194 protein-coding genes, 1 tRNA gene and 1 pseudogene (2 of these 196 cut by a window edge) are annotated in these 230,686 nt (G+C 56.3%); 98 read left to right on the forward strand and 98 right to left on the reverse strand.

The features are described from left to right. From ACYVHC_RS11800 to ACYVHC_RS11810, 3 genes are all read right to left on the reverse strand, one after another. Positions 1-29, reverse strand: the 5' end (the start) of a protein-coding gene (locus tag ACYVHC_RS11800) for a carboxypeptidase-like regulatory domain-containing protein (protein ID WP_460613910.1). It extends 640 nt beyond the left edge of the window; only the first 29 of its 669 coding nucleotides appear in the window; it begins with the start codon at positions 27-29; the stop codon falls past the left edge of the window. A 176-nt stretch (positions 30-205) separates the two neighbouring features. Further along, positions 206-880 (reverse strand): hypothetical protein, encoded by a 675-nt coding sequence (locus ACYVHC_RS11805; RefSeq protein ID WP_460613911.1) that lies wholly within the window; start codon positions 878-880, stop codon positions 206-208. Positions 881-1,047: 167 nt separating this feature from the next. Next, a complete protein-coding gene (locus ACYVHC_RS11810) occupies positions 1,048-2,298 on the reverse strand; it encodes a metallophosphoesterase (RefSeq protein WP_460613912.1) in 1,251 nt (416 codons plus the stop codon). A gap of 113 nt (positions 2,299-2,411) precedes the next feature. Between ACYVHC_RS11810 and radC the strand changes: the two genes are divergently transcribed. The 8 genes from radC (at position 2,412) to ACYVHC_RS11850 (ending at position 13,254) form a co-directional block, all read left to right on the forward strand. Beyond that, positions 2,412-3,188 (forward strand): JAB domain-containing protein, encoded by a 777-nt coding sequence (radC, locus tag ACYVHC_RS11815; RefSeq protein ID WP_460613913.1) that lies wholly within the window; start codon positions 2,412-2,414, stop codon positions 3,186-3,188. A gap of 271 nt (positions 3,189-3,459) precedes the next feature. Continuing rightward, on the forward strand, positions 3,460-4,101 hold the full coding sequence (locus tag ACYVHC_RS11820) for a DUF1684 domain-containing protein (RefSeq protein WP_460613914.1): 642 nt from the start codon (positions 3,460-3,462) through the stop codon (positions 4,099-4,101). Between the two features lie 136 nt (positions 4,102-4,237). After that, entirely contained in the window at positions 4,238-6,673 is a 2,436-nt protein-coding gene (pheT, locus tag ACYVHC_RS11825; RefSeq protein WP_460613915.1) for a phenylalanine--tRNA ligase subunit beta, read from the forward strand. A 103-nt stretch (positions 6,674-6,776) separates the two neighbouring features. Further along, positions 6,777-9,782: a M16 family metallopeptidase gene (locus tag ACYVHC_RS11830; RefSeq protein ID WP_460613916.1), complete on the forward strand. Its 3,006-nt coding sequence runs from the start codon at positions 6,777-6,779 to the stop codon at positions 9,780-9,782. 122 nt (positions 9,783-9,904) lie between these two features. Then, positions 9,905-10,201 (forward strand): hypothetical protein, encoded by a 297-nt coding sequence (locus ACYVHC_RS11835; protein ID WP_460613917.1) that lies wholly within the window; start codon positions 9,905-9,907, stop codon positions 10,199-10,201. A 33-nt stretch (positions 10,202-10,234) separates the two neighbouring features. Continuing rightward, positions 10,235-10,525, forward strand: coding sequence for a cell division protein ZapA (locus tag ACYVHC_RS11840; RefSeq protein ID WP_135529332.1), 291 nt, complete (start codon positions 10,235-10,237; stop codon positions 10,523-10,525). Between the two features lie 135 nt (positions 10,526-10,660). After that, positions 10,661-12,358, forward strand: coding sequence for a ribonuclease Y (gene rny / locus ACYVHC_RS11845; protein ID WP_460613918.1), 1,698 nt, complete (start codon positions 10,661-10,663; stop codon positions 12,356-12,358). A gap of 191 nt (positions 12,359-12,549) precedes the next feature. Next, positions 12,550-13,254: a hypothetical protein gene (locus tag ACYVHC_RS11850; RefSeq protein ID WP_460613919.1), complete on the forward strand. Its 705-nt coding sequence runs from the start codon at positions 12,550-12,552 to the stop codon at positions 13,252-13,254. Between the two features lie 8 nt (positions 13,255-13,262). Here ACYVHC_RS11850 and ACYVHC_RS11855 read toward each other — a convergent pair whose 3' ends face one another. Then, complete coding sequence (locus ACYVHC_RS11855; RefSeq protein ID WP_460613920.1) at positions 13,263-14,660, reverse strand: mercuric reductase; 1,398 nt, start codon at positions 14,658-14,660, stop codon at positions 13,263-13,265. Positions 14,661-14,823: 163 nt separating this feature from the next. Here ACYVHC_RS11855 and ACYVHC_RS11860 point away from each other — a divergent pair, with 163 nt between their 5' ends. The 3 genes from ACYVHC_RS11860 to ACYVHC_RS11870 all read left to right on the forward strand — a co-directional run bounded on the left by ACYVHC_RS11860 (position 14,824) and on the right by ACYVHC_RS11870 (position 17,329). Beyond that, positions 14,824-15,555 (forward strand): outer membrane beta-barrel protein, encoded by a 732-nt coding sequence (locus ACYVHC_RS11860; protein ID WP_460613921.1) that lies wholly within the window; start codon positions 14,824-14,826, stop codon positions 15,553-15,555. A gap of 186 nt (positions 15,556-15,741) precedes the next feature. After that, positions 15,742-16,485 (forward strand): hypothetical protein, encoded by a 744-nt coding sequence (locus ACYVHC_RS11865; RefSeq protein WP_460613922.1) that lies wholly within the window; start codon positions 15,742-15,744, stop codon positions 16,483-16,485. A gap of 79 nt (positions 16,486-16,564) precedes the next feature. Then, positions 16,565-17,329 (forward strand): hypothetical protein, encoded by a 765-nt coding sequence (locus ACYVHC_RS11870; RefSeq protein ID WP_460613923.1) that lies wholly within the window; start codon positions 16,565-16,567, stop codon positions 17,327-17,329. A gap of 69 nt (positions 17,330-17,398) precedes the next feature. Here ACYVHC_RS11870 and sucD read toward each other — a convergent pair whose 3' ends face one another. Then, on the reverse strand, positions 17,399-18,280 hold the full coding sequence (gene sucD / locus ACYVHC_RS11875; RefSeq protein ID WP_460613924.1) for a succinate--CoA ligase subunit alpha: 882 nt from the start codon (positions 18,278-18,280) through the stop codon (positions 17,399-17,401). 296 nt (positions 18,281-18,576) lie between these two features. Here sucD and ACYVHC_RS11880 point away from each other — a divergent pair. Then, positions 18,577-19,551: pseudogene (locus tag ACYVHC_RS11880) on the forward strand (PLP-dependent cysteine synthase family protein); the annotation flags it as partial. A 50-nt stretch (positions 19,552-19,601) separates the two neighbouring features. Next, positions 19,602-20,024: a response regulator gene (locus ACYVHC_RS11885; RefSeq protein WP_460613925.1), complete on the forward strand. Its 423-nt coding sequence runs from the start codon at positions 19,602-19,604 to the stop codon at positions 20,022-20,024. 81 nt (positions 20,025-20,105) lie between these two features. On the opposite strand, the gene ade is transcribed toward ACYVHC_RS11885, so the two are convergent. After that, positions 20,106-21,761 (reverse strand): adenine deaminase, encoded by a 1,656-nt coding sequence (gene ade / locus ACYVHC_RS11890; RefSeq protein WP_460613926.1) that lies wholly within the window; start codon positions 21,759-21,761, stop codon positions 20,106-20,108. Between the two features lie 84 nt (positions 21,762-21,845). On the opposite strand from ade, the gene ACYVHC_RS11895 reads away from it, so the two are divergent. The 6 genes from ACYVHC_RS11895 to ACYVHC_RS11920 all read left to right on the forward strand — a co-directional run bounded on the left by ACYVHC_RS11895 (position 21,846) and on the right by ACYVHC_RS11920 (position 25,831). After that, positions 21,846-22,004, forward strand: a complete 159-nt coding sequence (locus ACYVHC_RS11895; protein ID WP_460613927.1) for a hypothetical protein — start codon at positions 21,846-21,848, stop codon at positions 22,002-22,004. 72 nt (positions 22,005-22,076) lie between these two features. After that, entirely contained in the window at positions 22,077-22,469 is a 393-nt protein-coding gene (locus ACYVHC_RS11900) for a hypothetical protein (RefSeq protein ID WP_460613928.1), read from the forward strand. Positions 22,470-22,510: 41 nt separating this feature from the next. Beyond that, positions 22,511-23,227: a (d)CMP kinase gene (cmk, locus tag ACYVHC_RS11905; RefSeq protein WP_460613929.1), complete on the forward strand. Its 717-nt coding sequence runs from the start codon at positions 22,511-22,513 to the stop codon at positions 23,225-23,227. A gap of 145 nt (positions 23,228-23,372) precedes the next feature. Then, positions 23,373-24,257, forward strand: a complete 885-nt coding sequence (locus ACYVHC_RS11910; protein ID WP_460613930.1) for a 4-hydroxy-3-methylbut-2-enyl diphosphate reductase — start codon at positions 23,373-23,375, stop codon at positions 24,255-24,257. 136 nt (positions 24,258-24,393) lie between these two features. After that, positions 24,394-24,948, forward strand: coding sequence for a DUF502 domain-containing protein (locus ACYVHC_RS11915; protein ID WP_460613931.1), 555 nt, complete (start codon positions 24,394-24,396; stop codon positions 24,946-24,948). An 88-nt stretch (positions 24,949-25,036) separates the two neighbouring features. Then, positions 25,037-25,831: an alpha/beta fold hydrolase gene (locus ACYVHC_RS11920; protein WP_460613932.1), complete on the forward strand. Its 795-nt coding sequence runs from the start codon at positions 25,037-25,039 to the stop codon at positions 25,829-25,831. Here the strand turns inward: ACYVHC_RS11920 and ACYVHC_RS11925 are convergent. Then, positions 25,817-26,389, reverse strand: coding sequence for a macro domain-containing protein (locus tag ACYVHC_RS11925; protein WP_460613933.1), 573 nt, complete (start codon positions 26,387-26,389; stop codon positions 25,817-25,819). The two genes, ACYVHC_RS11920 and ACYVHC_RS11925, sit on opposite strands and share 15 nt — an antisense overlap. A gap of 243 nt (positions 26,390-26,632) precedes the next feature. On the opposite strand from ACYVHC_RS11925, the gene ACYVHC_RS11930 reads away from it, so the two are divergent. The 7 genes from ACYVHC_RS11930 (at position 26,633) to ACYVHC_RS11960 (ending at position 32,384) form a co-directional block, all read left to right on the forward strand. Next, the gene (locus tag ACYVHC_RS11930; RefSeq protein ID WP_460613934.1) at positions 26,633-26,881 is read left to right on the forward strand and encodes a 2TM domain-containing protein; all 249 of its coding nucleotides are present in this window, start codon (positions 26,633-26,635) and stop codon (positions 26,879-26,881) included. 57 nt (positions 26,882-26,938) lie between these two features. After that, positions 26,939-28,066 (forward strand): PQQ-dependent sugar dehydrogenase, encoded by a 1,128-nt coding sequence (locus ACYVHC_RS11935; RefSeq protein ID WP_460613935.1) that lies wholly within the window; start codon positions 26,939-26,941, stop codon positions 28,064-28,066. A 118-nt stretch (positions 28,067-28,184) separates the two neighbouring features. Next, entirely contained in the window at positions 28,185-28,649 is a 465-nt protein-coding gene (locus ACYVHC_RS11940) for an ATP-dependent zinc protease family protein (RefSeq protein ID WP_460613936.1), read from the forward strand. Between the two features lie 80 nt (positions 28,650-28,729). Then, the gene (rimK, locus tag ACYVHC_RS11945; protein WP_460613937.1) at positions 28,730-29,671 is read left to right on the forward strand and encodes a 30S ribosomal protein S6--L-glutamate ligase; all 942 of its coding nucleotides are present in this window, start codon (positions 28,730-28,732) and stop codon (positions 29,669-29,671) included. Between the two features lie 364 nt (positions 29,672-30,035). Further along, complete coding sequence (locus ACYVHC_RS11950; protein ID WP_460613938.1) at positions 30,036-31,121, forward strand: succinylglutamate desuccinylase/aspartoacylase family protein; 1,086 nt, start codon at positions 30,036-30,038, stop codon at positions 31,119-31,121. Between the two features lie 129 nt (positions 31,122-31,250). After that, positions 31,251-31,913 carry an OmpH/Skp family outer membrane protein gene (locus ACYVHC_RS11955; protein WP_460613939.1) on the forward strand — a complete coding sequence of 221 codons (663 nt, stop codon included), beginning with the start codon at positions 31,251-31,253 and terminating at the stop codon, positions 31,911-31,913. 162 nt (positions 31,914-32,075) lie between these two features. Further along, positions 32,076-32,384: a hypothetical protein gene (locus ACYVHC_RS11960; RefSeq protein ID WP_460613940.1), complete on the forward strand. Its 309-nt coding sequence runs from the start codon at positions 32,076-32,078 to the stop codon at positions 32,382-32,384. Positions 32,385-32,590: 206 nt separating this feature from the next. Here the strand turns inward: ACYVHC_RS11960 and ACYVHC_RS11965 are convergent, their stop codons facing one another. The 4 genes from ACYVHC_RS11965 to ACYVHC_RS11980 form a co-directional block, all read right to left on the reverse strand. After that, positions 32,591-33,160 (reverse strand): hypothetical protein, encoded by a 570-nt coding sequence (locus tag ACYVHC_RS11965; protein WP_460613941.1) that lies wholly within the window; start codon positions 33,158-33,160, stop codon positions 32,591-32,593. A 60-nt stretch (positions 33,161-33,220) separates the two neighbouring features. Continuing rightward, positions 33,221-33,889: a Rossmann-fold NAD(P)-binding domain-containing protein gene (locus tag ACYVHC_RS11970; RefSeq protein WP_460613942.1), complete on the reverse strand. Its 669-nt coding sequence runs from the start codon at positions 33,887-33,889 to the stop codon at positions 33,221-33,223. Positions 33,890-34,069: 180 nt separating this feature from the next. Next, positions 34,070-34,906, reverse strand: a complete 837-nt coding sequence (locus ACYVHC_RS11975) for a CvfB family protein (protein ID WP_460613943.1) — start codon at positions 34,904-34,906, stop codon at positions 34,070-34,072. A 169-nt stretch (positions 34,907-35,075) separates the two neighbouring features. Continuing rightward, positions 35,076-36,971, reverse strand: a complete 1,896-nt coding sequence (locus ACYVHC_RS11980; protein WP_460613944.1) for a BamA/TamA family outer membrane protein — start codon at positions 36,969-36,971, stop codon at positions 35,076-35,078. 213 nt (positions 36,972-37,184) lie between these two features. On the opposite strand from ACYVHC_RS11980, the gene ACYVHC_RS11985 reads away from it, so the two are divergent. The 5 genes from ACYVHC_RS11985 to rfbD all read left to right on the forward strand — a co-directional run bounded on the left by ACYVHC_RS11985 (position 37,185) and on the right by rfbD (position 41,586). Continuing rightward, positions 37,185-38,450: a putative DNA modification/repair radical SAM protein gene (locus tag ACYVHC_RS11985; RefSeq protein ID WP_460613945.1), complete on the forward strand. Its 1,266-nt coding sequence runs from the start codon at positions 37,185-37,187 to the stop codon at positions 38,448-38,450. A gap of 100 nt (positions 38,451-38,550) precedes the next feature. Further along, a complete protein-coding gene (locus ACYVHC_RS11990) occupies positions 38,551-38,739 on the forward strand; it encodes a hypothetical protein (protein ID WP_460613946.1) in 189 nt (62 codons plus the stop codon). A gap of 51 nt (positions 38,740-38,790) precedes the next feature. Beyond that, a complete protein-coding gene (locus ACYVHC_RS11995) occupies positions 38,791-39,672 on the forward strand; it encodes an alpha/beta fold hydrolase (RefSeq protein ID WP_460613947.1) in 882 nt (293 codons plus the stop codon). Between the two features lie 11 nt (positions 39,673-39,683). Further along, positions 39,684-40,616, forward strand: coding sequence for a TIGR03915 family putative DNA repair protein (locus ACYVHC_RS12000; protein ID WP_460613948.1), 933 nt, complete (start codon positions 39,684-39,686; stop codon positions 40,614-40,616). A 112-nt stretch (positions 40,617-40,728) separates the two neighbouring features. Further along, positions 40,729-41,586 (forward strand): SDR family oxidoreductase, encoded by an 858-nt coding sequence (gene rfbD, locus ACYVHC_RS12005; protein ID WP_460613949.1) that lies wholly within the window; start codon positions 40,729-40,731, stop codon positions 41,584-41,586. A 90-nt stretch (positions 41,587-41,676) separates the two neighbouring features. Here the strand turns inward: rfbD and ACYVHC_RS12010 are convergent, their stop codons facing one another. Continuing rightward, the gene (locus tag ACYVHC_RS12010; RefSeq protein WP_460613950.1) at positions 41,677-42,918 is read right to left on the reverse strand and encodes an MFS transporter; all 1,242 of its coding nucleotides are present in this window, start codon (positions 42,916-42,918) and stop codon (positions 41,677-41,679) included. Between the two features lie 181 nt (positions 42,919-43,099). After that, complete coding sequence (locus ACYVHC_RS12015) at positions 43,100-44,023, reverse strand: helix-turn-helix transcriptional regulator (RefSeq protein ID WP_460613951.1); 924 nt, start codon at positions 44,021-44,023, stop codon at positions 43,100-43,102. Positions 44,024-44,293: 270 nt separating this feature from the next. Here ACYVHC_RS12015 and ACYVHC_RS12020 point away from each other — a divergent pair, with 270 nt between their 5' ends. The 3 genes from ACYVHC_RS12020 (at position 44,294) to ACYVHC_RS12030 (ending at position 46,821) form a co-directional block, all read left to right on the forward strand. Further along, complete coding sequence (locus ACYVHC_RS12020; protein WP_460613952.1) at positions 44,294-45,820, forward strand: aldehyde dehydrogenase family protein; 1,527 nt, start codon at positions 44,294-44,296, stop codon at positions 45,818-45,820. Between the two features lie 190 nt (positions 45,821-46,010). Further along, positions 46,011-46,409, forward strand: a complete 399-nt coding sequence (locus ACYVHC_RS12025; protein WP_460613953.1) for a hypothetical protein — start codon at positions 46,011-46,013, stop codon at positions 46,407-46,409. A 7-nt stretch (positions 46,410-46,416) separates the two neighbouring features. After that, positions 46,417-46,821, forward strand: a complete 405-nt coding sequence (locus ACYVHC_RS12030) for a DUF779 domain-containing protein (protein WP_460613954.1) — start codon at positions 46,417-46,419, stop codon at positions 46,819-46,821. A gap of 98 nt (positions 46,822-46,919) precedes the next feature. Here ACYVHC_RS12030 and ACYVHC_RS12035 read toward each other — a convergent pair whose 3' ends face one another. Together ACYVHC_RS12035 and ACYVHC_RS12040 are read right to left on the reverse strand one after the other, a co-directional pair. After that, a complete protein-coding gene (locus ACYVHC_RS12035; RefSeq protein WP_460613955.1) occupies positions 46,920-47,384 on the reverse strand; it encodes a YybH family protein in 465 nt (154 codons plus the stop codon). A 97-nt stretch (positions 47,385-47,481) separates the two neighbouring features. Next, entirely contained in the window at positions 47,482-48,006 is a 525-nt protein-coding gene (locus tag ACYVHC_RS12040; RefSeq protein WP_460613956.1) for a glycine zipper 2TM domain-containing protein, read from the reverse strand. Between the two features lie 199 nt (positions 48,007-48,205). Here ACYVHC_RS12040 and ACYVHC_RS12045 point away from each other — a divergent pair, with 199 nt between their 5' ends. Next, positions 48,206-48,511, forward strand: coding sequence for a hypothetical protein (locus tag ACYVHC_RS12045; RefSeq protein WP_460613957.1), 306 nt, complete (start codon positions 48,206-48,208; stop codon positions 48,509-48,511). Here the strand turns inward: ACYVHC_RS12045 and ACYVHC_RS12050 are convergent. The 8 genes from ACYVHC_RS12050 to ACYVHC_RS12085 form a co-directional block, all read right to left on the reverse strand. Further along, a complete protein-coding gene (locus ACYVHC_RS12050) occupies positions 48,508-49,428 on the reverse strand; it encodes an alpha/beta hydrolase (protein WP_460613958.1) in 921 nt (306 codons plus the stop codon). The genes ACYVHC_RS12045 and ACYVHC_RS12050 overlap by 4 nt on opposite strands. Before the next feature lie 99 nt (positions 49,429-49,527). Next, the gene (locus ACYVHC_RS12055) at positions 49,528-52,755 is read right to left on the reverse strand and encodes an efflux RND transporter permease subunit (RefSeq protein WP_460613959.1); all 3,228 of its coding nucleotides are present in this window, start codon (positions 52,753-52,755) and stop codon (positions 49,528-49,530) included. 196 nt (positions 52,756-52,951) lie between these two features. Further along, entirely contained in the window at positions 52,952-54,112 is a 1,161-nt protein-coding gene (locus tag ACYVHC_RS12060; protein ID WP_460613960.1) for an efflux RND transporter periplasmic adaptor subunit, read from the reverse strand. 26 nt (positions 54,113-54,138) lie between these two features. Further along, on the reverse strand, positions 54,139-55,491 hold the full coding sequence (locus ACYVHC_RS12065; protein ID WP_460613962.1) for a TolC family protein: 1,353 nt from the start codon (positions 55,489-55,491) through the stop codon (positions 54,139-54,141). A gap of 348 nt (positions 55,492-55,839) precedes the next feature. After that, entirely contained in the window at positions 55,840-58,140 is a 2,301-nt protein-coding gene (gene pbpC, locus ACYVHC_RS12070; protein WP_460613963.1) for a penicillin-binding protein 1C, read from the reverse strand. A gap of 81 nt (positions 58,141-58,221) precedes the next feature. Further along, entirely contained in the window at positions 58,222-59,013 is a 792-nt protein-coding gene (locus ACYVHC_RS12075; protein ID WP_460613964.1) for a protease inhibitor I42 family protein, read from the reverse strand. Between the two features lie 126 nt (positions 59,014-59,139). Next, complete coding sequence (locus tag ACYVHC_RS12080; protein WP_460613965.1) at positions 59,140-59,622, reverse strand: hypothetical protein; 483 nt, start codon at positions 59,620-59,622, stop codon at positions 59,140-59,142. Positions 59,623-59,867: 245 nt separating this feature from the next. Continuing rightward, complete coding sequence (locus ACYVHC_RS12085; protein WP_460613966.1) at positions 59,868-65,396, reverse strand: alpha-2-macroglobulin family protein; 5,529 nt, start codon at positions 65,394-65,396, stop codon at positions 59,868-59,870. Between the two features lie 118 nt (positions 65,397-65,514). Here ACYVHC_RS12085 and ACYVHC_RS12090 point away from each other — a divergent pair, with 118 nt between their 5' ends. The 6 genes from ACYVHC_RS12090 to ACYVHC_RS12115 all read left to right on the forward strand — a co-directional run bounded on the left by ACYVHC_RS12090 (position 65,515) and on the right by ACYVHC_RS12115 (position 75,857). Next, positions 65,515-66,042, forward strand: a complete 528-nt coding sequence (locus ACYVHC_RS12090; RefSeq protein ID WP_460613967.1) for a hypothetical protein — start codon at positions 65,515-65,517, stop codon at positions 66,040-66,042. A 201-nt stretch (positions 66,043-66,243) separates the two neighbouring features. Beyond that, positions 66,244-66,774, forward strand: a complete 531-nt coding sequence (locus ACYVHC_RS12095; protein ID WP_460613968.1) for an RBBP9/YdeN family alpha/beta hydrolase — start codon at positions 66,244-66,246, stop codon at positions 66,772-66,774. Between the two features lie 158 nt (positions 66,775-66,932). Beyond that, positions 66,933-67,796 carry a zinc-binding metallopeptidase family protein gene (locus ACYVHC_RS12100; RefSeq protein WP_460613969.1) on the forward strand — a complete coding sequence of 288 codons (864 nt, stop codon included), beginning with the start codon at positions 66,933-66,935 and terminating at the stop codon, positions 67,794-67,796. A gap of 94 nt (positions 67,797-67,890) precedes the next feature. Continuing rightward, the gene (locus tag ACYVHC_RS12105) at positions 67,891-68,820 is read left to right on the forward strand and encodes a LysR family transcriptional regulator (RefSeq protein WP_460613970.1); all 930 of its coding nucleotides are present in this window, start codon (positions 67,891-67,893) and stop codon (positions 68,818-68,820) included. A 159-nt stretch (positions 68,821-68,979) separates the two neighbouring features. Next, positions 68,980-75,276: an alpha-2-macroglobulin family protein gene (locus tag ACYVHC_RS12110; RefSeq protein WP_460613971.1), complete on the forward strand. Its 6,297-nt coding sequence runs from the start codon at positions 68,980-68,982 to the stop codon at positions 75,274-75,276. A 140-nt stretch (positions 75,277-75,416) separates the two neighbouring features. Then, positions 75,417-75,857: a hypothetical protein gene (locus tag ACYVHC_RS12115; RefSeq protein ID WP_460613972.1), complete on the forward strand. Its 441-nt coding sequence runs from the start codon at positions 75,417-75,419 to the stop codon at positions 75,855-75,857. Between the two features lie 82 nt (positions 75,858-75,939). Here the strand turns inward: ACYVHC_RS12115 and ACYVHC_RS12120 are convergent, their stop codons facing one another. From ACYVHC_RS12120 to ACYVHC_RS12145, 6 genes are all read right to left on the reverse strand, one after another. Next, a complete protein-coding gene (locus tag ACYVHC_RS12120) occupies positions 75,940-76,266 on the reverse strand; it encodes a 2Fe-2S iron-sulfur cluster-binding family protein (protein ID WP_460613973.1) in 327 nt (108 codons plus the stop codon). A gap of 98 nt (positions 76,267-76,364) precedes the next feature. Then, on the reverse strand, positions 76,365-77,381 hold the full coding sequence (locus ACYVHC_RS12125) for an NAD(P)/FAD-dependent oxidoreductase (RefSeq protein WP_460613974.1): 1,017 nt from the start codon (positions 77,379-77,381) through the stop codon (positions 76,365-76,367). A 401-nt stretch (positions 77,382-77,782) separates the two neighbouring features. After that, positions 77,783-78,928: an acyltransferase family protein gene (locus ACYVHC_RS12130; protein ID WP_460613975.1), complete on the reverse strand. Its 1,146-nt coding sequence runs from the start codon at positions 78,926-78,928 to the stop codon at positions 77,783-77,785. A gap of 74 nt (positions 78,929-79,002) precedes the next feature. Beyond that, the gene (locus tag ACYVHC_RS12135; protein ID WP_460614316.1) at positions 79,003-79,212 is read right to left on the reverse strand and encodes a tyrosine-type recombinase/integrase; all 210 of its coding nucleotides are present in this window, start codon (positions 79,210-79,212) and stop codon (positions 79,003-79,005) included. Between the two features lie 175 nt (positions 79,213-79,387). Beyond that, on the reverse strand, positions 79,388-80,323 hold the full coding sequence (locus ACYVHC_RS12140) for a hypothetical protein (protein ID WP_460613976.1): 936 nt from the start codon (positions 80,321-80,323) through the stop codon (positions 79,388-79,390). Between the two features lie 1,023 nt (positions 80,324-81,346). Beyond that, a complete protein-coding gene (locus ACYVHC_RS12145) occupies positions 81,347-82,087 on the reverse strand; it encodes a LexA family transcriptional regulator (RefSeq protein ID WP_460613977.1) in 741 nt (246 codons plus the stop codon). 1,075 nt (positions 82,088-83,162) lie between these two features. Here ACYVHC_RS12145 and ACYVHC_RS12150 point away from each other — a divergent pair. Then, positions 83,163-83,816 (forward strand): acetyltransferase, encoded by a 654-nt coding sequence (locus tag ACYVHC_RS12150; protein WP_460613978.1) that lies wholly within the window; start codon positions 83,163-83,165, stop codon positions 83,814-83,816. A 510-nt stretch (positions 83,817-84,326) separates the two neighbouring features. On the opposite strand, the gene ACYVHC_RS12155 is transcribed toward ACYVHC_RS12150, so the two are convergent. Then, positions 84,327-84,749, reverse strand: coding sequence for an Abi-alpha family protein (locus tag ACYVHC_RS12155; protein ID WP_460613979.1), 423 nt, complete (start codon positions 84,747-84,749; stop codon positions 84,327-84,329). Positions 84,750-85,128: 379 nt separating this feature from the next. Here ACYVHC_RS12155 and ACYVHC_RS12160 point away from each other — a divergent pair, with 379 nt between their 5' ends. Next, positions 85,129-85,326 carry a hypothetical protein gene (locus tag ACYVHC_RS12160; protein ID WP_460613980.1) on the forward strand — a complete coding sequence of 66 codons (198 nt, stop codon included), beginning with the start codon at positions 85,129-85,131 and terminating at the stop codon, positions 85,324-85,326. Positions 85,327-85,975: 649 nt separating this feature from the next. Here the strand turns inward: ACYVHC_RS12160 and ACYVHC_RS12165 are convergent. From ACYVHC_RS12165 to ACYVHC_RS12175, 3 genes are all read right to left on the reverse strand, one after another. Next, positions 85,976-86,049, reverse strand: a tRNA-Arg gene (locus ACYVHC_RS12165). Between the two features lie 130 nt (positions 86,050-86,179). Continuing rightward, positions 86,180-86,905: a TVP38/TMEM64 family protein gene (locus ACYVHC_RS12170; protein WP_460613981.1), complete on the reverse strand. Its 726-nt coding sequence runs from the start codon at positions 86,903-86,905 to the stop codon at positions 86,180-86,182. 72 nt (positions 86,906-86,977) lie between these two features. Then, positions 86,978-87,919, reverse strand: a complete 942-nt coding sequence (locus ACYVHC_RS12175) for a DUF2167 domain-containing protein (RefSeq protein WP_460613982.1) — start codon at positions 87,917-87,919, stop codon at positions 86,978-86,980. A 194-nt stretch (positions 87,920-88,113) separates the two neighbouring features. Between ACYVHC_RS12175 and ACYVHC_RS12180 the strand changes: the two genes are divergently transcribed. The 5 genes from ACYVHC_RS12180 to ACYVHC_RS12200 all read left to right on the forward strand — a co-directional run bounded on the left by ACYVHC_RS12180 (position 88,114) and on the right by ACYVHC_RS12200 (position 95,131). Further along, a complete protein-coding gene (locus ACYVHC_RS12180) occupies positions 88,114-89,253 on the forward strand; it encodes a trans-sulfuration enzyme family protein (RefSeq protein ID WP_460613983.1) in 1,140 nt (379 codons plus the stop codon). Then, the gene (locus ACYVHC_RS12185; RefSeq protein ID WP_460613984.1) at positions 89,253-89,777 is read left to right on the forward strand and encodes a hypothetical protein; all 525 of its coding nucleotides are present in this window, start codon (positions 89,253-89,255) and stop codon (positions 89,775-89,777) included. The genes ACYVHC_RS12180 and ACYVHC_RS12185 overlap by 1 nt, the downstream gene beginning before the upstream one ends. Positions 89,778-89,992: 215 nt before the next feature. Then, the gene (locus ACYVHC_RS12190) at positions 89,993-90,709 is read left to right on the forward strand and encodes an SGNH/GDSL hydrolase family protein (RefSeq protein ID WP_460613985.1); all 717 of its coding nucleotides are present in this window, start codon (positions 89,993-89,995) and stop codon (positions 90,707-90,709) included. A 97-nt stretch (positions 90,710-90,806) separates the two neighbouring features. Next, positions 90,807-91,838: an MBL fold metallo-hydrolase gene (locus ACYVHC_RS12195; RefSeq protein ID WP_460613986.1), complete on the forward strand. Its 1,032-nt coding sequence runs from the start codon at positions 90,807-90,809 to the stop codon at positions 91,836-91,838. A gap of 512 nt (positions 91,839-92,350) precedes the next feature. After that, positions 92,351-95,131: a TonB-dependent receptor gene (locus ACYVHC_RS12200; protein ID WP_460613987.1), complete on the forward strand. Its 2,781-nt coding sequence runs from the start codon at positions 92,351-92,353 to the stop codon at positions 95,129-95,131. A gap of 262 nt (positions 95,132-95,393) precedes the next feature. On the opposite strand, the gene ACYVHC_RS12205 is transcribed toward ACYVHC_RS12200, so the two are convergent. Continuing rightward, positions 95,394-96,485, reverse strand: coding sequence for a hypothetical protein (locus ACYVHC_RS12205; RefSeq protein WP_460613988.1), 1,092 nt, complete (start codon positions 96,483-96,485; stop codon positions 95,394-95,396). A gap of 432 nt (positions 96,486-96,917) precedes the next feature. Next, positions 96,918-97,925, reverse strand: a complete 1,008-nt coding sequence (locus tag ACYVHC_RS12210) for an OmpA/MotB family protein (protein WP_460613989.1) — start codon at positions 97,923-97,925, stop codon at positions 96,918-96,920. A gap of 177 nt (positions 97,926-98,102) precedes the next feature. On the opposite strand from ACYVHC_RS12210, the gene ACYVHC_RS12215 reads away from it, so the two are divergent. The 7 genes from ACYVHC_RS12215 (at position 98,103) to ACYVHC_RS12245 (ending at position 104,957) form a co-directional block, all read left to right on the forward strand. Then, positions 98,103-99,173 (forward strand): class I fructose-bisphosphate aldolase, encoded by a 1,071-nt coding sequence (locus tag ACYVHC_RS12215; RefSeq protein WP_460613990.1) that lies wholly within the window; start codon positions 98,103-98,105, stop codon positions 99,171-99,173. A 222-nt stretch (positions 99,174-99,395) separates the two neighbouring features. Further along, positions 99,396-100,283 (forward strand): acetyl-CoA carboxylase carboxyltransferase subunit beta, encoded by an 888-nt coding sequence (accD, locus tag ACYVHC_RS12220; RefSeq protein WP_460613991.1) that lies wholly within the window; start codon positions 99,396-99,398, stop codon positions 100,281-100,283. Positions 100,284-100,543: 260 nt separating this feature from the next. Then, entirely contained in the window at positions 100,544-101,254 is a 711-nt protein-coding gene (locus ACYVHC_RS12225) for an OmpA family protein (protein ID WP_460613992.1), read from the forward strand. A gap of 376 nt (positions 101,255-101,630) precedes the next feature. Beyond that, the gene (locus ACYVHC_RS12230; protein ID WP_460613993.1) at positions 101,631-102,338 is read left to right on the forward strand and encodes an OmpA family protein; all 708 of its coding nucleotides are present in this window, start codon (positions 101,631-101,633) and stop codon (positions 102,336-102,338) included. A 149-nt stretch (positions 102,339-102,487) separates the two neighbouring features. Continuing rightward, positions 102,488-103,249: an endonuclease III domain-containing protein gene (locus tag ACYVHC_RS12235; RefSeq protein WP_460613994.1), complete on the forward strand. Its 762-nt coding sequence runs from the start codon at positions 102,488-102,490 to the stop codon at positions 103,247-103,249. A gap of 96 nt (positions 103,250-103,345) precedes the next feature. Continuing rightward, positions 103,346-104,329 carry a radical SAM protein gene (locus tag ACYVHC_RS12240; protein ID WP_460613995.1) on the forward strand — a complete coding sequence of 328 codons (984 nt, stop codon included), beginning with the start codon at positions 103,346-103,348 and terminating at the stop codon, positions 104,327-104,329. 109 nt (positions 104,330-104,438) lie between these two features. Then, complete coding sequence (locus ACYVHC_RS12245) at positions 104,439-104,957, forward strand: gamma carbonic anhydrase family protein (protein WP_460613996.1); 519 nt, start codon at positions 104,439-104,441, stop codon at positions 104,955-104,957. Positions 104,958-105,012: 55 nt separating this feature from the next. Here the strand turns inward: ACYVHC_RS12245 and ACYVHC_RS12250 are convergent, their stop codons facing one another. Continuing rightward, complete coding sequence (locus ACYVHC_RS12250) at positions 105,013-106,344, reverse strand: hemolysin family protein (RefSeq protein ID WP_460613997.1); 1,332 nt, start codon at positions 106,342-106,344, stop codon at positions 105,013-105,015. Between the two features lie 231 nt (positions 106,345-106,575). Here ACYVHC_RS12250 and ACYVHC_RS12255 point away from each other — a divergent pair, with 231 nt between their 5' ends. The 3 genes from ACYVHC_RS12255 to ACYVHC_RS12265 all read left to right on the forward strand — a co-directional run bounded on the left by ACYVHC_RS12255 (position 106,576) and on the right by ACYVHC_RS12265 (position 111,180). Beyond that, positions 106,576-108,783, forward strand: a complete 2,208-nt coding sequence (locus ACYVHC_RS12255; RefSeq protein WP_460613998.1) for a protein-disulfide reductase DsbD family protein — start codon at positions 106,576-106,578, stop codon at positions 108,781-108,783. A gap of 670 nt (positions 108,784-109,453) precedes the next feature. Beyond that, positions 109,454-109,939 carry an AsnC family transcriptional regulator gene (locus ACYVHC_RS12260; RefSeq protein ID WP_460613999.1) on the forward strand — a complete coding sequence of 162 codons (486 nt, stop codon included), beginning with the start codon at positions 109,454-109,456 and terminating at the stop codon, positions 109,937-109,939. 275 nt (positions 109,940-110,214) lie between these two features. Continuing rightward, on the forward strand, positions 110,215-111,180 hold the full coding sequence (locus tag ACYVHC_RS12265) for a TonB family protein (RefSeq protein ID WP_460614000.1): 966 nt from the start codon (positions 110,215-110,217) through the stop codon (positions 111,178-111,180). Between the two features lie 130 nt (positions 111,181-111,310). Here ACYVHC_RS12265 and trxA read toward each other — a convergent pair whose 3' ends face one another. The 9 genes from trxA to ACYVHC_RS12310 all read right to left on the reverse strand — a co-directional run bounded on the left by trxA (position 111,311) and on the right by ACYVHC_RS12310 (position 126,171). Further along, positions 111,311-111,640 carry a thioredoxin gene (gene trxA, locus ACYVHC_RS12270; RefSeq protein WP_135397675.1) on the reverse strand — a complete coding sequence of 110 codons (330 nt, stop codon included), beginning with the start codon at positions 111,638-111,640 and terminating at the stop codon, positions 111,311-111,313. Between the two features lie 350 nt (positions 111,641-111,990). Next, a complete protein-coding gene (gene dnaE, locus ACYVHC_RS12275; protein ID WP_460614001.1) occupies positions 111,991-115,713 on the reverse strand; it encodes a DNA polymerase III subunit alpha in 3,723 nt (1,240 codons plus the stop codon). 234 nt (positions 115,714-115,947) lie between these two features. Next, on the reverse strand, positions 115,948-116,679 hold the full coding sequence (locus ACYVHC_RS12280) for a LysM peptidoglycan-binding domain-containing protein (protein ID WP_460614002.1): 732 nt from the start codon (positions 116,677-116,679) through the stop codon (positions 115,948-115,950). A gap of 117 nt (positions 116,680-116,796) precedes the next feature. After that, positions 116,797-119,052 carry a LysM peptidoglycan-binding domain-containing protein gene (locus tag ACYVHC_RS12285; RefSeq protein WP_460614003.1) on the reverse strand — a complete coding sequence of 752 codons (2,256 nt, stop codon included), beginning with the start codon at positions 119,050-119,052 and terminating at the stop codon, positions 116,797-116,799. A 279-nt stretch (positions 119,053-119,331) separates the two neighbouring features. Continuing rightward, a complete protein-coding gene (locus ACYVHC_RS12290; RefSeq protein WP_460614004.1) occupies positions 119,332-122,295 on the reverse strand; it encodes a TonB-dependent receptor in 2,964 nt (987 codons plus the stop codon). Positions 122,296-122,526: 231 nt separating this feature from the next. Then, positions 122,527-123,171 carry an O-methyltransferase gene (locus ACYVHC_RS12295; protein WP_460614005.1) on the reverse strand — a complete coding sequence of 215 codons (645 nt, stop codon included), beginning with the start codon at positions 123,169-123,171 and terminating at the stop codon, positions 122,527-122,529. Between the two features lie 57 nt (positions 123,172-123,228). Beyond that, a complete protein-coding gene (locus ACYVHC_RS12300; protein WP_460614006.1) occupies positions 123,229-123,675 on the reverse strand; it encodes a YDG/SRA domain-containing protein in 447 nt (148 codons plus the stop codon). Between the two features lie 91 nt (positions 123,676-123,766). Continuing rightward, complete coding sequence (locus ACYVHC_RS12305) at positions 123,767-124,999, reverse strand: M16 family metallopeptidase (RefSeq protein ID WP_460614007.1); 1,233 nt, start codon at positions 124,997-124,999, stop codon at positions 123,767-123,769. A gap of 125 nt (positions 125,000-125,124) precedes the next feature. Further along, positions 125,125-126,171 carry a glycosyltransferase family 9 protein gene (locus ACYVHC_RS12310; RefSeq protein ID WP_460614008.1) on the reverse strand — a complete coding sequence of 349 codons (1,047 nt, stop codon included), beginning with the start codon at positions 126,169-126,171 and terminating at the stop codon, positions 125,125-125,127. Positions 126,172-126,526: 355 nt separating this feature from the next. Between ACYVHC_RS12310 and ACYVHC_RS12315 the strand changes: the two genes are divergently transcribed. The 3 genes from ACYVHC_RS12315 to ACYVHC_RS12325 all read left to right on the forward strand — a co-directional run bounded on the left by ACYVHC_RS12315 (position 126,527) and on the right by ACYVHC_RS12325 (position 130,331). Next, positions 126,527-127,816 (forward strand): Xaa-Pro aminopeptidase, encoded by a 1,290-nt coding sequence (locus ACYVHC_RS12315; protein ID WP_460614009.1) that lies wholly within the window; start codon positions 126,527-126,529, stop codon positions 127,814-127,816. A gap of 337 nt (positions 127,817-128,153) precedes the next feature. Continuing rightward, on the forward strand, positions 128,154-129,620 hold the full coding sequence (locus ACYVHC_RS12320; RefSeq protein WP_460614010.1) for an OmpA family protein: 1,467 nt from the start codon (positions 128,154-128,156) through the stop codon (positions 129,618-129,620). Positions 129,621-129,779: 159 nt separating this feature from the next. Next, a complete protein-coding gene (locus ACYVHC_RS12325; protein WP_460614011.1) occupies positions 129,780-130,331 on the forward strand; it encodes a DUF4252 domain-containing protein in 552 nt (183 codons plus the stop codon). A 140-nt stretch (positions 130,332-130,471) separates the two neighbouring features. Here the strand turns inward: ACYVHC_RS12325 and ACYVHC_RS12330 are convergent, their stop codons facing one another. The 3 genes from ACYVHC_RS12330 to ACYVHC_RS12340 form a co-directional block, all read right to left on the reverse strand. Next, entirely contained in the window at positions 130,472-132,037 is a 1,566-nt protein-coding gene (locus tag ACYVHC_RS12330) for a hypothetical protein (protein ID WP_460614012.1), read from the reverse strand. A gap of 168 nt (positions 132,038-132,205) precedes the next feature. After that, positions 132,206-132,613, reverse strand: a complete 408-nt coding sequence (locus ACYVHC_RS12335; RefSeq protein WP_460614013.1) for an EVE domain-containing protein — start codon at positions 132,611-132,613, stop codon at positions 132,206-132,208. 195 nt (positions 132,614-132,808) lie between these two features. Beyond that, positions 132,809-133,204 carry a hypothetical protein gene (locus ACYVHC_RS12340; RefSeq protein WP_460614014.1) on the reverse strand — a complete coding sequence of 132 codons (396 nt, stop codon included), beginning with the start codon at positions 133,202-133,204 and terminating at the stop codon, positions 132,809-132,811. A 198-nt stretch (positions 133,205-133,402) separates the two neighbouring features. Between ACYVHC_RS12340 and ACYVHC_RS12345 the strand changes: the two genes are divergently transcribed. From ACYVHC_RS12345 to ACYVHC_RS12360, 4 genes are all read left to right on the forward strand, one after another. After that, on the forward strand, positions 133,403-135,157 hold the full coding sequence (locus tag ACYVHC_RS12345) for a helix-hairpin-helix domain-containing protein (protein ID WP_460614015.1): 1,755 nt from the start codon (positions 133,403-133,405) through the stop codon (positions 135,155-135,157). A 92-nt stretch (positions 135,158-135,249) separates the two neighbouring features. Beyond that, entirely contained in the window at positions 135,250-136,314 is a 1,065-nt protein-coding gene (locus ACYVHC_RS12350) for a glycosyltransferase family 9 protein (protein WP_460614016.1), read from the forward strand. A 121-nt stretch (positions 136,315-136,435) separates the two neighbouring features. Beyond that, positions 136,436-136,894: an OsmC family protein gene (locus tag ACYVHC_RS12355; protein ID WP_460614017.1), complete on the forward strand. Its 459-nt coding sequence runs from the start codon at positions 136,436-136,438 to the stop codon at positions 136,892-136,894. A 31-nt stretch (positions 136,895-136,925) separates the two neighbouring features. Further along, positions 136,926-137,192, forward strand: a complete 267-nt coding sequence (locus ACYVHC_RS12360; protein ID WP_460614018.1) for a UBP-type zinc finger domain-containing protein — start codon at positions 136,926-136,928, stop codon at positions 137,190-137,192. A gap of 86 nt (positions 137,193-137,278) precedes the next feature. Here the strand turns inward: ACYVHC_RS12360 and ACYVHC_RS12365 are convergent, their stop codons facing one another. The 14 genes from ACYVHC_RS12365 to serS all read right to left on the reverse strand — a co-directional run bounded on the left by ACYVHC_RS12365 (position 137,279) and on the right by serS (position 151,636). Continuing rightward, on the reverse strand, positions 137,279-138,055 hold the full coding sequence (locus ACYVHC_RS12365; RefSeq protein WP_460614019.1) for an enoyl-CoA hydratase/isomerase family protein: 777 nt from the start codon (positions 138,053-138,055) through the stop codon (positions 137,279-137,281). 209 nt (positions 138,056-138,264) lie between these two features. Next, positions 138,265-140,316 carry a phenylacetic acid degradation bifunctional protein PaaZ gene (gene paaZ, locus ACYVHC_RS12370; RefSeq protein WP_460614020.1) on the reverse strand — a complete coding sequence of 684 codons (2,052 nt, stop codon included), beginning with the start codon at positions 140,314-140,316 and terminating at the stop codon, positions 138,265-138,267. A 105-nt stretch (positions 140,317-140,421) separates the two neighbouring features. Then, positions 140,422-141,627, reverse strand: coding sequence for a thiolase family protein (pcaF, locus tag ACYVHC_RS12375; RefSeq protein ID WP_460614021.1), 1,206 nt, complete (start codon positions 141,625-141,627; stop codon positions 140,422-140,424). Positions 141,628-141,757: 130 nt separating this feature from the next. Continuing rightward, positions 141,758-142,189 (reverse strand): hotdog family protein, encoded by a 432-nt coding sequence (gene paaI, locus ACYVHC_RS12380; RefSeq protein ID WP_460614022.1) that lies wholly within the window; start codon positions 142,187-142,189, stop codon positions 141,758-141,760. After that, a complete protein-coding gene (locus ACYVHC_RS12385) occupies positions 142,167-143,345 on the reverse strand; it encodes a 3-hydroxyacyl-CoA dehydrogenase NAD-binding domain-containing protein (protein ID WP_460614023.1) in 1,179 nt (392 codons plus the stop codon). The genes paaI and ACYVHC_RS12385 overlap by 23 nt, the downstream gene beginning before the upstream one ends. Continuing rightward, complete coding sequence (locus tag ACYVHC_RS12390) at positions 143,342-144,127, reverse strand: enoyl-CoA hydratase-related protein (RefSeq protein WP_460614024.1); 786 nt, start codon at positions 144,125-144,127, stop codon at positions 143,342-143,344. The genes ACYVHC_RS12385 and ACYVHC_RS12390 overlap by 4 nt, the downstream gene beginning before the upstream one ends. Positions 144,128-144,274: 147 nt before the next feature. Further along, positions 144,275-144,787 carry a PaaD family protein gene (gene paaD, locus ACYVHC_RS12395; RefSeq protein ID WP_460614025.1) on the reverse strand — a complete coding sequence of 171 codons (513 nt, stop codon included), beginning with the start codon at positions 144,785-144,787 and terminating at the stop codon, positions 144,275-144,277. Next, positions 144,781-145,590, reverse strand: a complete 810-nt coding sequence (gene paaC, locus ACYVHC_RS12400) for a 1,2-phenylacetyl-CoA epoxidase subunit PaaC (protein WP_460614026.1) — start codon at positions 145,588-145,590, stop codon at positions 144,781-144,783. Before paaC ends, paaD begins: the two co-directional genes overlap by 7 nt. Continuing rightward, the gene (paaB, locus tag ACYVHC_RS12405) at positions 145,590-145,877 is read right to left on the reverse strand and encodes a 1,2-phenylacetyl-CoA epoxidase subunit PaaB (protein WP_460614027.1); all 288 of its coding nucleotides are present in this window, start codon (positions 145,875-145,877) and stop codon (positions 145,590-145,592) included. The genes paaC and paaB overlap by 1 nt, the downstream gene beginning before the upstream one ends. 168 nt (positions 145,878-146,045) lie before the next feature. Further along, positions 146,046-146,996, reverse strand: coding sequence for a 1,2-phenylacetyl-CoA epoxidase subunit PaaA (gene paaA / locus ACYVHC_RS12410; RefSeq protein ID WP_460614028.1), 951 nt, complete (start codon positions 146,994-146,996; stop codon positions 146,046-146,048). Positions 146,997-147,104: 108 nt separating this feature from the next. Next, positions 147,105-148,184: a 1,2-phenylacetyl-CoA epoxidase subunit PaaE gene (gene paaE, locus ACYVHC_RS12415; protein WP_460614029.1), complete on the reverse strand. Its 1,080-nt coding sequence runs from the start codon at positions 148,182-148,184 to the stop codon at positions 147,105-147,107. 2 nt (positions 148,185-148,186) lie between these two features. After that, on the reverse strand, positions 148,187-148,771 hold the full coding sequence (locus tag ACYVHC_RS12420; protein ID WP_460614030.1) for a TetR/AcrR family transcriptional regulator: 585 nt from the start codon (positions 148,769-148,771) through the stop codon (positions 148,187-148,189). Positions 148,772-148,813: 42 nt separating this feature from the next. Beyond that, complete coding sequence (locus tag ACYVHC_RS12425; RefSeq protein WP_460614031.1) at positions 148,814-150,154, reverse strand: phenylacetate--CoA ligase family protein; 1,341 nt, start codon at positions 150,152-150,154, stop codon at positions 148,814-148,816. Between the two features lie 207 nt (positions 150,155-150,361). Further along, positions 150,362-151,636, reverse strand: coding sequence for a serine--tRNA ligase (serS, locus tag ACYVHC_RS12430; protein WP_460614032.1), 1,275 nt, complete (start codon positions 151,634-151,636; stop codon positions 150,362-150,364). A 499-nt stretch (positions 151,637-152,135) separates the two neighbouring features. Here serS and rho point away from each other — a divergent pair, with 499 nt between their 5' ends. Then, positions 152,136-154,367 carry a transcription termination factor Rho gene (gene rho / locus ACYVHC_RS12435; protein ID WP_460614033.1) on the forward strand — a complete coding sequence of 744 codons (2,232 nt, stop codon included), beginning with the start codon at positions 152,136-152,138 and terminating at the stop codon, positions 154,365-154,367. 102 nt (positions 154,368-154,469) lie between these two features. On the opposite strand, the gene ACYVHC_RS12440 is transcribed toward rho, so the two are convergent. Beyond that, on the reverse strand, positions 154,470-156,458 hold the full coding sequence (locus ACYVHC_RS12440; RefSeq protein ID WP_460614034.1) for a T9SS type A sorting domain-containing protein: 1,989 nt from the start codon (positions 156,456-156,458) through the stop codon (positions 154,470-154,472). 607 nt (positions 156,459-157,065) lie between these two features. Between ACYVHC_RS12440 and ACYVHC_RS12445 the strand changes: the two genes are divergently transcribed. Continuing rightward, on the forward strand, positions 157,066-157,734 hold the full coding sequence (locus ACYVHC_RS12445) for a DsbA family protein (RefSeq protein WP_460614035.1): 669 nt from the start codon (positions 157,066-157,068) through the stop codon (positions 157,732-157,734). A 59-nt stretch (positions 157,735-157,793) separates the two neighbouring features. Here ACYVHC_RS12445 and ACYVHC_RS12450 read toward each other — a convergent pair whose 3' ends face one another. From ACYVHC_RS12450 to ACYVHC_RS12460, 3 genes are all read right to left on the reverse strand, one after another. Next, positions 157,794-158,483, reverse strand: coding sequence for a hypothetical protein (locus ACYVHC_RS12450; RefSeq protein ID WP_460614036.1), 690 nt, complete (start codon positions 158,481-158,483; stop codon positions 157,794-157,796). A gap of 88 nt (positions 158,484-158,571) precedes the next feature. Further along, positions 158,572-159,444: a UbiA family prenyltransferase gene (locus tag ACYVHC_RS12455; protein WP_460614037.1), complete on the reverse strand. Its 873-nt coding sequence runs from the start codon at positions 159,442-159,444 to the stop codon at positions 158,572-158,574. A 75-nt stretch (positions 159,445-159,519) separates the two neighbouring features. Continuing rightward, positions 159,520-160,314, reverse strand: coding sequence for a class I SAM-dependent methyltransferase (locus ACYVHC_RS12460; RefSeq protein WP_460614038.1), 795 nt, complete (start codon positions 160,312-160,314; stop codon positions 159,520-159,522). A 463-nt stretch (positions 160,315-160,777) separates the two neighbouring features. Between ACYVHC_RS12460 and ACYVHC_RS12465 the strand changes: the two genes are divergently transcribed. The 6 genes from ACYVHC_RS12465 to ACYVHC_RS12490 all read left to right on the forward strand — a co-directional run bounded on the left by ACYVHC_RS12465 (position 160,778) and on the right by ACYVHC_RS12490 (position 166,813). Then, complete coding sequence (locus tag ACYVHC_RS12465; protein ID WP_460614039.1) at positions 160,778-161,419, forward strand: hypothetical protein; 642 nt, start codon at positions 160,778-160,780, stop codon at positions 161,417-161,419. Between the two features lie 63 nt (positions 161,420-161,482). Next, positions 161,483-161,782, forward strand: coding sequence for a winged helix-turn-helix domain-containing protein (locus ACYVHC_RS12470; protein ID WP_460614040.1), 300 nt, complete (start codon positions 161,483-161,485; stop codon positions 161,780-161,782). 51 nt (positions 161,783-161,833) lie between these two features. Further along, the gene (locus tag ACYVHC_RS12475) at positions 161,834-163,462 is read left to right on the forward strand and encodes a DUF4153 domain-containing protein (protein ID WP_460614041.1); all 1,629 of its coding nucleotides are present in this window, start codon (positions 161,834-161,836) and stop codon (positions 163,460-163,462) included. A gap of 69 nt (positions 163,463-163,531) precedes the next feature. After that, entirely contained in the window at positions 163,532-163,774 is a 243-nt protein-coding gene (locus ACYVHC_RS12480; RefSeq protein WP_460614042.1) for a hypothetical protein, read from the forward strand. 80 nt (positions 163,775-163,854) lie between these two features. Then, positions 163,855-164,250 (forward strand): hypothetical protein, encoded by a 396-nt coding sequence (locus ACYVHC_RS12485; RefSeq protein ID WP_460614043.1) that lies wholly within the window; start codon positions 163,855-163,857, stop codon positions 164,248-164,250. 175 nt (positions 164,251-164,425) lie between these two features. After that, complete coding sequence (locus tag ACYVHC_RS12490; protein WP_460614045.1) at positions 164,426-166,813, forward strand: transglycosylase domain-containing protein; 2,388 nt, start codon at positions 164,426-164,428, stop codon at positions 166,811-166,813. A gap of 99 nt (positions 166,814-166,912) precedes the next feature. Here the strand turns inward: ACYVHC_RS12490 and ACYVHC_RS12495 are convergent, their stop codons facing one another. The 3 genes from ACYVHC_RS12495 to ACYVHC_RS12505 all read right to left on the reverse strand — a co-directional run bounded on the left by ACYVHC_RS12495 (position 166,913) and on the right by ACYVHC_RS12505 (position 169,016). Then, on the reverse strand, positions 166,913-167,824 hold the full coding sequence (locus tag ACYVHC_RS12495; RefSeq protein WP_460614046.1) for an epimerase: 912 nt from the start codon (positions 167,822-167,824) through the stop codon (positions 166,913-166,915). A gap of 105 nt (positions 167,825-167,929) precedes the next feature. Further along, positions 167,930-168,616 (reverse strand): GTP cyclohydrolase I, encoded by a 687-nt coding sequence (gene folE / locus ACYVHC_RS12500; RefSeq protein WP_460614047.1) that lies wholly within the window; start codon positions 168,614-168,616, stop codon positions 167,930-167,932. Further along, positions 168,609-169,016 carry a 6-pyruvoyl trahydropterin synthase family protein gene (locus tag ACYVHC_RS12505; RefSeq protein ID WP_460614048.1) on the reverse strand — a complete coding sequence of 136 codons (408 nt, stop codon included), beginning with the start codon at positions 169,014-169,016 and terminating at the stop codon, positions 168,609-168,611. Before ACYVHC_RS12505 ends, folE begins: the two co-directional genes overlap by 8 nt. Before the next feature lie 284 nt (positions 169,017-169,300). Here ACYVHC_RS12505 and ACYVHC_RS12510 point away from each other — a divergent pair, with 284 nt between their 5' ends. Further along, the gene (locus ACYVHC_RS12510; protein WP_460614049.1) at positions 169,301-170,011 is read left to right on the forward strand and encodes a DNA repair ATPase; all 711 of its coding nucleotides are present in this window, start codon (positions 169,301-169,303) and stop codon (positions 170,009-170,011) included. A 97-nt stretch (positions 170,012-170,108) separates the two neighbouring features. Here ACYVHC_RS12510 and ACYVHC_RS12515 read toward each other — a convergent pair whose 3' ends face one another. Both ACYVHC_RS12515 and ACYVHC_RS12520 read right to left on the reverse strand, forming a co-directional pair. Further along, on the reverse strand, positions 170,109-170,708 hold the full coding sequence (locus ACYVHC_RS12515) for an inorganic diphosphatase (protein ID WP_460614050.1): 600 nt from the start codon (positions 170,706-170,708) through the stop codon (positions 170,109-170,111). Positions 170,709-170,726: 18 nt separating this feature from the next. After that, a complete protein-coding gene (locus ACYVHC_RS12520) occupies positions 170,727-173,693 on the reverse strand; it encodes a M1 family metallopeptidase (RefSeq protein ID WP_460614051.1) in 2,967 nt (988 codons plus the stop codon). Positions 173,694-173,840: 147 nt separating this feature from the next. Between ACYVHC_RS12520 and ACYVHC_RS12525 the strand changes: the two genes are divergently transcribed. Further along, a complete protein-coding gene (locus ACYVHC_RS12525) occupies positions 173,841-174,266 on the forward strand; it encodes a hypothetical protein (protein ID WP_460614052.1) in 426 nt (141 codons plus the stop codon). A 204-nt stretch (positions 174,267-174,470) separates the two neighbouring features. Here ACYVHC_RS12525 and rplS read toward each other — a convergent pair whose 3' ends face one another. The 9 genes from rplS to ACYVHC_RS12570 form a co-directional block, all read right to left on the reverse strand. Continuing rightward, positions 174,471-174,842, reverse strand: a complete 372-nt coding sequence (gene rplS / locus ACYVHC_RS12530; protein WP_460614053.1) for a 50S ribosomal protein L19 — start codon at positions 174,840-174,842, stop codon at positions 174,471-174,473. A 195-nt stretch (positions 174,843-175,037) separates the two neighbouring features. Further along, positions 175,038-175,712 (reverse strand): tRNA (guanine(37)-N(1))-methyltransferase, encoded by a 675-nt coding sequence (gene trmD, locus ACYVHC_RS12535; protein WP_460614055.1) that lies wholly within the window; start codon positions 175,710-175,712, stop codon positions 175,038-175,040. Between the two features lie 15 nt (positions 175,713-175,727). Continuing rightward, entirely contained in the window at positions 175,728-176,309 is a 582-nt protein-coding gene (gene rimM, locus ACYVHC_RS12540) for a ribosome maturation factor RimM (protein WP_460614056.1), read from the reverse strand. Positions 176,310-176,429: 120 nt separating this feature from the next. Further along, positions 176,430-176,987, reverse strand: coding sequence for a 30S ribosomal protein S16 (locus tag ACYVHC_RS12545; protein ID WP_460614057.1), 558 nt, complete (start codon positions 176,985-176,987; stop codon positions 176,430-176,432). Positions 176,988-177,234: 247 nt separating this feature from the next. Beyond that, the gene (locus tag ACYVHC_RS12550) at positions 177,235-177,990 is read right to left on the reverse strand and encodes an acyl-CoA desaturase (RefSeq protein ID WP_460614058.1); all 756 of its coding nucleotides are present in this window, start codon (positions 177,988-177,990) and stop codon (positions 177,235-177,237) included. Between the two features lie 235 nt (positions 177,991-178,225). Beyond that, positions 178,226-178,933, reverse strand: a complete 708-nt coding sequence (locus tag ACYVHC_RS12555) for an RluA family pseudouridine synthase (RefSeq protein ID WP_460614059.1) — start codon at positions 178,931-178,933, stop codon at positions 178,226-178,228. Positions 178,934-178,945: 12 nt separating this feature from the next. Next, the gene (gene creD / locus ACYVHC_RS12560) at positions 178,946-180,418 is read right to left on the reverse strand and encodes a cell envelope integrity protein CreD (protein WP_460614060.1); all 1,473 of its coding nucleotides are present in this window, start codon (positions 180,416-180,418) and stop codon (positions 178,946-178,948) included. A 118-nt stretch (positions 180,419-180,536) separates the two neighbouring features. Then, the gene (panB, locus tag ACYVHC_RS12565) at positions 180,537-181,352 is read right to left on the reverse strand and encodes a 3-methyl-2-oxobutanoate hydroxymethyltransferase (RefSeq protein WP_460614061.1); all 816 of its coding nucleotides are present in this window, start codon (positions 181,350-181,352) and stop codon (positions 180,537-180,539) included. 156 nt (positions 181,353-181,508) lie between these two features. Beyond that, a complete protein-coding gene (locus ACYVHC_RS12570; RefSeq protein ID WP_460614062.1) occupies positions 181,509-184,358 on the reverse strand; it encodes a putative LPS assembly protein LptD in 2,850 nt (949 codons plus the stop codon). Between the two features lie 102 nt (positions 184,359-184,460). On the opposite strand from ACYVHC_RS12570, the gene ACYVHC_RS12575 reads away from it, so the two are divergent. The 8 genes from ACYVHC_RS12575 to ACYVHC_RS12610 all read left to right on the forward strand — a co-directional run bounded on the left by ACYVHC_RS12575 (position 184,461) and on the right by ACYVHC_RS12610 (position 193,338). Further along, positions 184,461-185,276 carry an N-acetylmuramoyl-L-alanine amidase family protein gene (locus ACYVHC_RS12575; RefSeq protein WP_460614063.1) on the forward strand — a complete coding sequence of 272 codons (816 nt, stop codon included), beginning with the start codon at positions 184,461-184,463 and terminating at the stop codon, positions 185,274-185,276. 59 nt (positions 185,277-185,335) lie between these two features. Next, on the forward strand, positions 185,336-186,343 hold the full coding sequence (locus tag ACYVHC_RS12580; protein WP_460614064.1) for an MlaD family protein: 1,008 nt from the start codon (positions 185,336-185,338) through the stop codon (positions 186,341-186,343). 207 nt (positions 186,344-186,550) lie between these two features. Further along, a complete protein-coding gene (locus tag ACYVHC_RS12585; RefSeq protein ID WP_460614065.1) occupies positions 186,551-188,179 on the forward strand; it encodes an acyl-CoA carboxylase subunit beta in 1,629 nt (542 codons plus the stop codon). Between the two features lie 203 nt (positions 188,180-188,382). Next, positions 188,383-189,645 carry an Ig-like domain-containing protein gene (locus tag ACYVHC_RS12590; RefSeq protein ID WP_460614066.1) on the forward strand — a complete coding sequence of 421 codons (1,263 nt, stop codon included), beginning with the start codon at positions 188,383-188,385 and terminating at the stop codon, positions 189,643-189,645. A gap of 346 nt (positions 189,646-189,991) precedes the next feature. Continuing rightward, a complete protein-coding gene (locus ACYVHC_RS12595) occupies positions 189,992-190,459 on the forward strand; it encodes a hypothetical protein (protein WP_460614067.1) in 468 nt (155 codons plus the stop codon). Positions 190,460-190,531: 72 nt separating this feature from the next. Beyond that, the gene (locus tag ACYVHC_RS12600) at positions 190,532-191,110 is read left to right on the forward strand and encodes a DUF1572 domain-containing protein (RefSeq protein WP_460614068.1); all 579 of its coding nucleotides are present in this window, start codon (positions 190,532-190,534) and stop codon (positions 191,108-191,110) included. A gap of 109 nt (positions 191,111-191,219) precedes the next feature. Continuing rightward, positions 191,220-192,122, forward strand: a complete 903-nt coding sequence (locus ACYVHC_RS12605; RefSeq protein WP_460614069.1) for a DUF5694 domain-containing protein — start codon at positions 191,220-191,222, stop codon at positions 192,120-192,122. A gap of 337 nt (positions 192,123-192,459) precedes the next feature. Next, positions 192,460-193,338 carry a transglutaminase-like domain-containing protein gene (locus ACYVHC_RS12610; RefSeq protein WP_460614070.1) on the forward strand — a complete coding sequence of 293 codons (879 nt, stop codon included), beginning with the start codon at positions 192,460-192,462 and terminating at the stop codon, positions 193,336-193,338. A 101-nt stretch (positions 193,339-193,439) separates the two neighbouring features. On the opposite strand, the gene ACYVHC_RS12615 is transcribed toward ACYVHC_RS12610, so the two are convergent. Continuing rightward, positions 193,440-194,048 (reverse strand): thioredoxin domain-containing protein, encoded by a 609-nt coding sequence (locus ACYVHC_RS12615; protein ID WP_460614071.1) that lies wholly within the window; start codon positions 194,046-194,048, stop codon positions 193,440-193,442. Positions 194,049-194,141: 93 nt separating this feature from the next. Then, positions 194,142-194,801: a 4'-phosphopantetheinyl transferase family protein gene (locus ACYVHC_RS12620; RefSeq protein WP_460614072.1), complete on the reverse strand. Its 660-nt coding sequence runs from the start codon at positions 194,799-194,801 to the stop codon at positions 194,142-194,144. A 233-nt stretch (positions 194,802-195,034) separates the two neighbouring features. Between ACYVHC_RS12620 and ACYVHC_RS12625 the strand changes: the two genes are divergently transcribed. The 9 genes from ACYVHC_RS12625 to ACYVHC_RS12665 all read left to right on the forward strand — a co-directional run bounded on the left by ACYVHC_RS12625 (position 195,035) and on the right by ACYVHC_RS12665 (position 204,315). Further along, positions 195,035-195,976 (forward strand): WD40 repeat domain-containing protein, encoded by a 942-nt coding sequence (locus tag ACYVHC_RS12625; RefSeq protein WP_460614073.1) that lies wholly within the window; start codon positions 195,035-195,037, stop codon positions 195,974-195,976. A 71-nt stretch (positions 195,977-196,047) separates the two neighbouring features. Then, positions 196,048-197,094, forward strand: coding sequence for a DivIVA domain-containing protein (locus ACYVHC_RS12630; protein WP_460614074.1), 1,047 nt, complete (start codon positions 196,048-196,050; stop codon positions 197,092-197,094). Positions 197,095-197,283: 189 nt separating this feature from the next. Beyond that, positions 197,284-197,643: a dihydroneopterin aldolase gene (folB, locus tag ACYVHC_RS12635; protein WP_460614076.1), complete on the forward strand. Its 360-nt coding sequence runs from the start codon at positions 197,284-197,286 to the stop codon at positions 197,641-197,643. A gap of 168 nt (positions 197,644-197,811) precedes the next feature. Next, positions 197,812-198,348, forward strand: coding sequence for an RNA polymerase sigma factor (locus tag ACYVHC_RS12640; protein WP_460614077.1), 537 nt, complete (start codon positions 197,812-197,814; stop codon positions 198,346-198,348). Positions 198,349-198,366: 18 nt separating this feature from the next. Further along, complete coding sequence (locus ACYVHC_RS12645) at positions 198,367-199,227, forward strand: HEAT repeat domain-containing protein (RefSeq protein ID WP_460614078.1); 861 nt, start codon at positions 198,367-198,369, stop codon at positions 199,225-199,227. 96 nt (positions 199,228-199,323) lie between these two features. Continuing rightward, a complete protein-coding gene (locus ACYVHC_RS12650; protein WP_460614079.1) occupies positions 199,324-200,106 on the forward strand; it encodes a DUF4097 family beta strand repeat-containing protein in 783 nt (260 codons plus the stop codon). 49 nt (positions 200,107-200,155) lie between these two features. Beyond that, the gene (locus ACYVHC_RS12655) at positions 200,156-200,872 is read left to right on the forward strand and encodes a DUF4097 family beta strand repeat-containing protein (RefSeq protein ID WP_460614080.1); all 717 of its coding nucleotides are present in this window, start codon (positions 200,156-200,158) and stop codon (positions 200,870-200,872) included. 291 nt (positions 200,873-201,163) lie between these two features. Further along, positions 201,164-201,583: a BlaI/MecI/CopY family transcriptional regulator gene (locus tag ACYVHC_RS12660; protein ID WP_460614081.1), complete on the forward strand. Its 420-nt coding sequence runs from the start codon at positions 201,164-201,166 to the stop codon at positions 201,581-201,583. Next, positions 201,580-204,315 (forward strand): M56 family metallopeptidase, encoded by a 2,736-nt coding sequence (locus tag ACYVHC_RS12665; protein ID WP_460614082.1) that lies wholly within the window; start codon positions 201,580-201,582, stop codon positions 204,313-204,315. Before ACYVHC_RS12660 ends, ACYVHC_RS12665 begins: the two co-directional genes overlap by 4 nt. Positions 204,316-204,447: 132 nt before the next feature. On the opposite strand, the gene ACYVHC_RS12670 is transcribed toward ACYVHC_RS12665, so the two are convergent. Both ACYVHC_RS12670 and ACYVHC_RS12675 read right to left on the reverse strand, forming a co-directional pair. Continuing rightward, positions 204,448-206,856, reverse strand: coding sequence for a TonB-dependent receptor (locus tag ACYVHC_RS12670; protein ID WP_460614083.1), 2,409 nt, complete (start codon positions 206,854-206,856; stop codon positions 204,448-204,450). A 152-nt stretch (positions 206,857-207,008) separates the two neighbouring features. Further along, positions 207,009-207,452, reverse strand: a complete 444-nt coding sequence (locus tag ACYVHC_RS12675) for a hypothetical protein (protein ID WP_460614084.1) — start codon at positions 207,450-207,452, stop codon at positions 207,009-207,011. Between the two features lie 817 nt (positions 207,453-208,269). Between ACYVHC_RS12675 and ACYVHC_RS12680 the strand changes: the two genes are divergently transcribed. Continuing rightward, the gene (locus ACYVHC_RS12680; RefSeq protein ID WP_460614085.1) at positions 208,270-210,870 is read left to right on the forward strand and encodes a DUF5916 domain-containing protein; all 2,601 of its coding nucleotides are present in this window, start codon (positions 208,270-208,272) and stop codon (positions 210,868-210,870) included. Between the two features lie 140 nt (positions 210,871-211,010). On the opposite strand, the gene meaB is transcribed toward ACYVHC_RS12680, so the two are convergent. Beyond that, positions 211,011-211,988, reverse strand: coding sequence for an ArgK/MeaB family GTPase (gene meaB / locus ACYVHC_RS12685; protein WP_460614086.1), 978 nt, complete (start codon positions 211,986-211,988; stop codon positions 211,011-211,013). 133 nt (positions 211,989-212,121) lie between these two features. Between meaB and ACYVHC_RS12690 the strand changes: the two genes are divergently transcribed. Then, positions 212,122-213,522 (forward strand): DUF5723 family protein, encoded by a 1,401-nt coding sequence (locus tag ACYVHC_RS12690; protein WP_460614087.1) that lies wholly within the window; start codon positions 212,122-212,124, stop codon positions 213,520-213,522. A 92-nt stretch (positions 213,523-213,614) separates the two neighbouring features. On the opposite strand, the gene ACYVHC_RS12695 is transcribed toward ACYVHC_RS12690, so the two are convergent. The 4 genes from ACYVHC_RS12695 to ACYVHC_RS12710 all read right to left on the reverse strand — a co-directional run bounded on the left by ACYVHC_RS12695 (position 213,615) and on the right by ACYVHC_RS12710 (position 217,150). Continuing rightward, positions 213,615-214,712 carry a TolB family protein gene (locus tag ACYVHC_RS12695; protein ID WP_460614088.1) on the reverse strand — a complete coding sequence of 366 codons (1,098 nt, stop codon included), beginning with the start codon at positions 214,710-214,712 and terminating at the stop codon, positions 213,615-213,617. Positions 214,713-214,839: 127 nt separating this feature from the next. After that, positions 214,840-215,382 (reverse strand): NUDIX hydrolase, encoded by a 543-nt coding sequence (locus ACYVHC_RS12700; protein ID WP_460614089.1) that lies wholly within the window; start codon positions 215,380-215,382, stop codon positions 214,840-214,842. A gap of 91 nt (positions 215,383-215,473) precedes the next feature. Further along, positions 215,474-216,268, reverse strand: coding sequence for a zinc metalloprotease (locus tag ACYVHC_RS12705; RefSeq protein WP_460614091.1), 795 nt, complete (start codon positions 216,266-216,268; stop codon positions 215,474-215,476). Between the two features lie 126 nt (positions 216,269-216,394). After that, on the reverse strand, positions 216,395-217,150 hold the full coding sequence (locus ACYVHC_RS12710) for a L,D-transpeptidase family protein (RefSeq protein WP_460614092.1): 756 nt from the start codon (positions 217,148-217,150) through the stop codon (positions 216,395-216,397). Positions 217,151-217,322: 172 nt separating this feature from the next. Here ACYVHC_RS12710 and ACYVHC_RS12715 point away from each other — a divergent pair, with 172 nt between their 5' ends. The 3 genes from ACYVHC_RS12715 (at position 217,323) to ACYVHC_RS12725 (ending at position 220,149) form a co-directional block, all read left to right on the forward strand. Beyond that, on the forward strand, positions 217,323-218,342 hold the full coding sequence (locus tag ACYVHC_RS12715) for an alpha/beta hydrolase (RefSeq protein ID WP_460614093.1): 1,020 nt from the start codon (positions 217,323-217,325) through the stop codon (positions 218,340-218,342). A gap of 163 nt (positions 218,343-218,505) precedes the next feature. Beyond that, positions 218,506-218,949: a DUF4174 domain-containing protein gene (locus ACYVHC_RS12720; protein WP_460614094.1), complete on the forward strand. Its 444-nt coding sequence runs from the start codon at positions 218,506-218,508 to the stop codon at positions 218,947-218,949. Positions 218,950-218,991: 42 nt separating this feature from the next. Then, the gene (locus ACYVHC_RS12725) at positions 218,992-220,149 is read left to right on the forward strand and encodes a geranylgeranyl reductase family protein (protein ID WP_460614095.1); all 1,158 of its coding nucleotides are present in this window, start codon (positions 218,992-218,994) and stop codon (positions 220,147-220,149) included. Between the two features lie 97 nt (positions 220,150-220,246). Here the strand turns inward: ACYVHC_RS12725 and ACYVHC_RS12730 are convergent, their stop codons facing one another. Continuing rightward, a complete protein-coding gene (locus tag ACYVHC_RS12730) occupies positions 220,247-221,038 on the reverse strand; it encodes an SDR family NAD(P)-dependent oxidoreductase (RefSeq protein WP_460614096.1) in 792 nt (263 codons plus the stop codon). A gap of 258 nt (positions 221,039-221,296) precedes the next feature. Between ACYVHC_RS12730 and ACYVHC_RS12735 the strand changes: the two genes are divergently transcribed. Then, positions 221,297-221,785 (forward strand): ankyrin repeat domain-containing protein, encoded by a 489-nt coding sequence (locus ACYVHC_RS12735; protein ID WP_460614097.1) that lies wholly within the window; start codon positions 221,297-221,299, stop codon positions 221,783-221,785. A gap of 101 nt (positions 221,786-221,886) precedes the next feature. On the opposite strand, the gene ACYVHC_RS12740 is transcribed toward ACYVHC_RS12735, so the two are convergent. From ACYVHC_RS12740 to scpA, 8 genes are all read right to left on the reverse strand, one after another. Further along, positions 221,887-223,554 carry a T9SS type A sorting domain-containing protein gene (locus tag ACYVHC_RS12740; protein ID WP_460614098.1) on the reverse strand — a complete coding sequence of 556 codons (1,668 nt, stop codon included), beginning with the start codon at positions 223,552-223,554 and terminating at the stop codon, positions 221,887-221,889. Positions 223,555-224,103: 549 nt separating this feature from the next. Then, positions 224,104-224,391 carry a hypothetical protein gene (locus tag ACYVHC_RS12745; RefSeq protein WP_460614099.1) on the reverse strand — a complete coding sequence of 96 codons (288 nt, stop codon included), beginning with the start codon at positions 224,389-224,391 and terminating at the stop codon, positions 224,104-224,106. A gap of 26 nt (positions 224,392-224,417) precedes the next feature. Further along, the gene (locus tag ACYVHC_RS12750; protein ID WP_460614100.1) at positions 224,418-225,182 is read right to left on the reverse strand and encodes a metal-dependent hydrolase; all 765 of its coding nucleotides are present in this window, start codon (positions 225,180-225,182) and stop codon (positions 224,418-224,420) included. Between the two features lie 27 nt (positions 225,183-225,209). Beyond that, positions 225,210-225,929, reverse strand: coding sequence for an HAD family hydrolase (locus tag ACYVHC_RS12755; RefSeq protein WP_460614102.1), 720 nt, complete (start codon positions 225,927-225,929; stop codon positions 225,210-225,212). 236 nt (positions 225,930-226,165) lie between these two features. Next, positions 226,166-227,608, reverse strand: coding sequence for a Gfo/Idh/MocA family protein (locus tag ACYVHC_RS12760; RefSeq protein WP_460614104.1), 1,443 nt, complete (start codon positions 227,606-227,608; stop codon positions 226,166-226,168). 166 nt (positions 227,609-227,774) lie between these two features. Beyond that, entirely contained in the window at positions 227,775-228,215 is a 441-nt protein-coding gene (locus ACYVHC_RS12765) for a hypothetical protein (protein WP_460614105.1), read from the reverse strand. 35 nt (positions 228,216-228,250) lie between these two features. After that, positions 228,251-228,670, reverse strand: a complete 420-nt coding sequence (locus ACYVHC_RS12770; protein ID WP_460614107.1) for a hypothetical protein — start codon at positions 228,668-228,670, stop codon at positions 228,251-228,253. Positions 228,671-228,676: 6 nt separating this feature from the next. Continuing rightward, on the reverse strand, positions 228,677-230,686 hold the 3' portion of the coding sequence (scpA, locus tag ACYVHC_RS12775) for a methylmalonyl-CoA mutase (protein WP_460614108.1). It continues 111 nt past the right edge of the window; only the last 2,010 of its 2,121 coding nucleotides appear in the window; the start codon falls outside the window, past its right edge — the gene reads right to left on this strand; the stop codon is at positions 228,677-228,679.

Consider the following 230,686-nt stretch of genomic DNA (forward strand, 5'->3'; position numbering starts at 1 on the left):
AGCATCAAGAAATTAGAACGAAAGGGCATTATCACTAGGCAAACTAATGCACGAAGGTCAAAGGAAATCAAAGGAAACCGATTAAAAGCTCCCATTCATCGACCAACAAACGACGGACAGTAAGGCAGAGAGACGAAAAGAGCCCGCACCGTTGCAGGTGCGGGCTCTTGGTAACGCAAAAAAGGCGCCCGAAATTCGGGGGAGCTTATTTGATAACGGTTTTGTCGCCGTCTTCGGGCTTCACTTTCATGGTAGCGTCGTCGGCGTCCACTTTGGCTTTGTTGCCTTCCGAGTCTTTCATTTTGATGTCGCCATCGGCTTTCACCTTCAGCTTGCTACCGTCTTCGGCCTTCACTTTGCTGGTTCCCATGCCGCTGCCTGAAGCATCAGCGCTGGCCGATGAGCTCATGTCGGTAGTGGCCATGTTGGTATCATCGTCCATGTAGCGGTCGTCCATGTACTCCACGCGGCTTGACTCGTACGCTGAGTACTGGGTAGGGTCGGCCAGCACGGTCTTCATTTCCAGGTCGGCGTTATTGTACACCTCGCGCATAGCGGCGGCGCGGCCAGTGGTATCAGCAGCGTACTTTTCCTGCAGCTCGCCCAGGCGCTGGCCACGGGTTACATACACCGTGCGCACTTTGGTGCGGGTAGCTTCGTCGAACTTCATTTTTGCGGCCATATCGGCCGCAATGCGGTCGGCACGGCGCTCAATGGCATCCGTTGAGTACGAAGTAGTTGTGGTGGTGGTAGTAGTTGTAGTGCTGGTGCCGTCGGCTGCCGTGGTGGTTGCGGTGTCCGTTTCGGCCGTTTTATTTTCAGAGCACGAAGCCATAGTAAAGGCAGCGGCTACGGAGAGAAGAAGCAGGGTCTTTTTCATGATGGAGAGAAACGTGAGAGAGAGGGGGAGAGAGAAGAGAGTCGGAAAATTCCGATGGCCCCTATACGGTGGGGCTGCGCAGAGGTTTTCGGCCTGAAAAAGCGTGAAAACAAAAAGCCGCCACGATACCTCGTAGCGGCTTCAGGCAAGCTATAAATGGCCGAGTACTAGGCCCGGCGCAGCTCAAAAACCGTGATTTCGGGCAGGAAGCCTACCCGGCCATGATACCCGATAAAGCCTAGGCCCGCATTTACATACAAGTACTGCTTGCCGCGCTGGTACAGGCCCGCCCACTGCTTGTAGGCATACTGCACTGGGCTCCATTTCAGGAAGGGCAAATTCACGCCAAACTGCATGCCGTGGGTGTGGCCCGAAAGCGTCAAGTCAATGTCTTCGAACTGGTGCACCTGCTCATCCCAGTGCGAGGGGTCATGCGAGAGCAGAATCTTGAACGAGGCACTAGGGTCGGCGGCGGCGTGCGCTTTATCGAGCTTGCCGTACTGCGCAAAGCCGCGGGCTCCCCAGTTTTGCACCCCTAACACACTTATTTTTTCGCCGTTGCGCTCAATGGTACGGGCCTCATCCAGGAGCAGGTTCCAGCCAATTTTGGCGTGGTGCTGCTTGAGCCGAGCCAGGTTAGCCGCCTTGGCTTGGGCACCGCCCTGCTCTTCCCAGTTCACGTAGTCGGAGTAATCGTGGTTGCCAAGAATGGAGTAGATAGGCAGCTTGGACTGGATGCCGGCCAGTGTATCGATGTGCTCCTCTACCTCGTGGGCAAAGTTGTTCACTAGGTCGCCGGTCATGAACACGAGGTCGGCTTCCTGCTTGTTAATTAGGGCAACGGCTCGTTGCAACGGCTCTTTTGATTGAAAAGAACCCGTGTGCAAATCCGAAATCTGGAGCAGCTTAAAGCCATCGAACGAAGCTGGCAGGTTGGGGAACCGCAGCGTTACGCGCTTCACGGTGTAGTCGGTGCCGCCCTTCAGCATGCCCCAAATCAGGGCCGTAAACGGAATAGCGCCGGCTACAAGGGCTAGTTTGCTCAGAAACTCGCTGCGGGAAATGGCCGAGCCACCCGCACTAGCCCCTTTCGGGCCCGAAACCGCCTGCACGGCCCAGCGGCCTACGCGCACTACATCTTCTAGCAGCAGCGGAATAACCACCACAATTTTGGCCGCCACCATAGCCAGCAGCACCCCGCCCAGATACGATTTAAAGGACGCATGCTCGCGGCGGTTGCTCATGGCCCAGATGCCCAGGCCCCAGATCAGAACCGTCAGGACCCAATACAGTGCCGTGGTGAGGCGGCGCGAGCCAGGGGAGGCGTGTTGCACCATGGTGCGCACCGCTTGGAAACCATACCACTCGCCGGCAATTACCAGCGCAAAAAAGATAAACGGAAGAGTTGCTCTTGACATAGGTGAAAGGCAAACCTGCGCAGAAAGGATTAGTTCGGGGCCGGGTGCTACTGCAGCAGACGGCGTTGCGCGGTTTTTGCTTTAAATTCCGGGCTGTACAACAACGGTGCCCTATGCAAGAGTTTGACAATCTGTCGGAAAATCTACCAGAACATCTATCGGAACCTGCTACCCCCGCGCTAGGCCCCTTGCGCTACGAAACCCCTACGGCCTTCGGAATAAAAAGCTGGGCCGAGGAAGACAGGCCGCGGGAAAAACTGCTGCAGAAAGGCCGCGCGGCCCTGTCTGATGCCGAGTTGATGGCTATTCTGCTAGGCTCGGGCACGGCCAAACTCTCGGCCGTAGACGTGGCCAAACTGGTGCTGAATGCCGCCAACAATGACCTGAACGTACTGGCCCGCTTCTCAGTGAAGGAGCTGATGCGCCAAAAAGGCATTGGCGAGGCCAAAGCCATTACCATCGTGGCGGCCTTGGAGCTGGGCCGCCGGCGCAAGGAAGCCGATGCGCCGGCCCGCCCGACCATTACCAACTCCCACGACATCTACCGCATCATGCGCCCCCACTTGCAGGATTTGCCGCACGAGGAGTTTTGGGTAGTGCTCCTGAACCGGGCCAACGTGGTGATGCGCATCGTGAGCATCAGCCGTGGCGGTGTGGCCGGCACCGTTGCCGACCCGAAGCTGATTTTCAAGGAAGCCTTGGAGCAGTTGGCATCATCTGTCATTTTGGTGCACAACCACCCGAGCGGCAACCGCAACCCCAGCGCCGCCGACATTGCTCTCACCCGCAAGCTCAAAGAAGCCGGCCAGTTTCTGGATTTACCCATTCTCGACCACCTGATTTATACGGATGCCGGATACTACAGCTTCGCCGATGAAGGCATGCTGTAAGCCACTTCTTGAAAGTGAACATCATGCTGAGCGCAGCCGAAGCATCTCTACCGATTCATCTAGGCCAGTTAATTAGCCAGAGGTAGAGATGCTTCGACAAGCTCAGCATGACGGTCTTATTTGCTAGGGTAACTTACTAGCCCAACATCAGCACGCAAGCTGCTTCGGCAAGCTCAGCATGATGTTCTAGTGTAGTAAAAAGCACTAACTATGCTCTAGCCAGTAAGTAAATGACCTGCGCGAAGCCGGGGCGCTGCCGTACCTTTGCCGCATGCGAATCAATCCGAAACTTTTCATTGCCCTGGGCCTGCTGCTCGTGTTTGGCTACTTTTTGCAGGATATTGTACTGGGTAGCAATCAGTTTGCAGCCGGTATTTACAAAGCCCGCAAGGAAAAAAACGACTCGTTTCGTCGCGCTAAAAACTCGCCCCTGACCTCGGAGCAGCGTGAGGAGTTCGACAGCCTGCGCTACTTCGTGCCCGAAAAGGACTACCTAGTAAATGCTAAGCTAGAGCGCTTCGCCAAGCCCGAAACCATCCGGATTCCGCTCACCGATGGTAAAGCCGACGCCTACCTGCGCTGGGGGAAAGCTTCGTTTGAGGTAAATGATGTGCCCCTGCAGCTAGTGGTGCTGCTGAAAGTAGATGAGAAGGACGGCAAGCTGTTCATTCCGTTCACCGACAAAACCAACGGCTTCACTACCTACGGCGGCGGCCGCTACCTCGATGTGGCCGTACCTGCCGAAGGCGAAGACGAACTCACCCTCGACTTCAACCAGGCTTATAACCCCTTCTGCGCGTACGGCGCGGGCTTTGCCTGCCCCGTGCCGCCCGCGGAAAACCGGCTGGCCGTAGAAATCAGAGCCGGTGAAATGGCTTTTCCCAAAATCGACCACACGGGCCACAAGCACTAGGCCTCCGCAACGCCGCAACCCGGCGACTCAGGGCCCGAAGCAGGCATTTTCGGCGCCCGCCCGAATCCGTACCTTTGTGCTGCTTTCTGGCTCCTAGGGGCTCAGAACCCGGCAACCGATAACTGGCATCTGACTCATGAAAATTTCCCTCGACTGGCTCCGCACGCTTATTCCTACCGACAAACCCGCCGAGGAAATCGGGCAGTTGCTCACCGGCTCCGGGCTGGAGGTAGAGGGTATTGAGGAGCTGGAAAGTGTACCGGGTGGCTTGCGCGGCCTCGTACTGGGCACGGTGCTCACCTGCGAAAAGCATCCCGACGCCGATAAGCTCAGCTTAACTACTGTGGACGTAGGCGATGAAACGCCCCGCCAGATTGTGTGCGGCGCGGCCAATGTGCGCGCCGGCCTGAAAGTGGTGGTGGCGCTGGAAGGCGCCATGCTGTACCCCACGCAGGGTGAGCCGTTCAAAATCAAGAAGTCCAAAATTCGCGGTGCGGCCTCTGAAGGCATGATTTGCGCCGAGGACGAAATCGGTTTGGGCACTTCGCACGCCGGCATCATGGAGCTGGACACCGACCTGCCCAACGGTACCCCCGCTGCCGACTACTTCGGCTTGGGCTCTGACTCCGTATTCGAAATTGGCCTGACGCCAAACCGCGCCGATGCCGCTTCGCATTACGGCGTGGCCCGCGAGCTGCGCGCCCTGTTGCGCCAGCCCTGCCACCTACCCGATATCAGCAAGTTCCATGCTCCCGCCGAGGCGGCCCAGAACATCCGGGTTACGCTGGAAGATGCGGCTGCTGCACCGCGCTACGCGGGCCTGCTGCTGGAAAACGTGCAGGTAGGGCCGTCGCCGGAGTGGCTGCAGCGCCGCCTGCGTAGCATTGGCCTCTCGCCGATTAACAACGTAGTCGATATCACCAACTTTGTGCTGCACGAGCTGGGTCAGCCCCTGCACGCCTTCGATGCCGACCAGATTACGGGCAGCCATATTCGGGTAAAGCGCGCCGAAGCGGGCGAGCGGTTCATCACCCTCGATGGCCTAGAGCGTACCCTGCGCCCCGAAGACCTGGTAATTGCCGATGCCAACGGAGCCCCCATGGCACTGGCCGGCGTATTCGGCGGTAAGACCTCGGGTGTATCGGACGCAACGACGCGCGTGTTTCTGGAAAGCGCCTACTTCAGCCCCGCCGCAGTGCGCAAAACCGGCCAGACGCACCAGCTCAAAACCGATGCGTCGTTCCGCTTTGAGCGCGGCACTGATCCGCATATGGTGCCTATTGCCCTGAAGCGCGCCGCCCTGTTACTGCAGGAAGTAGCCGGTGCTACAATAGCGGCCCCTATTGTTGATGAGTATCCAACCCACATCAGCCACACACCAGTGCGCCTGCGGTTGCCGCGCGTAGAGAAGCTAGTGGGCCAGTTCATTGCGCCCGAGCGGATTCGTCAGATCCTCACCGACCTCGATATTCTCGTTTCGGAAGAACTGACGGATGATGCTGGCCACGCCGAGTGGATTTTGTCGGTGCCGCCGCATAAGGTAGATGTTACCCGCGAGGCCGATATCATCGAAGAGATTCTGCGCATTTATGGCTACAACCACGTGGCCTTGCGCCCGCACAACTCGGCCAGCTACCTCGCCAAATTTCCAAACCCCGACCCAGAGGTAATTCGCCAGAACACGGCGCGCCTGCTCAGCGGCCAAGGCTTCTCGGAAATCATTACCAACTCCATCACCAACTCGCTGTACTTTGAGAAGGAGGGCGAAACGGACGAAGCGCTGGTGCGCCTGCTCAACTTCAATAGCGCCGAGCTGAACGTGCTGCGGCCCACGCTGCTACACAGCGGCCTGGAGGTAGTGCGCCACAATGTAAACCGCCGCCAGCGCGACCTGAAGCTGTATGAGTTCGGTAAAACCTACCGCCAGCTCGGCAACGGCCAGTACGAGGAGCACAACAAGCTCGTGATTTACCTCACCGGCAACACCGCCGCCGAAACGTGGCAGCAGAAGTCGGATAAGGCTACCTACCACCAGCTGGCGGGTGCCGTGCAGCAAGTACTGGCTTCGCTTGGGTTCCCGGCGCCTACCTCACACCCGGTGCAGCACCCGTATCTGGCCGGTGGCCTCACGTTGCTCGCCCAAAACCAGCCGGTAGCGCAGTTGGGTGCCGTGTCGGGGGTAGTGCTGAAGAAGATGGACGTGTCGCAGCCTGTGTGGTACGCCGAGCTGGACTGGGATTGGCTGATGCGCAAGTACAAGAACAGCTTGGTAGCCCGCGAGCTGCCCAAGTTTCCGGAAGTGCGCCGCGACCTGAGCCTGGTGGTCAACAAAACCGTCACCTTCGACCAACTCCAGCATATTGCCCGCCGCACCGAAAAGAAGCTGCTGCAGCAGGTGAATGTGTTTGATGTGTACGAAGGCGAAAACCTGGGTTCCGACAAAAAGTCGTACTCAGTAAGCTTCCTGCTCCAGGACCCTACCCAAACCCTAACCGACCAAGCCATTGACGGCGTGATGCAGCGCCTGATTCAGCAATTCGAGCAGCATGCTGGGGCCCTGATCCGGAAATAAATCACTAGCCATCAGACGTAGTATAAGTCAATAGAAACCAGTTTATTTACCCGCCATCTACTGCAGATGGCGGGTATTTTTTTGTTCTAATTCGTTAGTGTTTATGTATTCACGATACTTCCTGGGCTTGTTGGGCCTAGTGCTGACGGCCGCGCCGGCTATAGCGCAGCAAAAACCAGCCAAGGCTACGGCCGCCAAAACGGCCACTGCGGCAACCGCTTCCGGCACTAAGCTGGTGGAAAAAGTAACCCGCAAAGGCTCGGAGCTGGTTATTCCCTACGAGAAATATGTGCTGCCCAACGGCCTCACACTCCTGGTCCACGAAGATCATTCGGACCCGCTGGTGCACGTTGATGTAACCTACCACGTAGGTTCAGCCCGTGAGCAGGTGGGCAAGTCGGGCTTTGCCCACTTCTTTGAGCACATGATGTTCCAGGGCTCCGATAACGTGGGCGACGAACAGCACTTCAAGCTGGTAACGGCCGCGGGCGGCGACCTGAACGGCACCACCAACCAAGACCGCACGAATTACTTTGAAACCGTACCTAGTAACCAGCTGGAAACGGCACTGTGGCTAGAGGCCGACCGCATGGGCTTTCTGCTTGATGCCGTAACCCAGCCCAAGTTTGAAACACAACGCGCTACCGTGAAAAACGAGCGAGGCCAGAACGTGGACAACCGGCCCTACGGCCGCGCCTACGAGATAGTGGCAAGGACCATGTTTCCGTATGGGCATCCGTATTCCTGGTCGGTGATTGGCTCGCTCGAAGACCTGGACCGCTCCAATGTAGACGACCTGAAGAACTTCTTCCTGCGCTGGTACGGCCCCAACAATGCTACCCTTACCATTGCCGGCGACGTGCAACCGGCCCAAGCCGTGCTGCTGGCCGAAAAATATTTTGGGACGATAAACCGCGGTCCGGCTGTGCGCAACATGAAGCTGCCGGCTCCGGTACTAGGTCTGAATCGGTACGTAAGCTACGAGGACAACATCACCCAGCCCATGCTGATGCTGTCAATGCCGACCATTCCGGTCTATCATCAGGATGAGGCCGCCTTGGATGCCGTGGCCGACCTGCTGGGCGGCGACAAGAACAGCTTGCTGTATAAAAACCTGGTCAAAAATCAGTTGTCGCCGGAAGCGTATAGCTACCAGAGCAACTCCGAGCTGGCCGGCGAATTTGTTATTGGCGTCATGGCGTTTGAAGGCCAGCGGCTGGATAGCGCCGAAGCCCGGGTGCGCCGCACCCTCGCTGAATTTGAACGTAAAGGCATTGCCCCCGCTGATCTGGAGCGCTACAAAGCCCAGGCCGAAGTAAACCTGATCAACAGCCTCAGCAGCGTAGGTTACAAGGCCAGCCGGTTGGCGCAATATCAGACCCTAGGCGGCAACGCCAACCTGCTGCCACAGCAACTGCAGCGCCTGCGCGCCCTCACGCCCGCCACGGTGCAGGCCGCTTACGATAAATACCTGCGCGGCAAGCCTGCCGTGATACTAAGCGTAGTGCCCAAAGGCAAACCCGAGCTGGTAGCCCACGCCGATAACTTCACGGTAGATAAAGCCAGCTACAAAGCCCCGGCCGATGAATACGCCGGCCTCAAATACATCAAAGCCAAGGATAGTTTCGACCGAAGCAAGCAGCCCAAAGCCGGTGCCAACCCCGTGCTGAAAGTGCCCGCGTACTGGCAGCGCGAAATGCCCAACGGCCTGCGCGTCATCGGAACCCGCAACGACGAAGTACCTACCGTCACGATGCTACTCACCATTCAGGGTGGCCAGCGCCTGCTGCAAAGCCGCCCCGATAAAGTGGGCCTCGTGGAAATGACGGCCAAAATGGTGAGTGAAGGCTCGCAGAAGTACACCACCGAAGAGCTGGAGGCAAAGCTGAAAGCGTTGGGTAGCAGCATGTACATCTCCGCCGGCGATGACGATATCAAGGTGTATGTGCAAAGCCTGACGAAGAACTTGGACCCCACGCTGGCCCTAGTAGAGGAGCGCCTCCTGCACCCCCGCTTTGACGCCGCCGACTTCGAGCGCCTGAAAAAGCAGCAGTTGGCCATGGTGAACGACTTCCAGAGCCAAGCCCGCGTAACTGCCGACCTCGTGTTTAATGGCTTGGCGTACGGGCCCGGTAACGTAACCGGGGTAGCCGTGGCCGGCACGCCTGCCAGCATTGCCGGCATCACGCTCGATGACGTTAAGCAGTTCTATCAGCAAAGCTTCGCGCCGAATGTCAGCTTCCTGACGCTGGTAGGAGACGTAACGGAGCAGCAGGTGCTGCCCAAACTTGGCTTCCTGCAAGCGTGGCAGCGCCACGAGGTGCCCGCACTGGTAGCCGCCCCGGCCGCCCCGCAACCCGACAAAACCAAACTCTACTTTGTAGCCAAGGAAAACGCGCCCCAGTCAGAAATCCGGATTGGGTACCTGACGGCTTTGTCTTACGATGCTACCGGCGACTATTACCGCGCTACGCTGGCCAACTACCTGCTGGGCGGCGCCTTCAACTCGCGCATCAACTTGAACCTGCGCGAAGACAAGGGCTACACTTACGGCGCCTTCACCGACTTCACCAGCACCCGCTATGCCGCGCCTTTCACGGCCCAAGCCGGCGTGCGCGCCGATGCTACCGCGGCCTCCGTACGCGAAATGATGAAGGAGCTCACCAACTACCGCGAAGGCATTTCGGCCGATGAGCTCCAGTTTCTGCAAGCCTCAGTGGGGCAGAGCGAAGCGCTTAAGTATGAAACCGGACAGCAAAAAGCCCAATTCCTGAGCCGCATGCTGGAGTATAACCTCAAGCCTGATTTTATTGATCAGCAGTCGGCCATACTACGCCAGCTCACGGCCGCTGACGTGCAAGCTGCCGCCCAGAAAAACCTGCCCGTCGACAAGATGTACATTGTGGTTGTCGGCGATCGGAAATACTTGCCGGAGCTGCAACAGCTAGGGTATGAAGTAGTAGAAACCAGCTTCGCCAATAACATCGTCTCTACAGGAGCAGCGGCGGCACCTAGCGTGGCTGCTCCGGCTGAGCTGCCGGCAGGTAAGCTGAAAGTTGAAGACACCACGGGCCGCAAGGTGAAAGTGAAGCGCAAAGCCGGAAAGTAAGCGGCCCGCTTAATACCTGAATCTCCCTGCGTCTGGCTTTTCCGTTCGGGAACAGCTAGGCGTGGGGAGTGTGTTTGTGCGGTGGAGGTTTGCTACCTTCACCAAAAATATTCTCTCTGCCTATGGCATCTACTCAGCAGCTTGCGCAACTCGACCGCATGGAACGACAGGTGACCACCTTAGTGGCTGCCTATCAGCAGTTGCGTGAGGAGCTTGCCGATGCGCAGACGACCATTCAGCAGCTGCGGGCCGATGTACGCGACCGGGAGCGCCAGTTGAAGGATTTCCAGAATCAGGAGAATATCACTAAACTTGTCAATACCATAGCCGGAGAACCGGCCAATGTCAACGAGCTGAAACTTCGCCTCAACGAATACATCCGAGAAATAGATAAGTGTCTTGCCTATTTGAGGGAGTAACCACCACCTAACCCCACCACCTACTGGCTACTGATGTCCGATCTGTCCATCAAAATCCGCGTTGCTGACCGGGACTACCCTATGCGGGTAAGCCCCCAGGATGAGGAACGCCTGCGCATGGCAGGCCGGCTGCTAAACGAGCGGCTGAAGGAATTTCGTGAACAGTATGGCATTCAGGACAAGCAGGACTTGCTGGCCATGATTGCGTTATCAACAATGGCTGACCGCCTGAAGGTCAGCAAGGAAAAGGACGGGACCGACGCGGCCCTCACCGAGCGCCTCGCGCGCCTGGATGAGCTGCTGTCGGGAGTGGTGCTGGTCTAGCCAGTTACGCGGCTAGCAGCAGCGCGAAGCGTAAGCCCGAGCAGGGTGGGGTAATCGGCCCCGCTTACTGCGCGGGCATTGGTGTTTCTACGGAGCTGTGGGTTTCTTCCTTCCTTTAACCCCCCCTTATAGCTCATGTCCGAACCTCTCTATATTGTTCTTGCTGCTGTGCTAGCCCTTGTGGTTGGCGTAGTGCTCGGACGCCTGCTGGCCGGTAAGGCCCGGCAGGATCATGAAGCCGACGCGAAAGCCCGGGCCCAGCAGATCTTGGCCGAGGCGGAAGCCCAGGCGACCCGTACCCGCGACGAGCGGATTCAGCAGTCGAAAGATAAATTCCGCACCCTTAAGCAGGAGTTTGAGCAGGAAAGCCGCCGCCAGAAGCAAGCCCTGGAGCAAGAACTCACCGAGCGCCGCGCCACCGTAGTGGAGCAGGAGCAAAGCATCAAGCAGCTCACCCTCACTACTCAAAAGCAGCTGGAGCAAATTCAGCGCAAAGAGAAAGACCTGGAAGCTACCCGCGAGCGGATTGAAACCCAGGCGCAGCAGCAGCGCGAGAAACTGGAAGCCCAAGAGGAAAAGCGCCGCACTACCCTCGAAAACCAATTGGCTAAACTGGAACAGCGCGAGCAGGAAGTAGAAACCGAGCTGGAAGAAGGCCGCCAGGAGTTAAGCGAGAAGCTGCAGCTAGTAACCTCGCAGCTGGAAAGCATTTCAGGCCTCACAGCCGCCGAAGCCCGTGAACAACTGGTGGAGTCGCTGAAAAACGAAGCCCAGATTCAGGCCTCTTCTTACATCAAAGACGTGGTAGCCCAGGCCAAGCTCACGGCTACCAAAGACGCCAAGAAAGTGGTGCTGGAAACCATTCAGCGCACTGCTGCCGAACATGCCATTGAGAACTGTGTGTCGGTGTTCAACATCGAATCGGACGATGTAAAAGGCAAGATTATCGGCCGTGAGGGTCGTAACATTCGGGCGCTGGAAGCCGCTACGGGTGTGGAAATCATTGTGGATGATACCCCGGAAGCTATTATTATTTCGGGCTTCGACCCGGTTCGTCGGGAGGTGGCTCGCCTAAGCCTGCACTTGCTGGTGAAGGATGGCCGGATTCACCCGGCTCGCATCGAGGAGATTGTGGCCAAAACCCGCAAGAACATCGACGAGGAAATCGTGGAAATCGGGGAAAAAACTATCATCGACCTGGGCATCCACGGCTTGCATCCCGAGCTGATTAAGATGGTAGGCCGGATGCGTTTCCGCTCCAGCTACGGCCAGAACTTGCTCCAGCACTCCCGCGAAGTAGCCAACCTTTGCGCCACTATGGCCGCAGAGCTGGGCCTGAACGTGAAGCACGCCAAGCGTGCTGGTCTGTTGCACGACATTGGAAAAGTAAGCACCGAGGAGCCCGAACTGCCCCACGCCATCTTGGGCATGGAAATGGCCAAGAAGTACAAGGAGCATCCCGACGTAGTGAACGCCATTGGCGCTCACCACGACGAAATGGAAATGACGGCCATGATTTCGCCGCTGGTGCAGGCTTGCGACGCTATTTCCGGCTCGCGCCCCGGTGCCCGCCGCGAGATGATGGAAAGCTACATCAAGCGCTTGAAGCAGCTAGAGGAAACCGCCAACGGCTTTAAAGGCGTGAATCAGTGTTTTGCTATTCAGGCCGGCCGCGAGCTGCGCGTAATGGTAGACGCCGAAAACGTAACTGACGAACGCGCCGCCGAGTTGAGCTACGAAATTTCGCAGAAAATCGAGAAAGAAATGCAGTACCCCGGCCAGATCAAAATCACGGTAATCCGGGAGATGCGGGCGGTGGCTTACGCCAAGTAAGCACCTAGTAACCGACGTACAGAGCCCGCCGCAACAGATGTTGCGGCGGGCTTTTTTTGTGGAATGTGCAACGTTTACTCGGCCGCTATACTCTACTCACTAGGCCCAGAAATAAGTGAAAGCTATACCCTATTGCTATGCCAAAAAATATACGCTTTCAACGCAGCTTATTGGTTCTATTGGCTTGGTCAATGGGAAGTTGCTCGGTGTATGCACCTTTGCAGCCCGCCGCTCCTGTAGTACGCCAAAAGGGAGAGGCAGAGGTAGTTGGTAGCGTGTATGGCAATGGTCGTTTGGAGGCCTCAGCCAGCTATTCCCCGATCAAGCATGTGGTACTACGGGCGGCAGGGGGCTTGCGCACAGGTGGCGGCGACTCCACCTATTTCCGAAACCGTCAGATGGAGTTTGGGGCAGGCACGTATTGGTACCTGAAAGAGCAATGGTTAGTAGGCGGCATGGTGGGGTACGGCGTTGGCCGGAGCAACCGGCGGTTCACCCGCGACGGATTTGAGTCGCTGTTTCTAACTCCCTCAGTAACCTATGATTACGCGGCACGCTATTGTAAGCTGTTTGCCGACGCATACATCGCCAACGACGCGGATAGAGTAACCTACGGCGGTGCGTTTCGGTTGTCGCAGGTGCGTTTTACTTCGCTTACCGATAAAGGCCTATCTATACCATTACGGCGCATGACTCGCGTAGAGCCACTGCTGTTTATGCGCTTTAGCGGCAGAAATAGCGCACGTTGGTTGCAGCTGCAACTGGCCACTAGCGTGTCGTTTTCGCCGGATGAAAGAAAGAATGGTTCTAGTGACATCCGCATTCGGGATACAAAAGAAGGACGGTTGTACACCTCTTTGGGGCTAGTAATTTATCCTCACCTATTTAAAGAGTAGGCCCAGTACTACACCTTTTCCAGCTTCGCAAACAAGTTATTAAGCGCTTCAGCCCAGGTCGGGTGGGCAAATACGGTGTTCTGCAAATCGTCGCAGGTGAGGCCTCCCGCCATGGCCAGCTGTATCATCGACATGATTTCTCCTCCTTGCTCGCAGAAGACGGTAGCTCCGATGATGTGGCTGCGGCCGTCAACCAGCACTTTCATGAAGCCTGTGGTGTGCCCGGTTTCTTGTGAGCGACCGACATACTTCACGGGCATGGTGGCTACGCGATACGCAAGCTTTTGCTCCTGAGCCTGTTTCTCAGAAAGACCAATGCGGCCGAGCTGGGGCTGAGTAAATACCACATAGGGTAGAGGTCGGGCTTTGGCCGAGCGGCGCTTGCGATGCAGGAGGTTGTCGCGGACTACGCGGTAGTCGTCGTAGCTAAGGTGGGTGAACTGAGGACCCGGGTGCACATCGCCTAGGGCATACACGCCGCGCACGTTGGTTTGCAGCCGCTCGTTCACCAAGATATAGCCCTTCTCATCGGTTTGGATGCCAGCCGCTTCTAGCCCCAGGTCATCGGTGTTGGGCTCCCGGCCTACAGCCACGAGCAGGTGGGAGCCACGGATTCGTCGTTCGCCGGTGGGGGTGGAGGCCGTAAGTGTATACAGGCCATCGGGGTTACGGGAAACCAGCCGTACTTCGGCTTCCAGCACAAATTCGATTCCATCAGCTTCTAGCTGCCCGCGCATGGCCTCACATACGTCATCGTCTTCGCGCTCCAGCAGGTTATGAGAGGCATCAATAACCGTTACGCGGGACCCAAAGCGGCGAAACATCTGGCTGAATTCTAGGCCAATATAGCCACCGCCCAGAATGATCAGATGTTCGGGGAGCTCCTTTACATCCAGCATTTCCAGGTTAGTAAGAAAGCCGCTCTCCACTAACCCTTCAATGGGCGGCACGGCGGCCCTGGTGCCCGTATTAATAAAAACAAGCGGCGCGGTAAGCTCCTGTTGCTCCCCGCTGGCCAAGGCTACGCGAAGGGTACGTGGGCCAGTAAAGGTGGCGTGGCCGTGCAGGACGGTAATGCCCGGGTGCTCCTGCGTCAGGTTTTTGCGCACGCCTTCGCGCTTGGCTTCAATAATGGCGTTTTTGCGCGCTACAATGGCCCGCAAATCTGCTTTGGGCTGACTGGTCCGCACGCCGTAGTCGGCGGCACTGCTGATTTGTTGCATCCGTTCGGCAGAGGCCAGCATGGCTTTCACGGGCGAGCAGCCGTAATTGATGCAAGAGCCACCTAGCAGGTATTTCTCAATTATTGCTACCTTTTTTCCGGCATCAGCCAAGGCCGTTGCCAAGGGTGAGCCAGCTTGGCCGGAGCCGATAATGAGCGCGTCGAAGCGGGTAGTAGAAGCCATACAGGTACAGTGCCGAAGAAGCGGCCGAAGCCCGGCCGTAGTGCCTATACGAAGCTTGGCTCTAAACTACTGATGTGGCTCTTTTACCAACAGGTTTTGCTCAGCTTACACAACGAAAGTCAACTTCCTGCGTTCTGCCCAACCAGCCACCATTCTGCTGCCGATGCCGCTCTTTTTCCGTCGTTGCCTAGTCGTGTTGTTGCCGTTGCTGGCCAGCTGCACGTCGTTGTATTTTCCGCCGCCGCCCCAAGTACCTCTGCTCACCCAGAAAGGCGAGTTCAGCGCGAGCCTGCACACCAATTTCAGCCAGAATACGGCGCTGCAGGGCGCTTATGCTATTTCCGACCACTTGGGCGTAATGGGTTCGGCCTCCTCATTGAGCACCAATAAAAAGCGGCGGGCCGAAAACCACGATTTTGGCGAGGTGGGCCTGGGCTATTACACCCGCCTGGCCGACCGGAGGGTGTTGGAAATCTATGGCGGCTACGGCTTGGGCAAAACCAAGCGTGTGGAGCGCACCCCCGACGAAGGCATTACCCGCACCCTGGAAGGCAACCTGACCAAGTACTTCGTGCAGGTAAACTACACCTCCAAAGACCGCAAGAGCTTTCACGTACTAGGCCGCGACTGGCCCGTAAGCTATGGCACGGCCTTGCGAGCCAGCTACATGCAACTGGATAACTTCCGCATTGATGGGCTGGGCAGCACGCCCGAAGACAACGTTTTTCTGGAGCCCATTACCTATACCCGCGTTACGCTGGTCGGGCCCGTCGATTTTCAGGTAATCAGCGGCAGTAATTTTGGCCTGCGGCAGCGCAAGTTTCTGAAAGCAGCCAACTCCGTATTTCAGTTTGGGCTAGTAGTGAACCTAGGCGGGCAGAGCGGCGACAAATAGTGCTTCGTGCCCGATGAAAAGTCTGATTACGGGCCGGGGTTTGGGCACTTCAGGGGCCTAGTACGTCCGAACATAGCGGAAACAGGCTAGCCGATGCAGGCTCTGTAAAGTCAGTATAGGAACTATGTTGGTTTGGGGGCCGGCAGGAAAGGAAGCTACTTGAAGCACTCCTTTCCCGGCCGCTGCATGAAACTACTGTTATCCTGCCTGACTACGCTTGCCCTAGCGGGTTGCTGTGTGTATTTGCCCATGCAGCCAACTATGCCGCTTCTCGAAGAAAAGGGCCAGCTGGAAGTAGCCGCAAATATCCAGCTTACCGGGCGCATGGAGGCCACCGCAGCGTATTCGCCGCTGGAGCACGTGCTGGTTACCGGAGCCGGCAGTGTTGGGTTTAAGTGGGCAAATGAACAGGACGGCTATGTCCGTACCCGGCAAGGGGAGGTGGGGTTGGGCGGCTACTGGAACCTAGGAGAAGCGTGGCTACTGACCGCAACTACTGGCGTAGGGGCCGCCACCTCGCACGTAAAAAGCTGCTGGTGGGGCTGTGATGACGAGTTTAAGGGAGACTACCGCAAGCTCTATGGGCAGCTCGGTATTGCGCACTTCGGGCGCTTTAACACCCTAGGGGTTACCTACCGCCTGGCCTCGGTGCAGTTCACTAATCTTTTGGCTGATAGAGAACCAGTTCCTGGCCTGCAAACCATGCGGCATGAGCTGGCCGTTCAGCAGCGCAGAAGCCTGTACGGTTCCTCCCAGTGGTTTGTGCAGTCGGTGGTAGGTATTTCGCTGAGTAATATTTCTGATAGCAACGACGGCTTGCAGATTAAGTCTGATCAGTATTTCACGGTTGGGCGGCCGGCTGTCTTCTGGAGTTTGGGTCTTGCGTGGCAGCCTCTGCTCAAACGCGCTGCCGTGCGGGTGCGCAACTAACTCACTATATCTAAATCTAAGGCAATTTACTAGGTGCCATAGGCGCCCAACTCCTTATTAACAGCTGATAAACGACTATATGAAAAAGTATCTGGTGCTTTGTGGGGCTTGCCTTTCCGGTTGTGCGGTTTACGTGCCCACGGTGCCTAGTACGCCTCTGCTTCGCGAGAAAGGGGAAGTGGAAATTACGGCCGCTGTTCGCAGTCTTTCCAGCTTTGAAACTGGCGCTGCCTGGTCGCCGGCCCGGCGCCTGCTGGTGGCCGGAGAAGGGGCTGCCCAGACAAGAGAGACCAGCGTAACCAGCAACAACAGTACAGCTACCTACCGCAGTACGCATCGGCAGGTTGGAGTAGGGCTGGGAACATACAGGCTGCTCGGCCGAGACCAGTCCGTGTATCTCGCGGCATTGGGCGGCGTTGGGGTTGCGAAAGCCAAGGTGTATGACCAGGATATTGAGCGCTTTGCGCTCATCATTCCAATTCCTGGTCCGCAGGTACAATACCAGGCCACGTATCTGCGCTACTACGGGCAACTCTATGCAGCCCGGCAGCTACCAAAGGTTAGCTACGGGCTTTCTGTCCGAAGCACGCTAGTGAATTATACCCAGCTGCTGCGCGACGATACGGCTATTGAGCCCGCAAACAGATTTTTTCTGGAGCCGACTGGTTTTGTACGGGTCGGAGGAGGGCCACTCCAGGCAATGGCCACGCTCGGCGTTTCCCTGCCCGGCCGTGCTGCCTCCGGAAACCCCGACCGCCAGCAGGTGGCGCCAGTCAGCTCCTTAATTAGCTTTGGGGTAGTATTTCGGCCTCATTTGCTACAGCCAGCTGCTGCGAAGAAATAAGGTTAGGCACGCCACAAAAAAGCCCCAACTTGCGCCGGGGCTTTCTTATATCGTTCAGCTGGTTTGAGCTTACTTGTTGCCTAGTACGCGCAGCATCGTGTCGCCGATTTCAGCAGGCGAGTCTACTACGTGGATACCACACTCGCGCATGATGGCCATTTTAGCAGCAGCCGTGTCGTCGGCGCCACCTACAATGGCACCAGCGTGGCCCATGCGGCGGCCGGGAGGTGCGGTTTGGCCAGCAATGAAGCCTACTACGGGCTTTTTGTTGCCGGTTTCTTTAATCCAGCGAGCAGCTTCAGCTTCCATGCCACCGCCAATTTCACCAATCATCACGATACCCTCGGTCTCGGGGTCGTTCATGAGTAGCTCTACGGCTTCTTTGGTGGTAGTACCAATGATAGGGTCGCCGCCAATGCCGATAGCCGTGGTTTGGCCCAGGCCGGCTTTGGTTAGCTGGTCAACAGCTTCGTAGGTCAGGGTACCCGACTTCGAAACGATGCCTACACGACCTTTGGTGAAGATAAAGCCGGGCATAATGCCCACTTTGCACTCACCGGCAGTCATTACGCCGGGGCAGTTAGGCCCAATCATGCGCAGACCTTCGCGGCCTTTCAGATACTCCTTCACCGCAATCATGTCCTTGGTCGGGATGCCTTCGGTGATAGTTACAATGACTTTGATGCCAGCGTCGGCGGCTTCCATAATGGCGTCGGCAGCAAATGCCGGCGGCACAAAGATGATGCTGGTATCGGCGCCGGCCTGCTCTACGGCTTCCGCTACGGTGTTGAACACGGGACGGTCGAGGTGCTGCGTGCCGCCTTTGCCGGGCGTTACGCCACCCACCACGTTGGTGCCGTACTCAATCATCTGTTGAGCGTGGAATGAGCCTTCGGAGCCGGTGAAGCCCTGCACAATCACTTTGGAATCCTTGTTTACCAGAACACTCATAGAAGTGGGGTTAGAGGAAGATGCGGGTTTGGGGTGGGGTACTGCTCGTCGACTACCGTCGACGGTGCGCAAAAGTAGGCTTTTTTGGGTGTCGGGCGAAGTGCCGGGCCGGGAAAGATGCCGCGGCTGCCGTTTCACATAAGACAGTCCGCTGTGTGCTGCCCTCACTAGCTTCCAGAATGCCTATTGGGGCAGCCCTAAGCTCGGCTGTGCAACTAGGCACCGGTATACACCAAGCCGCCGACCTGAAATTCGTACCTTTGTGGCCTCTCTCCAATACCACCTACCTCTCACCCATGTATTTGAATAACATCGTTGAGGCTATCGGCAATACGCCGCTCGTAAAGCTCAACAAAGTCACGGATGGCATTAAAGGCACTGTGCTGGCCAAAGTGGAATATTTTAACCCCGGCAACTCTGTGAAGGACCGTATGGCCCTGAAAATGGTGGAGGATGCTGAGAAAGCCGGGCTCCTGAAGCCAGGTGGAACTATCATTGAGGGCACTTCCGGCAACACCGGCATGGGCCTGGCGCTGGCCGCCATTGCGAAGGGCTACAAGTGCATCTTCACGATGAGCGACAAGCAAAGCAAGGAAAAGCAGGATATTCTGAGGGCTGTAGGAGCCGAGGTAATTGTGTGCCCTACTAATGTAGCGCCCGATGATCCGCGCAGCTACTACTCGGTGGCTCGCAAGCTCAACGCCGAAATTCCGAACTCCATCTACCCCAACCAGTACGATAACCCTTCCAACTCTCAGGCGCACTACGAAACCACCGGCCCCGAGCTGTGGGCCCAGACGGAAGGCAAAATCACGCATTACGCGGCGGGCGTAGGCACGGGCGGCACCATCTGCGGCACGGCCAAATACCTCAAAGAGCAGAACCCCAACCTGGTAACCGTTGGTTTGGACACCTATGGCTCCGTGTTTAAAAAGTACAAGGAGACCGGTATTTTCGATGAAAACGAAATCTATGCCTACAAAACGGAAGGCATCGGGGAAGATATTCTGCCCAAGAATGTTAACTTTGATTTGATTGACCTGTTCATCAAAGTAACTGACAAGGATGCGGCTTTGATGACGCGCCGGTTGGCCAAAGAAGAGGGCTTGTTCGTGGGTTGGTCGTGCGGATCGGCTGTGTACGGCGCTCTGGAATATGCCAAGGAGCATTTGAAGGAAGAGGATACCATGGTCATTATACTACCCGACCACGGCACTCGCTACCTCGGAAAAATCTATAACGATGAGTGGATGCGGGAGCAGGGCTGGCTCTAGGCCCAGGTTTTCTCCTCTACTCTTTTCACTTAAAGAATATCGATACCATGTCAAAGAAGTTGCGCAACGTGGTGCTGGTGGACGACAACGAAACCACTAGCTTCCTGAATAATCGTCTGCTCAGCCGCCTCGACGTGGCCGAGCAGGTACAAACCTTTTCTAAAGCGGAGCAGGCTTACCAGCAGTTTTGGGGCGGCCCCAATGGCGAGCCGGCGAAGGAAGAAGTTCCGGACCTCGTGTTCGTGGACTTGAAAATGCCCGGTATGGATGGTTTCGAGTTCCTGAAGCTGTTCAGCTCCTTGCCCGAATCGGTACGCGAAAAAACGGTAATGGCCGTCCTGACTACCTCTATGCACGCCGCCGATACGGCCCGTGTAGCGCAGTATGAAGGTGTTGAATACCTAGCCAAACCGCTTACCGAAGAGAAAATGCAGAAGCTGCTGCAAAAGCGCTTTGTATCGGTTGAATAGGTTTTTGAACCTAGTAACCCCCTCATAAAAACGCCCCGTGCTGCTAAGCACGGGGCGTTTTGCTTTCAGGCGAAGAACAGATTACACAACTGCCTCCACAAACCGGAACGCCTCCCCATCAAACAAGCCTTTGTCGCTGAGCTTGAGGCTAGGAATTACAAGAAGCGCCATAAACGAGAGCGTCATGAAGGGGGCCTGCAGCGGCGAGCCCAGTTGCTTGGCCAAGGCATCAACAGCGCCATATGCTTCGGCCACGTGGTACCCATCCTGGTCCGACATGAGGCCCGCTACGGGCAGTGGCAGCACTAGTTCCTCACCATCCGGCGACACCACCGCCAGGCCGCCCCGGGCTTCAATAACTAGGTTCACGGCCCGGGCAAGGCTAGCGTCGTCGCAGCCGACGGCCGTGATGTTGTGCGAGTCATGGCCTACGCTGCTGGCCAGCGCGCCGCGCTTCAGGCCAAAGCCTTTGATAAAGGCAACTGCTGGCGGGGCGCTGTGGTAGCGGTTCACCACCGTAAGCTTCAGCACATCCTCAGTTAGATTTGGTACTACCAACCCATTTTCTACAAGGGCTGGTACATCGTGCCGGGCCGTGATAAGCTGGCCGTCAAAGCACTCAATCACCCGAACGGTAGCAGCTTGCTGGGGCGCGGGCAACTGAAAATCCTGGGCCTGCACCGGGTTGGTATCGAAGTTATTGACGACCTCAACGGCTACGGCCGGAATGCGCGTTTGGCCATTTTCGGCTACTAGCTCCCCGTTCAGGTAGGTTTGGCGGACGGCGAAATCTACTAGGTCGTCTACCACGATAAAGTCGGCGGGGTCGCCTTCGCGCAGCAGCCCTACGGGCAGTTTGTAGTGCTCTACAGGGTTGCGGCAGGCTACGCGCAGCACCTTCAGCACCTCCTGGCCGCGGGCTACGGCGCGCTGCACGAGTTGATTGATGTGGCCCAACACCAGCGTATCGGGGTGCTTGTCGTCGGAGCAGAACATCAGGTGCTCGTAGTGCTCTGGCAGCAAATCAATCAGGGCCTCGAAGTTGCGGGCCGCGGATCCTTCCCGAATCAGTATTTTCATGCCTACTGCCAGCTTGTCGAGGGCTTCTTCGGCCGTAAAGCACTCGTGGTCGGTGCTGATGCCGGCGGCGGCGTACTGGCGGGCATCCTCGCCGCGGAGGCCGGGGGCGTGCCCGTCCACGGGGCGGCCGTACTGCTGGGCCAGCCGGATTTTTTCCATCACCAGCTCGTCGCGGTGCAGCACGCCGGGCCAGTTCATCATTTCGGCGAGGTAGCCAATTTCCGGATGCTCCTGAAACAGCAGTTCAATATCGTGGGCGGTTATTTCGGCCCCGGCGGTTTCAAAAGGGGTAGCAGGCACGCACGAGGGAGCACCAAAGCAGAACTTAAACGGCACCTGTTGCCCGTTCTGGAGCATATACTTCACGCCGGCCACACCCAGCACGTTGCCAATTTCGTGCGGGTCGGAAACGGTAGCTACGGTGCCGTGCACCACGGCCAGGCGGGCAAACTCTGAGGGCACTAGCAAGGAGCTCTCCACGTGCACGTGGGCATCCACGAAGCCAGGTAGTGCGTAGGGCAGCGCTGGGTCGGGGGCGGTAGCGCTGGTTGGTTCAATTTGATGGATACGACCATTGGCTACGTGCAGGGTGGCCGGTGTTATAGTGTTCTGAAACAGGTTGATAACGTTGGCCTGAAGCTGAAATTCGGTAGGCATAGGGCAGGAGGGAGGCGCAGTGAAAAGAAAAGCCGGAGGGCGGCTAACGGGTAAAGAACCGTATATTTGCCGAAAATCCGCGCCGTGAGAAAGATTGTGACTTTGCTGCTGGCCACCCTTATCGGGAGCACGGGCCTAGTGGCCACGGGCTGTGCTACCCGCAGTCCGCAGCAGAAAAAAACCGCCTCTTACAAGCGCAAGGCCACGATGGGGAAAGTGCCCTGCCCCTGCGACAGTCATTAACCTGACGCGCCGCACCCCCCGTCACGTATCATCAGAAGCTTCTCTATTGCCTCCGTTCAGCCTTGCCCCTCTATGCCCGATTCTAATCCGCTAGCCTCGCTTGTTGCCGCTGCCGAAGCTGTGCGCCAACAGCTGCAAGTCAACCAATTTGATGCCGCCGCTGTGCAGCGCCTCGCTGGTTTTATTGAGGAGCAGCGTCCTACCGTGAAAGAAGCCGACCGCCAGGGCGTTATTACGGCGCTAGGGTGCTTTCTGGGCCAATGCCTAGTAGAAACCTACGGCGGTACCTGGGCCAAAGGGCCCGATGGTGCCACTGGCGTGGGCATTAACGATACCAATTTTTTCAATCCGTTTTACCGCGTAAGCGAGCAACTGACCAAGGGCCTGGCCCAGTCGGTGGCCACGTTTTTCGCGGGTGTACCTGAGCGCCTGGCTGCCAAGCCAAGCCGTAAATCCTGGATTTAGTGAGTCCTTTTACTTCGCTTGAGCCTAGCCCAACTCCTGCCATGAGAAAAATCGTCATTGCCATCGACGGCTACTCTTCCTGTGGCAAAAGCACCACGGCCAAAGCCGTAGCCGCTGAGCTAGGCTACGCCTACATCGATACCGGCGCCATGTACCGCGGTGTTACGCTGTATTTACTGGAGCACGGCATCAGCTTCGACGATTTGCCCCGCATTGAGCAGGCGCTCAGTGAAATGCACATCACCTTCAAGCGCAACCGCAAAACCGGCCGCAACGAGCTGTGCCTTGATGGCGTGATTCGGGAAGATGAAATCCGGCAGATGCGCATTTCCAATTCCGTGAGCGAGGTATCGGTTATTCCGGCTGTGCGCCACGCCATGGTTAGCCAGCAGCAGCGGATGGGCCGCAAGCGTGGGGTAGTGATGGACGGCCGCGATATTGGCACCACCGTTTTTCCGGATGCGGAAGTGAAGATTTTTATGACGGCTGATGTGCTCACGCGGGCCTTGCGCCGCCAAGAGGAGCTAGCGCTCAAGGAAGAGCACGTGCCCGTAGAAGACATTGTGGAAAACCTGCGCAAGCGCGACCACCTCGACTCAACGCGCGCCGAAAGCCCCTTGCGCCGCGCTTCTGATGCCGTGCTGCTCGACACCACCCACATGATGATTGACGAGCAGGTAGACTTTGTGCTGGAACGCGTTTCCGCCTCCTTATTTTCTTTGGCAGCTGCGGGCTGGACAGGAAGCGTACCGAAATAAACTACCTGCTGTTTTGGCAAGTAAAAGTGCGGCAGAATTGTTGTAGTTATAGCAGCTTCCAAATTCGTAGCCTGCAGAGTAGGCGCCGGTTGCGCCGCTGAGGATAGGTAGTACTCTTACAGTGGCGTGCCAAAATCTAGAGCCCATGAACGTCATCATCGATAAAAATTCTGGCTATTGCTTCGGCGTTGAGTTTGCCATTCAAATGGCCGAAGACGAGTTAGGGCAACAGGAAACCTTGTATTGCCTCGGCGATATTGTGCACAACCGCATGGAGGTAGAACGCCTGCATGGCTTGGGGCTGCGCATTATTGACCGAGACCAGCTAGAAGAACTGCACGATGCCAAAGTACTCATCAGGGCGCACGGCGAGCCGCCGGAAACTTACGAGCTGGCCCTGCGCAACAACATTGAACTGATTGACGCCTCCTGCCCGGTGGTACTCAAGCTGCAGAACCGCGTAAAGCATGCCTTCGATGCCACTACGCGCCAGAATGGGCAGGTAGTAATTTATGGGCAGCCCGGCCACGCCGAGGTAATTGGCCTGACGGGCCAGACGCGCAACCAGGCCATCATTGTCATGACGGAGCAGGACCTGGACCAGGTAGACTTCTCGCGCCCCGTGACGTTGTTCAGCCAGACCACCAAAAGCACTGCGGGCTTCTACCACATGAAAGAGGTGATAGAGGAGCGCATTAAGTTGGCTGGCGGCTCCTTGGATGCCTTTGATGCCAATGACAGCATCTGCCGGCAGGTAAGCAACCGGGAGCCGGCGCTAACCAAGTTTGCCCAGCAGCACGATGTAGTGGTATTTGTGAGCGGCCGCAAAAGCTCCAATGGTAAAGCTCTGTTTTCGGTAGTCAATAAGTTTAACCCGCGCAGCTACTTCGTTGAGAACGAGCAGGAGCTGCAAGAGGAGTGGTTTGAGGGCGCCGAGTCAGTAGGTATCTGTGGCGCCACCAGCACGCCCATGTGGCTGATGCAGCGCGTGAAAGACCGCATTGAGGACGTGGCCGAGCCCGTAGCATAACCTAGCACTAGCCCTGCTACCGGCCTACACCGCCGGCCAGCAAAGGCACAACCCAGACCGAGTACCTGCGAAGCCGCGCTTCCGGGTACTCGTTTTTGTGTCGGCTCCGGTAACTTGCGGGCCAACTTCTCTGCCCATGCGTCGCATCATTAATTATTTTCTCAACGGATTTCTCATTGTCGCGCCGGTCGGCCTCACAGTTTATATCCTGTATGCGCTACTGCACTGGCTCAACGACCTGTTTGCGGGCCTGAGCTTTGATATTCCTGGGCTGGGGTTGCTGGTGGCCATCGGCTTTATTACGCTGGTGGGCTTTGTAGCGAAGTCGTTTCTGGTGCGGCCGTTTCTCATTATCATGGAGCGGTTACTACACCGCACGCCCCTGGTAAGCATCATCTACTCCAGCCTGAAAGACCTGTTTGATGCCTTCGTGGGCGATAATCAGAAGTTCAACCGCCCGGTGCTAGTGCGCCTGAGCGCTGCGGAGCAAACGTATAAAATGGGCTTCGTGACCCAAACCACCATGAACGGCCTGCACCGCGACGACCTGCTGGCCGTGTACTTTCCGCACTCCTATAACTTCTCGGGCGAGCTGGTGCTGGTGCCGGTCCAGAATATCACGTACCTCGATTTGCCCAGCAGTGAGGTCATGAAATTTATTGTGTCGGGTGGGGTTTCCCGACTAGGGTAGGGTGGAGCTCAAAGTGCAGTAGTACCTGTGAAAACAGCACCCAGCGCGAATTCCTCGTAGTACGGTTGCCGCCTTTACCGCTACGCTCATGAAAACCCAGTTGCACTTTCAGAAATACGGAACGGGGCCGCGGGTAGTACTGGCCTTCCATGGCTACGGGCAAAGCGAGGGCCACTGGCGTAGCTTCGTTCAGGCCCTAGGCCCCGAGGTGACGGTGTATGCCTTCGACCTGTTTTACCACGGGCGCAGCAAGCTAGCCAAAACCGATGCACCTCTTTCCAAGCAGCGGGTAGGAGCGTTGCTGGGCGAGTTTCTGGAAGCGCATAGCATTCATGAGTTCAGCTTGCTGGCCTTTAGCATGGGCGCTAAGTTCGCCCTCACGGCGGTTGAGCAGTTTCCGGACCTGGTAAAGCAGGTGTGGCTATTGGCTCCTGATGGCTTACAGCGGCAGTTTTGGTACACTATGGCCACGTATCCGCCCTGGATGCGCGGCGTGCTGGGCCGGGCCGTACTGCGCCCCCAGCGCATTTTGCGCTTCCTCGATACCCTGCATGAGCGCCGCCTGCTCGATGCCAACCTGATCCGGTTTGCGCAATGGCAACTGGATAGCCGCGAAAAACGGCTGCGCGTGTACCGCAGTTGGGTGGGGTTCCGAAACCTGACCTTTGATCTGAAAAAGCTGGCCATACTGCTAAACCGGCGGCCAACGCCCGTTACCTTTTTCCTGGGGCGCCACGATCGGGTGATTCCGCATGCGGGCTTGCAACGCTTCATCACGTCTTTGCAACAGGCGCACACCGTGCTGCTGGAAACCGGCCACGCTGGCCTGATTTACGATGTGGCGTCCTACCTGCGCCGCCACCCTGAGCTACGGTTGGCCTAGCGCTTGCTCTAAAAGGTGGTAGCTTTCTTCGTCGAAGGCCACAAATACAACCTCCTGCGGCAGCTCATGCTCCTGCAAAAACTGCCGCACCTGCCGCACGGCAATGGTCGTAGCTTCGGCTTTGGGGTAACCATATATTCCGGTGCTGATTCCCGGAAAGGCTATACTATGTAGCTTATGGTCAGCTGCTATGTGCAAGCTGTTGCGGTAGCAATCGGCCAGTAGCTCTGGCTCGTGTTTGTGCCCTCCGTTCCAGACGGGGCCTACAGTATGAATGACGTGCCGCGCTGGCAGCCGCCCGCCGGTAGTGAGTACGGCTTTGCCCGTAGCCAGGCCGCTACCGTAGTGACTAGCCCGCAGCGTACGGCAAGCATCCAAAATCTCGGGGCCGCCGGCGCGGTGAATGGCCCCATCAACGCCCCCGCCTCCGAGCAGGCTGGAGTTGGCCGCATTCACGATGGCATCGGTATCAAGATGAATGATGTTGCCGCGGTAAAGCAGGATACGGTCAAAACGCTGCGCTTCGGTGCGCCAAGAGGAAACAGAAGGAGAGGCCATACAGAAAGGGATACGGAACATGCCGGTTGGCATAACGAAGTGACCTAGGGCGCCGTTGCGGCCGAAGGTAGCAGAAAGTTGTAAGCGGTTGAGTCTGCTTTTCCGACGGTTCAGCCTAGTATTTATACCGTTCGGGTATATATGAATTTGTGTATGCTAATGAACTGTATATGTTTGGCTATCCATCAACCGCAACCCTACTCAACCATGGAAGCCTCGCAGCGTGACCCTCAACTATGGCGGATGGCAAAACAGCGTGCCAAATTCAAATCACACCTGTTTACCTACGTTACCGTAAATGCCCTGCTCTGGACGATATGGCTGCTGACCGGGCGCCCAGGCACGCCGCTCCCTTGGCCTGTGTGGTCAACCGTGTTCTGGGGCATAGGCGTGGCTATTCAGGGGTTTGGCACGTATGGCAGCCTAGGGCGGACGCAACTCTCGGAGCGGGAGTATGAGCGACTGGTGCGGCAGCGCGCCGACCGGGTTTAGCCCCGGCCCGGGGCTAGTAGCTGCAACCTTCCGGCGGCGCTCTGGGTTAGTGGCAGTATGAAAACCCGCTACTTTCTTCCGCTGCTCGCGCTGGCTCCGCTGGCCCTAGCTGCCTCTATGCCCGAAACCCCGGCCGCTGTGGCCCCGGATGCAAACCTGAGCAAAATAAAGCTGCCGGCTGGCTTCACCATCAGCTACTTCGCCAAGGGTGTGAAAAGTGCCCGGGAGCTGGCTGTGGGGCCTGATGGCACCGTGTACGTGGGCACCAAAGACGACAAAGTGTTTGCCCTGCCCGACCGCAACAAAGACGGCCGCGCCGATGAGGTAGTGACCGTAGCTACGGGCCTGAATGCGCCCAACGGGGTAGCCGTGCGCAACGGCGCGCTGTACGTAGGCGAAATCAACCGCATTATCCGCTACGACAACATTGCTACTAGGCTCAAGCAGAAGCCCAAGCCGGTTGTGATTGGTACGCTGCCTAGCAAAGAGTGGCACGGCTACCGCTACATTGCCTTCGGGCCCGATGGCAAGCTGTACGTGCCTGTGGGGGCGCCTTGCAACAGCTGCCTGCCCGAAGAACCCATTTTCGCCACCATCAACCGCATGAATGCCGACGGTACGGGCCTCGAAACCTTTGCCTATGGTGTGCGCAACACTGTGGGCTTCGACTGGAGCCCCCAGGACAAAGCCATGTGGTTTACCGATAATGGCCGCGACAAACTCGGCGACAACCTGCCGGCTGATGAGTTAAACCGCGCTGCCGGCCCAGGCCAGCACTTTGGCTTTCCGTACTTTTTCGCCGGCGATGTGGCTGATCCGGAGTTCAGCAAAGGCAAGTCGGCCGATACATATGTGAAGCCGGCCCGCAAGCTGGGGCCGCACGTAGCCGCGCTGGGTATGAAGTTCTATACCGGCAAGCAGTTCCCGGCCCAGTACCGCAACCAGATTTTTATTCCGGAGCACGGCTCCTGGAACCGCAGCAACAAAATCGGGTACCGCATCAGCCTCGTGCGCCTCGATGCTACTGGCAAGCAGGCCAAGAGCTACGAAACCTTTGCGGAAGGCTGGCTGCAAGGCCAGACGCCCTGGGGCCGCCCTGTGTGCCTGCTCGTGCTGCCTGATGGCTCACTGCTGGTTTCCGACGACCAGAACGATGCCGTGTACCGCATCAGCTACAAAGGCTAGCTACTGAAAACCTAAAAAGAACGTCATGCAGGGGCTTTGGCCGGCATGGCGTTCTTTTATTTTGTCCTTTCCTGAGTTACCAGGCCGTCTTACCATGTCACCTGCTATCTTGCCAGCCATGAAAACACAGCGCGTGCCCAAGCGAATGGTCGGTCGGCGGGAACTGGTAGATTTTCCGGATTTTCAGCTCTGGGGGGTAGAGGCCAAGGTAGATACCGGGGCCTATACCGCCGCTATTCACTGCTCCAATATTCACGTGGAAACCTTTGCCGACGGGCGGCAACGCCTGCACGTGCAGCTTCTGGATCCGTCGCACCCAAACTTCGATGGCTCGCCTATGCAGTTTGATGAGTTTGGCCTGCGCGATATTAAGAGCTCCAATGGCGAAGTGCAAGAGCGCTACGTGATTCGGGCCGCCATTCGGTTGTTCGGCGAAGATTTTATTACCGAATTTTCGTTGTCTGACCGCTCCGACATGAAATATCCCGTACTGATAGGCCGGGTTTTGCTGCGCGAGGCGCGGTTGGTGGTAGATGTGGCGCGGCGCAACCTCTCGTACAAAAACCAGCCTACTACTCGCTAGCCCCGTCGGGCTTGCCAACCGTGTCGCCTATCTTTGTGGCAGGCTTCTGCTCTTTATCTCTCATACGTACCCTGCATCCGATGAAACTGGCGATTCTATCGCGCGAGCCGAAGCTATATTCTACCAAGCGACTTGTAGAAGCTGCCGAGCAGCGTGGCCACGAGGCCGTGGTACTAGACCATTTGCATTGCAATCTGGTGCTGGAGAAAGGTCAGCCTGGTATTATTTACCAAGGCCAGCGCCTAGAAGGCTTCGATGCCATTATCCCGCGTATTGGCGCTTCCGTTACGTTTTATGGCTGCGCTGTGGTGCGTCAGTTTGAAATGATGAAGGTTCGCACGGCCGTGGAAAGCCAGGCCATTGTGCGCAGCCGCGACAAGCTCCGCTCCATGCAAATTCTGGCGCGGGCTGGGGTAGGTATGCCCAAAACCGCCTTTACCAACTACTCAGATGAAGTAGCCGAAATGATTCAGCAGGTAGGCGGCGCCCCCGTTATCATCAAGCTGCTGGAGGGCACGCAGGGCCTAGGCGTGGTGCTAGCGGAGTCGGCGAAAGCGGCGCAATCGGTTATTGAAGCGTTTCATAATCTGAAGGCTCGCATTATTGTGCAGGAATTCATTGCTGAAAGCAAAGGTGCCGATTTGCGGGCCTTTGTGGTAAATGGTGAGGTAGTAGGCGCCATGAAGCGCCAGGGCAAGGAAGGCGAGTTTCGCTCGAACCTGCACCGCGGCGGCTCTGGTACCCTAGTAAAGCTTACCCGCGCCGAGAAAGCCGCTGCCTTGCTGGCCACCAAAGCCCTCGGCCTCGGTATTGCTGGCGTAGATATGCTTCAGAGCAAGCGCGGTCCGCTGGTGCTGGAAGTAAACTCCTCGCCGGGTCTGGAAGGCATTGAAAAAGCCACGGGCCTTAACATTGCCGGCAAAATCATTGAGTACACTGAGCAGTTGTCGCATAAGAAAAAGCCCAAAAAGACCACCAAAGCTGCTGCCCCCGGCGGCATGCCCGATACCCAAGCTGATTAAGTAGAGCCCTGAGCTACTGTTCTGCACTACGGCCCACCTGCCAATTGGCAAGTGGGCCGTAGTGCATTTACTACCCCTCAAACCCAGGCAAACCGTTATGGGCTTTCGCCCATAACGGCCAGAATGTGCCGGGCATTCTCTATCTTCCGCAGTGTCGGGCAAGAGTGGGCGCAGGGCATCTGACGTTTTCAGGGCAGGGACAGCAACGGGGTGCACGGATGGAAACCAGGAAGCCGGGCGTACGCTTTAGCCCGTAACGGAGGCTAGTACCCCGCGCCGGATATAACTACTGGTGGTTGGGCAGCGTTCTGTACTTATTTCACCTGGCTGGCGGCGGTTGCTGCCGGTCTCACCGCCTTGCTCTGTGTCTGAACTCCCGCCGCCTGCTGCTCCTGATGAAAGTCTGTGTTTAAACGGCCTGACCATTGCGCCGGGCCAGCAGGTGCTCACGCGGCTCGTGATTTCGCGGCTTCCTTCCGGCACCGTTATCGACATTCCCGTGTACGTATTTCGGGCCCTGGAGCCCGGCCCCACGGTGCTGCTGATGGCGGGCCTGCACGGCGACGAAGTAAATGGCATTGAAATTATTCGGCGCATGATCCGGCGCAAAATGCTGCACCCTACGCGAGGCACCATCATTGCTATTCCTATTCTCAATATTTACGGGTTTCTGAACTTCTCGCGTGAGGTGCCCGACGGCAAAGACGTAAACCGCTCCTTTCCGGGCAACCCGCGCGGCTCGTTGGCCAGCCGCGTAGCCGCCCGCTTCATGCGCGAAATCATGCCTCTCATTGATTACGGCATTGATTTTCATACGGGGGGAGCAGCCCGAGCCAACATCTCCCAAATCCGGTGCCTGCTGCACCAAGATGCCATGACCGACGCCATGGCTGAAGCATTTGCTGCCCCCTTTACGCTGCACGCGGGCCTGCGCGCCGGCTCGCTGCGCGAAACCGCTATGCAGCAAGAGCGGCGCATTATTGTGTATGAAACCGGCGAGTCGTTGCGGCTGGATGAAGCGGGTATTGACCTGGGTATTGCGGGTACGTTTCGGGTGCTGCACTTTTTGGGGATGGTGCCGGAGGCCGAGCCCGCGCCGCAGGAGTCGGTAGTGTGTATGCGCTCTACCTGGTTGCGCGCCAAGTATGCCGGCCTGTTTCGCAGTTTGGTGCACCTAGGGCAGTACATTGAAAAGGGCCAGGTGTTCGGGACCGTAGCCGATCCGTACGGCGAAAACTCCGTGCGGCTGGAGTCGCCGGTAGCAGGCTATATCATTGGCCTCAACCATATGCCCGTGGTAAACCAAGGTGATGCCCTTGTGCACGTAGGCCGCACCGATTTCAACCCCAGTCGGGCCGACTTGGCAGTGCCCTTCGATGAAAAGCCCATGGGCCCGATTGATACGGAAACGGAGGAAGACGAAGAAGCAGGCGAAGAAGAGCTGATGTAGCACACCTCAACCGTAGCCAGTACTTAGCGCGAAGTCATGCCGGCGAAAGGTAGCTGCGCTTGCCGCGGCTACTGACAGTTTTTGCGTTTCTTTGCCGGGCCATCTGCGGCTCTCTTCCTGATTTACCCAATGAAAAACTCTCTTCAGCTAGTCATTAATATCGTATTGGGCCTGGCCATAGTGGTGCTGTTCTATCTGCACTTTGCCAGCAAACCTACCGTAATCGCCAAAAAGCCAGTAGCCGCTGTGCAAACCCCTGACTCAACTGCCACTGCAGCGGTTGAAGCGGAAGAGGAGCCTAGCAAGCCAGTAGCTGCTGTAGCCGATACCAACAAAGTAGCCTACGTAGAGTCAGGGAAGCTGCTGGATGGCTACCAGGGCATGAAGGATGCCCGCAAGAATTTCGAAGCCAAAGCCCGCCGCTGGGAAACGCAAAACCAGACACTGGTGCAAGGCTTCCAGACGGCCGTGCAGCAGTACCAGCAGAAAGCTGAGGGCATGACCCAGGAGCAGCGTGCTACCACCGAGCAGCAACTGCAGGCCCGCCAGATGAAGGTGGCCCAGGAGCAGGAAAAACTGCAGCGCCAGGCCCAGGAAGAGGAAATGAAAATGACCCAGCAAGTACTGGAGCGCATTAATAAGCAAATTGAGAAATACGGCAAAGACAACGGCTACCGCCTGATTCTGATTGCGGCGCCGAGTGGCACCATCGCCTACGGCCGCAAAGACCTCGACATTACCAATACGGTGCTCAAGCGCCTCAACGACGAATACCGGAACAGCAAAAAGTAACCAGCCTTACGCTACCGAAGTAGCAAATCGCCGGCTTTTCCCTGAAGGAAAAGCCGGCGATTTGCGTTATAACTCGCGCCATAGCATGTCGTTAAACCTTGCAGCTCTGTTGTAATCTAACAGAAACACGGCCCACATTTGGCGCCCATTTACCTGCTTGCTATGAAAAAGCTTATGAAGTATCCGGTTCTGTTTCTGGTGGCCTTTCTGGCTTTGTCGGCTTCTCTGTCTAGTTGCGTTACGAGCGCGCAGCCGGCGGTGGTGGTAGGTCCGCCTCCGGGGCCTTACTATGGGTATCCGCCGCCTCGCCCGCTTTATCGCCCATACTATCGGGGGTACCGGCGGCCCTACTACCGGCCCTATTATAGGCCGCGCCCAGCCAGGGTAGTGGTGGTAGAGCCGCGCCGCCGCGATGTGGTAGTGCCTGCTCCGCGCCCTTATGGCCGAATGCGGCCGGGTGGCATTTGGTAGGTTTGGCCTCACGTGTTGCCTAGTACCCACAAGCCCCATTTGTAGTCCGGGTGGGTTTAGATGCTTAAAGGGGCTAGTAGATTTCAGCTCAAACAGATAGAGCGCAAGTGGGAACATAGCGCTGCCACTCGTTTCTGAAAGCCAAAAGCCCGGTCTCACTTAATGTGAAACCGGGCTTTTGGCTTTCAAGTAGCTAGTAGTTTTTACTAGAAGGCGAAGCGCAGGCTGAAAGCGGCATCGTTATAGAAGCCGGTGTAGCCATCAAACACCTCGAAAAATGGCTTGTAATCGACGCCAACGGTGAAGGGCAGGTCGGCCATTTTGTACTCCAGACCCAGAATCAGGTCGGCGCCGGCTACGATGTAGTTTTTGTCGTCGTAGTAGTAGCTCGAGTAGTAATACTTGTCTTTGCCCCGGCGGAAACGCCCATCGGTGAAGTAGTAGCGGCCTTGGTAAGAGCCAACATGGGCCCCGGCGCCGTAGTAAAACTGCAAGCCTTTAAAGTCAGAAACGGGCAGGTGTTTTTCCAGCAATAAGGTCAGGCGTCCGCCGCGGGCAGCATACTCGCGGGTAAGCAGGCCTTCCACGGCCACATTGTTCTTGCCGCTCAAGAAGTGCTTGACCGTCAGGCCCGATGACCAGCCGCCGCCGCGCAGGCCAATAGCCGTTTGGTAGCCGGCACCACCGCCGCCGCCTTTCTTTTTACTCTGAGCTTGGACCCCTTCACTACCAGCCAACAACCCAAGGGTCATCAAGCCAAAAACCAGACACTTCATGCGGAAAAGGAAGAATGTAAAACGTATGCTTCCGGCAAAAGTACAACTTGCCTTCGATAATTACAGCCTCTCGCGGCCTTCCTTTTCTATGGTACTTGATAGGTGAACGTGCAGGCCGCTCTCATCGGTGGCAGCGGCGCGCAGCATGGCCCGCGCCACTGTGGCTGCCTCAATAGCCCGGTAATGGCGCAGCGGGCCTAGTAGCGCGGGCTTTACCAAGCTCAGCAGCACACCAGCTACCTGCTCGCCTGCGCGCTTTTCGGGGCGGTCGCCAAGCAGCAGAGAAGGCCGAAAGAAATGGATGGCCCGAAACGGCGCCTGCCGTACGGCCTCTTCCATCTCGCCCTTCACGCGGTTATAGTAGAAGCCCGAGGAGGCCTTAGCGCCCATAGCCGAAACCACCAGCAGCTGCGCCGCAAAATTAGCTGCCGTCAGGGCCGCCAGCTTTACTACATACAGGAAATCTACAGCGTAAAATGCTTCCTTGGAGCCAGCTTGGCGCAGCGTAGTGCCTAGGCAGCAAAACACGTCATCGGCAATAAGCTGCAGCCGGTGCTCTTCCAGCTGCTCAAACCTAACGATGCGCTGCTCCAGCTTAGGGTGTACCATCGGCAAAGGGCGCCGGCCCACTGCTATAACGCGGTTGTAGCGCTCGGAAGCTAGCAGCAGGGGCAGCAGCTGGCTACCTACCAGACCACTGGCACCGGCAATGAGGGCGGTCTTTTGCATCAGGAAGTGAAAAGCAGGAACGTACTAGGCAAAGCTTGCTGCCCAGCCTCGCTACGAAGGCTACACATGTACAGCAGCTAGCTAGTAGATGCCAACATGCTTCTGTCCGTTGCCTGTAAGCACAGAAAGCATCTTGCTTGAAGGCCTGTGGCCCCTAGGCACCTTTCTGCGCCAAACCGGTTACTTGGCCGGCTCTACCAAGTGTGTGTGCTCAGGCTCCAGGCGTACGAGGCCTTGCTTATACAAGGTGCCTAGCGCTTTCTTGAACACCTTTTTGCTCATGCCCAGGCGGCGGTAGATGTCGTCTGGCTCGCTTTTATCGCCTAGGGGTAGGGTTCCGCCGGCTTTGCGTAAGGCTTCCAGCAGCGTTTCAGAAGCAGCCACGGCTTCGTCGTAACCTTGGCGTTGCAGGCTTAGGTCGAGCTTGCCATCGGGGCGCACCTGCCGCACGTAGCCGGTGTGCACATCGCCGAGCCGCAGGGGCTTGAACACTTCATTATGGTAAAGCAACCCCTGGTGGGTACCGTCCACAATTACTTTGTAGCCCATGTCGGTTTCTTCGGCCACAAACAGCTCGGCCGTGTCGCCTTCTTTGCCGGGGTAGGGCTGGTCGCTGAGAAACCACTCCCACTTGGCCGAGGCCACAATGCGGTCAGAAGTTTCATCGAGGTACACAAACACGGTGGCCCGGTCGCCGGGACGGAGCGAGCGGCGTAGGTTGCGGTAAGGTAGAAGCAGGTCTTTCTCCAGGCCCCAATCGAGAAAGGCGCCGGTAGGCGTTACGTCGCGCACGGTAAGCGCGGCAAACTGGCCCACCCGCACGTAGGGCTCCAAGTTGGTGGCAATCAGGCGGTCTTCGGAGTCGCGGTACACAAACACGCGCACCATGTCGCCAATCTGGGTGCCGGCCGGAATATACTTGCGCGGCAGCAGCAGGTCGCCGTCGTCGGAAGTCAGATACATGCCGAAGTCTACCTCGCGGGCTACCTCCAGTTCGTTGAAATCACCTAGTTGCATACGCTTGCCGATTGTTGTTGCGGACCCGGCTGCGAAGAGCGCAGCACATGGTTGGTAGGCAAAGGTACGTGCCGGGCAAGTTGCAGGGTTATTCTCGGCGCAAACTCTCAGGTACTAGCCCTTTCTAGCTTCTAAAGTGTGCGGTTTGATCAGCGAGACGAGCTAGTGTTTACTGATAGACCAGCACGCTAGGCTGGGCAAAGCTAAAGTCGCTGAAGTCGTAGTAGGGCCGGGAGTTTTCGAAAATACGGATGCCGTTGGGCGCGCTCATGCCGCGGGGGTAAAAGCCAAACGAAATCTGAAAGGTGCGCAGGGCCGCGTATTCGTTGCGGAAGCGCAAGCCCAAGCCAAAACCCGTGTACGGCGCCTCGAAGAAGGGAAGTGGCCGATTAGGAGTGCGTGCGTTCAGCCAAGCCACATCGGCAAAGGCAATACCAGCCATCCGGAAGCCCAGAAAGGAAACCGGGGTGAACAGGGTGGCTTCGTAGTTGAAGGTTACGCGGCTGGTGCCGGCTAGCAGCCCGTCGGGCCGGAACCCGCGCAGACCTCGCTCGCCGGCAATGCTCAGAAGCTGCTCGCCGGGCCGGCGGTTAAGCCCGATGCTGCTGCGCTGCCAGAAAAAATGGCGCCACTGGTAGTTGCCCGTGTGGTACAAGCGCGTGAAGTAGAGCAGCTCACCAGCAATCAGGCCCTGTTGCCAGTCGTTGCCACGGTTCCGCACAAAGGTGCCCACTTCGCCGTTCAGATACAGGTAGCCCCGTTGCGGATGGTAGCCCGCATACGCCAGCCGGAAGCTGTAGTAGCGGCGGTTACGGGCCTCATTAAACTCATAGCCGCTGGTAAGGCTCACCAGCGTGCCGGTCGGAATGTCCTCGGTGCGGCCAAAGCCAAACAGATACTTGTCTTTATAGTAGCGCCGTACACTGTAGCCGAAAGTGCCCAGCAGCAGGTTGGCCGTCAGGTCCTCGGGGTAGGCCTTCTGCTCATACGAGGTCCGGATGACGCGGCCCGAAACGATAAAGCGGCCGGGGTTTTCGTAGCCCAGGTCGTAGCTTTTCATGCGCAGGGCCCGGCCGGCCCACACATCCATAATGTTGAAGCGCTGTGGGGTGAATACAAACGGCTTTTCCTCGGTGCCTTCCCCATCGGTGGTGATGATGCGGTTGAAGTAGCTGTAGTTTACGGCGCCGGCGTAGCGTGTATTAATGGAAAAGAAGTCGCGGGCGAAGCCGAGGCTGGCTTCCTCGTTGCGCGTACCGTTGAGGTAGCGCGCTTGCCCGTACACGAAGTTGCGAAACGGAACCAGGTAGCTGCCCTCGTAACGCCAGGGTTTGGTGCCGGGCCCATCATCGCTGCGGCCGTACTCGTAGCGGTTCCGGAACTGGTGGCCCAGCCCTAGGAAGTTCACGTCGCGCACGCCAATAACGCCGGCTCCCACATCCCGAAGCTGAAACGTGCCACTGAGGCTAAATACATCCTTGGTTATCACCTGCACATCCACGCTGTCGGCGGTGCTAGTGCGCTCATTCACGAACACGCGGGCATCCAGCAACTCGCTGGTTTGGCGCAGCAAACGTTCTGATTCGGCCAGATCCTGGGGCTCCAACTCTTCACCTTCCCGAAACAGCAGCACCTGCCGCACCCGCGCCTTGGAGGTTTTGATGTGGAATGTATTGCCGGTTTTCTCCAGAATGTTGCGCGGAATCCGGGTGGAGTCTGAGATGCTGAAGCCGAAAGCATCCAGCGTCCGGATATCAATCTTGCGGATTACTTTGTAGTTGTGCCGGTCGAATTGCCTATCGAGCAGCGTAACATCTAGGCCAATGCGGTCTTCGCTGCGCTCAGTAAAGTTGAATAGCGCCGAAACGGCCTTACCGGCAATGGTTTTGCGCTTGGCGTAGGCCTTCAAGCCATTCAGCATCCGCTCTTGGTCAAAGCGTCGGCGCAGCGAGTCCGGAGCAGTTTTGGAGACGCGGGCAGTATCGGGTGGGGTAGTTTGGGACCGGGCAGGTACAGCAAGGCCGAACCCTAGCATTACTACCCCAAGCCACACTACATACTTCATATTTTAGGCAAAACCAGCCTTGGCAAGATACAGCGCAAATGCATTTCGCGCCGGTTTAAGTTGGGCTTGTGCCTAGTAAACTAGGCTTCAGGCTTTACTAACGATACTTCAGATAAAAGTCGGTGTCAAGGGAACAATTCCAAAAAAATTAGCCTTTCATACTATTGCGTATTTACGCATAAGCTTCTATTTTTAAGCCCAGATACGGCCCCGATGAACGAGCGAATCCAGGAAAAGCTAAATATTTTGGCAGATGCCGCGAAGTACGATGTTTCGTGCTCCAGCAGCGGTGGTAAGCGCAAAAATGAAAACCGTGGCTTGGGCAACGCCGAGGGCATGGGCATCTGCCATAGCTATACTGAAGATGGCCGTTGCGTGAGCCTTCTGAAGATCTTGCTCACCAATCATTGCATCTTCGACTGTGCCTATTGTGTGTCGCGCCGCTCGAATGATGTGAAGCGCGCCGCATTCACCGTGGATGAAGTAGTGGACCTGACCATGAACTTCTACCGCCGGAACTACATCGAAGGGCTGTTTCTGAGCTCTGGTATCTTCTCCTCGCCCGACTACACGATGGAGCGTTTGGTGCGCATCATCAAGAAGCTGCGCACCGAGCACAAGTTCAATGGTTACATCCATGTGAAAGCCATTCCGGGCGCTTCGGAAGAGCTGATTCAGGAAGCTGGCCTGTATGCCGACCGCCTGAGCGTGAACATTGAGCTGCCCTCTGAAATGAGCTTGCAAAACCTCGCGCCGGAAAAGAACTACGAGGAAATCCTGACGCCGATGGCTCAGATTCGGGACGGCATTCAGCAGAATAAAGAGGAGAAGGCCCTGTTCAAGAAAGTGCCGCAGTTTGCCACGGCCGGCCAGAGCACACAGCTGATTGTGGGCGCCTCCGCCGAAAATGACCTGCAGATTATCAGCCTCACTGACTCGCTCTATAAAGGCTATGGCCTGAAACGCGTGTACTACTCCGGCTACATTCCGGTAACCGACGACGCCCGCCTGCCGCAGGTAACGCAGCCGCCGCTTATTCGGGAGCACCGCCTCTACCAGACGGACTGGCTGATGCGCTTCTACGGGTTTGAGGCTGACGAAATTCTGGACCCCGCGCACCCATTCCTCGATCTGGAAATTGACCCTAAGCTGGCCTGGGCGCTGCGCAACCGCCATGCCTTCCCGGTTGATGTAAACACCGCTGACTACGAGATGATACTACGCATTCCGGGCGTGGGAGCTCGCTCAGCTAAGCGTATTGTGGCTGCCCGCCGTTTCTCGCCCATTACGCTCGACCACCTGCACAAGTTTGGGGTAGTGCTCAAGCGCGCTAAATTCTTCCTTACCTGCCGCGGCCAAGCTCTAGAAAAGCGCGACTATGATGAGCAGACCATCCGGCGCCAGATCCTGTTTGGGGCTGGCTCGGTACGGTCGGCGCTGGTTACGCAGCAGCTCGATTTGTTTGCCCAGGCATCCTGAGTAGTTGTTAAGGTGGTTGGTTTTTAGTGCGTTGACAGAAGTGCTTACCTGATTTTTTGCCCAAACTGCTTAAACACCCCATCTATAACTTCTCCCTGACATGACTATTTCACATCGCGCCCCTGCCGACGCGTCGGCCGCTGCTTCCAACTCTTCGAAACCCGTGAAAGTGGCCCGGATGGCGTGCTGCTGCAAGCTCTCGGAGTTGCTGCCCATTGTGCAGCAATTGCACCGCGAAGCCGCCAGCACAAGAGTTGCCCGTGCCACTTCACGCTCCGAGGCAGCCTAGTACAAGGGCTTCGCTGCAACCTCAGCGCGCCTAGCGGGGTAGTAGTGCTCTATGGCCTACGAACTTGATTTCCAACACGTCCAAACCAACGGCATTACGCTGCATGTGGCGCAATGCGGGCCCTCGGATGGTCCGTTGGTGTTGCTGTTGCACGGCTTTCCGGAGTTTTGGTACGGCTGGCGGCACCAGATAGAAGTGCTGGCAGCAGCCGGGTTTCGAGTGTGGGCTCCTGATCAGCGGGGCTATAATTTCAGCGACAAGCCCACGCGCATTGCCGACTATCAGATGAGCAAGCTGGGGGCCGACATTCTGGGTTTGATGGACGCGGCCGGCCACCAGAAGGCGGCCATTATTGGGCACGACTGGGGCGCGGCCGTAACCTGGTGGCTGGCTGCCAACCATCCTGAGCGGCTAACCCGTGCCGTGGTGCTGAATGTACCACATCCGGCAGTACTAGGCCAGGCGTTGCGCCGAACCCCGCGGCAGCTACTGAAAAGCTGGTACATCTTCTTTTTTCAGTTGCCATGGCTTCCGGAAAAAATGTTCCGCCGACGCCAGTACCGTTTTGGGCGGGGCGCGTTGCGCGGCACTAGTCGAAAAGGCACCTTCACTACCGCCGATTTGCAGCATTATGTGCAGGCCTGGAGCCAGCCCGGCGCACTTACCGGCATGATTAACTGGTACCGAGCCGCCGTGCGCACGCCCCGTAAAACAGGGCAAGTAGGGAAAATTACGCTGCCGCTGCGCATTCTGTGGGGCCGTAAAGATGCCTTTTTGGAGCCGGAGCTGGCTCAGCTGAGCCTGGAGTACTGCACCCAAGCCGAGCTTACATACTTTGATGAAGCCACGCATTGGCTGCATCAGGAAGAATCCGAACGCGTAAATCACCTATTGCTGGAGTTCCTAGGCCCGGCCTCCATCACAACTTCCTGAAAAGCCGCACTATGAGTCGTTCCTTAGGCCCCCTTACCCGCCATGAGGTTGCTTTGCCCGGGAAGGGTAGTGCGGTTCAGCCCCGCGTGGCAGCACCTGCCCTTACGAACCCTCCTCTGGACTATGCCTACGATGGCTCGTTCGAGGGCTTGCTGTCGGTGCTATTTCAGGTGTATACCCGTAAGGCCGCGCCGAACAGCATTCAGCCTCTGGGCGCCGTGCAAGGTGGCTTGTTCGCCCAGCCCGTGCAGATTGATACCGACGAAGCCGCGGCGGCCCGCGTATGGGAAGGGCTGCTGCGCTACATGGATAAAGAAGCACGGACTCGCTTGTTCCATACGTTTCTGAGTGAACAGCCAGATCGGGAGCTATTGATTTTTCGCTATGCTGACCTAGCCATGCGCGCCGGCCGCGACATTTCGGAGAACTACGCCGATGATAATGTGCGCCGCGTGGCCAGCATTGCCCAGCAGATGTACCGCGAAAAGCATCGCATGGAAGCATTCGTGCGTTTCGAGAAAACCTCCGACGGCCTGTTTCATGCTACCATCGACCCAGATTTCGATGTGCTGCCGCTTATTGCGCCCCACTTTACCAAGCGCTATGCCGACCAGCGCTGGCTTATATTTGACCAGCGCCGCCGGTATGGCCTCTATTACGACCTAGTGCGCACCGACATTGTGCAGTTTGAAACCAGCGCTCCGCAGCGCAATACGGCTATTTCTGCTACCGTGCTCGATGAGCGGGAGCCGCTGTTTAAGTTGCTCTGGCAATCGTACTTCGACCACGTGAACATTCCGGAGCGCAAAAACATGAAGCTGCACCGCCGCCACATGCCGCTGCGTTACTGGCGCTACCTCAGCGAAAAACAACCGCGTGAACAGCGTTTTGAGCCCATCAAGAACAAGCGCCTGGTGCAGGAAGGTGGCCCGAAGCTGGATTGAAAAAGCTAATTTGCAGCGTTCTGGCTTCGTATATGGCAAGCCAGATGTATAGCACTACTAGGTAGCCCAAGCCCATGAACCGGCTTTTGGGCCTCACAACGCAGCATATTTCATGGGTAACGTACTTGTATTTGGAGCCTCCGGGCAATTGGGCCAGTGCCTGCAACACGTTTCAAGAGAGCGTAGCCTGACCAACTTGGTTTTTCTGCCCGAAGCGCAGGCCAACATACTCAATGTAGAGGCGCTGCAAGCTGTTTTTGCGGAATACAAGCCGACCTATATCATCAATTGCGCCGCCTATACGGCCGTAGATAAGGCCGAGGATGAAGTGGAAATTGCCCGTAAGGTAAACCGCGACGGTGCCGCCAATTTGGCCCGGTTGTGCGGTGAGCATGGTACCACACTCATCCACATTTCCACCGATTTTGTGTTTGCCGGCACCGGCAACACGCCGCTTGTGGAAACCGATGCCGCTGAACCCATCAGCATCTATGGCCTCACGAAGCTGGAAGGCGAGCAGGTGATTCCGGAGCACACGGAGCAGTATTTCATTCTGCGCACCAGCTGGCTCTACTCAGAATATGCAGGCAACTTCGTGAAGACTATGCTCAAGTATGGCCGCGAGCGGGAAGAAATGAAGGTGATTTGGGACCAGGCGGGCACGCCTACCTATGCCATCGACCTGGCCGGCTGCATCCTAACTATTATCGAAACTGATAGCCAAGAGTACGGCATCTACCACTACAGCAACGAAGGCATCACGTCTTGGTACGACTTCGCGGTGGCCATTTTTGAGCTAGGCAACGTGTCGGTGCGTACCCTGCCTATCCGCACCGCTGAGTACCCCACCAAAGCCACCCGCCCGGCTTACTCCGTGATGGATAAATCCAAAGCGAAAACGCAGCTAGGCGTTGCCATTCCGTACTGGCGCGACAGTCTGAAAGTGTGTATCGGGCGGTTAGAGGCGTAAGTAGGGCTAGTAAACCGGATTATATTGAAGCTACAATTGTGCATCTGCTGCGAAGCAGGTGAGCAGTTGTAGCTTGATTTTTTATAGGCGCTACTTCAACTCCACTTCACTACTCTCAGTTCGGCCGTAAAACCGATTTACTAGGTACGCAGCGACGACAAACCCCAAGCCCACGCCGCACACGCCCAGCCACTGAAAGTGAGTCCAGGCGATGCCGCCCAGGAAGGAACCTAAGGAGGCACCGATAAAGCAGGTGGTCATGTACACGGTGTTGAGGCGGCTGCGGGCTTCCGGCCGTAGCGAGAAGATGCGGGTCTGGTTGGAAATGTGTGTCATCTGCTGGCCTACATCCAGAATCACTACCCCCACAATGAGGCCCAACAGGTAGTAGCCGCCAAACGCCAGTAGCACATAAGCCCCCAGAAACATCACAATACCCAGGTTCAGGGCATAGTCAGCGCCTTTGCGGTCAGCCGATTTACCGGCGAAGGAAGCCGCAAAAGCTCCACTAGCCCCAATCAGCCCGAAAAGCCCCGCTACTTCACTGCCATAGTGATACGCGTCGCTTTCCAGGAAAAATACCAGCGTAGTCCAGAAGGCACTGAAACCGGCAAACATGCAGGCACCCACCAACGCTGAGCGGCGCAGCACGGGTAGTTCGCGCGTGAGCGTACCAAGTGACTTCAGCAACCCAGCGTAGCTGCCCACAAAGTGCGGCTGATTGCGGGGCAGCATGCGGGCCAGAATGCCAGTGAGCAGTACCATGATGGCCGCGCCTACCCAAAACATAGTGCGCCAGCCGAACTGGGCGCCCACATACCCGCTGATGGTGCGGGAAAGCAAAATCCCGATCAGCAAACCGCTCATTACCTTGCCTACTACGCGGCCACGCTGCTCGTCGCTGGCCAACGAAGCGGCCATTGGAATCAGCAATTGCGGCACCGAGGAGAAGATACCAATGAGCAGACTAGCCCCGGCCAGCAGCGCAAACGAAGGCGCAAAGGCCGCTGCCGCCATGCACACCGCCGCGCACAACAGCATCACCAGAATTAGACTTTTCCGCTCGCGCTTGTCGCCTAGGGGTACCACGAACAGCAAGCCTAGCGTGTAGCCAATTTGGGTGATAGTAGCCACTAAGCTCACGCGGCTTTCCCTCAGGCCGAAACTGCGCCCGATTTCGGCTAGCAGCGGCTGGTTGTAATAAATATTGGCCACCACCAGGCCGCAGGTAATGGCCATCAGCCACACCAGGGCCGGCGCCAAGGGTAGGGGAGGAGTAGGACGAGCGTCCTCTATCACGGGCTGAACATCAGCCGCTACTGCTTCGGTCATGAGGCGAAATAAGGGGCTGCGACAGGGCAGTCCGTTGGTTAGGCCTCAGGTAACAGCGTTTTGAAGGGGAAGGTTGTGGTACTTACTGGAAAGATGTACCGGTTTGCGCCCAAACGGACCCTAGGAACATCATCCCCGCCGCACTCAACAGGATGAATGAAAGATGCAGATATGCCGCAGCTTAGCCCGCTACGTACTGCTTTTTGTAGAGCCCCGGCGTAATGCCTTCGTACTGCTTGAAGAGCTTTTGAAAGTAGGCCGTGTTGTTAAATCCAGCCCGGAAGCACACATCGGCTACGGTAGTAACCGGGTTGCGCAGCAGGCGTTTGGCCTCCGCTAGGCGCTCCTGTATGATATACTCTACGGGCGTAAGGCCCAGTTCACGCTTAAATACCCGGAAGAAGGTAGCCTTGCTCATGCAGGCCAGCTCCGAAAGCTTCTCTACCGTAATCTGCTCCGTGAGGTGCTGCTTGATGTACTGCACCACCGCGGCAAAGCGGTGCGAGGCCGCGTGCAGGTTGTAGTTGTGGAAAAGCAGCTGGCGGGCCTGCGTTTGCATCAGGCGCACCAGCATCTCCTGAATAGTGAAGTTGGCCAGCACATCTTTCACCCGGCCCGTGTCGCGGGAAAGCTGCACGAGGCGCTCCAGCGTGCTGGTAAGCTCGGGCGTATTCTGGAAGTGGGCGTAGGTGTTCGTATCCAGGTGCCAGGGTAGTTGGGCTTCGGCGCGGGGGTAGTCTTCGTTGAGCAAGTCCACGGTATGCCGGATGGTATCCGTTGGAATGGCCACTGCCAAGCATTGGGTAGGGTGAGCCTCATCCGCCTCCGGGAAATCAATTACCATCGTCTCGTTCTCACCCACTATCACCGATTCGCCGGGCAAGTACTCGAAGGCCGGGCGGTTAGATAGGTGCATTACCTTTTTGCCCCGCAACATGGTAGTAAGCACCACGTGGCCCATACTCAGGGGCACCTGATGCGCCTGGCGGTGGGTTTCGAAGACGTTCAGCTCAAACCCTTCCAAGGAGTATACGGTGCGGTTTTCTACCAGCGTAGTAAGCTGCTCAGTGGGGCGCAGGGCTATAGGAGCGGGCAAATGCGACATAAGGCGGAACGAATTAGAAAAGACGCTAGGCGAAGAAGCCCGAAGTACCTGATGAAAATACAAAAGCTAAGGCGGCGGCCATACAACTGGCTCTCAAGTAAGCCCATCTGCTAGCAAAACCTGTACGTGCGGAAACAGGTTTATTGTTGAGGTGAGTGAGTGGTTACAACTTGCGACGATAGGTCGCTTTTGTGAGAGAATAATACAGCTATTTCGCCGCAATAGAAAGCTAGCTTGGGGTATCTGAATTCCACCAAAATCTCACCTCGAATGGAAACCCTTGAAAAACCCACCACACTCGTTGATCGGCCCAAATTCAAATCCCATTACGATAATTTCATTGGCGGCAAATGGGTGGCTCCGGTAAAAGGCCAGTACTTCGATAACCCGTCGCCTATTGATGGCAAAGCTTTCACCAAAGTTGCGCGCAGCACCAAAGAAGATATTGAGCTAGCTCTTGATGCAGCTCACGAGGCGTTCAAATCGTGGAGCAAGGCCTCGGCCGCCACGCGCAGTAATGTGCTCCTCAAAATTGCCGACATCATGGAGGCCAATCTGGCCCATTTGGCAGCCGTAGAAACTGTAGAGAATGGTAAAGCCATCCGGGAAACCATGGCCGCCGACCTGCCCCTGTGTATCGACCACTTCCGGTACTTTGCAGGCGTAATTCGGGCCGAGGAAGGATCCGCTACGGAGTTAAATGAAACTACCTTGTCGCTCGTAATTCAGGAGCCGCTAGGGGTAGTGGGCCAAATTATCCCCTGGAACTTCCCGCTCTTGATGGCCACCTGGAAGCTGGCACCCGCGCTGGCCGCCGGCTGCTGCGTGGTAATGAAGCCCGCTGAGCAGACCCCCGCCAGTATTATGGTGCTCATGGAGCTTCTTCAGGACGTAATACCCGCCGGTGTGGTGAACGTGGTGAACGGCTTTGGGTTGGAAGCCGGCAAGCCGCTGGCCAGCAACAAGCGTGTGCAGAAAGTATCGTTCACGGGCGAAACCACTACGGGCCGCCTCATCTTGCAATACGCCGCCGAAAATATCATTCCCGTGACCATGGAGCTGGGCGGCAAGTCGCCGAACATCTTCTGCAAATCGGTAATGGACCACGACGACGATTTCCTGGATAAGTGCCTGGAAGGCGCCGCCATGTTCGCCCTCAACCAAGGCGAAATCTGTACCTGCCCATCGCGCCTACTTATCCACGAGGACATCTACGATGAGTTTATGCCGCGCCTGATTGAGCGCGTGAAGGCCATCAAGCTGGGTCACCCCCTGGATATGGAAACCATGATGGGCGCCCAAGCCAGCAACGACCAGTACGAGAAAATTCTGAGCTACCTAGAAATTGGCAAAGCCGAAGGAGCCGAAGTGCTAACCGGCGGCGAGGCTCACACACACGACCACGAGGACCTCACCGAAGGCTACTACATCAAGCCCACCATCTTCCGGGGGCACAATAAAATGCGGATTTTCCAAGAGGAAATCTTTGGCCCGGTGCTGTCCGTAACCACGTTCAAAACTAACGAGGAAGCCATTGAAATGGCCAACGACACACTGTATGGCCTGGGTGCCGGCCTCTGGAGCCGCGACGCGCACGAGCTGTACCAGATGCCCCGCGCCATTCAGGCCGGCCGCGTGTGGGTGAACTGCTACCACGATTACCCTGCCGGCGCGCCTTTCGGTGGTTATAAGGCTTCTGGTTTCGGCCGCGAAAACCACAAAATGATGCTTTCGCACTACCGCCAGACCAAGAATATGCTGATTTCTTACAGCCAGCAGAAACTCGGTTTCTTCTAGGCCGTTCTGAGCTGGCATACTAGGTCGTCATGCTGAGTGAAGTGGAAGCATCTGGCATGTTGCGTTAGCGTTGCAACATCAGCACGCGAGGTGCTTTGACTGAGCTCAGCATGACGTGCTGGTTCCTGTGGTTGCTGTTTCTGATTTTTAAGCTAGGTTGCGTCTTACCATACCCTAGCGTGTTCCTTCTATGAAGATACGGTTGCTATCTTTTGTGCTGCTGACCTGCGGAGTTTCGGCTCGGGCACAACTGTTGCCGGTGCCAGGTGCCTCGAACCCCGATTGGACGCTTGTTAAAAAGCATACGCCGCCTGCATCGCCCGGCGACTCCGGCCCCATGCCAACCGACCGGATGCCGAATGGCGCGCCCAAAGGCGTAACCAGCATGGGTAACCATCATTTTCATTGGGACAGTGAGCGGGAGCTAACCTACGAATGGGACAGCCGGCCAGGCTCGGGGACTGTGGCTCCTGATAAAGCCGTAACGGTGCATGAGCGAAAAACTAACAGCACCTACACCTTCCGCCGCCGAGCCCAACCAGTAGGTAGGCCACAAGCTTTGCCTAGCCCATCCACTCCATCCAAATAATCTGCCTATGTCAACGCCCCGCGTGCTGGTAACCCAGGCTGCTGAAGCAACCATTGATGTGCTCCGCGACGAGCACGGCCCGCTTATGTTCCACCAAAGTGGCGGTTGCTGCGACGGCTCTTCGCCCATGTGCTTTCAGGCGGGTGAATTCCGGGTAGGAGCCAGCGACGTGTGGCTAGGTCAGATTCACGGGTGCCATTTCTTTATGAGCGCCTCACAGTTTGAGTACTGGAAGCACACCCAGCTCACCGTAGATGTCACGAAAGGCCGGGGAGCGAGCTTTTCGCTGGAAATACCCCTAGGCGTTCGGTTCCTGATTCGGTCCCGTTTGTTTACGGAAGAAGAATCGGAGAACATGAGCCCGGTATATGATGGCGAGGAGTACTTGCAGTACACCAGTGTTGCGCCGTAGCAAGCAGCCGGATTCTACGCATAAGCCAAAAAAGCCCCGACAAGCAGTTGTCGGGGCTTTTGATTGTAGAAGGGGCTAGGGAGCCTAAGGCTGCGGAGTTAGTTTTTAACTTTTACCGGCAGGCCTTCAAGCTGCACGTAGCTGAGCTTCCAAGAGTTATTTTTCTGTTTTTTCCAGAGTAGAATAAAGTTGCCTTCGCCTTCGCCGTGGGACTGGCCGGGCGCCTCAGGCAGCACATCCGTTGAGAAAGTGCCAGCCTCGTAGGCAATATTTTCGCCGGTGCCGTTGCTGGTGGCGTAGGTTTTCAGGTCTGAGATGGTACCCATGGTGGAGCGTACCCACTTGTCAGCTACCTCTGATTTGCCATTAAACCGCGACTCGCCTTGGGCATACTGCACGTCGTCGGCCAGCAGCGTGTCGAGGGCAGCAGTGTTTTTAGCATTCCAGGCACCAATAAACTGCTGGTTGAGGCTTTGCACATTTACGGCTTCGGCATCGGTTTTGGGGCCAGAGCAAGAGGCCAGCAGGGCGCCTCCGAGCAGGAGGCCAAGAAAGGATTTCATGGAAACAAGGTTTTGGTAAGAGAGCAGAACGAGTTGTAAAGTAACACAAAGCCCAGGTACTATGACCTGGGCTTTGTGCAAATCTAGAAAGGACGTATTACCAGCTCTTACGACGCACTTCCGAAGAAGGATAAGCGGCATCACGCTGGCCAAACGAAGGGTTAGGCAGGTAGGCTGAGTTCATGGCGAAGGCAGCAGGAGCAGCGCCAGGAGCGCCAAAGCTGTTCATCATAGCGGGAGCAGCAGGAGCAGCGGCGGCGGCAGCCAAAGCAGCTTGGTTGTTGGCGCGGGCTTTCGCCTCACCACGAGCAATACCTGAGCGGTAAGCGGCAGCACGGTTGGCCTCGGCGCGGCGGGCAGCCGCTACCCGAGCCGCTTCGGCGCGGCGCTTGTTATCAGCGGTTCGGCCGATGGAGTAACCTAGGCCAGCCCCAGCAGCGCCACCCACGGCACCACCTACTACGCGGTTTTTCTTATTGATAAGAGCACCAGCGGCAGCACCACCGAGGCCACCAATTACGGCACCTTTAGCGCTGGAGCTAATCTTACGATCTTGAGCAAAGCTATTGGCAAATGAAGCAAAGAACATTACCAGGGCGAGAAGCAAACTTACCTTTTTCATGTTGAGAGAAGTTTAGTGATTAGCGAGCCGGTAATCAGCGGCTCTGAGAAGTGTTTTACAAGCACCATGCCAATACGGGCAGATCTGGCCTCAGGTTTACCTCAACAGTAGAGCTAGTCAGGCCGTAAAGCCACACGTTGCCCTAGAGTTGAAAACGGCTGTAACCGGCTTTAAATGCGTGTTTTGCGTACAGTGAGCTATGAAAGAAAAATTATTATTCCGGGTTGATAAAATTTTTCCGTTACCCGGTTTAGGCCTGCTCTTGTTGCCCCAGATTACGGCTCCTGAGCTACATCAACTTGACTTGTACACGGCCTTGAAGCTCCACTTGTACTACCCCTCCGGGCACACCCAAATTGTAATAGCGAGTGTAGAAGAAATTACGCGGGATGAAGCTGGTGTCATTCGAGGAGTGCTGCTCACGCAGGAAAGCTCATTGCAGGTACCACCAGGCACGGAAGTATGGTGGGCAGGCACCGTTGCTGAGTGGGATGAACTGGTTTAACGCAGCCAGCCGCCGGCATCAAGCCAATTGTGCAGCCGGTCGGTCCAGTTGTCTTTGGTGGTGGGGTTGTTCATTCCGAAGCCGTGGCCGCCTTTAGGATACAAGTGCATTTCTACGAATACCTTGTGCTGTAAGCATGCCTGATAAAATACCAAGCTGTTTTGCACAGGCACCACCGCATCGTCGGCCGCATGCATCAGAAAAGTAGGGGGCGTTTTCGCTGAAACCTGCCGCTCAGCAGAATAGTGTAGTATCTGGGCAGCGGTGGGGGCGGCTCCCAGCAGCGCCGTGCGTGAGCCCGCGTGCGTTAGGGAGTCGGCGAAACTAATGACCGGATACAATAGCACCAGAAAATCGGGCCGTACAGAGGTCTGGTCCTTCGGGTCGCCGACGGGCTTAGTGAAGAGCGTGCCGGCGGTTGCTGCTAGGTGCCCGCCCGCCGAAAACCCCATCAAGCCTATGTGCGCCGGCTTGATACCAAACTCAGTAGCTCGCTGCCGTACCACCCGGATAGCCTGTTGGGCATCGAGCAGCGGCGCAAGGGCCTTATCGGTTTGGCTCTCATTGCTGGGCAACCGATACTTAAGCACAAACGCCGTAATGCCCATTTCCGTGAGCCGCTTGGCTACATCATACCCTTCGTGGTCCATGGCCAGCAGGCCGTAACCGCCACCAGGGCAGATAATGACCGCCGTGCCGTTGACTTTTTCCTTTGGTGCCCGATACACCGTAAGCGTGGGCTGCACCACCTTGGATATGCGGATTTTGCCGTTCTCGTTGTCTACCTTTTCCTGCACTTGACTAGGTCTGGAATTGGGCGCAACCCCAGCGTACAACGGAATTACGGAGGGAGTTTGGGCCAAAGCAGTCATTGCCACAATCAAACAAAAAAGGGTGAGCAGAAGAGGTTTGCGCATGGTGGGAGGGTAGTGGAAATCAGAATGCTCTAAACAAAACAGACCGTCATGCTACGGTAACGGTAGCATGACGGTCTATGGGTTTAGAAATCCCGTATCTTACGCCGGGCTAGGAGCCGGATGCGTGCCTTCGCCAGCGGGTTTATCGGGGGCGGGGCCACCATGCTCTTCGTCGGGCTGGTAGTTGGCTTCCAGCTCCGCCAGCTTTTCTTTGCCATAGGCAAAGCGCGTGATAAGCACATACAGCACGGGCACAATGAAGATGGCCAGCACGGTTGCCGAAATCATACCCCCTAGTACCGTCCAGCCAATGGTCTGGCGGCTTTGGGCACCGGCACCGGAAGCAAACACCAGCGGCAACACGCCCAGAATAAAGGCCAACGACGTCATGATAATGGGGCGCAAACGCAGACGCACCGCTTCCAGCGTGGCTTCCACCAGCGGCATGCCTTTATCAACCCGTTCCTTCGCGAATTCAATAATCAGAATGGCGTTTTTGGCTGACAAACCAATCAGAGTAATCAGGCCAATCTGGGCATAGACGTTGTTGGTGAGTTTGGGCAGGAACGTGAGGGCCAGAATAGCACCAAATGCTCCTAGCGGCACGGCCAGCAGCACCGAGAAGGGCACCGACCAGCTTTCATACAGCGCAGCCAAAAACAGAAATACAAACGCCAACGACAGTCCAAAAATGTACACCGTCTGGCCACCCGCCAGAAGTTCTTCCCGCGTCAGGCCCGAAAACTCAAAGCCATAGCCAGCCGGAAGGTTTTGCGCGGCCGTTTCCTGCAAGGCCTTGATGGCGTCGCCGGAAGAGTAGCCCGGCGCTGCGTTGCCGTTGATTTCGGCCGAGCGGAACAGGTTGTAATGCGAAATCAGGGGGGCGCTTTCCGAGCGTTGGTAGCTTGTAACCGTGCTCAAGGGCACCATGCCGCCCGAAGAGTTGCGCACGTAATACTGCCCCAAGTTGCTGATGTCGCCGCGGTACATGGAGTCGGCCTGCGTTACTACCCGGAAGTTGCGGCCGTACACCGTAAAGTCGTTCACGTACGACGAGCCCAAGTAGGTGCGCAGCGCCGTACCAATATCAGCAATAGATACGCCGAGCTTTTTAGCTTTCTCTCTATCAATAGTGAGCTGATAACCGGGCGTGTTGGCGGTGAAGAACGAGAACGGAGCCGCAATTTCGGGCCGCTTGCGCAAGGCACCAAGGAAGGATTGCAGGTTGGCATCGAAGTTCTTGATGTCGCCGCCGGCCTCACGCTCCTGGAACACAAAGCTAAAGCCACCAGAGTTACCTAAGCCCGGAATAGCCGGCGGTGAAATCACTACAATGTTTGCTTCGCGCAGGCGGCTCAGGCGTTGCTGCACAGTAGCAATCAGGCTTTGCAGCTGTAGTTCCTTTTCCTTGCGGTCGTCCCAGGGCTCCAGCTGACAGAATACGGTGCCGCTGTTCGACTTAGACGAGAAGTTTACCACGTTTAACCCGCCTAGGCCCGCGTAGTGCTTGATGCCTTTAATCTGGCTTAGCTCCTTCATCACCTCTTTCAGGGTGCTTACCGTGCGCTCCGTCGACGACGCCTCGGGCAGGGTAAACGTCACGAACAGGCGGCCCTCGTCCTCGGTGGGTATAAAACCAGAAGCCTTGTTCTTAAACAACAGCCCCGTGCCTGCCACAATGCACACCAGAAGTATAACTACCAGGCGGGAGTGCTTAATACCGCTCTGTACGCCGCGGCCATACTTGCTCGTCACCTTATCAAACCAGGTGTTGAACTTGTAAAACATACGGTCGAGGCCCGTGGAGTTTTCGTCGCGCTTGTGGGGCTTGAGCAGCAGTACGCACAACGCGGGCGTAAGCGAAAGCGCCACAAAGGCCGAGATAATCACCGAAATGGCAATGGTAATAGCGAACTGCTGATACAAACGGCCCGTGATGCCCGGAATAAAGCCTACCGGCACGAACACCGCTGCCAGAATAAGCGCAATAGCAATTACCGGAGCCGAGATTTCGCGCATGGCGGCCAGCGTGGCTTCCAAGGGGCTCAGGCCTCGCTCGTTCATGTTGTGCTCCACAGCTTCCACTACCACAATGGCGTCATCCACCACAATACCAATGGCCAGCACAAAGCCGAACATGGTGAGCGTATTGATGGTGAAGCCCAGCGGAATGAACATGATGAAGGTGCCGATAATAGACACCGGAATGGCCAGCACCGGAATAAGGGTAGAGCGCCAGCTTTGCAGGAACAGGTACACCACAATGGTTACCAGTACCAAGGCCTCAATCAGGGTATGCAGTACCTCATTGATGGAGACCTTCACCACTGTAGCCGACTCGAAAGGAACTATGTAGTCAAGGTCAGTAGGAAACTGCTTTTTTAGCTGATTCATGGTGGTCAGCACGTTCTCGTAGGTTTCCAAGGCATTGGCGCCGGGAGCCTGATACACGAGCAGGTAAGCGGCGCGTTTGCCATCCACGAAGGAGTTGCTGGCATAGTTAAACTTGCCTAGTTCCAAGCGGGCTACATCTTTCAGATAGACCACTGCTCCATCCTCCGGGCGCGTCCGGACGATGATGTTGCCGAACTCCTCGGTATTTACTAAGCGGCCCTTCACAAATACAATGTACTCGAACGTTTGGCCGGTTTGGGCCGGCGGGGCGCCAATGGAGCCGGCCGCAATCTGGGCGTTCTGCTCCTGGATAGCGGCCGTTACTTCCTGAGCCGTTACGCCCAGCTGGGCTAGTTTATCGGGCTTAAGCCAGACGCGCATCGAGAAGTCATCGGCGCGGCTTACGATGTCGCCTACCCCTTTGGTACGGAGCAAAGCGTCTTTTACAAATACGTTGGCGTAGTTATCCAGGAAGGTAGTATTGTGCGAGCCTTTGGGTGCGTACATGGCTACCAGCATCAGAATGCTAGGGTTCCGTTTGCGCACAACCAAGCCCAGGCGCTGTACTTCCTGTGGCAGCGTGGGCTGGGCAATGCCCACCCGGTTCTGCACATCCAGCGCGGCAATGTTGATGTCGGTGCCAACTTCAAAGTTCACCGTCATGCTCATCTGCCCATTGCTGGTGCTATTGCTCTGCAGATAAGTCATGCCGGGAGTACCGTTTACTTGCACTTCCACGGGGGTAGCCACGGTTTGCTCCACCGTTTGGGCATCGGCCCCGGTGTAGGTGCCACTCACCGATACGGTAGGCGGCGTAATCTCCGGATACTGGCCTACGGGCAAGTTCAGGATAGCCAGCAGCCCCACCATCACAATCACCAGGGAGGTGACAATGGCCGTGACGGGGCGCCGGATAAAGGTTTCTGCAATCATAATGGAGTATTTACCTGATACGCTTACTTAGCTGAGGCTAGAGAGCTAGTTCCCCTCCTCAGATGAGGACGGGTTAGGGGTGGTTGAAAAGCTAGAGGTAGAAACTAGAGTTAGTAATCGTTCAACGATTGGTCAACCACCCCCAACCCCTCCTCAGCTGAGGAGAGGAGCTAGTTGATGGCTCTAGTTTCTAAGCTTACTTGGCGCCGCCAGCGGCGGGAGCACTGCCGCCCGCCTGAGCCTGAGCAGGCGTACCCACCTGAATCTGGCCGCCGTCGCGGAGGCGCTGGAGGCCTTCAGTTACTACCTTGTCGCCTTCCTTAATGCCGTTCATCACCACAATCTGGTCGCGGAGGCGCGGGCCTAGCTCCACTTTGCGCTGATAGGCCTTGCTGCTGTCGCCGGCAATAAACACGAAGTTCTCTCCCATCTGCTCCACAATAGCCTTATAGGGTACCACAATGCGGCGGCCCGACTGGCGGTTAAGCACACTTAGCACAGTGCTCATGCCATCCTTCAGCTTGCGGTCAGGGTTCGTGAACTGCACCCGAATCTGGACGGTACCAGTTTGCTGGTTTACGCCTCTATCAATGGCTAGTATTTTGCCGGGCTGCGTGTAGCGCGAGCCATCGGGGAGCACTAGGCGGAAGGTAGAGTCGTCTTTGCCGCCGGCCTGGCGCTGCAAGTCAGCAAAGCGGCTGAGGTCCGATTCCGTAATCACGAAATCAACACCCATGGGGTCTTCGCCGCTAATGGTGTTGAGCAGCGTGGAGCCGGGGCTTACCTGGGAGCCGAGGCGCACCTGCGAAATACCGATGCGGCCCGTGAAAGGCGCTTTAATCAGAGAATAATCGAGGTCGGTGCGGGCCGCGGCTACGTTGGCTTGGGCTACCGCTACCTGCGCCTGCGCTGTAGCGTAGGCCGTGGAGGCATTGTCCACAATCTGCTTGGCAATGGCGTCTTGCTGGGCTAGGCGCTGGTAGCGGTCGAGGTTGACTTTCGCATTTTGAACCGTAGCACGGGTACTGGCCAGGCCCGCCAGCGCCTGCTGGTAGGCTGCCTGGTACTTGCGGCGGTCGATTTCGTAGAGCGTTTTGCCCTTCTGCACCACGTCGCCTTCCTTAAAGAAGATCTGGGTGATAAAGCCGGCCACCTGGCTGCGCAGCTCCACATTGTTGATGGCCACCACGGTAGCCGGATATTCATCGTAGTATACCGCGTCGGAGGTCTGGGCCGTAACTAAGGTTACGGGCGTAGCCGGTGGCGGGCCAGCGGCTTTTTCGTCTTCTTTTTTGCCGCAGCTCGCAAAGGCCAGCAGACTGGCAGTGTACGTTAGGGCAATAAGAGTCTTGTTCATATACATCAAGGAGAAGCAGCGGAAGGCTAGTAGGAGGTAGACAGATTGCCCTGTGCGCGCAGCAAATCCACTTTGCTGCTCAACACCTGAAACAGGGCACTGTAGTAATTAAGCTGGGCAGTACGCAGGGTGGTTTGCGCCACAATTACATCGAGGTAGGTTTTGATACCCTCCCGGTATTGCAGGTTCACCACCGAGTACACCTCGCGCGACAAATCGAGGTTGCGTTGCCCAATTCTGTAGTCGGCGTAGTAGCTCTTGTAGCTGGCTAGGGCCTGCTCAAACTCGGTGTTGATACGGTTGCGGGCCAGCAGAATATCCTGGTCGATGCGCTGGTCGGTCAGCCGCTCGCGGCGCAGGTTCTGGAGGCGTCGGCCACCCGTGAACAGGGGCAGGCTCAGCTGTAGGCCAGCATAAGAACTGGGAAAACGCTGGCTGTACAGGTCGCCGAAGTTATTGTTCTGGAAAACTGAGTTGTAGTTGCCAAAGGCTGAAAGCGAAGGCAGGAAGCCCCAACGGTAGTAGCTGATCTGGGCCGCCTGCAGGGCTTTTTGGGTTTGCAGCTGCTGCACCTCAATGCGGTTGGCGGGGTCGAGGGCTACGGTCGTGTCCAGTACAGCGTCGCGCATGAGCTGCACCGTGTCGTATTGCAGGGCAAGCGGCTGCGTTCCGGCTACGCCCATCAGTTCCTTGAGGTAAGCCGATTTAGCCTTCACTGCTTCCAGGGCTTGCTTGCGCGCCACCACGGAGTTGTTCAGCAGAATCTCCGCTTGTTTGTAGTCGGTTTTATCAACAATTCCCGCGTCGTAGCGGGCCTTGGCATCTTTGAGGCTGCGCTGAAGCCGCACAATGTCCTCGCTGAGCACCTCTAGCTGGCGCTGCGAAAGCAGCACATCGTAGAAGGCTTTGCTTACATCCGACACCACATCAATGCGGACGCTAGCCGTATTCTGCTGGAAAAGCTGTCGGGAAGGCCGCGCGCTCCGGGTGGCCAGCTGCACATCATTATTGTAAATGGTTTGAGTAGCTGCTAGGCCTATAGTAGAGGTATTTTTGAGGCCCACCTGGCGGGGCACGTTTACGCCGTCCGCATTCGGAAATACGATGAAGGGCAGCTGGAAATAGTGCTGGCCCGTGGCGTTGAGGCCCAGCTGGGGCAGCCAGCCAGCCTTGCCAATCCGGATGTCGGCGTCGTTGGTTTCCTCATCAATGCGCGCTTGGCGCAGCACGGGCTGGTTCTGCAAGGCGTATTGCAGGCACTGCTCCAGGGTAAGCTGACTGGCAGGAAGAGCAGGGGCCGTAGGTTGGGCCTGCGCCCAGACAGGGGCAAGCAGCAAAAGGCCGAATAGCAGCCGGAGCGCCCGTTTCATGTGTTTCATATCCTAATAAAAAGCAGCTACCGAATTCCGTAGCTAAAACATTGCTGGCTACCATCTGCACCAGCCACCACTCCAGACACTAGGCGCAAGGACACGGCCGACGGTCTGGGCGCTGCCTGTGCCTAGTAATTTTCAGTTGAAAAAATGACCTGACTCTTGGCAGTCAGTGGGGTATACGTTCAAGAATATCGGCTCCCGAATTAGATTCGACCTTAGATTACAAGGCAGGTTAACCAAGCTGTAAGCAAAAGGTTGTGTTGCTCAGCAAAAAGATTCTCGCTGCCGCGGGTTCGCGTGGGCAGGGGGCCTAGTAAAGTAGGTGGTTCGCTAATAGTGCTGGTTTAGAGCTTATTCCAGCTCAGTTACCGTCACGAGTACATCGGTATTGCGGCCGTGGTCGTCGGCGCAGGAAATCTTGAGCGGGCCTGGGCTGGGCTGGAAAAAGATTCGCTCGGTAGCGGCAGCCGTCTGCAGAAACTGGTCGTTGACGTACCAGTATACCTGTCGCACTTCGCTGTCGGTGGTGCAGCTGAGCAAAAGCTGCTGCTTTTCGTGGCGGTTGAGCACGTACTCGGTATTGGCAGTAGGCGAGGTGATGCTGGGCGCCCGCTCTGCACCGCCGCGCACTAGCTGGCACTGCGGATTGTGCACCGGCAGCCGTCGGTACGGAATGCCTTGCGCTTCTTTAAAGGCCGCTACTTCGGGCAGTAAATTGGGGTATAACTCCCGCCGAAACCCCGCGGCCGGCGCGCAGGCCCGGCAGTACGTAAAGCTCCCATCAGCCGACACCAGCACTTCTCGCACGTGTTGGCACCGCTGCCCCGAGGATACACTAGGCAGAAAATAGTCGATAACCTGATTAGGGCAGTTTTCGCCGGGTACTAGGCCACTCTCCGCGCACACCAATCGAAAATCCAGCGCAGATGGGGGCGCATACCAGTCGTTCGGCGAGTTGTAGGCGAGAGCATTGAACAAGTCGAAGAGCAAGGGGGTGGCTACCTCTGAGCCCGTAAGCGCTGGGCTGCCTTGGCCGCTGAAGTTACCCACCCACACGCCAATGGTGTATTGTTTGTTGTAGCCAATGCTCCAAGCGTCGCGGCGGCCGTAGCTGGTGCCGGTTTTCCACGCAATTTTGGGTAACCGCATGCTACTGGCGGCGTTTATGGGCAAATCAGGCCTAGTAAGCTGGGCCAGGATATCAGTGGTCAGAAACGCAGCGCCTTCAGAAATAAGAGGCCTAGCAGGTGTGCTTTTCTGCGTTGATGTGAGGTGAAGGTTGCCATACAGGCCGCCGTTAGCCAGGGTCACATACAGGTTGGTCAGTTCTTCGAGGCTAGCGCCGCAGCCACCCAAAATGCTGCTTAAGCCCAGCTGGGTGCGGTTGCGCGTTATGCTCTGGAAGCCAGCCTTGCGCAACTTGTCAGTGAAGGTGGGCACGCCGAGCTGATTGAGCACGCGCACCGCCGGAATGTTGAGCGAGTATGCCAGGGCGCGCTCCAGCGTTACTTCCCCGTTGCAGTGTTTATCAAAGTTCTCGGGGCGGTAGCCCTGGAAGTTGGTTGGCACATCGGGCAGTAGTTGCTTGGGCGTTACGAGGCCTCGGTCCATGGCCAAAGCATACAGAAACGGCTTGAGTGTGCTGCCCGGCGAGCGGACGGCCAGTACCCCATCGTTCTGGCCTTGGTTAACGAAGTCGCGAAAATCAGCGGAGCCCACGTAGGCCTCTACCCGGCAGGTGCGGTTATTCACGACCAGCACGGCGGCCTGCGTGATGCCCAGCTCATAGAGGCGCCGCACATAGTTACGCGTCAGGTCTTCGGCCTTGGCTTGCTTGCTGCGCTCCAAACTACTCCGGATGATGGCCTGCCGTGAAAACTGCCGCACCAACCGCCGCGACAGGTGCGGAGCCAATGCCGGCGCCGCGTGGCGCTGCACGTCTAATGGCTCCAGCAGTGCATCTTCCACATCCTGCTTCGGAAACAATCCAGCTTCTGCAAACCGGCGCAGCCACCGGTTCCGCTCTTGCCATACGGCCACGTTGTTCTTCCCTAATATCAAGCCCCGAGGCCGGTTTGGGATGATGGCCAGCGTAACGGTTTGGGCTAGCGAGAGGTAGTCGGGAGTTTGCTGGAAGTAGAGCAGCGCCGCTGATTTTACGCCTTCTACGTTGCCGCCATAGGGCACCAAGTTCAGGTAAAGCTGCAGAATCTCGTCTTTGCTATAGTGCAGCTCTAGCTGCGTAGCGCGCAGCATCTCCAGCAGCTTGTTACGGAAGGTGCGCTCTTTGGGCTCCAGCAGCCTGGCCACTTGCATAGTGATGGTGCTGGCCCCGGTCGTGCGACCTTTTCCAAACAAGTTGCGCCCGGCTGCCTGCACCAGTGCCACCGGGTTCACCCCCAAGTGCCACCGAAACCACCGGTCTTCCTTCTCGATAATAGCCTTGCGCAGCACCGGGGTAATTTCGCGCAGCTCAGTTTTCATCCGCCACTTCTGGGTGGGGTTGAGGTAGGCGTGCAGCACCGATCCATCGGCGGCCAGCACAATGGGCGAGTAGTGCGGCGCGGGCGGGAGGGGAAACGCTAAGTCCAGTACTAGGCCTAACGCCAGCACCAACCCCACAACGGCAAAAACTTTGGCAGCGCGATTCATGCACCCATCAAGCAACCTGCCGGCCATTCGTAGCGGGCAGCAAAGGCGGCAAGATAGGAAAGCACCAACTACGGCGCCGCTTTATTTAGGCGGCTCGGGCACTTCTACCTGCAACTCGAAGTCGCGCTTGGGCGGGGCGGTGTTATCGGCCGCATTGCGGTACAAAAAGCGCAGTGTTGTCTGGCCCGGGTTCAGGGCCTGAAACTGAAACGTTACGTCTTCGGGTGTGCCGGCCTTCGCCTTTTTTTTCGGCTTCTTGCCGGGCTGCTCAGCGGCCGGGGTAATCAGCTTAACTACAGTATCCGAAATGGGCATTACTTCCCAGGTGTACTGCGAGCCGGCCGTGTTATCCAGCCGAATGTCCAGCTGGTCGCCTTTGTTCACTTTCACGCGGCTGTGGTTGCCATATTCCGTGATGTTCACGTTTTTAGCTACCCCGGGCTTATCGATGGTAACAAACACATGGAAAAAGCCGCCCAACTGGGCATAGCCCGTTCCAGGCTGCGCCGATACCAGCGCCAAGTCAATACCTCCGGTGCCAATAGCCTGAAAGTGAATTTCGAAGGTTGCCGGAGCGCCCGGTACGCCACTATTAACGCCCGGAAGCACATTCGTAAACGTAGGAGTCAGCTGCCCCGGATACGACTGGGTAAGGCGCCACCCAAAGCGTGGCGAGATGGTAGGCAGTCGTACCACTAGCTGGTCGCCAATGGTCAACTGTACTTGCTTGCCGTTGTCATTGGCATTCACCGTCACGATGTCGGCTTGGGCAGAAAACGGACCTAGTAAAGCACTACTCAGTAGTAGGGCGGCAAGCCAAAGGCTGCGCAAATTGTGCGCGCAAAGGGCCGTAGTAGAACACAATAGCTTCATCACAAGAGTATAACAGTAAGGTGTAACAACAACACAGCCGGCAGCTTGTGCGTGCCGGCTGTATGGATAAAACTGTACGAAGGCAGCGCGGAAAAGCTGCAGTTGAGTTAACCAGATTAAAAGAACTTAGGTCTGATGTACCCAGTACCGAGCCACTTTGCCCTGAACAAACTCTAGGGATAAGGCATCACCATCTAGCGCAAACAGACTAGGCTTAATTCCTACATGATATACCCAGAGGCCGGCGTCCTGATAGTCTGGAGTCCCTAGCAGGTTGGCTACCTGTTCTTTTGTTAGGCCAGTAAGCTGGTGAGTACTTTGCAGATCCTCCACCATCTCGTAGCGCTTATTCACATCAGAAGCCCATTTATCTCTCTGGAACTCCCGATGGGGATAATATAGGTAGATGGTTAGCGCCAGATATCCCCCGGCCAGACACAGAAAGGGCGTCGCAGCTACTGACACCGCCCCCGCAATGCGTTTCGGATGCTGTTGACCCGGCCAGAACCGGTGTAGCAATGCCCTAGTGGCTGCAAACACCACAATAAAGGCGGGCAGGGTAAATAGGGCTAGGACTACGTAGAACAGCAAGTCACTCCAGGATTTCATAGGTAGATAGGTATGGATACCAGTAGATGCAGATAATTGCAAAGCTCAGCGTATGGAAGTGCTGATGTCTTCCAAATGTATGGACAGGGATAGAAAAAATGGTCATGCTGAGCGCAGCCGAAGCAACTCACTTATTAGTAATTAGATGACTTTGGCAACCTCAGCATGCGAGATGCTTCGACTGCGCTCAGCATGACGGTCAAGATGATCAAAAGCATTTTTCAGACACCGCCTAGATACATGCTTTATCGCACCCGCACCACGCCGGCGCCATTGTAGCTATGGTACTCAGCGTTGTACATGGCGTCAGCACTGACGGGGCCTAGCTTGAAGGTGCCTTTGCTCACGGCGCGGCAGAGGTAGTAAAACGACTTCGGCTCGGTGGTGACGGTAGTGAACAGGTTGATCCGGTCGTCGCGCACGTCCATGTAATCGGGTTGGGCGGCGTCTTTGGCCCAGGCCAGGTCCCGCACGGCCCCGATGCGCGGGTTCTCGATTTCCAGGCCAGCGGGCAGTAGGTCGGTGATGGCTACATTCTTGACTTCGCCCGCGGTTTCAGCCGATTGAATGGTGATTTTGACCACTACCAAGTCGTTTTGCTTGAAGGAGGTAGAGCCCACCAGGTTGCCGTTGCGGTCCAGAAACTGGCGGCGGACTTGCAGGTAGGCGTCTTCCTCGCGCACTTGGCCGGTGGGGGAGATGCCCTCGGTTTCCCAGAAGTAGTAGAGGCTGCCTTTGCCGCTGGTGCGCAGCTGTAGCTGGCGGTTGGCCACGTTGCTTACGGTGAGGTCTTTGCCTGAGAAGTTGCCAATGGCCTTGCCATCGGCCAGCAGGCTAGCCACTGCAGTGCTGCCAGCATTTTTCTTCGCCAGCTTGCCTAGGGCCAGCAGCGCAAATGCCCGTTCCTGGGTGTTGAGCCAGCCGGCTTGTTTTACCTGACGGCTGAGCTGGCGGGCCAACTGGTTTACCTGCGGGTTGGCGGGGTCTGCGGCGAGCAGGGCGTTGAGCACCAGGGCTTCGTCGCGGATGGGGGAGGAGAAGGCGCCGTCGAGCTGGCGGCCGGCAATGGTGGGCGCGGCGCCGAAACGCGTGGGCACGGTGCTTTGGTAGCCGCGCTGGTTGCCGCTCAGGGCGAAGGCCGCCGCCAGCAGGTAGCGCGAGTCTTCAGCCAGTTGGCGGCGGTTGGCTTTGTAGTAGTTAAGGCCTACGGCATCGGGGCGGCCGGCCAGGGCCAGCACGTAGAGGGAGTAGGTCACTTCCTTCTTGGCCAGCGTCACGGGCTGAATCACGCCGCCGGTCTGGATGATGTTGTACGTCTCGGTTTCGCGCTTGCGCACCCGGGCTTGCAGGTAGCGCAGCACTCTATCTAGCACGTTCTTGTTTACATCGAAGCCGGCTTGCTGGGCTTCCAGCAGGAAATGGGCGGCGTAGGTGGTGGCCCACCAGTTGTCGTACTCGCCGCCGGGCCAGTAGCTGAGGGAGCCGTTGTACATCTGCTGGGCTTCCACCTTCCGGATGGCTTCCTGCACGTGGTAGTTGGGGTTGAACAGGCCCGCCTTGCCGGTTTTGCCGGTTTTCTGACCCAGTGTGGCGGCCAAATCACCGTAGTACAGCTGCGGGAAAGCGGCCGACACAGTTTGCTCCAGGCAGCCGTAGGGGTACTGCAGCAGGTAGCGCAGGTCCTTGGCAAATTCCGTCATCGGGGAGCGGCTCACCACCAGCTGGCTCCGTAGCGACGAAGGTAGGAAGTCGGTTTTCAGGTTCAGCTGCTGGGCCGCGCCACCCGCCACCACACCCGCCCCCGTACGCTTCTGCAGCGGCGAAGCAGGACGTATAGGTAGCTCGATGGTTTCGGTGAATATTTCGTTGGTTTTTGAATTCCTAGCTGTAATTGCGACGATACCATTGCCAATAGATGGCTTCGCATTGATACGGAAACTGATTCGCTTCTCTGTGTTAGCAGGAAGCTTAACAGCATATCCAGCAGGCTCTACTTTGTCTGGTAAAGAACCATCTCGAATCAATGGCTCAGATGATGCAAGAGGGCCAGTGAGCTGTTTCTTGACCATCACCCACGTTTCCTTACCCGTCGTGTTCGTCAGTGTTACGGGCACGTCAATGGTATCGCCGGGGCTGAGGAATCGGGGCAGGGCGGTGCTGATTACTACTGGGTCAGCTACGCGCATGGTGTGCTCGGCGGAACCGAAGGCGTCGTTTTTGTAGGCCACCGCCATGATGCGCACGGCCCCGCTAAACTGGGGCACTTGCAGCTTGTAGCGCACCTTGCCGCTGGCATCGGCGGTGAGCACGCCGCTCCATTTGGCGAGCAGCTTCACGCGGCGGTTGGGCACGGGCGTGGTGCGGCGCGAGAGGTCGTAGCCGTCTCCGCCGGTGCTGCTGGTCCCGAGTTCGGGCAGCAGGAAAGGGTACACATCGTAGGCCTGTACTTCTAGGGCGCGCTTCTGGTAGAAATAGCCGTAGGGGTCGGGCGTGCGGAAGTCCTTCATCTGCAGAATGCCCTCATCCACCATCGCCAGCGTTACCTGGGCACCGGGGGCAGTGGTTACTTCAATGGTCTGGGCAGTCTGAGAACGGCTTTGCGTGGGCGCTTTGATGGCCACTTGCAGCTTGGCACCGGGCTTTTCTACCGTGAGTGGTACGAAGCCCCGGGCCACCGTGAGGGGTAGGCGGTTGTCCTTGATTTCGCGAATGGCGGTGGCCGTCACATACACATTGGGCACATGGCCGGTGCGGATGGGAATGCTCACGCGGGCCGATTTCTCGTCGGTGTTCACGTAGAAGTGGTCCAGCACCCGGTCCCGCTCCACCGTCACGAGTACCCGGCCGGGGAAGGGCGTTTTCAGCAGCAGATTGGCAGTCTCACCAGGCTGGTACTTGGTCTTGTCGGCTTCAATGGTCACCTCGCCCTCGTTGTTCACCTCGAAAGAGTTACTCTGGGTGTCGCCGTAGCCGTAAGCGTACACGTGCTGGGCCACGTAGGTCACGGCGCCTGGCCTAGACACCCGGATTTCGTACTCGCCGGAATAAGTCGGCGTGAAGCCCAGGCCGGCATCGGAGCCGCCGCTGGCTACCGTTACGGTGCGGCTTAACACCACTTGCTCACGCTTCTGCGAGTTGTAGATGTAGCGGCCTCCCTGGCGCTCAATCACGGTTTCCCAGAGTAGGCGTACCACGCGCACCGTAGCCTGGGCCGAGGTGGGCGTACCGGCCGGCGTAAGGGCTACTAGCCGCACCGGCAGGGCTTGGCGGGTTTGCACCAGCTCGTCCATGTTCTTCACCCCAAACAGCACTGGCTGGGTTTGCACCTCGAAGGTAGCTAGGCGATTTACAGGGCGGCCGGTTTCATCGAATACCGTCGTGAAAGCCGCGCCTTCCAGGATGCCTAAGTCGCTGTAATCGGGCACCTCGTAGGTGGCGGCGCCGCGGCCGGCGGCATCGGTGGTGCCTTCGCGGGTGGTCTTCTCGAAGCGGTCCGAAATCGGCGTAGAAACCTGGTCGCCGTAGGTGCCGCGCTGCTTGTCGCCGCTGTTGATGGCGAAGGTGTAGTCGGTGTAGTTTTTCGGAGTGAAGGGCTTTTCCTTGAGCGAAAACTCCACCTCAAACTTGCGGTCGGCGGCGGGCGGACCAAACAGGTTCTGGGCTGTAATCTGGGCGGAAATGGTTTGGCCAGGCTTCACGACTGGCCTAGAGGCTTTCACCGTCACCTTCATACGGTCGGGAATAAATTCCTCCACCGAGAGCTTGCGCGAAGTCAGCAGCACATCGTTACCGGTCAGGACTTCCAGGGTGTAGAGGCCGGTCATTACGGCCGGGGGTAGCAGGAAGCGCGCTTCGAAGGAGCCGGCCGCGTTCAGGGTTTTCTGCAGGCTGGCGTACTCCTTGCCGGTGGGTAGCAACAGCCTGATCTTAACTGGCAAGCCTTTGGGCGGTGCCTGCCAGTCCTCGGTCCGGATGACGGTGTTGGTTTGGATGGTGTCGCCGGGGCGGTACAGGTCCCGGTCGCCGTAGAGGAAGGCTTGGTAGCGGGCGGCGTTGCTTTGTAGGCCACCGACCTCGAAGCGGGAGGTTTCCACGCGGCTGCGGCTCAGGTCGAGGAAAGTGAAGTCGTTGCCCTGCTGGGCCATTACCATACCCAGCTTGAAGCGGCCGTTTTGAGCCGTGCTATCGAATTTCGCTACCCCCTCACGGTTGGTCAGGCCGGTGCCCATTACCTGGTTATTGGTGCTGATAAAGCGCATTTCCACGCCGCTCAGGGCCTTGGCGTTGCGGATGGAGTTGGCAAATACCAGCGTGCTACCGGCCTTGCCCTGCTTCACAATCAGCCCAATATCCGACACGGCCACCAGCTTGCTCACCTGTAGCCACTGGCGCTCCGTATCCTGCACTTTGATGATGTATAGTCCCTTCAAGCCGCCGGCAAACTCCAGGTCCTTGAGGTTCAGGTTCAGCAGCCGCAGCCCTTGAGCCTTTGGTAGCCCCGAGACAGTGTAGGTGCGCTCCGTAAGCACGTTGCCTAGGTTCTCGACGTCGTAGTATTGGTAGGAGTGGTCCACGTATTCGCCCTCCTCACTTTCCTCTTCCTCGCCAGATTCTTCGCCGTCGTAACCGTATTGAATGCCGCCGCGCAACAGCTGCTGAATATTGTTGGCGTAGACCTTGGCAATGGTCACTTTCACCTGGCCTACCTCGTTGATGCGCACGCCCAGGTTACGGGAGCCCAGCGCATCGAGGTACATGGCCTTCTCGGCGCTGGCAAAGCTGATGGTTGGCCGCTCATCGTAAAAGCTCACCGTTTGGGTGAAGTCTTCGCCCAGATGTCCGCCTAGACCACCCCGCAACCCCTGGCGCAAACTCACTTGGTAGCTTTTGCCCACCTCGAAACCGCCTTTGAGCCGGAAACCACTTTCCAGCTCCTCCACCTCATAGGCCACCTGCGGCGACACCGACAGGGCATTTCGTAGGTCACCAGTTGTTACCGGCTGGTTGGTCAGGATAGTTATAATTGGGTCAGCTGCTTGCAGGCTCCCCGTGATGGAGCGCACTTCCAGCGCCTCCGGGTCGGGCACCTGTACCTGCTTTTCGTACTCGGAAGTAGAGGCCTGGTCGCTGCCCTGGGCACGCAGACCCTGGCCTAGCGCCACCGTGAGCGGACTACCGGGGCGCACCTGCTGGTTGAGGCTCACGCGCACCACCTGGCCTGGCTCCCCGCTCACCTCGAAGGCTACCGGCTGCCCATCCTGCGTCACGCGCAGCAAGGGCTTCACATCAGCGGGCTTCACGGGGTAGTTGAAGGGTAGTTCCACGCGCATTTCGGCCGTGCCTGCCGCCCGCTCTGAGCGGCCCCAGAATGCCTGTGGCTCCTGCAGCTGCAGGTAGGGCGTGTGGAATTTCTGACGATTCTCGGGTAGCTCCACATTGCGCTTGCCTTCCGGCAGGGCCTCTTTTCGCAAGGTGGCGGTAAAGGCGGTGCTGGGCCGGAACGGCGTGGTGGGCGAGAATATCAGCTCTCTATCCGAAGTCCACTTGAACTTGCCGCGCATGGCCGGCTCGAACTTTACCACCTGCACCGTATCCCAGCGGTCCTGCTGGTCCTTATCGGCTACGGCATCAGCAAACTGAAACACCAGATTCTGGTAGGGGTCAATTTCCTCGCCATTGGGGTCCTGGCTGGCATCGGAGCCTAGTTTAGAGCACGCGCATAGCAATGCCAGCAGCACCAGCAGCGGCAGGCGAGAAACGGAGCGGAATAGCATGGATAGGGAGGAGCTTAGATAAACGCCGGAAGGTATAGAAAAACGTCGTTTCTGCTATGTTATGTATATGTTTGGATAGGAAATTATTAATAAATCGAGGCCATCAACTATGAAACTGGTGAACACTATTTTTCTGCTATTATCAATTGTTTCAACTGGCCTTATTACCACTGGTTGTAAAGACCAAAATAAACCTAAGTACAGAGTGAAGCCAAGCTACAACTTCACTCTTAAGGCAACCCTATCGGATGGCGGGGGCGAAAGCGGATGCGGAACAAACACAGAGTATAGACTGGCACAAAAAGACAGGTGGATAAAAGCGTATTCAAGGAAATATTTTTTTGAATCAGGCAATCCTGAGGCTGTGATGTATATCTACCGATTCAGAACCCACTTTGGGTATGATAGTAAATCGGGTAGGTGTAAAGTAGTTTCCGGTGATACGTTGATGTCAGATGTGACTGAACATCAAGCAGACAGTTTGCTTGTTTTGGGAAAGGCAGTATTTAAGAATGTAGTGGTTTCAAATCTTGACACGGTGTACGATGGGCCGGCAAAATATTTTTCCATCGTTTTCCACGATGCAGGGGGGCAGTTGAATTCGAGAACCGTTCTACTCACGTCAAGATGTATACAGGCGGGCTAAACAGCTCGGATAATATTCATGCAGTCCCATTTAGGGCACTTACTAATAAGTTTGAAGCAGTGTTTTCCAGAGTGAAAAAATAAGTTTCGGCTGCTAATGATTTCACTTTCCTATGCCATCTCGATGCCGAACTCTGGGAGTGTGTGCATGAAATGAGGTCGAGCGTGTATAACTCTTAATTCGCCTTGTTACTTCGTGCCAATGCAACCTACTATTCTTATTGTGCCCGGCCTCGGCAATTCAGGCCCGGAGCACTGGCAAACGCATTGGGAGCAGCACTACGGCTATCAGCGCGTCCAGCAAGGCAATTGGGATAATCCGGTGCTCGCCGACTCGGTGCAAGCGGTTGAAGATGCCGTGACAACTGCTGGTCCTGACGTGGTGTTAGTTGGGCACAGCCTGGGTTGCATTGCCATTGCGCATTGGGCCACTACTACGCAGCACCGCATCAAAGGAGCATTGTTGGTAGCTCCCGCTGATGTTGACCGCCCTGATATGCCTCCGGAGGTAATGAATTTTGCGCCCATTCCGTTGGCGCGTTTGCCCTTCCCAAGTATCGTGGTGACCAGCACTACTGATGAGTACATAACCGTGGCGCGAGCGGAGCAGTTGGCCCAAGCTTGGGGAAGCCGGTTGGTGAATGTTGGGCCCCTAGGGCACATTAACTCGGAAACAGCGCTGGGGCTGTGGCCTGAAGGGTATGCACTTTTGCAAGAACTGGTTGGCACCTGACTGGCCTTCAATATACCTGCTACTCATCTCGTGTCTGTGCAGCGAAGCGGGAGAGTACTGCTTTTACTAGGGGTGCTTGGGCTTGCAACCGGCAGATGGTGGTGGGCAAGGCGGGCACATCTGCCGTATATAGGCGCTCCCATCCATTCCGCCCCACTATGCACGCCGACCAAAACCGCCTGTACGCCGACGTTAAGTTTCTGACGTCGCTGCAACCTGCCCGCCATTATCGCAACCTGAAGTCCTTGAACCAGGCGGCTGATTATATCAAGGCAGAGTTTGAAAAGCTGGAAACCGGGCAGGTAGAGGAACAGGTGTTTCGGGCCGATGGGCGTGAGTATCGCAACATTATTCTGGCTATAGGCTCGCCGGAAGCGCTCCGCTTGGTGGTGGGCGCTCATTATGACGTGTATGGCTACTCGCCCGGAGCCGACGACAACGCCAGCGCCGTGGCCGGACTGCTGGAAACGGCCCGCTTGCTCCAGCAGCTGGGCTCGAACCTGAAATACCGCCTGGAGCTGGTGGCGTACCCGAATGAGGAGCCGCCTTACTTTGCCACCAAGCACATGGGCAGCGCCGTGCATGCCAAGTCGTTGCACGATGCAGGCGTGCCGGTGCGGGCCATGCTGTGCTATGAAATGATTGGCTATTTCAGCGACGTGCCCAACTCGCAGCGCTTCCCGAATGAGCAACTGGCCATGCAATATCCCAACACAGGCAACTTTATCATTGTAGTGGGCCGCACGGGGCAGGAGGCTTTCACGCAGCAAGTGCAGCAGCTGATACAAACCACCGCGGTTATAGACGTGCAGCGCATCAATCTGCCCCAGGAAATGGGACTGGCTGGCCTTTCAGACCACCGCAACTACTGGCACTACGGCTATGAGGCCCTGATGATCAACGACACATCCTTCCTGCGCAACCCCAACTACCACCTCGCCTCCGACACCATCGAAACCCTGGACTTCAAGCGCATGGCCGAGGTAGTAAACGGGGTGTATGCAGCTATTTTGGGGTTGTAGGTTGCATGGGGCTGCTGGCGTAGAGGCTACCGGAACTAGCTTTATCGGAAACGGCGTAGCTTCGATGCTTCTCCTGCCCACCTTGTAACAGAGTATGCTTTCCCATCCGCACGAAGTTTTTCTGGAAGTGGCGCGACAGCTTAGCTTTACAAAAGCGGGTCAAATCCTGTTTCTAAGCCAGTCGGCGGTGAGCAAGCAGGTGAAAGCGCTGGAAGAACACTACAAAACCGGCCTGTTTGAACGGCTCGGTAATAGCGTAAAGCTCACACCGGCCGGCGAGCTGCTATACCAGAAGCTGCTACTGGCCCGGCAGCTGCAGCACGAGCTGCACCAGGAGTTTGCAGAGCTGAGTCCAGGCTTCTCGCCGCAGGTTCACATGGTAATTGGGGCTAGTACTACCATTTCGCTGTACGTGATTCCGCCGGTGCTGTCGGCATATTTAGGTCGGTTCCCGCACACGCAGCTTACGCTCAAAAACCGCAACTCCGAGAACATTCTCAAGGCGCTGTTGGAGCATGAAATCGACCTAGGCATAATTGAGGGCATTCATAAAGTCAGCAACGTGACCTACACGCCCCTGCTGACTGATGAGGTAGTGGCTGTGTGCTCGGCCCGCAACCCGTTGTACCGGCAGGAGCTGGAAGCTCAGGACTTGCTGCGCATTCCGGTGGCCCTGCGCGAAACCGGCTCGGGTACGCTGGCCGTGCTGGAAGAAGCACTAAACGAGAAAGGCATCCGGCTCAATGACTTGCCCGTGAAAGTGAGGCTAGGCGGCACGGAGGCCCTCAAAAACTTCGTGCGCGTGGATACCTGCTTGGCATTTCTGCCCCGCCAGTCGGTGATGAAGGAGCTGGCTGCCGGCGAGCTGATGGAGGTACAGGTGCGCGACCTGAACCTAGTGCGCCACTTTGATTTTGTGCAGCGCAAAGGCACTGAAAACAACCTGCCGTACAAGGCGTTTGTGCAGTTTGCGCGCCGCTACTATGGCGCCGGGCAGCTGGCTGCCAAGGGGTTCACGGCTTAAGCGGGGCTAGGCAAGCAGTGGGTTGAAACAGGGAGAGCCAAAGCTTGCGGCTAGACCGCTTTCATGCTCTCACAGCAAAAAAGCACGTGGGCGTGTGGAAATAGATGAGTTCCGGCATCTGGTTTTTACCAACTTGCCCTCCTTATCCGTTCTGACTATATGCGTTCCTTCCTGTTCAGCTTATTCGCCCTCTTGATGCTATTTTCCACGGGTTCTTCGCAAACTACCCCGCCCGGCAGCGGCGGCAATGCGCCTACCTGGAATAAAATTGATCAGCTACTGGATAAGCGCCAAACTGCCTCGGCAGCCAAACTACTTGAGCCCATTTACCAGCGCGCCCGCCAACAGCAAAACACGCCCGAGTACTTGCGCGCGTTGCTCTACAAGCTGCGCCTGCTGGAAGCCAAAGAAGAAGAAGCCGACGAAAAAGCCATAGCGTTACTTGAGGCCGACCTGAAAACGGCCAAGTTTCCGGTCCGCCCTATTCTGCACAGCCTGCTAGGCCAGCTCTACGCCACTTACTACCAAGAGCACCGCTACCAGCTCCACGACCGCACCCGCACCGCTGCCCCCGATGCCGCTGACCAAAGCCGCGACGATATCCGCACCTGGGATGCCGCCCGTTTGGGCAGCGCCGTGGTGCAGCACTACCGCGCCTCCGTGGCCGAGGAAGCCAAGCGTCAGCAGCAACTCACCCTCCGGCAGTTGGGCTACGCCGTGCGCCTAGGCGATGCCGAAGGCCAAGCTCTGCGCCCCACGCTTTATGATCTGTTGGCCCACCGCGCCATTGATGGCCTGCAAAACGACGAGTACTACATTACGACTCCGGCCCAGCAGTTTGAGCTGCGGGATGCTGGCCTGTTTGGCCCAGCCGCTGACTTTGCGCGCCTTAAGCTAACGGCACCCCTAGCAGACTCACTGAATGGCCAGTTTCATGCCCTGCAAGTGTTGCAGCAACTCACCACTTTCCGGTTGCAGGACACCAAGAACCTAGCCGCCCTCGCCGATGTGGAGCTGAAGCGCCTGCGCTTTGTGCACCAACACACAGAGCTCGCAACCAAAGCAGAGCTGTACCGCGCCGCTCTGGCTCAGGCCGCCGAAACGTTTGCCGCCGTGCCCGTTTCCACTGAGTTTCTGACGGAACAAGCCGAAACATATACGGAAAGCCAGCCCGCCAAAGCGCGTGAGCTGGCTTTGCAGGCAGAAAAGCGCTTCCCAACATCAAGGGGGGCGCAGCAGGCGCTAGCGCTCCGTCGTCGCCTCGAAGCCGTGGAGCTTTCCTTCACCACCGAGGAGGTCGTGTTGCCCAACCAAGCTTGGCTGCTGAAGCTAAACGTGCGCAATGTAACGCAGCTGTATGCCAAGGCCTATCGGGTAAGCGTTGCCCAACTACTTCGCCAGCAGGAGCAGCCTGAGCGGAATGAAAACCAATCATTGCAAAAGCGCTATGCCCGCGTGTTGGCTGCTACCCCCGCCGCTACCTGGAAGCTTCCCATGCCTGGCCCCAGTGACTATAAGAGCCACACGGTGCAGCACGCCGGACCCGCGCTACCACTTGGTCACTACCTTATCGTGGTGAGTACCGCTCCAGACGCTCCCACGAAAGAGCGTCAAGGCGTCACTACCTCTCACTCGGAGCTAAGCGTAAGTGAGCTAAGTCAGGTCCGGCGAAGTGCTGCTCAACAGGAAGGACCAGAATTGCTGGTGCTGCACCGCCAAAGTGGGCAGATGCTAGCTGGTGTGCAGGTACTGCCTTTTATGCAGTACTACGATCAGAAAGCACAGCAACACAGAAGCCGGCGAGGGGCAACTGTAACCACCTCCACAGAAGGTGTAGCACAGATACCGTTCGGATTGGTGTCTGGCGAAAATACTCAACTTGAAGCAGTACTACTTACTAAGGGCAGAGACTCCTTACTGATAGCAGAAGGTGGGTACTACTTCCCACGCCGAGCGCGCAATCAAGAGGTCGAGCAGCCCCAGCGGCGCACGTTCCTGTACACTGACCGCGCCATTTACCGCCCCGGCCAGACGCTGTATTTCAAAGGCATTCTGACCGAAAGTCAGGCGGGAAAATCTCGGTTGCTAACCAAGCAGGCTATATCGGTACGGCTGATAGATGTAAACGGCCAAACCGTGCAGACGCTGCCTTTCACTACCTCTGATTTCGGCTCCTTCCACAGCTCTATCGTACTGCCCACTGGCCTGCTGAATGGCGAAATGAGCCTCCAGACGGATGATGGCAGCATCAGCTTTGCGGTGGAAGATTACAAGCGGCCTACCTTCCAGGTAACGTTTGAGCCAGTGCAGGGCACGCCGGTGCTCGGCCAGGAAATAACCATGCGCGGCAAAGCCACGGCCTATGCCGGCCAACCCATTGATGGGGCTACCGTGAACTACCGGGTTGTGCGCAACACGCTATGGCCCATGTTTGGCCGGGGGTACGGCGGCTACGGACCTAGCCGGCCCGAAGTGGAAATCCTGAGTGGCACAGCCCAGACCGATTCGGCAGGTGGGTTCACGGTGAAGTTCACGGCGAAAGGAGAGGAGAACCCCGCCCGCAACAAACGCGGCCCCTGGCAGCCTGGCTATGTGTTTGAAGTAACCGCCGACGTAACCGATGCCGCCGGCGAAACCCGCACCGGCGAGCAGCGCGTGAGCTTGGGTACCGAGGCCCTAACCTTGCGCTTGGAAATCCCCGAACTGCTAAACCGCGAAAAGCTACCAACGCTGCGTCTGCTCAGTACCAACGCTACCGGCGAGCTCCAGCCCGCCCGTGGTACCCTCCGGCTTTACCGCCTGACTCCCCCTAGCAAAGGCCTGCGTCCCCGTGCCTGGCCGCAACCCGAGCGTGAAGCCTTGAGCCTGGAAGAGTTTAAGCGCCAGTTTCCACTCGATGCCTACGGCAAAGAGGATAACGACAGCACCTGGGCCCGCACCCTCGTGCTCACGCAGGAATTCGATACCGAGAAGTCGCCGTTACTGCCGGGGCTAGCAGCTCCATTGGCGCAGCAGGCGCCCGGGCGGTATGTTCTGGAGGCCACCGCTACGTTGCCAGCCAGTGCCCAACCGGCTAAAGCGGAACAACGCTTCACGTTGTATGCCCCCGCGGCCACCACGCTGCCATTGCCTACCCCCGACTGGTTTGTGAACCTCCAGGATAGTGTAGCGCCCGGCCAGCCCGTGCGCTTGTTAGTGGGTAGCTCTGAAGCTGGGGCGCGCATCTTGGTGCAGGCAGAAGCCAAAGGCCAAACCCTGCGCCAAGAGTGGCTTACCCTAGCCGCCGGCGAACAGCGCCAGCTAAAAATACCAGTGCCCGCCAACCTCGGCGAAACGCAGGTGTATGTGCACACCACCCAGGTGCGCGACAATCGCCTGTACACCCACACGGCTACCATAGAAGTGGCCACGCCGACCGCACCCCTAGCCCTCAGCATTGCCACGTTCCGCGACAAGCTTCAACCCGGCCAGAAGGAAACCTGGCGCGTTACCATTCATCAAACCGGTGGTAAGCCCGCCCAAGCGGAGTTGCTCGCCTCGCTCTACGATAAGTCTCTGGATACCTTCCGGCCCCATGCATTTATGGAGCTGGAGTTTCCGAAGCCCTACTACCAGCCTGTTTTGGCTTGGCAGGGGCGGTTTGGGACAGAGAATTCGAATGAATTGTTCAATACTCAGCGTGGTTTCCATACGTCCTTCTCGTGGTGCTACCCCCATCTTAATGCTTGGGGATATTCAGTCCTAGGTTCTGAGGATGATGTTATGTGCGATTTGACAGAAGAGGATATTAATCGCCACTTTAAAAAGGGTAAACCCGGTCCAGCAGCTCAAGCTTATTTCAAGAGGCAGGATAGAATGATGAAGGGTGCTGGAGGGACTGGAGCAGCTAACGGAGCTTCTGCACAAATGGAGGATATGGCAATGGCCGCCGCACCGAAGGCTTCAAGCGCAAGATTCACCCCGCCAGTTATCAAAAAGGACGAAGAAGTACAACAGGATGCTGCCGAGGCAGAGCAAGTTAATCAACCTGACCTAACTGCTGTTCAAGCCCGCAAGGACTTCCGCGAAACGGCTTTCTGGATGCCTGAGTTGCGCACTAATGCCCAGGGCGAAACCGTGCTGGAGTTCCAGATGCCCGAAGCCGTAACGCGCTGGCAGTTGCTGGCCTTGGCTCATGATCAGCAACTCCATACTGGCCTGCTGCGCCGGGAGCTAGTCACGCAAAAGCAGTTGCAGGTAACACCTAACGCCCCGCGCTTCTTCCGCGAAGGCGACCAACTACGCTTCACGGCCAAGCTCAGCAATCTCACGAGCCAGCCATTGCAAGGCACAGCGCAACTGTTCCTCTTCGATGCCCGCAATCAACAACCCCTAGAAAGCCGCCTGCTGAAAAGCAGCGCTAGCCTCCGCTTTGACCTAAAGGCCAATCAAAGCAGCGCCCTGAGCTGGGACCTAGCTATTCCGGAAACTGCCGAAGGAAAAATACCCTTGGAGGCCATAACCTACCGCGTAGTAGCCCAAACGGCCGCACCTAAAAAAGCCAAGGGCAAAGCCAAGCAGCCGGTGGAGGTATTCTCGGATGGCGAGGAAAACACGCTGCCAGTCCTGCCCAACCGGCTGCTTATCACGGAAAGTCTGCCGCTGCCCATTGTGGGGCCAGCTACTAGGGAGTTCGAGCTGAAAAAGCTCACGAGCACTACCTCGCCTACGCGCCGCAACTACTCGCTCACGCTGGAAATGACCCAGAACCCGGCGTGGTATGCGGTGCAGGCGCTGCCCTATCTTATGGAGTACCCCTATGAGTGCTCGGAACAGGTTTTCAGCCGCCTCTACGCCAACCTGCTAGCTACCAAAATTCTGCAAAGCAACCCGGGCCTCCGCAGCACGCTGGAAGAGTGGAAGCGCGCTGCCCAGTTCGGCGACAAAGCCGCTCTCACTAGCAAGTTAGAGCAAAACCAAGAGCTGAAAAATCTGCTGCTGCAGGAAACGCCGTGGGTGCGCGATGCCCAGTCGGAAACGGAGCGGATGCGCCGCCTCACAGAGCTGTTTGATGCGCCTCGCCTGAAGGCCGAAACCACGCGCGCAGTAACCAAGCTAGCCAAAATGCAGCAGCCTAACGGCGCTTTCCCGTGGTTTGAGCGCATGCCCGATGACCGGTACATCACGCAACTGATTGTAGCTGGGTTTGGCAAGCTCAACAAGCTAGGCGCCTTTAATGCCGCTGAGGATGAGCAGGCAAGCCAGATTCTGCAGCGTGCCCTAGCCTACCTTGACGCTGAACTGCAACGCGACTATGCTACCTTACAAAAGCAGCCGAAGGTGGACCTAAAGAAAAACCACTTAGCAGACCTACAGATTCAGGCCCTATATGCCCGTAGCTTCTGGCTGGCGCAACCCGTAGCCAAAGCCGCGCAGCCCGCCCTAGCCTATTATCAGCAGCAAACCGCTACTTACTGGAAAGACCAGACCCGCTACCTCCAGGCCCAGGTGGCCCTAGCCCTGCACCGCGCCCAAACCCAGCCCGCCGCCACCAAAGAAATCCTGACGGCTCTGAGCGAAAACGCCTTGCACAGCCCGGAACTCGGCATGTACTGGAAGGAAGTGCGCGGCGGCTACTACTGGCGCGAGGCTCCTACCGAAACCCAGGCGACACTTATTGAAGCCTTTGATGAGGTACAAAACGACCAGAAATCGGTGGATGAAATGAAACTCTGGCTGCTAAAGCAAAAGCAAACCCAAAACTGGGAAAGCACCCGCGCCACCGCCGATGCCTGCTACGCCCTGCTGCTGCGCGGCTCCAACTGGCTTCAGACCACGCAACCCATTCAGGTAACTGTAGGTGGGGAGCCCGTAAAGCCTACTGCCCAACAGGCCGGCACGGGGTACTTTAAAACCATGTTCCCCAGCGCCAGCATTACACCCGCCCAAGGCAAAGTCACGGTGAAGAAAACCGATGCCGGCGTGGCCTGGGGTGCTCTGTACTGGCAGTATTTCGAGCAGCTGGATAAGATTACGCCCGCCACCAACGCGTTGCAGCTGGAACGCCAGCTCTATCGTGAGCAGCGCACGACGGGCGGCCCCACGCTGGAGCGCCTCACCGCCGCTACCCCGCTGAGGGTGGGTGATGTGCTGGTAGTGCGCCTAGTGCTGCGCTCCGACCGCGACCTGGAATATGTACACCTCAAAGACCAGCGTGCCGCTGGGTTGGAACTCATCGGCCAAACGTCAGGGTATCGGTACCAAAGTGGCTTAGGCTATTACGAGAGTCCCCGGGATGCCGCCACCAACTTTTTCATCAGCTACTTTCCCAAAGGCACGCACACCTTCGAATATCGGTTGCGCGCTGCCCAAAGCGGCGACTTCTCCGGCGGGCTTTCGCAGCTTCAGTGCCTCTACGCCCCCGAATTCACGGTGCACTCAGCTGGTACCAGAGTGCAAATTGCTGCTCAGAAATAAAACTGTTTACGGTTCAGCTTCCTTGAGTATAAGTGAGCTTATTATTCAGTAAATCAATGGGTTGTTACTTTTTGTTTGAGACTACGGTCCCGGAATTGTACATTTGCGACTCGTTAGTTTTTTCAGGTAGGATGATGTTGATGCATAAACTAGTACTTGCGGTTGGGGTGATGCTGGCTAGCAGCGCCACGGCCTGGGCTCAGGGAAATAAAAAACCACAGGCTGCCATTACTACCCCTACGCAGCTACCCGGCGAGGAGAAACTTTCGGCGCAGGAGCGTGCCGAGCGGGATTTTCTGATGCCTGTACGCCGCAAACACGCCGCCACGTTGCGGGCTGCCGCTGAAGAAACCGGCGCCTCACAGCCCGCCGTAGAAGTAACGGCTCGTCATCTGGAAGCTGTGAAGGAAGAAGAAAAGCCAGCAGAAGCCGCTGAAGCGAAAGCGGCCCCGTCTACTGCGCCTCGCCGCACCAGCACGCACCGTTCGTCGTCAGCACGCCGGAAATCGTCCTCTTCACACCGGACTTCCTCCAAGAAATCGACTACCAAAAAGAAAACAACCAGCCGTCGCCGGCGCTAGGTTACTTATAACTCTAAACCCAAAAGAGCCGCCTCAACATTGTTGAGGCGGCTCTTTTGGGTTTCTGGCTACTTAGTAGGTGCTAGGCATTCTGGGGCATGAGGCGTACTACTAGTCCATCAATGCGCGGCGTAATACGGATCTGGCAGGAGAGGCGGCTGCCTTGCGTCATCACGGGCAGGCTTTCCAGCATAGCTAGTTCGTCGTCGCCAGGTTCGGGCAACTCGGGGCCGGCCAGCACCTCCACGTGGCAGGTACCGCACAGGGCCATTCCGCCGCAAGTAGCCTGAATGTCATACCCATCAGCCTTCAGCATTTCCATCAGGCTCAGGCCCATGTCGGTCGGAGCCACAATCTCGCGCCGTTGGCCGGGCGCTTCTTCTACATATACGCGTACTTCGTCGGTCATAGAGGTTTAGTTGCCAATTACCAGAGGAGAGTGGCCGGCTGCCCTGGGTTCCTGAACAGAACGCACCAGCAACCGACCACTCTCCTCTGGTAACTTGATTATAAGGTCGGGACTCCGTTTACAGTAGTGTACTTAAGTACGTACTTTTTATCGGGGTTGATATACTTGAAAGCGCCTTGGCACATCAGGGCTGCTTCGTGGAAGCCACACAGAATCAGCTTCAGCTTGCCCGGATACGTGTTGATGTCGCCGATGGCATAAATACCGGGCTCCGAGGTAGAGTAGTCCACGGTGTTCACCTTCACGGCATCATCTTCTAGCTCCAGCCCCCAGTCACCAATAGGTCCTAGCTTGGGCGTGAGGCCGAACAGCGGAATAAAGCTGTCAACGGGTAGTGTTTCAGTGTCGCCGCTGTTAGCCGTGATGGTCACGGCCTCCAAGTGGCCGTTGCCGTGCACGTGCGTTACGTTGCTGCTGAGCACCAATTTTACTTTGCCCGCTTCGTGCAGGTCTTTTACTTTCTCAGCGGAGTCGGCGGCGCCACGGAAGGTAGTGCCGCGGTGTACTAGGGTCACTTCCTTGGCCACATTCGCCAGGAAAATAGTCCAGTCCAGAGCAGAGTCGCCACCGCCGGCAATCACCAAGCGTTGGTCGCGGAAGGTTTCCGGGTCGCGTACCATGTAGTACACCCCTTTGCCGCCTTCGAAGTTTGTCAGATCTTCAATGGCTGGCTTTCGGGGCTCAAAAGAGCCTAGGCCCCCAGCAATAGCAATGGCTTTGCAGTGGATTTCGGTGCCATCAATGGTGGTGACGATAAACGAGCCATCCTCCAATTTCTGGTATCCCTCTACTCGCTCACCCAGCGTGAACGTAGGGTGGAAAGGCTCAATCTGGCGCATCAGGTTTTGCACCAGGTCGCCGGCCAGCACCTCCGGGAAGCCCGGGATATCGTAAATCGGCTTCTTCGGATAGATTTCGGACAGCTGACCGCCTACCTGCGGCAGGGCATCTACCACATGGCAGCGCAACTTCAGCAACCCAGCTTCAAATACAGCAAACAGCCCCACCGGGCCAGCCCCGATAATGCAGATATCGGTGGAAATGGAATTCGTCATGTACTACGTACTAACAGCGAGAAACAGAACAAACGGGCCGGAGGCCCCTGGCATAACAGCGAAGGCAGCCAAATCGTTGGCGAAGACCAACAATGCCTACGACAGTCGGGTGTTACGCGGGCGCAAAGATAGGGAGCCGGCTGCCAGCCCGCACCCTAGGTGCCAAACTATGTAAAGGCCCAGCTAAGCAGAAAGATGAAAGGCAACAAAAAAGGCTCTCAGCACAGTGCTGAGAGCCCTTTAGTGGTCACGTAAGAATTTGACGCGTCCGGTAAGCTGTAATAGGACGCGGAAGAAAGCGGCAAACTATGGCAAATATGAGGCTTTTAGCTCTTGTGCTGCTTGCCATAGTTTACCGCTACTTGCCAGTGTTTACCGGAGTTCGTCACACACTAGTTGTATTAGTGTGCGACCTGGCGCGGGCTATCTTCCAATAGCTGGGGGGTAATCGTAGCCTGACTGTGTATGACTGTGTACCGATGCTTGATACGTAAGAAGGGCTTTTCCAAATAGTTGTAAGACAGGTAGGCCAATAGCATTGTGGATCCTATAACAGAACCATACGCTACCAGCAGTTTTACATACGTGTCTAGTTCCAATCCCATCATAAGCTTAGCCAGCAATACAATGAGCAAAGGGTGTATCACATATATGCCATAAGAGATTTTGCCGATGAAATCGAAGAACTTGTTATCCAAGCTAATTATATGGTTCCTCTTTGTTATCTGCCCTATAATCAACACAATTGTAATTAGACTAACCAGCTCATTATCAACAAAAGATGCGATATGAAACTTGTTAAGGATGATAAGTCCTAAGCCGAACCAGGCAGCTAGTTGCGTGACAATATTTTGCGTGATGAGCATGAACAACTTGTTGTTGTCATTATACCACATGCTTGCCACCGCCCCGAAAAGCATGCAGTGAAAGCGAGTTATGTGTAGTGCCCTATAAGAGTTGGAGTAGTCGAAATGAGGGTTAGTGAACCGAATGGCAACCTTCGCTAGGACCAACACCGCTGCTAAGGCGATTGTCATATATAAAAATGTTCGCTTCTCTAGCTTAGCCATAAAGGGCCAGAAAAGGTAAAACTGCTCTTCTACTCCTAGTGACCAGTAGTGGGCAACAAGAGGGATTACCTTGCCTAAAATAAAAGGGACATTTGCTGCTAGCAAGATATAAAAGGGTAACTGGGAGGCATTCGGAATACTACCCTCAGTACTAAGATAGTATGCGCAGCAAGCAACAAAAAACAAGTAGTACAACGGCCAAATACGCAATGCACGTCTGACGTAGAACTTTTTAAACTGGACAGTATGTGTCTCTTCCTTTTCTTTTAATAAAAGATAAGTGATTAAGAAGCCGCTAAGGCAAAAGAACATACTTACGCCAAAGCCTGCTAATGTTAAGCCTTTAGAATAACTACCCAGTACCGTTGCATCAATGTTAAATGCTGGGAGCTCATGGGTCGTGTGGGATACTACGACCCCTAGTGCCGCTATGGCCCGAATACCGTTTAAACCGGTCAGATGTAAAGGTTTACTCAAGATGGTATGCGTTTAAGAAATGAAAGGTGCAACATGGTTCGAAGTGCAGGAATTCCAGTTACCTGTATTCTTCGTTAAGGGGTGGAGTTGGCATCAGTCTGTTTGATGCGTAAATTCTGGAATGCCGACTTGGTAGCCGCATGGCGCTTCTGTTCACGGCTCTTGGCATAACGCCGGGTTGTCTGAATAGCCGAGTGGCCTAGGCTATCATGTACCTGGCGTAAGTCAGCATCACCATCTAGCAGAATAGTAGCAAAGGTATGCCGTGCAACGTGAGCGGTAATGAACTCATAGAGTTAACCGCGCCGCTCTACTCGATGCGGGCCGCGCTGGCGTACCTGCTTTATGGGCCGCACGAGGCCGGCAATCTTCGCCGCCTCTTTGATGGCCATGTTCATTTCCTGATTGACTGGTACGGGTAGCCGGCCCTGGTAGCGCTGCCAGATTTCCAGCGGAATTTCATCGAGCGCTACCCGAATCTTCAGCTTCTTCCGCTGGCCTTTGATCTGTACATATTATAAGATGTGCTCCCCATGATCTTCTACCACGTCGCCGTGCTCCAGCGTCCGGAGGTTGCCAAAGCGGGGGGCCAGTGAAGCAGTTAAATACAAACACGTCCCGAACTCTGGTTAGGTGCCCGGTAGGCATCGGGGTTTTATAGAGGCGGATCACTTCCTCAAATACGAGTGGGTCTATCTCAATATCGTAGCTGTACTCATCGGTAAGCCAAGCGAAGGGCAGGCCCGAAAACTTCAGCAGCGCCCGTAGGCTTTTGAGGTAGCGGCCAACGGTGTTGGATTCAAGGCCGGTGACGCCGTTGCGGGTGGGTGCTTCATCAATAAGATAGTTGCACCATTGTTCTACCAAATCCGAACGGCAGGTTTTGGCATCAGGTAAGATATCCTGCAGCGTGGTACCTGGGCGGAAGGCGTCCCAGTGCATGCCTACGGGATCAACTTTGCGCAGGTAGTTCGGGGTGTACTTGGCTTTGTAGAATACCTTCCACTCCTCAGCTACCTGCGCTATGGTCGGCTCGGTTGGCTTAGGAGTGGGAGCTTCGGCGGGCTCCACTAGGTTCAGCTCCATGAGCAGGGCGTTGCGCATCTGCTCTGGCGTTACCTTCTGTCTGGCGTCCTTGGCAGTGGTGAGCAAGTCTTCGGCTACTTTATAGAGCTTGCCAAGCTTACGATTGAAGCGGGTACAGCGGCCCTGGTCCTGGGTGCTTACCCGTTGCTTCGAAGTCCAGTACTTCTTAACCATCGAGTCACGCACACCCATCCGCACTACTGGGGTAGTTCCCAAATCGGCAGCGGCATGCTTAGCCCAGCGCACTTCCATATAAATAGGATGCCGGACTTCCGTCGCTTTGTTGTGTAAGTAGAACCGGATGGTCATTAAAATTTAAAGTAATTATTTTATTATTTATCTAAAAAGGCGGCAAATCTAGAGAATCCAGAATTTTATTAAGAATAGCGACACGATGAGGGAGATTTTTAAAATTGATTGTTTCTAAATCTTGTAGTACTACATTGTATGTGTTTTGAATCAATAAGTCGTAAAGACGTTGCTGTCTTTTATCTACGTTTACAGCTATCAAATCTCTAAAATATCTTTCTTTAATATTGTCATAAGTGGAAATTTACTCAGTAATAAAATCAATATCCTCTTTATATTTATTTTAAAAGCCTGGGATTACCTGGCTGTTATTCAAAAATATAACTTGTCCTTTGTGACTCATTGATAATTTTTACTGTTAATACATCTTCGAGTTTTGAAACCTTATTTAGTAATAGCTTTATTGCTTCAACTTGATTTACATCAACTGTTTTTACATAGGATAGCTTTAGATCTGGGATAGTTAAATGATCTAAAAACGACTTGTAATCCTTCCTCTTCACTTCCGGAAAGGCATCATTGATGGCCTAGGTGAGCTTGGTTTTAAATTCAAGTATCTCATAATAGTTTAAGTTATGAGGATATTGTATGTATTCTATTGGTGATGCGTCAAAAGAATATTTATTAATTGAGTATTTTATAACAATAAATGGAATTTGGACTCAGACTTGAGTCTAAATTCCAGTATAACATTTGGATTAATATTGCTAACATCGCATATTGCTATATCATCTTGGTAAATATTAGTAACAATGCGATTATGAATTATTGAGGAATTATTCCCGTCGCTAACAATGTGTGGTTCGTGGTCTGCTGCTCGAATTGCTTCTGAAATAATTTCACGTAATATCTCCCAATAGGTACTGGAATATTCGTCCGCTGTAGATATAGGCATTGTAATACCGCAATGAGGATTTGTTTCTTGTGTCACTTCATTCACAGTTTCTGAAGATCCCTCGTGATTCTCTGCTTTCTGCGAGTTACTAGACTTGCTCATATAGATTTAGGCAACTAGGTTCGTTATTAGTCAATTGGTGTGAACACACCCCAGCGTACCTTCCATACCCCTCGTATGTCTTCCCCTCGCACTTCTAGTGTTCCACCCTTTAGGTTATCGGAGTGAAGCGTAAGCATACCAGTGCTCAGTAGCGTATTATCCTTTACCCGTTTGATGACGAAGGTTGAGCGGAATACAAAGCAGTAGACGCCGCTAGGCATGTACTGCCAATCATCCCGCTGCATTGGGGTAACTAGGACACGAGCACCACTACGCAGGGTAGAGTTTTCGCCTTGGTCCATGCTGTCACCATCAACCTCGATAATCAAGGCTTCTTCATACTCTTTGGTATCGGGTACTCCTGGTACTGGGATAAGATCTTGATCCTCATATTTATACGAGTCATCAGTATATAATTCAGCGAAGCTGGTACGGGCTCGCACTGGTAGAAATGGGATATCCCGAAAATTAACTTGCACTGTTGGGATCCGGCGCGCACTGTCTTGGGGAGCCATTATCGCAGGCTTATCTTGCTCTGGCTTCGGGTGCTTGCCGCTTTCTATGTATTCAGGTGATGTCTTATAAGCATCTGCAAATTTCTTCAGCACAGAAGGCTTTATGTAGATAGTGTCATTCTTCTCAATCTTACTGATTTGAGAAAAAGCCAGCCCTACAGCTTCTGCAGCCTCCCTAAGAGTGAGTTCAGCATTTAGTCGGAGCTGCTTCATCCGCTCACCCCGCGCGTTTTGTGTCTCTAATGCCTCCATATTGGACACGAAATAGCACTAATATACACATTATTGCAATTTATTTTTCTAAATGTGTTAGATTGTTATCTAATGTGTCGTATACTTGTCATGTCAATTCACCTTTTACCGCACCATAATGGTTGCTACTCCCAAATCCCCAGCATCAGTCAACGTATAACATGTGCGGTATCTCGGTGCGACCAAGCTACGCCATGCGCTGCAAAACGAACAAGCCAGAAGACTTTTACAAATTGGCAAAAAGATCAATGTCATGGGTATCGCATCCGAATGGCTTGAAGAAAAGACAGCTCAACTAGAGACCTGAATTTTTTTGCCTTGTTTGTTTCCATTCGTTTCTAATATTCCCCATTGGTTCACTTTCTCAATCCTTCACAATGTCAACGCTCTCCCCAACCAACACCTTACCGTTGCGTCAGGCGGTGCTAACATCAACCCCGACTGGGTAACGATGCTGGAAATTTAAGCCAAAGCTCAGGCCGAAGCTGAAGTAGCTACCCGCACTTATGTGCAGAGCCCCAAACATAGTGCCGATAAGAAGTATGATGACCGGCTGCACATCCGCTTAGGCTGCGGCAAGACGAAAGCCTACGAGTTGCTAAAAGCTTATGAGGAAGGGAAGGAGTGGGGCCTACGTCACATCCGGGTAGGCGCGAAATACATCATCAATACCTTCGTTCTATTCCTTCAACCTGCTGTCACTAAATGCCCAGATTGGGTTAGTGGTATTCGAGGGCACATTCCTGGCCAACTGCTTGGGTGAAGAAGGCGATTACATCAACTTCTGCCATATGGGCAGCTTCTTTGCTGAGCTTTACTATGACTCGGGGATGAATGTGCTGTAGCACTGTCGAACCCTCGTAAGCAGTGGTCCACTGGAAGCATACACGCAGCTGATTGACTTAACTAGGTTGGAATAGCCCCGATTCCTATAAAAATTGGGGCTCCCTTAGACTCAGTAGAAATATTATTTTTGCTCAGCTAATCTAATTATAATCTGCTATAAATAAGGGCATTGTATCTTTGCTACATTGTTGAGCTAGTTAGCTTAACCCTTCTCCTTACTTGTACTTCTTTGAAACTACTTTTATACGGATTGGGCTCACAAGCCGAATTAGCGTATTACTTCTTTACACATGACAGTGCGTACGAGGTAGTGGCTTTTTGTATCGAGGCAGCCTATATGCCAGAAGATGAGTCTACACTACTCGGCTTGCCTATTGTGGCGTTTGAGCAAGTGAGTAACCTATACTCGCCCCAGGAGGTTAAGATGCATATTGCGGTGGGTCAGCAGGCCGCTCGACACCGTCTATACTTAGCCGCCAAGCATCTCGGCTACTCGCTTGCGAACTACATTGCATCCCGCGCCCAAGTGTGGCCTGATTTACTTATAGGAGAGAATGTCTTCATTGATGAAGTAAGCTCCATTCATCCTTTTGTTACCATTGGAAACAACGTCATGCTTATTGGAGCACGCGTTGGGCACCATAGCCACATAGGCGACCATGTATTGCTATCAGCATGTACGCTTGGTGGGAGCGTACAGGTAGGTAATCACACTTTCATTGGGATGGGAACGGTTGTGAATGAGCATGTGCATATCGGTGCGAACAATATTATTGGTTCGGGCTGTCTAATGAATCGGCCCACTACCGATAACGCTATCTTCTCTGCTCCAGCTTCTAAACCTCGGCGTGTAGACGCCACCCGGTTTACTCTATTCAAATAAACAATAGTGCCCTGTGGTGCAAGGATAGGGGGCACTTTGTCATCTTTTCTGGATAACCACCTTGATCTGGCCCCGAATGTCGGGTACGGCTCTTCTTGGGTGAAGACAGCTGGTAGCATGCCTTTTAGTAAACAGCCCCAGCTTCTCGCAAGAGCCAAGGCTTTATTTGCTAGCTAATCTTTCTACTTACAAGCTTTAACGAAGAGAACGGCTAATTGAGTGCTTTGGTAATTTCCTTTCTCAAATACATACTCTTTGCCATCTCTATCTAAGTGGAAACCTTGGAGGTGCAAGTAGGCACTAACCAGCTCTTTATGTTCATCATTGAACGCTGGGAAGTATTTGTCTTTAATAAATCCCAAGGCTATCAGATTTGAAAAGTAGAAACGAACTCTTTCTGGTACATATAGTAAGGCTAAAATATGTTCTGGTATTTTTTTGTAGACCTCAGGCTTTCACCTACAGAATGACCACTGTAAGGCACTGCGAATTTCGATCTATGAATGATCGTCAAATATGCATTCTGCCCATACCTCGCTCCAGTAACAGTACTTCATTAGGCGTTAAGCTCTTAATTAATGATATAAACCTAGGATGTACCTCTGTGGCGTAATCCACATTCGAAGCGTTAGCCAGTAGGTTGATATAAAGCTCACTCAATTTTAGATTTGTTGTACGGCCCAAACGCTCAATTATTGGGACACCTATTTCAGGTGCAACCTCTACAATCTTTTCTTCGGGTACGTTTTCAAGCTTAAGTCGCAGTTGCTCCATATAGTACTTATAGAGCATTTGGTTGGCATCATTTACTCCTTGAACTGGCAACAAAAGAGTATTCGTTAGACCTAATACTGTAGATAAAGCCTTGCCTACCTTTCGAACTCCAGGCTTGGCTAGGTCGTCATACAATCCGAGTAATATTTTCTCATTCATCTTAGCCAGCACTGCGGCTCCGCCGGCTAAAACAGATTCTAAAGTGTAGGGTGGGATGCTATTTAAATCTATTTGAATAGGTAAAGGTTGAGTAAACTTGAATGAGGAAAGCTAACTAAATTGATCGAGGCCGAAGAGTCGAGTACAGCTCATCTTCAAAGTACACATCTCAGTACTGTTTACTCACTTGGTACACATTGTAGGTGTACCCATCCAGTGCTTTGAACTTGCCGCGCCACGTCACGGTGAGAATAGGCCAGCCACTTTCCAGCGTTATCAGGTTGCCCGGCTTCTACTTGTAGTCACCTAGGGTAAGCATGCTAATGGTATGGGGCACTCGGGTGATTCAGTAGTTTTGGCTAAACTATAACCTGAACCTATGTATGCTTTTGAATCGAATGCTAAGTGGCTACTTACCGTGAAGGTAGTTGACCGTTACGCTGACCCACTTCAATTTGCTTTTGAGCGGGGCATGTTTGATCAGGACACAGTACACATTGAAATCTCGCAGTACGGCTGGGCACAGATTGGCCCTTCCCAATCTGCTGGACTGCTGATAGACCGCTACTTTGAGTAGTATCCGGAAGAGTTGCAGCGTGTAGGCTACCGCGTGGTGACTTCCTGTGTGATGAGTGCCCTAGGCTTAGACCGGAGCTAAGGCTATTATACTTTAGTAATTCAGTTCTGCCTGCACGGCATATATATTCTGGTGATAGAACGGAATGTTACCGCCTTTTACCTCTGGGTTGGGTTGGTGAAGGCATCTCTGTACCTGACTAATGTGCGTATAAGCGGGAACGTAACCGCTCACTAGCTCTAGCATTTCAGAGGCCAGGTGCTCCTGAATTTCTTCAGGGTAGTCGTTGAAGCGCCTACCCATTAGTCCCCGAGGCCGCCATGCTCGGCAGCACTATTACTACCATTACATGCCGGGTTACTTGAAGCAATGGGTACCCAGTTCTGTAGAAATTCGTGTAGGCTAGAATAATGGTGCACATCAGCGCCTATCACCACCGCTTGAATAAAGTCTCGGCAATTATCCAAGGCAATAGAATACGTTCTGCCATTCTCAAATTTACTGGTAGATTCCCTTTGTAGACAAAGGTTTCAGTCATAGCACCAAGGGTAGGAGAGAGGTAGTATATGCGCTTTTCACACACTCAGTCACACACCAGAAAAACAAAACCCCGATTCTGAATCAGAACCGGGGTTTATATTAGTTGTTGTGGTCACGTAAGGAGTCGAACCTTAAACCTTCTGATTCGTAGTCAGATGCTCTATCCAATTGAGCTACGCAACCAATTTTCACCATTTCGGGAGCGTTCCTCCGTTTTGGTTGTGCAAAGATAGCAGGGAAAAACTGGGGCGTGCAAACTGTCAGGCAAAATTTCAAGCAAAAACCATAGCTAAGACGTGCAAGATGCTGAATCTCAATTGAAATTTTTTTGCTCCTGTTTCACACTTTTCTCCAAAGAACGCTTCACGGCCCGGGTAAACAAGAAATATAGCCCGAACAACGATACCGCAATCAAGACCACTACCAGCACTTTGCCGGTGGTGCCAGTATCGGGGTCTTGGATCAGGAGCAATACATCCTGGGCTTTGGTTCCTAGCCAGTAGAAGAACAGCGTACGGGGTAGCATGCCTACTACGGATGCCGTCAGGAATTTGCCCCGCGGTACGCCCATCACGGCCAGAATAAAGGTTATCATGGCGAAGGGTAGGACCGGCGAAAGGCGCGTAAGCAGCACCAGACGCCAACTGTCGCCGCGTAGCTCGTGCATAACGGCGTGGGCTTTCGGAAACTTTTCCAGCAGCTGAATGAGCTTGCCCTTGTCTAGGGAGGTAGCGAGCATATGCCCGAACAAGGCGGCGAGCATGTAGGTCAGGATCATGCCCGGAAAGCCAGCCCAATCAAAATAAAACGCTGTAACTAGCACAACCACTGTGGTGTGCGTCAGGGCAAACGTCATGGTAAACGCTACCCCCACAAAGTACAGCAACATCTGCAGTAAGGAAGGGTCCTGCAGCCACCCCGCATTCTGGTGCAGGCCCCAGGCCAGAGCACTATCGCCGACCAGCGGCAGGAGCGCCATTAGAAACAGCGAGACGATGGTGGAGGTATTCTGGTGAAACAGTTCTTTCAGGAAAGCCATAGGCAAGTAAAACAAACGGGCCGGCGCACGAGGGCCGGCCCGAATGTAAGAACGTAAAAATGGCTCCGATGGCTATGCGGGTGTCTCGTCGCTAGGGTCGCCGCCGGCCAAAACCGGCTGTAGCTCATCGTCCTTGGCTTTGCCGCCGAAGAACCGACGAATGGCCGTCCAGGCGCCGGCGAGCAGCGCCAAGCCAATTTTCCAGAACTTGAGGATGATGGCAAAGAAGCCCACCTTCGCTAGCACCTTGCCGGCCACTAAGCCGCCAATGCCGTAGGCCGCTACTTCATCCAGCTCGGGATTAAAATCGGCGTAGCGCAGGCCTTGCGCAAACGAAACGCTTTTGATCACGGCCGGAATGGTGCTGCGTACCTCGGCCAGTTGGCTGGTTTCGCCCACAGCATTGAGGTTTAGCACACCTTTGCGGCCTAGTAGGCGCACGTTGTAGTTGAGCGTGTTGGTAGGGGAATTGCCAAACTTGAGCACTTTAGCCCAGTGCAGCACGTTCAGGCCCTTGTCGTAATAGGGCTTGGCAGCCCAACCCACCAGCGTCACGGGCTCGTAGCCGGCTTGCGTCCGTTCGGCGTTGGCCTCTTCCGTGTCGGACTGCATGTCCTTCAGCAGATCGTCGTAATCAATATCGGCCGCGTCGTCATCTTTCACGTAGCCCATACCTTCGTATTCCAGCACAAAGGCCCAGTTGTTTTTGCTGAGTGGGCCTCGGTCGGCGGGCATCAACATACCCAGCGACGAGCCATCGGGGTTACCCCACACCTGCGTGAGCAGGCGCTTGCTTTGGTCGGCATCGAGGTAGCGAAAACCAGTGGGTACGGCTAATTCACCCAGGTTTTCGGGCAACTGCACGCGGCCGGTCTGGTAGTGAAAAGTAGCATTTACTGAGTCGACGTATGCCTGCATGCGGGCCGCAGAGTCGAGGGCAGTAGGAGGGGTAGGCGCGGCGGTAGCTGTGAGGTAGCCGCACGCTAGCGCCGCTAGGAGTAGTAGTTTTTTCAAACAGATAAAGAAAAAGTGAATAGGATTTTAGGGGAAAGATAGAAAGTAGAGATGATCAGCACAACTTCAACAAACGGCTCCGCGCCTCGGCCGTACAGGACTAGGTACCTTCTGCGCCTGAACCGGTTGTAATAGCTTCTTCTTCTACCTTTGCGCTCCAACTCCTGAACCTCTTCGTTTCAACGACCACCCACATGAAATTCGGAACCAAAGTAATTCACGCCGGTGTGCATCCGGACCCCACCACCGGGGCTATCATGACGCCTATTTACCAGACCTCGACCTATGTGCAACGCTCGCCCGGCGACCACAAAGGCTTCGAATATTCCCGCACGCACAACCCCACCCGCACGCAGCTGCAGGATGCCCTAGCGGCTCTGGATGGCGGCAAGCATGGGCTGGCCTTTGCTACCGGCATGGCGGCCATCGACTGCATTGTGAAGCTGCTGCAACCCGGCGACGAGGTGATTTCGACCAACGACTTGTACGGTGGCTCGTACCGTCTCTTCACGAAAGTATACGCAGCGTATGGCATCAAATTTCACTTTGTGCCCATGCACGACATGACGGCCGTGGAAGCGGCCGTGACAGAGCGCACCAAGCTGATTTGGGTGGAAACGCCTACTAACCCGCTGCTGAACGTAATTGATATTGCTGCTGCCTCGGCTGTAGCTAAGAAGGCTGGTGCGCTGCTGGTGGTGGACAATACTTTCTCGACGCCCTATCTGCAAACGCCGCTGGAGCTCGGCGCCGATATGGTGATGTACTCGCTCACGAAGTATATGGCCGGCCACTCCGACACGGTGATGGGTGCCGTGGTGGTGAACGATGACCAGTTGCACGAGCGCCTAAGCTTCTACCAGAACGCCTGCGGTGGCACACCCGGTCCTCAGGACTGCTTCCTGGTGCTGCGCGGCCTCAAAACGCTGCACGTGCGCATGCAGCGCCACTGCGAAAACGGCCGCAAAATAGCCGAGTACCTCAAGAGCCACCCCAAAGTGGAGAAAGTGTACTGGCCCGGTTTCCAGGACCACCCCAATCACGCCATTGCGGCCAAGCAGATGCGGGATTTTGGGGGCATGATTTCTTTCGTGCTGCAAGGCGACCGGAAGGAAGACGCCATTGCCTGCCTGGAAAAATTCGAGCTATTCTCGCTGGCGGAAAGCCTGGGCGGCGTCGAAAGCCTTTCAGGCCACCCCGCTACCATGACGCACGCCAGCATTCCGGCCGAGGAACGTCGCAAGGCTGGCCTCTCGGACTCGCTGATTCGCTTGAGCGTGGGCATTGAGGATGCCGATGACCTAATCGAAGATCTAAAGCAGGCCATCGGGTAATGTGCACCAGCTGGTTAGCAGTTGTATCAGGGTTGGTGTTGGGAACGGCCGGCGCAGCTGTAGCGCAGCAGCAACCTCAGGTGGCGGCTGCGCCCTTCAGCCGGGCCAATATCGTGCTCGTGCAAACCTCCGCTCGCCCTGATTCAGTCTTGGCGCAGCTTCAGCAACATCTGCAGGCCCATGGGTTCATTATTGATACCCTGGATGCCACGCGAGGCCTACTCACCACTAAAGTGATAGTGCCGGCCCAGCGCCCAGCGGAGCAGCTTAAGCTCCGGGCAGTGCGCCAAGAAGCCGGTTGGAAGCTGACTGGGCTGTTTACCATAGAAGGCCCCGGGCGTGGGCAGGCCACGGCTTTTCCTGCCCAATACTTGGGCCTAGAAAATGCACCAGCAAAAACTGCTTTCCGCGAAGTGGAGGCACTAGCCCGCGCCGTACCACGAGGCCGCCTGAGCTACAGCCGGGCCAAAGTCAGCTTCGGGGCTTTAACCAAGCTAGAAGATGCCTTAAAGGCCGTCTGGTAACCTGCTGCACAACGTTTACCCAGCTGCCCGGCCATTTGGTCGGGCAGTTGTGGTTTAGGGCAGTGTAGGTGTAGCTCAGTAGGCTAGTAGCTCTGCTGCTACCAAGTCGTGGGGTATTCTTAGAACTAGTGTGGCACAAAGGAATTGCCTTGGTGCAATCTGGGTTATGCGCAATGGCGTACGTCATTGCTCTACCTCCTACAGCCCTATTACACATGCGGATTCTGCTCTTCTTGTCCTTGCTACTCAGTTTCGGCTGTGAGCAGTCTAACCCGGCACCAGCGCCGGCTCCTACAAGCACCACTCCAACCGCTCCTGTCACTCCGCCAAGCACCGCAACCGTCAGCTTTCTTTCGCTCGGCGACTCGTATACCATTGGGGAAGGAGTAAGCGAAACGGACCGCTGGAGTGTGCAGTTAGCGCGGTTGGGACAAGCTGAGGGGCTAGCAACGCCCGACATTATTGCTCGCACTGGCTGGACTACTGGGGCACTGCTACAGGCTATTGCTTCCGCGAACAATCAAAAAAAATACGAGTTGGTTTCCCTCATGATTGGCGTAAACAACCAATTCCGGGGGCTGCCGGTGGCCACGTACCGCTCTGAGTTTCGGGAATTGCTGCAAACCGCCATTCAATTTGCCGGCAACCGGCCGGGGCGCGTAGTAGTGCTGTCGATTCCAGATTGGGGCCGCTCGCCCTACGGCAGCAGCTCCGACCAGGCCCGTATTTCTACTGAAATCGATCAGTTTAACGCCGCCGCTAAGCAGGAATGCGCTCAGGCTGCAGTAACCTACATTGATATCACCGACCTAACCCGGGCCGCTGCCACCGACCGTACGCAGTTTGCCTCCGATGGCTTGCATTACTCCGGCAAACACATGCAGCAGTGGGCCGATCGGGTGCTCCCAACGGTGCGGCAGCTGCTGAAGTAGACTTCGGGCCGAGTTATTACCTAGGAAAGTAAAGTAAACGGCTGGGCTCTGCGTCAACAGTTGCAGGCGGTTTAAGTAGTTTCCCTGCCTAGTAGCTATGAAAACACCTTCCCGCTTTACGGGCAAAAAGTATCTGAACACCATTCCCACCAGCATGTCGGCCGATTACGGGCGGATGATGCGGCGGTGGCTTACGGGTAAGGAAGAGCGGGAGCCTCGCAGCCCACTAGGCCCGTTCCGCGCTGATGTTGCGACTTTGCAGGAGCCCGTGTCGGCCAGCGCGCTGCGGGTAACGTGGTTTGGGCACTCGAGCACCCTAGTAGAGCTCGATGGCAAACGATTCCTGACTGACCCCGTCTGGCGCCTGCGGGCGTCGCCGGTAGCTATAGGACCTAAGCGCTTCTTCGCGCCGCCACTAGCCCTGTCCGAGCTGCCAACCCTCGACGGCGTTCTGATTTCGCACGACCACTACGACCACCTCGATAAAGAGGCCATCCGAGCCTTGATGCCGACCGGTGTGCCGTTTTTTTGCCCGCTGGGAGTAGGCAAACACTTGCGCCGCTGGGGCGTGCCGGCTACCCAAATAACCGAGCTAGACTGGTGGCAGGAAGTTAAAATAGGCGATACGCACACATTGGTGGCTACCCCGGCCCGTCACTTTTCCGGCCGCGGCCTCACCCGCGACGATACGTTGTGGGCCTCGTGGTGTGTGCTCGGCCCCACGCACCGCGCCTTCTTCGGCGGCGACTCAGGGCCCTATGAAGAGGGTTTTCGCGAAATAGGGGAGGCGTATGGCCCCTTTCAGTTAGTAATGTTGGAAATAGGTGCCTACGACGACCAGTGGGCCGATATCCATATGGGTCCCGACGAGGCCTTGGTGGCGCACCAGGCCCTAGGCGGCGGGGCGCTACTGCCCTTGCACTGGGCCACATTTAACCTCGCTTTCCATAGCTGGCACGAGCCCGCCGATCGGCTAGTAGCCGCCGCTGGCCCGAAAGTACCGTTGCTGCTTCCCGCACCTGGGCAGCGAGTGAATGTGGCAGATGGAGTGCTGCCCGAAAGGTGGTGGGCTGCCTACCGTGGGGAGGTAGTAGGTGCCTCAAGCCCAGTACTAGTAGCTGAGCAGTAAAAAACACCTGCAAAACAAAATCCTGGCTTATCTGTAGTTGATATCCTGTGCCGAAGAAATGCCGTATGCTTTTTTGGACCAGCTATTTTACTTTTGCCGCGTGAAAAATATCTTCTCAGCCGCCTGCTACGTGCAGAAACATCGGCTGAATGCTACCTGCTTTTCTACTCCCAACACGGTTGAGCCAGCGTGTGTTTGCGCGGCTGCGGTTGGGTGTTGTTGCTGTTGTTAGCCTAGAAGGCTGCCGTTAAGCAGCGTGGCGGCAGTTGCGCCGCCTTATTCCTCTCAGTTTCTGGGGTTGCTTTTCGTAGCTAAACGCTATCAGCTTTTGGGCGCCGTTGTGCGTATGCACGAATGAAGCCTTTCTGTAAGCTCCGGTGAGATAGTGGTGGGGTGCCCGTGGGGGCGCTGTTGTACTGCACAGAACTACAAGCTAGTAAAGTTAAAATCTGCCACTAGGCCACTTAGGTTGGCCTAGTGGCCTTCGCACTCGTTTCTTTTTGCTTTTTGATATGAAAAATTTATTCTCCGCTCGAATAGGGCTGGTTACGGCAGTGTCGCTGTCGAGCTTTGCCGCCGTTGCCCAAAATGTGGCCGTAACGGGCCGCGTAACGAATACCGCCGGCCAAGGCCAACCGGGCGTTACGGTACTGGAGCGCGGCACCAACAATGGCACCAGCACCGATGCGGATGGCCGCTTCAGCTTAAGCGTTTCGCCGGCCGCTACCTTGGTGGTTTCTGCTATTGGCTCCACCACCCAACAGATTCCGCTGAACGGCCGCACTAGCCTGGAGGTGCGCCTGGCTGATAATGAAACCGCGCTGAACGAGGTAGTAGTAACTGGCTCGCGCGCTACAGAAGGCCGCTCCAACATCCTGACCACCTCGCCCGTTGATGTTATTTCGGCCCGCGAAATCAAGGCCTACGCCCAAACCGACGTTACGCAGATCCTGACGTACATCGCACCTTCCTTCCAGAGCACCCGCCAGACCGTAACAGACGGCACCGACTTCGTGGACCCGGCTACCCTGCGCGGCCTGGGACCCGACCAGGTACTGGTGCTGGTGAATGGCAAACGCCGCCACACCTCGGCGCTAGTCAACATCAATGGCACGCCCGGCCGCGGCTCCGTGGGCACTGATATGAACGTGATTCCGCCGGCAGCTATCAAGCGCATTGAGGTGCTGCGCGAAGGTGCAGCCGCCCAGTATGGCTCCGATGCCATTGCCGGCGTCATCAACATCCAGCTCAAAGACGACACTACCGGCGTACAGGCCAGCAGCACCGTAGGCCAGACGGTAGAAGGCGACGGTGATTTATTTCAGGCCGATGCCAATACGGGTTTCGGGCTGGGGCGTCGGGGCTTTGTAGATGTAAGCGGACAGTTCAGCAACCGCAGCTACTTCGACCGCAGCGGCCGCGACACGGCACCCCTCATCTATAAAGGTACCAGCAGTGGCAACTATCCTGCGGGTCTCTCCAACGACCAAAAGCGCGCGCTCAAAGCTGAGGATGACGCCCTGATTGCCCAAAATGGCTTCAACCGCCGCAATATTCGGGTGGGCGCTTCGGACACTCGCACCTACGGGGGCTTTCTGAATGCGGCCTATACGTTGGCCCCGGCCAGTGGCCTAGAGGCTTACATAGCTGGTGGTATCACGCGGCGCACGGGCAAGGGTGGGGCACTCTACCGCCTACCTACCCAAACCACGCAAATCGACCTAAGCATCTATCCGAACGGCTTCCTGCCTTTTATTAACAGTACCGTCGATGACCAGTCGATTATTACCGGTCTGCGTGGTAATGTCCTGGGTTTCCAGGCTGATCTAAGCAATACCTTCGGCCGCAATAGCTTGCGCTACGACATTACCAACACGCTGAACGCCTCGCTGCCGCTGGGCACCAGCCCGACGGAGTTCTACGCGGGCACGCTTGTGTTTCAGCAGAACACCGTGAACTTAGGCTTCTCGCGCAAATTCACCAGCGTACCCGTACTCAGCACCCTGAACGTGGCGTTTGGTGGCGAGTACCGGGTAGATAACTTCCAGATTAAAGCTGGTGAAACCGGTTCGTACGCCAACGGCATCAATGAGCAGGGTCGGGTGATTACACCGGCCAGCGGCAATACGGCCGCTACCTATGCCTCAGCTGGCTCGCAGGGCTTTGCTGGCTACCGCCCTTCTGATGCTACCGACCGCTCCCGCAACAACGTGGCCGGGTACATTGACTTGGAAAGCGACATCACGGAAAAGCTGCTGGTGAGCGTGGCCGGCCGCGCTGAGCGCTACAGCGACTTTGGCAACAACGTAAGTGGCAAGCTGGCCGCCCGTTACAGCATCCTGCCCGATTTGGCAGTGCGCGGCAACATCGGCAATGGCTTCCGGGCGCCTTCTCTGCAGCAGCGCTACTTCACCAACTCCAGCACCCAGTTTACCAGCGGCGAACTGCGCGAAGTACTGACCACCAACAACGACAACCCCCTAACGCGCGCCTTTGGTATCGGCCCTCTAAAGCAGGAAAAGTCGAAAAACTACAGCTTGGGCCTCACGGCACGGGTACTCCGCACGATTACGCTGACCGTGGACGCGTATCAGATTGACATTGATGACCGGATTGTGCTCAGCAGCCAGTACAACCGCGGCAACGCCACCGTAAACCAGATTCTGGGCACATTGCCTGTGCAGGGCATCCAGTTCTTTGCTAACGCCGTGAACACCCGCACCCGCGGCCTCGATGTAGTAGCTAATGAGCGCCTGAACCTGGGCCCCGATAGTCGCCTGAGCCTGACGGCCGCAGCCAACTTCAACGAAACCACCGTGCGCGGCTTCAATAGCTCATTTATTATTGATGCAAATCCTGCGTTGCAGAACACGTTGTTCGACCGCGCTCAGCGGGCCCGCCTGACCAATGGCCAGCCCCGCAGCAAAATCAACCTGAGCGCCGACTACGCCTACAAAATATTCAGTGCCAACCTACGGACGGTGCGCTTTGGAGAGGTGCAAACCAAGGACAGCAACCCCGACCGCGCCTTCATCGACCAGACGTTCTCGGCAAAATGGGTAACGGATTTGGTACTCAGTGCCCAGGTTATTAAGAACCTGAGCCTAAGTGTGGGCGTGAACAACCTGTTCAATGTATACCCTGACCGCCTCTATCAGGATCCTAACAACAATGAGCAGAGCCTGGCTTATAGCACCCTTGATGCTACCAACCGCGGCCGCTTTCAGTACAGCTCCAACCAATTTGGGTACAGCGGAGCTTTCTATTTCGGGCGCGTGAATTTCTCACTCTAAGTAGGTCATTTGCTTAGGCACATGCTTTGTGCAAAGCCGCTTCTGCAACCGCAGGGGCGGCTTTTTACTTCCAGGCCACCCGTGTCGTTTCAGCTAAGCAGAGGGGTTTTCCTTGAATAACTCTCGTCGCTCGGCTTTACGGGTTAACTGTACGTGTCATTTTATGGAATCCTGCTTACACACTTTAAACGGCCTAGGCTACTTTACAAACAAAAGCGCCGACTCTCAGGAGTCGGCGCTTTTGTTTAGGGGTTTCGTAACGTTACTCACGTACTAGCCTTACCAATTGCTTACCATCGGCGGTTCGGGCGAAGTATAGGCCGGCATTTACTGTTTCAGCGGGTTGCCAGGTAACGGTACCATCGGGGCGGCTTGTAAGGAGAGCAATAACGCGGCCCAGGCCATCAAGTACCGTTACGGGTTGCGGCTTGGCTATCTGGAAGGACACCTGGGTATGAAATGGATTGGGGCTGGCCGGCAGAAGAAGTGGCCTAGGGGTAGTAGCACCCAATATTTGGTTGGTCACTAGGAATGTAATGGTGCGTACTTCGCTGGCATTAAGAGGGCAGCTATCATCGGCTACTCCTACCGCGAGGCGGTATCGGCCCATCGGAAGGGTGCTCGGTACAGTCCAGGTTAGGCGAGCCTGGGTGGCGTTCAGGGTTTGCAACGTGGCACCGGGAACTACCTCAGGAGCATCACTTACGAAGCGAAGTTTCTGGCCCGCATCAGCATCAGACGCGGTAAGCGTCAGGGATACTTTCTGGCCTGGGTTCACCCGAATGACCTGTTCAAGCGGTTGAGCCGTAGTGCCGTTGTTCACGGTAAGGCCAGTAAACGTAGGGTTGAGGCTGGAACTGGTATAGGCCCGATACATCTGGTCGCGGGTTACGCTGCCAATCTTCGTCCAGACGTTGTTGAGCTTTCGGTATTCATCTACCCGAACGGGCAGCACATAATCGCCTAGTACTAAAGCTGCTGAAGTAGGAAGCAGCGCACCCGTAGCAGCATCTATAGTAAAATGAGGAGCCGCCGAATAATTTGGGATTTCAGTGCTGCAAGCGAACTGCTGTTCCGATGCTGCAGTGTTTTCTCGTGGCGCCACAATCTGATAAACCAACGAGTCGCCGTCTATGTCAAAGGCGCTGGAGCTGTACTGGTGAACCTGATTGCCGCTCAGATACGGCAGCTTGTAGGAGGTGAACTTGGGAGAGGAATTTACCAAGCCGCTAGAGTTATCCAGAAACGACTCAATATGCTGGCTGTGCTGGATTGCCTGGTTTATGTTGAGAATAGCTGGTGAGCGGTTTATCTGCCATGTACTCAGCAGCCAACGGCCAGGCGGCAACGTCACATCCCCCTCGAAAACACTTGCTTCATCTAAATATATCCCACACCTGATGGCATCAAGAGAGATGACTTTCGTACGGGGTAGGTTTACAACAAAGCTTCCGGCAGAAGCAGCATCGCAACTATTCTTGGTGCAATGCAAGGAAATTGATCCTCCAAAGTCAGCGACTCCGGGTCCTTCCGTTCTAAACAACCGGACCTTGATGTGGTAACGGTCTGCTGAACCAGCAATAGGCTCATACAGAATTTCACCTCCAGCGGCGTGCGTGGCCCAAGCGTGGGTAGATACCAGCAGCCCGCCCAGCAGTAGTAACCAGAATCGAAGGATAATATTTTTCATAAGTTTCAGATTAGTAAAGAAATAAGATATGGCAATATACCAAAAGAGCGGAGCCAGACATGCTGGCTCCGCTCTTTTATAGGAAGTGCCCCAAGCCTACTTGCCGCCGGCGGTAGAGTTGCTGTCTAGAATCTTGAGCAGCTCGTTGAGTTTGGGCGTGAGAATGATTTCGGTGCGGCGATTCAGGGCCTTATTAGCGGGTGAGTCGTTGGCGGCTACGGGCACAAACTGCGAGCGTCCGGAGGCCGTAACGCGGTCGGGCGCTACTCCTCCCGAGGTGAGCAACCGGGCAATTTCGGTGGCGCGCAGCACGCTCAGGTCCCAGTTATCCTGCATGGCGCCGGCGGGCCGGCTGAACGGTACGTTATCGGTGTGGCCTTCTACCACCACATTCACATCGGGCTGTTGCTGGAGCACCACGGCTAGCTGCTTTAGTGCCTCCTGGCCTTTGGGGTCAACTTTGGTAGAGCCGGTTTTGAACAGCAGCTGTTCCGAAAGCGACACGTACACTTTGCCATCCTTCATCTTGACCTGCAAATCGGTGCCTTGGAAGCCGCGCAGGGCGTTGCTTACGCTGGCCTTGAGGTCGTCCACGGCTTTGTCTTTATCGGCCAGTGCTTTTTGTAGCTCCTTTAGGCGGGCTTCGCGGGCGGTGAGGTCGGCGTTGAGCTTATCGATGTCGGCGCGGCTTTTCCGCAGGCTAGTGTCTAGCTCGCCTAGCTCGGCTTCGCGGCGGGCTAGGTCCTTGGCTACCTTATTATAGTCGGCCGATTTGTCGGCCATGGCGCGGTCTGAGTTTTTAAGCAGCTTGTCATACGAGTCCGTGAGCTGGGCATTGAGCTGGCGCGTGCGGCGCAGGCTGCGGCCTGTTTCAGTCGAGTCATCAATGAGGCGGCGGCTTTGCAGGCGCAGCTCGGCTAGCTCATCGGAGGCTTTTTTCAGCTCTGATACCGCTTGGCGCTGCTGGCGTTCCAGGTCGGCTTTGGCTTGTTCGGTAGCGGTTTGGCGGGCTCTTAGGTCGTCGTATTTCTTAGAGGCCACGCAGCCTGGCAGCGCGGCAGAGGCCAGAAGGGCGCAAACCGCCAGAGTAGAAAAGTTTTTCACAGAAAGTACGCGGAGTAAGTGCAACAACGGAAAGCCGGCTCAACTGCCCGGTTTTCTCGCGGCAAGGTACAGCACCTTCGCCGGATGTGCTACCCTAGGCGCCGCGGCAAAGCCAGCTTTCACGCTATATTTAACGTAGCTGCTACCTGCTCATCGTTACTCTAACCCGTTCAGCCCATGGCGTCTATCCTCGAAGGACTTCCTGCCGAAACCACTGCGTTGCTGGAGCACGCATGCCACACTATCCCAAAAGAGCAACTGCACCTTCCCGGGCCCGATTTTCTGGACCGTTGCTTTGTGCCATCCAGCCGCACCCCGCAGGTACTCCGGAGCCTGGGGCAGCTTTACAACCATGGGCGACTAGGCGGCACCGGCTACCTCAGCATTCTGCCCGTCGACCAGGGAATTGAGCACACGGCCGGCGCTTCCTTTGGGCCAAACCCCATGTACTTCGATCCGGAGAACATCATTAAGCTGGCGCTGGAAGGCAATTGCAATGCCGTAGCAACCACGTTTGGCACCTTTGGCACGGTAGCGCGGTGCTACGCTCACAAGATTCCGTTTCTGGTTAAAATCAACCATAATGAGCTGCTGAGCTACCCCAATACCTACGACCAGATTCTGTTTGGCTCCGTGGAAGAAGCCTGGAACCTGGGAGCGGTGGCGGTAGGGGCTACCATTTATTTTGGTTCGGAGGAATCCCGGAGGCAGATTCAGGAAATAGCGGCGGCCTTTGAGCGTGCCCACGAGCTAGGCATGGCTACCGTGCTATGGTGCTACACGCGCAATAACGCCTTTAAAACCAAGGATAAGGACTTTCACGTGTCGGCTGACCTCACTGGGCAAGCCAACCATTTGGGCGTCACCATCGGGGCCGATATTATCAAGCAGAAGCTGCCTGAAAATAACGGCGGCTTCAGCACGCTCCAGTTTGGCAAAACGCACCCGGCCATGTACGAGCAGCTTTCCTCCGACAACCCCATTGACCTGACGCGCTACCAAGTGGCCAACTGCTACATGGGCCGCATTGGCCTGATTAACTCTGGCGGCGAAAGCCTAGGTGCCGGCGACCGGCAAGTCGCCATCCGGACGGCCATTATCAACAAGCGCGCTGGCGGGCAAGGACTTATTTCCGGCCGTAAGGCCTTTCAGCGGCCCTTCGCCGAAGGAGTAGAGCTGCTACATGCCATTCAGGATGTGTATCTTGATGATTTGATTACGTTGGCTTCACCAGGAAGCAAGGGCTAGTAAACATACCTTAAGTAAGCAGAACCGTTGTTAGGGGCTGGCAGAGGGCTACTTGCGTAGATAAAGTGCCTGCAGTTGCCTGTTTCGTTGCCGGGTACGTACCTTTCATTCGCATTTCGCACTTTTGCATTCTGCCGTAACTTGCAGCACGGAAGAACTCTAAATCTGGCTTCGGCTAGCTTCCTTCTGCTCCTCTCATCGACCCAAGCATCTCACAGAAATATGTCCTCCTGGTTTAAGCGCAAAGAGAAAGGCATCGTCACGCCGACGGAACAAAAAAAGGAGACCCCCGACGGCCTGTGGTACAAATGCCCTGAGTGTAAGCACGTAGCTACCATGGCCGAGCACAAGCGCCTGTTAGCTACCTGTGGTAGCTGCGGCTACCACGACCGGCTAGATGCCGCGGATTACTTCGACTTCCTGTTCGACAACCATGAGTACCAGGAACTAGACGCCGACCTGCGCTCGGCTGACCCCCTGAACTTTGTCGACACCAAAGCCTACCCCCAGCGCGTAGCGGCCACCGAGAAAAACACGGGCCTGAAAGATGCCGTGCGCTCGGCGCATGGCCAGATGAACGGCCTGGGTTTGGTAGTAGCCGCTATGGATTTCAAATTCATTGGTGGCTCGATGGGCTCAGTAGTAGGGGAGAAGATTGCCCGCGCCATTGACTATGCCCGCCAAAACCGGCTACCCTTCCTCATGATTTCGCGCTCCGGCGGGGCCCGCATGATGGAAGCTGGCTACTCGTTGATGCAGATGGCCAAAACCTCAGCCAAGCTGGCGTTGCTCTCCGAAGCTGGCATCCCGTACATCTCACTGCTGACCGACCCTACTACGGGCGGTGTTACGGCTTCTTTCGCCATGCTCGGCGACTTTAACATTGCCGAACCTGGCGCCCTGATTGGCTTTGCCGGCCCGCGTGTTATCAAAGAAACCATCGGGAAAGATTTGCCCAAGGGTTTCCAGAGTGCTGAGTTTGTATTAGAGCACGGCTTTCTTGATTTCATTGTGGACCGGAAAGAGCTCAAACATAAGCTCACCGATTTGCTGAAGATGCTAAAGCCAGTGGAAGTGCCTGCTCGTGAGGTAGCTACAGTTGAGCAGTAAGCCACTAGTCGGCTAGCCCTTCATTTCCGGCAAGCTTTTTGAAAACGCCCCTGCACCACCTGTCCGGTGGTTTGCAGGGGCGTTTCGGTTAAGCGAATTGGGTACCCTAGTGTAAACGGAAGCAAGTATCCATACTGGACTATATTTGCAGAACATTTTTCGCTAATCCGCAGTAGAAGCTGCAAAACCAACCGGTCGACATTCTCTCAACCTATTTTCTTAAGATCATGACATCTCGTAGTTCACTTCTAACATTGCTGATGGCTGTGCTGCTTTTCGTAAGCTCTTGCGCTAGCACCAGCACCCGCAACCCCAACATTCCGGAAGCTGACACCAACGGCACCGGCCCGCGTAAAACCGGCATGAGCAAAACGGCTAAAGGTGGCCTGATTGGCGCTGGCGGTGGTGCTGCAGCAGGTGCTATCTTGGGCCGCGTAATCGGTGGTAAGTCGGGTACGGCTGCCGGCGCTATTATTGGTGCTGCCGTGGGTGGTACTGGTGGTGCTCTTATTGGCCGCCGTATGGACAAGCAGGCAGAAGAGCTGCAGCGCGATATGCAAAATGCCAAAGTGGAGCGCGTAGGCGAGGGTATCAAAATTACCTTCGACTCGGGCATCCTCTTCGATACCAACAAGAGCGAGCTGCGTGCTGCTTCGATGACGGAAATTCAGAAAATGGCTGAGGTATTGAAAAAGTACCCCGACACCAACGTGCTAGTAGAAGGCCACACCGATGCTTCCGGCTCGGACGCCATCAACCAGCCCCTGTCGGAGCGCCGCGCCCAGGCCGTTGCTAACTACACCCAGCAGCAAGGCGTTGAAGCCGGTCGTATTACCAGCAAAGGCTATGGCTCAAGCCAGCCGATTGCGGATAACACCACGGCTGAAGGCAAGCAGGCTAACCGCCGCGTAGAAATTGCCATCTATGCCAACGAGAAAATGAAGAAGGCCGCCGAAGAAGGCCGTCTGTAAGCTTACACAAGCTTTTAGTTTCAGAAAAGCCGCTCCTGTTGGGGCGGCTTTTTTTGTGCCCTAGCCTCCAGATAGCAACAAAGTATCAATAACGGTAACTCAAAATACTGCGTCTGGCTATCAGTCAGTGATTTAGGTGCGAAGGGTTTGGGCAGGAGCAGGGGCTAGTAAAATGTGCAAGCAAACGCATTGATGGACAGCGTGCTGTAATTTTTAACGCGGGGTTTTGATACTTTAGAGGTGGTAGAGAGCGTTTTTGGCAAGGTGGTTGCAAAACGCTTTTTCCAGAACTGAAGCCTCAAACGAAAGTTGTCCTGATATCTTTGCCCCTGAGGCTTTCGCTTACCTCATACCACTACACTCAAACCTTGCCCTCATGAAAAATCTACGTTCCTTATTCGTGCTGATGTTGGCTGTGCTGCTACTAGGCAGCAGCTACGCGGAAGCCCAAACCACAACGACTACTAAAAAACCCTGGAGCAAAACCGCAAAAGGCGCTGTAATTGGCGGCTTGGGTGGTGCTGCCGGTGGTGCAGTGCTAGGCCGCGTAATTGGCGGTAAGTCGGGCACGGCGAAAGGCGCAATTATTGGTGCTGCCGTGGGTGGTGCTGGTGGAGCTCTTATCGGCCGCCGCATGGACAAGCAGGCTGCTGAACTGCGGAAAGAAATGGCTGGCGCTACGGTTGAGCGCGTAGGCGAAGGCATCAAAATTACCTTCGACTCGGGTTTGCTGTTCTCTAAGAACTCGTCGGCTCTGACCGCTACGGCACAGTCTAACATTCAGGATCTGGCTAAAACCCTCATCAAGTACGGCGACACCAACGTAATTGTAGAAGGCCACACCGACACCAGCGGCAGCGACGCTATCAACAACCCGCTTTCGCAGCGCCGCGCTCAAGCTGTAGCTAACTATGCCCAGCAGCAAGGCGTAGATGCTTCGCGCTTCACGGTAACGGGCTACGGTTCGCGTCAGCCCATTGCCGATAACTCTACGGAAGCTGGCCGCGTAGCCAACCGCCGGGTAGAGGTGGCTATTTTCGCCAACGAAAAGCTCAAGAAAGCTGCTGAAAAAGGCACCATCTAAGCATTAGAGCAACTGCCTTACTTTTGAGACAACAGAAACGGTGGCTCCCGCAAAGGAGCCACCGTTTTTTTATGGATTTTGTGGTCAGGAGTGCCCTAGGAGCCCGGAGTGGGTGCAACCTGCGCGCCACCTGAGCGGTACAACCTGCTATGCCCACAACCTACACCTCGCCGCCCGCTGAAAAAACCAATCAGGACCATCTGCTATTAAACGAGTTTTATCCGCCGCTTACCCAAGAAACCACGCGCCGCTCACCCATGCGCGAGCTGATTTCGACGGTACTCTCACACCGCACCACCCACGCCGATGAGGAACTGGCCTACGACCGGATGCTAGACACCTTCGGGGATTGGGAAGGCGTACTAGCTGCGCCTACGGCTGAACTGGCCCACGCCATTCGTACTACCCGCTGGCCCGATACGCAGGCACCCCGCATCCAGGAAATTTTGCGTCGGATAAAAGCGGAACGAGGCGAGTTTACCCTCGATTTTCTGGAAGAGTGGCCCACGGAGCAAGGCATGCAGTGGCTGAATGATATGCCGGGTATTGGACTGAAAACAGCGTCCTTGGTGCTGCTGTTCAACTTTCGCAAGCCCGTACTGCCCGTGGATACGCATGTGCACCGCATTGCCCAGCGCGTAGGCATGATCGGGCCGAAAGCCTCTGCTGACAAAGCGCACCAAGTGCTGCTAGAACAACTGCCCAAAGATTCGCTGGTCCTGCTTAACTTTCATAAACACAACTACTGGCACGGTCAGAAGATTTGTCTCTACACTAAGCCCGATTGCCCCCGCTGCCCCCTAAAAGGCTTCTGTAATTACTATCTGGAGCATTACGGCCCGGCTACTCCGGAGGCCCTGGCAGCAACCCCCACTACCTGGGATAGTGCCTGGGGCGCATTGCCACACTAGGTCTGCTTGGTCGCGGAAGTGCTGCTAGGTTGGCTGCTAGCCCAAATCGAATGCCCTGCAGGCACACTCGCTTCCTGGCCGTACCTTTACCCGCCTATGCGTCTTGTTCGTCATCCGGTTCTGTGCAATTACTACGTCACCTATCGGTGTAACGCGAAATGCTCGTTCTGCGACATTTGGGAAAAGCCTTCTCCCTACATTCAGCTGGAAGATGTAGAGCGTAACCTGCGCGACCTGAAACGGCTAGGGGTATCGGTAGTAGATTTTACGGGTGGTGAGCCGCTCCTGCATCGCCAGATCCATGAGTTTGTGGGCCTAGCGCATGATATGGGCTTTATCACAACGCTAACCACCAATTGCCTGCTTTACCCCAAGTACGCCGAAAAGCTGCGCGGCAAGGTGGATATGCTGCACTTTTCCCTGGATGCTTCAGAGAAAGAAGTGCACGATAAAGGTCGCGGTGTGGCGTGCTTTGATTTCGTGCTGGAAAGCATCCGGGTGGCGAAGGAGTTGGGCGAGCGGCCGGATATTCTGTTCACGGTGTTTCGCGAAAACCTGGCCGATCTGGAAAAGGTCTACCAAGAAATAACGCGGCCCAACAAGCTGGTGCTGATTCTGAACCCGGCCTTTGAGTACAACACCGTGGAAACCGGCGAACAGCTCACGGCCGCTGAACTTGACTACCTCTCTGATTTCGGTAAGCGCCCGGGCGTGTACCTGAATGAGGCGTTTATTCAGTTGCGACGCGACGGGGGCAACCACGTAGCTGCGCCCGTGTGCCGGGCCGCTAGTACTACGTTGGTCATTTCGCCCAGCAATGAGCTGGTGCTGCCGTGCTACCACTTGGGCGAGCAGAAATTCCCAATTGCCAACGACCTGTTCGGGCTGTATAATTCTGCGCCGGTACAGCAGTTGGCTGCCCTTGAAGGCCGTTTGCCCCAGTGCGAAGGCTGTACCATCAATTGCTACATGCAACCGAGCTTTGCGGTGGAAACCAGCAAGTATTTCTGGCAGGCGCTGCCCAGCACGCTCAAATACAACTGGGACAAAGGCACCTGGAAGCGGATGCTGGCGCGCTAAAAGGTGAAATCACTAGGTTTGTTTATCCAACCAACCTAGTAACTGTTGCTGGTTGCACCTTCGGTCGCCTACGCGCTATTCCTCGCTCGCCCACTTCACTTCCTATCCTATGCCCGCGCTCATTCTTCCAGTTCAAGGCAAATACCCCCAACTAGGCCCCGACTGCTTTGTGGCCGAAAACGCTACCATTGTAGGCGACGTGACACTAGGCGCTAACTGCACGGTATGGTTTAACGCCGTAATTCGGGGGGATGTGAACAGCATCCGCATCGGCGAAAAAACGAACATCCAGGACGGCGCCGTGATTCACTGCACCTACCTCAAGGCCGCTACTACTATCGGCTCGCGCGTTAGCATCGGCCACAAAGCCATTGTGCACGGCTGCACGGTAGAAGATGACGTGCTGATTGGGATGGGCGCCATCGTGATGGACCAAGCCGTAGTGGGGGCTGGCTGCATTATCGCGGCCGGGGCGGTAGTACTCGAAAATACCCAGTGCGAGCCAGGCTACCTCTATGCCGGCATTCCGGCCCGTAAAATCAAGCCCGTTACGGAAGAGCAACGCGCCAACATGCTGCGCACCGCCGATAATTATGTGATGTACGCCGGGTGGTTTACGCCTGAGTAGGAGCTAGGCTGAGCAAAAAACGTAAACGAAACAGACGAGGAAGTACTAGCCCTCCTTATGCGTCGAAGGCCTCAGATGGCTCTTCGTCGCGCTCGGCTTGCGTGGTTACGCGTAGCTGCACTAGCTCCACGGCGCGGCGGGAGCGTTTCAATACCCGAAACTCGTAGTTGTCGAGTACGGCTACATCGCCTACTTCCGGGATGTTGCCATAAATCACGTTGAGCAGGCCGCCCACCGTCTCGTAGTCATCGCCTTCGGGTAGGGGGAAAGGGAGGTATTCGTTAGCATCTGGGATGGCGGTAGACGAGGCTACGCGATACTCGGCTTCCGAAACCTTTTCCACTACCGGCACCTCGTTATCGTATTCATCCTGGATTTCGCCTACCAGCTCTTCCATAATGTCTTCGATGGTGACAATGCCCGACACGCCCCCAAACTCGTCGCTGACGATGGCCATGTGCGTGTGCTTGCGCTGAAACTGGCGCAGCAACCGGTTAATCTTCTTGGTCTCAGGCACGAAATACGCCGGCCGGATAATCTTCTGTAGTTCAATTGGCTCACTCCGACGAATAATCTGGAGCAGATCCTTCACGTACAGAATGCCGATGATATTGTCGATGTTGCCCTCGTACACCGGGATGCGCGAGTAGCCTTCGTTGTATACGGCTTCCAGCACGGCATCCTGAGGCGTGTTCACGTCAATAGCAGAAAGCTTGGTGCGCGGCACCATAATCTGCTTTACCATTCGGTCGTTGAACTGAAACACGTTCTCAATCAGCTCATGCTCCGAGTCCTGAATTTCGCCGCTTTGCTTGCTCTGGTCGATTAGCAGGCGCAGCTCTTCGGCGGTGTGTACTTCGTGTTCGGATACTTGCTGAATGCCAAACAAGCGCAGCACTAGGCCCGAAAGCCAGTTCAGCACGACAATAGGAATGCGGAATACAGTATAAAACACCCGCAACGGCAGGGCCACAAACATGCTGGTGGCTTCGGGCTGCTGGATAGCTAGTGATTTGGGCGCCAGCTCCCCAAACACAATGTGCAGGATGGTGATGAGCGCAAACGAAGTAGGCAGGGCAATGCTGTGAGCGGTAGCATCGGTCATTTCCAGGCCCAGCGCGTGTACTGTGGCAATTATGATCTGAGAAACCACACTCTCGCCAATCCAACCTAAGCCCAGCGAAGCCAGCGTAATACCTAGCTGGGTGGCCGATAAGTAGCCGTCGAGGTTGTGCAGGATGCCTTCGGTCATTTTGGCAAACCGGTTGCCAGTCTGCGCTTTCAACTCAATCTGGGAGAGTCGAACTTTCACAATGGCAAATTCTGCCGCCACGAAAAACCCGTTCAACAATACCAGAAGAACAGTAAGAAGTATATTTAAGAGCATAGATGCGGAAGCAAGACTCGACCGGCCTGCCTTCCTTTGTAAGGCAAAAGTACGACATTCAGCGCAAGCGGTTCGGAATGAGGAGCGCTATTATAACCCAAAAGCCCAGGAAGTGGCCTGCGGGGCATTCAAGCTCACTACAGAAAACTACTTCTTGGCTGTAGCTGTTGCGGTTTCTGCCGACCTTTGTATTTCCTTTCGGCATCCGTTTGCCGTTTCTTTCTCTACTTCATGCCTCGTCGTACGTTTTATTTGCTCCCGTTGCTGCTAGCCTTGCTAGCGGCCCTAGGAGTTCAGGCCCAGGTCCTGACCCCCACCAAGCTTTCTGCTGCCGTAAGTAAATCCTCTGTGAAAGTGGGGGAGGAAGTAGAGCTCATTGTTAATGCCCGCATCGACGACAAGTGGCATCTGTACGCCACTAACTTCGACCCCGATCTGGGGCCCACCGTGTTTACCTTCACGTTTACCAAGAACCCGGCTTACGAGCTGGTAGGTAAGCCCACGTCCATCGGGACCAAGAAAAAATTTGACGAAGTATTTAAGGGCGACATCACTTACTTCGAGAAGACCGGCCAGATTCGGCAGCGCATTCGGGTGTTGCAGCCCGGTGCTCTGACTATTACGGCGGAAACCGAGTTTCAGACCTGCACCGATATTGACGGCCGTTGCATTCCGGGTGAAGAAACCCTGAGCTTTGGCCCGCTGGAAGTAACTGGCACTGCTGCCGCACCCGCTACGCCCAAGCCCGCCGCTACCCCCGGTACTACCGGCGCACTAGCCCCGGCGGTAGCCCCTAGCAGCGCCGTGGCCGCAGTTACTGACACGGCGGTTGAAGCTGCCCCGGTAGCTAGTGCTCTTGCTGCGCCTGCCCCCGACTCGGGGCAGACTGCGGCCGCCGTGGTAGCGCCTGCCAAATTAGATGGAACTGTTGCGGCGGGAGCATCGGCCGCTACACCGGCTGGCACGGCCCTGTCTCTGTGGAAGTTCTTGCTAATTGCCTTCGGAGCGGGTTTGGTGGCCGTTATCATGCCCTGCGTGTATCCCATGCTCCCCATGACGGTATCGTACTTCACCAACAACAGCCGCAGCCGTAGTGAGGCCATTGCCAAAGCCTCCGTCTATGGTCTCTCGATTATCGGGATTTATACTGGCGCTGGTGTGGTGTTGAGCTTGTTGTTTGGGGCCGATGCCGCCAACCTGATCAGCTCCCACTGGCTGCCCAATCTGCTGTCGTTCGTCATCTTCATCATCTTCGGGATGTCGTTTCTGGGGCTTTTCGAGATTAATGCCCCTAGCAGCCTAGTAAACAAAGTAGATGCCCAAGCCGACAAAGGCGGCTGGTCGGGGCTGTTTTTTATGGCGGCTACTTTGGTGCTGGTGTCGTTCTCATGTACCGTGCCCATTGTGGGCTCGGTGGCTATTTCAGCCGCGAATGGTGAGCTGCTGCGGCCCACGCTAGCTATGCTGTCGTTCTCAACTGCCTTTGCGCTGCCGTTCGTGCTGTTTGCCTTGTTTCCTACCTGGCTGAAGTCGATTCCTCGGTCGGGCGGCTGGCTGAACACCCTGAAAGTAGCGCTAGGTTTTGTAGAGCTGGGCATGGCGTTTAAGTTCCTGAGCTCCGCCGACCTCTCGTACCACTGGGGGCTGCTGCCGCGGCCGGTGTTCCTGGCCATCTGGATTGTGCTGGCCGGTTTACTGGGCCTATATCTGCTCGGGAAATTCCGGCTTTCCCATGACAGCGAAACCTCGCATGTAAGCGTGCCCCGGTTGCTGCTGGCTACGCTGGTATTCTCATTTATGGTGTATATGGTGCCCGGCTTGTTTGGCGCGCCTCTGAACGGCCTTTCGGCGCTGGCACCGCCGCCGGCCCGCCAGGATTTCGCCTGGCTGAACGCTACCCCCACCGCATCGGCAAACCCCGCCGCTTCTGCTTTGTGCAGCGTGCCGCGCTTCCAAGGCGATTTGGAATTGCCGCTCAACCTGGAAGGGTACTTCACACTGGAAGAAGCTCTGGCATGTGCCCGCCAGCAGAAGAAGCCTATTTTCGTTGATTTTACGGGCCATAACTGCGGCAATTGCCGCGTAATGGAGTCCACTGTGTGGAGCGACCCGCGTGTGCTGCAGCGCCTGCGCGAAAAGTTTGTGGTAGTAGCCCTCTATGCCGATGACAAAACCGAGCTGCCCCAAAACCAGTGGTACACCTCCACGCGCGACCAACGGGTAAAGAAAACGCTGGGCGAGCAAAATCTGGACTTTCAGATCAGCCGCTTCAACATGAATGCCCAGCCGTACTACGTAATTCTAGACCCGGCCAGTACACCTGAGCAGCCACTGGCTCTGACGGCATCCGTAGCCTATGAGCCTGATATTACGGCCTTCGTGAAGTTTCTGGATGCCGGCCTAGCGCGCTATCAGCAACAAACCCTAGCTACTCGATAATAGCACCCCCTTCTCGGTCTGCCCGCTCCGGATACAAGTCTGGGGTGGGCAGTTGGTTTATGGGCTATAATGGGCTAGTAAAAAGGCGAGGATTATACCTTCAGAAGCAGGCTAGCGTTGTGTAATCAGGCACAGGCGGGCCGTAACAAAAAGAGAAAGACCACAACAGAAATAGAGAAGGCTTTTTTGCCAAGATGGGTGCTTAACCGATAAGAAAAAGCGAACTTTGCGGCCGATTTCAGAAAGTACTGCTTCTGTTTGCCAGAACAGGCAAATACTTACCGGCAATAAAAAATAAAAGGCGGCACCCACCCAGATGCCGCCTCTTGATTCAGAACGTACCCACCCAGATACGTCCCGTTTTTCCCTCCTCACATGATCCACCCAATACTGTTTGTGCTGTAGAAGAAGGATTCGAACCTCCACGGAGTGGTTAGCCGGCCGCCGGACCAGTTTTTCCCGAATCTCCACCCCCGAGAGAGGAGGGTATGTCTGCCAGTTTCATCATTCTACAGTGTCAAAATTCTCCCCCGCCGTTCGCGTTGGATTATGACAAATGTAGCGCCTAACTTGCTGTGATAAAATAATTTCAGACATTTGTATTAAAATTTACATACTTTTTAAAAAAAGTAGCTCGTCATTAAAATATCCGTAATCAACATAGAAAAAAATGGCCCGTAATTACGAACTTGACGACACCGATCGGAAGATTCTGGCGCTCCTAATCGACGATGCCAAAATGCCGTACACTGAAATTGCGCGTAAGGTGCATGTTTCGGGAGGAACGGTACACGTGCGGATGGCCCGCCTAGAGGAGCTAGGCATTGTGCTGGGCGCTACCCTCAAAATTGATTATCAGAAGCTTGGCTACGGCGTGCGGGCTTTCCTAGGCATCTATCTGCAGAAAAGCTCCGTGTATGAAAGCGTAGTAGAACAGTTGCGGCAGATACCCGAGGTAGTAAGCATCGACTTCACGACGGGCGCCTACGGCATCTTTGCCCGACTGATTTGCCGGGATACCAACCACCTACGCGAGGTACTGCACGAGCAGATTCAGCTAATTGAAGGGATTGAGCGTACCGAAACGCTTATCTCGCTGGAGGAGGCCTTCAACCGGCCAATTCAGCTGCAGGAAATAGAAGAGCGCACCAACTAGTTTAGCGCAAGCCCAAAACAGCACCTCATGCCGCTGCTCCGTTTTTCGGGGTAGCGGCTGCTGTGTTTAACTGCCCTAGATAAGTTATCTTTCAAATAGAAGCGGGCAGAAGCTACAGCGTAGCGTACTGGTGGCAGTGGAACTGGGTGGGTTGTTGGGTGTTAAGCAGCTGAAATAGTATTTTTTTGATGAAGTTGGACTGGTGCTTGGGTCTTGATTACCTGCGGGTTATATTTCGTTCACCCTCCGCACGTAAGCCCTTACCCTAGTTGCTAATGAGAAAACAATACGCGCTTCTCTTGCCGTTGCTGCTAGCAATACACCTAGGTTGGTCCCAGAGTTTACCGGCCGTTTATCTGAATAACCGCGACGAAGCGACCGTGCCCGATAGCGCCACCCATTACCGGGTGGTAGATCGGAAAAACGAGTTGCTGGGCACGTACGCCATGCGAGAGTACTCTTTGTCGGGTACGTTGCTGCTGCGTGGTACGCTCTCATCCATTGATCCACCCATTCGCAACGGGCTTCTTACGTGGTATCATCCGAGTGGCAGCAAGGCCGGCCAGGTGCACTACCGCGACGATGAAGCCCAAGGCCTGTACGTGGGCTGGTACGAAGACGGCCGCGTAAGCCAGCGCGGCGACTATGCCGATGGCCAACGTGTGGGCCGCTGGATTTCGGTGCACCGCAACGGCCAGAAGCGCTCCGAAGGGCGCTACAACGCGGGCCGACCAGTGGGCGAGTGGCATTACTTTTACAACACTGGACAGCTCAGCGCCATTGAAATGCCTGACCGGCAAGGGAAGCCCTTGGCCCTGGCGTTTTTTAATGAAGACGGCTCGCCATTTATGGGCAAAGTACGAGCCCGTGAGCTCCCGCAATTTCCGGGCGGTGAGGCGGCTATGCTGAATTTTATTGCCCAGAATACCAATTACCCCCGCAACGTTCGGCGCAAGGGCATTACCGGCAATGTGTACATAAGCTACACTGTGGGTGAAGATGGCCGCGTGGGGCAGGTGCAGGTGGTGCAGAGCCTAGCTCCGGAAGCCGACCAGGAAGCCCGGCGCGTGGTCGCCAGCTTACCGGCTTTTGAGCCAGGGCGTGAGTACAATCTGCCCACGGCCATGACGTTCACCATCCCTATCCACTTTGCTCCCAACTTTTCTCTGCTGTCCGGGCTGAGGCCCCCGCAGCTAGCTCCCTCCGAAGCACGCGTGTTTGCGCCTGATGAAAGCTGGTAACCCTTCATGGCTTCCCTAGGCACTTTGCTAGGGTACAATGCCTAGGGAAACGCCCCTCATACTGTAGCAATAAAAAAGCCCCGCCTCTTTCAAGGCGGGGCTTTTTTATGGGAGGTGGTTAAGGCAAGCGTTACGCCGTAACCTGAGCGTCAAGTTTCTGAGCCAGCACGTGCTTCGGTACAGCACCTACTTGCTTGTCCACAATCTGGCCGTTCTTGAACACGAGCAGCGTTGGAATGCTGCGAATGCCAAACTTGGCTGAGGTCTGTGGGTTAGAGTCTACGTCAACTTTGCCAATAATAGCTTTGCCTTCGTATTCGCCAGCCAGTTCCTCAACTACTGGGCCTACCATGCGGCACGGACCGCACCACTCGGCCCAGAAATCCACGAGCACGGGCTTATCAGAGTTGATGATCTGGTCGAAGTTAGCATCGGTAATTTCGATGGCTTTATGTCCCATAACAGAAGGGGGTTTAATGGAATGTGTGTGCTGTTTACGGTCAACCGGGCCGCAAGGTAGCAGATTGCGATTCAACAAGCCACGAGCCAGAAAGTTCACTCGGCCAGAGTGGCAGTTCCGCCGGCCAATTGCGCTTCGGCCCCGATGACGCTGGGCCGGCTTTGATGAAAGGGGAACGGCCTTTCCTTGGCCGCTTTCTATTCACTAAAGAGTTAGCGTGGTGGCTGTGGGCACAACTAAAATAGAAGTGCTAGGTGAAAAAGAATGGCCAAACTGCCCTGAGAATTTCTTACCAAAACACGCGCCCCATTGCTAGGGCGCGTGTTTTGGTAAAGTCATTTTTACTAGGGTTAAATCAGCTGGCAAGCGTCAATTTCCATCTCGCGCATCTTCCGGATAAACTCCTTGGGCTCGATGCGGTAGCGGCGCGAGTAGGTATCGACAGTGAGATGTTCATGAGGCTCAGCAAACTTGATTTCCAGCTTCTTGCTGCCGGGGGCCGCTTCCACAGCTTCCATGAAACGGTCCATAAAGGGCTCCGTGATGGTGCGCAGGTCAAGCTGCACTCGCACGCCGTTAGCTAGCTTCTCCGCTACGTTGAATAGCGGTTCCATGGTCAAGATCTTGAATTCAAACTGGTCGGAGTCGCGGAAACGCTGGGCGTATTTGCCTCGGATGTACATGGGAGGAACCTGCTCCTTGTCGTAGTTACGCGGGTTAATGAGGGCCGAGAACCGGCTGTAATCATCGCGGAAAAGCGCTAGGTTCAATGACGACTCGTAGTCTTCCACGCTGAATGACACGAACGGCTGCCCGGTCTTGGTGGTCTTGAACAGCACGTTTGAAATCAGGCCGGCCACGGTTACTTCGCGGTTCTTGTAATTCTCTACCTTATCCAGCCCGCAGGTGCAGTACGAGTCAATTTCCAGCTTGAAATCATCGAGCGGGTGGCCTGAAAGGTAAAAACCTACTACCTCCTTTTCGCGGCGCAACTGCTCCGTAGCGGGCCAGGGCTCCATGTCGGGCACTTTGGGCAGCGGCATGGCCACGGCCCCGAAGGCGCCGCCGCCAAACAAGCTCTGCTGCGCCGACTCCAGCTCCGCCTGGTACTGCTGGCCCATGCGCACGGCTTTGTCAATCAGGTTTTGGTCGCCGGAAGGCGCTTCCACAAACTGCCGGCGGTGATAGCGCTCAAACGAATCGAAGGCGCCGGCCAGGGCCAGGCTCTCGAAAGTTTTCTTGTTGACGGCGCGCAGGTTCACGCGCTTCGAAAAGTCGAAAATATCAGTGTAGGGCCCGCCTTTTTCGCGCTCCTGCACCAAGCTTTCCACGGCCGCTTCGCCCGCGCCTTTCACGGCCGCCATGCCAAAGCGGATCTGGCCCTGCTTGTTCACGTTGAACTTCAGGATGGATTCGTTGACATCGGGACCTAGTACCGGAATGCCCTGCTTGCGCGCTTCCTCAATAAAGAACGTCACCTTTTTGATGTCGCCCATGTTGTTGGTGAGCACCGCGGCCATATATTCAGCGGGGTAGTTGGCCTTCAGGTAACCCGTCTGATAGGCCACCACGGAGTAGGCAGCGGAGTGAGAGCGGTTGAAGCCGTAGGCCGCAAACTTCTCCATCACGTCGAACACCTCGGAGGCCTTTTTGGCGGGAATGTTATGTAGCTTTTTGGCACCTTCCACGAATTTCTCGCGCTCCTGGGCCATCTTCTTCATGTCCTTCTTACCCATGGCGCGCCGCAGCAAGTCGGCGCCGCCGAGGGAGTAGCCGGCCAAAATCTGGGCGGCTTGCATGATCTGCTCCTGGTACACCATAATGCCCTGGGAGTAGTTCAGGATGGGCTCCAGCAACTCGTGCGGGTACTCTACCGGCTCGCGGCCGTGCTTGCGGTTGATGAAGTTCGGGATGAACTGCATCGGGCCCGGGCGGTAGAGGGCGTTCATGGCAATCAGGTCCTCAATGTTGGTGGGTTTGAGGTCCTTGAGGTACATGCGCATGCCCTCCGACTCGAACTGGAACGTGCCGATGGTGTCGCCGCGCTGATACAGCTCGTAGGTTTTCGGGTCGTCAATCGGGATTTCGTCGATGTCGATCCGAATGCCGTGGTTCTGCTCAATCAGGTTGATGGCGTCCACGATAATCGTGAGCGTTTTCAGGCCCAGGAAGTCCATTTTGAGCATCCCGGCACTCTCAATCACCTTGCCGTCGAACTGGGTCACGAGCAGGTCCGAGTCCTTGGACGTGGAAACCGGAATGTACTTCGTGATATCGTCGGGGGCGATGATAACGCCAGCCGCGTGAATGCCCGTGTTGCGGACCGAGCCCTCCAGCTTTTCGGCCAGGCGCAGGATCTGGCCGCGCAGGTTGTCGGGCGCATCGTCGCGCCGGATCATGTCCAGCTCCTGGTTTTCCGCAAAGGCCTTGGCCAGTGTAGTACCCACCTGGTCGGGCACCATTTTTACTAGGTCGTTGGCTTGCGGCAACGGCAAATCCATGGCCCTGGACACGTCTTTGATGGACGACTTGGCGGCCATCGTACCAAAGGTGATGATCTGGGCGACCTGCGTTTTGCCGTACTTATCCACCACGTAGTCAATGACTTTCTGGCGGTTCACGTCGTCGAAGTCTATGTCAATATCGGGCATCGACACGCGTTCCGGATTCAGGAAACGCTCGAACAGGAGCGAATACTTAATCGGGTCGATGTTGGTGATGCCGATGCAGTACGCTACGGCCGAGCCCGCCGCCGAACCCCGGCCCGGGCCCACGGCCACGCCAATATTGCGGCCGTGGTTAATAAAGTCTTGGGTGATAAGGAAATAACCAGCAAAGCCCATCGTCTCAATCACGCGCAGCTCGTAGTTCAGGCGCTCCTCAATGTCGGCAGTGCGCTCTGAGTAGCGGGGGCGCGGACCCTCGAAAGCTCCCTTGAAGGTGAGGTGGCGCAGGAAGGCATCGGCAGTGGGGTGCTCTGGGGGCAGCGGGAAGTTGGGGAGCAGAATGTCGCGCTGCAGCTTGGGCGGCGTGATCTTATCCACAATTTCGTTGGTGTTGTCCACGCTTTCCGGCACATCCCGAAACAGCCGGTTCATTTCCTCCTGGCTTTTGAAGTAGAACTGGTCGTTGGGGAAGCCGAAGCGGGAGCGGGGCTTGGGCATTTGCGCTTCCTCATCAATGCGCATGAGTTGGCGGCGCACCTGGTCGTCGGAGGAGGCTAGGGGGCGCAGGTTGTCCAAGTGGTCGTACAGCACCTTGTTGTCTTGCGACATCAGCCGGAAGTACTTGGTCTGGAAGTCACCCACCGGGATGCTGTGCTCCTCGCCCGTATTCACGCACAGCAGAATATCGTGGGGGGCAAAGTCGGTCTGATCGACGTAGTGCGAGTCGTTGGTGCAGATAACTTTCACGTTGTACTTCTGCGCCCACTTCAGCAGCACTTGGTTCAGGTCTTCCTGGCTTTTGCCGGTATTGTCGATGTTCTCGATGCCGTGGCGCTGAATCTCGATGTAATAGTCATCACCAAATACATCCAGCCACCATTTTAGCTGCTTTTCGGCTTCTTCCTCCGTCTTCCAGAGCAGGGCCTGCGGAATTTCGGCGCCAATGCAGCAGCTAGTAGCAATCAGGCCTTCGTGGTACTGCAGCAGCAGCTCCTTATCAATGCGCGGGTACTTGCTGTACACGCCCTCAATAAAGCTCATGGAGCAGAGCTTTGCCAGGTTCTGGTATCCGGCCTGGTCTTTGGCCAGTAGCAGCTGGTGGTGGCGCACGTCCCGCTCACCTTTCTCGCGGCTGAAGCTTTTCTTATGCCGGTCTTCTACCAGATAAAACTCGCAGCCTACAATCGGCTTCACGTTGTACTTATTCGCTTCGGCCACAAAGTTGAAGGCCCCGAACATGTTGCCGTGGTCGGTGAGGGCTACGGCAGGCATGCCATCGGCCTGGGCCTTTTTCATCAGAGCCGAAATGCTGGCCTGACCATCGAGAAGCGAATATTGAGTGTGGCAGTGAAGGTGCGAGAATACGGGCATGGGCAAACGACTTCGGCCATTAGAGGCACGAAGCATCAGGTAAAGTTACCCACGAAATGGCGGCCGGGAAAGGTTGCGCGGCAACGGATTTTGGCGTATTACCGGTAAGTGCACCTTAGGCACCTAGTAAAAGCAAACGCAGCAGAAGCAGTGCTACCTAACAAATTCGTAAGCTTTTGCCGCTAACATTCAGCCAGAACGACAAGACCTAAAACCCAACAGGGGCGACCACAAGTGGCCGCCCCTGTTGGGTTGCTGTGCATAAGAGGCCTAGTTGCTCGCCTCCACCGTCAAGACTTCGCCAATTTTTACGCTGCTGCTGGCTTTGCCATTCCAGGCCTGTAGTTGCGCTGGCTCTACGCCGTAGCGCCGGGCAATGCTAAAGAGCGTTTCGCCTTTTACTACGGTGTGGCGGTGGGTAGCGCTAACCGCAGGCTTGGGCGCGGCAGCAGGGGTAGCAGCTACGGGGGCAGTAGCGGGAGTGGTGGCCGCAGGGGCAGATGCCGGAGCGGAAGCCGGAGCAACCGTTTGGGTGCTGGCAACTGCAGCTGGCGTAGCGCCCGTGCCCATAAACCCAGCCGCCCGGAGCTGGGCAGCAGCTGCTTTCAGCTCGGGGTTTTTGGCGGCGCGGGCCTCGAAGCCGCGGTACTGGGGGCTGTTTAGTAGGGTTCGGAGCTCAATTTGCCAGGGTTGCTTGCGTAAGCGTTGAGCCAGCACTTGCTGCTGCTCTCGGGAAAGGCTGGCGGTGTAATGGCTCAGCCGCTGATTAAAAGCCGGAATGTCGTGCAGGGCGGCTCCAATTAGTTTAATCGTTTGCGCCTCGTTGGGCTCAAAGTAAATGGCACGCAACTGGCGCACACTAGCCTGCACCAACCCTGACATCACGCGCACGGAGTCATCGGAAAGGGCAGCGGGGGGAGCGGGCGTTTGTTGGGCTTGAGCCGAGAAGGAGCCTAGTGCGAGGCCGGAAAGCAGAAAGAATGCGAAAGAAGAAAACCGCATTGATAAGAAATTACTAGGGATGATAAATATGCGAAGCCAATACACTGGCCTTCAGAGGCTATCTACTAAAGTGGCTGCAGAAAGGCACTTTGGGCCATAGCAGGGGCTAGCGAAACGCTATTTGGCTGGCTGAATAATGAGCACTTCACCGGGCTTCACGGAAAAGTCGGGCTTGCCGTTCCACTCCATAATCTGCTTGATGGTGACGCCGTATTTGCGCGACACGCTATACATCGTTTCGCCAGCTAATACAGTATGGCGCACAGTAGCTGGGGCTGCCGGAGTAGCCGGAGCGGAGGCAGCGGACTTGGGTGTAACGGCAGAAGACGAGGGCTTGGGGGCTGGTGCCGGGGTAGCAGGTACTGGAACAGCGGTAGTTGAGGCATCGGGCGCGGCTACCCGCAATACCTGGCCAATGCGCAACGACGGGTTTTGAGGTAGATTATTCCAGGCAATGATATCGGCGGGACGCAACGCAAAACGGCGCGCTACAGAATACAGGTTTTCCTTAGGTTGAACAGTATGCAAGCCGTTTGCTGGAACGGGTTCTACCACGGTCGTAATTGGTGCAGGAGCTGCGGGTTGCGGAGTTGCAGGTGCCGCTGAAGGCGTGGAAGTCGTGGTTGGGGTAGAGGCCGGTACAGTTGGCTTAGTAGCAGCTTTGGGCGTGGCCGCGGGCGCTGCCGGGGCCGGCGCTATGCTAGGCTCATCAGCAGACGCAACCTCCTCTGAAGGCTCATCGGCAATGGATGTAGATGCAGGCAGCGGTTTGCGAGGGGCCGGCGCCATAGCGGGTTCAGGAGTGGTAGCAGATGGCGCCGATGGTACACTTCCGGCCGGAGCAGTTGCTGGCGCCGAAGAAGCAGGTAGCTCGTTGAGGTTTTCGGTGTGCTCGTCGGTGGCGCTGTCGGGCTGTACTACATTGCCAGGGGTTTCTTCCTGCACAGCATCTTCCAGCACACGGCTAGAGCTGGCCGTACGGCCCGTATACGGCTCCGAGGTATCGATTTTGCGCTTCTTCTCCGGCTGGGCTGGCGCTGGTGCCGGGGATGAAGCAGGGCTAGTAGCCGAAGTAGCCACTGGCTTTTCGAAGGCCGCTAGGGCCGTTGCGTTATTGCCATCGGCATACTCAACGGGTACATTTTTAGGGCGCGTGTGCTGCAGCCACAATACCCGGCCGGCGCGCAACTCTTCATTGCGGGCCATGCGGTTTTTGCTCCAGATAGCCTTCGCGCGCACCCCGTATTTCTGCGACACCGTGGCCACACTCTCGCCGGGGCGGGCCACGTGGTATTCTACGGCAGCCTTGTCGCGCTTCTTTTGCACGAAGTAGGGCTGGCCCGCTACAATATTGTCGAAGGCAAACAGGTCGTTGTATTGCATGAACCGCTTCACCTTCAAATCAGCCCGCTTGGCCATACTTTCCTTGGTGTCACCGGGCAGGGCTACCAAGGCTCGCAACCCGTTTACCCGCACGAAATCCGCATTTTCGGGGTCGGCGGTGGGCTGGTTTAGGAGCTGGCCGGAGGTAGCGTTTTTCTGCTGGGCCGCCAGAGCTGTGAGTTGCAGTGGGTCCGTGATGGGCACCAGCATCGTGTACACCCGGTCGGTGGGCACGGTGGGAGCCAGCAGCCAACGGTTGTGCTTGGCCAAGTCTTCGGGGTTTTGCTGCAGCGCCTGCGCCATGGTGGAGAGGGGCTGGCCAGCTGGCGCCGGAAACTCCTGAAACAGCAGTGGGGGCTTGGTATTAAGGCCGATGGCAGGCTCGAAAGCAATTTTATGCGCCAGAAACGTCAGAATATACGGATGCGTCTGCTCCGTAATTTCTACCTCGGTAGCATCTACATCGGTAGGCAACGTGTAGGGCTTGGTACCGGTTAGGCCTAGGTTGTAGCTCAGCAGCGCGTTAGCCCAGTTGCGGAACGTTTTGTTGTTGCGCAGCAGGTATTGGGCGGCGGCTTTCGAAGAGGCCACAATGTGCTTGCGCTCATCCACGGCGTCGTTCATTAGCAACCCAAAATCCTGCGCCGACTCGCGCTTAAACTGCCAGTAACCCACGGCATCATGAATGCTCTGGGCATCGCCCTGCAAGCCACTTTCCTGTAAGGCCAGAAAGTGGAAGTCGAGGGGTAGTCCTTCCTGCTGAAACACCCGGTCGATGAGCGGGAAGTAGGCATCGGCCAGCACTACGCGGGCCTGGAAAGAGGCCGGGTGGCGGCGTAAGGCATCTACCTTTTGCTGCAGAGCCGTGCGGCCGCCATCGGTAAAGCGAAAGCGCAGACCCGCCAGGTTTATCTCGGCCGGAACCGGAACAGTTTGGGCTGTGGCCAGCAAAGGCAGCAGCAAAAACAGAAGAAGTACAACTCGTTTCATGAGGGCAAGCAATTGACAAAGCGGCACGCAATAGCGCTACTAGCTCTGTTAGCCCTACAAAGTAGAAGAAAAATTGACTGCCAAGGCGCTAATCAAACGCAAATCCAACAGAATGCTAGAATTCTACTCTCTCCATCAAGGCGGGCATCTGGTTGTGTAGCGAAAGCAGCCAGTGCCTAAGCTTCGTTTTCGGTGCGGGCTGAAACCAGCACTGCCCCGGCGGTGGGCCGAGGCAGTACTGGTACTAGGCTTCAATGGAAGGCAAACCGCGCTGAAGAGCTACATGCCCCCGCCGGGAGGCGGGCCAAACCCGCCCGGGCGCTGACCGCCTGGCCGTTGCCCGCCGGGGCGCATACCGTCTTCGGGTAAGGCGTTGCCGCGGCCGGTGCCGCTGAAGTTGCGAATGTTGTAGGTAAACATCAGCATGAAATAGCGCTGCAGAATGTTGGTTTGCACGTCCTCGGTGTAGGCTGCCGTAATATTGCGCTGAATGCTGTTGTTCTGGCCCAGCAAGTCGAAGGCAAACAGCTTGATTTCAGCCTGCTGACTAGCCCCCAGCTTCTTGCCAACCGATGCGTTCCAGAGCACAAAGTTCTGGTTGAAGCCCGCCGACAAGCCCGAGTACAGCTGGTGGTTTACATCCGACTGCACCGTCACGCCCTTCACCACAATCCAGTTGAAACGCAGCGTTGTGTTTTGGCGGAAGAAGGTGCTGTTGAGCTGCTGGCGCAAGGAGTTGCGCACGTAGCTCTGGCTGGAGTTGGAAGAAAGCGTGAAGTCGAGCTCGGGGCTGATGTTGCTGCTCAGTACTACCCCTAGCCCGGCCGTGGGCGTGCGGCTGTAGTTCAGCTCACTGAACACCAGGCCTGGGGTTTGGGAGTAGGTAGCGTTGGCATTCAGGTTCAGGTTTGATTTCATGAACGTGAGGGGCAGGCTGTAGTTGATGAAGGAGCGGAGCGTGTACTGCGCATCCAGGTTAACGGGGCGCGTGAGCTGGCCGCCCGCCGGAATAACTACTCCATCTACCGTAATAGGCTCCGTAGCGGCGAAAATGGTGTTATTGGTGATGTAGTTGTTGGTATAAGAGCCGCCCAGTAAAGCAAAAAACGACGTTGATTTCTCGGGTACTGCCGAGGAGTAGCGCACAAAGAGGTTATGGCGGTCTTCCTGCTGCAGGTTGGGGTTGCCGGTGGTCAGCTGCAAGGGGTTGGAGTTGTTGACTACCTCCTGCAGCTGGTTGATGCTCGGCGGATTGGTGTTCATGCGGTAGTTCAGCCGCAGGTTTTGCTGCTTTGAGAAATTGTAGCGCACCTGGGCGTTGGGCAGCACGTTCACAAACGCGCGGCGGGTGGCGCCGGGGCGCGGATACTCCTGCTCACTGCGCAGCTGCGCGCTCTGCAGCGCCGCCCCCACCGACCACTGAAACTCCTTGTTCTGGAAGCGGTACGTCACTTCACCGGTATTGGTGAGGTAGCGGCTCTGGAACACGTTACTCAGCGTATCGTTCAGGATGGAGTACTGCTGCTCGCCCGGAGAGAAATTATAGGTTTTCTTGTCGGAGTCGTTGGGGGTATAGCCGATACGGTAGCCGAGTTGCAGAATGCTGTTGGCCCCAATTGGCTCCGTATAGTTCAGGTTTCCATTCCACGACCAGCCCGTTTGGCTTAGCTCCGAAAATTGGTTAAGCACGGTGTTACGCAGCGTATCGGCCCGCAGAAACGAGGTAGTGGAAAGCAGCGTGTTGTCGCCGTCCTTGGTATTGTAGCCCGTGTTTACGCCCAGCGTAAAGGTGCGCCCGCGCCGCTGGAACCGGCGGCGGTACTGGAGCTGGTTGGTGCCCGTGATGCCCGTCAGGGCCGAGCGGTAATTGCTGTTGTTGGCGCCCTGCGTGGTTGTCGCGTCGCCACCAATTACCTGAAACGTGGAGCCATCCAGCAGGTTGGTGCCGGTGTTGCGCTGCACCGAGAGGCTAGGCCGCCACAAAATCGAGTTCAGGGAGTCAAACTTGTGCTCGAGGCGCAGATTAAAGCGGTTGTTGATGTTGCGGCTGCTGGCCAGTGAGTTTTCGTTGTAGCGCAAATCCTGGTTCTGGCCCGTTGGCGAAACGTAGCGGCGCAGCAGGTTCGTGCGGCTGTTGTTGTCGCTTAGGTTGAAAAAGTAGCTGCCTTGCACCTCGGTTTTGGCGCCCCAGCTATCCGAATAATTGAGGCCCAAGGCGTGCGTTTGGGAAATGCCGCCCTGTTGGTTTACTAGAAAGTCGCCGGCGTTATTGCCGCCACCTCCGCCACCGCCTTGGTTTCCGCCGCCCCCTACACGGCCGCCGCCTTGGCCGCGCTGGCCCTGGCCTTGCCCGCCGCCCTGCCTTGAGGAGCCCACCACGCCTAGCAGGTCTTCGGTGCCGAAGTTCTGCTCGTTCACATTGTTGCTTTGGGCTACAATGGAAAGGCGCTGCTTACCCTTAAACGAGTTGATGTTGCCACTCAGGCGATACCGGTCGTCCTGGGGGCCGTACCCGGCGAGCACGCGCCCAAAGGTGCCATTGCGGAATTGGGGCTTAGTAACAATGTTGATGGTTTTCTGTTGGTTGCCGTCGTCGAAGCCCGTGAATTGCGCCTGGTCGGAGGCACGGTCATATACCTGAATTTTGTCGATTACCTCGGCCGGAATGTTCTTGAGCACGGCGTCAGGGTCGTTGCCAAAAAACTCCTTGCCATCTATCAGAATGCGCTGGACCTGCTCGCCCTGGGCCTGCACTTTGCCATCGGCCCCAACAGTTACGCCGGGCATTTTGGTGATGAGGTCCTGGGCGTTGGCGTCGGGGTTGGTTTTGTAGGAGCCGGCGTTGAACTGCGAGGTATCACCCTTCTGCACAGCAGCCGCGGCTCGGCCTACTACTTCCACGCCTTTCAACGTAACGCCGGCGGTTTGCAGGGTCAGGGTACCTAGTACCAGCGGCTGGCCGGTTACCTCCACCGTGCGGCGCAGGTTCTGATACCCCAGAAACGATACTGTGAGGAAATAGCGCCCCGGCGTTACGCCTGGCACGCTAAAGCTGCCATCCGCGTCTACCGCGGCGCCGCGCTTGGTGGAGTCCGGAATCTGGGTGAGCAGTACGTTGGCCCCAATCAGCGGCGACTGGTCTTTGCCATCGAGCACGCGGCCACTTACAGTAGTTGTTTGGGCCTGCGCTATTGTAGTAATAATGGCGAGCAGAAGGATAAGTAGTAGAAAGCGTTTTTGCATCAGTCCGGAAGAATGGGTCACTAGCCCGGATAGACGCAAAATCTGTCTAATCGTTTAATCCTATATTTCGGAGACGCCTGCTTTTGCCCCTAATTGTTGGGCTAGGCGCTGAAAACCAACTGTTTTATTTTTCAAACTGCCTATCAGCCCTAAAGGGTTTGCGGCCTTCAACAGCCTAGTAAAATTGGGTGTGCTTATGTGAGCGGCAAGTAAAGGTGCTGAATGGCAGGCCTACTTTTTCCGCACGAGCAGCAGCCCGTCGCGCATAGGCAAAAACACGTTTTCTACCCGTTCATCGGCTTGCACCTTGTCATTAAAAGCGCGCACGGCATGCGTGTCTTTGTCGGAGGGCTTCACGGAGTAGGAGTCTACTACTTTGCCGCCCCACAGCACATTATCCACAAGCAAAAATCCGCCGGGCCGCACGTGGGGCAGCACCAGTTCGTAATAGGTGTCGTTGTTAATTTTATCGGCGTCTAAAAACACGAGGTCCCAGGTCTCGGCCAGAGTGGGCACAATAGCGCGGGCATCTCCAATGTGCAGCTGAATCTGCTGCTCTAGCCCAGCTTCCTGCACGTAGCGCATGATTCGGTCTTCCAGCTCGGGATTTTGCTCTATGGTATGGAGCAGGCCATCGGGTGCCAGTCCTTCTGCCAAACACAGCGCCGAGTACCCAGTGAATGTACCCAGCTCCAGAACCCGCTGCGGCCGTACCATGTGGCTTAACATGCTCAGCAACCGGCCCTGCGCGTGGCCCGAAAGCATCCGGGCGTGCAGCAGCTGCACGTGGGTTTCGCGGTTGAGGCGGGCTAGGAGCGAGCTTTCAGCGGTGGTGTGGCGGTCGGCGTAGAGCTGAGCTTCGTCGGGAGAATACATACAGGAGAAATAAAGTGGCCGTTTCGTGCCTTAAGCAAGGCGTGTGATAATGGCCTTTTAAGGTAGGGTGGTAAACGGCACCAGATGAAACTTCCAGACCAAATACCCCGACTTGCCAGCTTCGTTAGCTGCCCCAATAACCTGGAACAAGCCCTCATAGCGGTAGCCACTGCCGGCCTCGGTAGCTACTTTGCGGAATACACGCACTGGTAGCCCCGTTTCCAGACTACGGCGCAGCATCACATTGCGCCCAGACATTTCCTGGTTGGTAGTTTGCTTGCCCGTGCGAGGGTCGCGGCCTCCGCTGCCCGAGTAAATGATGTCCAGTTCGCGAAAATCATCGTCTTCGTACTGATCGGCCAGGATGATGGAATCGGCGCCTTCCGCTTCGCTGCCACTCACACCGGCCCGCGTGGGGCGGTGCAGGCCGGCCCGGCTTAAAGCCAAGCGGTTTTCCAGCACGTCGCCCGGGAGGTAATAGCTGATGTGGCCAAAGATGGGCATAAGAAAGTGGAGGTGTTCCCGAAGGCCAAAACACCTGCCATCCGTTGCTTAGGATGGCAGGTGCATGATGAAAAGTGAACGGGCCGCGCTACTACTCCGGCACGTATTGCAGCACGCTGAGGTTGTCCTCGTGCAGCACGTCGTTGGCCAGCTCCAGCAGCTGGGAAGAAGTGATGCGGCGCACCTGCTCGAAGATTTCGTTGATGCTTTCCACGCGGCCCAGGTCGAGGGTACTTTTGGCTAGTAGCTGCATCAGGCCGCTGTTGCTTTCCTCGGCCATAGCCAACTGGCCCATCAGTTGCTCCTTGGAGGTATGGAGCTGCGAGGTGCCTAGGGCTTGCTCGCGCAGGCGCTTCAGTTCCTTTTGTACCAGTGAAATAGTACGGTTTACCTGCTTCTTCTCGGTGCCGAAGTAAATGCCAAACAAGCCCGTATCGGTGTAGGGTGAGTACGTGGCATCGATGGTATATACAAGGCCATATTTTTCGCGCACGGCCAGGTTGAGGCGCGAGTTCATGCCGGGGCCGCCCAACAGGTTGTTCAGCAGGAAAAACGGAATACGCCGCTCATCATGCAGGGCATAAGCGGGCCCGCCAATGAGGCAATGTGCCTGCGTAATGGGCTTGCGCTCCAGCCGCTCGAGGCGCTGATACCCGGTGAAGGGGGTGCGAGGCCGCGCCCCCAGCTTCGGAGGCAACGGAGCCAAGAATTTGTCGGCCAGGCGCTTTACTTCCTTGAAGGGCAGGTTGCTGACGGAGCTGAACACCAACCGGTCGGTGCGCACGTTGTCCTGCAGAAACTGCCGGAAATCGGCCTGCTGAAAGCCCGATACACTTTCGCGGGTTCCGAGGATATTATGCCCTAGCGTGTGGCGGGCAAACACTACATCATCAAAATCATCGATAATGGCGTCTTCGGGCGCGTCGTGGTACATGGCCATTTCTTCCAGAATCACGCCGCGTTCCTTCTCAATTTCCTTTTCCGGAAACACGGAATGGAACGTGAGGTCAGTCAGCAGTTCAAACGCGCGCTCAAAGTGCGTGCTAAGCAGCGAGGCATAAAAGCAGATTTTCTCCTTGGTCGTGTACGCGTTCAGCTCGCCGCCCACCGTTTCGAGGCGGTTGAGGATATGAAAGCTTTTGCGCTTTTCGGTACCCTTGAAGGCCATGTGCTCCCAGAAATGGGCCAGGCCCAACTGGTGCGGCTTTTCATCGCGCGAGCCAATATCCAGCAGGAAACCGCAGTGCGCAATTTTGGTGTGTAAGACTTGTTTATGCAAAACCCGGATGCCGTTGGGCAACTCGTACAGGTCGTAATCAGACATTTTCTGGAATCTTGGGTAGGATAGAGCCAGGCAGTATAAGGCAAAAGCCAGCCCCGGTTCAGTATAACCACGCAGCTAGGCGAGTGGTTGCAAAGGTACGAAGCCTGGCGCCTAGGCCCAGAGTTTCAGCGAACCAGGCAGGTAGTAGCCTGAAACATTTCGGCCTCCACCAGCACATCCAGCAGTTGCTGCGTCCGGATGCCGTAGGCGCAACGGAAGTGGCCCAGGGGGCATTTGCGGTAGCCATGCAGGCCACAGGGCTGGCACGCCAGTTCTTCCTCAATCTGCACTACTCTGGAAAATGGGCTGAGCGGACCGAAGCCAAAAAATGGTACTGTAGAGCAGTACACGGCACACACTGGCGCGCCCACCGAAGAGCACAAATGCATAGGCGCCGAGTCGTTGACGTAGTTCAGTACCGCCCCGCGCATCAGCGCCGCCGAAGCCAGCAGCGAGAGTTTACCAGCCAGGTTTACCACGTTCGGGCGGCTAGTAGCAGCCTGAATGCGGGCGCATGCCTCCACATCGGGCGGGCCTCCGAGCAGATATACCGTGTAGTGCGGGGGAAGGGCCGCCAGTAGCTTTAGCCACTGTTCTTCCGGAAACTGCTTGGTATACCACACGGAGGTTGGCGCCAAACAGATATAGGGGCCCACAGCCGCGTAAGGGGCTACTGCCGCTTCATCCTGCGGGCTGGGGTAGAGGCGGGGTGGCGTCAGGTGGCCTTCAAAAGCCGGGTCCAGCAGATGCAGATTACGTGAGACCTCGTGCACGCCCGCTCCAATAACGTGCGGAATAGCGCGCGTAAACCGCACGGCAAAGGGGTTCTTATCAAACCCAATGCGCTCCGGGGCACCAGAAAAGGCCGTCAGGAAGCCAGTGCTGGCAAATCGCTGCAACGTAACCACGCGGCCATACTGTGCCTGCCGTATTTGCTGAAGCAGTTTCCAGAGGCCTGGGTATTTGTCCTTTTTCTTGTCCCAAACCAGAACCTGCCGCACGTGCGGATTGCCTTTCAGCAAGCCTTCATTGCCTTTGCGCACCAAAAAGTCAACGGGCGTACCAGGCTCGGTCAGATGCAAGTGTTCCAGCAGCGCCGTGGCTAAAATCACGTCGCCAATGAAGGCAGTTTGAATGAGCAGGACGGCGTGACGGGTAGGTGAATCGGGCATAATGCAATAGCAATATACAAAGATACCGCTTCGCATCATGCGCACTACTATATTGTCTTATTGCTAGATAGGAAAATGAGTATGCCAGCGTCCTGGGCAGAAGCACTTCTTGAAAGCAACTGCCTCGTACTGTGGCTCGTTTGCGGCAGAAGGTTACTACCCTCTGATAGCGCGCAAAGTGTTGTACTAGGTGCTAATTTGTAGCAAACCCTTTGCTCCACATACTGGGCGGTTGCGGTGATCGGGAGGGGTAGGCCCTGCTGATTTCCGTGCGGCAAAGCCGCGCGGAACTGCCTAACTTGCCCCGGCCGCTTTGGCGGTTTCCGTTTGTGCCACCTAATCGTCCCTTCCGCTCATGCGCTACGGCTCTATTTCGCCCGATTTGTTTATTGAGAACCGCCGCCGCTTCACCCAGCAGCTGCCCCCGGCTTCGCTTGCCATTTTCCAGTCCAACGACATCATGCCGACGAATGCCGACGGTACGATGCCTTTTCGCCAGAACAACGACCTGTTCTACCTTTCCGGGGTAGATCAGGAGGAAAGCATCCTGGTCATCTTCCCCGACGCCGTACTGCCCCAGTACCGCGAAATCCTGTTCCTGAAGGAAACCAGCGAGCATATTCTGGTGTGGGAAGGCTACAAGCTGACGAAAGAGCAAGCCCGCGAGCAAACCGGCGTGCGCACCATTATGTGGCTAGAGCAATTCAAAACGGTGCTGCCGGCCCTCATGAATGAGGCTGAAAACGTGTTTTTGAACACCAACGAGCACATTCGGGCAGTAGTGGAGGTAGAAACCCGCGACGCCCGCTTTGGTAAGTGGCTGCGCGAAGCCTATCCGCTGCACACCTACCGCCGCGTTGCGCCCATCATGCACCACCTGCGCGCCATCAAGAGCGACGAGGAAATCCGGCTGATGCGCCGCGCGGCCGACATCACCGAAAAAGCATTTCGCCGGTTGCTGGGCTTCGTGAAGCCTGGTGTGATGGAGTATGAAATTGAGGCCGAAATCTACCACGAGTTCCTGCGTAATGCCTCGCGCGGCCCTGCGTATGGCAGCATCATTGCCTCCGGCGCCAACGCATGCATTCTGCACTACGTCTCGAACGACCGGGAATGCCAGGACGGCGACGTGCTCTTGATGGACTTCGGCGCGGAGTTCGCCAACTACGCCGCTGACCTCTCACGCTCCATCCCCGTGAACGGCAAGTTCACGAAGCGCCAGCGCGACGTGTATGAAGCTGTGCTGCGCGTAATGAAATCGGCTACCTCGCAGCTGGTGGCCGGTAACAACATTGAGGAGTACCACGCTGCCGTGGGCCGCACCATGGAGCAGGAGCTGATTAAGCTAGACCTCCTGAATGCGTCCGATGTGAAAAACCAGGACCCTGCCGCACCGCTCTACAAGAAGTACTTCATGCATGGCACCTCGCACTATCTCGGCCTGGATGTGCACGATGTGGGCGCCAAGTACCGGGTGTTCGAGCCGGGCATGGTTTATACCTGTGAGCCGGGCATCTACATCCGCGAAGAGGGCTTGGGCATTCGTCTGGAAAATGATATTCTCATCACCAAAACCGGCAACGACGACCTGATGAAGAATATCCCGCTGGAAGTAGCCGACATAGAGCGCCTGATGCAGCGCTAGTTGTTGGTACTACCCCTCCAAGAAGATTGAAACCAAAAAAAGTAGACGTCGCCCATGGGCAACGTCTACTTTTTTTTGATGTTTTTTAATTGACTTTATCTGATATTCAATTTTGTCTCTTAAAGAACAGTGCAATTGTACACTACATGCATATCTTTTAATATAAATTACTGAATATGTAGCTGTTGAGTAGGGTGGAGGAGAGATGAAAATGGGTTTTTACCGCAGAAAGGGCAACTTTATTTAAAAGAACGGGTATAGGCGGATAGTCTGGGATTATGTTATGCCGGCGGCGGCACCTTCCGCCTGTGCAATTACTTCACCTAATTTCGCCCTCATGAGACACATTTTAACAACCTCAACAGTCCTGGGTCTGACGCTGCTGGCGGCGGCCCCTCGGGCTCAGGCGCAGAACGCCGACCGCAAGACGGCCATCGGGCTCAACGTGAGTGCCATGCAGTACAAAGGCAACTTCGGCTCCGACTACTGGAAGTGGGGCGAAAACAAGTACGCACCGGGCATCACCATCAGCCGCTACCTGACCAGCGGCCTGGACCTGCAGCTGAGCGGCAACTACGTCGAGTTCAAGAAGACAGCCCCCAACAGCGCGCCCCTCTTCGGCTCCAACTTCGCGACCAACGTAGTGAATGTGAACCTGGGCTTGAAGTTTAAGCTGCTGGGCGAAGACTCGCCTGTACGCCCCTACCTGCTGGCTGCTCCCGGCCTGACGTACATGAGCCGTGAGAGCACCATCAACCGCAACAACCAGAACTCGGTTCTGAACGAAGACAAAAACCACTTCGACCTTTTCGGAGCCGCGGGTATTGACTTCCGCTTGGGTGATGCCGTGACCCTGTTTGTGCAGACCGGCCAGCACTTCCCGCTCAACGCCAACATCGACGGCGACCCAGCACGTGATGACAACAAAATTGACGACCGGTTCCTGCAGCACACCATCGGCTTTAACTTTGCCTTGGGCAAAGCCAAAGACACCGATGTGGACGGCGTTCCGGACCGCAAAGACAAATGCCCCGATACGCCTTCGGGCGTAGCAGTAGACGAGAATGGCTGCCCGCTTGACGGCGATAAGGACGGCGTTCCAGACTACCAAGATCAGTGTCCCACCGAAGCTGGTACGGCTGCTATGCAGGGCTGCCCTGATAAAGACAGCGACGGTGTAGCGGACAAAGACGACGAGTGCCCAGACCAGGCTGGCCTGCCCGCACTGCGCGGCTGCCCAGATGCTGACGGCGACGGCGTAGCTGACAAAAACGATAAATGCCCCGACACGCCTGCTGGTACGCAGGTTGACGCCAACGGCTGCCCCTTGGTAGTTGACGCTGACGGCGACGGTGTTCCAGACAGCGCTGATAAGTGCCCCGATACCCCGAAAGGCGGTAAAGTAGACGCCAACGGCTGCCCAATGGAAATTGATCCGGGCGTACGTAAGCTCGAACAGCCTATCCGCTTCGAGACCAACAGCACTGTTATCAAGCGCACCTCGTATGGCACGCTCGATAAGATGGTGAAAGCCCTCAACGACCATCCTGAGTACAGCCTGCGCGTAATTGGCCACGCTGACTCACGCGGTACCGATGAGTACAACCAAGCGCTGTCGGAGCGTCGGGCTGGTTCGGTGAAGCGTTACTTCACTGGCAAGAAGCTTGATCCTTCGCGCATCGTGACGGAAGGCCGTGGTGAGTCGGAGCCATCTGCCCCGAACACTTCGTCGAAGAACATGTCGCAGAACCGTCGGGTAGAGTTCAAGTTTGAATTCTTCATCCCGAATGCTCCTCAGCCCTAAGGCACCGGAGTAGCTAGCAAAAAAGGCGGCGTACCAGTAGGTGCGCCGCCTTTTTGCTGTAGTTCTTACTAGGTGCTTCCAGCGTTATAACCCAACACGGCCAACAGCCGGCGCCCTAGCTGCGTACAGGCAGAATCTTTTCCCTTATCTCAACCTTCCATGAAACTTCGCAATTACTCTTTTCTGCTGGCAGTAGTGCTTCTCTTACTGGCCGGCTGTCGGGCCAGCGGGCCTGGTACTCCGGCGCGCACTGTAGCCGAGTTCTTTAATAAGTACGAAAACCGACCTGGCTTCAAGGCAACCGATTGGAACGCCGGCCTCACTACCCGTTTTTTATTAGGCAAGATTGGCAAGCTGGGCGGCGACAACGACATCAGCCAGGCCCTGACGGCTGTGCGTAGCGCCAAGGTGATTACGTTTGCGCCCACCACCAACAGTGCTCGTGATTTGGTAACTGAGGGCCTCACGAAAGAGGTAGAAGGCCTGCTGGCCAATGAGCGCTATACCCCGCTGGTAGTGGCCGAAACCGATAACCCTAACCGCCTGCGCTACTCGGTGCGCGAGCAAGGTGGGCGCGTTTCGGAGTTTGTAGTAGTAGGCAATCAGGGCTCTACCGACTCATTTTTCATGGCATCGGTAGCCGGCAACTTTACCCGTGAGCAGGTTGGCCAATTGGTGAAAGTATTGCCTAATGTGGTAGATGGGTTATAAGAGCCTATTCTAGCCAAGGATATACAGCAACGTGTCCCTCCTGCTTGCAGGAGGGGCACGTTGCTGTTGTGGGCAGTTGATGAGGCTTAGGCAGCTAGTACCCGGCCTGTAGTACGGTTTGCCATTGATAGGAGGCTAGTCTACTCAAAGTCCAGCACGTTGATGAAGAACACGTCGCGGGCTTCTCCCTTCTCAATGCGCACGTGCTGGTAGCCCGTGGCCAAAAAACGGCTGCCGTACCAGGTCTGGAGCTCCTCCTGCTTGGTTTCCGTTGCTTTTTCCTTAACGTCCGACATGGTAGTTCTTAGCAGTACCTGCCAGTCGTTAGGGGAGGAGACATCCTGGTCGATGATTTTGTAGTGGAACTCGTCTTTTTTGAGGTAAGCCAGGGCAATGCGTCGGCCATCGGCCAAGGGGCGCGCCCGCACGTTCTCCTGCAAATCAAAACGCTCCATTTCCTTCAGGATAAACGAGTTATCCCAAAGTAAATTCCCTTGGCGGTCGAAACCACAAACCAGGGCTTGGGTGGTGCGGTAGCCTTCGCTGCGGCGGCCGTTGTAGGTGTTGTAGTAGCGGGAAAGGGAGTTCAGGCCACCGTAGCCGTAGTAGCTATTTGCCGGAAGGCCATAGTTACCAAAGCCGGTGTTGCTATAGCGCGGATAATAAACCTCTGATACCAGCACGTAACCGTCGCGGGTGGGCATCATATCGTGCATCAGCAGCATGTAACGGTGCCGGTACTGCCGGTCAGAAGCGCGGAGCTGTGCGCTCTTTTTGCGCATACGGGCCAGGCGTGCGGGCTTCATGAAATCGAAGAAGTGCTTCAGGTTCAGGAAATCGTAGTAGCGCAGGGAACGGCGCTGGCCGGTAGCCGTGACGCCCGCGTTCAGATCAGAAGCAAAAAGGCCCTGGGAGTAGCGGGAGTCGCGGAGAGTGTAAGTGCCGGCCAGCAGGCGGGCAGCGCTGTCGCCGGGGCTTAGTTGCGCATCTAGCAGGCCTCGCTCGCTGCTGGCCTGCACAAACTCAGAGCGCAGCAACGACCCATCATCGGCTAGCTGCTTGAGTTGCAGGCGCGACTTAAAGCCGTTGCTTTCGCTTAAAATCAGCTCGGCGCGCTTGGTAGCTGAGTCGGCCAGGAATGTGAAACGGCTGGGCAGCGGCTCGTAAATAGAAGGCAGAAACCGGAACTCGGCCTTTTGCAGATCCAGCAATAGTAGCGTGAGGTGCTGATCTACTTCCACCGTCACGAACAGGTTGCCGTCCAGCGCTTTCAGGTCATGCACTTGGCGGGTGCGCTTGGTTTCAAACTCGCCGGTGCCTAGCTCACCGGTCCGGGAATCGAAGGCTGCTACCCACAACGTGCCCTGGTCGGTGCCTTGAAAAAGGGCGTATACATCGGTGCCTTCTGAGCAAACCTCCAATAGCTCATAACTACGCGGCACGGGTACATCTACCTTCTTAACCGGCCTAAGATCTCTATCGAACTTCTGAAAATAAAACTCGGGCTTGCCGGCCAACAGTGGGTCTTTCTCAATCAGGAGCACCAGGCTACTGTCTTCGAGTAGGGGCTGTACCTGCACACTGCTGGTGTAGGTTTCCAGGGGCAGCTCTAAGCGCAGGAGTTGCCGCGGCTCTACTGCCGGCTTCTGTGCCAGCGCCACGGTAACGCCTGAAAAAAGGCAGATAAGAAAATATAGTTTTTTCATAACGCAGGCTGGAAAAGCGAAGCGTGAGTTGCTTAAGTAAGATACGGCGAATGCGCCGTATCGCCTAACCTCTCCTTCCTGATTATGATGCCGTAATGCCTGAAAATGCACACTGCCCGCCCAAATAAATGGAGCGGGCAGTGCCTACTATGCTTAAAGGCCGAGTGATTAGCTTCCTAGCTCCAGTATAACGTCAAACTCCTCCGGCTTCAGGGGCATAACCGAGAGGCGCGACTGGCGCAGCAACCCAATCTGGGTGAGGCGCTCATCTTGCTTAATCTGGGCCAGGGAAACGGGGCGGGGCAGAGGCTCATGTGGTTGGAGGTGCACGGCCACCCAGCCGCTGCCAGCCTCGGCGGTGGCATCGGGCGCGGCGGCGGCCGCTACTGTAGCCACGCCTACCACCTGCTTGTCGGTTACGCTGTGATAGTACAGTACTAGGTCGCCGGGCTGCATTTGCTGCAGAAAGTTACGGGCCTGAAAGTTGCGCACCCCCGTCCAGTCGGTGCTGCCGTCGCGGTTAAAATCGGCCCAGGAATAGGCCGCAGGTTCAGATTTTACCAGCCAATGATTCATGGGGTGCAAGCTACGAAAGAAGCACTAGGCCTTGGTAGCACCGCAAGTAGGTTTCACGAAGGTGAGGGGCTAGTACCTAAGCCGGGCTAGCAGTTTGCTGACCCACGGAAGAGAATGTAATTGATTCTCATCCTCGTAAGGGCAAAGAAAAAGGCTCTACCCAGTAGAGCCTTTTGATGGGAACACAATGGCAGCTTATTTTTCCAGCCGCCGGATTTTCAGCACGTCGTTTTCCAACGATACAATCTGGAGTTTGTAGTCCGCGTCTCTTTTGTCGTCGAGCATGATGCGGATGGTATTGTCGCCTTCGGCCTGCCAGCGGCCTTTGCGGCCTTCAATGCCATCGGTGGGGGCAATATCATACTGCGTGAAGAGGCCGTTGTGGTCGAAGGCAAACCCGGTGCGGCCGCGCGAGGGCGGGAAAGCATACGTATTGGGGCGGTACACCCGGATGTCGCCCTGGTCCTCTTCATGGGCGTGGAGCCAGGTGCGCTCCAGTTGTTGTAATTGCATGGCGGTTTTGGGGTCGTTGTTGCAGGTAGCAGCGAGCAGCAGCACGCTCAGGCAGCACAGCAAAGTAAACAGACGCATAGTGGTGGCAGGTTGTGTATGGAAGGCAGTACGTAGAGAAGTGCGCGCCGGTGGCAGCCATTCGGGAAGGGCTTGCGTACCTGCACAAGGAAGGCTGACTCGGCTTATGGCACCCAATGTAAGCAAAATGGTTGCGGGCTAGGGGCAATTCCCTCCTGAACTCCCAAAAGCACCACCTACACGCTACCTTTGCCCCCTATGGATAACCGCGCCCTCATCCGAGCTTTCCGCCTCGCCGCCCAGCTGCTAGAACTGCACGAGGAAAACCCGTTTAAAATCCGGGCCTATGAGGGCACCGTGAATGCCCTGGAGCAGCTGAGTGTGCCCGTGGCTACGCTGGAGCGCCACGGCCTGCCCGACCGCACCGGCCTCAGCAAAACCGCCGCCGCCAAAGTAGCCGAAATGCTCGATACGGGCTCGTTTGAGGAGCTTACGCGTCTGCTCAGCATCACGCCGCCTGGTGTAGTGGAGCTGCTGAGCGTGAAAGGCATTGGTCCCAAAAAAATCCGAAGCTTGTGGAAAGAGCTAGGCATTGAAAGCCCCGAGCAACTGCGCGAAGCTGCCGAAAACGATGAAGTAAGCAAACTCAAAGGATTCGGCAAGAAAACCCAGGATTCCATTCTGGCGGCCCTGGAATTCACCAGCCAAAGCCGCGGCAAGCTGCTGTACCCGCAAGCCGAGGAACTGGCCGAAGACCTAGCCCGGCGTATTGGCGAGCTAGCCGGCGTAGCGCAAACAGCCGTAGCCGGCGAGGTGCGCCGCCGCCTCGAAACCATTGAAGCCGTAACCGTGGTAGCCGCAACCACCCAGCCCGCGCGGGTGCATGAGCTGTTGAACACGCTTGATGGCCTTTCACCCGACCCCAAACGCAGCGGCCCCTATGCGTGGCGCGGGGTAGCTACTCCTTCGGGAGTTAGGGTAGAGGTAGTGCTGGTGTCGCCCGAAAACTTCACCAATCAGCTGCTGCTGCACTCGGCCGCCGAAGCACACTTAGTAGGCCCTCTGACTGAAGAGCCCCGCCCCGGCCAACCTACTAGCTTCCGCCAGCTGCTAAAGCGGGAGCGGTTTGCTACCGAGCAGGAAGCCTACCAACGGGCGGGCTTGCAGTACGTGGAGCCTGAGCTGCGCGAAGGGCTAGGCGAGCTAGAGCTGGCCCGCGAAAACAAGCTGCCCCAGCTGCTGGAAGATGCCGACCTGCGTGGCTCCCTGCACAACCACAGCACGTACTCCGACGGCAGCCACTCCTTGCGCGATATGGCCACCTTCCTGCGCGACCAAGGCTACGAATACCTCGGCATCTGCGACCATTCGCAGGCGGCGCACTACGCCAACGGCCTCTCGCCGGAGCGCGTGCGCCAGCAGCAGCGCGAGATTGAGGAGCTCAACCAGGAGCTGGCGCCATTCCGCATTTTCAAAGGCATTGAGTCGGATATCCTCTCCGATGGCTCCCTCGACTACCCCCCCACGGTGCTCGAAACCTTCGATTTCATTGTGGCCTCGGTGCACTCCAATCTGAAAATGGATGAGCGCAAAGCCACTGCCCGCGTGCTGCGCGCCGTTGAGAACCCCTATACCACCATGCTGGGCCACCCCACCGGGCGTCTGCTGCTGCGCCGCGAAGGGTATCCGCTCGACCACAAAACCATTATTGACGCCTGCGCCCAGCACAACGTCATCATCGAAATCAACGCCAACCCCTGGCGCCTCGACCTCGACTGGCGCTGGGTGCGCTACGCCCTCGACCAGGGCGTGCAGCTCAGCATCAACCCCGACGCCCACCACACCAACGGCTACGCCGATATGCGCTACGGCGTGCTGATGGGCCGCAAAGGCGGCCTGACGAAAGCCATGACGTTCAATACCAAATCGGCCGCTGAGGCCGCCGACTATTTTGCCAAGCGCAAAGCCGGCATTAAGCCGCCGCTGGAGTTCAAGGATTCGTTGTTTGGATAATTAGTTTTCAGTTACCGGTTGCCAGTGAGTTGCCAGGTAGGAAGTCTGGCAACTCACCACTGGCACCTGGCATCTGAAACCAGCTCACCCGTATGAAAATCCTTGTTCTGCGCTTTTCTTCCATCGGCGACATTGTTCTGACGACGCCCGTTGTGCGGTGCCTGAAACTGCAGGTGCCGGGCGCGCAGGTGCATTTTGCAACCAAGCCCGGCTTCCGCAGCTTCTTGGAGCCCAACCCTTACATTGATAAGGTACACTGCCTCACGGGCTCGTTGCAGGAGCTGGTAGCCGAGCTGAAAGCCGAGCAGTTTGACTTCGTGGTAGATCTGCACCACAACCTGCGCACCTCACTTATTAAAGCGCAACTCGGCGTAAAATCGGCGTCGTTTGATAAGCTGAACTGGCGCAAGTGGCTGCTTGTGAATCTGAAGATTAACACCCTGCCGCGCGTGCACATCGTGGACCGGTACCTGGCGGCGGCGGCTTCGCTAGGGGTAAAGAACGACGGACAAGGGCTAGACTACTTTATTCCGGCCAAGGATGAGGTAGACCTGAGCACAACCCTGCCCATCAGTTTTCAGCAAGGCTACGTGGCCTTCGCTATTGGAGCCCAGCATGCCACCAAGCGCCTGCCCGTTGAGCGGATTATTGAGCTCTGCGGCCTGTTGCGCCAGCCCGTAGTGCTGCTAGGTGGCCCCGAGGATGAAAGTACCGGCCACGTCATTGAGCTGGCCTTTGATAACGAGGTAGCAACCTCTCCGCCCGCGCCGGGCCGCATTCCGGAAAGCCCATATTATTTCCCTGGACCTAAGGAGGCGTCCGAAGCCCGCACGGTCATCTTTAACGCCTGCGGTAAATTCAACCTCAACCAGTCGGCGTCCTTGGTGCGGCAGGCTAGGTTTGTAGTCAGCCACGACACCGGCCTGATGCACATTGCCTCTGCTTTCCGCAAGGAGATATTCAGTGTATGGGGCAACACGGTGCCGGAGTTTGGCATGTACCCCTACCGCACAGAGTTTCGCATTCTGGAGGTGAAAGATTTGCCGTGCCGGCCATGCTCAAAAATTGGCTATGCCAAATGCCCGCAAGGCCACTTCCGGTGCATGCGCGACATCCAATTCAACCTCGACCTGCCCCCATCCCGCGACGGACGCTAAGCATCACCTCGGGCCAGTGTGGAAGCAGATTCGTAGCTTATTAGCGCAATAGGGCACTGCTGCCAGCTGAGCTGTGCGCTGCCCCACCGACAGTAGAAGTTTTGCTAGCCCGTTGTACGCCATGAACCCAGAAGCTGCTACTCCCAATTCGGCCACCGTCGTGGTGAAAGTAGGTGCCGACGCCCTGATAGCCGAAATTCAGGCCGGCCGGCATACCTACTTTGTTGATGAGCCAGTAGCGGTAGGCGGGCACGACAGCGGGCCGACGCCGTATGACTTGCTACTCTCGGCGCTAGGTGCCTGCACGGCCATAACCCTGCGCCTCTATGCCACCCAGAAAAAGTGGCCGCTCGAAGGCATTGAAGTTCGGCTAAGCCACCAGCGCGTGCACCGCCTCGATTGCGACAAGTGTGAACAGCCGGGCCAGATGCTGGAAGAAATACGCAAGGAACTGCTGCTGCTAGGTCCGCTTTCCGCTGAGCAGCGCCAGCGCCTGCACGCCATTTCCGAAAAGTGCCCTGTCCAGAAAACCCTGACCAGCGGCGCCCTCCGCGTTGTCACCGAAATAGTAGAAAGCTAACGAGTTTTTCACCTGATTTCCTTGACCAGCTATGGCTCTCTGTTCTCATTTGCAAGCTGTTGAAACCGTGCTGTCAGCACCCGCTGAGCACGTCTGTCCCGAATGCGTGGCAATAGGAGCTACCTGGGTGCACCTGCGCGTGTGCCAAACCTGCGGGCACGTCGGCTGCTGCGACTCGTCGCCGAACCAGCACGCCACCCGGCATTTTCAGGCCAGCCAGCACCCGGTAGTCACCTCCGCTGAACCCGGCGAGCAGTGGGCCTGGTGCTACCTGGATCAGCAGCTGGCCGAATACTAGGCCTTGTGGTAAAACAAAGCCCCGTCACCTCTTGGCAGGTGACGGGGCTTTCTCGTTGTTGTGGGGCTAGTAAGCAAGACTAGGTCCTACTTGCTCTTGAAGTGCTGAATGGCTTTCCGGGTGAACTCCGACAGCACCAACCGGCCACTGATGGCCGCCCGCTCTACCAGCAACTGGTCCCAGTGTTCGGCGCCGGCCCAAATAACGCGCTTTAAATCTGTGAGGGCTTCCGGATTGTAGGCCGCCAGCTTAGTAGCAAAGGCCTGCACTGCCGCATCCAACTCTTCTTCGGTATCCAACAGTTCGGCGTACAGGCCTTTCTCTTGGGCCCAAGCCGCTGAGCGGAACTCGGCAGCATCCAGCGCCAGCTGCGCGTAGGCGGCTACGCCAATTTTGCGCTCCACGGCCGGCCCTACCACAAACGGACCAATGCCCACTACCAGCTCGCTTAGCTTCACAGAGGCCTGGGCGCTGGCAAAGCAGTAATCCGTAGAAGCAGCTATGCCCACGCCCCCGCCAATCGCCTTGCCCTGCACCCGGCCAATGATAATTTTAGGCGAGGTGCGGCAAGCGTTAATCACCTTCGCGAAGCCCGAGAAGAACGCCAGCCCTTGCGCTTCATCTTCAATGGCAATCAGCTCATCGAAACTGGCGCCGGCACAAAATGTGCGGCTGCCTTCGCTGCGCAGCACAATAACCTTAGCCGACGCGTTCTGACCTACTGTCGTTATTGTTTCGGCAAGCTCCGTGAGCAGCGCACTAGGCAGGGAGTTGTGGCTGGGATGAAAGAAGCTGATAGTGGCAATGCCTTGTGCATCGAGAGTGGTTTCAACGCGGCCAGCGGCTAGGGTATCGGTATTCATGGAGGTGAGTTGTTTAGATGCTATAGTTACAAACTAGCTCCCCTTCTCAGAAGAGGAGGGGTTGGGGGTGGTTGACTTGGCCTAGAACAACCTATACTTGATCGTCATTCCGAGGGGAGTTGAGGAATGACCGGCTGGGTAAACAACGATTGTCAACCACCCCCAACCCCTCCTCATCTGAGGAGGGGAGCTAGTAACTAGGGCTTACTTTATTCCTGGTTCTTTTTCTTGACCATTGTCAGGATGGTGGCTACGGCTACGGTTTCGCCGGTTTCATCCGATACATCTACCAGCCAGCGCACAATGCCTTTGGCTACGTCTTCAGCGTCACGCTTTTCCTGCCCTATTTTCTCTTTCACGGTCAGCTTCACGCCAATGGTCATGCCCGGGTACACGGGTTTGGTGAAGCGGCACTCGTCGAGGCCATAGTTCAGCAGAACGGGCCCTTTGCGCGGGTCCACGAACATGCCGGCGGCTTTGCTCAGAATGTAATAGCCGTGGGCCACACGGCCCGTGAAGAGTGTTCCTTCCAACGACGTAGCATCAACGTGAGCGTAGAAATTGTCGCCGGAAACCTGTGCAAAATTGGTAATGTCCGACTCCGTTACGGTGTGGCGGTGCGTGGTGTACGTCTGCCCAATTTCCAGTTCCTCGAAGTAGTGCTGGAAGGGGTGCTTGTCCTTCTCAATCTGCTTGGCTTTGGGCTGATATACTTCCGTAATGGCCGTAATCATGCTCGGCGAACCCTGAATAGCCACGCGCTGCATAAAGTGCTCTACACCGCGCATGCCGCCCATTTCCTGTCCGCCGCCCGCGCGGCCGGGGCCGCCATGAATCAGCAAGGGGAGGGGTGAGCCATGGCCGGTGCTTTCCTTCGCTACCTCTCCGTTGATAACCAAGATGCGGCCGTGGTGCGTGGCGGCGCCCAGCACAAAGTCCTGGGCTGTGCGTGGGTCGTTGGTAGCCACCGAGCACACCAACGAGCCTTTGCCCATGTTGGAGAGCGTAATGGCTTCGTCGAGGTTTTTGTACGGCATAAGGGTAGCAACGGGCCCGAAAGCCTCTACCTCATGCGAGTCAGTGTACTTAAACGGCTCGGAGTTCAGCAGCACAATCGGCGACATGAACGCGCCGGTTTTGCAGTCGCCGCCAATTACCTGCACGTTGTCTAGGTCGCCGTACACGATAGGCGTATTTTTGGCTAGCTCCCGCACTTGCTCGCGCACGCGGTTGGCTTGCGTCATGTTCACGAGGGCGCCCATGCGCACACCTTCGGCCTGCGGATGGCCAACGGTGGTTTGGGCCAGGGCCTTGCCTAGGGCAATCTGTACGTCTTCGAGCAGGTTTTCAGGCACAATAGCGCGGCGAATGGCCGTGCATTTCTGGCCCGCCTTTGCCGTCATTTCCTTCCGGATTTCCTTGATAAACAAGTCGAACTCTACGGTGCCCGGCACGGCATCCGGCCCTAGCACCGCCGCGTTCAGCGAGTCGGCTTCCATTGTAAACGGCACGGCTTCGGCCACAATACGAGGGTGCGCCTTCAGCTTGCGACCGGTTTCCGCCGAGCCCGTGAAGGTCACCACGTCCTGATACGTCACGTGGTCCAAGATGCCCTGGCCGGTGCCGCATACTAGCTGCAACGCGCCTTCCGGCAGAATTTTGGAGGCAATGATTTCGCGTACAACGGCCTCAGTTAAGTATGCTGTGGGAACAGCCGGCTTCACGATGGCCGGCATGCCGGCTAGTAGGTTCACGGCAATCTTCTCCAGCATGCCCCAAATGGGGAAGTTGTAGGCATTGATGTGCACGGCCACGCCTTCCTTCGGCACCAGTATGTGGTGGCCCATGAAATTGCCCGCCTTCGACAGCGCAATCGGGTCCGACTCCACGTAGAATGGCTTATCGGGGAATTTGCGGCGCAGGGAGGCGTTGGCAAACAGGTTACCGATGCCCCCCTCAATGTCAATCCAGGAGTCGGCGCGGGTGGCACCGCTGCGGTAGCTGAGCGTGTAGAAGTCTTCTTTCTTGCTGTCGAGGTACAGGGCAAGCGCTTTAATCATGCGGCCGCGCTCATGGAAAGTCATCTTGCGCAGGGCCTGGTTGCCGGTGCGGCGGGCGTAATCGAACATGGCCGCGTAGTCGAGACCTTCGCCATTGGCAATGGCAACGACCTCGCCGGTAGAGGCATCGTACAGCTCTTGCTGCTCGCCCGAGCCAGCCATCCAGCGGCCCAGAGCGTAGTTTTCGAGGGTGGGAGTCATATCGGTCGGGAGGGAATTAGGAGGTTTGAAGAGGAGAGGAGGGTAGGAACGCAAGCGCCGCCGTAACCAGCGTTTAGTGGGTGCTCAGCTACCCAAAGTTCTGCATTACACCTTTTCGATGATAGCCGCATAGCCCTGGCCCACGCCCACGCACATGGTGATGAGAGCGTAGCGTTTGTTTTGCTTGTGCAGCTCCAGCGCGGCCGTGTTTAGGATTCGGGCGCCGCTCATGCCTAGGGGGTGGCCTAGGGCAATAGCACCCCCGTTGGGGTTGATGCGTGGGTCGTTACCTTCCAAGCCCAGGCCGCGGATGCAGGCTAGTGTTTGGGCGGCAAAGGCCTCGTTGAATTCTATTAGGTCGATTTGGTCGAGTATTAAGCCCGCCTTTTTCAGGGCCAGTTGCGAGGCTGGCACCGGCCCGATGCCCATGGTACACGGCTCTACGCCTGCTACCCCCATGCTTACGATGCGGGCCCGTGGGGTAAGGTTGTGTTGCTTGATACCTGCTTCCGAAGCCAGCAGCAAGGCCGCCGCGCCATCATTCAGGCCCGAGGAGTTGCCGGCCGTTACGGAGCCGTTCTTGCGGAACGCAGGGCGGAGCTTGGCCAGCCCATCGAGGGTAGTGTTTGACTTGATAAACTCATCCTCCGAAAACAGCAGCGGCTCGCCCTTCCGCTGAGGAATAGCAACGGGCACAATTTCCTCAGCAAAGCGGCCGGAGTCGCGGGCGCGGCCGGCGCGCTGGTGCGAGTCGTAGGCAAACTGGTCCTGGTCTTCGCGGCTGATATGGTATTGGTCCACGAGGTTTTCGGCCGTTTCGCCCATGGCATCGATGCCGTACAGCTCTTCCATGCGCTGATTGACGAAGCGCCAGCCGAAGCTGGAATCGTACATTTTAGAATCAGTGCCAAATGCTTTGGTAGGCTTCGACATGACGTAGGGCGCGCGGGTCATGCTCTCTACCCCGCCCGAGATAAACAGGTCTCCGTCGCCGCTCTGAATGCCACGGGCGGCAGCAATGCTAGCCGAAAGTCCGGAGGCACACAAGCGGTTCACGGTTTCGCCGGGCACGGAGGTCGGCAGGCCCGCCAGCAGCAGGGCCATGCGGGCCACGTTGCGGTTGTCCTCGCCAGCTTGGTTGGCGCAGCCCAGAATCACGTCAGCAATGGCAGCCGGATCAACGGAGGCGTTGCGCTTCAGCAGTTCCTGGAGTACAAGGGCCGCCATGTCATCGGGGCGAACAGCCGACAACGTACCACCGAAGTTGCCAATGGGAGTCCGGATGCCGTCAATTATATACGCTTGGTTCATGAGGTGTTTTCTCAATTTTAGAACGTCCTGCTGAGCTGGTCGAAGCATCTCTACCGCTTCGTTGCAGGCTTTATGAAGCTAGCCGGAGATAGAGATGCTTCGACCAGCTCCGCATGACGTTCTTTCATCTTTATAATATTTCCTGGCTCGTGCGGTAGGCTGTGCCTTTGAAGAGGGCTAGTACCACGCCGTGTTGGTTGGTGGCCCGGATCTGATACACGCCTACTTTGTGCTTGAGGCTTTCTTCGCGGGCCTCCACGGTAATGACGTCGCCGAGCTTACCGGCTTCTAGGTAGTCAATCGTGACGGTGAGGCCCACGCTTTGGCGGCCGTGGCTGTTGCAGGCAAAGGCAAACGCCGAGTCGGCGGCGGAAAACGTAACGCCGCCGTGCAACGCCGCAAAGCCATTAAGCATGTCGGGGCGCACGGTAAAGTGGAGGCGGCAGTAGCCCGGGCCGGTTTCATCTACTTCCAGGCCTAGCAGTTTGCTGAAGGCATCGTGCTGCAGCATGCGGTCCTTTACGGCCTCGGCTTGGCTGTTAGCGGCTGACAGCTGGCTCATGCTGAAAGAAAGTCTGGCCGGCCTTCACCATGCGGCGGAGGAGCGGGCTGGCGCGGTAGCGGTCCTCGTGATATTCCTCATAGAGGTCGTCGAGGGTCCGAAGTACGGTTTCGGGTCCTAGCTCATCGGCCCACGCGAGCAGGCCTTTGGGGTAATTTACCCCCTTGGTCATGGCTAGTTCCAGGTCTTCTTTCGAGGCGACGTTCAGGGCCAGGGCATCCACAGCTTCGTTGATGAGCATGGCTAGGATACGGTTTAGCACCACGCGACCTAGGGTCTCGTCGCGGGTTGGCGCGGTCTGCACGGCATCAGCGGCGTAGCTATAGAAGCCGCGGCCCGACTTACGGCCGTAGTAGCCGGCCTCAAACAACCGTTTCTGGGTAAAGGACGGCTTGTAGCGCGGATCAAAAAAGAACGACGTGAAAACAGACTCCGTAACGCGGTAGTTGACATCGTGCCCAATAAAGTCCATCAAGGCAAACGGCCCCATGCGGAAACCGCCCAGCTCGGTCATGGCCCAGTCTATGGTCGCCATATCGGCAATGCCTTCTTCCAGCACCCGAATCGCCTCGCCGTAAAACGGCCGCGCCACCCGGTTCACGATGAAGCCCGGTGTATCCTTGGTGAGTACCGGCAGCTTACCCCAGCTGTGTACTAGGTCGCGCACCTGTTCGGCCAGCCCAGCCCGGGTCTGTACCGCCGGAATCACCTCCACCAACTGCATGATGGGCGCTGGGTTGAAGAAGTGAATGCCGATAAACCGCTCCGGCTTCTGGCAGGCCGCGGCAATAGAAGCAATAGACAGCGAAGACGTATTGCTGGCTAAGATGCAAGCATCTGACACCAGCATTTCCACTTCCCGGAACAGCTGCTGCTTCACGCTCAAATCCTCTACAATAGCTTCCAACACCAGCTCACAATCTTGGAAGGTGCCGATATCTTCCGTCAGGTGCAGGCGAGTGAAGATGGCCGCCGCCATTTCAACCGTGAGTTTGCCTTTTTCCGCCAGCTTATCCAGGCCGGTTTGGATAAACTTGCCGGCGCGTTGTAATGCTTGCGTATTCTGGTCGAGCAAACGGACGGTGTGGCCTGCGGTGGCTACCACCTGCGCGATGCCAGCTCCCATGGCTCCGCTCCCGATAATGCCGATAATCATTGGCCCGTGAAGCTAGGTTGACGTTTCTCGATAAAGGCCGAAACCCCTTCTTTGTAGTCAGAGGTGCTGCCAGCGCGGAGCTGGAAGTCGGCCTCGTAGCGTAGCTGCTGGGTCAGGTCGTTGCTGAACGAGACGTTCAGCAGCTGCTTGGTATACGCCAAGCCCTTCGTTGGCATGGCGGCTAGCTTCTTCACCAGGGCCTGAGCCTCTTGCTCGAATGAGTCGTCGGGGAAGGTCTTGTAGATCATGCCCATCTGCACGGCTTCCGTGGCCGAAACCTTATCGCCGGTCATCATCAGGGCCGAAGCACGCTGCATCCCAATCAGGCGCGGTAGGAAATACGTGCCCGCGCTGTCCGGAATCAACCCAATCTTGCTGAATGCCTGAATAAATGAAGCCGATTCCTTGGCAACCACAATGTCGCAGGCCAGGGCCAGGTTGGCACCAGCACCGGCCGCCACGCCATTCACGGCCGCCACTACGGGTTTTTCCAGCGCCCGAATCAGCTCCACAATGGGGTTGTACAGCTTCTCTACAATCTCGGCTACTTCTGGGCTATCGGGGCCGGTGATTTCCGCTAGGTCCTGGCCAGCACAAAAGGCTTTGCCAGTGCCAGTAAGCAGCACGGCGCGAACCTCTGGGTTTTGTTGGCACTCGCGCAGATGCTGTTGCAGCGCCAAGGCTACCTCTTTGTTTACGCTATTGAAAACTTGGGGCCGGTTGAAGCAGATGGTAGCTACGCCACCATCAATCGAGAAAAGTAGGGAAGGAGTATCGGACATGAGTAGTAGGGTGGGAGAGAACAAAATCGTCCGTCATGCTGAGCTGGTCGAAGCATCTCTACCTCTGACTAACCAACTGGCCTAGCACCAGCAGCGCGCGAGATGCTTCGACCAGCTCAGCATGACGTTCATGCGTATCGACTCAAATTACGCATGGCATTTGAAGTAATCGAAGGGCTCAAGGCAGTCGTCACACTGGTAGTGAGCTTTGCAGGCGGTAGAGCCAAATTGGCTAACAAGGTGCGTGTTCTCGGACTTGCAGAGCGGGCAACGTACGGCCGTGTCTTTGCCGAACAGGTTGAGCATGTGGCCCGTGGCGGTGCCATCAACGGGTGGCGCAATACCATAGGCTTCGAGCTTCTCGCGGCCGGCTTGGCTCATCCAGTCCGTAGTCCAGGCGGGGCTGAGTTGGTTGTGGATGTGCACCTTAGTAATGCCTCCCGAGAGCAGGCGCAGCCGAATTTCGGTGGCAATTACGTTCATGGCTGGGCAGCCAGAGTAGGTGGGCGTGATGGTTACATGCACTTCCTCGCCTTCTACCCGCACTGCGCGCACAATGCCCAGGTCCAGGATGCTGAGCACGGGCACTTCCGGGTCGGAAACCTCTTCCAGCAGCTGCCAGATGTGCTCCTCAGTCGGTGCCGCTAGGTGCTCTACCATTGCAAACCGGGATACGTACGCTGGAGGTATTGCAGCTCTGCCAGCAAGTAGCCCAAATGCTCAGAGTGGCGACCCTCTTTGCCGCCTTTCTGCATAAACACGCCTTGGGGCACTGGCAAGGTGGCTTCGTCAAACACGCGGGCTACGTGGGCATCAATCTGTTGCTGAAGCGCCGCGTAGTCAGGCACGAAACCGGCTGCCTGCAGGGCCTTCTCGGTGGCCGAAGGGGTAGTAAGCTCGCCCGAGTAGCGCCACAAATTGTCAATGGCTTTTTCTACGCGGCGGCGGCTTTCCTCGGTTCCGTCACCTAGGCGGATGATCCACTCAGAGCTCCACTTGATGTGATACGCCGCTTCCTTCACCGATTTCTCGGCAATAGCCGCTAGGTGCGCATCTGGGCCCGACTTCAGCTGAAGCAGCAAATTGTAGTGGAAGCAGTCGTAGATGAACTGCCGCACGATGGTACTAGCAAAGTCGCCATTAGGCTGTTCTACCAGCAATGGGTTGCGGTATTCCACGGCGCTGCGCAGGTAGGCCAGATCGTCTTCGGTGCGCCCTTTGCCTTCCAGCTCTGCCGCGTACTGATAGTAGCTACGAGCTTCTCCCAGCAAATCCAGGGCAATGTTGGCCATGGCCAAGTCCTGCTCCAGAATAGGGCCGTGGCCGCACCACTCCGAGAGGCGGTGCGCCAAAATCAGGCTGGTATCGGCTAGCTGCAGCACAAAGGAAAACAGGTTCGCCTGCATTTCGGGGGTAGCAGTAGCGTCGGCGACTTGCGCGGGCATCGTGGAGTCCGTCATCATTACATGTGCTTGATGGAATCCGGCACCTGGTAAAAGGTCGGATGGCGGTAGATTTTGTCGTTGGCTGGCTCGTAGAATGCAGCCGCGTCATCGGGGTTAGAGGCGTGCACGTGCGTCGACTCCACTACCCAGATACTGACGCCCTCAAGGCGGCGCGTGTACACGTCGCGGGCGTTCTGGATGGCCATTTCAGCGTCGGCGGCATGGAGGCTGCCCACGTGCTTATGGTCGAGGCCTTGCTTGCTGCGGATGAAAACTTCCCACAGCGGCCATTCTTTTTGCGTCATTTCTCGGGAGTATTGGGAGCTTGAGGTTCCAGGAGTTCAGGCACCTAGTAAAATGGGCCGTTCTGCTGGGCTTATCCGAGCATTTCGCGAGCTGGAGCTGGGTGGGAACTCCGCAAACTCAAGCAAAATGCTCCGACAAGCTCAGCAGAACGGGTAATTCAGAACGGGCTACGCGGCTACGGCTTCGCGCTGCTTGCGTTTTTCGGCGTGGGCCAAGGCAGCTTCGCGTACCCAAGCACCTTCTTCGTGGGCTTGTACGCGGGCCTGCAAACGCTCTTTGTTGCACATGCCGTTGCCCTTCACCACGTTCCAGAACTCTTCCCAGTCCACGTCGCCGAAATCGTAGCCTTGCTTGGCCTCGTTCCACTTTAGGTTGGGGTCGGGCACCGTGAGGCCCAGAAACTCGGCCTGAGGTACCATCATGTCCACAAACTTCTGGCGCAGCTCGTCGTTGGTGAAGCGCTTGATACGCCAGTTCATCGACTGGGCCGTGTTAGGCGACTCAGAGTCCTTCGGGCCGAACATCATCAGCGTGGGCCACCACCAGCGGTTAAGGCCTTCCTGCGCCATAGCCTTCTGTTCCGGCGAGCCTTCGCATAAGGTCTGCATGATTTCAAAGCCCTGGCGCTGGTGGAAGCTTTCCTCCTTGCACACGCGCACCATCGCGCGAGCATACGGGCCATACGAAGTGCGGCATAGCGGCACTTGGTTCAGAATGGCGGCACCATCTACCAACCAGCCCACGCAGCCCATATCGGCCCAGCTCAGGGTCGGGTAATTGAAAATGCTCGAATACTTGGCTTTGCCGGAGTGCAGGTCGGCCAGCATTTGGTCGCGGGAAGTACCTAGGGTTTCAGCAGCCGAGTACAGGTAGAGGCCGTGGCCAGCTTCGTCCTGCACCTTGGCCAGCAAGATGGACTTGCGCTTGAGCGAAGGAGCCCGCGTAATCCAGTTGCCTTCTGGCAGCATACCCACCAACTCAGAGTGCGCGTGCTGCGAAATCTGGCGAATGAGGGTTTTACGGTAGGCATCAGGCATCCAATCCTTGGGCTCGATGCGCACATCCGCATCAATACGGGCCTGAAACTGTTCTTCCTGGGTGAGTTCTAGCGTTTCCATGCCTCTTTAACAAAGCTTAACTAACATTCGTTAGTTAAATGTAGAGAAAAGTTTGGGTTCTAGCTCCTAAAGTTCTAAGTGGGCTAGTAAAATCTAATACTAGGTTGCTTACTGGTCGAAATCCACAGTCACTTTCTCCGAGGTAGGGCGGGCCTGGCAGGAGAGGACGTAGCCTTTAGCTACTTCGGTGTCGGATAGAGAGTAGTTCACATCCATTTCTACGGCGCCTTCCGTCACGCGGCAGCGGCAGGTGCTGCACATGCCGTTTTTGCAGGAGTAGGGCGCATCGGCGCCAGTTTCTAGCAGGGCATCCAAAATGGTGTCGCCGTAGTACGACATTTCCAGAATACGCTTCGTGCCTTCCAACTGCACGGTTACCTGGCTGTGCTTATCGTCTTCGCCAGCGGGGCGCTGGGCCTGGCGGGCAGCGGCACGCTGGGCACCACCAGCCGAGGTGAACATCTCGAAGTGAATTTTCTCAGGAGCTACTCCCGCTTCAGTTAGCACGTCCTTCACATCGTTGATCATCTCCTCCGGGCCGCAGATAAAGCACTCATCAATTTCGCGGGCGGGCACAATCTTCTGCAAAAACAGACGGGCTTTGTCGGCGTTAATGCGGCCGAACAGCAGGTCGGTGTCGCCCTGCTCGCGGCTCAAGATGTGGTAGACGCTGAGGCGATTAACAAACTTGTTTTTCAGGGCCTCAATTTCCTCCTTGAAAATTATGGAGTTGCGGCCGCGGTTACCATAAATCAGGTACACCTGGCTGTTAGGCTCCGTCAGAAGCACCGTTTTGATGATGGACATTACCGGCGTAATGCCGCTACCCGCCGCAAACATCACATAAAGCTTCTGCTGATCAGGATGTAACTCCGTGTAGAAATGGCCCATCGGCGGCATCACCTCCAACTCTTCACCTACCCGTAGCTTTTCCACGGCCAGCGAGGAAAAACGGCCTTCCGGCACCTTCTTGATGGCCACGCGCCACTCGTTATCAAGCGGGCTGCTGCAAATGGAGTAGGAGCGGCGCAACTCTTCGCCCTCGTGTTCGCGGCGGAAGGTAAGGTACTGGCCCTGGGTGAATTTAAACGTCTCGCGTAGGTCGGCGGGCACGTCCAGGGACACGCTCACGCAGTCCGGGGTTTCGCGGACGATGCTCTTGATTTTTACTTTATGAAAACGGCTCATGGTTACTTTTTCTCCAGCCCGGTAAGGAGCATGGTAATAATGTTGGCTTCCAATTCTTCGGCCGATAGCTCGCGGCCGGGGCGGTACCACAGCTCTACCCAGCGCACGGCCGATAGAATGGTAAACAAGGCCACCGACACATTCACAGGCTGAAACTCACCGGCCGCAATGCCCTGCTCAATGAGGGCCGCAAAGCCTTTTTCGTACTGCTTGCGCGTGTTTTTAAACTCCGTTAGAGCTGGTTCGGGCAGGTATTTCCAATCGTGGTTGGCTACCGATACGGCGGCACCATCCTCAATCATCAGCCTAATATGGAGGCTGATCAGGGCCTTGATTTTCTCGACGTACGATGCGCTGGTAGCCTCAATTTCGGCCAGTTGAGAAATATACATGCCCGATACCCGAAAGCAGATCAGCTCCAGAATCTCGTCCTTGGACTTGATGTGGTTGTACATGCTAGCGGCCTCAATGCCCACTTCGCCGGCCAAATCGCGCATGGAGGCGCCACTGAAGCCTTTTTGCTTGAACAGCTTCGCGGCTTCTTCCAGAATAAGCTGGCGCTTGTTGGTTTTGCGAGTCGTAATCATAGGTGGGTGGTAGAGGGTCAGTAGCCGTACGCCAACGGCCTTCTAAAGATTGCGCAAATCTTTGACGCGGCTCAATTTCCCGCCTTCGCTACGCGGCAGCTGTCCGTGCGCAAGCAGCGTTACCTTCATACTCAGGCCAATGTTGTCTTTGATTTTCTTGGCAAATGCTCCTTTCAGCAACTTCAGGCGGTCGTGTTGCTGCACAATGTCATCGGTTAAGGAGTCTAGGCCCAACTCCCGCATGAGGGTCTCCGCAATTTCTACGTTTACCTCCACCTCATCTAAGTTACCCCGGCGCGAAGCCACCACCTGGTAGTAGGGGCTTACATGCTCTAGGCTGCTGATAATGTCTTCGACTTGCGTTGGAAAGAAGTTGACACCCCGAATGATAAGCATGTCATCAGCACGGCCGCGGATGGGACCCATTTTCACGTGGGTGCGTTTGTGGGAGTGCTCGTAAGAAAGGTTGGTGATGTCGCCGGTCCAGTAGCGCAGAATGGGCATGGCCTTTTTAGTGAGGGTAGTGAGCACCAGCACGCCATACTCACCCTCGGCCACGGGCTCGCCCGTTTCCTGATGTACTATTTCGGGGTAGAAATGGTCTTCCCAAATGTAGCTGCCCGTGCCCCGTTCGTCCACGTCTTCCTGCGAAACGCTCGGCCCCATAATCTCGCTGAGGCCGTAAATATTGGTGGCTTGCACGTGCAGTCCCTCTTGCACTTGGTCGCGAATGGCCTCGTTCCAGGGCTCGGCGCCCAGCACGGCGTAGCGCAGGTTAAGGGTTTCTAGCGGAACATGGCGCCGCTTTAGTTCTTCGGCCAGCACCTGAGCGTAGGAGGGAGTAGCACAGATGATTTCAGGCTGAAAGTCTTGCAGCAGCTGCACCTGCCGGTCGGTACTACCCCCCGAAACGGGAATAACCGTCAGGCCCAGCTTTTCGGCGCCGTAGTGGATGCCAAGGCCGCCGGTAAACAGGCCATAGCCGTAGGCATTCTGGAGTTTCATGCCCGGTCGGCAGCCGGCAGCGGCCAGAGAGCGAGCCACTACCTCGGCAAAAATCTGCAAGTCCTCGGCGGTGTAGCCTACTACAGTGGCTTTGCCAGTGGTGCCGCTGGAGCAGTGTAAGCGCGCCACCTCCGGCTGAGGCACGGCAAATAAGCCAAATGGGTAATTGTCGCGGAAGTCTTTTTTCTGGGTGAAGCCTAGCTTTCCTAGGTCCTCTAAGCCCTTAAACGTATTGGGGTTGATGCCCAATTCATCGAGTTTCTGCCGGTAAAATGGTACGCGCTGGTACACGTACTGTACCTGCTCCTTAAGGCGCACGTTTTGCAACGCCCGGAGCTGCGGGAGCGGCAAACACTCAACTTCAGGATTGAACAACATGGGTGGGAGAAGACAGGTGACGCAAGGACCAAAGTAAAGATAATAACGCGTACAAACTAATGTTTGTTAGTCTTTCAAGGAGCTCATTATCGGTTAAGCGCCTGCTAGGGGTTACTCATGAGCGAGAGCGTAGTAAATCCTTCAGCCCATTGAAAAGTAAAAGCCCGCCGGACATCTGTCCGGCGGGCTTTTACTAGGGTTGGTTTGTTAGCTAATCTTGCTGAAACCGCAGTAGGAGTGGAGCACCTCCGGCAGATGTATACCGTCTTCCTGCTGGTTGTTTTCAAGCAACGCCGCCACAATACGAGGCAGAGCCAGCGCCGAGCCGTTGAGCGTATGCAGGAGCTGGGTTTTGCCGTTTTCGCCGCGGTAGCGCAGCTTCAGGCGGTTGGCCTGATAGGTTTCAAAGTTCGAGCACGACGATACTTCCAGCCAGCGGCCTTGGGCAGCGCTCCACACTTCCAGATCGTACGTCAGGGCCGAGGTGAAGCCCATGTCGCCGCCGCAGAGGCGCAGCACGCGGTAGGGGAGCTGCAATTTCTGGAGCAGCCCCTCAATGTGGGCCAGCATTTCCTCCAGAATAGCATAGCTCTGCTCCGGCAAAGCCACCTGCACAATCTCTACTTTATCAAACTGGTGCAGACGGTTGAGGCCGCGTACATCGGCACCCCAGGAGCCCGCCTCGCGGCGGAAGCACGGCGTGTAGCCCGCATTCCGGATAGGCAGCTTATCAACCGCCACAATCTCGTCGCGGTAGAGGTTAGTAATCGGTACTTCAGCCGTCGGGATGAGGTAGAGATTATCCTGGGCGTCGTGGTACATCTGGCCCTCCTTGTCGGGGAGTTGGCCGGTACCGTATCCGGAGGCTTCGTTTACCAGAATCGGCGGCTGAATTTCAGTGTAGCCAGCGTCGCGGGCCTCATCCAGGAAAAAGTTGATGAGGGCGCGCTGCAGACGGGCGCCTTGCTTTTTGTATACGGGGAAGCCAGCGCCAGTAATTTTTACGCCGAGGTCGAAGTCAATGATATCGTACTTCTTGATCAGCTCCCAATGGGGCTGAGCACCAGCCGGCAGCGTAGGCTGCTGGCCCACTTCGCGTACTACCTCGTTATCTTCGGCGGAGCGGCCAGTGGGTACGCTGGCGTGGGGTAAGTTAGGTAGTTTGTAAAGCTGTTCCTGTAGCGCAATTTCCACTTGGCTGAGCTCGTCGGCGTGGGCTTTGGTTTGCTGCTTGAGCTCGGCAGTGCGGGCTTTCAGGGTTTCGGCCCCGGCCTTATCGCCCGATTTCATCAGGCCGCCAATCTGCCGGGCCAGCTCATTAGCTTCGGCCTGGGCCGAGTCATGAGCGGTTTGCAGTTCCTTGCGGCGCTGGTCAAGGGTTAGAATAGACTGCACATCGGCTTCGGCAGTTTTATAGTGTTTTTTGGCCAAACCGGCCAGCACGGCATCGGTGTGCTCTCTCAGGACAGAAACTTGCAGCATAACGGCAGAAAACGCGAAATGGAATCAGACAAAAGTAAACGGCTTATCTGTATTGATACGGACCGGCTCAAAAAAATCAAGCTGTCTTCGATTAAGGCTACTTTTAGGCCTAGGCCTTAATTGACAAAGAAGTGGGGTTGGGAATGATAATGGAGCCGAGAAGGTTGCGGTATAAGCGGCTGGCTACCTGTATCCTTCTTGCCGTAACTTCCGTACTCAATCCAATCTGCAAAATCTGTAACAGGATTTGGCAGTTCCGGTGTATTGCGCTAACATTGCACGTATAAGCCGGAGTTGGCTGCCGGACCTGTTGGGGCTTTTTCCCGCGTCTGGCCTGAAGTTTTCTCTACTGCCGCCCGGCCCCCACCCAAGGATTTTTTATCACCGCTTTTCTTTGCGTTTGGCACCGCACTGCGGTTGCTCCCTGTGCCCAGAATGCCCTGTGCTGCCCATTTTGGCTATTTGCCTCCCCGCCTGATTTTTTCGCTCAGCTTCCTATATGTACACTATTGACGAGTTAAAGGACCGACTGTTGTCCGAACTAAAAGAAATTGCTGAAAACCTGAAAGTTGGCAATTTCAAGAAACTCAGCAAGCAGGATCTGATTTACAAGATTCTCGACCAGCAAGCTATAACGCCCCCAGATAAGCTTCCTCAAAAAGTTAAATCGGCCGCGGCCGCTGCGTCCGAGGTTGTAGCTGACCCAGTTGCGGAGCCTGCTGCTGCTCCGGCTGCCAAAACGGCTGCGCCGCGGGCACCCCGCGCGCCGCGCCCTGCCGCAACCCGCGCCAAAGCCCCGGCCCGCGCTACCGCCGAGGCGTCTGTAGCTGACGTAGCGGTGGTAGAAGCACCTGCTCCCGTGGCTGAGGTTCCGGCAGTTGAACCAGAGGCTGCGCCGCGTGTAGCTGCCCCGGCTGCCGAGGTACCGGAGACTCCGGCCCCCAACGCAACGCCTGAGGCAGATACCGAAGCTGGCCCGGAGCGCCCCGTGAAATTGTACCAGCGCCCTGAGCGCCGCGCCCGCACCGACCGTGCTGGCCGGCCCATTGTGGCTCCCTTGGCTTCTTCGGATGAAGCAGTTGCCGTAGCCGAAGTAGATGCGCCCGCAGAGGCTGCCCCAACTGCGGTATCGGAGCTAGCTCCCGTTCCCGCCGAAACCTATACTGCCGCTCCTGAAACCCGTCCGGCTCCGGCCCGCGAAGGCCGCCCTGAGCAGCCTCGGGTTTTCCGCGAAGGCCGCGAGTACCGCAACGACGCGCCTCGGTCCGAGTTCCGGGGCGAAGGTGGCCGTGAAGGCCGGGCAGAAGGCAATGGCCGCGCCAATGACCAGCCCCGGGAGTCGCGCAATGATGCCCCCCGTGCTGATTTCCGTACTGAAGGTAGCGGCCGTGAGGGCCGGATGGACCAGCAGCCCCGCGCCCTGCGGGAAGGCGGTCGGCCAGATGGCCGCGAGCAACGGGAGCAGCGCCGCGAAGAGCGATACGCCGCTCGCGAGTTGCAGCGTCAGCAACGGATGGAACAGCGTCAGCTGAACGGTGGCGTAGAACAGCCCCGCCCTGAGCGTGCCGAGCGCCCAGAGCGCCAGCCCGACCAGCGCCCCGCCCGTCAGGAGTTCGATATTACGATTCCCGGCGACGGTACCCTAGAAATGATGCCCGATGGTGGCTATGGTTTCCTACGCAGCCCCTTCTACAACTACTTAGCCTCGCCCGATGATATTTATGTGTCGCCGCAGCAGGTAAAGCAGTTCACCCTGAAGGCCGGCGATACGGTAAAATGCACTATTCGTCCGCCCCGCGACGGCGAGAAGTATTTTGCCTTGGTAAGCGTGGAAGGCATTAACGGCCGCAGCGTGGAAGAAGCCCGCGACCGGATTCCGTTCAACAACCTCACGCCGCTGTTTGCCGAGGAGCGTCTGAAGCTGACCACTAAATCGGGGCAGTACAGCACCCGCATTCTGGACTTGTTTGCTCCTATCGGTAAAGGCCAGCGCGGTCTGATTGTGGCCCAGCCTAAAACGGGTAAAACGGTGCTGCTGCAGGAAATTGCTAACGCCATCAGCGAAAACCACCCCGAGGTGTACCTGATGATTCTGTTGATTGACGAACGCCCGGAAGAAGTGACGGACATGGCTCGCTCGGTGAAAGCCGAAGTGCTCAGCTCAACCTTCGATGAAACGGCCGACCGTCATGTGAAGATTGCCACCATTGCGATGGAGAAAGCCAAGCGCCTAGTAGAGTGCGGCCACGATGTGGTAATTCTGCTGGACTCTATTACCCGCTTGGCCCGCGCCTACAACACGGTGCAGCCAGCTTCCGGTAAAATTCTCTCGGGTGGTGTGGATGCTAATGCCCTGCACAAGCCAAAGCGCTTCTTTGGTGCCGCTCGAAACGTAGAGGATGGCGGCTCGCTGACCATCATTGCTACGGCCCTGATTGAAACCGGCTCCAAAATGGACGAGGTTATCTTCGAGGAATTCAAAGGTACCGGCAATATGGAATTGCAGCTGGACCGCAAACTGGCCAACAAGCGGATCTTCCCCGCCATCGACGTACCGGCTTCCGGCACCCGCCGCGAGGACTTGCTCATGAGCAAGGACGAGCTCAACCGCATCTGGGTGCTGCGCAAGTTCATGTCGGATATGACGGCCTCTGAGGCAATGGAGTTCCTGAAGGACCGCATGAAAGGCACCCGCGACAACGAAGAGTTCTTGATGGCCATGAATGGCTAACTAGTCAGAAACACACTAGGTCCAATACCAGCTCAAAGGCCCGTTCTGCAATTGCAGAACGGGCCTTTGAGCTGGTATTGGACCTAGTAAACTAACGGCCACTTACTGCCGCACAAAGCGCTGCACCCGGTGCTTATCTCCGCTAGTGAGCTCCACGAAATACAGGCCGGCCGGCACCTTCTGGATGTCAATTTCCGAGCCACCGAGAGCTTCGCCGGTAACCATATTCTGGCCCGTGGAGGAGAAGATCCGGTATTTCACTAGGCTACCAGTAGCAGGCAGGGTAACGGTGGTGTTGCTGGGGTTTGGGTAGAAAGAAGCTTCCAGCTCGTGGCTGCCGCTTACGGCCACTACTTGAGAAAATACTTCGGTGCCATCCACGTCTACTTTGCGCAGGCGGTAGTAGCTGGTACCTGAGAGGGGAGTGCGGTCAAGGAAGGAGTACGCCGCGCCCGTGGCGGTAGTGCCATTGCCGTTTACGCGACCCTGCGCAGTAAAGGCTTCTCTATCGGGGCTTCGCTGCACCTCGAAGAAAGCATTACCTTTTTCAGCAGCGGTTATCCATTTCAGCAAGACGCCCTGTGGCTGGCGGGAAGCGGAAAAACTGGTCAGCTCAACGGGCAGAGGATTATTGCCAGGAGCCTGACTTAGCTGCGTGCTTGATAGTACAAAATCGCCCAGGGTGCTGAACGGAATACCAGAAGTGATAGCGCCGGCGTAATAAGGAGGAGTAATAGCCGTAAAGCTGGTATTGCCGCCCACGCTCACCCAATTGGAGCCTACGCTCTGGGCAATACGCAGGAAACCAGCATTATCAACCTGATCATCTGTCCCGAAGGAAAGCGTAATTCTGCCATTGTTAAAAGTCGCTCCTGGCGCAGTCAGGGTAAAGTAGCGGATGCGGGATACGCGCTTAATGCTGGCCGGATCAGAGGGCGGGAAGCTGCGGGCGGGCGGCGAGCCCTCAAACTGCTGCGCCGTATAAGAGCTGGCCGACGGCTGGTTGGGGTTGAACGTTAAGGGCCGGTACACCGGCGTAGTACCCCGAATGGCCCCAATGGGGTACACTATAGTTGGTTGGCCGGTTTCGGTGCCCGTAATAACGCGGGTAAGCGGGCCATTCACGAAACTGGTTGGGCTGCCCCCGGTAACCAGGGCATCGGAGCTGGAGTTAACCGCGAAGGGCACGGTAATTACGTTGCTGACTCCGCCGGTTGGTAGGGTAGTAAGAAGGCCATTGGTTAAGGTAAGCCCGGCCACTGTCACGGGCTTAAGCATCGTTACGCCACCCGTGGAGGTGTTGTTCACCACTAGGCGGGCCAGGCTGCCAAAGGTTAAGGTGCCGGAGCCCGTGCCGCTGCCAATTCCACCCACTGACTGTGCAACTGCTCCGTTCAGTGTTACATTACTAGCAGAGCCGGGATTAAATATGAGGCTGCCGGCGGTAGCACCATTGGCATTGATGATAATATCCCCCCCGATTGTGGTACCGGCTATTTGGGGTGTAGCCGTGGTAACCGGCGGTGTGCCCCCAATTACGTTGAGGTTGGCCGTAGCGCCCGATACGGTAAGGTTATTAAGAACAACCAGGTTGCGAGTGCCAGCCACAGTAGCGGCCGTGCGCAGCTCTAGGTTGCCATACTGCTGGCCCACCGGGGAAAGGGTGCCACCGGAATAAATATAAGTGCTGCCAGCATTGAATACTGCAACCGGGCTAGCGCCATTGCTGAATGGAGTGAATGGATCAGTTCCGGAAAGTTGTTGAAAGGTGGCACCGGAATTAAACACAACAGAACCTGAGCCCCCAACTATATCATCATTAGGATTGCCACTTGGAATAGACCCGCTGGTTCCGAAAGGGTGCCCGTAAATACTGCGCGCAATGATAGAACCGCCAGTTTGCACCTGGATAGCATTGGCACTCACTGCCGTCAGGCGTTGCGGCAACGGCTGACCATTGGTATTACCGTTTAGGTTCACCACTCCATTTATTACGCCCGTAGCGCCAGATGTAAGCGAGATAACGATGTAACGGTTGGTGGTAGAGGCAGTAGACCGTAAGGTTAAGCTTGATCCTGATGGTACTTGCAAATCGTTTCCAGTCAGGTTGTTTACTAGTATAGTACCTGCTCCATTACTAGTAGAGGGCCCAAGCAAATCAACACTCACATTGTTTATTAGAATTATTTGACCCACTGTTATGCTGCCAATTTCTTTCTGTACAATAGGATTAGCCCTGGTACTTCCGTCGAAAACTAAAATGTCGGCGCTGGTGGGGGCAGTTCCTGCTCCAGTCCTTACATAGGTAGTAGGGTTCACTGTTTCCCAGCTGCTAGCGTTGTTAAAATCAGTAGCTATACCGGAAGTGCCAATCCAACGCAATGTCGCTCCTAGTGAAGCCGATATTCCTCCTAGCAGGAGCGCTGCAGTAAAAGCGGCTCCCTTGGTGAGTGTGCCTAATGAGTATTTCTGCTGGCTCATGGTCGTAGAGAATTAGTTTGGTTTTCAAACAGCTATTCAGACTACTATCATTAAATAAACAATAAAAAATTGTCTTTTCTAAATATGTATATGATAATTTATATATAAAAGAAAAGTTGATATTAGCCCTGTTATATGGCGCATTATTAAGTACAACCTCACAACAGATTATCGGATAAACTTGGAGTTAGGCTTCGGTCTATGTGTTCTTTGCTTTATGGAACAGCAACCCGACCTCCCCGAACTTCTTTACATCTCTGACCCGCTCTGTGGCTGGTGCTACGGCATGAGCAGCGTTATCCGGCGCGCGCAGCAGGAATTTACCGGGCTAGTAGACGTGTCGGTGCTATGCGGCGGGATGATAACAGGCGAGCAGGTTGGCCCTATCGGCGAAGAGTGGCCGACATTATCAGGAGCCCTGCAGCAGATGGAGCGTGTAACTGGGGTGCCGGTTGGAGCGGCGTTCCGGGCTAGGGGAGAAGAAGGCAGCTACGTGCTGAACTCCGAGCCCCCGTGCCGGGCCATCCATGCGTTTCGGCAGTTGCGCCAACCGCAGGCCGCACAATTTGCTCATGAAGTGCAGCAGGCCTTTTTCCGCGACGGCGCCGACCTGAATGACCTAGCCACCTACGAACCCCTGGCAGCCAAGCACGGCATTGACCCCGCTGAATTTCGGCAGGCACTAACTAAACCCGAAGTGATACGCGGGACGCTGCTTGAATTCGCCGCTGTGGGCAAAATAGGCGTGCAAGGCTTCCCGACGACAATTTTGCGCGTAGGCAGCCAAGGCTATGTGCTGGCACGCGGCTATGTGCCCTACGATACGTTTGCCGCCGATTTAGCGGAAGCTCTGCGCCAGGCCGGTACCGAGTTCGATACGGAGTAAGCAGAACGATGACCCGCATAAAAAAAGCCGAAGCAGTAGCGCTTCGGCTTTTTTATTACCTAGGGAAGGCGCACTACCTGCTTGCGCAGTGGCGACCAGGCAATGATGTGGCGGTCTTCCTTGCCCACTAGGTACTGAAAGCTGATGGCATCTGGGCGGCGGCGCAAATCGTCCCAGGCGGCGCGGTCGGAGCCGGCCGGCACTTCCGTATCGGCCGGATACGTGGCCGTAGCCGCCACCGCTGGGCGCTGGAAGTTTTTGTCGGCAAAAAACTCCCGCACCCGGCGCCTGACGTAGGCTTCACGCTCGGCCTGGGTGGCAGTGGGGCCTTTCATTTCATATACCATGGCCGCCTCCAAATCAGTGGCGGGCAGCACCTCGCGGAAGATTACCTGGCCAGAAGAAGTAGTGATGGTGAACGTAGCTTCGCTGGTAAGCACCGCCGGCCCGCGCAACACCAGCGAAAATGCATCGGGGGTAGCCGCCGATGAAAACTTGTGCTGGCTGCGGGCCGTGAGCAGCGTATCGGCTTGCGCTGGTATGGCGGCGGGGCGCGCCGTGTCCATGGGCTCTACTGGCTCAAGAGCAGCATCTGCGCCACTGGCTGCCTCCGAAGCTGCGGCAGAATCTTGCTCAGTAGCAGGCGAGGAGCAGGCAACGGCCAGCGAAAGGAAAAGCAGCAGCGGATACGGGCGCATGGGAGTTTGGGAAAAGCGAGAGGCTAGTACGTTGTACGCAAGCCCGACCATACTAGGTTATGGCAGTTGGGGTGTGCTTATCGACACATGAAAAATGCCTGACGAAGACAGATTTGCTACCCCCTGGCTGGCCTCAAACCTACCAGAACAGCATCAGGATAAAGGCCGCGCTCATACACAACGACGACACCTGGTTCATGCGCATGGTGTGGTCAAAATCAGCGGCGGTTTCCTGCTGCCAAACGGCATGAGCCCACCGCCCAAACAGCAGCACGACGGGGCCGGTAGCAACCAGAAATATCAGAAGATGCTGCGGCTCGTGGCGGGCGAGGTAGGTGGCAGCTAGCAAGGCTGCACCCCCGGCCAGCGCTACACCAGCAAACACAAACGTGCCCCGAATGCCCAGGCGTAAGCTCAGCGTACGGTCGCCGCGCTGGGCATCTTCCGCGTGCTGATATACCTGGGTAAGCGGGTAAGAGCCGCACAGAAACAACGTGCTAACCAAGGCCAGCAGCAGGTTGTCGGGTGCGGAGAGGGTAGCGAGGCTGGCTCCAACGCCGATTTGCGTCATCAGGAACGTATAAGCCCCCTGGAATACCACCACTACTGCGGTGCTCACCAGCGGATACTTTTTCAGCCGAATTCCTTCATAGCTATACGCCTTCGAAACCAGCAAGTAAACGGCCACCAACCCCGCAAACAGCGGGCTCAGCAGCAGGGCTCCTAGCACGGCCAGCACATCGAAAAGCCAGACGAGGTGCAGCAACTCGCGCGAGACTTTGGGTGGGCGTCGCAATCCGCCGATGCTGCCTTCGTCGCGGTCGTAGTAGCTGTTGTAGCCATTGGAGGCCGGATATGCCAGCAGGTGCAGCACCACAAATACACCCGCCGCCCGAATGGGGCTAAAGGGCTGCCGCAGGGCGCTTAACCCAAACCAGAAAACCGGCATCAGATACACCGAAAAAGGAATGCGCAGTAAGGGCAGCGCGCGGCGGTAGGCAGCAAAAGACATAGAAAGGAGCGGCAGCTTCGGCAGAGGCAGGCGCCACGCGGCCCTAAGCCGCCGGCGAGGTGTGCAAGCTACAGCTTAGCCAGTAGTTTTGGCGGGTATGCCTATCAGGTAGGTTACCTTGGGTCCCCACCAGTGGCGCACTACCCCTGCCTGCCACACAAAGCTACCGGTTGGGTCGGCACGTTGGGCTAGGGCAAGCAACTGCTCGGGCGGGTACATGCGCAAGATGGAAACGCACCCGTCCCAGATAGTGAATAAGGGAATCAGTGGGACCAGATAGGTGAAAAAGAGCCGGCTAAGCCGGAAAGGCCGGATAAAGGGGGTGATGAGCAGCTGCGCGATGGGCAGTACGGTGCAGGCCAGCAGAATTTCGCCCCAATGTTTGCCTGCGCCCTCAAATACGCCAATGCCGGCCCGCTGCCGTACCGCATCGGCCAGAATAGCTTCTGCAGCGGGCGGCGAGAAATGGTGAAACGCCGAGAAAATAGTGCGAAACCCAGTGAGAGAAGGTGCTACGGCGGTGGCATCAACGGCACTCCGCTCAAACGAAAGGCCCGGAGTGTGCTCTTGCAACTGCTGCCAAGCGGCCGGTTGGGGGTACAAATCCGTGAGTGTCACGCGGGCCTCCGGAAGGCCAGTGGTCTGCAGCCGGCGCAAGACGCCAGCCGTGCCGCCCCCGGCCCCGGCCCCTAATTCCAGCATGTGAGTTTGGTTGGTACTGCGTAGCGCCTGCTGAAGCAGAGGTACAATGGGCTGGTAGGTACCCAAAGTGGAAATCATAAAGCGCAGATAATCCATCATGCCGGCCCGGATAACCGCCGGAAACCAAGACAAATCTTCAAACTCAAATAACTGGAGACGCAGCTTCATGGCCGTAAGCTACGCGAAAGGGCTTGTTTTGGCTGAACGAAGGAAAGCAGGCACTTGTAGCGCACAGTTATATGATGCCACGGTGTGGGGGCTGCAAACGAAAAACCGTCATGTGGAGGCGGAGCATCTCACGTGCTGAGCTTGTAAAAGTAAGCCAACGACTTCAGCGAGATGCTTCAGCTTTGTACGACAGCTGGATTTGACAGCAGGAAGTTTTGCTGGCCTGCGCTACTAGGTACCTGAGCAAAGCAAAGTGGTTTTCAGCAAGGCTTTACCTAGGATAGTCGAGACAAGCAGGATCAGGCTATTGGTGCTTACCAGTATGCACGGTTTACTAGGTAGGTACGCTACTTAAACCCCCTTGCCTATCAGCTTCGCAAAGAAGTCAGAAGAAATTACCAAGTTCAAGCTAGGAAATAGCTCAATTCTTTTCTTGCTTTGCAATACAAAGTGCTTTTCAATTATGACGCAGCCCGCTACCGATCCACTTGCTCAGCTTACCGAGATTCGCGCCATTATGGAGCGGTCGTCCCGTTTCATCTCGCTTAGTGGCCTCTCGGGCGTAGGAGCAGGGGTAGTAGCGCTGGTAGGGGCAGGGGTGGGCCATTGGTATCTGGAGCAGCGCTACCCTACGGCGGGCTACCTACAGCTGCTGCATAGCACTCCCGAAGAGCGGCAGCAGATACTGCCGGCGTTGCTGGTGCTGACACTGGGCATGATTGGGGCTGCCTTGGCCGTGGCTATCTTCTTCACTGTGCGCCGCGCCCGCCGGGCTGGCCAGCCGGTATGGAGCGCCCTGGGCCGCCGCTTGGCCATCAGCCTCCTGATTCCGCTGGTGGCTGGAGGCTTATTTTGCGTGGCGCTGTTTCAGCAGGGTGCTGTGGGGCTGGTTGTGCCGGGCTTGCTCTTATTTTATGGGCTAGCCCTGCTCAACGCTAGTAAGTACACCTTCGATGAAATTCGGTGGCTAGGCCTGACTGAAATTGCCCTGGGTTTGCTGGCTGTGTTGCTCCCTGGCTTTGGGTTGGCGTTCTTTGCGCTCGGTTTCGGGCTAGGGCATATTGGGTATGGCCTGCTCATGTACAGCCGCTACGAGCGCACCTAACGTCTCAACCTGGCAGCTGGCTCCACTGGGGCGCTGCTGAATTTCGTTGCTTTTCCTGCTTCTGTGAAACACGTCATCCATACACTTAACAAGGCTTTCGACAACCGAGTGCGGCTGGGTGTCATGGCAGTGCTGATGGCCAATGAAATGGTCAGCTTTAACGAGCTGAAAGAAGCGCTGGACCTCACCGATGGCAACCTGGCCAGCCACGTGGCGGCTCTGGAAAAAGCGGGTTACGTGCTGGTAAGCAAGCAGTTTGTGGGCAAGAAGCCAAACACCACGTATGCTGCCTCCAAAGAAGGAAAATCGGCTTTTCAAGACCATCTGACGGCTTTAGAAAAGCTGCTGCGCGGTAACGGCTAAATTTTTTTGCGCATCAACTTTGAAATACAAAGTACTTTAATAATTTAGATTATGGCCTCCTTTCAAACCGTCGTGCCAGCTGCTTTAGCCGCACCTTCCCAGCCTCCGCTGCGTGCTGTACCGCTTTCTGCGCTGCAAAAGCTCCTGATTCCGTTGGGCGCCATTGCTTTTGATGTGCTGTTCTGGAACCAGGAGGTTGGACTAAATCTGGCCTTGTACACCTTGCTGGTGGTAGGGGCCCATCTGGTGCGGTTGCCCCGGCACGCGGCGGTGTGGCGCTCCGGTTACTTTCGTTTCCTGCTGTTTGGCGTGCTGCTGAGTGCAGGCGGCGTGGTAGTACTAGGCTCGGGCGTGGCCAAACTGGCGTGCGTAGTCTCACTGGTACTGGTGCTGGGGTTTCTTAATCAACCGCACTTGCAGCAGCTAGCCTTTGCCTTCCTGACGGCCCTAGGCAGCGCTATGCGGGTATGGCCCAGGCTGTTGCCCTACCTGCGGCTCCCACGAGGCGAGAGTGGCGGCTGGAGTCATGTTCGTTTCTATGGGCGGCTGTTGCTGCTGCCGCTGGTTATTCTGGTGGTATTTCACTGCTTGTTTACGGCTGCCAACCCACGTTATGCGGCGCTGGCTGCAGCGGTACTCGCTAGGGTAGGAGAGTGGCTGTCCTTGCTGTTGCCCTCCATATCGGTGCTGCACGTGCTCTTCTTTCTGCTGGGGTTGCTGCTCACGGCGGGAGCAGTGGTAGTGGTTCCCTTTCACTTCTTCCTCGATCAGGAGTCGCGCCTAGGTGAATTTGTACGGCGCCAGCGCGACCGGGTGGCCTCCTTTGGGGTACGGAACCCCAGCTTCCAAACGAAGGAGTTTCGCACGCTTGATCTGCGGAAAGAATACCTCGTGGCAGTAGCCGTGTTTGGCCTGATAAATACCTTACTGGCAATCGTGAATGTGATTGATATCAACTGGATCTGGTTTGACTTTACCCCAGCTCCCGGCTTCGATCTGACCCAGTTTGTGCACGAGGGTACGTACGTTCTGATTCTGAGCATTCTGGTAGCCATGGGCATTGTGCTGTGGTTTTTCCGCCGGAACCTCAACTTCTATGGCCCAGGCTTAGACTGGCTGCGCTGGGGCGCCACGGTGTGGGTGGTGCAAAATGCCGTGCTGGTAGTATCGGTGGCGCTGCGCAATTACTACTACATCGTAAACACGGGGCTGGCCTATAAGCGCATTGGTGTGTATGGGTTTTTGTTGCTCACGCTGTTTGGCCTGGGCACTGTGCTGCTGAAAATATGGCAGCGCCGCTCCACTTTTTCCTTGGTGCGCTTAAATAGCCTGGCCGCCTATGCCTTGCTGCTAGGATTGGCCCTCGGCAACTGGGAAATCTGGATAGTGCGCTACAACCTGAGTCCGCGCTTTCAGCATATTGATTTGGGCTTTTTGCTGGAAATGCCCGCGCGGGTACTGCCTGAGCTGGCCGCTCGCCAAAGCATATTGGGAGGTATGGATAATATCACCATCAGTTCGCCCGGTAGCTATACCACTACCAAGGCCGCAGCCAACGAAGCGCAAGCGGCCATTCAGGCGCGCGTGGCGGCCTGGAAGCGTACCTACCCGCGTTACCACAGCTGGCAAAGCTGGACCTATGCCGAGTCAGAAGCCTATGCGCAGCTGACGGCTCGCTAGTACTAGGCCTGCCCGCAAGGCAAACCGCTTCCATATTTCCATTACACTTTCCATTAAGCTTATCTCAACATGACCATGTCTCAATTGGGCCTGACACTGGGCGGTCTGCTAGTCTGCGCGCTGTGCCTGGCTGCTCTGGCCGTGCTCCTGACTTGGCGCGAACGTGCCCCCTCTACCCCCGAGCGGTGGCGCCGCCTGGTAGCCGTAGTGCTACCTGGCTCAGCCCTGCTGCTGGGCCTGCTGCTCTGGACGCTGCTGCACGTAATGCTGCTGTGGGCGCCCACTACCGCCTCGCCCATTGCCATCCGCTAAGCCTGCGGCTTTGGTAGTCCATCGGGTGAGAGCCGCAAGGCGCACGTTTTTACTAGCCCATACCGTAGCCTAAACCCCTCATGAACGCACCTCCTTCTTCTTCACCTCCACGCCCCTCACTGGGTACGCAACTTGTACAGTTTGTAGTATACACGCTGCCGGCGGTGGCGCCGATTGGGTTGTGGTGGACCGGAGGGCTAGTAATTTTTAGTGTGCTGAACCTAGGGCTGGCGCAGGAAATCTGGCCGAACACCCCGCAGGCTAAGCCGGTACTTATAGCCCTGTTGCTGGGGAGCCTGCTCATCGCTCCGTGGCTGCTGGTTACTACCACCCGACGACTGACCAACCTCCTGGACAGCGGGTGGTGCTGGGGCTTCTGGAAGCTGGTAACCATCGGCTGCTACCTGGCCATCGGACTAGAGTTATTCGCAGCCTGCTTGGTACTCGCTTTCATCTTGCCAGACCTGCTTTTTTAAACCAGTAAGCGGCGCGCCCGGGCCGGTTTGGCCTCTGTGCAGGCCTAGTGCATTGAGGTGCGCAGCCACTAACAGACATACGGAGAAGTCTTTTCATCTGTGGGCCGGCCCGAACTGGTATATTTGCGCCTCCGTTGCTGGCTCGTCCGGTGTCGTTTGCTTCACTGCGCTCTGCATGTCTGCTCCTAAGTCGTCGAATACAACTCTTCCGTCTGCCCCGCCCCGCCGATGGCCTAACATTCTCTCGCGCACGCTATGGGGGATTTTTGTTATCGGGGCCGGTACCTTTCTGCTCTATCCTATTTTGGTGAGCATGAACTTTATGTTCTTGTTCGGGAAGTCGCCGAGCCTAGAGGAGCTGGAAAACCCGCGGGTAGAGCAGCCCTCAGAGGTATACACTGCCGATGGCGTACAGATTGGCCGCTACTTCCGCGAAAACCGCTCGCCGGTGCCGCTCAGCAGCATGTCGCCGTGGCTGATAAAGGCCCTGATTGCCACCGAAGACGTGCGATTTCAGGAGCATTCCGGTATTGACCCCAAGGCCATTGCCCGGGCCGTGATGGGCGTTGCCAGCGGCGGCAATGGCGGTGGGGGCTCTACCATCACGCAGCAGCTCGCTAAAAACCTGTATAAAACCCGGCGCAAGGAAAATACCGGGTTGCTCGGCCACATCCCTTTAGTAGGCACCATCATCAGCAAAACCAAGGAGTGGCTGACGGCCGTGGAGCTGGAGCGCCGCTACACCAAAGACGAGATTCTGGCCCTGTATTTCAATACCGTGGAGTATGGTTCGCAGGCCTACGGCATTAAGGTAGCCGCCAAAACCTTTTATAGCACTTCCCCCGATAGCCTCACCATTGAGCAGGCCGCTACCCTGGTCGGGATGCTCAACAACCCTACCGCCTACAATCCCAAATTCCACCCGGTAGCTTCGCAGCGCCGCCGCGACCTGGTGCTTACCCGTATGGGCCAGGCCGGCGTGCTTACGCCAGCACAGGTGCAAGAGCAGCAGGCCCAGCCCATTGTGCTGCAATACCAGGTTGAAAAGCACGTCGATGGCCCGGAAACCTACTTCCGGGGCGCCGTGAGCCAGTTCGTGAATGAGTGGTGCAAAAAGAACGGCTACGACATGTACCGCGACGGCCTGCGCATCTACACCACCATCGACTCACGCATGCAAGGCTACGCCGAGGAAGCAGTGCATAGTAAGATGAAGACGCTGCAGCGCTCCTTCGATAATTTCTGGCGCAACCGGGATTCAAACCCGTGGGTGGATGAAGATGGCAAGGAGATTCCCAACTTCATCGAAAACCAGATGAAGCGCACGGAGCAGTACAAGGAGCTGGCGGCCCGCTACAAAGGTCGTCCCGATCTGCTGGACTCTGCCCTGCACCGCAAGCGCCCCATGAAGGTGTTTACCTGGAAAGGCGACGGTGACACCACGCTGGTAATGTCGCCGCTCGACTCGCTGGCCTACTACAAGCATTTTCTGCGGGCCGGTATGATGACGATGGACCCCTTCACGGGCCAGATTAAGGCGTGGGTTGGGGGCCTTGACTATCGTTTCTTCCAGTACGACCATGTGCGCCAGGGCCGGCGCCAGGCGGGCTCTACCTTCAAGCCCTTCGTGTACCTCACGGCCCTCGACAACGGCTACTCGCCCTGCGACCGGATCAGAGACCAGCGCGTGACCATTAACTACGTGGAAAACGGGCAACCCATGGAGTGGAAGCCCGACAACGTAACGCGCGAATACACCGGCAACAACATGACGCTGCGCCACGCCATGGCGCGCTCCGTAAACTCCGTTACGGCGCAGCTCACCGAGAAAGTGGGTTGGGATAATGTGGCCAAGTACGCCAATAAAGTAGGCATCCGAAGCAAGTTGCTGCCGGTGCCCAGCATCGGACTAGGCTCGGGCGGTGACGTAAGCGTGTACGAAATGGTAAACGCCTACAGCACCTTCGTGAACCAGGGCTTCCGGTCGGAGCCTATGCTAGTGACGCGCATCGAAGACCAGAACGGCAACGTAATCGTGCAGTTTGATCCGCAGCAGAAGCGCGTGATTCCGGCCGAAACGGCCTGGCTTATGACCTACATGCTGCGTGGCGGTATGGAAGAGCCCGGCGGAACGTCGCAGGCACTCTGGGACTATGAACTCTGGAAGAAAAACAACCAGATTGGCGGCAAAACCGGCACCACCAGCAACTACTCCGATGGCTGGTACATGGGCATCACGAAGGACCTAGTAACCGGTGTGTGGGTTGGCGGCGAAGACCGGAGCATCCACTTTCTGAACTCGCAGCAGGGCGAAGGCGGCCGAACGGCGCTGCCCATCTTCGGTAGTTACATGGAGAAGCTCTACAAAGACCCCGAGCTGGACATCCGGATGGGTCCGTTCCCGCAGCCTACCGTTAAAATCAACAAGAAGTATAACTGCGTGACGGCCGCCGAGCCCCGGCCCCGGCGCGAAGCGGAAACCGTGGACACTATTGTGGTCGACAACCTGCTGGAAAACCTGAATAACGGGACCTTGGAAATACCCGATAGCTTAAAGCTATAGCCGTTACTAGGCCTAGAAAACGAGGAAAGCCCCTCGGTACAACGCACGTTTAGTGGTTTGTGCCGAGGGGCTTTCCTCGTTTTCTAGGCCTAGTAAAAATCAGTCGTCGCCGTAAAACGATACCAGGGCTTCCCGCAGCTTCGGATATTCAAACGAAAAGCCTTGGTGTAGCACTTTCTCCGCGCTTACGCGCTGGCTGGCCAGTACAATTTCGCTCATTTCGCCCATCATCAGCTTCAACCCGAACTCCGGTACTTTGGGCAGTACCAGCGGCCGGTGCAGCACATCTGCGAGCGTTTCAGTGAAAACCTGGTTGGTAACCGGATTAGGCGCAACGGCATTGTAGGTGCCCTGCCATTGGGGCTCCTCCATGGCCTGAATAAACAGGCGGCATAAGTCGTCGAGGTGAATCCAGGACATGTACTGCTTGCCAGAGCCTAGCGGCGCCCCGGCCATCATCTTCACGGTGCGGGCCAGCGGAACCAATGCGCCGCCTTCCGGGCTCAGCACAATGCCAATGCGGAAAATAGCCGTCCGGATACCATCCTCGGCCACATTGTGCGCGGCGGCTTCCCACTGCTGGCACACCTGCGCCAGAAAATCGTCGGTGGCCGGAAGAGTTTCTTCGTTTACTACCTCGTTGTCCCGGTCGCCGTAAATGCCAATAGCTGAGGCAGAAATAAAGGCCTGTACGTGGTGGTTTTTCTTGGCCAGCTCGCGGGCCATCAACTGGGTTCCGGCCAAACGGCTCGACAGGATTTCGCGCTTGCGCTCCTGCGTCCATTTGCCATCCGAAACGCTGCTGCCCGCCAGGTTAATGATGTAGTCGGCGTACGTAACAGCGGCCTCATCAATGGTGCCAGCCAGCGGATTCCAGCGGAAGCCCCTGTAACGGCTGGCTCCCGGAGTGCGGCTAAGCAGCGCCACTTCGTAGCCGGCATCAATAAGCATCTCGGCCAGGCGAGTGCCAATCATGCCCGTACCTCCGGTAATCAGAACTTTGCGAGACATGTAGTGCTAAGCCGTTAGCAGATGCCGTAAGGGCATGTGCAGTAAATAGGTGGGTTGGAACTGATACGCAAGCTAGTGGCGCGGCGCCAACTTGCAAGCCGAAAGTTATTTTCCGATAAGCCGCAGAAACTCCTGCCGCAACGCATCGTCGCGTCCGAAAGCGCCACCATACTCAGCAGTTAGCGTGCTACTGTTAGTATCGTTTACCCCGCGGCTCATCACGCACAGGTGATCAGCCTCAATAAGAACTGCTACATCGTTGGTGCGCAGGGTAGTTTTTAGCTCTTCTGCAATCTGGCGGGTGAGGCGCTCCTGCACCTGTGGGCGGCGGGCAAAGTACTGCACTACCCGGTTCAGCTTGCTCAACCCTACTACGTGCTCGCCGGGCAGGTACGCCACATGCGCCTTCCCAATAATGGGCACAAAGTGGTGCTCACAGCAAGAAAATAGGGTGATGTCGCGCTCTACCAGCATATTCTGGTACTGGTAGCGGTTCTCAAACAGCTTTACATCGGGCCGGTGCTTGGGGTCGAGGCCCTTAAACCACTCCTGCACGTACATTTTGGCTACTCGCTTGGGAGTGCCGCTCAGGCTGTCATCCGTCAGGTCGAGGCCCAGCACTTCCATGATGCCACGGAAATGTTCGGAGATGGCCGCAATTTTCTCGTCATCACTGAGCAGAAAAGCATCGGAGCGAAGCGGGGTGCGCAGGTCGGCGGGCAACTGAGTATCAAGGGCCGACCGGTCGGGGGTGCTATCCGCAGCAGTAGCGGCAGGCACGGAATTATCCATGGTATTCTACAAAATTGCGTTCAGTCTCATAGAGCGTAACCGCAAGGGCTAGGCGCTCCTCAACATGAGGACGTAGTCGGTTCCAAATCACCACGGCAATATTTTCGGCAGTGGGGTTCAGATGCCGAAATTCTTCGGTGTCTAAATTCAGATTCCGGTGGTCAAAGGTATCCAGAATCTCGCGTTTGATGAGGTCACTCAACCGCTTCATGTCATAGACGTATCCCGTGGCCGGATCAATGGCCCCAGTCAACCGAACAATGAGTTCGTAGTTATGTCCATGATAATGAGGGTTGTTGCACTTGCCAAACGTGGCTTGGTTCTGCTCATCGTCCCAAGCTGGGTTGTGTAAACGATGGGCGGCGTTGAAGTGCTCTTTACGGCAGACGGTAATTTGCATAGTCGGGATTGAACCGGGTAGAGTTGCTTTTGTTTACGGCTGAGCTACGGAAAATGAGCAGGTTATGGCCTAAAATCCGGTTTATACATCTTTGTATAGGTATATAAGTATGGTACCTAAACTATTCTGAATATTAATTTTTTAACAAAAGCCAATATTCTTAAAAAAAAACAATCGGAGGCTCGGAAAGATGCGGGGAGTCTGGTTAAATTTGGTCAGTCGGACATAGGAGCGCCGCACACCATACTTGCAAATCATTTCTTTTCAACCCATTTCATTCTCTTATGAAACGAGGCTTACTCTTCTCTATGCTGCTGATGTTGGCAACGACGGTGACTAGCATTGCGCAAAAGTCGCCCGTTGACGAAACGGAAATGGCCGTCAAAGGCATTCCGCGCAAAGGTCAGCGTGTATCCGTGCAGCTTGACAGCAAGCGCGTAGAAGATTCCTGGAAAAAGCAGCTGGACGAGCAGTTCGGCAGCAAAGTAAAGGCCGATAAAGGCGTTTACACCATGGATGGCGTAGTTATCGAATCCATTTCGAAAACTCCCGTACGTGTAATCAGCAAAGTGGATGCCGTTCCGACTGGTACCACCATCTGGTGGTCAATTGACTTGGGTAATGCATACCTAGGCAAAGATGCTACTCCCGTGCAGTGGAAGTCGGCAGAAGGCTACCTGAAGGACTTTGCCCGCAAGCTCTACCGTGAGGACTTGGCTGTGCAGGTTGCTGAAGCTGAGAAAGCCCTGGTGTCGTCGCAGAACAACCACATGGCCGTTATCACCAAAGCCGATGCCATCAAGAAGGACATCGACAAGAACAAGCAGCGCAAAATTGAAATCCAGCAGCAGCTGGCTCAGAACGCCGCTGAACTGCAGCAGTACAACAACCAGGTTGACCTGAACCTGAAAGAGCAGGAAGCTGCCCGCGCCGACATTGTGAACATGCGTGTTGCGCTGGAAGCAGTGAAGGAGCGCATGAACAAGATTGAGTAGTCGGCCTCTGCGCTAGCACTACAAGTAAAAACCCCGCTGATTCGTCAGCGGGGTTTTTTTGTGTCCTGCAAAAGCTACTCGCATGGGGAGCGCCTGCTTATTTCATGTGTTTACGGATGTACTGTTCGGCCACCTTCTCATCTTTCCATCCTACAATGCGGGTTTCATTGGGGCGGATGCGGTGCCGAAACCATAAGCTTAAGCCAGCCCGAACGGCCGGGTAGCGTTGGGTAAGGGTGGCCCAGTCGGTGGCATCAGGCAGAATGCGCTGGGCGGGGCGGGCCGGAACGGCTACTACCACTTGCTGCAGGGTTCCGCTAATGTCAAGCAACAATAAGCTAATAGGAACTACCTCCTGTACGGTACCAGCCGGTTGGGTTTCGGAAAGCACCAGAGCCGGCAGTGGCCCGCCACCGGCAGTAGTGCCGGCAGCGGGTGCTTGCGTACCCGGAATAAAGCCCAAATTGCCCGGTGCTGGCAGAAACTCCACCAACTGGTTAGCACCAGCTTCCTGAAGAGGCTGAAATTGCTTGTTTTCCGGGGCGTAGCGCTGCTCTACGTTGGTGCCGGCAGGCATTTCCACCACCACCTGCAAAAGCTTGTGCTCCGCCGAAAAAGTAGGCAAATCGGCATAATCAGTTTGGCAGGCGGTTAGTCCGCTTACCAAGCCTAGTAACAGAAGAGGCACTACACGCATACAATGCTTCCGATAGGGTTATTGGGCGAGCTGCTCGTTCAGAATCCGGAACGGGTTCAGCTGCTCTAGGTGAAGCACAAACCTGATTCGGTCAGTGAAATCCTTGCGGCTGCTGGGCAAACCGTTGGCGTATTGCGAGCCTGCTATTGGCAAGTACAACCGGAACACTTTTTTGATGGGCACTACTAGGCCGGCATCGTAATAAAGCCGCTGACTGCCCCGTTCTGCTGATACCGTCTGAAACTCTTTGGTGGCTCCTAGGTCAGCAAATACCGCCAACGACGTAACGGGCAGGTCAGCCTCTAGCCCCAGCGTACTGAGCCAGGAGTTGCTAGTTGCGGGCAAGAAGGCTTTAAAAGCGCCGTCGCGGTCGTCCGTCTGATGACGCTGCGCGGTGTATACATCAGAAATTTGCTGCCGGTCGAGGAAAGCAGTTTGCCGGCGGTAGTCGGGGCTGCCACTCAGGCCCATGACAAATGGGTTGGCTGAAGTAGATTTCAGGAAGCGTCCGCCAAACAAGCGGGCCCGTACCTGCTTTTTAGCGTTGTAGTAGCGGCTATAGGTGGCAGTAGCACGCAGCAGCGCGGCCTCCTGTGTGCTAAGCTCAAGCGAGGTGTTAGGCGTCAGGTAATTCAGCTCAACATGAGCCGACCAACTCTGGAGAGCGTTTTTGTGCTGTACTAGGTACTCCAGCGTCTGGAAGCTGCTGGTAGTGCCTTCATCTTGGTCGCGTACGGTGGTGTTGGCAAAACGCACTAGGTGCTGCGGACCCGCAAAGGCCGAGTGGGGGAGAAGCAGCGTGATGCTGGGCTCTATTTTGCGGTAGCGCTCAAAACGCTGGATCTGCACGCTGGTTAGCAGTTGCCTCGATACAGTGCGGGGCAGTACGTTCAGGCTCAGGGCGCCAATACCGTTCAACTCATTGCGGTTGAAGCTGTACATAGGCATGGCCAGGAAGTTCAGCCGTTTCGGGGCCAGCGCATTGTTATAAAAAGCGGCTCCCAGCATAAACTTATCGGAGGTATTGGCGCCTGCCACAGGTATCCAATTGAGTGTGCTCCGGTCCCAGCGCTCTATGCCAGCCAACGGTTTGATCTGAAGCGGCTCCCAGGAGCGGAACGAGCCGTTAAGCTTCAGGCGGTCGTCGCGGCGGTTGAGCTGGGGCGTAAGATAGCCGGGGTCGACTACCACGGCGGCTACGTTTTCGCTATTGAAGTTGAGCTGGGTTTCATCTTTGCGGTCATCATCGGTGCCACCGAAAGCGGGCGTCCATTTGGTCTCCAGTACCTTGCCTTGCGCATCGAGGGTAGCAACGGGTACAGCAAATGGGGCCGGTGAGTCATTGCGCACGAGCACCTTTACTGTCTTATCCGCCACCAGAATGTCGGATACGGAGGCTTCATACCGGTTTTCGGTTGTGAGCATGTCGCGGAAAAACCACGCCAGCTTTTGGCCACTCACTTCCTCAAACACAGCCTGCATATCCTCGGGGTAGGGGTGCCGGAACTGCCACCGCTGATAATACGCCTGCATAGCGGCATCAAACTTTTCTTGACCTAGGAAACCCGCCAGATACTTAAGCAGGGAAGACGTTTTGCCATACACGATGAACCCATAGTTCAGCCGGCCAAATTCCGCCGAAGTAGGTCCACTGACGGGTTGGTCGAGGCCCCGGGAAGCCGCAAGCTGGTACGGAATCTGGTTTAGTGCCGCTGCTGGCAACCCATCCCATCCCATTTTAACCGCCAGTTCGGGACGCTTAGCGAAGAAATCAAGCTGACTGGCCGTGCTATTACTCAACTCGGCTACCCGTTGCTCCACGTAGGAGTTCACGCCTTCATCCAGCCACGGAAAATCCCGCTCATTTGAGCCCAGGATGCCATAAAACCAGTTGTGGCCCACCTCATGTACAATGGCGCTGGGCTGGGTCACTGTCACCATGGGGTATTCCATGCCAGAGCCGGCACTCAGGGCTCCGTCTACGGCCGTGGCTGATGCATACGGATATTCGCCTACCCACTGCGAGTAATAGGTAAGGGCGTCGTTCACGTCCTGCAAGCCTTTGATCCACTTTTGGGCTTCTTTGTTGGTGAACAGTACCCAGGAGGTTACTTGTTTCCCGGAGGGTAGTGTCACGCCGCTTTTCAGCACATTGAAGCGCTTATCGGCGAACCAAGCAAAGTCATGCACGCGGTCCTGCACGTAGCGCAGCGTTTTGGTTGTGGGCGCCGAGGCTGGAAAGTCCAGGCTTTCGCCAAAGTCTTTCTGGGTTTTCTTCTGAGCCGTGGCGGCGGCTAAGGTATCGAGGCGCTGCTGTTCCTCGGGGTTCTGGAGTACGCCGGTAGCGCCTACCACGTAATTTGCCGGCAGCGTAATGCGCACATCAAAGGAGCCAAATTCCGAATAGAATTCGCCTTGGTCGAGGTAAGGCATTTGGTGCCAGCCTTTCTTATCGTATACCGCCGGCTTTGGGTACCACTGCGTAATCTGGTAGGCCTGGCCTACGTGCCCGAAGCGGGAAAAGGAGTCCGGAATTTTCACCCGGAACGGCGTGGTAATAGTGATGCTGTCGCCGGGAGCCAAAGGTTTCGGTAGCACCAGCTTGGCCATGTCTGGGTTGCTAGGGTCGTATTGAAGCTGAGCCGGCTGGCCGTTTACCTGAAAATCAAGCCCATCAATGAAGCCGCGCTGCTCGGGTTTGGCAAACTGAAACTTGCGGCTGCCGTTGCGAAGCTGCTGCCGGGCAAAAGCCGTGGTGTTGTCGCGGTAGGCATTGGGCCACAGATGAAACCAGATATAAGGCAGCTTTGCCGCGGAGTTGTTGGTATAGGTTATTTGCTCGCGCCCGGTTAAAATATGCTTGCTGTCGTCCAGCGTAACGTCAATAGAGTAGTTAACCTGCTGCTGCCAGGCGGCTTTGCTGGCTTGGGCAATGCTTACATAAGGCAATACGGCTAGGCTTATAAGGCTTAGAATTTTCTTCATACTAAATTGAAAGAAGCGAATGAGGGAACGGATAAGCGAAAGTACTTCTTCGGTTGGGAAGATGCGCCACAACCTTTACCGCAGCCCCGCGTTTGCACGGGTATTCCCAACTGTCCTGCTGCTAGCAGCAGATTAACCTAGCCTACTATGTCTTTCCACAAGCAGCCCAAAGACGATACCCAGCATCAAAACCATTTAGACGGCGCCGTGAAAATTCTATCCGGCGACCTGCAGGATGAAGCGGACCGCGCTGGCCTCGATAATCATTTCCAGCGCTGGATTGAAGATCTGAAGGATGTAAATAACCCCGAACTGCACCAGATTGTCGTGGACATGCAGGCTCTGAAGGCACACTTCGGAGGCGGCACCATTGATAAGGACTTGGTAAGCCAGCTGCTGGCCCGCCTAGGTGCAAATACCACGAAAGCCGCAGTATTTGCCGATAATCCGAATACAGCCGAGCGAGTAACCAATTTGGGCGAGGCCCTGAGTGCAGCTGCCAAGCAGGTGCATGGCGGCGGTACTTCTACTCCCGAGCAGGATCTGCAGCAGAACTCCGCGCAGAACTCGTAACCACACAGCACTCCACAAAAAAGCCCGCTCCTATAGGAACGGGCTTTTTTGTGGAGTGCTGTGTAAAAGGGTAATTGCATATCTCACTTAACGCAGCAAAACGCTTCTACTACCTGTTCAGTAGCTTTGTGTGCTGGGAGTAGTGGAAAACAAAAAAGCCGGTTTCTTCTGGGAAGAAACCGGCTTTTGTATGTGCAAAGAAGCTTATGCTGCAACTACAGCGCGACGCTTCTCCTTGATACGAGCAGCTTTGCCCGACAGGCCACGCAGATAGAACAGACGAGCACGACGTACTTGGCCACGACGAATGACTTCGATCTTGTCGATGTTAGGCGACAGGAGGGGGAAGATACGCTCGGTACCGATCTGGTTAGAAATCTTACGTACGGTGAAAGTCTCGCCGTTCGAGTTGCTGTTCTTGCGCTGGATTACAACGCCCTGGAACTGCTGAATGCGCTCCTTGTTGCCTTCCCGGATCTTAACGTGTACGTTAATGGTGTCGCCGGCGGCAAAAATAGGGAAGCTGGCGCGGCGCTCCTGGGATTCCTGCTGGATAAAATCGAGTAGTACGCTCATGGCTGGAAAAACTTTGAAAGGACGGCCGCGCCGTCCGAAGGGGTTTCGGGTAAAGAGGCGCAAATATAGCGCTCTGATTTGATGATTACAAATACGGCAAAGGTGAAGAGTATGAGCTGCGTAGAAAATGTGAATCAGGAGGGCGCGGAGCCTCTTAAATTGTCACATCAACCAGCAACATCACCGAGCTGTATGCTAAGAAAGCAAGTCGGGCCGGCGCTGTTCCGTGCGGGCCAAGGCCTGCTCGTGGCGCCAGACGTCTATTTTCGGGGTGTTGCCCGAAAGCAGAATTTCCGGAACTGTAAGTCCGCGCCACTCGGCCGGCCTGGTGTACACGGGAGGAGCTAAGAGGTTGTCCTGAAACGAGTCGCTCAGGGCCGATTCCTCGTTGCCCAGCACGCCGGGCAACAACCGCACTACCGCATCTACCAATATGGCTGCGCCTAGTTCACCGCCACTCAGTACGTAGTCGCCTACGCTGATTTCGTGGGTGATATAGGCCGCCCGAATCCGCTCATCAACGCCCTTATAGTGGCCGCACAGAATGAGCAGGTTACCAGCAAGTGACAAGCGGTTGACGAGCGGCTGCCGGAGCGTTTCTCCATCGGGCGTCATGTAAATGACGGCTTCATAGGAACGTTGGGCTAGCAACTCATCAAAGCAAGCGGCAATAGGCTCCACACGCAGCACCATGCCGGCACCACCGCCAAACACATAGTCATCAATCTGACCGTGTTTGTTGATGGCGTAGCGGCGCAGGTCGTGCAAATGGATTTCGGCCAGCCCTTTCTCCTGTGCGCGCTTCACAATGGAATGCGCAAAGGGGCTGACCAGCAAATCCGGCTGGCACGTGACAATGTCAACACGCATGGTGTGGGCTACCCCCTACGGCTCTACAAACTCGTCGGGCTCATCACGCTCGCGTGAGGCGGGCGTCAGATACACGTCGAGGAGGCCATCGGGCAAGTTTACGTATAGTTTCCGCTCCTTCACATCGGCATGAGAAACCAGCTCGTCGGCAACCGGAATCAGTACTTCCTGCCCTTTGTAGCGCATAGAAAGTACATCTTGCTGCGGCAGCTCATAGAAGGTTTCTACCGTGCCCAGCTCGCCCTGCTGCTCATCCACTACGGTGTAGCCGATGACATCATGGAAGTAGAACTGGTCGTCGGCGAGCTTCGGCAGCTCAGAGAGCGGACGCCAGAGCTTTGCATTGCGCAAGGGCTCAGCGTCTTCTATCCGGTCAATGCCTTTGAACTTCACCAGGGCCCTAGCGTCGCTTTGCGGCTGAAGCTTCTCTACGAAGAACTCCGTGAGCTTACCAGGGGCTGAGGGCAACTCCAGCAGCACCGATTTTAGCTTGCGGTATTCATCGAGGTTATCCACGTCCAAGGCAGCCACTACAAACCCTTTCAGGCCGTGAGGCTTCACCACAGAACCCAGCTCGTAGCAGTCGTCGAGAGTCATGGCAAAGAGAAATGAGGAGGGAAAACGTGCGAAGGTGATGAGGTAGAACAAGGGGATAGGCGGGGTAAGCCGTCTGTACTCCTCAATTTTACCTCATCACCTTCTTACGTAAGCCTGAAATTAGGCGCCAGCTTCCTCAGTGGTTTCGGCTGGAGCAGCAGCTTCAGTCGTCTCGCCTTCAGCTTCAGCAGCAGGAGCCGGAGCGTTAGCAGCCTCGAGGGCAGCCTGCTTGGCGCGCTGTGCTTCAGCACGAGCTTCTTTAACTTTGGTTTCGGCAGCCAGACGCTCTTTACGAGCCTCTTCCTTGGCTGTGCCGAGGGTAGTACGCTTGCCTTCGATTTTAGCGTCTTTCTCTTCTTTCCAAGCGGTGTAGCGCTGATCAGCAACGTCCTGCGAAATGGCGCCTTTAATTACGCCAAGCTGCAAGTGCTTGCGGTAGAGCACACCACGGTAAGAGAGCATAGCACGTACCGTATCGGTAGGCTGGGCACCTTTCATGATCCAGTCGAACGCCTTGTCACCATCGAAGTTGATGGTAGCGGGGTTAGTCTGGGGGTTGTAGGTACCGATTTTTTCGATGAAGCGGCCGTCGCGGGGCGAGCGGGAGTCAGCAACAACGATGTCGAACTGTGCGGCCTTTTTGCGGCCACGACGGGCGAGGCGGATTTTAACTGCCATAAACCGGTTTGGTTAAGCGACGCATCCCGTGCGTCTGGTTGAAAATGAGGTGCAAAGGTAGAGAAAAGAGTTGGGCTTTGGAAGTCTCTTCGTCTATTGCTGAGGCCTAGCAACTCAATTGCGGTTTGGCTTACCTAGCAACCTAGTAAACCTACTACCTCCTCTGACGCCGCAAACCCAATTTTGAGCTAAAAGAAAAAGGCTGCTTTCGTAAGAAAACAGCCTTTTTTGAATATTTAGCCACGAGTTACGCCGCCATAGGCACGGGTTGCTGCCACTTGCGTTTGACTTTCACCACGCCAATCTTATCAAGGCCCCAGATAAACATGTAGGTGGGGTCCAGCTCCCATTTCTTCACGCCGAAGTTGACGCGCATGGGTAGCTTGTGGTGGTTATTCTGGAATAGCTCGCCAAACGCCAGGAAGTCGAAGGGCAAGGTGTTCTTGGAATGGTCGTGGTTGTCGAAGTTCTGGTAGCCATACTTGTGGCCGCCCCAGTTCACAATAGCGCCATGAATGGGCCCCATCAGGAAGTGTACTGGTAGCAGCAGGAACTGCCACCACGCCGTAGCGAACTGCACATAGAACAGCACATACAACGCGCCCCAGCCAATGCGGGAATACCACTTGTCGCCGAGGTTTTCAATTGCTTTCCACTCAGGGTAGTCGCCTTCGAAACGCTCCGCCAACTCGTAGTTGTGGTTGAGCACATCATTGTAGATGTTTTTGGTCTTCCACATCATGGTAAATGCATTGGAAGAGTACAAAGGCGAGTGCGGGTCCAGCTCCGTATCGGAGTAGGCGTGGTGCATGCGGTGCAGCAAGGCATATGCCCTAGGCGACAGGAACGAAGAACCCTGGCAGATGTAGGTGAACAGGAAGAAAAACTTCTCCCAGAACTTGTTCATCGTGAACATCTTGTGGGCCGCGTAGCGGTGCAAATAGAAGGTCTGCGTGAACAGCGACAGGTAGTAGTGCGCTATGAAAAAGAAAAGTATCGCCATGGGGCAGAAAGTTAGAGGTCGAGACCAGGAGCAGCCTTGCTTCTGTGCGGAGAAGCTTAAAAGCTGAGGTTAAGTTCAGCAGCCGTGTTACAAAACTACGGCCACATCTGCCTGGAGTGCAATTCGCCTCTACAAAAGGCCAAAATGTTGTTCAGGTTCAGCAAAGGTGGAGGGGTAGCAAATGACACCCAATGATTTTTGTCATCTGCTACCCTCAAAATTTTGGCAAAGCACCTTAGTAATATGCTTCAGCAGCTTCCCAATGGGCTATATCTGGCAAGGGCGCGCGGAAACACATTTCTTCCTTGGTAACGGGGTGCTGAAACTCTAGCTGCCGGGCGTGCAGGGCAATGCTTACATCGGGCAGGGGGGCTAGGAAACCGTATTTCACGTCGCCGACGATAGGAGTGCCGAGCCCTGAGCTGAGCTGCACCCTGATCTGGTGAGGCCGGCCCGTAATAGGGTTTACTTGTATCAACCAACGGTTGCCGGCCTGGCCCAATACTTTGTAGTCAAGGTCTGACTTCAGACCCTGACCGTGGCGCTCGGTGTAGGCTTTGGTGGTGTTGCGGATGGGGTCTTTTACCAGCCAGTGCGTGAGGTGGCCCTCGGTGGGAGAGGGGCACTTGCCGGTGAGGGCCCAGTACGTTTTATGCACCTTATTGTCGCGGAACATTTCGTTCAGGCGGCTCAGGGCTTTGCTGGTTTTGGCCAAGGCTACCACGCCGCTTACCGGCCGGTCGAGGCGGTGCGCCACACCCACAAAGGCAGCGCCGGGCTTCTTATACTTAAAGCGCAAATACTCCTCGGCCTTAGCCGAAAGAGGCTCGTCGCCGGTAGCATCGCCTTGCACAAGCAGGCCGGCGGGTTTGTTGATAATGAGCAGGTGGTTGTCTTCGAACAGAATTTCTTTCCGCTCCGACCACAGATTCGGACGATTCACTAGGGGTAAAATTTAAGCAACTGAAGTTTCAGCGGGGGCATCATCGGTAGCATACCAATTGATGTGCCGCGAGAGATACATCACGATGGCCAGTACCAGCAGCAGGCCCAGGCTGCCAATCAGCAGAGCATAGTCTTGGAGCTGAAGCACTACAAACACGAAGCCATACACTAGGGTCAGTACTGCGGCCGTGATGAGAATAAGGCGGCGCTGCCGGAATATGCTAGCCGCATAAGCCGTTACGAGCCCAATAATAGCGAGACCAGCTAGGGCATACGCCGCATTAAACGACATATGCTCGGAAAGGGCCAGCAACAGCACGTAGAAAATAACGAGGCCCAAACCTACCAGAATATACTGAAAAGGATGGATTCGCCTGCGGTTAAGTACCTCTACAAAAAAGAAAATCAGAAACGTTAGCGAGATGGGCAGCAAGGCATACTTGGCGGCCCGCATGTTTTTCTGATACTCATCAACGGGCACAATCAGCCGGGCGCCGAATGCTGAGTTGTCAACATCGGGGCGGAAGTCGGCGGTGCGCCAGCGTTGGGGGTAGCTACGGTTTAGGTGCAGCACGCGCCAGGTAGCCTCAAACCCTTGGGACGTTACGCTGTGCTGGCGCGGCAAAAAGGCCCCTCCGAAACTCGGGTCAGGCCACGGCGCCCGCAGCTGTACCCGCGTTTCCCGACCTAGTGGAGCAAAGAAAAGTGCCGAGCTACCGTTGAGAGCAATGTTAAATTCGAAGGTATGTTTTTGGGCCAGGCTAGCGGCGTCAGGGAGCGGCACCGGAGAGCTCATGGCTTCCGTTGCCAGGCCGTTGTTGCCAGCTGTCAGGTCAATTTCAGCAGTGCCAGCATAGCGGGTGGCCTGCTGTACTTCGAAGGTCAGGGAGCTGGTTTGGGGAGCCGAGGAGACGGGCATTACGTCGGGCGAGGGTACGCCCGGCTCAAAGGCTATGGGCCGCCCGTCCCACCGTAGTGAAATGCCATTGCGAATGCCTTTCATATCCGATAGGCCCACCGCTACAAAGGCTTCGGGCCAGCGGATGTCGGTGGGGTTAATATTCCAATCGGCCAGGGAAGCAGTTTGGAAAGTGCCCTTCACACGCAGCCGTGAGCTGTACACCACCACGTCGTATATGCCTCTTTGGCGTCGTTCAGGGGCTAGTGAGCCGTCGATCAGCAGCGTGTCGGGCAGAAAGCAGGCGTAACTCGTGCTTTCCAGCAGCTGGTTTTTGGCGTCGCGCTCCAGGCGGCGGTAAGGTACCACCAGCACCGGACCTGTAAACTGCTGCGGACCGCCCCATTTGGCGCTTACCTCTGCCGTGGCTAGGTCGCGGGTGGTGGCCCGCTCCTGCACCAGGTTCTCTACCATCGAGGCCGGAATCAGCAGCAGCAAGATCAGGATGCCGATAGACAGCAGCTTGATGGTCACCGAATGCCGGACCCACGTATTGAGGCGTTCGAAAGTAGATGGCGAAGACATGGGAAACGTCGGGCTTCGGGGCCGTAGGGCGTACGTATAACTGAATTTGGTTTTCTGCGGGCAGAAAACGTACTAGGTGGCCTACCCGCCCGAAGCAGACTTGCTGTTCTGAAGTAGCCTAGTATGCTTCGTCCTGCGTAGGAAACTCGCGGGCCTTCACGTCCTGAATGTACCGCTGTACGGCGTCGTGCATCAGGTCACCCAGCTCGGCGTAGCGACGCAGAAAACGAGGCTTGAATTCTTTGGTGATGCCCAGCATATCGTGCACTACCAGCACTTGGCCGTCCACATCAGGCCCGGCGCCAATGCCAATAACCGGAATAGTAAGCTTTTCGGCTACTTGCTTGGCCAGGGAAGATGGAATCTTCTCCAGTACCAGGGCAAAACAGCCAATTTCCTCTAGCAGCAGCGCGTCTTCGATCAGCTTCTGGGCCTCGGCTTCTTCCTTGGCCCGCACCGTGTAGGTGCCAAATTTATAAATACTTTGCGGAGTAAGCCCTAGGTGGCCCATCACCGGAATGCCAGCCGTCAGAATGCGCGTGATGCTGTCTTTGATTTCGGCGCCGCCTTCTAGCTTAATACCGTGCCCACCCGATTCCTTCATGATGCGGATAGCCGAGCGCAGTGCTTCCGACGAATTGCCCTGATACGAACCAAACGGCATATCCACCACCACAAACGCCCGCTTCACAGCCCGTACCACGCTCTGGGCATGATAGATCATCTGGTCCAGCGTGATAGGTAGCGTTGTCTCGTGGCCGGCCATTACGTTCGAGGCCGAGTCGCCAACTAGCAGCACATCCACACCCGCGCCGTCCAGAATCTGCGCCATCGAGAAGTCGTAGGCCGTGAGCATGGATATTTTCTCGCCGCGCTGCTTCATGGCCAGCAGTTGGTGCGTGGTCACGAGCTTAACTTCTTTGTGCTGGGACATTGTTAGGAACTTTGGAGCATATGAATGAGGAAACCGGCGGCCACTACAGCAGTAACTCAGCCTTACCGAAAGCCAAAGCTGCGGAATTTTCCGAAAATAGCGGCGGCCTCCTCCTTTACTAGCCCTCTTGCATGCCCAAACCTGCCCAGGCTGCGGCTAATAGTTCAGGAATGTGCGGTTGCGGCTTAGCTTCAAGTCCTGCAGCAGCGACGACTTAGCTGCAATGGTTACAAAGTAGCCGCGGGTTTGGCCAAAGGGCCGCCAGTTGCCCGTTATCTGCCAGCAGTGCAGGTCTTTGGTCACATCCAGGGTTGTGAAGGCCATGGTCTGGTTGGCAAAGTCGTAGTTGGTGCTGAAGCCAAAGCGCATGGTTTCGGTGAGCTTTACGGAGCCGTTGAGGTTCAGCGAGGCCGCTGTATACGGGCTGTTGCGAATGCGGCCCGGCCGCGAGGGCAGGGGCCCCTGGTCGGCGTAGGAGGCCGTGAAACTGGTGTTCAGCTCCCAAGGAATGTTGAAATCCACGTAATCCTCGTAAGGGTTTAGGCGGTCGGGCGAGCCTAGTGTGGGGTCGTTCACTGGCGCGGCATCTCGCTTAATGGTGGATTTGCGCGTGCCCTGGCTAGGGTTAAACTGATAGGTAAGCGAGGCATTGGCCGTAGCCAAGCGGGCCAGGCGAATGTTCTTCTGCTGCCACAGAAACTTGTTGCGAATGGTGCCCGACGAGTCGCGCTGGTAAAAGTCGAAGTTACCGTTGATGGTAATATTCAGCTTGCGCGCTACCTGCGTCCGAAACGTAGTACTGAGCGGAGCCAGCCGCAGGCGGTTCGCGGCAAAATTGTAGCCGGTGCTAAAGTCAAGCCCATCAATGAGGCTTACCTTGTTAAAAGGGGTAGTGCCGGTGGTGTCGTTGGAGTTGCGCACCTTCATTTCCACCGAGTTCTGTAGCGAGAAGCTCAGCTGCCGCACCTCGCTGGCCGTGGGTACCCCGTACAGGAACCCATTGAAGCGCGGAAACAGAAAGCCGTTGTTGGCCTGGTAGGTTTCCGCCTCCGAGTACAGCCGCCCGGTAGAAGGATCACGCAGGCCAGCCAGCTCAATGGGGCCGGTAAACGCTGGGTTGTTGGCCCGCGGGCCAGGGGCATAGCTAAAGCTGAAGTTAGGCGTAACTTTGTGGCGGAGCGCCTGAATCTTGCGGGTGCCTTTCCGGTTAATAGTGCCGTAGAAGTTAGTGCTCAGGTTCAGGCCGGCCGTGTAGCTATTCAGGCGGTTAAAGCTGGGAATGGTATCAATTTTAACTGCCTGCGCGGTTTCGTTGTACTGGTAGTCCAGCTTCTTGAAATACCAGATTTCCCCGTAGGTCACGCTCGGGTTCAGGTTGAAGTGCCGCAGCAGCGTGTAGTTGCCCAGCGTAATGCCAAAGTTGTGGCGCATACCCGTCTGGGAGTTTCGCAGCAGCTTCGAGAAGTTTGAGAACTGCAACGGGACCAAGGTCACGGAGTTCGAGCCCCCAATCAGAGGAATAGCGCCGCCGTTGATCTGCCGGGAAGGCAAGGAGTTAGTAAGGCGGTTCTGATAAGTTAGGTCGTAAGAGAAGGCTAGCTGCTGATAGAAGGGCTTCGGGTCAAGCCCCAGCAGCTCGTATACATATTGCCGGGCCACACCTACCGTCACGTCGGGCAGCGTAAAGTCCATGGTTCCGGTCTGCGTGTTCTGGCTTTGGCTCAGCTGCAGGGCGTAGTTGATGGGCGCATTGCGCAGCTGCTTGGAGTAGCTGATAGTAGAAGAGAAGGCCGGGGTCAGGAACTGGCGCGGATCGTAGCTATTCTGCCGGAAATAGTTGTTGCTGCTCACGTTCACGTTGGCCGAAAACCGCCCGCCCCCTGGGCGCGCCACTGGCGTGTGGTTCCAGGCCAGCTGGAAGGTGCGTGATGAGCGCGGGACGTTAAACGTAGGGTTTGTGTTTACATCGGTGCTGCCAAGCAGGCGCTCCGTGGGCTGCGAGCTGTAGTTGAACGTGAACAGGCCGCTGTAGCGGTAGCGCGTGACGTATTGCATCTCAGCCGTACCACGCCAGCCCCCGAAACGCTCCGCATTACCGGAGTAAATGTCGCCGGTAAGGCGCACTCCAATGTGCTCGTTGGCCGCCCAGTAGTAGCCGCCATTGCGCAGGAAAAAGCCCCGGTCGGCAGCCTGCCCGAAGGTAGGAATGATAAAGCCCGAGGCCCTTTTGTTGGATTTAGGGGTAGGGAAGTAGCCAAACAAAAAGCCCAGCGGCGTCGGAATGTCCCCAATTACCAAGTTGAAAGGACCCGTCACGACGTTCTCGCCCGGGGTCACCTTCATTTTGGAGGCATTAATGTAAAAGTGAGGGTGCTCGAGGTTGCAGGTGGTGTAGCGCCCGTGCAGGCCAAAGAGCTCGTTGCGGTTATTCTTCTTGATGGTTTCGGCGTGAATGTAGCCTTCGCCCTGCTGCGTTACTACGTCCGTAATCCGGCCCCGCTTTGATTTGATGTTGTAGTCGATGCGGCCGGCTTGGTAGGTTTCGGCGCCTTGCTTGAACACGGGCTTATCTCGCACTCTTCCCGTCGAGTCAGGCGCTCCCTCGGCCGTTACAATGTTGCGGCTGTAGTCAACGGTTATAATGGCGGCCTTCAGGTTCATGTCGCCATAATCCACGTTGGCCTTGTCGTAGAGTATAGCGCGCTTGTTCTGGACCTCAAACCGGATAGAGTCCTGAGCCTTGTATTTCACCGTTGACTCCACAGCGCCTTTTCGGCCGCCAGCGGCTACGTTCAATGAGTCGGGGGTGCCGCCGGAGAGGAGAGTAGTATCGCGTACCGGGGCATTTGTGCGGGGTGGGTTAACCACGCGGGGCGCCGGCCGTACATCAGCCGGAACATTAGTTGTACGGGGCCGTTGCTGGCTGTAGCCGGGCCGTACTAGGCCTATGCTCAGCCCTAGGATGAGCAGCAAAGGCTGCTGACGCAACTGGTATAATGCACGCAATAATGAATGGATCACAGGCGCGAATGAGGCCACGTAGTTTTTATCGTTTATTTTGTGGCGGTTTGCAAAGGTAGCGGGTCGCTACCCCAACTAACGAACTCCGTGCGGAATATTGTCGCTCTGGGCGCGGCGGCCCTGTTATTTCTCGCCGGCTCTATTAGTTTCTCCACTCCGCGGGCTTCGGCGCCCGGCGGCCGGGCGCCCTATAAATATAAGCTCCGGACCGTAGTGTTGGATGCCGGGCACGGTGGCAAAGACCGCGGCTGCGCGGGTGTAAAAGCCCGGGAGGCCGATGTGGCTCTGAAAATCATTCTGGCCCTAGGGCAGCAGATTGAGGAAAACATGCCCGACGTGAAGGTGGTGTACACCCGCAAAACCGACGTGTTTGTGGAGTTGGCCGACCGCGCCGGCCTAGCCAACAAGCACAACGCCGACCTGTTCATCTCCGTCCATTGCAATGCCAGTGCCCCTTCCGCCTATGGTACCGAGGTCTGGACGATGGGCCCGCACAAGACCGACGCCAACCTGAGCGTAGCTAAGCGCGAAAACTCGGTAATTCTGCAGGAAGAAAACTACAAAGAGCGCTATAATGGCTTCGATCCGACGTCGCCGCAAAGTCACATTCTGTTTTCACTGTTCCAAAGCGCCCACATGGTAAACAGCATTCGGTTTGCTCAGCAAGTCGACCGTCAGTTCCGGACTACAGTGGGGCGGCCTTCCCGAGGAGTAAAGCAGGCTGGCTTTCTGGTACTTTGGAAGTCAACGATGCCGGCAGCCCTGATTGAGTCCGGATTTTTAACTAACCGTCAGGAAGAATTGTATCTGAACGATAAAACCGGGCAATCGTATATGGCCTCGGGTATTTACCGGGCCTTCCGCGACTACAAGAACGAGTTGGAAGCAAATTCCGGCGAATAGCCCTTTCGGCTCGGGTAACCGGGCCACTAGCCCCGCCTCTCTCATCAACTGCTGACTCCGTGTCGAAAGAAATCAAAGTAGCCCTGCTGGGCATTGTCGCTGTTGCCCTGCTTGTTGTGGGCTTCAACTTCCTGAAGGGAAGCAATTTGCTCTCTTCAGACCGAACGTATTATGCCAAGTATGATAACGTGGATGGCCTGACCATAGGCAATCCGGTGATTCTCAACGGCATCAAGGTGGGCCAGGTAAAGGAAATGAGCCTGCTGCCCGAGGAAGGAAACCGCGTGAAGGTAGCCGTGGAACTCCAGAAGGGCGTGACGGTTGGCGACTCAACGGTAGCTAGTCTGAGTGGCTCGCTGCTGGGCTCCAAAACCATTACGCTGTTTCTGGGCAAAAACACCAAGGTGTATGAGGGCGGCCAAGAGCTGAAGTCGTACACAGTGGCCAGCATTACGGATGCGTTCCAGGCCAAAGCTTTGCCGGTGTTGGGTACTGTCGACTCAACACTGATTAAAGTGAACAGCTTCCTGAGCAAAGATGCCAAAGTGAGCCTGCAGGCTACCTTGGTAAATGCGCAGGGCAGCACGGAGGCGCTAAAGAACCTGCTGCTGATGAACCAGCGCAACATTAACCAGATTACCACCAACATGGCTCGCCTCACATCCGACCTGAATAAGACCAGTGCGAAGTTCGACCGGATTGCCAGCAACTTTGCCCTGCTCAGCGACTCACTCAAGAACGCACCAGTAGGCCCGGCCATGCGCAAGCTCAACGCCACCATGACGGAAGCCCAAAGCACCATGACCACGCTTAACCGCTCCCTCACCGACCAGAAAGGTTCTTTGGGTAAGCTCATCAGCGACACGTTGCTCTATAATAACCTCAACGCCACCGCCGCCAGCTCCAATACCCTGATCAAAGACTTACAGGCCAATCCCAAGCGCTACGTGCATTTCTCGGTATTTGGCGGGGGCAAGGCCAAAAAGAGCAAGCAGGAAGTAGAAACCACTACTACACAGCCCAACGGCAGCACCGTAGAAACGGAAGCTAAAACCACGGTGAAATAGCCTGCGGCCCTACTACTGCAATCTATTACCTTTGAATCCGCCCCTTCCGGGGGCGGATTTTTTGTTCCTTCCTGTGGTGAAACCAGGAGGTAGTGAACAGCTAATGTTGGCTCTGGCCCGCGCTACTAGGTGCTGGCAGCCGACAAACGTGCCTGTTCATCTGCCTGTTGTTTCACCTTTCCCACCCACACTACCCATCCCACCCGCATGGACCTCGAGTTCAACAAAAACGAAGACAGCATTAAGCAACTTACTTTTCAGCTGCAACAGCGCCTTAAGAAAGTGCACCTTGGCGGCGGCGAAAAGCGCATTGAAGCTCACAAAGCCAAAGGCAAGCTCACAGCCCGCGAGCGAATTGAGTACCTGCTCGACAAAGACTCGGAAACCGTTGAAATCGGAGCTTTTGCCGGCGAGGGCATGTACCAGGAGGAAGGCGGCTGCCCCAGTGGCGGCGTGGTGGTAGTCATTGGCTGGGTGCAGGGCCGCCAGTGCGTAATAGTCGCCAACGATGCCACCGTGAAAGCCGGCGCCTGGTTCCCGATTACGGCCAAGAAGAACCTGCGGGCCCAGGAAATCAGCATCGAAAACAAGCTGCCCATTATTTACCTTGTCGATTCCGCGGGGGTGTACCTGCCCATGCAGGACGAGATTTTTCCCGATAAGGAGCACTTCGGCCGCATCTTCCGCAACAACGCCGTGATGAGCAGCATGGGCATTGTGCAATTGGCTGCCATTATGGGCCCCTGCGTGGCTGGTGGCGCGTATCTGCCCATCATGAGCGACGAGGCCATGATTGTAGACGGTACGGGCTCGGTGTTTCTGGCAGGTTCCTACCTAGTAAAATCGGCCATCGGGGAGTCTATCGATAATGAGACCCTAGGCGGGGCTACCACGCACTCCGAAATTTCGGGCGTGACAGACTATAAGTTCCAGAACGACGAAGAGTGCCTTGACCACATCCGGAATATCTTCGATAAGCTGGGTGGCCACGCTACCGCTGGTTTCTCGCGCAAAGCACCCGCTCAACCCAAGGAAAACCCACAGGAACTACTAGGCTTGCTGCCCGCCGATAGGGTGAAGCCCTACAACATGATGGACATCATCAACCGCTTGGTGGATGACTCGGAGTTTGAGCCTTATAAGGACCTGTATGGCCAGACGCTGATTTGCGGGCTGGCTCGCATCGATGGCTGGGCCGTGGGCATTGTAGCCAACCAGCGCAAAATCGTGAAGACCAAGAAAGGCGCCATGCAGATGGGCGGCGTTATCTACTCGGACTCCGCTGATAAGGCCGCGCGCTTCATCATGAACTGCAACCAGAAGCGCATTCCGTTGGTGTTCCTGCACGATGTGTCGGGCTTTATGGTGGGCTCGCAGAGTGAGCACGGTGGCATCATTAAGGACGGCGCTAAAATGGTGAATGCCATGGCCAACTCCGTGGTGCCCAAGTTCTCGGTTATTATCGGCAACAGCTACGGTGCCGGCAACTACGCCATGTGCGGCAAGGCCTACGACCCGCGCCTGATTGTGGCTTGGCCCACGGCCCAGCTGGCCGTAATGAGTGGTGCTGCCGCTGCTAACACCCTCCTCCAGATTCAGGTGGCCTCCCTGAAAGCCAAAGGCGAAGTCATCACGCCTGAAGCCGAGAAGGAGCTGCTAGACCGCATCAAAGCCCGCTACGACGAGCAACTCTCGCCCTACTACGCGGCAGCACGCCTCTGGGTAGACGCCATCATCGACCCGCTGGAAACCCGCAAAGTCATTTCCCAAGGCATATCCATGGCCAACCACGCGCCCATTGAAAAGGCCTACAACGTGGGTGTGATTCAGGTGTGAGATAGGGCCTAGATAGTGAATTTTTAAATTGGCATTGTCGGCCCGCATGTACCACTTGGTGCGGCGGGCCGCGTGCTTTTTAGAGTAGTCAGCATTAGTAAGTTTCTAGATATATTTTGCGTCGCTACTACTATTCGCTGCTGGCTGCCAAGACCATTATACACATAAAGAAAAGCTTATGCCTGCTACTACTGGCTGGCGCTATGAAATCGGCCTTAGGGCAATCTGCCAGCAAGCAAAAGGTTTTTACGGAGGATGTTGACCGTTTCTGGGTAGCCTATGACAGCGTCCGAACCACCACAGACCGGACCAAGCAACTGGCCTACATCAACAATCTGTACATCAAGCCGGGCACAGAAGGATTGGTGGCGTTCATGAAAGCGCGGGACTACTCAGCAGAGCTGTGGGTTGATTTGATCAACCAGCTTCCCAAGTATTGGGCGTCTATCCGGCCGAATACATTGGCGGTGAAGTCTCAAACAAAGGGCATCGAGAAAAGCATTCGCCGGTTCAAGCGGCTCTACCCAGAGCTGCGGGAAGCCAGCATGTACTTCACGGTGGGCGGGCTGCGCTCAGGTGGGACCGTAGAGGGAAACAAGGTGCTCATCGGGACGGAAATAGCGACGGGAACTGCGCTGACCGATGTGTCGGAGTTTAAAAATCCGTGGCTGGCAACTGTGCTCAAGGAGCAGACGCTGGACAACATCGTGCCTTTGAACGTGCACGAGTATGTGCATACCCAGCAGCATGGCGGAGATGCCAGCCTATTAGGCCAGTCGCTGAAGGAAGGTGCCTGTGATTTTGTGACGGAACTGGTGATGCGACAGCCGATGCGGGCCAGTTACCTCACCTACGGGGCCGCGCATGAAAAGGAGTTGCGGGAAGCCTTCAAGCAGGAAATGTTTTCCTCGCTCTACTCGCACTGGCTCTACAACGGCGCCATCTACAGCGCTACCCCCGATTTGGGGTACTTTATGGGCTACGCTATCAACAAGGCCTACTACACACAGGCCAAGAACAAGCGGCAGGCCATCAAGGATATCATCGAGCTGGAGTACGCTAACCCAGACGCTGTGGAGCGGTTCGTGAAGCAGTCGGGGTACTACCCCGAGGGCTGGAACAAGGCGGAACTGCTAGCGGCGTTTGCGGCCCGGCAACCGCAGGTAGTGAGCACCACTCCGGCTACCAGCGGCAGCGCTACCCTGGATGCCAGCGTGAAAGAACTCGTGATTCATTTCGACCGGGAAATGGACGATGCTACTTCCTTTACGCCAGGTCCACGCGGCAAAGAATATTTCCCGCTGAAGAAACCCGTCGGCTTCTCCCCCGATCATACCGCCTTTACCCTCGAAGTGGAGCTACAGCCCAACCACGAGTACGAGTTTGTGGTGACACCACGCGGCTTTAAATCCAAGGACGGTTACCCGCTGCGGCAGGAGTACACCATTCAGTTCAAGACGAAGTAGCCGTGGATTTACAACTGTACTCATAGTGGAGAACTGATGGCACGCTCTTACCGCCGGACACCCAAATTGGGCGTTACAACCGCCGAATCGGAGAAACAGGATAAGCAATACGCGAACCGATTACTGCGGCGGAAGGTGCGGCAGGGCCAGCTCTATCTAACGTTGCGGGACGTAAGCAATGTATGGGCCTTTGGCAAAGACGGGAAGACGTATCAACTATCTGTGTCGCCAAAAGCCATGAGAAAGTAATTGTCCCGCTTTTCGTTTTTACTACTAGGCTGCCTGCATCGCCAAACCCATAGCAAGGCCGCGTACCTTTGCCCTCCACCCATGTAGCTTTCCACTCGTGACTGACGCCACCATCTCCGCCTTTAATAAAGCCCGCACTGGCCTCTGGACCAGCCTGCAAAAGCACTTAGCAGCGGTGTACAGCGCCGAGAAGACCTTTCTGAAAGCCACGGCCTTTGTGGAGGCGTTCCCGTTTGCGCTGCACACGGCAACCGAAGAGCAGCAGGCTGATTACCAAAGCGCCCGCCGTGGCCTCCGCGACTTGTACACTGATGAAACGGCGCAGCTAGATGTGTTGGTAAAAGCCATCCGGACTAAAGGCTATTCCGAGGACGAAAAGAAGCAGCTCTATTTGCTCATTCTGGGTTATATGGATATTGCGGCTTCAGTATTTGAGCTGCTGCACACGCACGTGGTTACCAAGCAGCCCGAGGATGAGGAGCTGGAAGCGGCTACGGCTAAGTTTGAGCGGGTCCGGAAATTCGCTCGGCTCAATGTGAAGGGTTTGGCTGGCTTGTTGGGCTAGGGAAGCACCGGCTGGGGCAACCAGAAAGACTGCTATATTCCACCAGTCATCTCAACCTCTGCTACCCCTGCCATGACGACCGACTACCTCACCAGTGTCCGCAAGCAGTTCGAGTACTACAAGCTGCTCGGGGATAACACCTTTCGTCAACTGCCCGATGAGGCTTTGTTCTGGCAGGTTAACCCGGAAAGCAACAGTATTGCTACCATTGTGAAGCACCTATGGGGCAACATGCTCTCGCGCTGGACGGATTTTCTGACTACGGATGGCGAAAAGGAGTGGCGCCAGCGCGAAGCCGAATTCGACAACGACCTCCAAAGCCGTGCTGACATGTTGGCTAAGTGGGAGGAGGGCTGGCAGTGCTTGTTTGCGGCCCTGGATTCTCTGACGCCCGCCAACTGGGACCAACTCGTGTACATTCGCAACCAAGGCCACTCGGTTACGGAAGCTATTAACCGGCAGCTGGCGCATTACCCTTACCACGTGGGGCAAATCGTGTTTATTGGCAAAATGGTGCAGGCCGGAGCGTGGCAGTCCCTCTCCATTCCGCGCGGAAATTCGGCGGCTTTCAACGCTGATAAGTTTGCCCAGCCTCCGCACAAAGCCCACTTCACCGACGACTACCTGAACACCACACCGCCCCAAGTGTAGTAGCTTGTTGCTGCACTTGGGGCTACGCAATAATTCCTCCTGCGCTTGCGTACGTCAGCGCCTGCGTTACTATATACTTTCTGTCCTTACTCCACTTACACTATCCCGAATGAGAAAGAGCTTGCTGACCACGCTACTTGCCCTGGTGGCTGTTACCGGTAGCTACGCGCAAGACTACAAAACCGTGGTAAAAACCATTGCCGCTGACAAACCCAAAGCGCAGGCGCAGATTATGATACTGGGTTCCTCGCATTTCGGGCAGGAAGGGTTTTACAAGGAGTTTCCTAAAGGCGACTTGTTCAGTGCCCAGCGCCAGCAGGAGGTAGCCCAGGTAACCAAGCAACTGGCTAAGTTCAATCCGGATATTATCATGATTGAAACTACCCCCGAGGAGCAATCCAGCCTGGATAGCCTCTATACCCTGTACAAAACCGATAAGGTGAAGCTGGAGGATATTCCCTATGGCCGGGCCGAGCGGTTTCAGTTTGGCTACCGGCTAGGTAAGATGCTAAACCGCTCGCGCCTTTTTTCCGCTGACTATTATGAGGCCGTATCGAACCGCATCCTGACCAGTGGGGAAAATTTTGAGCTGTATCAGACGGACGCGGCTAAATTCTCGAATGTAGGTAAGCAGGCGGAAATCCGTTTCAAGGAAGGCAACGCGACGCTCAGTGAGTTTCTGTTGTTCATGAACGATCCGGAGGTGCTGGACTGGACTTACCGGGTGATGTTCGTGAATCCGGCGCGCGTGAAAAACGGCCAGTTTACCAACCCGCCGGCGCAGTACGTAGACACAGCGTATGTGAACAAGCAGTACATCGGGGCCGAATATATTTCCATCTTCAAGGAGAGAGACCTGAAAATATATTCGAACATTGTGACCACCCAACTGCGCGAAAAAGGCAAGCGCATTCTGGTAATTATGGGGCAGCGTCACGCTGCCACCTTGCCCAAAATTTTTGCCGATGATCCGGCTTTTAAGCTGATACCGGTGAGCGCCTACCTAAAGTAAGCAGGCGGGTCGGTAGAGCTGTTTGGGTGCAGGAATACCTAGTGAAAAACAGGGGTGGTAGCTGTTACGCACTCGAAAATATAGACTTTCGTTGGGCTGGCTTCCTCGGCGGAATGCGGCGGTTGCGGCCTGTCAGGGGGCTAGTACTCAGTGATAAAGGCGGCTATAACGCGCTTCTGCTAGCCTTCGAGGACGAATAAGGCCGGTTGGTTGAACAATATCACTTAGGGAATATGTTAATTCTTGGCAACCGACGACGGCAAAACCGCGTCAGATGCTTTTATTTGCCTCTTCCCGTACACCTGGTAGCCTACTCGGCTCCCGGCCGATCTGCTACATGACCAACAAAGAGATTAAAGCCCTTATCTCCCTGCTCGACGACCCGGAAATTGCCCCGCATATTCAGGAGAAAATCCAGACGCTGGGCGAGAGCATCATTCCGTTTCTGGAAGAGTCGTGGGAAGAAACGCTGGACTCGCAGCAGCAGCAACGCTTGGAGGATCTGATCCACCATCTGCAGTTCGAGGGGTTGCAGCAGCGCCTGCGTGTGTGGCGCGAGTCGGGCGGCGAAAACTTGCTGGAAGGCATGTGGCTCCTGAATTCGTATCAGTACCCTGATGCTGATTTTCAGGTGCTGAACCGCGCCATTGAGCAGCTGCGGTTTGAAGCCTGGACGCTGCTGCAACCGGAAATGCACCCCGCCGACCAGGTTCAGACCCTTAACTACGTCCTGTTCCGGACGCACAAGTTTGCCGCTAACACCCAAAACTTTCATTCGCCGGCTAACTCCATGCTGCACCGGGTGCTGGAAACGCGCCGCGGCAATCCACTCACGCTGTGCGTAATTTACCTACTGGTGGCCCAGCGCCTGAAGCTGCCGGTGTTTGGCGTGAACCTGCCGAACCTGTTTGTGCTGACGTATAAGCTCGATCCTCCGCTGGAGCCATTCTACATCAACTGCTACAACCGGGGCTTGGTGCTTTCGCGAACTGATATTGAGCACTACATCGGGCAACTGAACCTGACGCCCAACGAAATGTTCTTTGAGCCCTGCTCGCACATTGATATTGTGCGCCGGGCCCTGCGCAACCTGCAACTCAGCTTTGAGAAGCTACAGGAGCCTAGCAAAGCAGCCGAGGTAGCCACCTTGCTCGCCATCTTAACCGATGAAGCCGGCCCCACTACCGATAGCCAACAAGACCCCGACGCCGAGTAGGTTGCGCTAAAACACTACCCTAGTAAAACGTACAAACCCCTGACTACTCCATGTAGTCAGGGGTTTGTACGTTTTACTAGGGTAGTAACGGTGGCTAACCCTTAGAATTTCTTAATCAGGCAGCCAGCGGCGCGCTTATCAGCCACGCCGGCGGGGCGGCCGGCTAGTACGTTGTTGAGGGCCTGGGCCAGGTAGCGCTCCTTCACGTAGCCTTCTACCTGGGGGTTATCATCAATGGCACCTTTATAGCGCACGGCAAACCCATCGGCGGTGGGCTGGAGCAGCACTACTTCCGGGGTTTTGGTGGCCCCAAGCAGGGTGCTTACTTGTTGGCTCTCGTCAGTCAGCAAGGGCAGGTCAGCGCCTAGGGTTTTTACCTTCAGCTTTTCCGTGTCGGAGTCTGCGGCGCTGGCTTCCAGGTTGATGGGCGTATTGATGAACAGAAACTGCACGCCTTTCGCGCCATACTCAGCGCTCAGCGCGTTCAGGCGGTTTTGGTACAGCTTAGAGAAGGCACAAGTTGGGTTCACGAACACCACCACTACGGCCTTGCTGCTGGCGTAACTTTTCAGGGCGACTTCGGTGTTCGCGCTGTTTTTGAGGCTGAAATCAGAGACGGAGCGGCTGCCTTGCGCGCGGGCTACACCTACTGCCACAGTGCAAAACAACAGGGTGGCGGCAGTTAGAATGGAAATGCGGCGAAGAGACATGCGGAAGAAAAGTGAAATGGTGACTGGCAAGATGAGAAAACGGTAACGAAAACAAGAGAGAGCCGCCGCATGCACAGCGGCTTCCTCGGCATGCTACGCTTTCACCACTTCACCTACGGCATACGTGAGTACGTAGCCCGGACTGGGGTAAGAATAGTGAATCTGGTGTTGGCTGCGGGAGTTTTCGAGCAGCAAGTGTCCCGTCAAAACACCAGCCTCCCGCAGCTCAAACGGATCGAGCAATAATTGCTCTTTAAACACCAGGCCCCGCCGATTATGCAGCTTATAAAGCGTCTCCTTGGCACTCCAGTAGAGACTATATTTCACTGCATCATCGCCGGCGTTGGCCTGCTCCGTTTCCGATAGAAACCGGCGAGCCAACTTTTGCGCTTTGGTGCGAACCAGTTCAATATCTGTGCCAACCGCTGCGTGCGTGGAAACTACTGCGGCCACCCACTCGCCGGAGTGGGAGAGCGAAACGCCAAAATCAGGCAGCTCCTGCAAGTACGGCCGTCCGTTTACGTCATTGGCGAGGGTAGCAGGCGCATCGTTTAGTTCCCGCAGCAATTGGTGCACCAGTACACGTCCCGCTAACCATTGCCGCGCTCGCAGCGCATCGCGCCCATCCGGAAACCGAGCTAGGTAATGTGCCTGCGCGGGTAGGGCGGGCCATAGTTCCTCGGCTGACTCGGTGAGGTGCCAGAGACCTAGTAAGCACGTTTGAGAAACTGGGGAAAGCGAGTGAAGCGGCACTGAGCAGAAATAAGCAGAAGAAGCGATACAGAAAAGTAAAGATAGGCCCAGCCACCTCAACCCGCTACAGTTGCGACATTGTGCAGGCCTAGTAGGTAGTATGCCGCTGAAAATACTCTGCTACCCGTGCTTCTGCTGTAAACCGAACCGTAGGATTGCCACCTCCAACTACGTTGGGCCGCGTACCTTTGCGCTTCCGGTACCCCTAGTCCCACGTTACAGCCTATTCCATCTTGTCGTCACTTCCGCGCCCCCAAGTCCAGAAACTCGCTAGCCTTACCGGCCACCGCGACTGTGTGTATACACTAGCCGGCACGGTGGGGGAGGAGGTGTTCTATTCGGCCGGCGCCGATGGCATGGTAGCGGCCTGGCGCAACACGGCCGCGGAGCAAGATGGGGAGCTAGTAGCCAAAGTTGAAAACTCGGTGTATGCGCTGCTGCACCTGCCGGAGCGCAATTTGCTGGTGCTGGGCCACAATTTTCAAGGCGTACAGGCTATTGATCTGGCCGAAAAAAAGCTGGTCTTTGCTACGGCTCTGCCTCCGGCCGCCATCTTTGATATGGTGCACTCCGCAGCCCAGCAACGCCTATACGTTGCCCTCGGCGACGGTACGCTGGCCGTGTTGCGCACCTCTGATTTCAGGGTAGAAACGCTGCTGCGCATCTCCGAGAAAAGCCTGCGCTGCCTGTCCCTGCACGAAGAACGGGGCGAGCTGGCCATTGGCGGCTCCGATTGGCAGGTGCATGTGCTGGATACCGCCTCAATGCAGATAAAACAACGGATTCAGGGCGCTACCAACTCCGTGTTTACCTGCGCCTACTCGCCCGATGGGCGCTACCTGCTCACGGCGGGCCGCGACGCGCACCTGCGCATCTGGGATGTGGCGGCGGGCTACCAAGAACACCGCAGCATTGTAGCGCACATGTTTACCATCAACCACCTGGCGTTTTCGTCCGATGGGCTGCTGCTGGCTACCTGCAGCATGGACAAAAGCATCAAGCTCTGGAATGCTGAGTCGTGGGAGCTGCTGCGGGTAGTAGACCGGGCGCGGCATGCGGGCCACGGAACTTCCGTAAACAAGTTATTTTGGCCGGGAAGGCAGAATAGGCTAGTTTCGTGTAGCGACGACCGCAGCCTTGCCGTTTGGCAACTACAACTGAGAGACGAGGAGTGAGCAAGGGTCGAAGTTGATTGCCATCAGCTGCCGGTACTTCCTCTGTCCTCAGTGCTTACTGCTTATTGATCATGAAAATCACCGCCCTCGATATTCGGCAGAAAACCTTTGAAAAAGCCTTCCGGGGCCTCGACAAAGACGAAGTACAAGCTTTCCTGCAAACGCTTTCGCAGCAGTGGGAGCGGATGGGCGATGAAAACCGCGAGCTGCGCCTGAAACTGGAGCACGCTACGCAGGAGGTAAGCAAGATGCGCGAGGTAGAAACCAGCCTGTACCGCACCCTCAAAACCGCCGAGGATACCGGCAACAGCATTACGGAGCAAGCCCAGCGCGATGCCCAGCTCCGTATCCGGGAAGCCCAGTTGCAGGCCGAGCAACTACTAGCCGATGCCCGACAGAAAGCCCGCACGGTGGTAGAGGATGCCTACCAGCAAGCCGAGCGGACAGTGACCGATATGCAGCGGGAAGTAAACGGCCTGGGCCAGGAGTGCCACCGGCTGGAGCGCCTGCTTGATGGACTCACCAGCGACCTGCACAACCTGGCGTCTGATGCGCTGGATAAAGTAGAAAAAGCCCGCAACCGGCCAAAAGCCAGCACCGCCGCTATCCTTTCGCGCGCGGCTAGCGTAAAAGTGAACCGTCCGCACACTCCTGCGGATGACTCACCTAAACCCGACGCTGCCATGTACGTTAGCACTGCTTCCACTTCTTCTGCCGCGGCTATTGCCGGCGGTTCCGCAGCTATCCTGGGCGGCTCTGTTTCAGCTTCTGAGCGCCCTGCTGCTCCTGATATGGCTACTACCACCGGCTACAATCCCAAGCCCGGCCAACAGCCCGACCCCGGTGCGCCGGCTCAGGCGCCTGGCCCTGAAATTGAGCGCCCTGGTGCCCCCCGCGAAAACCCCGGTATTTCGCCCGCGCCCCACATCGATCCGCCGGCACCTTCGCAGGTGCCCGATCCGCACTCCCCGCGTGTAGAGCCAACCGCCCCGGATATTCAGCCCATTGGCCCCAACCACCCAGAAATTGCACAGCCTTCGCCCGCCACGCACCCGGGCCAGCCCGGCATGGCGGCCGCCGCAACTCTCAGCGAAAAGTCGTTTTTTGATGAGCTGTAAGCCGCTTGCAGAAATTTAAGCACACACAAAGCCTGCCTTTCAGGGTAGGCTTTGTTGTTTTGTAGGTGCCGGGCAGTTTTGCTCGGGCCTAGGGCCTAGGGTGCCTTCGCGCTTCAACCTCTTCACTAAGGGTTCGGGCGCCATGCAGCCCTAGCAACTCACCACCTCACACTTTCACTACCGAACTACATGGGCCAGATTGCACTGGAAGGAATGGAGTTTTTTGCCTTTCACGGCTACTACGACGAGGAGCAGAAAATCGGCAACAAATACGGCGTCGACCTATACATTGACACCGACTTGCATGCGGCCGGCACCACAGATCAGCTGCGCGAGACGGTTAACTATGAAGTGCTGTATCGGGTAGTGACGGAGGAAATGCTGGCGCCCGCGCGCTTGCTCGAGCACATTGGCCACCGCGTGATGGACCGGGTGCTGGAAGAGTTCCCCTACATCGAGAGCGTACGCGTCAGCGTTTCGAAGTTTAACCCACCGCTGGGCGGCATCTGCCACCGCGCCCGCGTGACGTTGGAGCGCCGGCGCAGCTAGGCCTGATTTTATCGAAATACGCAATGAGCCAAGCGGCTCCGTGGTGCCTGGCACTGCGGAGCCGCTTGGCATTTATGGCAACCTGAAAAATATTTTACTACCTCTGTAACGAATAGCAAACCTGGCGGTACCCCTCACAACTCTCCCGCAAACGCTCCTACTACTCCCGTGCAAAGCCCCAGCGACGAAACCCTGATGGAGCAAGTCCGTGACAACGACCTCGACCAGCTTTCCACGCTGTTTGAGCGCTATCAGGGGCTGCTGTTTGGTTTCCTGCTACGGTTGACCAATGACCCTGACACGGCCCAGGACTTGGTGCAAAATGTGTTTCTGCGCATTATGAAATACCGCACCAGCTACCAGCCCACGTACCCCTTCCGGGCCTGGATTTACCAGCTCGCCCGCAACGTGTACGCCGACCACTGGAAAAAGCACCACGTGCCGGCCGCCGACCTAGAAATGGCCGAACGGACGCCTACCATGCGCCGCGCCGCCATGGCCGGGGTAGCGGCCACCTACGATGGACAGGATGTGCAGGAAGCCTTAGCCCTGCTACCTGCTGCGCAGCGCGAAATACTAGTGCTGCACCGCTTCCAGGGCTTTGATTACGCCGAGATAGGAGAGATGCTAGGCTGCTCAGAAGGGGCCGCCCGCGTGAAAGCGCACCGGGCCCTGGAGGCCTTGCGCAAAATTTACTTCAGCTGATATCCCGACTACCTCGTGATGTTTACCCCCGAAAACCACCAGCCCACACCGCCCGACTGCTCTGAGCTAGAGCCGTTGTTGATGGACTATGCGGCCCGCACCCTACCACCCGCCGAGCGGGCGCAGGTGGCAGCACACCTAGCCCAATGCCCAGTGTGCCAAGAGCGGGCCTCGCAATACAGCACTCTGCTCACGGCCATTGATGACCTGCCGCCCGTAATGCCGCCCATGGGCCTGCGCGACGACTTTCAAGCCATGTTGGCCGCTGAAAAAGCACGCCTGCCTGTAGCAGCCCCAGCGCAGCCGCACGAAGCGAAAGTAGTGCCCCTGCACGCAGCCTCTAGTGCTGCGGCGGCATCCTATACGGTTATGTGGCTGCGCATAGCGGCCAGTATAGCGTTGCTTGCCGTAGGCACTGTAATTGGGCTGCTGTTGAGCCGGCCCGGCGCGCCAGTACTAGCTGTTTCGCCGGATATGCAGGCCCAAAGCCTGGCCGCCCGCCTTACGGCCGCCAGCCAGCAACCGGCAACGGCCAGCCACCGCATTCAGATGGTGAGTGAAGCATCCGGCACTTCTCGCCCCGGCGACCCCACCGTGCTCGTGCTCATCAATACGCTGAACTCTGACCCCAACCCCAACGTGCGGCTGGCGGCGGCTGAAGCGCTCTACAATCTGCGGGCCGACTCGCTGGTAGCCCCGGCGTTGGTGCAGGCCCTGCCCGTACAAACCGACCCCAACGTGCAGATTACGCTAATTGAGCTGCTCGTGAAGCTACGCGACAAACAAGCCGTGCCCCAGCTTAAGCGTCTCTCGCAGCGGCCCGATGCGCTACCTGCCGTGCGCGACCAAGCCCGCCAAGGCCTCAGTATCCTGATTTAACCTTTTCCTACTTCTCCCATATGGCGTGGGGGCAGCTCTCGGAGTCCGCGGCTCCTGATGGCTAATCCACCGCACATCCGTAACGGACTCTTTCTCATGAAAAAGCATACAATTCTTCTGTTTATCAGCTTGCTACTAGCTAGTTCCGCAGCGCAAGCCCAAGAATACCGCACCAAGCTCGGCGGCAAAGACCGTAAAGTCGTTATCGAAATGCAACGCAGCAGTGAGGTAACGGTGGAAGGCTACGAGGGCGATGAAATTATCATCAAAGGCGATAAGGCCGAAGAGTTGCCCAAGCGCGCGGAAGGGCTACGAGCAGTGTATAACTCTGCCGAAGACAATACCCGCATGGGCCTGGCCGTGACGAAAGAAGCCAATAACACGGTGCGTATTGTGAAAGCATCGCGGCAGGAAGGGCACTACACTATTCGGGTGCCGCGTTCCGCCGATGTGGTGTACCGGGAGGTACAATGGGGCGGTGGCGATGTAGTGCTACAAAACCTGCAAGGCAAGCTGGAGGTGATGATGAAAAGCGCCAGTGTGAAGATGCTGAACGTAACGGGCCCCGTAGTAGCCAGCAGCACCAGCGGCGACATTACGGTGCGTTACGCTAGCCTCGGCAGTGGCCCAAGCGCCATCACCAACATCAGTGGCGCTATTGATGTGGCTTTGCCCGCGGCTACCAAAGCCTCTCTCATGATGCGCACCATATCCGGAGAGGTGTATACTGATTTTGACATGGCCTTACCGAAGCCAGCGAATGGCAATGGCCTCACCCAAATTGGCGGGCAGACGCTGAATGGCGCCATCAACGGGGGCGGCACCTCCATCTCGCTGAAAAATGTGAGCGGCGACGTGTACGTGCGCAAAGCCAAATAGCCCATCAGGAGCCGCTATACTATTCTTTCACCCCTCTACTACCATTCCCATGTTTCGTTTCTTGCTGTTGCTGTCGGTCCTGCTTGGGCTGAGCAGCCTGGGTGCCTACGCCCAAAAAGTACTCGAACAAAAAGCCACCTTGTCCTCGGGGCAACGCTTAAACCTGGAGCTAAAACACGCCACATCCATCAAAATGCATCCGGCCAGCGGCTCTGAGATGGTGCTGCGCGCTACCGTCACCATCAACGGTGGGCAACTAAATGAGGCCGTAACACTAACTTCCAGCAAGTCTTCCGATGGCTTCACCATTACCTCGATTCTCGATGAAAAGATGGTGCAAAGCAGCCAAGCAACGAATTGCCCGGATGGGCAAGGAGTGAGCCGTTGGGGCGGCAACTGGAACAACGGCAAATCGAACGGCGGGGGCATATGCCTGAAGGTGGAGGTAGATGTGGCCGTACCTGCGGGCGTATCGGTGCGCGTGAACACCATTAGCGGCAACATTGAAGTAAATGGCCTTACGGCCCCGCTCGACGCAAAATCCATCAGTGGATTTGTAGATGTAAGCTGGCCTCCGCAGAAAGGGGCCGATGTAGCATTCAAAACCATTACTGGCGAGGTGTACACCGATCAGGAAATTGCCTTCGCCAACCGCAAGGAGAACCCTATTGTGGGGTATCAGCTGCGGGGCACCCTAGGCAGTAGCGGCCCCGCAGTGCGCCTGGAGTCAGTAAGCGGCGACGTGTATTTCCGCAAGCGCAAATAAGGCTGGCTTTCTTGGCAGAAGTACCCTAGGCTTTCAACTAGCTCCTGAGTTTTCATAGCTTAGGAGCTAGTAGAAGGGTGATAATAAGTAAGATAAAACCCGGGAAGAAATATAGTACGAAATAAATCGTAGATTACGCTTGTATCTACGATTCTATTCGTATATGTTTGAAGTACGAATGAATTCGTATAATATAGCTGCTCTGGCGGCCCTTGCGCAGGGGTGGCCAGAACCCGGGCAACGGTTCGGGGCAGCGCGGTGTCTTACTTACTGACAGGTTACTTTTTGGCCATGAGCAAACCCCCCATTCCCAAACCTACTGAATCGGAGCTGGAAATCCTGCAGGTTCTGTGGCAACACGGCCCTAGTACCGTCCGATTTGTGAACGACGAGCTCAGCAAGAAGCGGGAGGTGGGCTACACCACCACGCTGAAATTGCTACAGCTTATGCTAGACAAAGGCATTGTGCTGCGCGATGACGACAGCAAAACCCACGTGTACCGTGCCGCCGTGCGCGAAGAAGAAACCCAAGGCCTGCTGCTCGATCGGTTTGTAGACTCCACTTTCGGAGGCTCTGCCATGAAGCTTGTAATGCAGGCGCTCGGCAACCGCCGCACCTCCCGGGAAGAACTAGCCCAGATCCGGCGCCTGCTCAACGACATTGAGATTCAGAACGATACTACCCCACCTTCAACCGACGATGCCCGATGAACTGGCTCGAACAACTTCTGCCTCCGGCGCTGGTGCGCGCCCTGGGCTGGACTCTGGTGCACTCGCTCTGGCAGGGTGCTGTAGTAGCGTTAGCGCTGGCCGGCTTACTGCTATTGCTGCGCCGCCACAGTGCGGAAGTGCGCTACCGCGCCGCCACGGTTGGCCTATTGGTGCTGCTGTTGCTCGCGGGCGTTACGTTTTTGCGCTACTACACAGCCGCCCCCGCAACCGGAACCTCAGTAGCCGGCATTAGCATCGGCGACGAAGCGGCTTTGCTCGCCGATGGCCTATTACCTACCAATGCTGGCCAGGGCTTTAGCCGCCAACCTGCCCTAGTAGCAGGCACGGAACCAGCCGTGGCTATAACTTCAAGCTTACCAGCTTGGCTCCAGTATTTCGATCAGAATATTCCGGTGTTGGTAGCCGCGTGGCTTCTAGGGTTGCTGGCCATGACGCTTCGCCTGCTTGGTGGGCTGGCGTATGTGCAGCGGCTGCGCCGGTATCGGGTGCAGCCACTAGGAGCCGAGTGGCAAGCCCGCCTGGCCGCATTGGCTACGAAAGCCGGCCTAACGCAACCCATAGAACTGCTGGAGTCGGCGCTGGTGCGCGTGCCGGTGGTAGTGGGGCATTTGCGGCCCGTGGTACTGCTGCCGCTAGGTACCGTTACGGGCCTAAGCACTGCCTATCTGGAAGCCATTCTGGCCCATGAGCTGGCTCATGTGCAGCGCCGCGACTACCTCCTGAACCTGCTGCAGTCCATTGCCGAAACGGTGTTCTTTTATCACCCGGCCGTATGGTTTATCACGGCGTGTGTGCGTACCGAGCGCGAAAACTGCTGCGATGATGCCGCTACCGCGCTCATTGGTGGCAACCCCCTTACCGTAGCGCGCGCCTTGGCCGCGTTGGCCGAGCTGAGCGTGGCTCCTGAGCCCGTTAATCAGTTTGCAATGTCAGCCCTGGGGCCTGATGGGTCAGTGCTGGGCCGTATCCGCCGGTTGGTACAAGGCCGCACGGCTCCCACGTTTTCCGAAGGGTTTATGGCGGCTTGCGTAGTACTAGGGGGCTTAGTGCTCTTAACCTCCGCCGTAGCCATGGCCGATCCGCGCCCGGTGTCTGCTGATCAGGATGCCGACGAAGGAACCTTGTCGCGGCTGCCATTCCTGGGCTTGGCCACCGATACCACCCGCAAAAAGCCCGAGGCCACTACCGATTTTGTACTTCCCGACGCGCACATTTTGCAAACCGCGCCGCAAGCCCTGGCTCCGGCTATAGAGCCTGAGTGGGCCGATACAGAGCAACTGGAAGTGGATGAACTAACCGAGGATAGTGGCCTCGGCTTCGCTACCAGCAACGATGCCGACGACAAGGACAAACCCAAAAAGCGCCGGAAGCGCGGCCAGCAAGTAGTGGTAGTGCAGGAGCCCCGGCGGGGGAGTGGCAGCACGGTGGTTATCGAAAAAGATAAGAAAGGCCGCCTAACCAACCTGACCGTCGATGGTCAACCCATCGACACCGGTAAAAGCAAAAAATTGAGCAAGAGCGCCGCTCAAAATGTGGAAGTAATTCGGCTTCCTAGCAATGGCCGCACCATCTGGTCGGGCAACTCGGGTTTCGGCTTCAACGGTAACACTAGCCGCAACTTTGTATTCACCCGGCCATCTATAAGCGAAAATGAGATTATCCGGATTCAGCGCGATGCGGATCAGGTCTTTGTTGACGCTAGCCGTCAGTTTGGCGGAAACCAGCGCGGGTATACCTTCGAGCGTGGGACTAGGCACCTGAGCGCACTGCAAGGTGCGGAGCGGGCCTTGCGCAACACTTTGCGCGACGGAAACCTCAACGACGAGCAGCGCCAGCGCATTAGTCAGCAGCTGGCCGAGGTGCAGCGCAAACAGGAGGAGTTCCGCAAGCAAAGCGGCACGGTGCGCATACTGGACCTGGAGCGCGAAGAGGAACTGCAAGACGGCGAACGGAGCGCTGATGATGCCCGCCGCGAGGCTGAAGCCGAGATGCGCCGCCACAGTGCTGAAATGCGCCGCCTGGATGCCGAGATGCGTCGGCATGAACTGGAAATGCGCCGCAATGAGGTGGAAATGCGGCGCCTAGATAGCGAGTCCCGGGCGGAAAGAGCCCGCGGCAGTGAAGTGGAAGAAGCCCTGCGTCGTGAGCTGCGCAAAGATGGCCTGATTAAAAGCGAAACTAACTTCCAGATGGAGCTTAACGCCACTAGCCTCACGGTGAATGGCAAAAAGCAATCGGCCGCCCTGCGCGACAAATACCTGCGCCTGGTGGAGTCAAAAACGGGCCGTAAGCTAGGCCCCAAGAGCACGTTTGGCATCAACCGCCAGGAAGCTAACCGCACGATAGTTAACGAGATGGTGGCTCCTCCGCGCCCGCCGCGCGCTCCAATGGCGCCCCCTGCCCCAGCTGCTCCGGCCTCCGGCGCCCCCATGGCCCCTCCAGCCCCTTCTTTGCAGTTGCCCCCGCCTCCACCAGCGCCTCCGGCTCCTCCTCGCTTTGACTCCGATGAGGTTCGGAAGGAGTTGCGCAAGGATGGGGTGCTAGGCGCTTCGGAAAAGTCCTTCCAGTTTCAGCTCAACGACTCGGGCATGACGGTAAACGGCAAAAAGCAACCAGAAGCGCTGGCCAAGAAATACCGCAAGCTGCTGGAATTGCCCGCCGAAACCGATGGCAAATCCCGTCGCAACATCCAGATTTCGATTAATGAATAAGTAGCCAACTACTAGCCTCCGGCCGCCGCTGCAACGGCGGCCGGTTTTTTTATGGCAGTACAAGCAGTTGCTTGGTCGTGTATTCCAGCGTGCAGATTACCGGTCAGCCACTTGACTATCAGAGACCCGGCTCTAGATTTTTATAAAGCGATACGTCAATGCCAGCGTGTAGCGGCGAATGATAACGCTGGACTCTTGCTGCTGACGAAAAGTTGGGCCAATTATTTCGCGTGATGTCTGGCGGTATTTCTGAAAAGGACTGCTCACGGAAAAGCTTGCACGGGCCTTCTTATTCTTTAAGAACTCTTTATTGACCGCTAGTGAGCTCCAGCTGTAGCCGCTGGTTTTACCTTGCAGTACTATTCGGCTGGAAGTATAACTGATATTGCCACTAGCCCGCCAATCTTTACCAAACCGGTAGCTGGTATTGCCAGAGGCGTTGTACGTAATGCCTTTGTTGTTCTGCGGCCGGCCTGCTACAATGCTGGTGAGCTCCGTATAGGCAGTGCCACCGCTAAGGCTGAGGTTTAGCTTTTTAAAGAGGGTAGTGTTGCTACTCAAAGTCAGGCCATATGTACGGTTCTGGCCTACATTAGCAAAAGTTGTGCGTGCTACCGAATCGGTGCCTAGGGTAGTAAGTTGCTGAATAGAATTGTTGGTGAACTGGTGAAAGAGGTCCGCGTTGAATGAGGTTGATTTCAGGAAGGTGTTGAAGCCCAGGTTGAGCACATGGCTGGTAGTGGGTACCAGCCCCGGATTGCCGTAGCTGATGTTGCGCGGATCTGTTATATCTACGTACGGGTTCAGGTAATAAAGCCCGGGGCGCTCTAGGCGCTGGGTGTAGCTCAGGTTACACATACCAGAGCCCCCAAGCCGGCGCGAGACGCTTATACTAGGAATCAGGTTTGAGTAGGCTTGCTGAGCAGCCGTCTGTACTGATTCAAAGCGCGCATCAATGTTGGTAAGCTCTAGCCGAGCGCCCGCTTTCAGGCCCCAGTTGTTTTTGCGGAGCGAGAGGCTAGTGTACGCGGCATGGATGCGCTGCTCGTAGCTGTAGCGGTTGCTGAGGGCCGGGTCGAGCGCAAAGGTGTTGGTTTGCACATCCAGCATCTTGTACAAATAGTCGCTGCTGTTGCCCTGCAGTGCCGTTTTAAGGCCAAGCTCAAGGGTTTGCTTTCCCAAGGGCTGCACGTAGTCAGCCTGTAGGCTTTGCTCCCGGGTATGCTCCTGATTGCTGGTACTGCTTACCTGATCTTTGTAGTTGAGCAGCGACTGCAACGCAAAGTCGGTGGAGCCGGAGCCAGTATTAGCACTGAGCTTGTACGCCATACTAAGCTGCCGGACCTCATTATTCTTAAAGCTATGCTGGTAGTTTAGGCCCGCATCATAACCTAGCCAGCCGTTGGTACCGTTGTTCAGGTTGCGGTACGCTTGCGTAAGCTCATCTTGGCTATTGCGTAGCGCTGCTTCCTGCGCACTGCTATTCTCGTTTCGGCTACGGCTGCGGCCATAGCTGATGCTTAGCTGGGTTTGCGTACCTAGTTCATAGCCTATCTCGCCACCCATATGCTGCCCATCACTATGGTTATTACTGGTCCCTGTTTGCGTTAGGCTGTTTAGCTGTAGCCTGTCTTCCCGCAGCGAGGAGTGCTGTGCTGTGGGGCTGTTTTGTGTTGTAAGGCCTAGGTTGCCTGCTAGGTTAAACTTGCCCACTTTAGCCGAGGTGGCGGCGCTCAGGTTCCACCCATTGGGGTTACTAGCCCCTAGGGTCACAGAGCCGTTGTAGCCGCTGAGGTTTTTCTTGTAGGTAATGATGTTTATAATGCCCCCGGTACCTTGGGCGTCGTACCGGGCGGGCGGATTGGTGATTACCTCAATTTGCTTGATCATGTCAGCGGGCATGCTTCTGAAAGCGTCGCTGGGACTTTGCGCAAAAAGGGCTGAAGGCTGCCCGTTAATAAGGATCCGGTAATTGCTGGTGCCATTAAGCTGCAGCGCATCATCCGCATCCAAGGTCAGCAGGGGCACTTTACGCAGCATATCGAGCGCCGAAAGTGTACTCCTCTCGGGGTCAGCCTCTACATTGTAAATTAATTTGTCCAGATCCCGTTCAATCAGTGCTTTCGCAGCTAGTATTTGTACTTCCTTCAGTTGCGTAGGTATAACAGCCAAGTGGATGGTGCCTAGGTCCAGAACGGAGGTGGAAGCGGCCGGAACAAGGATAGTCTTAGGTCGATAGCCGAGATACGTGAAAGTGAGTTGGGTATTCTGGCTAAGGATGATTTCAAGCGCAAATGATCCATTTGTACCTGAGGTTACTTTGTTGATGAGTTGTCCTTTAGTTGTTAGGTGCAGAATAGTGACATACTCTAGTGGCTGTAGTGTAAGAGAGTCAATTATTTTTCCCTTTACAAAATGTGTAATATTTGATTTATGGGGTAATAAATTCCTGGCAAATGACGTATTAAATGAAAAGTTTGCTACTAGTATTGTATATACTAGTAGCAAACTTTTCATGCGACGAAAATATATTTTTGACATGATACACTACTCACAGTAATCCGGAGTTCATGAGTATATTTTCGCTAGATAAATGCTAAACATTTGTTAAATATATTTAGGAAGTTGAGCTAAAAATCGCCGTGATTACATTCTTGGATACTTTTCCGATAAATATTATTTATGAGTAAGTGCTAAGGATTAGTAGCAGTAAAAGATTTACCTAGTACAGTAAGTTTGACATTGGTAAATGTTACATCCGAAACTGACCCAGTCCATTTAGAGTTAGGGCAGTCGCCTGCTGGAAACACTTTGGTACTTGTAACACAGCCATGAATTCTTCCATTGCGTACAGGGACTGTAATTGTTTCGGAGTTGCTAGGATATGACTTCGATTGGCCCGGGGCAATATTATCCCCTGGATTCGTGCATTGTGTATAAACATAGGCATCATAAGTTAGTGTTACATCTACTGAAGTTAAATTTCCAAGGCCTGCAACATCATAGCAGACCTTTACTAACTTTCCAAGATCATAAGCTATAAGTGGCTCCTTTTCTTTAATACTTTGTGCTTGTACAGTATTAATATTAAATATTGCAAGCAACAGAATCAGGAGTGTTATGAATTTAGTTTTCATGACAGTGTGTATTAAGGTGTGTTATTGGAAATGCACGTGTGATAATGGCATGGCGCAGCCGTGCCACGCTGTTTGAAGCAGTGGTTTTGAACACAAATGCCAGTGCCGGGGTGAAAGCAACGTAAGGCAGGGCGCGTACCTGCCTGAATTTATTGGTGCTAGTATGGTTAGGGGCATCTACAGTGCCCTAACTCAGCACTTGCTATAGCACTGAAAGAGGCTATACTATCGGGCCCGATAGTAGCTTATAGGAAAGCCGTAGCTTTCAAACTCAGTAATTTACTACTGCAGAAGTATGGGCGCAGCGGCACCACGCAGCAGTTTTGGAAGAACGGAAAATGGAGGAGGGGAGGAAACAAGCCTTGATAAGAGGCCAAGCTTGTTGGTTCTGATGCCTTGCATCACTACACATTACTTTGGCCAAAGGCCTAGAGCCGGTATATACTGTAACACTATCAGGATACCGGGGAGCGGCCTACGGAATCAGACATCCGTGAGCAGTTGGGGAGGTGGCTAGCCTGTATCTAAGTTAACGTAATTATTGAATAAGTAAAAAAATAAATAATTTTAATGATAAAATATTGGTGGCTCTTACAGCAAGACCCGCTGCTGTAGCCCTGAGCAGCTTTTTGTTGAAAGACTTGCCAGTGTGAGGCAACGGTTGAGACGGATAGCGCATCTATTGCTGCATTCCGCTCTAGCTATATATCAGGGCACCGGCTTCCCGGCCTGCTGACTTGTGAGTGCCTAGTCGGCGGCTATACCACCCATTCAACTACCCACCTGCTTGCTTTACATTTATTTACGTCATCAGATCGTGAGAGGCTTCCGTGTGTGCTTGTTCATCTGGCTGACGGCCTTTGCTAACATGGCCTGGGCTCAATCGGCAGAAACCGTTGCCAACGCCGCGGCCGCGGTGCCCGCCCCCAAACGCCAGCTACAGGCCCTGCGCATCACGGAAGGCATAAAGCTCGATGGTGTGTTGGATGAAGCTATCTGGCAGCAGGCGCCCATTGCCACCGATTTCATCCAGAACCGGCCTAACCCCGGCCCCCGCGAAAAGCACCCCACCGAAGTGCGGGTGCTTTATGATGACGCCAACCTGTACGTGGGCGCCATTATGCACGATGTCTCGCAGGATTCCATCATGCGGGAGCTGTCGGCCCGCGACGACATCGGCAACTCCGACTTTATCGGTATTTTCCTGGATACTTACCACGACCAGCTCAACGGCTATAGCTTTCTCGTGACCACGGGCGGCGTACAGGTAGATGCCCGCTACTCGCCAGCCGGGGGCGAAGACGGCAACTGGAACGCCGTGTGGGACTCGCGTACCTCCATGCAAGGCACCGACTGGTTCTGTGAAATTCGGATTCCATACTCGGCCATTCGCTTTAGCAAAGCGTCGGAACAGGTGTGGGGCCTGAATTTTATGCGCCAGCGCAAGCGCGACAACCAGGGTTTTTTCTGGAACGAAGTGAAGCCCGCCGTAGATGGCTTCGTGAACCAGTGGGGTGAGCTCCACGGCCTGCGCGATATTAAGCCGCCGCTGCGCCTTTCGCTCACGCCCTACATCTCGGCCTACGCGAATCACTACCCCTACAAGGAGCAGGGAACCCGCAACACCAGCACCAGCTTCAATGGGGGCGCTGATATCAAGTGGGGCATCAACGAGAGCTTTACCCTCGATGCGACCCTAGTACCCGACTTTGGGCAGGTGCAAAGCGACAACCAGGTGCTGAACCTTTCGCCTTTTGAGGTGCAGTTTCAGGAAAACCGGCAGTTTTTCACTGAAGGCACGGAGCTGTTCAATAAAGGCAACCTGTTTTATTCAAGGCGCGTGGGCGCTACCCCCATTGGCTTCGGGAACGTGGCCGGGCAGGTGCGCCAGCGCGAAAGAGGCCTCGATGGTGAGTGGCGGCCAGGCGAGGAGGTTATCAGCAACCCGGGCGTAACGCGCCTGCTGAATGCCACGAAAGTATCGGGCCGGACCAAGCAGGGGCTGGGCGTGGGTGTGTTCAATGCGCTCAGCAACGATGTATTCGCTACCCTTCGCGACTCGGTGGATGGTAGTGAGCGGCAAGTGCTAACGCAGCCGTTCAGCAACTACAACATCATGGTGCTGGACCAGAGCCTGAAAAACAACTCGTACGTGTCGCTCATCAACACCAACGTCACGCGCTGGGGCAGCACCTACGATGCCAACGTGACGGGCGGCCTGTTTCGCTTTGCCAACAAGAAAAACTCTTACGCCATCGACGGCCGCCTGGTGTACTCACGCCGGCGCGGCACTGAGTTTGGCTCGGAGGCGCAAATCGGGGACCAGAACGGCTACAAGTACCAGCTTGGCATCAGTAAAATCAGTGGCAACTTCACCTGGGGCTTGAACCACGGCATTGAGTCGGATACCTACAACCCGAACGACCTGGGCATTTTGTTTGGCAACAATAACATCAGCCAAGGCTTGTATGCTAGCTACAACAAGTATAAGCCCTTCTGGAAGGTCAATAACTTCTACTCGTTTTTGAACCTGAATCACTCGTTGCTGTACAAGCCCACGCGCTACCAGAACGCCAACATTGCGGCCGGTTTCAACACCACCTTCACCAAGAACTTTCTGACCGTTGGGGCCAACTTCGATGCAAACCCCGTCACGCACGACTACTACGAGCCGCGCCAATACCCACTGGGTAGCTACTATGTGCGCGTGCCCGTGAATGCCAACATTGGCGGTTTCTTGTCCTCAGACTACCGGAAGAAACTAGCCTGGGATTTGAACGCCGGCGTGCGCTGGTATGCTCAGGATGAGCGCTTGGACAGACCGCGCCGCATGGGCTACGGCTGGGCCATTTCGCCGCGCTACCGCGTCAGCAACCAGCTGAACTTCCGGTACAGCCTCGACTGGAACCTGCGCCAAAATCAGGTTGGCTACGTGAATGGCGGTATTGACACTAGCCTGCCCGACGACGCAGAGTTTCGGCGGAACAACCCCACGGATGTGTTGCTAGGGCGGCGGCGCGTACTAACCGTGACCAATACTATTTCGGGCGGCTACACGTTCAACAACCGCATGTCGCTGACTATCCGGACGCGCCACTACACCAGCACCGTGAACTATCAGGACTTTGCCCGCCTAGGTACTGATGGCCGAGAAACCCTGGTAGACTACCGCCGCAACCGCGACAACACGTTCAATGCCTTCAATGTGGATGCGGTGTACTCGTGGTGGTTTGCGCCCGGTTCGCAGGTGAGCATTGTCTGGAAAAATGCCAGTGCTTCGTTTCTTGAAGCGAATGAGGCTACTCCGCTTTACTTCGACAACCTGAGCAACACCGTGAACACGCCGCACAACAACAACGTGTCCATCAAAGTCCTGTACTACCTCGATTACCTGATGCTGAAGCGCCGCCGGAGCTAACCGGCGGCAATAGCCTCTAGCGCACATCTTGCTGCGCAGCTGGCGCATTAAGCCAGAGGCCGAAACAGCTGCGTGCTGATGCTAGGAGCCTAAATAATGGGAGAAGTGCTGCTGGAGCTAGTTGCTAGGGTTTACACCCGTTACAACCCTAGTAATTCCTCGGCTGCGCCGAAGGCCGATTTGCGCCCATCCATTACCTGCTGCCGGATGTCGGGCAGGCGGGCAGCTACGTCGGGGCGGGCATAAAAACGGGTTTCCAGCGTTTCACGTATGGTTTCATGGAGCCAGTGCAGGTTTTGCTCCTGACGGCGGCGCAGAAAGTAGCCGCTGGCTTTGGTTTGCTCCACGTACTGTTCTACTAGCTGCCACACGGCCGGAACCCCCGCCCCCGTCACGGCCGAAGAAACCGTAACGACCGGGTTCCATTGCGAAGGGGCCAACGGAAACAGGTGCAGGGCATTTTGATACTCCACGCGTGCCCGGCGGGCGGCCTGCTCGTTGCCGCCATCGGCTTTGGTGATAGTCACGGCATCAGCCATTTCCATGATGCCTTTCTTGATACCCTGCAGCTCGTCGCCGGCGCCGGCCAGCATCAGCAACAGAAAAAAATCGACCATGCCGTGCACGGCGGTTTCACTCTGGCCCACGCCCACGGTTTCCACAAAAATTACGTCGTGGCCGGCCGCTTCGCAGAGCACCAGCGCCTCGCGGGTGCTGCGCGTTACGCCGCCCAGGCTGCGGCCTGCCGGCGACGGGCGAATGAAGGCGTGCGGGTGCGCGGCCAGTTCGTTCATGCGGGTTTTGTCGCCGAGGATACTGCCGCCGCTGCGCTGGCTGGTGGGGTCAATAGCTAGTACGGCCAGCCGCTTGCCCTGTTCCCGCACCAAATGCAACCCCAATGCCTCAATAAACGTGCTTTTGCCAACTCCCGGCACGCCGGTAATACCCACGCGCACGGAGCGGCCGGCGTGGGGCAGTACGGCATCCAGCACTTGCTGCGCCAGGGCTTGGTCAGAGGGGAGCGTGCTTTCCACCAGCGTGATGGCGCGGCTGAGTAGCACCCGGTTGCCAGACAAAATGCCATCAATGTATTCGGAAGCGGAAAAGCGTTTGGCCATGAGAGCGGGAACGAAGCGAACCGAAAAGTAGCGGATCAGAAAGCAATGCTGGTGCAAACTACCCCATATCGTACATTTGAAAAACTACCCCGGCGCCTTGCCCGTCTGCTTATTTTTTCAACTACCTGGTATTATGGGTAAAAACTTCTACTTCTCGGTTGCGGCCCTATTGTTAGCTAGTGCAGCGCCTCTGTACGCTCAAAATGAGCTAAGTAACTTTACGGCCACCGGCCGCGGGGGCGTGGCCACCACCTTTGCCACCGACTACCAGTCCATTGGCATCAACCCCGCAAACCTGGGCCGGATAGGCGGTTCTACGGTGGCTTTTACCATCGGTGAGTTCGGGGCAGGAGCGGGTTCCCAGTCGCTCACGCGCAAACAGTTAAGCCGGTTCGTCTTTCATTCTAACCAAACCCTCACGCTGGCCGATAAGCAGGAGCTAGCCCGGGCCTTTACCTCCGACAACGCCTTCAACTTCAATGCCGACGCGACTACCCTGGCGGTGGCCGTGCAGCTGCCGGTAATTGGCGGCATTGCCATCAGCAACCGGGTGCGCACGGCTGGGCATATAGGCATGAACCAGAACGCCGCCGAAATTGCCTTTTTGGGCCGGAGTGCGCCTATTTTCGCCTCAACCAGCACCGGCAATGTGCCCTTGGTATCCGAGGCGCTGGCCGGTACGGATGTGCAGCTGGCTGTGCTCAACGAATTTAACTTGGCCTGGGGCACTCGGCTGATTGATTTGCCCCTATTCCAGCTCTCAGCAGGAGCGGGCTACCGCTACATTCAGGGGATAGGCATTATCGATGTGCGGGTGCAGCCTGGTAATCTGCAAAGCTTCACCTCTATGTCGCCCCTGTTCAAAATCGACTACGGCGACATGGTCAATGACCCCAGCTTTAACCTACGGGAGCGCACCAACGGCTTACAACCCGTAGGCAAAGGCCATGGCTTCGACCTCGGGCTAGCCCTGGAAGCAGGCAAAGCCCTACGCCTCGGCCTGGCCATTACGGACTTGGGCAACATGACCTGGGAAGGCAACCTGGTAACCGGCAATGACCAGAAGCTGAAGCGCCTGAACTCCGATGGTATTGGCAGCTACAACGTAATCCGGGAAGGCGCGGAGATATTTGCCGCCGGCACCGACAGCCTGTTTCAGTATCAAACGGGCCAAGAGCGCAAGGCATCGTTGCCTACCAAGCTGCGGGCCGGGGCCGGCGTGCGCATCAGTGAGTTTTTTGAGGCTGGGCTGGATGTAACGTTGCCCCTGAATGAAGTGGCTGGCAACCTTACCACGGCCTTTGTGGGTGCTGGTATTGATTACAAACCGGCCACTTGGCTGCGCCTGAGCAGCGGCGTGAGTGCCGGTGCCGGATACGGCCTCAATGTGCCCCTAGGCATCACCCTGACCTCGAGTGTGTATGAAATTGGAGTAAGCACCCGCGATGTGCCCGGCTTGTTCACCTCCCAGAATCCGTATTACTCGGTGGCCGGCGGGTTCTTTCGGTTCAAGCTGGGCAGCAAAACCCAGTAGAATGCAGAATGCCGACGGTTTATCGTTCTGCGGGGCCTCGGCCTTACAGAACGGCAAACCGTCGGCATTCATGGTTTTAGCGCCCAGCCGCTTTATTTGGGCTCCGTGATAAAGTTGGGCAGGCCCAGTTTGCTGCGGCGGCCGCCTAGTTTCAAGCCATTATCAAGGTACTTGGCAGCGTCCGAGTTTGGGTTCTGGATGACACCTAGGAACGGGTTGTCTTCGCGGGCCACGTAAATGTTGCCATCGGGGGCGCGCTGCAGGGAGCCTACTTTGCGGTTAGCCGATTTGCCGATGACGGTGGCTTTACCCGTTTTCAAATCGAACTGGTAAATCTGGGCCATGCCGCCGCCTTCGCCATTGCTGGAGCCATAGAGCTTGCTACCGTCGGGCGAGAACTCCACACCGTAAGCTTCAGGATAAGGAGCAAAGGATTTGGCGTTGCGCACTTGGCCGGTGCTGCGGTCAAAGTCGAACACCTCGTATTTATTGGCTTCGCGCCACAGCGCTACGGCCAGCTTACGGCCATCGGGCGAGAATTTCATGGCGCCAATGGCGTTGCGGCCGGGGCCGGCGTGCATGCTGCCTACGTTGCTCATAATGGGCTTGCTCTGTACGCCATCGGCTGTGACCAAGAAGCTTACAAATGCATTGGAGTTCCAGCGGTGCGCCACAATCCAGACGTCGCGGCCGTTTTGGTGGCGCACGGCGGCTAGCTTTTCGGCCACGGGGGTAATAAGCAAGGCATTGGAGCGCGGCACGTCGCCGAAGCCGTTGTCGCGGGTCATATCCACGGTGGAGTAGCGCAAGCCGTTGGAGCCGCCTTGCGCACCTACCGTGAACACATAGAACACGTTGCCGCTCCCAGGGTCGGGCACGATAAGCGCGCTTTGGGTGCTGGAGTTAGAGCCCATCAGCTTTTTGCCGTTGGGCATTACCTGGTGCTTGCGGTTGAACACAAATTCGCCGTTGGTATAAAACAGCAGCTGGCCTTGCTGGTTGGTGGCTACGGCCGAGCCTTCATACGTGGTCATTTTGCTGGTGAGCAAGGGAGTAGGAGCGCCCCCATCGGCCGGAAACGTAAGGCCAGCTTGCTGCCCAAACAGCCACACAGATTGCTCGCGTTGGGCCAGCACCACGCCAGGCAACAGCAACGCCAGCAGCATGGGCAAAAGCGAAAGTCGTTTCATAGAAGTCGGAAAAATCAACAATAGGCTAGAATGAAATTTCGTGCCAACTATGCGGCTAGGGAGGTTCACCGCTTTGTTAGACCTAGTAAAGTTGGGGTGCGAAAGTAGCACTAGCCCTTTCTTGGCTCTAAAGCTCCCACTCGCCGGCCAGTAAACGCGGAATAAGGGGCTGAATGATCCGGTAGCTAGCGCCCCACAGCTGGTAGCCATTCCCGACGCGGTAGTACGGCACGAGGTGGGGCGTGGGCCAGCCCGCCAGCTGCCAGGTTTCCTCGGTGTGGTTGGCCGCATTCGCGAGGTGGCGCAGCGGTATTTCCAGCACCTCGTCTATTTCCGACGTCTGCCACTGCCATACCTCCGGCCTGCGAATACGACCCAGAAACGGCGAAATTCGGAAACCAGTGGGCACAGCAATAGTGGGTAAGGCCTCCAGGACTTCTATGTTGTCCGCGGCCAAGCCCACTTCTTCAAAGGCTTCCCGCAGGGCCGTGGCTCGCAGGTCAGTATCGTCGGGGTCGTGCTTGCCGCCGGGAAAGGCCAACTGGCCGCCGTGCACACCAAAGGCGGCGCGGCGTACCATCACTACATGCAGCTCTTGGTCCTCATCGCGGAAAACCGGCACCAGCACGGCAGATTCGCGCAGGTTTTTAGGAATCGGGAAATCGGGCATAACGAAACAGCGCCGACGCGGATGGACCGCGTCGGCGCTGGAAAGGTACGGAGCGAACGGACTTTAGATGCCGTTTAACCGTTTAGGAAGGCTAGTACAATGCGTTCAAAGCCGTTACGTCGTTGGCATTGAACGGGCGGTTCTGGCCCGAGCCAATGCAGGCCAGCATCCAGGAGTTGGGGTCGGCAGCGGCCGGAGTACCCGGAATCAGGATAGCGCCCACCGTGCTGGCACCCTCGTTGGAGGTAGCGCCGCCGCAGCTGTAGCTGCGGTCCATGTAGTCAGTGTGGCGGAAGCCGATGCAGTGGCCTACTTCGTGGGCCAGAATGGTAGCAATGTAGGTAGTGGGGTTCGCGGTGCCGATGGCGCGCGAGTTCACCTTCACTTCGCCGTAGGGGTTGCCGCCGGTTGGGAAACCTGCCGAAGCGAGGTAGCTGCCGCTGGCCCGTACAATATTGATGTTACCGCCCGAGGCCACGCGGCTGAACGTAATGGTCAGGCCCTCGGCATTAAAGCGGCGCACTACCTCATCAATGGCAGTAACATAGGCCGAAGGCAACTGGCTGGAAACGCTGATGGATATGTTGCGTCCGCCGTTTACTAGGTTCGTGGTGCGGTACTGTTCGGCATCACCTACGCGCAGCAGCTTGGTAGAGGCACCATTGCTCAAAGCCGAGGGGCTCAGGACAATATCACCTTCTACTAGGTAGTTGCCGGCCTCATCACGCTGGATACCAGCCGTGCTGAAACCCAACTGCCGAATCTGGCTGATAGCATCGGCGCTGATTTCTTTCGAGGTGTTTACTACTGCTTCTTTTTCTGAGCAGCCGCTGGCTAAAGTCAAGGTAGCCAAGGCAGCCATTACGAAGTACGAAGTGATTTTCATAGGGTGTTATTGGTTGTGTTAGAGTGAATGAGATTACAATGTATTCAAAATATTGATACAATAAGTACTTTAATTTTATTTCGTGATGAATAATATTGTAAAAATGGCAGTTTAAGGCGGGGTGTTTTACTGAATGGCATAGGTGCCATCTTCGGCTACCGCCACGTTGGGGAGCTGGTGCGTGTCCTCAAAATGCTGGTAGCCGGGGGCCAGTTTCTGCCAAAAGGCTAGGTGCGGGCTTGCCATCCGAAGCGCCAGATTATCGGCGGTGAGCTCGAACGGGAAGATGTGCACCGGAATGGCAGTTTGCCCGGCTGCGCGGGCCTCCACGGCCAGCACATACAGCTCCCGAATGCCCGCGTCGGTGATGGGCAGGCACCCGATGGTAACGTCGGAGCCATGAATAAAAATATCGTTGCCGGGGTCCAGAAGGCCGCTGCGGAATCGGTCGGCGGCATTGGGGTAGTCCAGGCCCAACGATAGGTAGTACTTGCTGTCGGGGTTAAACCGGTCAATGGTATAGAAGCCTTCCGGCACTTGTCCGTCGCCGGCTTTCGCCTTGGGCCCTAGCGTGCCGGACGTGCCCGCCAGCCGAAACGTGCGCAGCAATACAAACTGCGCGCTACCCTGGTTGCGGCCCCATACCTCCAGCCGGCGCCCTACTTTAAATGCCCGCAGAAACAGCTCCAGCCGCTCAGGCGCCAGACCGTGCCGACGCAGCAACGCCTGGGTAGCTGCTTCATGCAACCCATACGCCGCCCTAACGCGCGGGAAAAGCAGTTGGCCGGCCCGAAAAGAAGGGTTTGGTTCGGGCCGAGAGGTTGTGGAGCGGGCATACAAAGCCACGAGCAGCGCGGCAGCGAGCAGAAACAGGGTGCGCATAAGAAGAGAAGGGAGCGGCCGGTAGTTACAGGTAGCCGCGTGTGCCAACTGAACGGCAAGGTATTGCCAGCTAGTATAGAAGCGCAGGTATATAGGAAGAAAAAAGTGTTTTTTAGGTAAGTTGATGAACCCGAAACCTCATCTGCTGCCGGCCCCTACCCGTACTGTTGCCATGCCTACTACTTCTGCCTCCTCCGCCACCTATCAGCCCGATCCACTAGGTAAGGATTTCGAGCAACTCGTCATCTCGCAGCCGAATGATTACGAAGGGCTGGTCCGGGCGGTGCTGGTGCGTTACCGCCCGGAGCCCGTTCCGCCCACGCCGCGGGCCGTGCTATACGTGCATGGCTTCAACGATTATTTTTTTCAGCGCGAAATGGCCGCTGAGTACATGGCTCATGGCTACCGGTTTTTTGCCCTCGATTTGCGCAAGTATGGCCGCGCCCTGTTGCCTCACCAGCGCCCCAACAACGTGCGCGACCTGACCGAGTACTTCGCCGACCTAGCTGCCGCCCTGCAGCAGATACACACGGAGGGCTACCCGCAGGTGGTACTGAGCGGACACTCAACGGGCGGGCTGATTACGGCGTTATATGCGGCCCAACAACCTGCTTCTGGCCTAGTAGCCCTGGTGCTCAATAGCCCGTTTCTAGAGCTGCATCAGTCGTGGTTGCGGCGCCACGTAGCGGTGCCGATGGCTACTGCGCTGGGTGCCCGCTGGCCCGATTTGCCACTGCCTTCCGGCCTGACAGATACCTACGGGCAAAGTTTGCACCGCGCCTACCGCGGCCAATGGGAGTATGATCTGGCCTGGAAACCCAATCAGGTGTTTGCCGTGAATGCCGGCTGGTTGCGCGCCATCAGGCGGGGGCAGCAGCGCATCCGGCGCGGGCTGGGCCTGCACCTGCCCGTACTCGTGCTGCACTCCGACCGCACAGCCGTTGGGCGTGCCTGGCACGAGGATTTTCAGCGCACCGATATCGTGCTCAACGTCCAGCACATTCAGCAGCTCGCTCCCCGCCTCGGAGCTAACGTAACCACCAAGGCCGTGCCGGGCGCCGTGCATGATGTCTTTCTTTCAGCGCCTGAAGTGCGGAAAGCAGCGTATCAGCGCGTATTTGAGTGGTTGCAGCAAACGGAAGGGCTAGTGACCCAACCCTCGAAAACCAGCCAACTAACAAGCAACTCCTAAAGCTAGGCAGTAAGTAAATACTTCGTCACGCTCAGCACCAAGAGCTGGCAGAAGGGTTAGCACGCAGCTGTGCTCCAGTCCATACAAGTTAATTCGGGGTAGAGAAACAGGCCACGGGCCGTTGGGTTACTAGGGTGCGTATCTGTTCAAACCGCTTTTGTTTATGCTATTTCAGACCACCCTTGGGTTACTGGTTGCGCTTGGCCTAGGCGGCAGCATTACGGCACTGGCCCAAACAGCACCGGCTAGCTCGTTGGCGGCTACTATCAAGGCCAGCAAATGGCAGAAACGAGTGTTACTGCTGTGTGCCGGCAGCCCCGACGACACCAGCCTGCTTCGGCAACAGCAGCTGCTGGCACCCGCCAAAGCCGAGCTGGATAGCCGCGACCTGCTTGTGCGGGAAGTTATTCCAAGTCAGCTTTCCGGCTCCGACCAGCGCTACCTCCGCCAGCAGCTCAACGTGACCGGAACAGGGTTTATGGTACTGCTTATTGGCAAAGACGGCGGCGTAAAACGGCGCGAAACCCAACCCTTGGCGCCCGCGCAAGTGTTTGCCACTATTGATGCCATGCCCATGCGGCAGCAGGAAATGAAGCGCCCGAAATAAGTGTTGCAACGCCACAACCAGAGGCTGTGCGTACTTTCGGGCGTGGCCTTGCATACTGATTATGATGTGCTGATTGTAGGAGCCGGTCCGGCTGGGGCTGCCTGTGCCCTGGGGCTGGCGGCAAGCGGCCTGCGTGTGGCCCTCCTCGATAAGGCTCAATTCCCCCGCGACAAAGTGTGCGGTGATGCTATTCCGGGACCCACACTGAAGGCACTGGCCCGCTTGAACCCACAGTATGCCGAGGAGTTGCGCGCCCTCACCCAGGCTCACCGCACCGATGTTCGCACCAGCCGCTTGGTTTCGCCGGCCGGTGCTGAGCTGCAGGTAGAGTGGAAGGCTCCGGCCTTCAACAGCCCCCGGCTGCATTTCGATGATGCCCTGCTCACGTTGGTGCGTCGGCATACCACCACTGAAATCCTAGAAAACTGCGCAGTGAAAGTTGTGCGGGCCGATGCGGATGGGGGAGAGGTAGTGCTGGCAGATACAACACGGCTACGGGCACAGCTGCTTGTTGGGTGCGACGGCGCCAACTCAGTAGTGGCCCGCTGCCTGGCCCCGCAGCCCCTTAACCGCTCCCGCCATTGTGCCGCCGTGCGGGCTTACTACCAGGGCGTAATGGAAGCCCCCGAAACTACCAGCGACTTTCTCTTTCTGCGCCGCTACCGCGCGGGCTACTGCTGGGTATTTCCGGTGGGCGGCGGCACCTACAATGTGGGTTTTGGTATGCTCTCTTCCGACATTGCCCGGGAGAAAGTAGATCTAAAGCAGGTGCTGGAAGAACTGATAACCACGCACCCGCACTTGGCGGGTCGGTTCACGTCGGCGCAACGCCTAGGGCCGGTGCTGGGCTTTGGGCTACCACTGGGCGGCTCCCGACGGCCTCTTACCGGGCCCCGCACGCTGCTCTGCGGCGATGCTGCCGCCCTCATTGATCCTCTCCAGGGCCATGGCATCGATAAGGCCGTGCTGAGTGGAATACTGGCCGCCGAGCATGCCAGGCGCTGTTGCCAGACGCAGGACTTTTCAGCTCTTTCCCTGCTGCAGTACCAGCTGCAGGTACACCGCCGCCTAGGCCGCGACCTAACCCGGCGCTACCACCTCATGCAGGTGCTGGCCCGTGCCCCGTGGCTAGTAGAAGCAGCCTTCCGGGCCAGCCAATGGCCGTGGTTGCGGCAGTGGCTGGTGCGTAAGGTAGGGTAGTAAGGCATCAACCAGTCTAAATGACTTAACTAAGCTCCTTGCTGGTGGCTTTTCTTGCTTTTACTGAGAGGAGGCATCCGTGCTGAAAGCTTACATTTTAGCCAATGCTGCGAATCACGCCGCCATCAACCCGCACCGAGGCGCCATTGGTAGCAATAGAAAGCGGGCTGGCGAGGAAGACTACCATGTTGGCAATTTCCTCGGGCGTGATAAACCGCTTCAGCAACGACGAAGGGCGCGCATCGCGGAAGAACTCGTGCTCGGCCTCCTCGCGGGTTTTGCCGTCGCCGGCCAGCTTCTGCAGAAACTCCTCTACGCCTTCGGAGGCAGTAGGGCCGGGCAGCACCGAATTAACGGTTACCTCAGTGCCTTTGGTAAGTTCGGCTAGCCCCCGGGCTACGGCCAACTGTGCCGTTTTGGTGGTGCCGTAATGAATCATTTCTTCCGGAATCTGGAGGCCCGATTCGCTGGAGATAAACAGGATACGCCCCCAGTTCTTTTGCAGCATCAGGGGGAAATATTGCCGCGAGAGGCGCACGCCACTCAGCACATTCACCTCGAAAAAGTGCAGCCAGTCTTCGTCCGGAATTTCGGCAAACGGCTTGGGCTCGAATATGCCTACGTTGTTGACCAGAATATCAACAGCAGGCACTTGCAGCAGCAGGCGCGTTACCTGCTCGGCCCGGCCAAAATCGACGGGAACGGTGCGCAGCTTGGCGGACGGCGTTTCGTGTAAAATCAGGCGGCGAGCCTCTGCCAGGCGGGCTTCGGTACGACCCGTGAGAATAACTTCGGCGCCCTCAGCGGCAAGGCGGCGCGCAATGGCCAGCCCAATGCCGGCGGTAGAGCCCGTCACGAGGGCTAGCTTATCCGTGAGTTGTAAGTCCATGCTAATGGAAAGTAGTGGCTAGGGAATGAAGGAAGTAAAAGAACCGACAACGGCCGGTTTTGTAAGCCAGTCGCTACTTTTCTCTGCCAAGGAAGGCCGGTAATCCATTTCGGGTGGTTATCGTATGGGTTTTCTGGTGCTACTAGACCCTGCTCGGCTACCGTGCACTTGGTGCAGGTTACTGGCCTAGGTGCCGCAGTCGGCCCAACTTGTTTTACCGTTTTCGGTTGTTTACTCCTTATCAACTCTACCGCTCTTATGTCCTTTACCTCTGCCCGTCCCGAAGATTTGCTGATGAATGCAGCCCGCCAAGGCGATAAAGAAACCATTCAGGCGCTGCTAGCCGAAGGCGTTGACGTAAACTACCAAGATGGCCGCGGGTTCACCCCTCTGATTCTGGCCGCCTACGATGGACACATTGACGCCACCAAACTGCTGCTCGAAGCCGGCGCTAACCCCAACGTGCACGATGCCAGCGGCAACACGGCCCTCATGGGCGTGGCCTTCAAAGGCTACCCCGAAATAGTACAGATGCTCATTGACAACGGCGCCGACTTGAACGCCCGCAACGGCAACGACGGCACGGCCCTCATGTTTGCTACCCTCTTCGGCCGCCACAACATCGTGCCCATTCTGCTGAAAGCCGGGGCCGATGCCACGCTCCGCGACGTGCGTGGCCTTTCGGCCCGGGACCTAGCCATTCAGCAGGGCAACCAAACCGCCCTCGAGTTACTAGGGGAGCAATAGGCTTAAACCCCAGCGTATACCTAGTAAAGGCCCTCCTGAATGTGCTCTTCGCAGTATCAGGAGGGCCTTTGGTGTAGGTAGGTTGTAGCCTTTTGCAGTTGCTATTCTACCGTGATGGTGCGGTTAATTACTTCCTTGTTGTACTCTAGGCGCAGCACATAAATACCCTTGGGCAAACTGCTGGTGTTAAAGCGCGCTTCTAGTTTCTGACCAGCCGAAATGGCTTTCTGCTCGGCCACTACCCGGCCAAAGGAATTGTAGAGGGTAGCCCGAATGGCAGAGTTTATGCCAGCATTTTCCAGCGTCAATACAAAGTGGCTTTGGGCCGGGTTTGGGTACACACTAATAGCCACATCCGACTGGCCGCTAACCGAGCGGGAAAGCTGGCTACCATACCGGGCCAGGTACCCTTCAGTGAAGGTGCTGGAAATGGTTATTGGCCCGAACTGGTTGGTGCCGGTAAAGATGCCAATGGTATAAATGTTGTTATGTTTATCCAGGGCAAGCTTGGCTCCTGAACTGGTGCCTGGCCCACCTACCAGTTCTGTTTTGAGTGCTCCGGTTCTGGGCTGCAGCTCCGTCAGGAAGGCCTGTGAAGTATAGGGATAATCGTTGCTTAGGTTGAATGCCCCCGTTAAAAACACCTTCCCGGAAGACGCATCCGCTTGTATGCCGCCGGGATAGTCGCCGTTGGCAGTACCCAGCGAAACGGCGCTCAAGGCGCGGCCTGTGTCGTTGTAGTGTGCGATGTAGATATCGGTGCGGCCTTTGCTGGTGAGGGTGCTGGAGCCAAAGTGAACCGTACCGTAATAGCTATTGGCCAGGTACAGCTCGTCCTTGCCAGCCAGCGCCAGACTACGGCCATCGCCAGTGCCCGGCACCGAAGTAGCCCACATCAGACCACCTTTCTTCGCCTCAAAGCGGGCTAGATACATGTTGCTGTTGTTGTCAGCTGAGCGTACTGTAATTCCATCCAGCTGCCAGGCATCGTATTGTGAGCCAGATAAATACACATCGCCTGACTGATGTACCACTACTGCTCCGCCGCTGCTCGTTGAGCCAGGAGTAAACTCACTACCCTGCGGAATTAAGCCCTCCATTACTCTAGCCCAGCGCAGTTCTCCTGTTGGCGAGTAGCTGGCCAGAAAGGCTTGATTGTAGCGGTCAGAAAAGGCGGTTTTAGCATCGAACTGCACCGTTGTGCCACTAATAGTGCCCGTTACATAGCTGTTGCCGGCCTTATCCACCGCAATGTTTTGGCCAACGTTGCTGCTATAGTAATAGTAGTAGGGCTGGGTGCTGCTGATTTGACGAAGCCATTGTACTGCACCATCCTGACCACACTTAAGTACGAACACATCCTGTTGGGGCTGTCCGTCAAACGTCGATTTAGAAGTTATACTCTGGCCTGACTTTGCGCTGAGAGAGCCTCGGAACGTTCCGGTAACGTACGCCTGGCCCGACGCATCAATTGCAACGCCAAACGGAATGGCATCAGATGAGCCCAGGAGCTTGGTTACCTGTATCACTTCGCCCGATGGCCGGCACTTGGCCACGTACACACACAGGCCAGATGCCGTAATGCGCGTGTTCCCCAGGGTAATTGCATCGTAGAACCGCCCGGTAACATAGTAATTGCCACTTTGGTCTGTGGCTATATCCATTAGTCCATTTGGTTGTTCTACAGCTTGCACGGAGGTCCAACCGGGCGTTTGGGCCTGGGCGGAAAACGTTAGAAATGCGGCAATGAGAAGTAAAAGCTGTTTCATAGAAAAGCGGATATAGGATGGGGTGAAAACTGAAATCGATGAGTAGTTAGATTGGTGTTGGCGCCCGGGGCAGTATTGTAATGGTCGTATCAGCTGCGTATCCTTCCTCCTGCCCGAGTCTGGCTGCCATGCGTATAGCGGTAGCCCTTATTATCAATAGGTTGGCCTCTTATGTCGCCCTAGTATTCTTAGGTAGTTGGTAAGAACCAAGCGCTCAGCCTATCGGGTTAAAGCTACAGTAAAGAGAGGATATAAATAGGAAAATTATTACTTTTTATATAACTAAACTATTTGACGGTTTTGGCTGTGCTATGCACCTATATATGCTCTTTGCAAGCACTTTAAGCAAACTAGTGGGCTAGTAATGTTTGCTTTATGCGATGAGTCAAGGCGTAGCTGCACAGCAGCAAAAAGCCCGCTTACCTGTAGTAGCAGGCAAGCGGGCTTACGATGAGTAGCTAGTAACTTCGGCTGGCGTTTTAGGGGAGGTGAGTGTCGGAAGTAATTGCAAAAAGGCAGGTTTGGGTTGGCAGACGACCTAGAAAGGTGCTACAGCGGTTGCCATACCACATCAGCCACGGCCGAGGTGTTAGTAGAAAGGTACTGGCTATACAAGGCCTGCGCCTGGCCCTGTTCGGGCTCACTGCCATCCGAGTGCAACACGAGCAGGTGCTCATCGGGGCCTAGGCCTAGTCGCTTGCTTAACTGTTGGGTGAGTGGGGCCGAGATGCTGAGCCCATCCTGCAGCTTCACCACAGTCACTTGCTGCCCATCTTGCTCAATGCGGGTATACACGCCGGCGGGGCCAGCGGAAAAGGTTTCGGTGTCGGTTTTCATAGAGTACGGGCTTGGGTTGAGCTAGCCTATACGAAAACGGCTCCTGCGCCGTCGACTTTCCGCAGGGTTCCTAGGCCTAGGGTAGCGCCTGCTTGTAAGGTATGCACCGTTACGCCGTCAGCAGGAGTGAGGTGGGCCTGCAGCTGCTCCGGAGTGCCTAGCAAGGAAGGGAAGGTGCCAAAGTGAAAAGGTACTAGGTGCCGCACCCGAAGCAACCGGGCTGCATGGGCAGCCTCCAGTGGCCCCATGGTGTACCGGTCGCCGATGGGCAGCAGGGCAACGGTTGGCTGGTAGAGGTCGGCTAGCAGGCGCATATCCCCGAACAGACCCGTGTCGCCGGCGGCGTACAGCACAGTGCCATCAGAGAAGCGCACTACAAAGCCCACGCCTTCGTGCGGGAAACCGGTTTTGCCGCCGGGCAAATCAATGTGGGCCGCGTGGTGGGCTACGGTCATGGTCAGGCGCAGGCCTAGTAGCTCAATGCTACCGCCTACGTTCATGGGCTCGCACTGGGCGGCTGGCACGCCCTGCTCCCGCAGGTAAAACCGAACCGGCGCGGGTGCGGCCACCTTGGCTCCGGTGCGGGCGAGTAGTGCTGGAAGCTCCGCGTCGAGGTGGTCGTCGTGGCCATGCGTGAGCAGCACCAAGTCGGCGCGCTCTGGCTGGCGCAGGTGTTCCGGCACGTAGGGGTTGTTGCTCAGCCAAGGGTCGAGCAGAATAACGTAGCCTTCCGGCGTGGTGATGCGGAAGCTGGCGTGCCCCAGAAACTGAAGTTGCGTGGTAGTTGGCATAAAGCAGATAACGTCAGAAAGCAAAAGCTACCGTGGTTGCACCCGACCAGTGATGGTGAGCAACGCCTCGGACAGCGGCTCAAAGCTCGTAATTTCCGCTACGTGCGCCAGCAGCCGCAACCCCGCAAACCGGTTCAGCCACACCGGCCGAATCCCGACCTGCAGGGCCCCCACTATATCGGCGTGCCAGTTATCGCCTACCATCACGGTTTCGGCCGCGTAGCTACCTAGGCGCTCCAGGGCCACCTGAAAAATGCGCGGGTTGGGCTTCGTCACCCCAATATCCTCGGAGGTGATGAGGGCATCAACCAAGTGCGCCATGCCCAGATGCCGCAGTTTTTCTTCCTGCTCAGCGGTACGGTTATTCGTGACGATGCCAATTTTGTAGTGGGGCCTGAGAGCCTCCAGTAACGCCAGCGCGCCCACAATGGGGTGGCGCAGGCGTTGGTAATGCCCGTAGTGCTGCTGCGCGAAGTGAGCTGCCTCGGCCTCGGTAGGTGCTACCCCATATGGCGCCAGTAACCGCTGAAACCGCAGGCGGCGGGCATCTTCGTAGGTGAATTCGCCGGCCAACACCCGCGGGTGCATTTCCTCTAGTATCTCGCTGTACTGCTGATATAAGGCTTCTAAGTCAGCGCCCGCAAACTCCGGCAGTCCGGCCGTGCTGGTCGCCAGCGCCGCGCGGGCTGTGTTGGCGTGGTCGAATAAGGTGTCGTCTAAATCGAAGAGTACGGTGGTGAGGGGCATAGGGCTAGGGGGCAGCTAGGGCCGGATGGCAAGGCAAGCAAATAACGGCATGAAAGCACTGGTACACGAAACTGCCCCGTTGCTAGCGGGGCGGTTTCGTGTACCAGTGCTAGTACCTTTCCCTAGGCCATGGGTTTTTGCAAACCGCTCTTTCGACTGATGCCTGAGCCCTACTCAACGTGCAATCTGGCCTACAAGCCAAAAAGTCGGCCTCAGTGCCATTCGTGACCTGATGATTACTGCCAACCGGGCCGGTAGTCGCGCTTGACGAAACGATTTACTTCCTCGAAGTTGGTAACGCGAAGCTGTTTGGGGTCCCAGAGCAGTTCAATGCCCCGGCCGGGGTAGTCGACACCGGAGCCGGTGGCTTTGGGCCGCTGCAAATCGTAGCCCCGAATAGCGAGGTTGGCCATCAGCAGAGCCTCCGTTAGGGGGCCGGCCGTTTCAAAGGGCGCACTCAGGTAGTGGTTGCCATAACCGGCCAAGCAGGCTTCTACCCATTGGGCATAGTGCCCGTCGGCGCCGCCCGGCACGCGGGTTAGGGTTTGCTTCACCTTTACCTCTTGGTTACGCGAGGTGGGCAGCAGGCGCGGATCGGCGGCGTAGGTGCTGGCCATCATCTTGCCCTTGGTGCCCACGAACAGAATGCCGTTGCCGCCGTCGCCAAATAGCTCGTTTGGGCCCAGTTCCTCGGGGCGCTCGGGCTGGATGCCGCCGTCCATCCAATGCACCGTTACTTCATGCTTGTTTTTGTCGGTTTTCGGAAACTTCAGGATGACGTGGCTAGAGGGCGGGCAGCTTTCCGGGAAGTAACCACGCTTAAACTCATCTACGTACACGCTGCCCACGCTGGCCTGCACGGCGCTGGCGTATTGCAGGCCCAGCACTCGGAAGGGCGCTTCCAGCAGATGGCAGCCCATGTCGCCGAGGGCGCCGGTGCCGTACTCCCACCAGCCGCGCCAGTTAAAGGGCACCAGCTTATCCACGTAGGGGCGAAATGGTGCCGTACCCAGCCACAGGTCCCAGTCCAGCTCCTTGGGCACGCTGGCCGCCGTAGTGGGCCAGGCAATGCCCTGGGGCCACACGGGGCGGTCGGTCCAGCAGTACACGGTGTGCACCTTGCCTATTTCGTTGGCGTCGTACCATTCCTGAAGCTGGCGCACACCGTCGCCGGAGGCGCCCTGGTTGCCCATTTGCGTAACTACCTTGTGGCGTTTGGCTGCTTCCGTGAGGGCACGGGCTTCGTAGAGGTCGTGGGTGAGGGGTTTTTGCACGTACACGTGCTTGCCCAGCTGCATGGCAGCCAACGTTACGGCCGCGTGGTTGTGGTCGGGCGTGGCCACCGATACGGCGTCAAAGTTCTTGCCTTCCTTGTCTAGCAGCTGCCGCCAGTCTTTGTAGTACTTGGCCTGCGGGTAGGCTTGCACGGCACGGGCGGCCCGCCGGTCGTCTACGTCGCAGAGATAGGCAATTCGGGCCTTACCCGATTGCACAAACGACGCCAGGTCGCTTTCCCCTTTGCCGCCTACCCCCACGCCGGCAATCAATAGTTGGTCGCTGGGGGCGGTGTAGCCTTTGCCGCCCAGCACAAAACGCGGCACAATCATGAAGGTGGCGACGGCGGCAGCGCTCTGCTTAATAAACTCGCGGCGAGAAGGCAGAGAAGAATTCTGACTCATAGAAGATGGGTAGGACGATGGAATACGAATAAAATACTCCCAAACAAGTGGGTGCGCTAGCCCCCCTACTACAGCCTGGGTCACTCAGGATAAGGTGTTTAAGGTAATAAAATCAAGCAAGTAGCCAGCCTAAAAACAACCCGGCCCGCTAGGAGCGGGCCGGGTTTTATAGAATGGTTGCTACGTCCAGGGTGGTTTGCCCCGCCACGGGACCTAGCAGTTGGGTGCGGCGCAGCAGCGTGGCTATGTTCTTGGGCAGCTCGACTACCGTGAGCGGGCGCAACGGCTGGGCCACTAGGTAGTACCGCGCGTCAGACCGCTGGTGGAGGCGGGTTTTGGCGAAGGAGTACAGGCCGCGCCGGGCATAGCGCGCGAAACCTTGGTAGCTGCCTTCATCGGTGCCATCAGCCACCTCAGCCACCACCGCCGAATCGGTTTCCGGCAGCGTCAGGAAATACTGATGCAGCTCCAGCAGCACCTCCTGCGAAGCCGCCACCGACTCGGGCAGTATCCCGCCGCCGGACGCTACGTGCAGGATATAGCCGTTGCTATCCGCCGCAAACCAGTCAATGTCCGCGTCTTCTTGGTCTATTTCGTCAATGCGCATGTATAAGCCTAGATTTATGGAGTATGGGCAGGAGGCTAACTCAACAAGGCTTTAAGCTTATTCACATATTGCTCTTTGCTCAACTTAGTTAGCCAGGTTTTCGGGAGGTAAGTTTCAAAATATGCCCATGCATGAGCTTTATTCACTTTCTTCTCCAAGCGTTGAATGATGAAACCTAGATGCTGATGATTCCAAGCCCAAACTTCTTCATCGCGCAAGACTAGCTTATACCAAAGTTCGTAAGCTTTCAATTGCTGCCAATTTGCCTCCCGGCCAAAACCGCAATGGAAGCAGTTAATCAGCCAGAGATTACGGAAAGAAGCAATATCTAAGAAGTGTGCATAGTCAGCGGGACAGTCAACATTGGTAGCTGAAGCCTGTCGACCACAAGTCGCACATTTCAATGCTACTTGTCGAGGAAAATGGAAATGGCCGTAACGTACGTGGCTATCCATTCCAACTTACTCGCTCAGCTTCTCTAAAATCTCCTGAGCCGCCACAGCAATGACCGTCCCTGGGCCGTACACACCGACTACCCCGGCGTTGTAGAGGAAGTCGTAGTCTTGGGCGGGGATGACGCCGCCGGCAATGACGAGGATATCTTCGCGGCCGAGCTGCCGGAGCTCCTCGATGAGCTGCGGAATCAGGGTTTTGTGTCCAGCGGCGAGGCTGCTCACGCCCACCACGTGCACGTCGTTCTCGGCTGCCTGGCGGGCTACCTCGTCGGGGGTTTGGAACAGGGGCGCAATGTCCACGTCGAAGCCCACATCGGCGAAAGAGGTAGCAATAATTTTGGAGCCCCGGTCGTGGCCGTCCTGGCCCATTTTGGCCACCATCATGCGGGGGCGGCGGCCTTCCTTGGCTGCAAAGTCGTCGGCCATCTGGCGGGCCTTGGCAAACTGCTCGTCGTAATTCATTTCCTGAGAATACACACCCGAAATAGCCCGGATAGTAGCCTGGTGGCGGCCGTACACTTTCTCCAGAGCATCGGAAATTTCGCCGAGGGTAGCGCGCAGGCGGGCCGCCTGCACGGCTAGGGCCAGCAGGTTGTCGTTGCCGGTGCGGGCCGCTTCCGTGAGGGCCTCCAGGGCCTGCTGCACGGCGGCGTTGTCGCGGGTGGCTTTAATCTGGTTTAGGCGCGCAATCTGCGACTCGCGCACGGCGGCGTTGTCGATGTCGAGCACCTCAATTTCGGTGGCCTCGTCGATGCGGTACTTGTTCACACCTACCACAATCTCCTTGTTCGAGTCGATGCGGGCCTGCTTGCGGGCGGCGGCTTCCTCGATGCGCATTTTGGGCAGCCCGGTTTCAATGGCCTTGGCCATACCGCCCAGCTCCTCCACTTCCTGAATCAGGGCCCAGGCTTTGTCAGCTAGCTCGTGCGTAAGGCTTTCCACGTAGTACGAGCCGCCCCAGGGGTCCACCACGCGGGTAATATCCGTTTCGTGCTGAATATAGAGCTGGGTGTTGCGGGCAATGCGCGCCGAGAAGTCGGTGGGCAGGGCAATGGCCTCATCGAGGGCGTTGGTGTGCAGGCTCTGGGTGCCGCCCAGCGCCGCGGCCATGGCCTCAATGCAGGTGCGTGCCACGTTGTTGAAGGGGTCCTGCTCCGTGAGGGAGTAGCCCGAGGTCTGGCAGTGCGTGCGCAGGGCCAGGCTTTTGGGGTTCTGGGGCTCGAACTGCTTGATGAGCTTGGCCCACAGCAAACGACCGGCCCGCAGCTTGGCAATTTCCATGAAGTGGTTCATGCCAATGGCCCAGAAGAACGACAGGCGCGGGGCAAAGTCGTCAATTTTCATGCCTGCGGCCAAACCAGCCCTCACGTACTCCAGCCCATCGGCTAGGGTGTAGGCCAGCTCCAAGTCGGCAGTGGCGCCAGCTTCCTGCATGTGGTAGCCCGAGATGCTGATGCTGTTGAACTTAGGCATATTCTGAGCCGTGTACCCGAAGATATCGGCAATGATGCGCATGCTCGGCAGGGGCGGGTAGATGTAGGTGTTGCGCACCATAAACTCCTTCAGAATGTCGTTCTGAATAGTGCCTGCCAGCTTATCTGGCGTTACGCCCTGCTCTTCCGCCGCCACAATGTAAAACGCCATAATGGGTAACACGGCTCCGTTCATGGTCATCGACACCGACATCTGGTCCAGCGGAATCTCATCAAACAAGAGCTTCATGTCCTCCACCGAGTCGATGGCCACACCTGCTTTGCCCACGTCGCCTACCACGCGCGGGTGGTCGGAGTCGTAGCCGCGGTGCGTGGCCAGGTCGAACGCCACCGACAAGCCTTTCTGGCCGCCCGCGAGGTTGCGGCGGTAGAAGGCATTGCTTTCCTCAGCCGTTGAAAAACCCGCGTACTGCCGGATGGTCCAGGGATTCTGGATATACATGGTGCTGTATGGCCCGCGCAGGTAGGGCGCTTGCCCCGCGCCAAAGCCCAGGTGGGTGAGGTGCTGCACATCGTGGGCGGT

This window comes from Hymenobacter seoulensis (genome assembly GCF_054780535.1).

Coding starts and splice junctions, on each gene's coding strand:
- trxA (WP_135397675.1), bottom strand. CDS start 111,640: ATGGGACATAAAGCCATCGAAATTACCGATGCTAACTTCGACCAGATC.
- ACYVHC_RS12120 (WP_460613973.1), bottom strand. CDS start 76,266: ATGACCGACGAAGTACGCGTATATGTAGAAGAAGCGCCCGGCCAACGG.
- ACYVHC_RS11860 (WP_460613921.1), top strand. CDS start 14,824: ATGCCGCTCTTTTTCCGTCGTTGCCTAGTCGTGTTGTTGCCGTTGCTG.
- ACYVHC_RS12200 (WP_460613987.1), top strand. CDS start 92,351: ATGAAAAATTTATTCTCCGCTCGAATAGGGCTGGTTACGGCAGTGTCG.
- ACYVHC_RS12115 (WP_460613972.1), top strand. CDS start 75,417: ATGCATAAACTAGTACTTGCGGTTGGGGTGATGCTGGCTAGCAGCGCC.
- ACYVHC_RS12690 (WP_460614087.1), top strand. CDS start 212,122: ATGGGTAAAAACTTCTACTTCTCGGTTGCGGCCCTATTGTTAGCTAGT.
- ACYVHC_RS12750 (WP_460614100.1), bottom strand. CDS start 225,182: ATGCCAACTACCACGCAACTTCAGTTTCTGGGGCACGCCAGCTTCCGC.
- ACYVHC_RS12385 (WP_460614023.1), bottom strand. CDS start 143,345: ATGATTATCGGCATTATCGGGAGCGGAGCCATGGGAGCTGGCATCGCG.
- ACYVHC_RS12180 (WP_460613983.1), top strand. CDS start 88,114: ATGAAATTCGGAACCAAAGTAATTCACGCCGGTGTGCATCCGGACCCC.
- ACYVHC_RS12720 (WP_460614094.1), top strand. CDS start 218,506: ATGCTATTTCAGACCACCCTTGGGTTACTGGTTGCGCTTGGCCTAGGC.
- ACYVHC_RS12290 (WP_460614004.1), bottom strand. CDS start 122,295: ATGCAAAAACGCTTTCTACTACTTATCCTTCTGCTCGCCATTATTACT.
- ACYVHC_RS12660 (WP_460614081.1), top strand. CDS start 201,164: ATGAGCAAACCCCCCATTCCCAAACCTACTGAATCGGAGCTGGAAATC.
- ACYVHC_RS12390 (WP_460614024.1), bottom strand. CDS start 144,127: ATGTCCGATACTCCTTCCCTACTTTTCTCGATTGATGGTGGCGTAGCT.
- rplS (WP_460614053.1), bottom strand. CDS start 174,842: ATGAGCGTACTACTCGATTTTATCCAGCAGGAATCCCAGGAGCGCCGC.
- ACYVHC_RS11925 (WP_460613933.1), bottom strand. CDS start 26,389: ATGGCCTCTCCTTCTGTTTCCTCTTGGCGCACCGAAGCGCAGCGTTTT.
- ACYVHC_RS12035 (WP_460613955.1), bottom strand. CDS start 47,384: ATGAAATCCTTTCTTGGCCTCCTGCTCGGAGGCGCCCTGCTGGCCTCT.
- ACYVHC_RS12505 (WP_460614048.1), bottom strand. CDS start 169,016: ATGCAAATTACCGTCTGCCGTAAAGAGCACTTCAACGCCGCCCATCGT.
- paaE (WP_460614029.1), bottom strand. CDS start 148,184: ATGAGCCGTTTTCATAAAGTAAAAATCAAGAGCATCGTCCGCGAAACC.
- ACYVHC_RS12480 (WP_460614042.1), top strand. CDS start 163,532: ATGACCATGTCTCAATTGGGCCTGACACTGGGCGGTCTGCTAGTCTGC.
- trmD (WP_460614055.1), bottom strand. CDS start 175,712: ATGCGTGTTGACATTGTCACGTGCCAGCCGGATTTGCTGGTCAGCCCC.
- ACYVHC_RS12025 (WP_460613953.1), top strand. CDS start 46,011: ATGAAGATACGGTTGCTATCTTTTGTGCTGCTGACCTGCGGAGTTTCG.
- ACYVHC_RS12490 (WP_460614045.1), top strand. CDS start 164,426: ATGTCTGCTCCTAAGTCGTCGAATACAACTCTTCCGTCTGCCCCGCCC.
- ACYVHC_RS11995 (WP_460613947.1), top strand. CDS start 38,791: ATGGCCTACGAACTTGATTTCCAACACGTCCAAACCAACGGCATTACG.
- ACYVHC_RS12695 (WP_460614088.1), bottom strand. CDS start 214,712: ATGAAACGACTTTCGCTTTTGCCCATGCTGCTGGCGTTGCTGTTGCCT.
- ACYVHC_RS12730 (WP_460614096.1), bottom strand. CDS start 221,038: ATGGACTTACAACTCACGGATAAGCTAGCCCTCGTGACGGGCTCTACC.
- ACYVHC_RS11805 (WP_460613911.1), bottom strand. CDS start 880: ATGAAAAAGACCCTGCTTCTTCTCTCCGTAGCCGCTGCCTTTACTATG.
- ACYVHC_RS12545 (WP_460614057.1), bottom strand. CDS start 176,987: ATGGCAGTTAAAATCCGCCTCGCCCGTCGTGGCCGCAAAAAGGCCGCA.
- ACYVHC_RS12110 (WP_460613971.1), top strand. CDS start 68,980: ATGCGTTCCTTCCTGTTCAGCTTATTCGCCCTCTTGATGCTATTTTCC.
- ACYVHC_RS12240 (WP_460613995.1), top strand. CDS start 103,346: ATGCGTCTTGTTCGTCATCCGGTTCTGTGCAATTACTACGTCACCTAT.
- ACYVHC_RS12510 (WP_460614049.1), top strand. CDS start 169,301: ATGAAACGAGGCTTACTCTTCTCTATGCTGCTGATGTTGGCAACGACG.
- ACYVHC_RS12355 (WP_460614017.1), top strand. CDS start 136,436: ATGAACCCAGAAGCTGCTACTCCCAATTCGGCCACCGTCGTGGTGAAA.
- pheT (WP_460613915.1), top strand. CDS start 4,238: ATGAAAATTTCCCTCGACTGGCTCCGCACGCTTATTCCTACCGACAAA.
- rimK (WP_460613937.1), top strand. CDS start 28,730: ATGAAACTGGCGATTCTATCGCGCGAGCCGAAGCTATATTCTACCAAG.
- ACYVHC_RS12315 (WP_460614009.1), top strand. CDS start 126,527: ATGCGCTACGGCTCTATTTCGCCCGATTTGTTTATTGAGAACCGCCGC.
- ACYVHC_RS12765 (WP_460614105.1), bottom strand. CDS start 228,215: ATGCGCATTGACGAAATAGACCAAGAAGACGCGGACATTGACTGGTTT.
- ade (WP_460613926.1), bottom strand. CDS start 21,761: ATGCCTACCGAATTTCAGCTTCAGGCCAACGTTATCAACCTGTTTCAG.
- ACYVHC_RS12040 (WP_460613956.1), bottom strand. CDS start 48,006: ATGAAAAAGGTAAGTTTGCTTCTCGCCCTGGTAATGTTCTTTGCTTCA.
- ACYVHC_RS11975 (WP_460613943.1), bottom strand. CDS start 34,906: ATGCAACTAGGTGATTTCAACGAACTGGAGGTAGCCCGCGAGGTAGAC.
- ACYVHC_RS12155 (WP_460613979.1), bottom strand. CDS start 84,749: ATGAATGAGAAAATATTACTCGGATTGTATGACGACCTAGCCAAGCCT.
- ACYVHC_RS12020 (WP_460613952.1), top strand. CDS start 44,294: ATGGAAACCCTTGAAAAACCCACCACACTCGTTGATCGGCCCAAATTC.
- ACYVHC_RS12710 (WP_460614092.1), bottom strand. CDS start 217,150: ATGCGCACCCTGTTTCTGCTCGCTGCCGCGCTGCTCGTGGCTTTGTAT.
- ACYVHC_RS12055 (WP_460613959.1), bottom strand. CDS start 52,755: ATGATTGCAGAAACCTTTATCCGGCGCCCCGTCACGGCCATTGTCACC.
- ACYVHC_RS11810 (WP_460613912.1), bottom strand. CDS start 2,298: ATGTCAAGAGCAACTCTTCCGTTTATCTTTTTTGCGCTGGTAATTGCC.
- ACYVHC_RS12650 (WP_460614079.1), top strand. CDS start 199,324: ATGAAAAAGCATACAATTCTTCTGTTTATCAGCTTGCTACTAGCTAGT.
- ACYVHC_RS12665 (WP_460614082.1), top strand. CDS start 201,580: ATGAACTGGCTCGAACAACTTCTGCCTCCGGCGCTGGTGCGCGCCCTG.
- folE (WP_460614047.1), bottom strand. CDS start 168,616: ATGGATAATTCCGTGCCTGCCGCTACTGCTGCGGATAGCACCCCCGAC.
- ACYVHC_RS12770 (WP_460614107.1), bottom strand. CDS start 228,670: ATGGATAGCCACGTACGTTACGGCCATTTCCATTTTCCTCGACAAGTA.
- ACYVHC_RS12630 (WP_460614074.1), top strand. CDS start 196,048: ATGAAAATCACCGCCCTCGATATTCGGCAGAAAACCTTTGAAAAAGCC.
- ACYVHC_RS12230 (WP_460613993.1), top strand. CDS start 101,631: ATGAAAAATCTACGTTCCTTATTCGTGCTGATGTTGGCTGTGCTGCTA.
- ACYVHC_RS11935 (WP_460613935.1), top strand. CDS start 26,939: ATGAAAACCCGCTACTTTCTTCCGCTGCTCGCGCTGGCTCCGCTGGCC.
- ACYVHC_RS12735 (WP_460614097.1), top strand. CDS start 221,297: ATGTCCTTTACCTCTGCCCGTCCCGAAGATTTGCTGATGAATGCAGCC.
- ACYVHC_RS11885 (WP_460613925.1), top strand. CDS start 19,602: ATGTCAAAGAAGTTGCGCAACGTGGTGCTGGTGGACGACAACGAAACC.
- ACYVHC_RS12300 (WP_460614006.1), bottom strand. CDS start 123,675: ATGCCCATCTTTGGCCACATCAGCTATTACCTCCCGGGCGACGTGCTG.
- ACYVHC_RS12745 (WP_460614099.1), bottom strand. CDS start 224,391: ATGAAAACCGACACCGAAACCTTTTCCGCTGGCCCCGCCGGCGTGTAT.
- ACYVHC_RS12310 (WP_460614008.1), bottom strand. CDS start 126,171: ATGCCCGATTCACCTACCCGTCACGCCGTCCTGCTCATTCAAACTGCC.
- rfbD (WP_460613949.1), top strand. CDS start 40,729: ATGGGTAACGTACTTGTATTTGGAGCCTCCGGGCAATTGGGCCAGTGC.
- accD (WP_460613991.1), top strand. CDS start 99,396: ATGTCCTCCTGGTTTAAGCGCAAAGAGAAAGGCATCGTCACGCCGACG.
- ACYVHC_RS12170 (WP_460613981.1), bottom strand. CDS start 86,905: ATGGCTTTCCTGAAAGAACTGTTTCACCAGAATACCTCCACCATCGTC.
- paaD (WP_460614025.1), bottom strand. CDS start 144,787: ATGGTAGAGCACCTAGCGGCACCGACTGAGGAGCACATCTGGCAGCTG.
- ACYVHC_RS12350 (WP_460614016.1), top strand. CDS start 135,250: ATGAAAATCCTTGTTCTGCGCTTTTCTTCCATCGGCGACATTGTTCTG.
- ACYVHC_RS12445 (WP_460614035.1), top strand. CDS start 157,066: ATGGAACAGCAACCCGACCTCCCCGAACTTCTTTACATCTCTGACCCG.
- dnaE (WP_460614001.1), bottom strand. CDS start 115,713: ATGCTTCGTGCCTCTAATGGCCGAAGTCGTTTGCCCATGCCCGTATTC.
- ACYVHC_RS11955 (WP_460613939.1), top strand. CDS start 31,251: ATGAAAAACTCTCTTCAGCTAGTCATTAATATCGTATTGGGCCTGGCC.
- ACYVHC_RS12715 (WP_460614093.1), top strand. CDS start 217,323: ATGCCTACTACTTCTGCCTCCTCCGCCACCTATCAGCCCGATCCACTA.
- ACYVHC_RS12235 (WP_460613994.1), top strand. CDS start 102,488: ATGCCCACAACCTACACCTCGCCGCCCGCTGAAAAAACCAATCAGGAC.
- meaB (WP_460614086.1), bottom strand. CDS start 211,988: ATGGCCAAACGCTTTTCCGCTTCCGAATACATTGATGGCATTTTGTCT.
- ACYVHC_RS12195 (WP_460613986.1), top strand. CDS start 90,807: ATGAAAACACCTTCCCGCTTTACGGGCAAAAAGTATCTGAACACCATT.
- ACYVHC_RS12295 (WP_460614005.1), bottom strand. CDS start 123,171: ATGTATTCTCCCGACGAAGCTCAGCTCTACGCCGACCGCCACACCACC.
- ACYVHC_RS11900 (WP_460613928.1), top strand. CDS start 22,077: ATGCCCGATTCTAATCCGCTAGCCTCGCTTGTTGCCGCTGCCGAAGCT.
- ACYVHC_RS12670 (WP_460614083.1), bottom strand. CDS start 206,856: ATGTCAAAAATATATTTTCGTCGCATGAAAAGTTTGCTACTAGTATAT.
- ACYVHC_RS12700 (WP_460614089.1), bottom strand. CDS start 215,382: ATGCCCGATTTCCCGATTCCTAAAAACCTGCGCGAATCTGCCGTGCTG.
- paaC (WP_460614026.1), bottom strand. CDS start 145,590: ATGATGACGGACTCCACGATGCCCGCGCAAGTCGCCGACGCTACTGCT.
- ACYVHC_RS12215 (WP_460613990.1), top strand. CDS start 98,103: ATGGCGTCTATCCTCGAAGGACTTCCTGCCGAAACCACTGCGTTGCTG.
- ACYVHC_RS11830 (WP_460613916.1), top strand. CDS start 6,777: ATGTATTCACGATACTTCCTGGGCTTGTTGGGCCTAGTGCTGACGGCC.
- ACYVHC_RS12760 (WP_460614104.1), bottom strand. CDS start 227,608: ATGAGTCAGAATTCTTCTCTGCCTTCTCGCCGCGAGTTTATTAAGCAG.
- ACYVHC_RS12260 (WP_460613999.1), top strand. CDS start 109,454: ATGGCCCGTAATTACGAACTTGACGACACCGATCGGAAGATTCTGGCG.
- ACYVHC_RS12015 (WP_460613951.1), bottom strand. CDS start 44,023: ATGTCGCATTTGCCCGCTCCTATAGCCCTGCGCCCCACTGAGCAGCTT.
- ACYVHC_RS12245 (WP_460613996.1), top strand. CDS start 104,439: ATGCCCGCGCTCATTCTTCCAGTTCAAGGCAAATACCCCCAACTAGGC.
- folB (WP_460614076.1), top strand. CDS start 197,284: ATGGGCCAGATTGCACTGGAAGGAATGGAGTTTTTTGCCTTTCACGGC.
- ACYVHC_RS12085 (WP_460613966.1), bottom strand. CDS start 65,396: ATGCTATTCCGCTCCGTTTCTCGCCTGCCGCTGCTGGTGCTGCTGGCA.
- serS (WP_460614032.1), bottom strand. CDS start 151,636: ATGCTGCAAGTTTCTGTCCTGAGAGAGCACACCGATGCCGTGCTGGCC.
- ACYVHC_RS12365 (WP_460614019.1), bottom strand. CDS start 138,055: ATGAATACCGATACCCTAGCCGCTGGCCGCGTTGAAACCACTCTCGAT.
- ACYVHC_RS12550 (WP_460614058.1), bottom strand. CDS start 177,990: ATGGCGATACTTTTCTTTTTCATAGCGCACTACTACCTGTCGCTGTTC.
- ACYVHC_RS12185 (WP_460613984.1), top strand. CDS start 89,253: ATGTGCACCAGCTGGTTAGCAGTTGTATCAGGGTTGGTGTTGGGAACG.
- ACYVHC_RS12515 (WP_460614050.1), bottom strand. CDS start 170,708: ATGCGTGTAGTGCCTCTTCTGTTACTAGGCTTGGTAAGCGGACTAACC.
- ACYVHC_RS11980 (WP_460613944.1), bottom strand. CDS start 36,971: ATGAAGTATGTAGTGTGGCTTGGGGTAGTAATGCTAGGGTTCGGCCTT.
- ACYVHC_RS12675 (WP_460614084.1), bottom strand. CDS start 207,452: ATGAAAACTAAATTCATAACACTCCTGATTCTGTTGCTTGCAATATTT.
- ACYVHC_RS11990 (WP_460613946.1), top strand. CDS start 38,551: ATGACTATTTCACATCGCGCCCCTGCCGACGCGTCGGCCGCTGCTTCC.
- ACYVHC_RS12080 (WP_460613965.1), bottom strand. CDS start 59,622: ATGAAATCCTGGAGTGACTTGCTGTTCTACGTAGTCCTAGCCCTATTT.
- ACYVHC_RS12585 (WP_460614065.1), top strand. CDS start 186,551: ATGGACCTCGAGTTCAACAAAAACGAAGACAGCATTAAGCAACTTACT.
- ACYVHC_RS12145 (WP_460613977.1), bottom strand. CDS start 82,087: ATGGAGGCATTAGAGACACAAAACGCGCGGGGTGAGCGGATGAAGCAG.
- ACYVHC_RS12525 (WP_460614052.1), top strand. CDS start 173,841: ATGTCTTTCCACAAGCAGCCCAAAGACGATACCCAGCATCAAAACCAT.
- ACYVHC_RS11940 (WP_460613936.1), top strand. CDS start 28,185: ATGAAAACACAGCGCGTGCCCAAGCGAATGGTCGGTCGGCGGGAACTG.
- ACYVHC_RS12755 (WP_460614102.1), bottom strand. CDS start 225,929: ATGCCCCTCACCACCGTACTCTTCGATTTAGACGACACCTTATTCGAC.
- ACYVHC_RS12645 (WP_460614078.1), top strand. CDS start 198,367: ATGTTTACCCCCGAAAACCACCAGCCCACACCGCCCGACTGCTCTGAG.
- ACYVHC_RS12100 (WP_460613969.1), top strand. CDS start 66,933: ATGCACGCCGACCAAAACCGCCTGTACGCCGACGTTAAGTTTCTGACG.
- ACYVHC_RS12065 (WP_460613962.1), bottom strand. CDS start 55,491: ATGAAACACATGAAACGGGCGCTCCGGCTGCTATTCGGCCTTTTGCTG.
- ACYVHC_RS12160 (WP_460613980.1), top strand. CDS start 85,129: ATGTATGCTTTTGAATCGAATGCTAAGTGGCTACTTACCGTGAAGGTA.
- ACYVHC_RS12460 (WP_460614038.1), bottom strand. CDS start 160,314: ATGAAGCTGCGTCTCCAGTTATTTGAGTTTGAAGATTTGTCTTGGTTT.
- ACYVHC_RS12345 (WP_460614015.1), top strand. CDS start 133,403: ATGGATAACCGCGCCCTCATCCGAGCTTTCCGCCTCGCCGCCCAGCTG.
- ACYVHC_RS11930 (WP_460613934.1), top strand. CDS start 26,633: ATGGCAAAACAGCGTGCCAAATTCAAATCACACCTGTTTACCTACGTT.
- ACYVHC_RS11865 (WP_460613922.1), top strand. CDS start 15,742: ATGAAACTACTGTTATCCTGCCTGACTACGCTTGCCCTAGCGGGTTGC.
- ACYVHC_RS12450 (WP_460614036.1), bottom strand. CDS start 158,483: ATGGTCGGGCTTGCGTACAACGTACTAGCCTCTCGCTTTTCCCAAACT.
- ACYVHC_RS11870 (WP_460613923.1), top strand. CDS start 16,565: ATGAAAAAGTATCTGGTGCTTTGTGGGGCTTGCCTTTCCGGTTGTGCG.
- paaZ (WP_460614020.1), bottom strand. CDS start 140,316: ATGACTCCCACCCTCGAAAACTACGCTCTGGGCCGCTGGATGGCTGGC.
- ACYVHC_RS12000 (WP_460613948.1), top strand. CDS start 39,684: ATGAGTCGTTCCTTAGGCCCCCTTACCCGCCATGAGGTTGCTTTGCCC.
- ACYVHC_RS12010 (WP_460613950.1), bottom strand. CDS start 42,918: ATGACCGAAGCAGTAGCGGCTGATGTTCAGCCCGTGATAGAGGACGCT.
- ACYVHC_RS12705 (WP_460614091.1), bottom strand. CDS start 216,268: ATGAAAATCACTTCGTACTTCGTAATGGCTGCCTTGGCTACCTTGACT.
- ACYVHC_RS12125 (WP_460613974.1), bottom strand. CDS start 77,381: ATGACGAATTCCATTTCCACCGATATCTGCATTATCGGGGCTGGCCCG.
- panB (WP_460614061.1), bottom strand. CDS start 181,352: ATGTCCCAGCACAAAGAAGTTAAGCTCGTGACCACGCACCAACTGCTG.
- ACYVHC_RS12050 (WP_460613958.1), bottom strand. CDS start 49,428: ATGCGCAAACCTCTTCTGCTCACCCTTTTTTGTTTGATTGTGGCAATG.
- ACYVHC_RS12305 (WP_460614007.1), bottom strand. CDS start 124,999: ATGTCTGATTACGACCTGTACGAGTTGCCCAACGGCATCCGGGTTTTG.
- ACYVHC_RS12075 (WP_460613964.1), bottom strand. CDS start 59,013: ATGAAGCTATTGTGTTCTACTACGGCCCTTTGCGCGCACAATTTGCGC.
- ACYVHC_RS11920 (WP_460613932.1), top strand. CDS start 25,037: ATGAAAACCCAGTTGCACTTTCAGAAATACGGAACGGGGCCGCGGGTA.
- ACYVHC_RS12190 (WP_460613985.1), top strand. CDS start 89,993: ATGCGGATTCTGCTCTTCTTGTCCTTGCTACTCAGTTTCGGCTGTGAG.
- ACYVHC_RS12045 (WP_460613957.1), top strand. CDS start 48,206: ATGAAAGAAAAATTATTATTCCGGGTTGATAAAATTTTTCCGTTACCC.
- ACYVHC_RS11820 (WP_460613914.1), top strand. CDS start 3,460: ATGCGAATCAATCCGAAACTTTTCATTGCCCTGGGCCTGCTGCTCGTG.
- ACYVHC_RS12475 (WP_460614041.1), top strand. CDS start 161,834: ATGGCCTCCTTTCAAACCGTCGTGCCAGCTGCTTTAGCCGCACCTTCC.
- ACYVHC_RS12340 (WP_460614014.1), bottom strand. CDS start 133,204: ATGCGTCTGTTTACTTTGCTGTGCTGCCTGAGCGTGCTGCTGCTCGCT.
- paaB (WP_460614027.1), bottom strand. CDS start 145,877: ATGACGCAAAAAGAATGGCCGCTGTGGGAAGTTTTCATCCGCAGCAAG.
- ACYVHC_RS12485 (WP_460614043.1), top strand. CDS start 163,855: ATGAACGCACCTCCTTCTTCTTCACCTCCACGCCCCTCACTGGGTACG.
- ACYVHC_RS12495 (WP_460614046.1), bottom strand. CDS start 167,824: ATGTCTCGCAAAGTTCTGATTACCGGAGGTACGGGCATGATTGGCACT.
- sucD (WP_460613924.1), bottom strand. CDS start 18,280: ATGAGTGTTCTGGTAAACAAGGATTCCAAAGTGATTGTGCAGGGCTTC.
- ACYVHC_RS11835 (WP_460613917.1), top strand. CDS start 9,905: ATGGCATCTACTCAGCAGCTTGCGCAACTCGACCGCATGGAACGACAG.
- ACYVHC_RS12605 (WP_460614069.1), top strand. CDS start 191,220: ATGAGAAAGAGCTTGCTGACCACGCTACTTGCCCTGGTGGCTGTTACC.
- ACYVHC_RS11855 (WP_460613920.1), bottom strand. CDS start 14,660: ATGGCTTCTACTACCCGCTTCGACGCGCTCATTATCGGCTCCGGCCAA.
- ACYVHC_RS12335 (WP_460614013.1), bottom strand. CDS start 132,613: ATGAATCATTGGCTGGTAAAATCTGAACCTGCGGCCTATTCCTGGGCC.
- ACYVHC_RS12360 (WP_460614018.1), top strand. CDS start 136,926: ATGGCTCTCTGTTCTCATTTGCAAGCTGTTGAAACCGTGCTGTCAGCA.
- ACYVHC_RS11970 (WP_460613942.1), bottom strand. CDS start 33,889: ATGCAAAAGACCGCCCTCATTGCCGGTGCCAGTGGTCTGGTAGGTAGC.
- ACYVHC_RS12330 (WP_460614012.1), bottom strand. CDS start 132,037: ATGAAAAAACTATATTTTCTTATCTGCCTTTTTTCAGGCGTTACCGTG.
- ACYVHC_RS11840 (WP_135529332.1), top strand. CDS start 10,235: ATGTCCGATCTGTCCATCAAAATCCGCGTTGCTGACCGGGACTACCCT.
- ACYVHC_RS12600 (WP_460614068.1), top strand. CDS start 190,532: ATGACGACCGACTACCTCACCAGTGTCCGCAAGCAGTTCGAGTACTAC.
- creD (WP_460614060.1), bottom strand. CDS start 180,418: ATGTCTTCGCCATCTACTTTCGAACGCCTCAATACGTGGGTCCGGCAT.
- ACYVHC_RS12590 (WP_460614066.1), top strand. CDS start 188,383: ATGAAATCGGCCTTAGGGCAATCTGCCAGCAAGCAAAAGGTTTTTACG.
- ACYVHC_RS12420 (WP_460614030.1), bottom strand. CDS start 148,771: ATGATTACGACTCGCAAAACCAACAAGCGCCAGCTTATTCTGGAAGAA.
- ACYVHC_RS12250 (WP_460613997.1), bottom strand. CDS start 106,344: ATGCTCTTAAATATACTTCTTACTGTTCTTCTGGTATTGTTGAACGGG.
- ACYVHC_RS12105 (WP_460613970.1), top strand. CDS start 67,891: ATGCTTTCCCATCCGCACGAAGTTTTTCTGGAAGTGGCGCGACAGCTT.
- ACYVHC_RS12140 (WP_460613976.1), bottom strand. CDS start 80,323: ATGACCATCCGGTTCTACTTACACAACAAAGCGACGGAAGTCCGGCAT.
- ACYVHC_RS12285 (WP_460614003.1), bottom strand. CDS start 119,052: ATGAAACGAGTTGTACTTCTTCTGTTTTTGCTGCTGCCTTTGCTGGCC.
- ACYVHC_RS12265 (WP_460614000.1), top strand. CDS start 110,215: ATGAGAAAACAATACGCGCTTCTCTTGCCGTTGCTGCTAGCAATACAC.
- radC (WP_460613913.1), top strand. CDS start 2,412: ATGCAAGAGTTTGACAATCTGTCGGAAAATCTACCAGAACATCTATCG.
- ACYVHC_RS12740 (WP_460614098.1), bottom strand. CDS start 223,554: ATGAAACAGCTTTTACTTCTCATTGCCGCATTTCTAACGTTTTCCGCC.
- ACYVHC_RS11985 (WP_460613945.1), top strand. CDS start 37,185: ATGAACGAGCGAATCCAGGAAAAGCTAAATATTTTGGCAGATGCCGCG.
- ACYVHC_RS12615 (WP_460614071.1), bottom strand. CDS start 194,048: ATGTCTCTTCGCCGCATTTCCATTCTAACTGCCGCCACCCTGTTGTTT.
- ACYVHC_RS12610 (WP_460614070.1), top strand. CDS start 192,460: ATGACCAACAAAGAGATTAAAGCCCTTATCTCCCTGCTCGACGACCCG.
- ACYVHC_RS11910 (WP_460613930.1), top strand. CDS start 23,373: ATGAACGTCATCATCGATAAAAATTCTGGCTATTGCTTCGGCGTTGAG.
- ACYVHC_RS12225 (WP_460613992.1), top strand. CDS start 100,544: ATGGCTGTGCTGCTTTTCGTAAGCTCTTGCGCTAGCACCAGCACCCGC.
- ACYVHC_RS12320 (WP_460614010.1), top strand. CDS start 128,154: ATGAGACACATTTTAACAACCTCAACAGTCCTGGGTCTGACGCTGCTG.
- paaA (WP_460614028.1), bottom strand. CDS start 146,996: ATGGAAACGCTAGAACTCACCCAGGAAGAACAGTTTCAGGCCCGTATT.
- ACYVHC_RS12095 (WP_460613968.1), top strand. CDS start 66,244: ATGCAACCTACTATTCTTATTGTGCCCGGCCTCGGCAATTCAGGCCCG.
- ACYVHC_RS11960 (WP_460613940.1), top strand. CDS start 32,076: ATGAAAAAGCTTATGAAGTATCCGGTTCTGTTTCTGGTGGCCTTTCTG.
- rny (WP_460613918.1), top strand. CDS start 10,661: ATGTCCGAACCTCTCTATATTGTTCTTGCTGCTGTGCTAGCCCTTGTG.
- ACYVHC_RS12425 (WP_460614031.1), bottom strand. CDS start 150,154: ATGTTGTTCAATCCTGAAGTTGAGTGTTTGCCGCTCCCGCAGCTCCGG.
- paaI (WP_460614022.1), bottom strand. CDS start 142,189: ATGAGCCAGCTGTCAGCCGCTAACAGCCAAGCCGAGGCCGTAAAGGAC.
- ACYVHC_RS11965 (WP_460613941.1), bottom strand. CDS start 33,160: ATGAAGTGTCTGGTTTTTGGCTTGATGACCCTTGGGTTGTTGGCTGGT.
- ACYVHC_RS12060 (WP_460613960.1), bottom strand. CDS start 54,112: ATGAACAAGACTCTTATTGCCCTAACGTACACTGCCAGTCTGCTGGCC.
- ACYVHC_RS12455 (WP_460614037.1), bottom strand. CDS start 159,444: ATGTCTTTTGCTGCCTACCGCCGCGCGCTGCCCTTACTGCGCATTCCT.
- rho (WP_460614033.1), top strand. CDS start 152,136: ATGTACACTATTGACGAGTTAAAGGACCGACTGTTGTCCGAACTAAAA.
- ACYVHC_RS12255 (WP_460613998.1), top strand. CDS start 106,576: ATGCCTCGTCGTACGTTTTATTTGCTCCCGTTGCTGCTAGCCTTGCTA.
- ACYVHC_RS12325 (WP_460614011.1), top strand. CDS start 129,780: ATGAAACTTCGCAATTACTCTTTTCTGCTGGCAGTAGTGCTTCTCTTA.
- rimM (WP_460614056.1), bottom strand. CDS start 176,309: ATGACTCTCGACGACTGCTACGAGCTGGGTTCTGTGGTGAAGCCTCAC.
- ACYVHC_RS12280 (WP_460614002.1), bottom strand. CDS start 116,679: ATGCGGTTTTCTTCTTTCGCATTCTTTCTGCTTTCCGGCCTCGCACTA.
- cmk (WP_460613929.1), top strand. CDS start 22,511: ATGAGAAAAATCGTCATTGCCATCGACGGCTACTCTTCCTGTGGCAAA.
- ACYVHC_RS12520 (WP_460614051.1), bottom strand. CDS start 173,693: ATGAAGAAAATTCTAAGCCTTATAAGCCTAGCCGTATTGCCTTATGTA.
- pbpC (WP_460613963.1), bottom strand. CDS start 58,140: ATGAATCGCGCTGCCAAAGTTTTTGCCGTTGTGGGGTTGGTGCTGGCG.
- ACYVHC_RS12655 (WP_460614080.1), top strand. CDS start 200,156: ATGTTTCGTTTCTTGCTGTTGCTGTCGGTCCTGCTTGGGCTGAGCAGC.
- ACYVHC_RS12465 (WP_460614039.1), top strand. CDS start 160,778: ATGACGCAGCCCGCTACCGATCCACTTGCTCAGCTTACCGAGATTCGC.
- ACYVHC_RS12030 (WP_460613954.1), top strand. CDS start 46,417: ATGTCAACGCCCCGCGTGCTGGTAACCCAGGCTGCTGAAGCAACCATT.
- ACYVHC_RS11850 (WP_460613919.1), top strand. CDS start 12,550: ATGGGAAGTTGCTCGGTGTATGCACCTTTGCAGCCCGCCGCTCCTGTA.
- pcaF (WP_460614021.1), bottom strand. CDS start 141,627: ATGAACCAAGCGTATATAATTGACGGCATCCGGACTCCCATTGGCAAC.
- ACYVHC_RS11915 (WP_460613931.1), top strand. CDS start 24,394: ATGCGTCGCATCATTAATTATTTTCTCAACGGATTTCTCATTGTCGCG.